This is a genomic window from Mesorhizobium sp. M2A.F.Ca.ET.043.02.1.1, from assembly GCF_003952405.1.
In the GTDB taxonomy this organism is placed as follows: Bacteria; Pseudomonadota; Alphaproteobacteria; order Rhizobiales; family Rhizobiaceae; genus Mesorhizobium.
The window spans coordinates 4,803,386-5,034,071 of the sequence record NZ_CP034445.1 but is presented as its reverse complement, the minus strand read 5'-3'; the positions used below and the strand labels follow the sequence as shown (position 1 = coordinate 5,034,071).

180 protein-coding genes, 2 tRNA genes and 7 pseudogenes (1 of these 189 only partly in view) are annotated in these 230,686 nt (G+C 63.2%); 96 read left to right on the top strand and 93 right to left on the bottom strand.

What is annotated here, in order from left to right:
- The 4 genes in view from EJ068_RS23845 to adhP are tightly spaced (at most 27 nt apart) and all read left to right on the top strand, a layout consistent with a single transcriptional unit that may run on beyond the window.
- A protein-coding gene (locus EJ068_RS23845) for an HlyD family efflux transporter periplasmic adaptor subunit (protein WP_127249299.1) crosses the window boundary here: on the top strand, positions 1-1,018 show its 3' portion. The gene continues 50 nt to the left of window position 1, outside the view; only the last 1,018 of its 1,068 coding nucleotides appear in the window; the start codon falls outside the window, past its left edge; its stop codon occupies positions 1,016-1,018.
- Positions 1,015-3,795: a ribosome-associated ATPase/putative transporter RbbA gene (gene rbbA, locus EJ068_RS23840; protein ID WP_245463209.1), complete on the top strand. Its 2,781-nt coding sequence runs from the start codon at positions 1,015-1,017 to the stop codon at positions 3,793-3,795. Before EJ068_RS23845 ends, rbbA begins: the two co-directional genes overlap by 4 nt.
- A complete protein-coding gene (locus EJ068_RS23835) occupies positions 3,795-4,907 on the top strand; it encodes an ABC transporter permease (RefSeq protein WP_127249301.1) in 1,113 nt (370 codons plus the stop codon). The genes rbbA and EJ068_RS23835 overlap by 1 nt, the downstream gene beginning before the upstream one ends.
- Before the next feature lie 27 nt (positions 4,908-4,934).
- Positions 4,935-5,969, top strand: coding sequence for an alcohol dehydrogenase AdhP (adhP, locus tag EJ068_RS23830; protein WP_127249302.1), 1,035 nt, complete (start codon positions 4,935-4,937; stop codon positions 5,967-5,969).
- A 149-nt stretch (positions 5,970-6,118) separates the two neighbouring features.
- Here the strand turns inward: adhP and ugpC are convergent, their stop codons facing one another.
- From ugpC to EJ068_RS23805, 5 genes and pseudogenes are all read right to left on the bottom strand, one after another.
- Complete coding sequence (gene ugpC / locus EJ068_RS23825) at positions 6,119-7,195, bottom strand: sn-glycerol-3-phosphate ABC transporter ATP-binding protein UgpC (RefSeq protein ID WP_127249303.1); 1,077 nt, start codon at positions 7,193-7,195, stop codon at positions 6,119-6,121.
- A 26-nt stretch (positions 7,196-7,221) separates the two neighbouring features.
- Positions 7,222-7,949: pseudogene (locus EJ068_RS23820) on the bottom strand (ribonuclease activity regulator RraA).
- A gap of 92 nt (positions 7,950-8,041) precedes the next feature.
- Entirely contained in the window at positions 8,042-8,920 is an 879-nt protein-coding gene (locus tag EJ068_RS23815; protein WP_127249304.1) for a carbohydrate ABC transporter permease, read from the bottom strand.
- A complete protein-coding gene (locus EJ068_RS23810; RefSeq protein ID WP_126078750.1) occupies positions 8,917-9,840 on the bottom strand; it encodes a sugar ABC transporter permease in 924 nt (307 codons plus the stop codon). The genes EJ068_RS23815 and EJ068_RS23810 overlap by 4 nt, the downstream gene beginning before the upstream one ends.
- A 2-nt stretch (positions 9,841-9,842) precedes the next feature.
- A complete protein-coding gene (locus EJ068_RS23805; RefSeq protein WP_128314677.1) occupies positions 9,843-11,123 on the bottom strand; it encodes a sugar ABC transporter substrate-binding protein in 1,281 nt (426 codons plus the stop codon).
- Positions 11,124-11,472: 349 nt separating this feature from the next.
- Here EJ068_RS23805 and EJ068_RS23800 point away from each other — a divergent pair, with 349 nt between their 5' ends.
- A complete protein-coding gene (locus EJ068_RS23800) occupies positions 11,473-12,168 on the top strand; it encodes an FCD domain-containing protein (RefSeq protein ID WP_042638970.1) in 696 nt (231 codons plus the stop codon).
- 88 nt (positions 12,169-12,256) lie between these two features.
- Here the strand turns inward: EJ068_RS23800 and EJ068_RS23795 are convergent, their stop codons facing one another.
- Positions 12,257-13,243 carry an aldo/keto reductase gene (locus tag EJ068_RS23795; RefSeq protein ID WP_127249306.1) on the bottom strand — a complete coding sequence of 329 codons (987 nt, stop codon included), beginning with the start codon at positions 13,241-13,243 and terminating at the stop codon, positions 12,257-12,259.
- Between the two features lie 294 nt (positions 13,244-13,537).
- Here EJ068_RS23795 and EJ068_RS23790 point away from each other — a divergent pair, with 294 nt between their 5' ends.
- Positions 13,538-14,695 carry a mandelate racemase/muconate lactonizing enzyme family protein gene (locus tag EJ068_RS23790; RefSeq protein WP_126078753.1) on the top strand — a complete coding sequence of 386 codons (1,158 nt, stop codon included), beginning with the start codon at positions 13,538-13,540 and terminating at the stop codon, positions 14,693-14,695.
- Positions 14,696-14,748: 53 nt separating this feature from the next.
- Complete coding sequence (locus tag EJ068_RS23785) at positions 14,749-15,633, top strand: NAD(P)-dependent oxidoreductase (RefSeq protein ID WP_126078754.1); 885 nt, start codon at positions 14,749-14,751, stop codon at positions 15,631-15,633.
- Positions 15,634-15,689: 56 nt separating this feature from the next.
- Here the strand turns inward: EJ068_RS23785 and EJ068_RS23780 are convergent, their stop codons facing one another.
- The 5 genes from EJ068_RS23780 to EJ068_RS23760 form a co-directional block, all read right to left on the bottom strand.
- Positions 15,690-16,889, bottom strand: coding sequence for a mandelate racemase/muconate lactonizing enzyme family protein (locus EJ068_RS23780; RefSeq protein WP_127249307.1), 1,200 nt, complete (start codon positions 16,887-16,889; stop codon positions 15,690-15,692).
- Between the two features lie 9 nt (positions 16,890-16,898).
- Complete coding sequence (locus tag EJ068_RS23775; protein ID WP_127249308.1) at positions 16,899-17,225, bottom strand: NIPSNAP family protein; 327 nt, start codon at positions 17,223-17,225, stop codon at positions 16,899-16,901.
- Between the two features lie 102 nt (positions 17,226-17,327).
- Positions 17,328-18,686, bottom strand: coding sequence for a mandelate racemase/muconate lactonizing enzyme family protein (locus EJ068_RS23770; protein WP_127249309.1), 1,359 nt, complete (start codon positions 18,684-18,686; stop codon positions 17,328-17,330).
- 57 nt (positions 18,687-18,743) lie between these two features.
- Positions 18,744-19,910 (bottom strand): mandelate racemase/muconate lactonizing enzyme family protein, encoded by a 1,167-nt coding sequence (locus EJ068_RS23765; protein ID WP_127249310.1) that lies wholly within the window; start codon positions 19,908-19,910, stop codon positions 18,744-18,746.
- Positions 19,911-19,957: 47 nt separating this feature from the next.
- A complete protein-coding gene (locus tag EJ068_RS23760; RefSeq protein ID WP_127249311.1) occupies positions 19,958-20,668 on the bottom strand; it encodes a GntR family transcriptional regulator in 711 nt (236 codons plus the stop codon).
- Positions 20,669-20,884: 216 nt separating this feature from the next.
- Between EJ068_RS23760 and EJ068_RS23755 the strand changes: the two are divergent.
- The 7 genes and pseudogenes from EJ068_RS23755 to EJ068_RS33455 form a co-directional block, all read left to right on the top strand.
- Positions 20,885-22,371 (top strand): annotated as a pseudogene (locus EJ068_RS23755) (sugar ABC transporter substrate-binding protein).
- 131 nt (positions 22,372-22,502) lie between these two features.
- On the top strand, positions 22,503-23,462 hold the full coding sequence (locus EJ068_RS23750; protein ID WP_127249313.1) for a sugar ABC transporter permease: 960 nt from the start codon (positions 22,503-22,505) through the stop codon (positions 23,460-23,462).
- Entirely contained in the window at positions 23,459-24,349 is an 891-nt protein-coding gene (locus EJ068_RS23745) for a carbohydrate ABC transporter permease (protein ID WP_126062425.1), read from the top strand. The genes EJ068_RS23750 and EJ068_RS23745 overlap by 4 nt, the downstream gene beginning before the upstream one ends.
- A gap of 126 nt (positions 24,350-24,475) precedes the next feature.
- On the top strand, positions 24,476-25,573 hold the full coding sequence (locus EJ068_RS23740; protein WP_127249314.1) for an ABC transporter ATP-binding protein: 1,098 nt from the start codon (positions 24,476-24,478) through the stop codon (positions 25,571-25,573).
- A gap of 29 nt (positions 25,574-25,602) precedes the next feature.
- Entirely contained in the window at positions 25,603-26,766 is a 1,164-nt protein-coding gene (locus tag EJ068_RS23735; protein WP_127249315.1) for a mandelate racemase/muconate lactonizing enzyme family protein, read from the top strand.
- Between the two features lie 24 nt (positions 26,767-26,790).
- Positions 26,791-27,525 carry a ribonuclease activity regulator RraA gene (locus tag EJ068_RS23730; protein ID WP_129554900.1) on the top strand — a complete coding sequence of 245 codons (735 nt, stop codon included), beginning with the start codon at positions 26,791-26,793 and terminating at the stop codon, positions 27,523-27,525.
- Positions 27,522-27,617, top strand: a pseudogene (locus EJ068_RS33455) (NADP oxidoreductase coenzyme); the annotation flags it as partial. The gene EJ068_RS23730 and the pseudogene EJ068_RS33455, both read left to right, overlap by 4 nt.
- 127 nt (positions 27,618-27,744) lie before the next feature.
- Here the strand turns inward: EJ068_RS33455 and guaD are convergent.
- From guaD to add, 8 genes are read right to left on the bottom strand one after another with little or no spacing between them, the layout of a single operon-like run.
- Complete coding sequence (gene guaD, locus EJ068_RS23720; RefSeq protein WP_127249316.1) at positions 27,745-29,127, bottom strand: guanine deaminase; 1,383 nt, start codon at positions 29,125-29,127, stop codon at positions 27,745-27,747.
- Positions 29,128-29,154: 27 nt separating this feature from the next.
- A complete protein-coding gene (locus tag EJ068_RS23715; protein ID WP_128315489.1) occupies positions 29,155-30,006 on the bottom strand; it encodes an aromatic ring-hydroxylating dioxygenase subunit alpha in 852 nt (283 codons plus the stop codon).
- An 18-nt stretch (positions 30,007-30,024) separates the two neighbouring features.
- Positions 30,025-31,425: an 8-oxoguanine deaminase gene (locus tag EJ068_RS23710; protein ID WP_127249317.1), complete on the bottom strand. Its 1,401-nt coding sequence runs from the start codon at positions 31,423-31,425 to the stop codon at positions 30,025-30,027.
- Between the two features lie 10 nt (positions 31,426-31,435).
- The gene (locus EJ068_RS23705; RefSeq protein ID WP_042638754.1) at positions 31,436-32,371 is read right to left on the bottom strand and encodes an ABC transporter permease; all 936 of its coding nucleotides are present in this window, start codon (positions 32,369-32,371) and stop codon (positions 31,436-31,438) included.
- Between the two features lie 13 nt (positions 32,372-32,384).
- Entirely contained in the window at positions 32,385-33,443 is a 1,059-nt protein-coding gene (locus EJ068_RS23700; RefSeq protein WP_127249318.1) for an ABC transporter permease, read from the bottom strand.
- Entirely contained in the window at positions 33,443-35,017 is a 1,575-nt protein-coding gene (locus tag EJ068_RS23695; RefSeq protein WP_127249319.1) for an ABC transporter ATP-binding protein, read from the bottom strand. The genes EJ068_RS23700 and EJ068_RS23695 overlap by 1 nt, the downstream gene beginning before the upstream one ends.
- Before the next feature lie 37 nt (positions 35,018-35,054).
- Positions 35,055-36,179: a BMP family ABC transporter substrate-binding protein gene (locus EJ068_RS23690; RefSeq protein ID WP_127249320.1), complete on the bottom strand. Its 1,125-nt coding sequence runs from the start codon at positions 36,177-36,179 to the stop codon at positions 35,055-35,057.
- 28 nt (positions 36,180-36,207) lie between these two features.
- Entirely contained in the window at positions 36,208-37,239 is a 1,032-nt protein-coding gene (add, locus tag EJ068_RS23685; protein ID WP_127249321.1) for an adenosine deaminase, read from the bottom strand.
- A gap of 295 nt (positions 37,240-37,534) precedes the next feature.
- Here add and EJ068_RS23680 point away from each other — a divergent pair, with 295 nt between their 5' ends.
- The 12 genes from EJ068_RS23680 to EJ068_RS23625 all read left to right on the top strand — a co-directional run bounded on the left by EJ068_RS23680 (position 37,535) and on the right by EJ068_RS23625 (position 52,158).
- The gene (locus EJ068_RS23680; protein ID WP_127386109.1) at positions 37,535-37,807 is read left to right on the top strand and encodes a hypothetical protein; all 273 of its coding nucleotides are present in this window, start codon (positions 37,535-37,537) and stop codon (positions 37,805-37,807) included.
- On the top strand, positions 37,804-38,514 hold the full coding sequence (locus tag EJ068_RS23675; RefSeq protein WP_127249323.1) for a Rieske (2Fe-2S) protein: 711 nt from the start codon (positions 37,804-37,806) through the stop codon (positions 38,512-38,514). Before EJ068_RS23680 ends, EJ068_RS23675 begins: the two co-directional genes overlap by 4 nt.
- Positions 38,514-39,146 (top strand): glutathione S-transferase family protein, encoded by a 633-nt coding sequence (locus EJ068_RS23670; RefSeq protein WP_127249324.1) that lies wholly within the window; start codon positions 38,514-38,516, stop codon positions 39,144-39,146. Before EJ068_RS23675 ends, EJ068_RS23670 begins: the two co-directional genes overlap by 1 nt.
- Before the next feature lie 33 nt (positions 39,147-39,179).
- A complete protein-coding gene (locus tag EJ068_RS23665; RefSeq protein WP_127249325.1) occupies positions 39,180-40,982 on the top strand; it encodes an adenine deaminase C-terminal domain-containing protein in 1,803 nt (600 codons plus the stop codon).
- Positions 40,983-41,909, top strand: a complete 927-nt coding sequence (locus EJ068_RS23660) for a LysR family transcriptional regulator (protein WP_127249326.1) — start codon at positions 40,983-40,985, stop codon at positions 41,907-41,909. It begins immediately after the preceding gene.
- A gap of 106 nt (positions 41,910-42,015) precedes the next feature.
- Positions 42,016-42,516 (top strand): thiamine pyrophosphate-binding protein, encoded by a 501-nt coding sequence (locus tag EJ068_RS23655; RefSeq protein ID WP_127249327.1) that lies wholly within the window; start codon positions 42,016-42,018, stop codon positions 42,514-42,516.
- Entirely contained in the window at positions 42,513-43,121 is a 609-nt protein-coding gene (locus EJ068_RS23650; protein ID WP_127249328.1) for a thiamine pyrophosphate-dependent enzyme, read from the top strand. Before EJ068_RS23655 ends, EJ068_RS23650 begins: the two co-directional genes overlap by 4 nt.
- A 9-nt stretch (positions 43,122-43,130) precedes the next feature.
- Positions 43,131-44,744 (top strand): GMC family oxidoreductase N-terminal domain-containing protein, encoded by a 1,614-nt coding sequence (locus tag EJ068_RS23645; RefSeq protein ID WP_127249329.1) that lies wholly within the window; start codon positions 43,131-43,133, stop codon positions 44,742-44,744.
- Positions 44,744-46,117, top strand: coding sequence for an amidohydrolase (locus EJ068_RS23640; RefSeq protein WP_128315417.1), 1,374 nt, complete (start codon positions 44,744-44,746; stop codon positions 46,115-46,117). Before EJ068_RS23645 ends, EJ068_RS23640 begins: the two co-directional genes overlap by 1 nt.
- A gap of 13 nt (positions 46,118-46,130) precedes the next feature.
- On the top strand, positions 46,131-46,994 hold the full coding sequence (locus tag EJ068_RS23635; protein ID WP_127249331.1) for an aromatic ring-hydroxylating dioxygenase subunit alpha: 864 nt from the start codon (positions 46,131-46,133) through the stop codon (positions 46,992-46,994).
- 2 nt (positions 46,995-46,996) lie between these two features.
- Positions 46,997-50,137, top strand: a complete 3,141-nt coding sequence (locus tag EJ068_RS23630; protein ID WP_129554899.1) for a molybdopterin cofactor-binding domain-containing protein — start codon at positions 46,997-46,999, stop codon at positions 50,135-50,137.
- Positions 50,134-52,158, top strand: coding sequence for an aldehyde dehydrogenase family protein (locus EJ068_RS23625; RefSeq protein ID WP_128314828.1), 2,025 nt, complete (start codon positions 50,134-50,136; stop codon positions 52,156-52,158). Before EJ068_RS23630 ends, EJ068_RS23625 begins: the two co-directional genes overlap by 4 nt.
- Positions 52,159-52,254: 96 nt before the next feature.
- On the opposite strand, the gene EJ068_RS23620 is transcribed toward EJ068_RS23625, so the two are convergent.
- Positions 52,255-53,115, bottom strand: coding sequence for a LysR family transcriptional regulator (locus EJ068_RS23620; protein ID WP_127249334.1), 861 nt, complete (start codon positions 53,113-53,115; stop codon positions 52,255-52,257).
- 285 nt (positions 53,116-53,400) lie between these two features.
- Here EJ068_RS23620 and EJ068_RS23615 point away from each other — a divergent pair, with 285 nt between their 5' ends.
- The 4 genes and pseudogenes from EJ068_RS23615 to EJ068_RS23600 all read left to right on the top strand — a co-directional run bounded on the left by EJ068_RS23615 (position 53,401) and on the right by EJ068_RS23600 (position 56,539).
- Complete coding sequence (locus tag EJ068_RS23615) at positions 53,401-54,006, top strand: alpha/beta hydrolase (RefSeq protein WP_245463208.1); 606 nt, start codon at positions 53,401-53,403, stop codon at positions 54,004-54,006.
- 246 nt (positions 54,007-54,252) lie between these two features.
- A complete protein-coding gene (locus tag EJ068_RS23610; RefSeq protein WP_127249336.1) occupies positions 54,253-55,077 on the top strand; it encodes an oxidoreductase in 825 nt (274 codons plus the stop codon).
- 50 nt (positions 55,078-55,127) lie between these two features.
- Positions 55,128-55,975, top strand: a pseudogene (locus EJ068_RS23605) (alpha/beta hydrolase).
- 60 nt (positions 55,976-56,035) lie between these two features.
- The gene (locus EJ068_RS23600; RefSeq protein WP_129554897.1) at positions 56,036-56,539 is read left to right on the top strand and encodes a VOC family protein; all 504 of its coding nucleotides are present in this window, start codon (positions 56,036-56,038) and stop codon (positions 56,537-56,539) included.
- A gap of 54 nt (positions 56,540-56,593) precedes the next feature.
- Here the strand turns inward: EJ068_RS23600 and guaA are convergent, their stop codons facing one another.
- The 4 genes from guaA to EJ068_RS23580 form a co-directional block, all read right to left on the bottom strand.
- Positions 56,594-58,171: a glutamine-hydrolyzing GMP synthase gene (guaA, locus tag EJ068_RS23595; protein ID WP_127250060.1), complete on the bottom strand. Its 1,578-nt coding sequence runs from the start codon at positions 58,169-58,171 to the stop codon at positions 56,594-56,596.
- Between the two features lie 70 nt (positions 58,172-58,241).
- Entirely contained in the window at positions 58,242-58,883 is a 642-nt protein-coding gene (locus EJ068_RS23590) for a 5'-methylthioadenosine/S-adenosylhomocysteine nucleosidase (protein WP_127250061.1), read from the bottom strand.
- Between the two features lie 136 nt (positions 58,884-59,019).
- Entirely contained in the window at positions 59,020-59,478 is a 459-nt protein-coding gene (locus EJ068_RS23585) for a PaaI family thioesterase (RefSeq protein WP_040997552.1), read from the bottom strand.
- Between the two features lie 94 nt (positions 59,479-59,572).
- Positions 59,573-60,862: an RsmB/NOP family class I SAM-dependent RNA methyltransferase gene (locus EJ068_RS23580; RefSeq protein WP_127250062.1), complete on the bottom strand. Its 1,290-nt coding sequence runs from the start codon at positions 60,860-60,862 to the stop codon at positions 59,573-59,575.
- A gap of 332 nt (positions 60,863-61,194) precedes the next feature.
- On the opposite strand from EJ068_RS23580, the gene EJ068_RS23575 reads away from it, so the two are divergent.
- A complete protein-coding gene (locus tag EJ068_RS23575) occupies positions 61,195-61,872 on the top strand; it encodes an MIP family channel protein (protein WP_127250063.1) in 678 nt (225 codons plus the stop codon).
- A gap of 68 nt (positions 61,873-61,940) precedes the next feature.
- On the opposite strand, the gene katG is transcribed toward EJ068_RS23575, so the two are convergent.
- Entirely contained in the window at positions 61,941-64,148 is a 2,208-nt protein-coding gene (katG, locus tag EJ068_RS23570; RefSeq protein WP_127250064.1) for a catalase/peroxidase HPI, read from the bottom strand.
- A gap of 174 nt (positions 64,149-64,322) precedes the next feature.
- Here katG and EJ068_RS23565 point away from each other — a divergent pair, with 174 nt between their 5' ends.
- Complete coding sequence (locus EJ068_RS23565; RefSeq protein WP_127250065.1) at positions 64,323-65,231, top strand: hydrogen peroxide-inducible genes activator; 909 nt, start codon at positions 64,323-64,325, stop codon at positions 65,229-65,231.
- A 54-nt stretch (positions 65,232-65,285) separates the two neighbouring features.
- On the opposite strand, the gene EJ068_RS23560 is transcribed toward EJ068_RS23565, so the two are convergent.
- From EJ068_RS23560 to hisS, 6 genes are all read right to left on the bottom strand, one after another.
- Positions 65,286-66,389: a calcium:proton antiporter gene (locus EJ068_RS23560; RefSeq protein ID WP_127250066.1), complete on the bottom strand. Its 1,104-nt coding sequence runs from the start codon at positions 66,387-66,389 to the stop codon at positions 65,286-65,288.
- 85 nt (positions 66,390-66,474) lie between these two features.
- Positions 66,475-67,098 (bottom strand): poly-gamma-glutamate hydrolase family protein, encoded by a 624-nt coding sequence (locus tag EJ068_RS23555; protein ID WP_127250067.1) that lies wholly within the window; start codon positions 67,096-67,098, stop codon positions 66,475-66,477.
- 10 nt (positions 67,099-67,108) lie between these two features.
- Positions 67,109-68,875, bottom strand: a complete 1,767-nt coding sequence (locus EJ068_RS23550) for an AMP-binding protein (RefSeq protein ID WP_126078870.1) — start codon at positions 68,873-68,875, stop codon at positions 67,109-67,111.
- A gap of 73 nt (positions 68,876-68,948) precedes the next feature.
- Positions 68,949-69,647 carry an ATP phosphoribosyltransferase gene (hisG, locus tag EJ068_RS23545; RefSeq protein WP_126078871.1) on the bottom strand — a complete coding sequence of 233 codons (699 nt, stop codon included), beginning with the start codon at positions 69,645-69,647 and terminating at the stop codon, positions 68,949-68,951.
- The gene (locus EJ068_RS23540) at positions 69,644-70,762 is read right to left on the bottom strand and encodes an ATP phosphoribosyltransferase regulatory subunit (protein WP_127250068.1); all 1,119 of its coding nucleotides are present in this window, start codon (positions 70,760-70,762) and stop codon (positions 69,644-69,646) included. Before EJ068_RS23540 ends, hisG begins: the two co-directional genes overlap by 4 nt.
- A gap of 178 nt (positions 70,763-70,940) precedes the next feature.
- Positions 70,941-72,446, bottom strand: a complete 1,506-nt coding sequence (gene hisS / locus EJ068_RS23530; RefSeq protein ID WP_127250070.1) for a histidine--tRNA ligase — start codon at positions 72,444-72,446, stop codon at positions 70,941-70,943.
- A gap of 462 nt (positions 72,447-72,908) precedes the next feature.
- Between hisS and EJ068_RS23520 the strand changes: the two genes are divergently transcribed.
- The gene (locus EJ068_RS23520) at positions 72,909-73,136 is read left to right on the top strand and encodes a hypothetical protein (protein ID WP_126078875.1); all 228 of its coding nucleotides are present in this window, start codon (positions 72,909-72,911) and stop codon (positions 73,134-73,136) included.
- A 97-nt stretch (positions 73,137-73,233) separates the two neighbouring features.
- Here EJ068_RS23520 and EJ068_RS23515 read toward each other — a convergent pair whose 3' ends face one another.
- A complete protein-coding gene (locus EJ068_RS23515) occupies positions 73,234-73,872 on the bottom strand; it encodes a DNA-3-methyladenine glycosylase I (protein WP_127250088.1) in 639 nt (212 codons plus the stop codon).
- Between the two features lie 213 nt (positions 73,873-74,085).
- On the opposite strand from EJ068_RS23515, the gene EJ068_RS23510 reads away from it, so the two are divergent.
- Together EJ068_RS23510 and EJ068_RS23505 are read left to right on the top strand one after the other, a co-directional pair.
- Positions 74,086-74,826, top strand: coding sequence for a L,D-transpeptidase (locus EJ068_RS23510; protein WP_128298378.1), 741 nt, complete (start codon positions 74,086-74,088; stop codon positions 74,824-74,826).
- 361 nt (positions 74,827-75,187) lie between these two features.
- Positions 75,188-76,108, top strand: coding sequence for a bifunctional 5,10-methylenetetrahydrofolate dehydrogenase/5,10-methenyltetrahydrofolate cyclohydrolase (locus EJ068_RS23505; RefSeq protein ID WP_127250071.1), 921 nt, complete (start codon positions 75,188-75,190; stop codon positions 76,106-76,108).
- Positions 76,109-76,114: 6 nt separating this feature from the next.
- Here the strand turns inward: EJ068_RS23505 and glcF are convergent, their stop codons facing one another.
- The 5 genes from glcF to EJ068_RS23475 form a co-directional block, all read right to left on the bottom strand.
- Positions 76,115-77,440 (bottom strand): glycolate oxidase subunit GlcF, encoded by a 1,326-nt coding sequence (gene glcF / locus EJ068_RS23500; RefSeq protein ID WP_127250072.1) that lies wholly within the window; start codon positions 77,438-77,440, stop codon positions 76,115-76,117.
- 10 nt (positions 77,441-77,450) lie between these two features.
- Positions 77,451-77,840, bottom strand: coding sequence for a DUF4870 domain-containing protein (locus EJ068_RS23495; protein WP_127250073.1), 390 nt, complete (start codon positions 77,838-77,840; stop codon positions 77,451-77,453).
- Positions 77,837-79,093, bottom strand: a complete 1,257-nt coding sequence (gene glcE, locus EJ068_RS23490) for a glycolate oxidase subunit GlcE (protein WP_127250074.1) — start codon at positions 79,091-79,093, stop codon at positions 77,837-77,839. The genes EJ068_RS23495 and glcE overlap by 4 nt, the downstream gene beginning before the upstream one ends.
- Before the next feature lie 391 nt (positions 79,094-79,484).
- The gene (locus tag EJ068_RS23480; RefSeq protein ID WP_127250075.1) at positions 79,485-80,981 is read right to left on the bottom strand and encodes an FAD-linked oxidase C-terminal domain-containing protein; all 1,497 of its coding nucleotides are present in this window, start codon (positions 80,979-80,981) and stop codon (positions 79,485-79,487) included.
- A 148-nt stretch (positions 80,982-81,129) separates the two neighbouring features.
- Complete coding sequence (locus EJ068_RS23475) at positions 81,130-82,452, bottom strand: DUF3422 family protein (RefSeq protein ID WP_129554896.1); 1,323 nt, start codon at positions 82,450-82,452, stop codon at positions 81,130-81,132.
- 207 nt (positions 82,453-82,659) lie between these two features.
- Between EJ068_RS23475 and EJ068_RS23470 the strand changes: the two genes are divergently transcribed.
- The 3 genes from EJ068_RS23470 (at position 82,660) to EJ068_RS23460 (ending at position 85,494) form a co-directional block, all read left to right on the top strand.
- Positions 82,660-83,463, top strand: coding sequence for an FCD domain-containing protein (locus EJ068_RS23470; protein ID WP_127250077.1), 804 nt, complete (start codon positions 82,660-82,662; stop codon positions 83,461-83,463).
- Positions 83,464-83,487: 24 nt separating this feature from the next.
- A complete protein-coding gene (locus tag EJ068_RS23465) occupies positions 83,488-84,624 on the top strand; it encodes an alpha-hydroxy acid oxidase (protein ID WP_127250078.1) in 1,137 nt (378 codons plus the stop codon).
- Between the two features lie 102 nt (positions 84,625-84,726).
- Positions 84,727-85,494, top strand: a complete 768-nt coding sequence (locus tag EJ068_RS23460) for a metallophosphoesterase (protein ID WP_127250079.1) — start codon at positions 84,727-84,729, stop codon at positions 85,492-85,494.
- A gap of 186 nt (positions 85,495-85,680) precedes the next feature.
- Here EJ068_RS23460 and EJ068_RS33710 read toward each other — a convergent pair whose 3' ends face one another.
- Together EJ068_RS33710 and EJ068_RS23450 are read right to left on the bottom strand one after the other, a co-directional pair.
- Positions 85,681-85,812 (bottom strand): hypothetical protein, encoded by a 132-nt coding sequence (locus EJ068_RS33710; protein ID WP_263498119.1) that lies wholly within the window; start codon positions 85,810-85,812, stop codon positions 85,681-85,683.
- A 332-nt stretch (positions 85,813-86,144) separates the two neighbouring features.
- Positions 86,145-86,843, bottom strand: a complete 699-nt coding sequence (locus tag EJ068_RS23450; RefSeq protein ID WP_127250089.1) for a type 1 glutamine amidotransferase — start codon at positions 86,841-86,843, stop codon at positions 86,145-86,147.
- Between the two features lie 87 nt (positions 86,844-86,930).
- On the opposite strand from EJ068_RS23450, the gene EJ068_RS23445 reads away from it, so the two are divergent.
- The 5 genes from EJ068_RS23445 to EJ068_RS23425 all read left to right on the top strand — a co-directional run bounded on the left by EJ068_RS23445 (position 86,931) and on the right by EJ068_RS23425 (position 91,631).
- The gene (locus EJ068_RS23445) at positions 86,931-87,575 is read left to right on the top strand and encodes a hypothetical protein (RefSeq protein WP_127250080.1); all 645 of its coding nucleotides are present in this window, start codon (positions 86,931-86,933) and stop codon (positions 87,573-87,575) included.
- A gap of 134 nt (positions 87,576-87,709) precedes the next feature.
- Entirely contained in the window at positions 87,710-88,444 is a 735-nt protein-coding gene (locus EJ068_RS23440) for a 16S rRNA (uracil(1498)-N(3))-methyltransferase (protein ID WP_127250081.1), read from the top strand.
- A 205-nt stretch (positions 88,445-88,649) separates the two neighbouring features.
- Entirely contained in the window at positions 88,650-90,023 is a 1,374-nt protein-coding gene (locus EJ068_RS23435) for a glutamate--cysteine ligase (RefSeq protein WP_127250082.1), read from the top strand.
- Positions 90,024-90,124: 101 nt separating this feature from the next.
- Entirely contained in the window at positions 90,125-91,141 is a 1,017-nt protein-coding gene (locus EJ068_RS23430) for a DUF937 domain-containing protein (RefSeq protein ID WP_127250083.1), read from the top strand.
- A gap of 139 nt (positions 91,142-91,280) precedes the next feature.
- Positions 91,281-91,631, top strand: coding sequence for a hypothetical protein (locus EJ068_RS23425; protein WP_127250084.1), 351 nt, complete (start codon positions 91,281-91,283; stop codon positions 91,629-91,631).
- A gap of 235 nt (positions 91,632-91,866) precedes the next feature.
- Here EJ068_RS23425 and EJ068_RS23420 read toward each other — a convergent pair whose 3' ends face one another.
- A complete protein-coding gene (locus EJ068_RS23420; RefSeq protein ID WP_042640975.1) occupies positions 91,867-92,157 on the bottom strand; it encodes a DUF1127 domain-containing protein in 291 nt (96 codons plus the stop codon).
- 238 nt (positions 92,158-92,395) lie between these two features.
- On the opposite strand from EJ068_RS23420, the gene EJ068_RS23415 reads away from it, so the two are divergent.
- A complete protein-coding gene (locus EJ068_RS23415; protein WP_127250085.1) occupies positions 92,396-93,352 on the top strand; it encodes a LysR substrate-binding domain-containing protein in 957 nt (318 codons plus the stop codon).
- Between the two features lie 104 nt (positions 93,353-93,456).
- Here EJ068_RS23415 and EJ068_RS23410 read toward each other — a convergent pair whose 3' ends face one another.
- Complete coding sequence (locus tag EJ068_RS23410) at positions 93,457-95,667, bottom strand: EAL domain-containing protein (protein ID WP_127250086.1); 2,211 nt, start codon at positions 95,665-95,667, stop codon at positions 93,457-93,459.
- A gap of 121 nt (positions 95,668-95,788) precedes the next feature.
- Here EJ068_RS23410 and xseA point away from each other — a divergent pair, with 121 nt between their 5' ends.
- Together xseA and EJ068_RS23400 are read left to right on the top strand one after the other, a co-directional pair.
- Positions 95,789-97,354, top strand: coding sequence for an exodeoxyribonuclease VII large subunit (gene xseA, locus EJ068_RS23405; RefSeq protein ID WP_128298042.1), 1,566 nt, complete (start codon positions 95,789-95,791; stop codon positions 97,352-97,354).
- A 7-nt stretch (positions 97,355-97,361) separates the two neighbouring features.
- Complete coding sequence (locus EJ068_RS23400) at positions 97,362-98,480, top strand: P1 family peptidase (protein ID WP_127252891.1); 1,119 nt, start codon at positions 97,362-97,364, stop codon at positions 98,478-98,480.
- Between the two features lie 30 nt (positions 98,481-98,510).
- Here the strand turns inward: EJ068_RS23400 and EJ068_RS23395 are convergent, their stop codons facing one another.
- The 4 genes from EJ068_RS23395 to EJ068_RS23375 form a co-directional block, all read right to left on the bottom strand.
- Complete coding sequence (locus tag EJ068_RS23395; protein WP_126062491.1) at positions 98,511-98,762, bottom strand: DUF768 domain-containing protein; 252 nt, start codon at positions 98,760-98,762, stop codon at positions 98,511-98,513.
- A gap of 525 nt (positions 98,763-99,287) precedes the next feature.
- Positions 99,288-100,688, bottom strand: a complete 1,401-nt coding sequence (locus EJ068_RS23385; protein WP_127252890.1) for an NAD(P)-dependent oxidoreductase — start codon at positions 100,686-100,688, stop codon at positions 99,288-99,290.
- A gap of 403 nt (positions 100,689-101,091) precedes the next feature.
- A complete protein-coding gene (locus EJ068_RS23380; protein WP_112130067.1) occupies positions 101,092-101,685 on the bottom strand; it encodes a DJ-1/PfpI family protein in 594 nt (197 codons plus the stop codon).
- 15 nt (positions 101,686-101,700) lie between these two features.
- Entirely contained in the window at positions 101,701-102,399 is a 699-nt protein-coding gene (locus tag EJ068_RS23375; protein WP_127252889.1) for a GntR family transcriptional regulator, read from the bottom strand.
- Between the two features lie 224 nt (positions 102,400-102,623).
- Between EJ068_RS23375 and EJ068_RS23370 the strand changes: the two genes are divergently transcribed.
- From EJ068_RS23370 to EJ068_RS23360, 3 genes are all read left to right on the top strand, one after another.
- Positions 102,624-103,850, top strand: a complete 1,227-nt coding sequence (locus EJ068_RS23370) for an iron-containing alcohol dehydrogenase (protein ID WP_127252888.1) — start codon at positions 102,624-102,626, stop codon at positions 103,848-103,850.
- 18 nt (positions 103,851-103,868) lie between these two features.
- On the top strand, positions 103,869-105,356 hold the full coding sequence (locus tag EJ068_RS23365) for an NAD-dependent succinate-semialdehyde dehydrogenase (RefSeq protein ID WP_129554895.1): 1,488 nt from the start codon (positions 103,869-103,871) through the stop codon (positions 105,354-105,356).
- A 110-nt stretch (positions 105,357-105,466) separates the two neighbouring features.
- Positions 105,467-106,180 (top strand): alpha/beta hydrolase, encoded by a 714-nt coding sequence (locus EJ068_RS23360; protein WP_348628736.1) that lies wholly within the window; start codon positions 105,467-105,469, stop codon positions 106,178-106,180.
- 309 nt (positions 106,181-106,489) lie between these two features.
- Here the strand turns inward: EJ068_RS23360 and EJ068_RS23355 are convergent.
- Positions 106,490-106,566: transfer RNA gene (locus EJ068_RS23355), tRNA-His, on the bottom strand.
- A gap of 335 nt (positions 106,567-106,901) precedes the next feature.
- Positions 106,902-107,369, bottom strand: coding sequence for a phasin (locus EJ068_RS23350; protein ID WP_127252885.1), 468 nt, complete (start codon positions 107,367-107,369; stop codon positions 106,902-106,904).
- A 271-nt stretch (positions 107,370-107,640) separates the two neighbouring features.
- Here EJ068_RS23350 and EJ068_RS23345 point away from each other — a divergent pair, with 271 nt between their 5' ends.
- The gene (locus EJ068_RS23345; RefSeq protein ID WP_128314576.1) at positions 107,641-111,654 is read left to right on the top strand and encodes a PAS domain S-box protein; all 4,014 of its coding nucleotides are present in this window, start codon (positions 107,641-107,643) and stop codon (positions 111,652-111,654) included.
- Between the two features lie 244 nt (positions 111,655-111,898).
- Here the strand turns inward: EJ068_RS23345 and EJ068_RS23340 are convergent, their stop codons facing one another.
- A complete protein-coding gene (locus EJ068_RS23340; protein WP_127252959.1) occupies positions 111,899-113,857 on the bottom strand; it encodes an acetoacetate--CoA ligase in 1,959 nt (652 codons plus the stop codon).
- 264 nt (positions 113,858-114,121) lie between these two features.
- On the opposite strand from EJ068_RS23340, the gene EJ068_RS23335 reads away from it, so the two are divergent.
- Positions 114,122-116,002 (top strand): AsmA family protein, encoded by a 1,881-nt coding sequence (locus tag EJ068_RS23335; RefSeq protein ID WP_127252958.1) that lies wholly within the window; start codon positions 114,122-114,124, stop codon positions 116,000-116,002.
- 37 nt (positions 116,003-116,039) lie between these two features.
- Here the strand turns inward: EJ068_RS23335 and EJ068_RS23330 are convergent, their stop codons facing one another.
- The 6 genes from EJ068_RS23330 to EJ068_RS23305 form a co-directional block, all read right to left on the bottom strand.
- Positions 116,040-116,858 carry an ABC transporter permease subunit gene (locus EJ068_RS23330; RefSeq protein WP_042640957.1) on the bottom strand — a complete coding sequence of 273 codons (819 nt, stop codon included), beginning with the start codon at positions 116,856-116,858 and terminating at the stop codon, positions 116,040-116,042.
- A complete protein-coding gene (locus EJ068_RS23325; protein WP_127252957.1) occupies positions 116,855-117,817 on the bottom strand; it encodes an ABC transporter permease subunit in 963 nt (320 codons plus the stop codon). Before EJ068_RS23325 ends, EJ068_RS23330 begins: the two co-directional genes overlap by 4 nt.
- Positions 117,818-117,825: 8 nt before the next feature.
- A complete protein-coding gene (locus EJ068_RS23320) occupies positions 117,826-118,965 on the bottom strand; it encodes an ABC transporter ATP-binding protein (protein WP_127252956.1) in 1,140 nt (379 codons plus the stop codon).
- A gap of 79 nt (positions 118,966-119,044) precedes the next feature.
- Positions 119,045-120,142, bottom strand: coding sequence for a polyamine ABC transporter substrate-binding protein (locus EJ068_RS23315; protein ID WP_126079084.1), 1,098 nt, complete (start codon positions 120,140-120,142; stop codon positions 119,045-119,047).
- 558 nt (positions 120,143-120,700) lie between these two features.
- Positions 120,701-121,651: a DMT family transporter gene (locus EJ068_RS23310; RefSeq protein ID WP_127252943.1), complete on the bottom strand. Its 951-nt coding sequence runs from the start codon at positions 121,649-121,651 to the stop codon at positions 120,701-120,703.
- A 211-nt stretch (positions 121,652-121,862) separates the two neighbouring features.
- Positions 121,863-123,305 carry an XRE family transcriptional regulator gene (locus tag EJ068_RS23305; RefSeq protein WP_127252942.1) on the bottom strand — a complete coding sequence of 481 codons (1,443 nt, stop codon included), beginning with the start codon at positions 123,303-123,305 and terminating at the stop codon, positions 121,863-121,865.
- A gap of 250 nt (positions 123,306-123,555) precedes the next feature.
- Between EJ068_RS23305 and aceA the strand changes: the two genes are divergently transcribed.
- The 3 genes from aceA (at position 123,556) to EJ068_RS23290 (ending at position 125,815) form a co-directional block, all read left to right on the top strand.
- A complete protein-coding gene (gene aceA / locus EJ068_RS23300; protein WP_127252941.1) occupies positions 123,556-124,845 on the top strand; it encodes an isocitrate lyase in 1,290 nt (429 codons plus the stop codon).
- A gap of 54 nt (positions 124,846-124,899) precedes the next feature.
- Complete coding sequence (locus EJ068_RS23295) at positions 124,900-125,142, top strand: hypothetical protein (RefSeq protein ID WP_042640947.1); 243 nt, start codon at positions 124,900-124,902, stop codon at positions 125,140-125,142.
- 289 nt (positions 125,143-125,431) lie between these two features.
- Entirely contained in the window at positions 125,432-125,815 is a 384-nt protein-coding gene (locus EJ068_RS23290; protein WP_189342341.1) for a response regulator, read from the top strand.
- 12 nt (positions 125,816-125,827) lie between these two features.
- Here EJ068_RS23290 and EJ068_RS23285 read toward each other — a convergent pair whose 3' ends face one another.
- Positions 125,828-126,550, bottom strand: coding sequence for an HAD family hydrolase (locus EJ068_RS23285; RefSeq protein ID WP_127252939.1), 723 nt, complete (start codon positions 126,548-126,550; stop codon positions 125,828-125,830).
- A 130-nt stretch (positions 126,551-126,680) separates the two neighbouring features.
- Here EJ068_RS23285 and EJ068_RS23280 point away from each other — a divergent pair, with 130 nt between their 5' ends.
- The 4 genes and pseudogenes from EJ068_RS23280 to EJ068_RS23265 all read left to right on the top strand — a co-directional run bounded on the left by EJ068_RS23280 (position 126,681) and on the right by EJ068_RS23265 (position 131,022).
- Positions 126,681-128,114, top strand: a complete 1,434-nt coding sequence (locus EJ068_RS23280) for a glutamine synthetase family protein (RefSeq protein WP_127252938.1) — start codon at positions 126,681-126,683, stop codon at positions 128,112-128,114.
- A gap of 37 nt (positions 128,115-128,151) precedes the next feature.
- Positions 128,152-128,506 (top strand): annotated as a pseudogene (locus EJ068_RS23275) (four helix bundle protein).
- A 75-nt stretch (positions 128,507-128,581) separates the two neighbouring features.
- Complete coding sequence (locus EJ068_RS23270; protein WP_127252937.1) at positions 128,582-129,868, top strand: FAD-binding oxidoreductase; 1,287 nt, start codon at positions 128,582-128,584, stop codon at positions 129,866-129,868.
- Positions 129,869-130,125: 257 nt separating this feature from the next.
- A complete protein-coding gene (locus tag EJ068_RS23265) occupies positions 130,126-131,022 on the top strand; it encodes an SH3 domain-containing protein (protein ID WP_189342297.1) in 897 nt (298 codons plus the stop codon).
- A 41-nt stretch (positions 131,023-131,063) separates the two neighbouring features.
- On the opposite strand, the gene EJ068_RS23260 is transcribed toward EJ068_RS23265, so the two are convergent.
- Positions 131,064-132,359, bottom strand: a complete 1,296-nt coding sequence (locus EJ068_RS23260) for a Mur ligase family protein (protein ID WP_127253875.1) — start codon at positions 132,357-132,359, stop codon at positions 131,064-131,066.
- Positions 132,360-132,536: 177 nt separating this feature from the next.
- Positions 132,537-133,283: an SDR family oxidoreductase gene (locus EJ068_RS23255; RefSeq protein WP_127253876.1), complete on the bottom strand. Its 747-nt coding sequence runs from the start codon at positions 133,281-133,283 to the stop codon at positions 132,537-132,539.
- Positions 133,284-133,542: 259 nt separating this feature from the next.
- Between EJ068_RS23255 and zwf the strand changes: the two genes are divergently transcribed.
- The 3 genes from zwf (at position 133,543) to edd (ending at position 137,595) form a co-directional block, all read left to right on the top strand.
- Complete coding sequence (zwf, locus tag EJ068_RS23250) at positions 133,543-135,012, top strand: glucose-6-phosphate dehydrogenase (RefSeq protein WP_126079091.1); 1,470 nt, start codon at positions 133,543-133,545, stop codon at positions 135,010-135,012.
- Entirely contained in the window at positions 134,994-135,710 is a 717-nt protein-coding gene (pgl, locus tag EJ068_RS23245; protein ID WP_127252604.1) for a 6-phosphogluconolactonase, read from the top strand. Before zwf ends, pgl begins: the two co-directional genes overlap by 19 nt.
- Before the next feature lie 61 nt (positions 135,711-135,771).
- Positions 135,772-137,595, top strand: a complete 1,824-nt coding sequence (gene edd, locus EJ068_RS23240) for a phosphogluconate dehydratase (RefSeq protein ID WP_127252603.1) — start codon at positions 135,772-135,774, stop codon at positions 137,593-137,595.
- 66 nt (positions 137,596-137,661) lie between these two features.
- On the opposite strand, the gene EJ068_RS23235 is transcribed toward edd, so the two are convergent.
- From EJ068_RS23235 to EJ068_RS23215, 5 genes are all read right to left on the bottom strand, one after another.
- Positions 137,662-139,320 carry a VWA domain-containing protein gene (locus EJ068_RS23235; protein WP_127252602.1) on the bottom strand — a complete coding sequence of 553 codons (1,659 nt, stop codon included), beginning with the start codon at positions 139,318-139,320 and terminating at the stop codon, positions 137,662-137,664.
- Between the two features lie 82 nt (positions 139,321-139,402).
- Positions 139,403-140,800 (bottom strand): hypothetical protein, encoded by a 1,398-nt coding sequence (locus EJ068_RS23230; RefSeq protein WP_127252601.1) that lies wholly within the window; start codon positions 140,798-140,800, stop codon positions 139,403-139,405.
- 313 nt (positions 140,801-141,113) lie between these two features.
- Positions 141,114-142,112 (bottom strand): GlxA family transcriptional regulator, encoded by a 999-nt coding sequence (locus EJ068_RS23225; protein WP_040988147.1) that lies wholly within the window; start codon positions 142,110-142,112, stop codon positions 141,114-141,116.
- 14 nt (positions 142,113-142,126) lie between these two features.
- Entirely contained in the window at positions 142,127-143,026 is a 900-nt protein-coding gene (gene folD / locus EJ068_RS23220) for a bifunctional methylenetetrahydrofolate dehydrogenase/methenyltetrahydrofolate cyclohydrolase FolD (protein ID WP_127252600.1), read from the bottom strand.
- Between the two features lie 228 nt (positions 143,027-143,254).
- Entirely contained in the window at positions 143,255-145,660 is a 2,406-nt protein-coding gene (locus EJ068_RS23215; RefSeq protein WP_127386174.1) for a GumC family protein, read from the bottom strand.
- 201 nt (positions 145,661-145,861) lie between these two features.
- On the opposite strand from EJ068_RS23215, the gene EJ068_RS23210 reads away from it, so the two are divergent.
- Positions 145,862-147,157: a lipopolysaccharide biosynthesis protein gene (locus tag EJ068_RS23210; RefSeq protein WP_127252598.1), complete on the top strand. Its 1,296-nt coding sequence runs from the start codon at positions 145,862-145,864 to the stop codon at positions 147,155-147,157.
- 128 nt (positions 147,158-147,285) lie between these two features.
- Here EJ068_RS23210 and EJ068_RS23205 read toward each other — a convergent pair whose 3' ends face one another.
- The 3 genes from EJ068_RS23205 to EJ068_RS23195 are packed head-to-tail and all read right to left on the bottom strand — an operon-like array spanning position 147,286 to position 150,166.
- Positions 147,286-148,206: a DUF6492 family protein gene (locus tag EJ068_RS23205; protein WP_127386173.1), complete on the bottom strand. Its 921-nt coding sequence runs from the start codon at positions 148,204-148,206 to the stop codon at positions 147,286-147,288.
- Positions 148,203-148,997, bottom strand: a complete 795-nt coding sequence (locus EJ068_RS23200; RefSeq protein WP_127386172.1) for a WecB/TagA/CpsF family glycosyltransferase — start codon at positions 148,995-148,997, stop codon at positions 148,203-148,205. The genes EJ068_RS23205 and EJ068_RS23200 overlap by 4 nt, the downstream gene beginning before the upstream one ends.
- On the bottom strand, positions 148,994-150,166 hold the full coding sequence (locus EJ068_RS23195; RefSeq protein ID WP_129554894.1) for a glycosyltransferase family 4 protein: 1,173 nt from the start codon (positions 150,164-150,166) through the stop codon (positions 148,994-148,996). Before EJ068_RS23195 ends, EJ068_RS23200 begins: the two co-directional genes overlap by 4 nt.
- A gap of 170 nt (positions 150,167-150,336) precedes the next feature.
- Between EJ068_RS23195 and EJ068_RS23190 the strand changes: the two genes are divergently transcribed.
- The 6 genes from EJ068_RS23190 (at position 150,337) to EJ068_RS23165 (ending at position 156,185) form a co-directional block, all read left to right on the top strand.
- The gene (locus EJ068_RS23190) at positions 150,337-151,335 is read left to right on the top strand and encodes a glycosyltransferase (protein ID WP_127252166.1); all 999 of its coding nucleotides are present in this window, start codon (positions 150,337-150,339) and stop codon (positions 151,333-151,335) included.
- The gene (locus EJ068_RS23185; protein ID WP_127252165.1) at positions 151,304-152,623 is read left to right on the top strand and encodes an O-antigen ligase; all 1,320 of its coding nucleotides are present in this window, start codon (positions 151,304-151,306) and stop codon (positions 152,621-152,623) included. The genes EJ068_RS23190 and EJ068_RS23185 overlap by 32 nt, the downstream gene beginning before the upstream one ends.
- 182 nt (positions 152,624-152,805) lie before the next feature.
- Positions 152,806-153,621 carry a pyrroline-5-carboxylate reductase gene (gene proC, locus EJ068_RS23180; protein ID WP_127252164.1) on the top strand — a complete coding sequence of 272 codons (816 nt, stop codon included), beginning with the start codon at positions 152,806-152,808 and terminating at the stop codon, positions 153,619-153,621.
- A 313-nt stretch (positions 153,622-153,934) separates the two neighbouring features.
- Positions 153,935-155,341: a PTS transporter subunit IIC gene (locus EJ068_RS23175; RefSeq protein WP_127252163.1), complete on the top strand. Its 1,407-nt coding sequence runs from the start codon at positions 153,935-153,937 to the stop codon at positions 155,339-155,341.
- 81 nt (positions 155,342-155,422) lie between these two features.
- Entirely contained in the window at positions 155,423-155,884 is a 462-nt protein-coding gene (locus EJ068_RS23170; RefSeq protein ID WP_126079106.1) for a PTS sugar transporter subunit IIA, read from the top strand.
- Between the two features lie 13 nt (positions 155,885-155,897).
- Positions 155,898-156,185 (top strand): PTS sugar transporter subunit IIB, encoded by a 288-nt coding sequence (locus EJ068_RS23165; protein ID WP_126062533.1) that lies wholly within the window; start codon positions 155,898-155,900, stop codon positions 156,183-156,185.
- 94 nt (positions 156,186-156,279) lie between these two features.
- On the opposite strand, the gene EJ068_RS23160 is transcribed toward EJ068_RS23165, so the two are convergent.
- Positions 156,280-157,620, bottom strand: a complete 1,341-nt coding sequence (locus tag EJ068_RS23160) for an NAD(P)H-dependent oxidoreductase (protein ID WP_127252162.1) — start codon at positions 157,618-157,620, stop codon at positions 156,280-156,282.
- Positions 157,621-158,092: 472 nt separating this feature from the next.
- On the opposite strand from EJ068_RS23160, the pseudogene EJ068_RS23155 reads away from it, so the two are divergent.
- The 4 genes and pseudogenes from EJ068_RS23155 to EJ068_RS23140 all read left to right on the top strand — a co-directional run bounded on the left by EJ068_RS23155 (position 158,093) and on the right by EJ068_RS23140 (position 163,562).
- Positions 158,093-159,458, top strand: a pseudogene (locus EJ068_RS23155) (TolC family protein).
- A gap of 40 nt (positions 159,459-159,498) precedes the next feature.
- Positions 159,499-161,631, top strand: coding sequence for a type I secretion system permease/ATPase (locus tag EJ068_RS23150; RefSeq protein WP_126079109.1), 2,133 nt, complete (start codon positions 159,499-159,501; stop codon positions 161,629-161,631).
- A gap of 13 nt (positions 161,632-161,644) precedes the next feature.
- Positions 161,645-162,934 carry an HlyD family type I secretion periplasmic adaptor subunit gene (locus tag EJ068_RS23145; protein ID WP_042640892.1) on the top strand — a complete coding sequence of 430 codons (1,290 nt, stop codon included), beginning with the start codon at positions 161,645-161,647 and terminating at the stop codon, positions 162,932-162,934.
- Positions 162,924-163,562: a ribbon-helix-helix domain-containing protein gene (locus EJ068_RS23140; RefSeq protein ID WP_189342137.1), complete on the top strand. Its 639-nt coding sequence runs from the start codon at positions 162,924-162,926 to the stop codon at positions 163,560-163,562. The genes EJ068_RS23145 and EJ068_RS23140 overlap by 11 nt, the downstream gene beginning before the upstream one ends.
- 70 nt (positions 163,563-163,632) lie before the next feature.
- Here EJ068_RS23140 and EJ068_RS23135 read toward each other — a convergent pair whose 3' ends face one another.
- Positions 163,633-164,556 (bottom strand): transglutaminase-like cysteine peptidase, encoded by a 924-nt coding sequence (locus EJ068_RS23135; protein WP_348526231.1) that lies wholly within the window; start codon positions 164,554-164,556, stop codon positions 163,633-163,635.
- A gap of 349 nt (positions 164,557-164,905) precedes the next feature.
- On the opposite strand from EJ068_RS23135, the gene EJ068_RS33705 reads away from it, so the two are divergent.
- From EJ068_RS33705 to EJ068_RS23095, 3 genes are all read left to right on the top strand, one after another.
- Positions 164,906-173,167 carry an Ig-like domain-containing protein gene (locus EJ068_RS33705; RefSeq protein ID WP_189512558.1) on the top strand — a complete coding sequence of 2,754 codons (8,262 nt, stop codon included), beginning with the start codon at positions 164,906-164,908 and terminating at the stop codon, positions 173,165-173,167.
- 114 nt (positions 173,168-173,281) lie between these two features.
- Positions 173,282-173,650 (top strand): hypothetical protein, encoded by a 369-nt coding sequence (locus EJ068_RS23100; RefSeq protein WP_040989379.1) that lies wholly within the window; start codon positions 173,282-173,284, stop codon positions 173,648-173,650.
- Between the two features lie 141 nt (positions 173,651-173,791).
- Positions 173,792-175,054 (top strand): penicillin-binding protein activator, encoded by a 1,263-nt coding sequence (locus EJ068_RS23095; RefSeq protein ID WP_128315014.1) that lies wholly within the window; start codon positions 173,792-173,794, stop codon positions 175,052-175,054.
- A 68-nt stretch (positions 175,055-175,122) separates the two neighbouring features.
- Here EJ068_RS23095 and EJ068_RS23090 read toward each other — a convergent pair whose 3' ends face one another.
- The 6 genes from EJ068_RS23090 to EJ068_RS23065 are packed head-to-tail and all read right to left on the bottom strand — an operon-like array spanning position 175,123 to position 180,712.
- Positions 175,123-176,193 carry a phosphatase PAP2 family protein gene (locus EJ068_RS23090; RefSeq protein ID WP_128315015.1) on the bottom strand — a complete coding sequence of 357 codons (1,071 nt, stop codon included), beginning with the start codon at positions 176,191-176,193 and terminating at the stop codon, positions 175,123-175,125.
- 59 nt (positions 176,194-176,252) lie between these two features.
- Complete coding sequence (locus EJ068_RS23085; RefSeq protein ID WP_128315017.1) at positions 176,253-176,792, bottom strand: prepilin peptidase; 540 nt, start codon at positions 176,790-176,792, stop codon at positions 176,253-176,255.
- Positions 176,792-177,340: a tetratricopeptide repeat protein gene (locus EJ068_RS23080; protein WP_128315016.1), complete on the bottom strand. Its 549-nt coding sequence runs from the start codon at positions 177,338-177,340 to the stop codon at positions 176,792-176,794. The genes EJ068_RS23085 and EJ068_RS23080 overlap by 1 nt, the downstream gene beginning before the upstream one ends.
- Positions 177,341-177,392: 52 nt before the next feature.
- Entirely contained in the window at positions 177,393-178,340 is a 948-nt protein-coding gene (locus EJ068_RS23075) for a type II secretion system F family protein (protein WP_129554893.1), read from the bottom strand.
- A 15-nt stretch (positions 178,341-178,355) separates the two neighbouring features.
- Positions 178,356-179,327 carry a type II secretion system F family protein gene (locus EJ068_RS23070; protein WP_128315362.1) on the bottom strand — a complete coding sequence of 324 codons (972 nt, stop codon included), beginning with the start codon at positions 179,325-179,327 and terminating at the stop codon, positions 178,356-178,358.
- Positions 179,327-180,712: a CpaF family protein gene (locus tag EJ068_RS23065; protein ID WP_129554892.1), complete on the bottom strand. Its 1,386-nt coding sequence runs from the start codon at positions 180,710-180,712 to the stop codon at positions 179,327-179,329. The genes EJ068_RS23070 and EJ068_RS23065 overlap by 1 nt, the downstream gene beginning before the upstream one ends.
- Before the next feature lie 496 nt (positions 180,713-181,208).
- Between EJ068_RS23065 and EJ068_RS23060 the strand changes: the two genes are divergently transcribed.
- The 11 genes from EJ068_RS23060 (at position 181,209) to EJ068_RS23010 (ending at position 189,752) form a co-directional block, all read left to right on the top strand.
- On the top strand, positions 181,209-181,445 hold the full coding sequence (locus EJ068_RS23060; protein ID WP_128315360.1) for a Flp family type IVb pilin: 237 nt from the start codon (positions 181,209-181,211) through the stop codon (positions 181,443-181,445).
- Positions 181,446-181,499: 54 nt separating this feature from the next.
- Positions 181,500-181,736: a Flp family type IVb pilin gene (locus EJ068_RS23055; protein WP_128315359.1), complete on the top strand. Its 237-nt coding sequence runs from the start codon at positions 181,500-181,502 to the stop codon at positions 181,734-181,736.
- Between the two features lie 96 nt (positions 181,737-181,832).
- Positions 181,833-182,870, top strand: coding sequence for a Flp pilus assembly protein CpaB (gene cpaB, locus EJ068_RS23050; RefSeq protein ID WP_128315358.1), 1,038 nt, complete (start codon positions 181,833-181,835; stop codon positions 182,868-182,870).
- A 56-nt stretch (positions 182,871-182,926) separates the two neighbouring features.
- Positions 182,927-184,372 (top strand): type II and III secretion system protein family protein, encoded by a 1,446-nt coding sequence (locus tag EJ068_RS23045; protein WP_128314873.1) that lies wholly within the window; start codon positions 182,927-182,929, stop codon positions 184,370-184,372.
- Positions 184,359-184,655 carry a hypothetical protein gene (locus EJ068_RS23040; RefSeq protein ID WP_128314872.1) on the top strand — a complete coding sequence of 99 codons (297 nt, stop codon included), beginning with the start codon at positions 184,359-184,361 and terminating at the stop codon, positions 184,653-184,655. The genes EJ068_RS23045 and EJ068_RS23040 overlap by 14 nt, the downstream gene beginning before the upstream one ends.
- A gap of 66 nt (positions 184,656-184,721) precedes the next feature.
- Positions 184,722-186,302, top strand: coding sequence for a pilus assembly protein TadG-related protein (locus tag EJ068_RS23035; RefSeq protein WP_128314871.1), 1,581 nt, complete (start codon positions 184,722-184,724; stop codon positions 186,300-186,302).
- A gap of 5 nt (positions 186,303-186,307) precedes the next feature.
- Positions 186,308-186,838 carry a TadE/TadG family type IV pilus assembly protein gene (locus EJ068_RS23030; protein ID WP_128314870.1) on the top strand — a complete coding sequence of 177 codons (531 nt, stop codon included), beginning with the start codon at positions 186,308-186,310 and terminating at the stop codon, positions 186,836-186,838.
- Between the two features lie 41 nt (positions 186,839-186,879).
- The gene (locus EJ068_RS23025; RefSeq protein WP_245463206.1) at positions 186,880-187,482 is read left to right on the top strand and encodes a TadE/TadG family type IV pilus assembly protein; all 603 of its coding nucleotides are present in this window, start codon (positions 186,880-186,882) and stop codon (positions 187,480-187,482) included.
- Positions 187,479-188,642, top strand: coding sequence for an AAA family ATPase (locus EJ068_RS23020; RefSeq protein WP_128314868.1), 1,164 nt, complete (start codon positions 187,479-187,481; stop codon positions 188,640-188,642). The genes EJ068_RS23025 and EJ068_RS23020 overlap by 4 nt, the downstream gene beginning before the upstream one ends.
- Positions 188,629-189,204 (top strand): L,D-transpeptidase, encoded by a 576-nt coding sequence (locus EJ068_RS23015; protein ID WP_127251221.1) that lies wholly within the window; start codon positions 188,629-188,631, stop codon positions 189,202-189,204. The genes EJ068_RS23020 and EJ068_RS23015 overlap by 14 nt, the downstream gene beginning before the upstream one ends.
- Entirely contained in the window at positions 189,201-189,752 is a 552-nt protein-coding gene (locus EJ068_RS23010; protein ID WP_128314867.1) for a hypothetical protein, read from the top strand. Before EJ068_RS23015 ends, EJ068_RS23010 begins: the two co-directional genes overlap by 4 nt.
- A 26-nt stretch (positions 189,753-189,778) precedes the next feature.
- Here EJ068_RS23010 and EJ068_RS23005 read toward each other — a convergent pair whose 3' ends face one another.
- A complete protein-coding gene (locus EJ068_RS23005) occupies positions 189,779-190,369 on the bottom strand; it encodes a hypothetical protein (RefSeq protein ID WP_245463205.1) in 591 nt (196 codons plus the stop codon).
- 221 nt (positions 190,370-190,590) lie between these two features.
- Between EJ068_RS23005 and EJ068_RS23000 the strand changes: the two genes are divergently transcribed.
- Both EJ068_RS23000 and EJ068_RS22995 read left to right on the top strand, forming a co-directional pair.
- On the top strand, positions 190,591-191,229 hold the full coding sequence (locus tag EJ068_RS23000; RefSeq protein WP_245463204.1) for a thermonuclease family protein: 639 nt from the start codon (positions 190,591-190,593) through the stop codon (positions 191,227-191,229).
- A gap of 264 nt (positions 191,230-191,493) precedes the next feature.
- Positions 191,494-192,240: a GGDEF domain-containing protein gene (locus EJ068_RS22995; protein WP_245463203.1), complete on the top strand. Its 747-nt coding sequence runs from the start codon at positions 191,494-191,496 to the stop codon at positions 192,238-192,240.
- 66 nt (positions 192,241-192,306) lie between these two features.
- Here EJ068_RS22995 and EJ068_RS22990 read toward each other — a convergent pair.
- The 3 genes from EJ068_RS22990 to EJ068_RS22980 form a co-directional block, all read right to left on the bottom strand.
- Positions 192,307-192,380: transfer RNA gene (locus tag EJ068_RS22990), tRNA-Cys, on the bottom strand.
- Between the two features lie 332 nt (positions 192,381-192,712).
- Complete coding sequence (locus EJ068_RS22985; RefSeq protein WP_129554891.1) at positions 192,713-193,309, bottom strand: hypothetical protein; 597 nt, start codon at positions 193,307-193,309, stop codon at positions 192,713-192,715.
- 8 nt (positions 193,310-193,317) lie between these two features.
- On the bottom strand, positions 193,318-194,652 hold the full coding sequence (locus tag EJ068_RS22980) for a hypothetical protein (protein ID WP_129554890.1): 1,335 nt from the start codon (positions 194,650-194,652) through the stop codon (positions 193,318-193,320).
- A gap of 235 nt (positions 194,653-194,887) precedes the next feature.
- On the opposite strand from EJ068_RS22980, the gene EJ068_RS22975 reads away from it, so the two are divergent.
- Positions 194,888-195,568 carry a hypothetical protein gene (locus EJ068_RS22975; RefSeq protein ID WP_129554889.1) on the top strand — a complete coding sequence of 227 codons (681 nt, stop codon included), beginning with the start codon at positions 194,888-194,890 and terminating at the stop codon, positions 195,566-195,568.
- Between the two features lie 170 nt (positions 195,569-195,738).
- On the opposite strand, the gene EJ068_RS22970 is transcribed toward EJ068_RS22975, so the two are convergent.
- Positions 195,739-195,915 (bottom strand): hypothetical protein, encoded by a 177-nt coding sequence (locus EJ068_RS22970; protein ID WP_245463202.1) that lies wholly within the window; start codon positions 195,913-195,915, stop codon positions 195,739-195,741.
- Positions 195,916-196,117: 202 nt separating this feature from the next.
- Here EJ068_RS22970 and EJ068_RS22965 point away from each other — a divergent pair, with 202 nt between their 5' ends.
- Both EJ068_RS22965 and EJ068_RS22960 read left to right on the top strand, forming a co-directional pair.
- The gene (locus EJ068_RS22965) at positions 196,118-197,698 is read left to right on the top strand and encodes a caspase family protein (protein ID WP_245463201.1); all 1,581 of its coding nucleotides are present in this window, start codon (positions 196,118-196,120) and stop codon (positions 197,696-197,698) included.
- Positions 197,699-198,045: 347 nt separating this feature from the next.
- On the top strand, positions 198,046-201,381 hold the full coding sequence (locus EJ068_RS22960; protein WP_129554887.1) for an adenylate/guanylate cyclase domain-containing protein: 3,336 nt from the start codon (positions 198,046-198,048) through the stop codon (positions 201,379-201,381).
- A gap of 215 nt (positions 201,382-201,596) precedes the next feature.
- Here the strand turns inward: EJ068_RS22960 and EJ068_RS22955 are convergent, their stop codons facing one another.
- Positions 201,597-203,339, bottom strand: a complete 1,743-nt coding sequence (locus EJ068_RS22955; RefSeq protein ID WP_129554886.1) for an adenylate/guanylate cyclase domain-containing protein — start codon at positions 203,337-203,339, stop codon at positions 201,597-201,599.
- Between the two features lie 124 nt (positions 203,340-203,463).
- Positions 203,464-204,288, bottom strand: coding sequence for a thermonuclease family protein (locus EJ068_RS22950; protein ID WP_245463200.1), 825 nt, complete (start codon positions 204,286-204,288; stop codon positions 203,464-203,466).
- Between the two features lie 397 nt (positions 204,289-204,685).
- Between EJ068_RS22950 and EJ068_RS22940 the strand changes: the two genes are divergently transcribed.
- Entirely contained in the window at positions 204,686-205,579 is an 894-nt protein-coding gene (locus EJ068_RS22940) for an ATP-dependent DNA ligase (protein ID WP_129554884.1), read from the top strand.
- A gap of 496 nt (positions 205,580-206,075) precedes the next feature.
- Here the strand turns inward: EJ068_RS22940 and EJ068_RS22935 are convergent, their stop codons facing one another.
- The 7 genes and pseudogenes from EJ068_RS22935 to EJ068_RS22910 form a co-directional block, all read right to left on the bottom strand.
- Positions 206,076-206,348, bottom strand: a complete 273-nt coding sequence (locus EJ068_RS22935; protein ID WP_129554883.1) for a hypothetical protein — start codon at positions 206,346-206,348, stop codon at positions 206,076-206,078.
- Between the two features lie 30 nt (positions 206,349-206,378).
- A complete protein-coding gene (locus EJ068_RS32770; RefSeq protein ID WP_189512555.1) occupies positions 206,379-206,555 on the bottom strand; it encodes a hypothetical protein in 177 nt (58 codons plus the stop codon).
- Positions 206,552-207,244, bottom strand: coding sequence for an SOS response-associated peptidase (locus EJ068_RS22930; protein ID WP_129554882.1), 693 nt, complete (start codon positions 207,242-207,244; stop codon positions 206,552-206,554). Before EJ068_RS22930 ends, EJ068_RS32770 begins: the two co-directional genes overlap by 4 nt.
- 19 nt (positions 207,245-207,263) lie before the next feature.
- Positions 207,264-207,479, bottom strand: a pseudogene (locus tag EJ068_RS33425) (hypothetical protein); the annotation flags it as partial.
- Positions 207,480-207,567: 88 nt separating this feature from the next.
- Positions 207,568-208,077, bottom strand: coding sequence for a hypothetical protein (locus tag EJ068_RS22920; protein ID WP_129554881.1), 510 nt, complete (start codon positions 208,075-208,077; stop codon positions 207,568-207,570).
- A gap of 576 nt (positions 208,078-208,653) precedes the next feature.
- A complete protein-coding gene (locus EJ068_RS22915; protein WP_129554880.1) occupies positions 208,654-209,100 on the bottom strand; it encodes a MucR family transcriptional regulator in 447 nt (148 codons plus the stop codon).
- Positions 209,101-209,682: 582 nt separating this feature from the next.
- The gene (locus EJ068_RS22910; RefSeq protein ID WP_129554879.1) at positions 209,683-209,862 is read right to left on the bottom strand and encodes a hypothetical protein; all 180 of its coding nucleotides are present in this window, start codon (positions 209,860-209,862) and stop codon (positions 209,683-209,685) included.
- Between the two features lie 241 nt (positions 209,863-210,103).
- Between EJ068_RS22910 and EJ068_RS22905 the strand changes: the two genes are divergently transcribed.
- From EJ068_RS22905 to EJ068_RS22895, 3 genes are all read left to right on the top strand, one after another.
- Positions 210,104-210,913, top strand: coding sequence for an NYN domain-containing protein (locus EJ068_RS22905; protein ID WP_189512552.1), 810 nt, complete (start codon positions 210,104-210,106; stop codon positions 210,911-210,913).
- Positions 210,914-211,058: 145 nt separating this feature from the next.
- Positions 211,059-211,805: an NYN domain-containing protein gene (locus tag EJ068_RS22900; RefSeq protein ID WP_129554877.1), complete on the top strand. Its 747-nt coding sequence runs from the start codon at positions 211,059-211,061 to the stop codon at positions 211,803-211,805.
- 923 nt (positions 211,806-212,728) lie between these two features.
- Positions 212,729-216,421 (top strand): ATP-dependent RecD-like DNA helicase, encoded by a 3,693-nt coding sequence (locus EJ068_RS22895; protein WP_129554876.1) that lies wholly within the window; start codon positions 212,729-212,731, stop codon positions 216,419-216,421.
- A 652-nt stretch (positions 216,422-217,073) separates the two neighbouring features.
- Here the strand turns inward: EJ068_RS22895 and EJ068_RS22890 are convergent.
- Together EJ068_RS22890 and EJ068_RS22885 are read right to left on the bottom strand one after the other, a co-directional pair.
- A complete protein-coding gene (locus EJ068_RS22890) occupies positions 217,074-220,130 on the bottom strand; it encodes a hypothetical protein (RefSeq protein WP_129554875.1) in 3,057 nt (1,018 codons plus the stop codon).
- 228 nt (positions 220,131-220,358) lie between these two features.
- Complete coding sequence (locus EJ068_RS22885) at positions 220,359-220,787, bottom strand: helix-turn-helix transcriptional regulator (protein ID WP_129554874.1); 429 nt, start codon at positions 220,785-220,787, stop codon at positions 220,359-220,361.
- Between the two features lie 205 nt (positions 220,788-220,992).
- Here EJ068_RS22885 and EJ068_RS22880 point away from each other — a divergent pair, with 205 nt between their 5' ends.
- Entirely contained in the window at positions 220,993-222,153 is a 1,161-nt protein-coding gene (locus tag EJ068_RS22880) for a hypothetical protein (protein WP_129554873.1), read from the top strand.
- A gap of 178 nt (positions 222,154-222,331) precedes the next feature.
- Here the strand turns inward: EJ068_RS22880 and EJ068_RS22875 are convergent, their stop codons facing one another.
- The 4 genes from EJ068_RS22875 to EJ068_RS22860 form a co-directional block, all read right to left on the bottom strand.
- Positions 222,332-225,010 carry a DEAD/DEAH box helicase family protein gene (locus EJ068_RS22875; protein WP_129554872.1) on the bottom strand — a complete coding sequence of 893 codons (2,679 nt, stop codon included), beginning with the start codon at positions 225,008-225,010 and terminating at the stop codon, positions 222,332-222,334.
- A 1-nt stretch (position 225,011) separates the two neighbouring features.
- Positions 225,012-226,676, bottom strand: a complete 1,665-nt coding sequence (locus tag EJ068_RS22870) for a site-specific DNA-methyltransferase (protein ID WP_129554871.1) — start codon at positions 226,674-226,676, stop codon at positions 225,012-225,014.
- A complete protein-coding gene (locus EJ068_RS22865) occupies positions 226,654-227,607 on the bottom strand; it encodes a hypothetical protein (RefSeq protein WP_129554870.1) in 954 nt (317 codons plus the stop codon). Before EJ068_RS22865 ends, EJ068_RS22870 begins: the two co-directional genes overlap by 23 nt.
- A gap of 131 nt (positions 227,608-227,738) precedes the next feature.
- Positions 227,739-230,576: an SNF2-related protein gene (locus tag EJ068_RS22860; RefSeq protein WP_245463199.1), complete on the bottom strand. Its 2,838-nt coding sequence runs from the start codon at positions 230,574-230,576 to the stop codon at positions 227,739-227,741.
- Between the last annotated feature and the right edge of the window lie 110 nt (positions 230,577-230,686).

The following is a 230,686-nucleotide window of genomic DNA, read 5'->3' as shown; positions in this document are numbered from 1 at the left end:
AGCAGCCGGCTACTATGTGTGGCAGCGTTCCAAGGACGGGCAACTGCCGGAAGGCATCGCCAGCGGCAACGGCCGCATCGAGGCGGTCGAAATCGACGTCTCGACGAAGGCGGCGGGGCGGATCAAGGAAATCCTTGTCGGCGAAGGCGATTTCGTCAAGGCCGGCCAGGTGCTTGCCCGCATGGACACAGCGCAGCTCGAGGCGCAGCGCCGTCAGGCCGAGGCGCAGTTTCAGCGCGCCATCATCGGGGTCGAGACCGCTGGCAGCCTGGTGACGCAGCGCGAGGCTGAAAAGACGGCGGCCGGCGCTGTCGTCGCGCAGCGCGAAGCCGAGCTCGACGCCGCCGATCGGACCCTGGCGCGCTCGCAGCAGCTTGCGGTCAACAACACCGTCTCCCAGCAGGTCCTGGACAACGACCGCGCGGCCGAGCAGAGCGCGAAAGCCGCCGTCGCCGCCGCGCAGGCCCAACTCGCCGCCAGTGAAGCGGCCATCAACGCCGCGCGGGCGCAGGTGGTCGATGCCAAGTCCACGGTCGACGCGGCGCAGGCCGCGATCGAAAGCATCGACGCCGATATCGGCGACGCCACGCTGGCGTCGCCGCGCGACGGGCGCATCCAGTTCCGCGTGGCGGAGCCCGGAGAGGTGCTGGCGGGCGGCGGGCGCGTGCTCAACCTCGTCGACCTCGGCGATGTCTACATGACCTTCTTCCTGTCGACCGCGCAGGCCGGGCGCGTCGCGATCGGCTCCGATGTGCGTCTCGTGCTCGACGCGGCGCCGCAATACATCATCCCCGCCAAGGTGACCTTCGTCGCGGACGTCGCGCAGTTCACGCCCAAGACGGTCGAAACGGAGGAGGAGCGCCTGAAGCTCATGTTCCGGATCAAGGCGCACATCGCACCGGAGCTGCTCCGCAAATATATCCAGCAGGTGAAAACCGGCCTGCCCGGCGTGGCCTATGTGCGGCTCGATCCGCAGGCCTCATGGCCGGCGAGCCTCAAGGGAAAGCTCGTGCAATGAATGCGCGGCCGGACGCCGGCGCGGGCCTTCCGTCAAGCTACGTGGCGCGGCTGGAGAATGTCGGCCACGCTTACGGAAAGGTCAGGGCTCTCGATGCCGTAACGCTCGATTTCCCGGCCGGCCGCATGGTCGGCCTGATCGGGCCGGACGGCGTCGGCAAATCCAGCCTGCTTTCCCTGATTGCCGGAGCACGGACGATCCAGCAGGGGCATGTCGAGGTGCTGGGCGGCGACATGGCCGATCTCGGCCACCGGCAGAGCGCCTACCCCAGGATCGCCTATATGCCACAAGGCCTGGGCAAGAACCTCTATCCGACGCTGTCGGTCTTCGACAACATCGATTTCTTCGGCCGCCTGTTCGGGCATGATCGGCGCGAGCGCGAGCGCCGCATCGGCGAGCTTCTGAAGCGAACGGGGCTGGCGCCTTTCGCCGAGCGGCAGGCCGGCAAGCTTTCGGGCGGCATGAAGCAGAAGCTTGGCCTGTGCTGCGCCCTCATCCACGATCCGGACCTCCTGATCCTGGACGAGCCGACCACCGGCGTCGATCCGTTGTCGCGCCGCCAGTTCTGGGAACTGATCGGCGAGATCCGCAAGGGTCGCGAGGGCATGAGCGTCATCATCGCCACGGCCTATATGGAAGAGGCCGCGCGCTTCGACTGGCTGGTGGCCATGGACGCGGGCCGCGTGCTCGCCTCCGGAACCCCGGCCGACCTGCTCGAAGGAACCGGCGCGCCCGACCTGGACGCCGCCTTCATAGCCCTTCTCCCGCCGGAGAAGCGGGACAGCCACGAGGCGGTGGTGATCCCTCCGCGGCCCGCCGGCGCCGACAGCGAACCTGCCATCGAGGCCGAACACCTTACCATGCGCTTCGGCGATTTCACCGCCGTCGACGACGTGAGCTTCCGCATTGGCCGCGGCGAGATCTTCGGCTTCCTCGGATCGAACGGCTGCGGCAAGACGACCACGATGAAGATGCTGACCGGGCTGCTCGAGCCGTCCGAGGGCAAGGCACGGCTGTTCGGGCGCGAGATCGACTCCCGCGACATCGATGTGCGGCGGCGCGTCGGCTACATGTCGCAAGGATTCTCGCTCTACTCTGAGCTGACGGTCCGGCAGAATCTCGAGCTCCATGCCCGCCTCTTCGGCATGGCCGATGCGTCGATCCCGCCCCGGGTCGAGGAGGTCGCGCAGCAATTCGGCCTCGCCGACAATGTCGACACGCTGCCCGAAGCGCTCCCGCTCGGCATCCGCCAGCGGCTGTCGCTGGCCGTGGCGATGATCCATTCTCCGGAGATACTGATCCTCGACGAGCCGACCTCCGGCGTCGACCCGGTTGCCCGCGACGGCTTCTGGCGGATTCTTGCCGACCTCTCGCGCAAGCGGAACGTGACGATCTTCGTGTCCACGCATTTCATGAACGAGGCGGAACGCTGCGACCGCATCTCGCTCATGCATGCCGGCAAGGTCCTGGTCAGCGACACGCCGGCCGCAATCGTCAAAAGCCGGTCGGCGGCAACGCTGGAGGAAGCCTTCGTCGGATATCTCGAGGAGGCGACAGGCGCGCAGGCCGAAACGCCGAGCGTGGCGGCCGGGACAATGCCGGTCCCGGAAGCGCCGGCCAGTCGCCCCGGCAGCAGCGGCACAGGCCGTTCCTTCGATATGCGCCGCATGTTCGCCTACACGCGGCGCGAGGCGCTTGAACTCTTGCGCGATCCGATCCGGGCCACGCTGGCGACCGTCGGCAGCCTCATTCTGATGTTCGTCGTCGGCTACGGCATCAACATGGACGTCGAAAACCTCTCCTTCGCCGTCCTCGATCACGAGGACACGACGATCAGCCGGGACTATGTGCTGCAGATCGCAGGCTCGCGCTATTTCACCGAGAAGGCGCCGATCATCGACTATGCCGATCTCGACCGGCGCATGGAGGACGGGGAGCTCAGCCTCGCGATCGAGATCCCGCCCGGCTTCGGGCGCGACCTCGCGCGCGGCCGCGACGTCACGATCGGCGCCTGGATCGACGGCGCCATGCCGACACGAGCCGAAACCGTGCAAGGCTATGTTTCGGGAATGCATGCCGGCTGGCTGACGCAGAAGGCGCGTGAACTCTATGGCGACGCCGCCACCGCCAGCGCCTTCCAGCTCGACATCCGCTACCGCTACAATCCCGACGTCCGCAGTCTCGATGCCATCGTTCCGGCGGTTATCCCGATGCTTCTGCTGCTGATCCCGGCGATGCTGGCCGTGCTCAGCGTGGTGCGCGAGAAGGAGCTCGGCTCCATCATCAATTTCTACGTCACGCCCGTCACCCGGCTGGAGTTCCTGATCGGCAAGCAGATTCCGTATGTCGCCCTCGCGATGCTCAACTTCGTGCCGCTGACGGGCTTCGCCGTCTTCCTCTTCGGCGTGCCGCTGACCGGCAGCCTTCCGGCTTTCGCCGCCGCCGCCCTTGTCTACGTCACGGCCACGACGGCCATGGGGCTTTTCCTGTCGACCTTCATGAGCAGCCAGATCGCGGCGATCTTCGGAACCGCGCTGATCACCATGATCCCCGCCACCCAATATTCGGGCATGATCGACCCGGTGTCGTCGCTCCAGGGCGTGGGCGCATTCGTGGGCCGGATCTATCCGACCACCTATTTCGTGACGATCTCGCGCGGCGTCTTTTCCAAGGCGCTCAGCTTTGCCGACCTGTCGGGCGCGTTCGTGCCGATGCTCGTCGCCATTCCGGTGCTGCTCGGCCTTGGAGCGGCGTTCTTGAAAAAACAGGCCCGCTGATGCGCATCGCCAACATATACAATCTCGGCATAAAGGAACTGCGCGGTCTCATGCGGGACCCGATGATGCTCGTGCTGATCGTCTATGCCTTCACCGCCGCCACCTACACCGCCTCGAAGGCGATGCCCGAGACGCTCAATCACGCTCCGATCGCCATCGTCGATGAGGATCAGTCGCCGGTCTCGTCGCGCATCGTCACGGCATTTTATCCGCCCTACTTCACCGCGCCTCTGCTCATCTCCCAGCCGGAGATGGACAGCCGCATGGATTCAGGCATGGATACTTTCGCGCTGGATATTCCGCCGAACTTCCAGCGCGATCTGCTGGCCGGCCGCTCGCCGGCGGTTCAGCTCAACATCGACGCCACCCGGATGTCGCAGGCCTTTACCGGCGGAGGCTACATCCAGTCGATCGTTTCGGGAGAAGTGAACGAATTTCTCGACCGCTATCGTTCCAAGGCCTCCCTGCCCGTCGACCTCGACCTGCGGGCGCGCTTCAACCCTGAACTCAACAAGGGTTGGTTCGGCGCCATCACCAATGCCATCTCCTCGATCACGATGCTGTCTATCGTGCTCACTGGCGCAGCGCTGATCCGCGAGCGCGAGCACGGGACGATCGAGCATCTTCTGGTGATGCCGGTCACCCCTTTCGAGATCATGACGAGCAAGATCTGGTCGATGGGCATTGTCGTGCTGGTGGCGTCCGGCCTTGCACTCGTTGTCGTCATCCAGGGACTGCTGTCGGTCCCCATCAACGGATCGATCGCGCTGTTCATGGTGGGCGCGGCGCTCGACATCGTCGCCATGACCTGCCTGGGGATATTCCTTGCCACCGTCGCCGGCTCCATGCCGCAATTCGGCCTGCTGCTGATGATGGTGCTCCTGCCCCTGCAGGTGCTGTCCGGCGGCGTCACGCCGCGCGAGAGCATGCCCATGGCCATCCAGGCCATCATGTTCACCGCGCCCAACACGCATTTCGTCATGCTGGCACAGGCGGTGCTGTTCCGCGGCGCGGGCCTCGATGTCGTGTGGCCGCAGCTCGCGGCGCTGCTGGTCATCAGCACGCTCCTGTTTGCGTTCTCGCTGCGGCGCTTCCGCCAGTTCCTGAAATAGGACCCACTCACAACCCAGGAGTATTCCATGCCCAAGACCATGAAAGCCGCCGTCGTTCGCCAGTTCGGCAAGCCGCTCGTGATCGAAGAGGTTCAGGTGCCGACGCCCGGAGCCGGCCAGATCCTCGTCAAGATCGCGGCCACCGGCGTGTGCCACACCGATCTGCACGCCGCCGAAGGCGATTGGCCGGTGAAGCCCAAGCCCCCCTTCATTCCCGGCCATGAGGGTGTCGGGCACGTCGTGGCGGTTGGATCGGGCGTCAAGCACGTCAAGGAAGGCGACCGCGTCGGGGTGCCCTGGCTCTATACCGCCTGCGGCCACTGCAGACATTGCCTCGGCGGATGGGAGACGCTTTGCGAGGAGCAGCAGAACACCGGTTATTCGGTGAACGGCAGCTTTGCCGAATACGTCCTTGCCGATCCCGATTATGTCGGCCGTCTGCCGGGCAACATATCATTCACGGAGATCGCGCCGATCCTGTGCGCGGGCGTCACCGTCTACAAGGGCCTCAAGGTCACGGACACCAAGCCTGGCGACTGGGTGGTGATCTCGGGTATCGGCGGGCTGGGCCACCTGGCGGTTCAATACGCGAAGGCGATGGGGCTGAACGTCGTTGCGGTCGACATCGACGATGCGAAGCTCGACCTCGCCAAACGCCTCGGTGCCGCGCTGGCCGTCAACGCCCGCCAGGCCGATCCCGCCGCCTTCGTCAAGAAGGAGGTCGGCGGCGCCCAGGGGGTTCTTGTTACCGCCGTGTCGCCGAAAGCCTTCGAGCAGGCGCTCGGAATGGTCGGCCGCGGGGGAACGGTGTCGCTCAATGGTCTGCCGCCTGGCGATTTCCCGCTGTCGATCTTCGATACCGTGCTCAACGGCGTGACCGTCCGCGGTTCGATCGTCGGGACACGGCTCGACCTGCAGGAAGCGCTGGACTTTGCGGGGGACGGCAAGGTCAAGGCGACAATCGAGACCGAACAGCTCGAGAACATCAACGACATCTTCTCCCGCATGCACAAGGGTGACATCCAGGGCCGCATCGTCATTGATTGTGAGAAGCAGGCCTGAGGCGCCGGCTGTAACCCTCGGAACGCGAGCTCAGCCGGCGCAGTCGGCTGAGCTGGTTCGGCCGCCATTGGTCGCGCGCGATCCGGCCGAGTGCACCCATTCGCGGCCTCGGCCGCTTAAACGCGAGCTCCACGGGCGAGCAGTTCCCCCTACCCTCTGACGAGTTCGTCCTGATTTATCCTCATGCCACTTCGCGCGTCGAATAGGTGGACCTTCGAAACCATCACCTCCAACCCAACCTCTTGATCGGGCTTGAACGGCTGCTGATCCCGAACTTCGGCCACGAGCTCGACCCCGCTTGTCCTCAACGTCAGTTCCTGAGCCTCTCCTGTCGGCTCCACCACCTGGACGCTGGCCCTCGCGTGATCGCCCCCGACGATGATGTGCTGAGGACGGATCCCGTAAATCACCTCTTGTGCGCCGTGGAACTCCAGACCTTTGGGCAATGGCAGGCGAAGGCCTGAACCGGCTTCGAACGCGCCGTTGTCGACGCGACCTTCGATGAGATTCATTTCCGGGGAGCCGATAAAGCCCGCGACGAACAGATTGGCCGGTTTCTCGTAGAGTTCGGAAGGGGTGCCGATCTGTTCGATGCGGCCCTTGTTCAGGACCACGATTCGGTCGGCGAGCGTCATCGCCTCGGTCTGGTCATGCGTGACGTAGATGCTGGTGCGGCCGAGCCGCTGGTGCAGCTTCTTGATCTCGGCACGCATCTTCACGCGCAGCTTGGCGTCGAGATTGCTGAGCGGCTCGTCGAACAGGAAGGCCGAGGGGGCGCGCACGATCGCGCGACCCATGGCGACACGCTGGCGCTGGCCGCCGGACAGCTGACGCGGCATGCGGTCGAGCAGGTCCTGCAGACCGAGGATTTCGGCAGCCGCCTTCACTCTGGAGACGATCTCCTCCCTGGGAATTTTGGCCAGCCGAAGCGCGAAGCTCATATTGTCGGCCACGCTCATATGCGGATAGAGCGCGTAGCTCTGGAAGACCATGGCTATGTCGCGCGACTTGGCCGGCATCTCGTCGACGACGCGCCCGCCAATGCGGATCTCACCAGTCGTATGCTCTTCGAGCCCCGCGATGATGCGCAGGAGCGTTGACTTGCCGCAGCCCGACGGACCGACCAGGACCACGAACTCGCCGCTGGCGATCTCGATGTTGACGTCGCGCAGGACTTCCACCGCGCCGAAGCTCTTGCCGAGCTGTTCTATCTCGATTGCGGACACCTATTCTTCTCCCGTACCGGCGCGGCTCATTTTCCTTGGGCCTGCCGCCATGCGCGGTATTCGGCCTCGCCCTCGGGGCTCAACGGGTAGTATTTCCGCAGGTCTCCTCCTTGCGCGAGCCGCGCGCGCGAAAACTCCTCCCACTCGATATGCGCGCCGGCGAGCTCGACCAATTTGGGGGCACGACGACAACGCCATCGTCGTCGGCGACGATGATGTCGCCCGGGATGACCAGCACGTTCGAGCAGGCGATCGGAACGTTGACGGCAAAGGGGACGATGTTGGTCTGGGCGTGGAAATTCGGCGTGACGCCCCTCACCCAGATGCCGATATCGAGCGCCGCCGCCTGGGCGGAATCGCGAATGCAGCCGTCGACAACGACGCCGGCGCCGCCCCGCCCAGCAAAATAGGTCAGCATCATCTCACCGAAAATGCCGCTGCCCAGATCGCCGCGGGCATCGACCACCACCATGTCGCCGGGCTGGGTGGGATAAAGCACGTGGCGGTGCAGTTGCCGCTCAGGCTCCTCATACTCCGTCTCGTTGTACAGATCCTCGCGCTTCGGCATGCACTGGAGCGTCAGCGCTGGCCCTGCCGCCGTGCTGCCGGAACGCAAGGGACGCGGCCCGCGGATCTGCGGGTCGCGAATGCCCATCTTGTGGTAGAGCTCGCTGGCCAGCGTCGCCGAACCGATCGCCGCCAGCGCGTCGACCAGTTCTCGTGGCGGCCGTGAAATGTCCGGTATCGCCGGTATCTGGTCAGCTTCCATTCCGTTCCTCCAATCTGCGCTGAGGCGCAAGCCTCAGCGATCGTCACTCAGTTGCGTTCAACCATCGTTCCAGCCGTTCAACCGCGAACCGCACCAGTCGTCAGGCCTTTGACCAGCAGCCCCTGGGCGAACCAGACGAACACCAAGGTCGGGATGACCATGAGCACGCCGGCGGCCGACATGGCGCCCCAGTCGATGCCATACTGCGAGACGAAATTGGTGAGCCCGACGGGCAGCGTCTGCGCCGCCTTGCTCGAAGTCAGGGTCAAGGCGAGCAAGAGGTCGTTCCAGGTGAAGAGGAAGGTGATCACGGCGCTGGCGCCGATGCCCGGCGCAATCAGCGGCGCGACGATCTGGACCAGCGTGCGCACGGTGCCGGCGCCGTCCGACTGGGCAGCCTCCTCGATCTCCTTCGGCACATCCTGGATGAAGCCCAGAAGCAGCCAGATGGCGACCGGCAGCTTGGCCGCGGTATGGCTGAGGATCAGCGCCCAGACGGTGTCGAGCAGGCCCATGGCTGCGAACACGGCGAAGAGCGGGATGGCAAGCGCGATGACCGGGATCATGCGCATGATCAAAAGCAGCCCGAAGATCAGCATGGCGCCCGGCATCCTGAAGCGCGACAGCGCATAGGCGCAGGGGATGGCCAGCAGATGGACGAGGACGACCGTCGCCACCGAGACGATGACGGTGTTCCAGACATAGCCCATCGTGTCGTACTGGGCGAAGACCGCGACATACTGCGTCAGCGTCGCGGTCTCGGGGATGATGTGCACCGGAACCGAGAAGATGTCGGCCGAGCTGCGGATCGAGGTCAGGAACAGCCACACCAGCGGAAAGACGGTGAGCGCGACGGTCAGGACCAGCGCCAAATACTGACCGGCGATCGCCGCCGTGAACCGGCGGCGCCGGCGCTTTGGCATGGAACGTGCACCGACGATGACGGCTTCGGTCATATCGCCCTCCGTTTCGCGATGAGCCACGGCACTCCGTAAAGCAGGCCGAGCACGAACAGCGACATGCCCAGCGCGATGTAGGAGACCGCCGCCGCGTGTCCGAAATCCACCGCCTGAAACGCCAGCAGGTAGGAATAGACCGTGAGCAGGTTAGTGGCGCCGCCCGGTCCTCCTTGCGTCATCAGCCAGACGACGTCGAAGGTGCGGAACGTGTCGATGATGCGCAGCATCAGCGCGATCATGATGACCGGACGCATCAGCGGCAGCACGATATGCCAGAAGCGCTGCCATGGCGTGGCGCCGTCCACTGTGGCCGCCTCGAGCGGCTCCTGCGGCAAGGATTGCAGGCCGGCAAGAAACAGGAGCACCATCAGCGGCGTGTTCTGCCACACATCGGCGACGATCACCGAGACGAGCGCCCAGGCCGGATGGGTGAGCCACGGAATGTCGGGCAGGTTGAAGATGCGCAGCAGCGCGTCGACCAGCCCATACTGGGTGTTGAACAGCCAGCGGAAATTCAGGCCGACGACGGCGGGCGCGATCATCGGCGGGACCAGGAGTAAGGTGCGCGCGAGGCGCATGCCGCGCAGTTTGCCGTTGACGAGCACAGCGATCGCCATGCCGGCCACCACTTCGATCGTGATGGAAACGACGCTGAAGATGGTCTGGTTTCGGAGCGCTTGGTTGAACTGGCGGCCGAACAGCTCGTCGGTGTAGTTTCCCGTTCCGACGAATGGCGCCGATCCGCTGAGGTCCCAGCGGAAGAAGCTCATGATGAAGGAGTATCCGAGCGGATAGATGAGGATGGCCAGCATGACGAAAAGCGCCGGGCTGGCCAGCAGGTATCCTCTCTGCCAGGTGTAGGGCAGCGGCGAACGTCGCCGGCGCCCTGACACCCGCGTCTGCGCAACGGGCGCCATGCTCAATCGTAGGCCCCGGCCCGGCGCATGATGTCCTCCGCCTCGGTCGCCGCCTGGTTAAGCGAGTCGGCGGGGGAAGCCTGGTCGGACAGGGCCTGCTCGATGGCCGAGAACATCAAGGTGCAGACCTTCGAGAAGCCGGCAAGCTTGGGCCACTCCTTGCCGTTGGCGATCGTCGTCTCGAGCTGTTGCAGCCATGTCGCCTGGGGGCCCTTGGCCGCGGCGATCACTTCCTTGGCCAGACTCTGGCTGCTCGGGAAGTTGGTGAACTGATCGAACTGCAGCCGCTGGGCGTCGGTGCTGACCGTGTATTTGATGAACGCGACGGCGGGTTCCTTGCGTCCGGACTGGCCATTCAGCGCCATCGCATGCGAGATGGCACATGAGATCGCCGCCTTGTCCCGCACATAGGGCGCCGTCGACCATTTGCCGACGACGCGCGAGGTTTCCGGATTGGAAAGGGTTGCGAAGGCGCCCGGCCAATCGAAAGTGGCATAGACCGTGCCGGACGAGAATTCGGTCGAGTTCTCGTTCCATTGATAGCCGACGGCGTCGGGCGGCACGATTTTGTGCTTCTGGATCAGATCGCGATAGAAGGTGAGCGCCTTGATGCCGGCTTCGGAGTTGAAGGCCGGCTTGTTGGCCTGGTCGACCCAGTCGCCGCCTGCCTGCCAGAGCAGGTCGCTGAAGGTGCGTTGCGCCGGATCGCCCTGTCCCGGCACGACAAGGCCATAGTGACCGTTGCCGGTGAGTTTCAGACCGACATCGACCAGTTCTTCCCAGGTTTCGGCCGGCTTCAGGCCTTTTTCCTGATAGATGTCGCTGCGGTAGTACTGAACGCGCGCATCCATGTTGCGCGGAATCGCCGCCAGATTTCCGGTCTTGGGATCGCGCAGGTATTTGACCGCGACGGGATAGAAGTCCGCCAGCTCGGAGTCGCTGAAATAGCTGTTCAGCGGCGCGAAATGGTTGAAGTAGGAATCGATCTGCGCCGTATGGGTGCTGTAGACGTCGTACTGGCTCGACCGCGCCGCGCTCAACGTGACCACCTTCGCCGTCAGGGGCGTGAATTCCAGAAGGTCGTAGCGAACCTTGATGCCGGTCTTGGCGGTGAAGTCCTGAACGATCTTCTCCCAGTATTTGGGATAGAGCGGGCCGCCCGTGATCAGCAATGCGGTGATCTCTTTGGCGTCTGCCTTGGCAACCCACGGCGCGGCAAGCGAGCCGGCCGTCACTGCCGCGCTCGCGGCAAGGAATTTACGTCTCGATAAGGTTCCGGACATCACAATCTCCTCCTGGTTTGACTGGTCGGTCCATCCAGGGACGGCCGACGACTTTCAGCCTCGGCAGCCTGCGGCGTGCTCCTCCCGCCGCTGGACTGCGTGGATTGGTTCCCGAACGACGCTTGCGAGCCTCCGGGCGATCGGCACTTGCGCTCCAACACGCCTCGCTCGGTTGAGCAGGCGTATCGATCGTGACCTCGGACGGCGGCAACGGGGCACGGCGGCTGGACACCGCTCGATCCTCCCTTCCCGCCAGCCGTGTTATAGGCTAGTGAGCGTTTTTATGAGATAAGTTGACTGCATATCTAGCTATCAGCCTATAAGCTTATCAGACAAGTGGATGTTAGTGATGGATACCGTTGAGGTCAAGCTTCAAACTTTGCCCAAGCAGGTGGCTGGCGTGCTGGCGCGGCGCATCGCCGGCAGCGGTGTCGCCGGCGCCCAGGGGCCGTCGGAACAGCAGATCCTGCAGGAATTCGGAGTCTCGCGCGCGGTCGCGCGGGAGGCGCTGAAGATCCTCGCGTCGCTCGATATGATCGAGATCGCTCAAGGGCGGCGCGTGGTGCTGCGTCCAGCCGAGGAGTGGGACTATCTCAGCCCACTGCTCATCGACTGGCTGCCGCATGAGCAGATGCGCGAGATCCTGGCCGAAGCGCATGCGACCCGGATCATCATCGAACCGGCCATCGCCGCCATCGCGGCCAAGCACATGACCAAGGAAAATCTCGAACGCCTTGGCACTTTGCTGGCGGCGATGTCGGCCAGCGAGGACAATCCCGACGCCTATCTGAAGCTCGATCTGGATTTCCACATGGAGATTTGCCGGGCGGCGCAGAACAGGATCCTCGACCGTTTCATGTATTCGTCCCGGTGGTGGCAGATGGCGAGCAGGCGCATCAGCAACCAGATGCCCCATGCGCTGCCCTCCGCAACCGAAATGCACAGGGCTATCTACGAGGCGCTCGTGGCGCGCGACGAAAAGCGGGCCGAGGAAGCGATGCGCCGGCACCTCAAGAAGACCACCGCGGTCGGCCTGCCTCGCTGAAGAAGCGGCGCAGCCAGCATTTGCGCTGGCCGCGCCGCAGCGTGCCGGGAGGACAGGGCTTGACGTGGAGCAATCCCACGGAAGTGCACTATGCTCTCTTCGCTTGTTGTTCCTGGCGCTGGCGTGCACGGAAACCGAACATGTCGCCCTTGTCCTTGATTTCCGCCCAGACCGGGGCAGTGATCCTGTCGATAGCGGCGATGTCCGCGTCGGAAATCGTCCAGCCGGCGCTCTCGACGTTCTCCTCCAGTTCCTTGACGGTGCGGGCGCCGACCAGCGGCGAGCTGACGCCTGGCCGGCTGGTGAGCCACTGTATCGCAAGTTGCGGAACCGTCTTGCCGTAGCGCGCCGCGATCGGCTTGAGCATGTCGACGGCGTTCACCGCCCGCTCATAGGTGCCCGGCTGGAACAGCACCGTCGTGCGCCGCTCATCGCCCTCGACGAACTTGGTGTCCGTTGACAGCGTTCCGGTGAGCAGTCCTTGGGCGAGACCGCTGTATGGCATGACGCCGACATTGTGCTTGCGGCAATAGGGCAGCGTCTCGGCTTCAACCTCGCGCCACAGCATGTTGTAGGGCGGCTGCAGCACGTCGATGACGCCGTGCTGACGGGCGCTGTCCATGTCGGCGATGCTGAAATTCGAGACGCCGACCGCCTTGATCCGCCCTGACGCGCGCAGCCGCTCCATCATCTCCATGGTCGGCCCGATCGGAAAATCCGAGTTCGGCCAGTGGACGAAATAGACGTCGACATATTCCGTCTGCATTCGCTTCAGCGAACCGTCGAGCGCCGCCTCGATCGCGGCGGGTTCGAGATGATTGGGCGCGACCTTGGTCACGATCACGGCCTTGTCGCGGCGGCCGGCCAGCGCCTGTCCGACGACCTCCTCGGCATGGCCGTGTCCATAGGCTTCGGCCGTGTCGATCAGCGTGATGCCGAGATCGAGCGCGCGTCTGATCACCCGGATCGACTCTTCGTCGTCAGCCGCGCCCCAAAACGCGCCGGACATCCCCCAGGTCCCGAGGCCGATTTCCGATACCTTCACCGGCGACGATCCGAGCTGTCGCTGTTGCATCCTGTTCCTCCCGATTGACGACACGCATGAGCCATAGCTCTGTGGTCGCCCAATTTATACGCTTATATACTCGTCTAACAAGTGTGAAGTTTGAGTTTCGGGATTCTTGGCACACGCCTCTGAATTTCCCAAGCAAAACAACGAGCAGCGGCACCTTCGAACGTCCGCAGATGCAAAATCCATCGAAGGGGGTTTACGGCACATTGGTCATTCTTGTATGCTTATTAGACAAGTTTGGCCCATGGGCAGAATTCTGCACTTGTGAGCGCGCGCCATCACGGGGAGAGGGATCCGATGAAGATCGTGGACATCAAAACGGCGGTCGTGGCCTATCACGGCAAGGCGACCCTCATCCGGATCGATACGGACGCCGGCATTTCCGGCTATGGCGAGGCCAATCCCGACGCAGGCGCGGCCGCAATCGTCGGTCTGATCTCGGAACTGAAGTCGGAACTGATCGGCCAGGATCCGCGCAATGTCGAATATTGCTGGGACAAGATCCGCCGCGATCATGTCTTCTCCGGCGCGCAGGCCGGCATCTTTCTCATCGCCCTCACCGGGCTCGAAATGGCGCTGTGGGACGTGGCGGCAAAAGCCGCCGGCCAGCCGCTTTACCGTATGTTCGGGGGCAAGTTCCGCGACCGCATCAGGCTCTATGCCGATTGCGGCGACGGCGACGACGAATCGGGATCGCCGCAGGGATGCGCGGCTCGCGCCCGCCGCATGGTTGCGGAAGGTTTCACGGCGCTGAAATTCGACATCGACAATCTGCGCCACCCGGGCAAGTTCGATGCGGTGAACCACACCATCAACGGCGCCGAGTTGCGTTCCATGATCGAGCGCGTCGCGGCGGTGCGCGAAGCAGCCGGCCCTGACGTCGATCTCTGCATCGACCTGCATGCGCGCTATGACGTGCTCAGCGCCAGCCGCATCGCCACCGAGATGGAGCGCTTCAATCTTCTGTGGCTCGAAGAACCGATCCCCGCGGAAAATGTCGAGGCCCTGAAGCAGATCCGCATGCGGACCAAGACGCCGATCTGCGTCGGCGAAAACCTCTATTTGCGCTGGGGTTTTCGGGAGCTGTTCCAGAACTACGGCGCCGATGTCGTCATGCCAGACGTGCCGAAATGCGGTGGCCTTGCCGAAAGCCGCAAGATCGCCAACCTCGCCGAGATGTACTACGTGCCTTTCGCGCCGCATCTGGTGTCGACGCCGCTGGGCACGATGGCGACCTGCCATGTCTGCGCCAGCGTTCCGAACTTCCTCGTGCTGGAATGGCACGCGCTGGAGGAGCGCGACGCCTGGGACAGTTACGTGCGCCTGCCGAATGGCGCCAAGTCCATCGTCGAAGACGGCCACATCGCGGTGCCTGATGTGCCAGGCATCGGCGTCGAGCTCAACATGGACGGTGTCCACAAACATGCCGTGCCCGGCTTCGGCATATTTGAATAGCGGACGACCGGCCGGTTCGCTGCTCGATCAAACAAATTCGCTCGGAGGAAGCCATGGGCAAGCGGATTGTCTTCACCGGCGGCAGCGGCAAGATCGGCCGGCACGTCATACCTTATCTGCTGAAACGCGGGCATCAGGTTCTGAACCTCGACCTGACGCCGCTGGATGTGCCTGGGGTCGATACCGTCATCACCAACCTTGCGGACGCGGGCGAAGCCTACAATGCGCTGACGCTGCATTTCGGGTTCAGCGAGTATTTCGGCGGCAAGGGCCGCGGCCCGGTCGACGCCGTCGTCCATTTCGCAGCGCTTCCGCGGATATTCCTGCGGCCGGACAACGCCATGTTTGCCGCCAATGTGCAGTCGACCTACAATGTGATCGAAGCCGCCACCAAGCTCGGCATCCGCAAGATCGTCACGGCCTCCAGCGAAACGGTCTACGGCATCTGCTTTGCCGAAGGCGAACGCGACTTCTCATCCTTCCCGGTGGATGAGGAGCACGACGCCGATCCGACCGACAGCTACGGCCTTTCCAAATTGCTGGGCGAGAAGATCGCGCGGTCTTTCGCCTCCCGCACGGGAACCGACATCTATGCGCTGCGGATCGGCGGCGTCGTAGAGCCGAAGGACTATGCCCGCTTTCCGGAATTCCTGGCCGATCCTTCGAAGCGGCGGCGCGACGCCTGGACCTATATGGACGCGCGCGATCTCGGCCAGATCGTCGACCTGTGCGTCGAGAAGGACGGTTTGGGCTTCCAGATATTCAACGCCGTCAACGACAACATCGTGTCCGAATTGCCGACGGCGGAGTTCCTCAGGAAGCATGCGCCCGACATACCGGTCACTCGGACCATGGACGCATTCGAGGGACCGATCTCAAACCGGAAGCTGCGCGATGTCCTCGGATTCCGGCAAGAGCATGACTGGCGGACACAGTGAGCTGATCCTTACGGGTCAGCTCAATGCCTGTCGCTCAAAGGCGAGCGGCGACAAGGTCAGTCGAAGAAGCCCGCATCCTCTTCCTCGAGATATTTTCTCGCCGCCTCGGCGTCGATGTCGAGGCCGAGCCCCGGCGCCTCCAGCAAGTCCACCATGCTGTCCCTCACGATCTGTTTCGGCAGGCCGATGACGAGGTCCTCCCACCAAGGGTCGGAAGCGCTCGGATATTCGAAGGCGATATAGTTCGCGGGCAAGGTGGCGCAGACGTTGATCAGCGCGCCGAGGCCGAGCAGGCCGTTGGCGGTGCCGTGCGGCGCCATCAGGATCGAGTGCATATAGGCGTGCTCGGCGACCCACTTCAGCTCGGCGATGCCGCCAATATCGGCGGGATCGGGGCCGATGACCCGCACCGCTTGCGTCTCGATCAACTCCTTGAAATTGTGCCGCAGATAGATCTGCTCGCCGGTGTGGATCGGCGTCGAGGTGGACGTGGTCAGCTCGCGATAGGCTTGCGGATTGACCCAGGGCACATAGTCGCCGGTCAGCATGTCCTCGAGCCACATCAGATTGTACTTCTCGACGGCGCGGGCGAATTTGATCGCATCGGGCAGCATCCAGCCCGGCCCGCAGTCGAGCGCCAGGCTGACCTTGTCGCCCAGCACCTCCTTCATCGCCGCCACGCAGTCGAGCATGTGATTGAAACCGCGCTCGCTGATCACACCCTGGTCCATGGCGCCGTGATAGCCGGCCTTCTTCTGCGTAACGCCGTAATGGAAGCCCTCAATGGAGTCCTTCATGTTGGAGTGGAACGAGATGCCCTGCTTGACCATGAAGAAATTCTGGGGCTGCTCCATCATCCATTTGACGTCGGCGGCATAATCCTCCGGTCGGTCGCCCGTGCGCTTGCGACGGATCGAGCCGTTGTAGACGCGCACCTTGTCACGCACCTTGCCGCCAAGCAGCTTGTAAACCGGCACGCCCGCGGCCTTGCCGGCGATGTCCCACAGCGCGTGCTCGATAGCGCTCACCGCCGCGCCATAGGGCTTGAACGAGCCGCGCTGGCGGATCTTCAGCATCACCCGCTCGACGTCGGTCGGATCCTCGCCGATCAGCGCCTCGCGGAAATGCAGCACGAAGGGTTTCAGGTAGGTCTTTGTGTATTCGACCTCGCCCAGACCATAGAGGCCTTCGTCGGTGACGACGCGGACGATGGGGTGCTTGCCGATGACGGCGCAGCGCAGGTCGGTGATCTTCATGACGCAGTCCTATTTCACAGACGAGAAAGCTGTCGGCGTGAGCAGCTGGCTGCTGATATTGGCAACGATCTGCCCGTCGCGCTCAGACTCGTCCCGGGCCCTGTGCCATACCGGATCGGTGACGAAAGCCGTCCATTTCGCCTCGCGCTCGGCCAGCGATTCCCAGGCGAGGAAATAGGTGAGCCGATTGTTGTTTTCACCGATCACCGTGGTGAAAAACCCGGCCTGGCGGATGCCGTGCCTCTCCCAGATGGCCAGCGTCTGGTCGGAAAAGCGCTTGAGCAAAGCCGGCAGCCTGCCCGGCAGGCAGTCATAGATGCGCATTTCGTAGATCATGGTTTCGTCCGTTTCTTTCTCCGCCTCTCCCGTGGGAGAGGTCGACACGAATGGTCGGTGGGTGGCTCTGTGACCTTGGGGATGAGGGCAAGGGCGTCCGGGCTAACTCCAGGTCCGGTCCCAGCTATGTTCATCGTCCCAATGCTCGGTGGATTGCCATATCCCTGTGACACCGGGCTGCAGATGCTGCGAGATCACCTCGTCGACGACGTCGTCGATCCCCAGCCCCGGCTTGCCGGGCACGGTGATGAAGCCGTCCTTGACGAGCGGCTTGGGGAGGCCCGTGACGATATCATCCCACCAGTCGACATCGGCGGAGTGGTATTCTAGCGCCATGAAGTTTTCGGTCGCGGTCGCGACATGCGCCGCGGCCATGGCCGCGATTGGGCTTTCGGCCATGTGGATCGCCATGGCGACGCCGTGATCCTGCGCCATGTCGCCGATCTTCTTGGTCTCAAGGATGCCGCCGCTGGTCAGCAGGTCCGGATGGATAACGGAGAGGCCGCCGCTCCTCAGCAGCGGCTCGAAGCCCTCCTTGAGATAGATATCCTCGCCGGTGCAGATCGGCACCGACGTCGCCTGCTGCAATTGCCGGTACTGTTCGGTGTACTGCCAGGGGATCACGTCTTCGAGCCATGCCGGCACGTATTTCTCGATACGGCGCGACAGGCGGATGCCGTCCTGCAGCGAGATGTGGCCGACATGGTCGATGGCCAAGGGAATCTCGTAGCCGATGACCTCGCGGACCTCGTGGATATATTGCTCCAGCAGGTCGATGCCCTTCTCGGTGAAATGCAGGCCCGTGAACGGGTGCTGCACGTTCTGCGCATCGTAGGCGAGATTGCGGGCCTTGCGCTCCTCGAACGTGCCGCCGCGGCCGCGCGGATTGGCGTGAAACCCTTCGAGCGCGCCGGCGGGCGCCGTCACGGCGCCCGGAATGTGGGCGATCTGCATCAGGCCCAGGTCCATCTTGAGGAAGGTGAAGCCGCGCTCCATGCGCGCCCTGAGGCGCTTGCCGGTCTCGGTGCCGCTCGGCTTCTCGGCGTCCGTATCGCAATAGACGCGCACCTGGTCGCGAAACTTGCCGCCGAGCATCTGGTAGATCGGCACGCCATAGGCCTTGCCGGCGAGATCCCAGAGCGCAATCTCGACCGCCGAGACGCCGCCGCCCTGCCGCCCATGGCCGCCGAACTGCTTGATACGGCGGAACAGGCGGTCGATATCGCAGGGGTTCTCGCCGAGCAGCCGGCTCTTCAGCATCAGCGCAAAGGTGGCGCTGGCGCCGTCGCGCACCTCGCCGAGCCCGACGATGCCCTGGTTGGTGTAGATCTTGAGCAGCGCCGAAGTGAAGGGCGCGCCGACGATCTCGGCCACCCGCATGTCGGTAATGCGCAGCTCGGAGGGCCTGGAATTCGTGTTGATGCGATCGAGAGCCTCGTCGGCTCCATCCGTTTTTGGCATGATTTGTCCTCGTTCCGCTGGGAGTGGCCCCGCCCGCCGGGCCTGCTTTAAACAGTGCTAGCCCAGCTCGATCTCGTGGGCCTGCAGATAGCCGCGGTTCATCTCGACACCGAGACCCGGCTTCGACGTCAGCTTGAGGTTGCCGTTCGACACGTCGAGCGGCTTGTCGATGAGGTGATCGTATTTGGAGAGGTCCCACTCCGACGTTTCGAGCTTGTAGAAGTTGGGAACGGTCATCATCACCTGCGCTCCCGCGACCACATTGATCGGACCCGCGGCGTCATGCGGCGAGACCGGGATGTAATAGGCCTCGCAAAGGGCGGAAATCTTCTTGAGCTCGGTGATGCCGCCGGTCCAGGTGACGTCGGGCATGATGTAGTCGGCGAGCTTGTTCTCGAGCACCGGCACGAAATCCCATTTCGTGTGGCCGCGCTCGCCCCAGGAGATGGGGGCACTGACCTTGTCGCGCACCTGCTTAAGCGCGTTGAGGCTTTCCGGCGGGCAAGGCTCCTCGAACCAGTCGATCTGGCCGGCCTCCTCGAGGCTGCGGCACAGGCGGATGGCGGTGGGAACGTCAAAGCGGCCATGCGCATCGATGAGGATGTCGACATTGGGCCCCGCCGTCTCGCGGATGAGAGCCGTGAGCTCGGCAGCTTCGCGCTCGTCCTTGCGGGTCATGCTGCCGTCGAGATAGCCGTCCCGTCTTTCGCGGGCCACGCCATCGACGCTGGGACCCTGGTGCGGGAACGGATCGAATTTGAGCCCGGTGTGGCCGGACTCCACGATGTCGCGAATTTCGCGGACCACCGCTTCCTTGCTGGTGAATTTGGCCTGGTTGGGATGGGTGTAAAGCGAGATTTCATCGCGCACCGGCCCGCCCAGCAGCTCATAGATCGGCTTGCCGAGAACTTTGCCGCGGATATCCCAAAGCGCTATGTCGATGGCGCTCACGCATTCCACAGCGGCGCCACGGCTGCCCATATAGGTGAAGCTGCGGAAGACCTTGTGCCACAGATGCTCGATGCGCGCCGGATCCTCGCCTGCCACGGCAAGCCCGATCTGGCGCAGGATCGTGCAGAGCGCGCGGTTGGCGAGCTTCGTCGTGGTAGTGATCTCGCCCCAGCCGCTGATCCCCTCGTCGGTCGTCACTTCGACGAACAAATACTCTCCCCAATAGGAAGCGTCGGACTTGACCAGCCATGGCCGAATGCTCGTGATTTTCATCTGGACTATCCTCCCTGAATGGCCAGGCTGACGATGTTGCGGGTCCGCTACCCTGCCCGGGCGGCGCTGCGCGCGCGCATGTGTTCGAGGACATGCCGGCCGGAGCCCTCGACATGGCGAGCGATGAGTTCGGCCGCCTTGTCGGCCTCGCCCGATTTTACGAGCGCGATGAGCTCGCGGTGCTCGCGGATGATCGCGGCGCGGCGGGCAAGCGTGAAATTGAAACGCCGGCTGACCGCCCGCAGCACCTCGCGGTGCTTCCACCAGAGCTCGGCGGCATGGCGGTTGTAGTGCCGCTGGTACATCACGGTGTGGAAGGCGGTATCCAGCTCGCTGTGCCTGAACGTGTCGGCGAAGTTGTTCTCTTCGATCAGGCCCTCGAGACGTTCGAGCTCGGCGATGTCCTCCTCGGTCGCCATTCCCACAAACCAGCGCGTCAGGGCGGGCTCGATGAGAACGCCGATCTCGTAGATATCGCGCACGAAATCCTGATCTATGGGCCGGACGCGCGCGCCCCGGTTGGGAACGAAGGTGACGAAGCCCTCGCCGCGCAACAATTGCAGCGCCTCGCGCACGGGATTGGTCGAGGTGCCGTGACGGCGGGCGAGATCGGTGACCACGAGCCGCTCGTTGGCAGCCAGCCGTCCCTCGATGATGTCCTCCCTTATCTGCTCGTAAAGCGAGGCGCCCTCGCTCGATGCCCCGAGAGCGTCAATCCCCTCGGGTGGCTCTGCTTTGAAATCACTCGTTTCCGCCATCGCCGTCCCCTAGTCCAATACACGATCTGACCGATATCACGCACATCTTCGACAAACAATGTACGATTTGTTGCGTTGACAGCTATTCTGCGATCTGAAAACGTATGAAGTGATCGAAGGGATACATTAGGGCGGAGAAATATCCCCGCGATCGAAACGAGCAAGGACCGCTTTGCCTAGGCGCAGAGCGGCATAGGAGAACCTGGGAGGAGACCTATGAGGAGGATCACAGTCGGCGGTGCCGTTCTGCGCGGCGCCGTTTCCACTGCTTTGACGATATCGCTGATGTCGGGTCCGGCGCTTGCCGCGCCCCCGGTCGACCTAAGCAAGTGGTCGCCGGAATATGTGCGCTCGATTGCCGGCACGCAGGATTTTGACACGGCAGGCGATTGCGCCAAGGTCACCCCGCTCGACTACAAGGGGCGACTGACTTTCTGGTATCAGGGCGTGTTCGAGGGCGACCCCGACCTCCTGCGCCAGTACTACAAGGATTTCTTCGCAACCTTCCGCAAGACCTACCCGAACATCCAGCTCGAGGAACAGGCCCTCACCTATAACGACCTGCTCGACAAGTTTCGCACCGCGCTCCTTGGCAACGCGGCGCCGATGGCGGTCCGCCTGCAAATCCTGGGCGGAACCGAGTTCGCCTCGAAGGGCTATCTGCAGCCGCTGAAACCCGAGGACGTCGGCTATTCGACCGAGGATTTCTGGCCCGGCGCCATGAAGGCCGTGACCTGGGACGGCGTGACCTACGGCATTCCGACCAACAACGAGACGATGGCGTTCATCTGGAACGCCGACATCTTCAAGCGCGCGGGCCTCGATCCGAACAAGCCCCCGGCAACCTGGGACGACGTGGTCAAATATTCCAAGCAGATCCACGACAAGCTCGGCATTGCCGGCTACGGTCTCGTGGCGCGCAAGAATGCCGGCAACACGCCCTACCGCTTCATGCCGCAGCTATGGGCGTATGGCGGCGGCGTTTTCGACGAAGCCGCGGCAAACCCGACCTACAAGGACATCGAGCTCAACAGCGCGCAGAGCAAAGCGGCGCTGCAGGCTTCCTACGACATGTATGTCCGCGACAAATCGGTTCCGGTTTCGGCGCTCACCAACCAGCAGGCCGACAACCAGCCGCTGTTCCTGGCCGGCCAGCTCGGCATGATGATCTCGCATCCGTCCGACTACAACGTCATGCTCGACCTGCAGAAGAAGGCGACGGGCACTGACAAGGACAAGGCGCAGACCGTCATCGACAATATGCGCTACGGCCTCATTCCGACCGGTCCCGACGGCAAGCGCGCCGTCGTCTTCGGCGGTTCGAACATCCACATCCTGAAGCCCGAATATGTAGAGGGCGGCAAGGTGGACGAGCCGGCGGCGAAGGCCATCATCTGCATGTGGACGAGCCCGGAATGGTCGCTGAAGATGGCTTACGCCGGCTCGAACCCCGGCAACCTCAACGGCTTCAAGACCAAATGGATGAAGGAGCGTCTGGACAGCATCAAGTTCCTCGATGTCACGACGTCGATGCTGCCATACGGCATTCCGTTCCCGGCCCTGCCGCAGTCGCCCGAGATCATGAACATCATCGTCCCGGACATGCTGCAGATGCCCTGACCGGAGCGATGACCGTCGACCAGGCGGCGGACGACGCGGCCAAGAAGGTGAAAGACCTGATGGCGGCGGACTCTAGAGCATGATGCCGAAAAGTGTGAAGCGGTTTTCGGACCACATCATGCTCTGCTTCTTTGACTCAGAAGCCTGACCTGCGATCTCACCGGCTGCGCCGACAACGCAGCCGGTTCGTTCCGATGAACAAGGGCACGCCAAAGTGACGATCGTGAGCGGCAAGGCCGAGGCTCGCCGAAGACTGCAATCCGCCAGGTCCGATGTGCTTCGCAAGATGTGGGAGCATCGCGCCGACTATGCCTATGTGCTTCCGGCGATTGCCGTGATGCTCATCGTCATCGCCTATCCGATCTACTACACGATCGAATTGTCGTTCTTCAACACGCCGCCCGGCCTGCAGCTCCGCGACAAGATCTTCGTCGGTTTCAACAACTACACGGCCATCCTGACCAGCGGGGTGTTCTGGCAGGTCACCTTCAACACCCTGATCTGGACAGTCGCATCCACTTTCTTTTCCTTCGTGCTCGGCTTTGCCGCCGCGCTGGCGCTGCATCGCGACTTTGCCGGCCGCGGCGTCCTGCGCGCCATTCTCATCATTCCTTGGGTCATCAGCGCGGTCGCCGCCTCCTATATCTGGAAGTGGATCTACCATTCGGATTTCGGCATCATCGGCGCGGTGCTGGTCGAGCTCGGATGGGCCGAGCGGCCGCCGAATTTCATCGACAGCGTCTCAACGGTGCTTCCCTCGCTGATCGTCGTCAACATCTGGCGCGAATTCCCTTTCGCCATGATCATGATGACGGCCGGTCTGCAGACCGTGCCCGAGCAGTTGCTGCGCGCCGCCAAAGTCGACGGCGCCAACGCATGGCAACGCTTCTGGCACGTCACCTTCCCGCATTTGCGCAATGTTTCGACGGTGACGATCCTGCTGCTCGCGGTCGCCAACTTCAACTCCTTCATCATTCCCTGGATCATGACCGGCGGCGGGCCATCGAACGCGTCGCATATCTGGATCACCCACATCTATGAGCTTGCCTTCGGCCGCCAGCGCTGGGGCGTGGCATCGGCCTATTCGGTGCTTCTGTTCATCATCCTGATGACGCTCGGCTACTTTTATGTCCGAGCGCTGAGCGGCAACGAGCGGAAGGACGGCGGCGCATGAGCACGGTTTCCGAGACAATCTCACGAGGCCGGTCCGTCCGCCGGGTGCGGATCGACGGATGGCGATGGGGCGGGCGCGCCTTTCTGCTGTTCATGCTCCTTTACACCGCGCTGCCGATGATCTGGATGCTGCTCACCTCGATCAAGTCCGGCTTCGCGGCGATGCAGTTTCCGCCGCAATGGTGGCCTGACCAACCTACACTCGACAGCTACCAGAAACTGCTCGATCCGCAGAACAGCGTCGGCCAGGATTTCCTGCGCTTCTTCTGGAACAGTCTCATCGTCTCGACCGCCACGACGATCCTTTCGGTGATCGTGGCGGTTCCCGCGGCCTACGCGTTCTCGCGCTTCACCTTCCCAGGTCGGAACTTCCTTTTCTTCGCCGTCCTGCTGCGCAACATGTTCCCGGCGGTGATCTTCCTGGTGCCGCTCTTCATCCTGATGCGCGCGATCGGACTGGTGAACACGCATGGCTCGCTTGTTCTCACCTACCTCACCTTCGGCCTGCCGCTGGCGATCTGGCTCTTGAAGGGCTTTTACGACAACATCCCGGTGCAGCTCGAGCAGGCGGCGCGCATCGACGGCGCAACGCGGTTCCAGGCCTTCATGCTGATCGTGATGCCGCTCTCGACGCCAGGCATCATCGCCACCGCGATCTATTCCTTCATCGGCGCCTGGAACGAGTACATCTACGCCTACACCTTCCTCTCCAAGAACGAACAGCTGACGCTGCCCGTCGGCATCCAGCGCTTCTTCTCGGAGAACACGACGGACTTTCCTGGCCTGATGGCGGCCAGCTTCATGATGAGCGTGCCCGTCGTGGTGCTGTTCCTCCTCCTGCAACGATACTTCGTGCGCGCCCTCACGGAAGGCGCGGTCAAGCACTAGAGCCGGATGATTTCAGGTCGAACCGACCTGAAATCTGAATCCGGCTCTAAATCAAAGAGATAGAGCATGATGTCGTCCGAAAACCGCTTCACACTTTTCGGCATCATGCTCTAGGGAGCTGCCTGCATGGCCCATGTGGTCCTCAAAGATCTCGTCAAGACCTATGGCAGCTTCAAAGCCGTCAACGACGTTTCGCTGACAATCAATGACGGCGAGTTCGTTGCGCTTGTCGGGCCCTCCGGCTGCGGCAAGACGACCACGCTCAATCTCGTCGCGGGCCTGATCTCGGTCACATCGGGCGACATCGTCATCGGCGACCGGGTGGTCAACGACCTCGACCCCAAGGACCGGGACATTGCCATGGTGTTCCAGAACTACGCGCTCTATCCGCAAAAGTCGGTCTATATGAACCTCGCCTTCCCACTGCAGATGCGCAAGCTGCCCAAGGACGAGATCGACAGAAAGGTCAGGGAAGCAGCGCGGGTCCTCGACATGACGCAGCTGCTCGAACGCAAGCCGCGCGAGCTTTCAGGCGGGCAACAGCAGCGCGTGGCGCTCGGACGCGCCCTCGTGCGCGATCCTGCGGTGTTCCTGATGGACGAGCCGCTCTCCAATCTCGACGCCAAGCTGCGCGTGCAGATGCGATCCGAGATCAAGCGGTTCCACCAGGACCTCAAGGCGACGATCATCTATGTGACGCACGACCAGCTCGAGGCCGTGACCATGGCGGACAGGATGGCGGTGATGAATGGCGGCTACCTGCAGCAATATGATTCGCCGGCGCAGGTTTTCGCCCATCCCGCCAATATGTTCGTCGCGAGCTTCGTCGGCAGTCCGGCGATGAGCCTTATTCCGCTGGAGGGGTCGACGGCAAATGGCGGCGCCGTCCTGACGAGCGCGGAAGGCTGGAGTCTTGAGCTGTCGCAACGCAATGCGCGCAAGGTCCAGAAAGCGACCACCAGGAAGGTCGTGCTCGGCGCGCGGCATTCGACGATCAAGCTGCACAAGAGCGCGGTCCCCGGTGCCATTCCAGCCAAGGCCTATACGGTGGAGCCGACCGGAGACGTGACCTTCGTGCAGGCGTTCCTCTCCGGTGCCATCGTCAACATCAGCGTGTCCCCCAACGTCGCCGTCGCACCCGACGAGCAGATCTGGCTCGAGTTCGACCAGGAGCGCATGCACCTGTTCGACAGCGAAACGGAAATGGCGCTCGAGGCCAGTTGAGACGGCGAACGCATGAGACATGAGGGGGAATGACGACGAAGATGAAGATCACCGCGATCAAGCCCTACCCGGTGTGGGTCGGGACCCGTAACCAGATGCTCGTCAAGGTCGAGACCGACCAGGGCATCTTCGGCTGGGGCGAGAGCGGCCTGAGCGGTCGCGAGAAGGCCGTGGCCGGTGCGGTCGAGCACTATCGCGAATTTCTCATCGGCCGCGACGCCATGCAGATCGGCCGGATCTGGCAAGAACTCTATCGCAGCCAGTATTTCGAAGGCGGGCGGGTTCTGCAGGCGGCGATCTCCGCGATCGACATCGCGCTTCACGACATCAAGGGCAAGGCGCTAGGCGTGCCGGTCTACGAGCTGCTCGGCGGCAAGCAGCGTGATCGCATCCCCACCTTCGCCTCGACCGGAGACGAGGCCGAGGGCGACGCCGCCATCGAACGAGCGCGCGAACTGCATGCCGAAGGATGGCAGGCGATCCGCTTCTTCCCCGCCGGACAAAGCAGCAGGGACATTTTCGAGCCGCGCGAGTCCATCGGTCCTACCGCCACCATGCTGAACAAGGCGCGAGAGGCGCTGGGCGACGAGGTCGTGCTCGGCATCGACTATCATCATCGGCTGTCGGTGGCCGAGGCGGCGAGCTTCTGCGGCAAGCTTGGCCGCGGCGTACTCGATTTTCTCGAGGAGCCGATCCGCGACGAAGCGCCGGAGGCCTATGAGAGCCTGCGCACGATGACCGACATCCCCTTCGCCATCGGCGAGGAGTTTGCAAGCAAGTGGCAGTTCCTGCCCTATATCGAGCGCGGCATCCACCAATTCAACCGACTCGATGTCTGCAATGTCGGCGGGCTCACCGAGGCGATGAAGGTCGCCGGCTGGAGCGAAGCGCATTATGTCGACCTGATGCCACACAATCCGCTTGGCCCGGTGTGCACGGCCGCGACCATCCATCTGGGCGCCGCGGTGCCCAACTTCGCCTGGCTCGAAACCAGGGTGCCCGAAAGGAAGCTGGGCTTCGACAATTCCGAGTTCTTTCCCGTGCAACCGCGGCTGGACGGCACCCATTACCCGGTCGGCGACCTGCCGGGGCTCGGGATCGAGGTCAACGAGGCGGCGATCCAGGCGCAGAGCTTTCGCTTCTGGGAAGCGCCGCATCTCAAGCGCCGCGACGGTTCCGTCACCAACTGGTAGTTCCATCTCACCCGGAGTCCGACAATGACGCATACAACCGACATCACGCGACCGTCCAAGGACCTGATCGAAGCGCTGAAGGAGATCGGCGCGGCGACGGTCGCCGGCACGCTCGGCCACATGGGCTTCCGCAGTCCGCACATGGTCGGCCCGGTGGCGCAGAACCATGGCAAAACGATCGTCGGACCGGCGCTGACGCTGCAATTCCTGCCGCAGCGGCCGGACCTCTTCAACGAAGGCGAATATGCCGATCCGGAAACGCAGCTGCACCGGCATGTGCTCTACCACGCGCAGGAGGGCGACGTGGTCGTGGTCGACGCGCGCGGCGACATGAGGTCCGGCGTCTTCGGTGATATGATGTCGACCTATTTCAAGGGCCGGGGCGGCGCAGGCATCGTCATCGACGGATGCATGCGCGACCGGCCCAATGTCGAGAAGCTCGACCTGCCGCTATGGCTGCGCGGCTGGACGCCCAACTATCATGTGCAGACCAGCATCTATCCCAATGCCGTCAACGTTCCGATCGCCTGCGGCGGTGTCACCGTGATCCCCGGCGACATCATCGTCGCCGACGATGACGGGGCGGTGGTGGTCCCCGTCTCGATGGCGCCCATGGTGATCGAGGAGGCGCAGAAGCACCACGATTGGGAAGAGTTTTCCCGAGAGAAGCTCATGCAGGGCGCGCCCTTGCAGCGCTACTATCCGCTGCACGACGATGCCCGCGGAGAGTATGAGGCGTGGCGCAAAACGAGGCGTTAGGAAAGCTCAACGAGGGCGGAGCGCTGGTGCAGGCACGTGGCCGCGCTTGGGGCCAGCTCATCTTCCAGAAGTTGTTCAAGAAGGTGCAGTAATCGGTCTGCGACCGTGTGATCGACGCCGTGAACTGGTCGGGCGCGATTACGTCTTGTAACCCATTGAAGCAGCGGGTCGATTGGGTATCCGTTCTATCCGATATTGGCTACAGAATTGAAATCGTATCTACGAAGGGAACCCGCCGGCCACAGCGCGGCCGCCTACCCAGACGGTTGCGATGTTCGTCCTGGACGCAGTGTAGACGATCTTCTGCAGGATGCCTTCGCCACGGTCGAGGTCTTCCTGCAGCAGCCTGATCGTGCCGCCCACGGCTTGGGTGTCGATGACGCAGGCATCGAAATGATAGCCCGCCGCGAACTGCCCGACCGGCAGGTCGAGCGCGGTCCCGCCCGCGGCGGTTGCGAGGTGGAAGGCGTCGCGGAAATCGATCCGCGCGGCCCTCCGGCTGCTCCGCTTTTCCGGCGGCACGTCGGGGTCGGTGCCGGTCTCCAGCATGCGTGATGCCATGACCGCGCCGCGCATGCCGTCGAAGAGCGAGGCGCTCGGCCCGCCCGAAATGTCGGTTCCGAGCCCGACATTGAGCCCCTTCTCCAGCGCTGCCTTCAGCGGAAAGACCGCATTGGCGAAGTAGGCGTTGGAGAGCGGGCAGTGGGCGACCGCCGAACGGCGCACCCGGATCGTGTCCATGTCGTCCGGCGTGATGAAGTTGGCATGCGCGAGCACGCTCAATCGGCCAAGCAGCCCGAACCGGTCGAGGGCCGCGGTGTCGGTCACGCCGTACCGCTCCAGCACGTAGCCATGCTCCCAGTCGCTCTCCGAGCAATGCGTCTGCACATGGCAGCCGCAGCTCTTCGCGAGCGCTCCCAGCTCGACGAGCGAGGCATCCGTGCATGCGGGGATGAAACGCGGTGTCACCACCGGACGGACCAGGCCGTGCCCGTTGTCCGGGTGCGCGCGGACATAGTCGATCAGCTCGGCCGCGCCGTCGACCGCCGCTTGCGCGGAGGCGTCGCGATAGTAGTCGGGGCACTGGTCGGCGTTGTCCATGACCACCTTGCCGACCAGGGCGCGCTGGCCGCGCTCTAGGCAGGCGTCGACGAGGATGCGGGTCGCGTCGCGGTGGATGGTGGCGAAATAGAGCGCGGTCGTCGTGCCGTTGGCGAGCAGGTCTTCGACCAGCAGGCCGTAATTGCGCCGGGCAAACGCGACGTCGGCGTAACGCGCCTCAAGCGGAAAGGTGTACTTGTGCAGCCAGACCTCCAGCGGCACGTCAAGCGCCTGGCCGAGCTGCGGGTATTGCGGCGCGTGCACGTGCAGGTCGACAAGCCCGGGCAGCAGATAGTGGCCCTTCGGCAGCCGGACGAGCGTCCCTGCCCTGGCCGCCGCGCCGACGGCGGCCTCATAGGCTTCGTCGCCCGGCCTCAGCACGGAGGCGATGACGCCGTCCTCGCGAACCGCGATCAGCGCGTCGCGAAGCTCGTCTATGCTGCCGCGCTCCGGCGCGTGGAAGCCGGAGGCGAGCAATGTCTTACCCTTGAGGTCGGTCATGTTGCCTTCGCGCGGCCAGGCAGCCGCTCAGGCGGCCATGGCCGTGGTGCCGTAGACGATGCCCTTTTCCTTCAGCCAGCGGCGGTAGGCCACCGAGGAGGCGTCCGCGCGGGTGGGGATTTCGGCGCGGGGCTCGAGTGGCAGAAGCCGCGGCCGCTGGTTCTCCAAAATGATCCGGTCCTGCAGGAAGATGAGCTGCTGGAACTGGACGAGTGCTGCCGTCGTCGAGAAGTCATCGATCAGGAACATCACCGGATGAGCCCGGCAGCGGTCCGGCTCGACCGGCTGGACGAACAGGCAGATGACGTCCCAGCGGTTCGCCGAGTTCGGGCATGTCTTGTAGAGCATGACCGCGAAGGGATTGGCGACGCGGTACATGTACTGCGTCATGATGCCTCCGGTCGCGGACAGCGCCGCCTGCGGCTGGAAGAACTCGCAATTGGTCGCCCAGACCTCGTCGACGTCGCGACGGATTTCGGTCGTGTAGTGCCGCACCTCCGTGTGCGGCTCGGCGCCGAGGATGTCGGTGTGGACGAAGGGGAAATGCGCCATGTCGAGGAAGTTCTCGACGATCCTGAGCCCCGAGGCCCTGACCGAGACCGCGCCGCAGATCACCCAGCGCCGGTCGTCCTCTTGCGTCTCGGGGATCGGCAGGACGTCGCGTTCGGGCGCGCCGAGCGTCGCCCACAAATAGCCGTAGCGTTCGCGTATCGGCAAAGCCTCGCTGTCGCCCGCGCGCGTGACGACAACCTTGCCGCCGGCATCGCGGCTGACGCTGAGATCGACGCCCAGCAGCCTGTTGCGCATCGCGCCGACCGGAATGTCGTCCAGCGCCTCTATGCAGTACCACTGGTCGAGAGCAGCCTTCTCGGCTTGCATGGCCATGCCCGTCTCCCTCTACTGGTTGTATATCCTGTTCATCACTGCGCGGTGGTCGGCAAGGGCCTTCTCGACGTCGAAGGACCGGAACGCGCCCTTGCCGATGATTTCCCTGCCGTTGATGTAGGAATAGTCGACGCGGAAGGGCCCGCAAAGCACGAGCGCCGCGAGCGGGTCGCGTTCGGTGCCGGACAGGCCGAGCTGGTCGCGCTTCACCGCGATGAAGTCGGCGCTCATGCCAGGCGCGAGATGGCCGATGTCGTCGCGGCCGAGCAGCGCCGCCCCGCCGCGCGTCGCCATCTCCAGCGCCTCGCGTGCCGAAAGCGCCGTCGGGGTGCCGCCGAAGCCGCCGCGCCCGCCCGGCTTCTCGGAAAGGTAGTGGTGCGGCGCGACGCGCTGCAGCATCAGCGCGAGCCGCGCCTCCATGAACATGTTGGACGTGTCGTTGGAGGCGGAGCCGTCCACGCCGAGGCCGACCTTGACGCCCTTGTCCAGCATTTCGCGGACTTTCGCGATGCCCTGTCCGCAGCGCATATTGGCCGACGGGCAATGCGCCACGCCCGTGCCTGTCTCGGCGAAGCGGTCTATCTCGCCGCTCGTCATGAAGATTGAGTGGGCGAACCAGACGTCATCGCCGAGCCAGCCCACGGATTCGGCGAATTCGACCGGCCGCATGCCATAGATCTCGTGGCAGTACTTCTCCTCGAACAGCTCTTCCGCCAGATGCGAGTGGAGGTTCACGCCGGGATGCTGCCGCGCCAGCGCGGCCGCGTCGCGCATCAGCTCCGGCGTCACCGAGAAGGGTGAGCAGGGCGCGAGCACGATGCGGCCCATCGAGTGGCGCGACGCGTCGTGATAGGTGTGGATCAGGCGCTCCGCATCCTTGAGGATGGCGTCTTCCTTCTCCACGCAGTAGTCCGGCGGCAGTCCGCCCTGGCTCTCGCCGCGCGACATGGCTCCGCGGGCCGCATGGAAGCGCAGGCCGATCTCGCGCGCCGCCTCGATTGTCGAATCCAGCGTGCAGTTGTTGGGCAGGATATAGAGGTGGTCCGAGCTGGTCGTGCAGCCGGAATGAATGAGCTCGGCCATGGCGACCCGCGCGGAGACATAAATAGCGTCGTCGTCCAGCTCGGCCCAGATCGGATAGAGCGTCTTCAGCCAGACCATCAGCTCGTCGTCCTGCACCATGACGCGCGTCAAGTTCTGGTACATGTGGTGGTGGGTGTTCACCATGCCCGGCATGACGACATGGCCGGAGAGGTCGAGCACCGCATCGGCCTCAAACCCTGCGAGTTCGGCCGTCGTGCCGACCTTGTCGATCACATTGTCGCGGACGAACAGCGCGCCGCCCGAAATCTCGCGGCGCGCGTCGTCGACCGTCGCGAGATGATCGATGTTCTTGACCAGAAGCGTCGTCATCGGCCGCCCATCAGCGTACATCGCGGTAGAACGGCTCGCCGAGAGCGGCCGGCGCGGCCATCAGGCGGCGCACTTTCTGCCAGGCAAGCACCGGCACGATCATCAGCGCGATGGTGCCGAGATAGGGCAGCATCGACAGGAACGGGGCGGCAACCGGCCAGTTGCGCGCCTGACCGACGAAGCCGATCGACGTGATGAGGCCGAACAGCAGCGCCGTGAGCACGGCGTTGACCGGCCGGTAACCGGCGAAGATGACGAGCGAGACCGCGATCCACCCGCGCCCTGCGACCATGCCGTCCGACCAGGCCGGCACGAAGGCGAGCGTCAGGTAGGCGCCGGCGCCGCCGCACAGCGCCGCGCCCGCGGTGACATAGGCGAAGCGGATCAGGCCGACCGGGATGCCGGCGGCATCGGCGGCGGCCGGGTTCTCGCCGACGGCGCGCATGTTGAGCCCGTGCCGTGTGTGGAACAGCAGGTAGTGCAGGCCGAGCGGCAGGACGATGTAGATGAGGTAGAGCAGCACGTTCTGCGAGAAGAGCGCCGGCCCGAGGATCGGGATGTCGCTCAGCAGCGGTACCTCGACACGCTCGAAGACCGCGGCCGATGGCGTGCCGGAGTAGCTGCGGCCGATGGTGTTGGCGAGCCCGGTGCCGATCAGCGTCAGCGCCAGTCCGCAGAGAACCTGGTTCGCCCGGATGGTCACCGTGGCGAACGCGAAGACCATGCCGAACAGCGCCCCGACCACGAGAGCCGCGGCAAAGCCGAGCGCCGGCGAAGGAACGGCCGCGACGGTCGCTACGCCGGTGATCGCGCCCATCGCCATCAGCCCTTCGGCGCCGAGATTGACGACGCCGACGCGCTCGGCGAGCACCTCGCCCATGGCCGCGAGCGCCAGCACGCCGCCGGCGAGAAAGGTTGTGGCGAGAATTCCGGTCAAGAGGTCCAATGTCGGTCTCGCTCTATGCTCTCGTCGATCCGGCGCGGAGGATGCGGTAATGCGCAAGCTCGTCGCCGATCGCCGTCAGGAACAGGATCGCCCCGGTCATCGCCAGCACTGCGGAGGTGGTGATGCCTTGAGTCTGCAGGATGATGCCGGAGTTGAGGATGAAGGCCATGAGTATGCCGGTGAAGATGACGCCGACGCAGGAGTTGCGGGCGAGCACCGCGACCATGATGCCGAGATAGCCGAAGTTGTTGGAAATCCCGCCCTGCAGGCGGTGAACGGTGCCGGCGAGCTCGAAGGCGCCGGCGACGCCGGCGATCAGGCCCGACAGCAGCATGACGGTGATGATGTGGCGCCGCACCGCGATGCCGGCATAGGCCGCGGCCGAAGGATTCGAGCCGGACAGCCGCACCTCGTATCCCCAGCGGGAGAAGGCGAGGATCGCGGCGGCGGCCAGCGCCATCAGGATGGCGATCGGCAGGCCCCAGTGAATCAGTCCCCAGAATTCGGGCATCTCGACCGTGATCCGCGGCGTCGAGGAGTTGGACATGCCGACGCGGTCGCGCCACGGGCCGGTGGAGACGTAGTAGACGAGCAGCGCAGCCACGAAGTTGAGCAGCAGCGTCGTGATCAGCTCGTTCACGCCGACGAAGGCGCGCGCCAGTGTGGGGACCAGGATCCAGACGACGCCGCCGAGCGCGCCGGCGGCAATGATCAGCGGCAGGATGAGCCAGGCAGGGCCGGGTACGAACAGCCCGACCGCGGTGGCCGCGAAGGCGCCGAGGAGGAACTGTCCTTCGGCGCCGATGTTCCAGGTACCAATCTGCTGGCCGATTGCCACCGAGAGGCCGGTGAGGATCAGCGGGATCACGAGCAGCCCGAAATCCTCCATCCCGAAGGTGGAGCTGAAGGTGGCGCTGACGAGCTGCGCTCCTAGCGCGAGCGGGTCCTCGCCTGCCACCAGCAGCGCGATGGATGCGGCCAGCACCACGATGGCAATGGCCAGCGCGCGCATGGCGAGCGCGATGCCAGGCTGGACGGATGGCAGCCGCTGGAGGCGCAGGCCCTGCAACATCACGCCGCCTCCTTCCGCACGGTGCGTCCGCCCATCAGCAGGCCGATCTGCTCGACGTCGATCTTGTCGTTGTCGAGCGCGCCCATGAGCCGGCCCTCGTAGAGCACGGCGATGCGATCGGAGAGGTTGAGGAGTTCCTCCAGGTCCTCCGAGATAAGCACGATGCCGGCACCTGCGTCGCGCAGCTCGACGATGTAGCGCAGCATCGTGTTGATGGCGCCGACGTCGAGGCCGCGGCTGGGATAGGCGGCGACCAGCACCTTGTGGGCGATGCGCATCTCGCGGCGCGCCACCAGACGCTGCTGGTTGCCGCCCGACAGGTTGCGGACCGGCATGGCGAAGTCCGGCACGGCGACGTCCGCGGCCTTGGCGATCTCGCGCGCAAGCAGGGTCGCGGCGCCCGAGCGATAGAGCCCGCCGGAGCCGATGGGCGGCTTCTTGTATTCGCGCATGACCGCGTTGATGGCAACGCTCATCGCCGGGGCCAGCCCGCTGCGCAGCCGGTCCTCCGGGATGTGGCCGATGCCGAGCTCGCTGAACGCAGCAGCATCCCCCGCCCCGAGCGGCGCGCCGTCCACGACGATGCGTCCCGACGCGATGCGCTGCAGCCCGGTGAGCACATGGCTAAGCTCGCGCTGCCCGTTGCCGGCGACGCCGGCGATGCCGACGATCTCGCCCGCATGGATGTCGAGGGTGATGTCGTGGAGGGCAGTTTTTCCGCCGTCGTCGAGCGCCGAGACGCTTTCCAGCCTCAGGATCGGCTCCGCCGACCGGGGCGCCGCGCCGGGCGGCCGCTGCCGCATGTCGGCGAGCACGATGTCGCGGCCGACCATGAGCCGCGCCAGCATCCGGGGATTGCACTCGGATGTGTCGTGCGTCGCGATCCTGCGGCCGCCGCGCAGGATGGTGATGCGGTCGGAGATTTCCAGCACCTCGTCCAGCTTGTGGCTGATGAAGATGACCGCGTTGCCGCGCGAGGTGAATTCGCGTAGCGCCTTGAAGAGCTCGCGCGCCTCGGCCGGGGTCAGCACCGCCGTCGGTTCGTCGAGGATGAGGATGCGGGCCTCGCGGGCGAGCACGCGCAGGATCTCGACGCGCTGTTGCTCGCCGGTCGAAAGCTCGTTGATGCGTGCGTCCGCCCGCACATTGAGGTTGAAGCGTTGCGCCAGCGCCTTCGTCCGCGCCTCCAGCTTACGAGCGGAGGCAAGCCGGGGCGTCTCGCTCCAGCCGAGGTGGATGTTCTCGGCCACGGTGAAGGCCTGCACCAGCTTGAAATGCTGGTGCACCATGCCGATGCCCGCCGCGATGGCGTCGAGCGGCGTGGCGAACTCCTTGGCGTAGCCGTCGATGGTGATCTCGCCTGCATCGGGCTGGTAGATGCCGGTGAGAATGTTCATCAGCGTCGACTTGCCGGCGCCGTTCTCGCCGAGCAGCGCGTGGATCTCTCCCGGAAGCACGTCGAGATCGACGTCCTGGTTGGCGACGACGCCCGGGAAATATTTGGCGATACCCTTCAGCTGCACCAGCGGCGCCGTTCCCGGCGCCGCGATGTAGCGATCCTGCGTGGCATTCATGCCGGCCTGCCGCAATGCGCTGCGTTATGGCAGGTCATCAGGCGCTGAGGCCCGAGACGCCCTCGATCGACCAATCCCAGTAGTAGAGCTCGAGGTCGGTCATGGTCTTGCCGGCCTCGACGCGGACCTTGCCGGTCGAGTCCTTGATCTCGCCGGCGAAGGGCGACCAGCCGCCGAGGATCTTCTCTCGCACGTCGTCCGCCGCCTTGGCGACATCGGCTGGGACCTTCTCGCCCCATGCGTCGCGGTCGATGCCCTTGCCCATCGCAAACAGGTTCTCGCTCGAGGTCCACTCGCCGGCCAGGCGCTTCTTCACCTGGTCGACGTAGAAGTCCTTGAAGTCGATGATAATGGAGGAGACGTAGGCGTTCGGACCGTAGCGGCGGATGTCGGTGTTCCACATCGCTGCCCAGACGCCGCGCTTCTCGGCGACCTGCAGATAGGCGGCCTCGTCCATGATGCCGAACAGGAAGTCGCAGCCATTGTCGATGAGCGCGGTGCCGGCCTGCGCGGCGGCCTGCGGGTCGAACCAGGAGTTGATGACGACCGCCTGCAGCGTGGCATTCGGATTGACCGAACGCGCGCCCAGGAGGAAGGCGTTGGTGCCGCTGAACACCGACGGAACCGGGAAGGAGGCGACATAGCCGAGTTTGCCGGACTTGCTGAGATGGCCGGCGGCAACACCCAGCACATAGGTCGGGTACCAATGGTTGAGATAGTACCAGCCGAGATTGTCCATCGTGGTGCGGCCGTCGCACTCCATGAAGCCGACGTCGGGCGCCCGCTTCACAACCTCGTGCAGGAAGTCGCCAGTGCTGGATGTGTCGAAGATGAGATTGGCGCCTTCGCTCACGAACTGGCGGTAGATACGGGTGGCATCCGCCGAATACGGCACGTTCTCCACCTCGAGCACCTTCTTCAGCTTGGGGAACGCCTTCTGTACGGCCAGCACGCCCTGGTGATGCGCCCACGTCCAGCCTTCGTCGGTGACCGGGCCGACATGGCCAAAGCCGATCACGGCATTCTCTTCGGCGACGGCTGGCAATGGCGCGGCCGCGCGCGCGGCGCCGACGAGGCCCGTCCTGGGCAGCAGGAGCGAGGCGCCGGCGGCGGCGCCCATGTTGAGGAATCCACGGCGGGAAAGCTTCTCGATACTGATCATGTTCTATCCTTTGCGCGATACACGGCGGTCAGTTTGGGAGGAGTTCGGTTTTCAGCAGGCCATCGATTTCCGCCGACCATTCGGACATCCATGCCTGCTTGGTTTCGTTGTCGAGCCATGCGGCCTCGAGGCCGGCGAGCGCGATCTTCTTCAGCGCCTCCGGCGAGAGCGCGAAATTGTCCATGACCAGCGCGTATTCGCGGTCGAGCGTGGTGGCGAACATCGGCGGATCGTCGGAATGGATGGTGACGTTGAGGCCAGCCTCGATCATGCGCCGAATCGCGTGGCCAGGAGCCGCAAGGTCGCGCCAGACCGTGGTTGCCAGCGTCGTGCTCGGGCAGCAGGTGAAGACGATGCCGGCTTCCTTGCAGCGCTCGACCAGCGCGGGATCGTCGACCACGTGGTAGCCGTGGTCGATGCGGCGCACGCCGAGCAGGTCGATGCTGTCGGCAACGTTCTCGGCCGGGCCGGATTCGCCCGCATGGGCGGTGACGTTCAGCCCCTCTGAGCGCGCGCGCTCGTACATCGTCGCGTAGGGAGCCGGCGGAAACGGCGCCTCGTTGTAGTCAAGGCCGATGCCGATCACGTCGGGCACGCGCTCGGCCAGCACCATATCCAGGAACTGCTCGCCGCGTTCCGGTCCGAGCTCGCGGCTGTGTGCGGGAATGAGCTTACAGACGACGCCATATTTTTCCTTGGCGCGCCGCATCCCGTCGAGAACGCCGGCGAGCATGTTGGAGTAGGAAACGCCGTGGGCGAGATGCGCATGCGGGCTGAAGAAGAGCTCGACGTAGCGCGCCCCGGCGATCGCGCAGCGCTCCAGCGCCTCGAAGGTAACCCTCGAGAAGTCCGCGGCGCTTTTGATCGAGGCGCAGACCAGGTCGTAGATTTTCAGGAAGTCGGGCAGGTTGTCGTAGCTGTACAGCTCAGCTGTCGGCTTGGGCAGCGCGACCGAATTCAAAGCGGCGAGATCGGCGAAGGTAGAGGCGGAAACGGCGCCCTCGAGGTGCAGATGCAACTCGACCTTGGGCAGCTGCTGAACGAAGCTCGCCAAAGACATCAGCCTTCCCCATTCCGAGGCACAATGTCGCTGACGGCGCCATCTGCCTCATTTCCCTTCCGGCTCTTTCAGGCCGTTGCGGGACACCTATTCAACACGAAGTTGTTCGACTTTTTCGTCGTTTTCCGTGCCTTCCATTCTCCCTTACGCAACAGATGTCAGGGAAATTTGGCTTGCACAAGCCCCAAAATGATGCCTAATTAGACAGAAGGCAATATTGCTTAAAAATTGTGCAAATGGCTGGGATTGTAGGCAGCGTGCGTGGTGCGATGAAGCAGCGAGGGCTGGAGTGAAGGTGGTCTCGACCGAAACCGCCCGGCTGTCCTTCATCGGACGGCTGGTGCCGCCCAGCTTCGCCGCGTTCTGCGACCGGCGGGCGGAGAAGCTCGACCTGAAGATGGCGATCAGGAGCGTCGCCGCCGACCGCTTCACCGTCGAAGTCTCGGGCCAGCCCGACCTCGTCGACGCGTTCGAGATGGCGTGCAGCCTCGGCCCGCTCGATTGCCTCGTGCTCGACTATGAGCGCACCAGAATCCACAGCATTTCCAATGGGGAACAAGAACGATGACCACCGCGGGTGTCTGGCATCCGGTCGCACTGTCGGCTTCGATTGAGCCGGGGAGCTCGGCCGGCACGCATATCGACGGTAAGGAGTTCGTCGTCTGGCGCGACAACAGCGGCGCACCGCATGTCTGGGAAGACCGCTGCCCGCATCGCGGCATGAAGCTCAGCTTCGGCTTCGTGCGCGGCGACCACATCGCTTGCCTCTATCACGGTTGGCAGTACGACACGGCCGGGCAGTGCCGCTACATCCCGGCTCATCCTGAGCTGGACGTGCCGGGGAGCATTAGGGTGCCGGTCCTCCAGACGGTCGAGACGGCTGGCATGATCTGGATGGCCACCGAGCCGACTGAGTCCGCGCCTCCTGCCCCGCAGGAGACCGGCGAGACCGTCCCGGTGCGCAGCGTCTTTTTCGGCGCAGCCATTGACGCGGTGCTGGCGGCGATCGAGACGACACCGTCGCGCCCTTTCAGCGACGAGGCTGCAGCCCCCGTCCTCCGCCAGATCGACGGTCGTCTCTACGCGCTGACGGTTGGCAACGACATGCTTCTCCTCGGCCTGCATAGCCTTTCCGGAGAGCGCACGGCATTGCATGTCGTCATCGCCGGACCTGCCGCACGCTATGCCGGCAAGGGACAGGCGCATTTCCTGGCCTGGACGGCCGAACTGCGCCACCGCATCGAGACGCAGCCGGCAGCAGCGGTGGCCGCGTGATGGCCGGGATCGTCCTCTACAACTACGAGCTTGACGAGAACTGCTACAAGGTGCGGCTCGCGCTTTCGATGCTCGGCCTCAAATGGGAGCCGATCGCGGTCAACGCCTTCCCCGGCAACGAGCAGACGACGCCGCCCTTCCTGGCCATGAACCCCCTCGGCACACTGCCGATTCTGAAGGACGGCGACCTGACCCTGTTCGGCGCCGAAGCGATCCTAGCGCATCTCGCCCGCGCCAATGACGCCACTGGCAAATGGCTGCCGGCGGAGGGCGCCGACTTCGCCGGCGTCATGCAGTGGCTCGTCTTCTCGGCCGGCGCGCTGGCGGTCGCGGCCGAGGCGCGCCGCAACTCCCTGTTCGACACGCCGGGCGACGGCGAGGCGCTGCAGGCATCGGCGGGCAAGCTGTTGCGCATCATGGACGACCACATGATCGCGCGCGGCTACGAGGGCCTCGACTGGTTCGCGGCCGGCCATCCCACGATCGCCGACATCGCGCTTTTTCCGGCCTTCGCGCTCAGCCGCGATTTCGGGATAGACCACGATGAATATGCCGGGCTGCGGCGCTGGGGACGGCGCGTCCGTTCGCTCCCCGGTTTCGTGACCATGCCGGGCATTCCGGACTATTATTGAGGCGCAGACGCCCAGGCAGAAGGCAGAAAAGTCATGAGCAATCTCAGCCGCTTCTCGGTACAGCCGCTCTCGACCATGACGCGGAGGCTGGCCGACGTCGCCTTCGGCAGGCAGGAGCCCGACCTGGTCATTGCCGGGGCGCGCGTGCTGTCGACCTATTCCGAGCGCATCCTGGTGGACCGGGAAGTCTGGATCTCGGGCGGGCGCATCGCCGCGGTGAAGCCCGCCGGTACCTACAAGGGAACCGCCGCCAGGGTCTACCAGGCCAAGGGCGGCATCGTCGCGCCGGGGCTGGTCGATCCGCACATCCATATCGAATCATCGATGGTGACAGCCTGCGCCTATGCGGAGGCCGCTCTGCTCAACGGCACCACGACAATCTTCTGCGACAGCCACGAGATCGGCAACGTGATGGACGTCGCCGGCGTCGAGGCGATGCTGGAAGACGCCCGCCAGGCGCCGCTTTCGATCTTCCTGACCGTGCCCAGCACGGTGCCGGCCACCTCGCCGCAGCTCGAAACGGCCGGCGGCGACCTGACGGCGGAAAAGATCGGCGCGCTGTTCGACAAATGGCAGGAAGCGGTGGCGCTCGGCGAAAAGATGGACTTCGTGCAGGTGGCGATGGGCGACGAGCGCAGCCATGCGATCCTCGCGGCGGCGCTCCAGCGCGGCCGCCCCGTCTCCGGCCACGTTTACGGCCGCGAATTCGTGGCGGCTTATGCCGCCTCCGGCGTGACCGACACGCACGAGGCGATCGACCGCGAGATCGCCGACGACATGCTGGAGGCCGGCATCTGGCTCTTCCTGCGCGGCGGCCCGCCGACGACGCCGTGGCACTCGCTCCCGCAGGCGATCAAGACGATCACCGAGCTCGGCGCCTCGCACAAGCGCGTCGCCGTGTGCACCGACGACCGCGACGCCGACGATTTGCTGCTCTTCGGCCTCGACTGGGTGACGCGCGAAGCGATGAAAGCCGGCATGAAACCGGAGCAGGCCTGGGCGATGGGCTCGCTGCACGGGGCCACGCGCTTCGGCATGGAAGGCGAGATCGGGGGGTTGGGCGGCGGGCGTCGCGCCGACCTCGTGCTGCTCGACGATTCCTACAAGCCGGTGAACACCTGGTACGGCGGCGAACTGGTCGTCGAAGACCACAGGATCACGCCGGTCCTCGACCGCGCGCTTTCGCAGCGCTACCGCTATCCCGAGGCGGCCTACCACACGGTGAAGCTGCCGAAGGCGATCAGGCTCACCCCGGACCTTCCGATCGAAAAGGTCGTGGCGCACACCATACGGACCGAGCTGCCGGGCATCACGCTCGGGCACGAGCGGATCACGCTCGAGCCGGCGAACGACTGGCAGACGCATTTCGACCGGCACGGGCTCTGCTTCGTGACCGTGGTGGAACGGCATGGCAAGTCCGTCGGCAATGTCGCGCACGGGCTGCTCAGCAACTTCGCGCTGAAGCGCGGCGCGGTCGCATCCTCGGTCGGGCATGACAGCCACAACATCATCGTCGCGGGCGTCAACGAGGTCGACATGCAGGTCGCGCTGCGCGCGCTCGAGGAGAAGCAGGGCGGCGTCTGCGTGGTCCATGACGGCAAGGTGACCGCGATGGTCGACCTGCCGATCGCCGGACTTCTCTCGGACAAGCGCGTCACCGAGGTTGCGGAGGAGATGAAGGTGCTGAAGCGCGAATGGGAAGCGGCCGGCTGCTCCATCCCCTATATGGGCTTCAACCTCATCCCGCTCTCCGTGATCCCGGAGATACGCATCACCGACAAGGGACTCGTGCTGGTGCCGGAGATGACGATCGTGCCGGCCTTCGAGGCGGCCTGAGTGGATCCCTATCGCCTCGGCCTCGTCTCGCCGCGTATCCACTATTTCCAGCTGGTGGCGCGGCTGGGCTCAGTGCGGCAGACCGCGCAGGTGCTTAACGTCGCGCCGTCCTCCATCAGCCGCCTCGTCAAGGCGCTGGAGGACGAGATCGGTACGCCGTTGTTCGAGCGGGTGCGGCAACGCCTGAAGCTGACCAGCGCGGGTGAGCTGCTGCTCTACCACGCCAAAGTGAGCACCTCCGAGCTTGGCCGCGCCTGGTCGGAGATCAACGACCTGCGCGGCCTCAACCGCGGCGGCGTCTCCGTGACCGTGGTCGAGAGCGTCGCGCGCGGCCTCATGCCGGCCGCGCTCAAGGAGTTCTGGGAGCGTCACCCGCTGATCACGGTCGACGTGCGGGTCGCGGGGTCGCAGCAGGCGTGCGATGCCGTGGCGGAAGGCGACTGCCAGCTTGCGCTCGCCTTCGACGTGCAGGTGCCGCGCAGCGTGCGCAAGATCGCGGCAGCCACGCTGCCGCTCGGCGTGGTCGCGCATCCGGACAGCCGTTTCGCCGGCCGCAAAGAGCTGAAGCTGTTCGACCTTTCCGGCGAGCGCGTTATCCTGTCGGACGGCAGCCTGGCGCTGGGGCTTTCGGTGGAGGAGGCTATCAGCCGCTCGATCATCGATCTGACACGGCGCTCCCGAACCAATTCGATCGGAATGATGATCGAACTTGCCAAGCTCAACCTCGGTACGGTGCTGCAGACGCGCATCGGCGTCGAGGCGGAGGTCGCCGACGGCACACTGATCTTCGTCCCGCTGCATGACGCCAAGATACCGCCACGCCGGCTGATGCTGCTCACTCGGCCGGAGCGCGAGATGTCGGACGCGGCCTCCGCCTTCGCCACGCAACTGGCGCGGACGGTAGAGCGGCTCGGAAACGGTCGATGACCACCGCCGCCTGTTGTTGCGTTCCACGCATCGTATCGCGGCTTCCTTTTGCACTATTCGGAACATCTCCTTTTCTGCGAACCTGCGTCGGCAGGAGAGAATTCGCATGAAGAAAAGCGCGGTGGACGCCGTCATTCGCGGACTGAAAAGAACAGGAGTGTCGATCGTCTGCTACCTGCCTGATTCGCTATTCAAGGAACTCTACCCGGCGCTCGACGCCGATCCCGACATCAGGACGATCCGCGTCACCAACGAGGGCGAAGGCGCGGCCATCTGCGGCGGCGTGTTCCTGTCGGGCAAGCGGGCCGCGCTGGTGATGGAGAACTCGGGTCTCAGGGCCTCGGTCGAGCCGCTGGCGCGCATGGGCCTGGGCGCCGGCATCCCGGTCGTCATGCTGATGAGCTACCGCGGCGAGCTCGGCGAGAACAACTGGTGGGCCATCCCCCACGGCATCACCATGGAGCCGGTGCTGGACGCGTTGCGCATCCCCTACCGCGTGGTGCGCGACGAGGAAAAGATCGAACGGGCGATCGCCGACGCCTACTCCTGGTCTTACGCCTCCTATTACCATTCGGCGATCGCGCTCGGCGGCGAGGTGGTGCGATGAAACGCTTCGACTGCATGAAGGCGCTCGCTGCCCGGCTGAAGGACGAGCTGGTGATCCTGTCGCTCGGCGGCAGCGTCGACGAATGGTACAACGCCGCGCCGCATATGCGCGAGGCGAGCCTCTTCCAGCAGCAGCTCGGCTGCGTGACCCCCCAGGCCTTTGGGCTGGCGGCCGGCCTGCCGCACCGGCGCATCGTCTCGCTCGACACCGATGGCGGACTGCTCTTCAATCTCGGCATCCTCGCCACGCTCGGCAATGAGCAGCCGAAGAACCTGCTGGTCGTCGTCTGGGACAACGAGCAATATTTGTCGATCGGCGGCCCGCCGACCCACACTGCCTTCGGCCGGGTGGACCTCGCCGCGATCGCCCGTGGCGCCGGGGTCGAGGACGCCTATCTGGTGCGCACGCTCGACGAGTTCGACGCCCACTGCAAGGCTGGATTGGCCGCCGGGAAGCCGTACATCGTCGTCGCCAAGGTGTCGGGCACGGTGCAGCCCGACATCAGGCGCAAGCACAGCGACGGCCGCGAGGACAAATACATCTTCGTGCGCCACGTCGAGGCGACCGAAGGCATAACCATCATGGGTCCGAGCGAGCACAACTGAAGTCGGCCCATGATCGCCTCCGCCCCCGCCATTCCCGCCAGGCCGCTCAAACCTTCCTACGACGTCATCGTGGTCGGCGCGGGCTCCGGCGGCGCAGCGGTGACGCGGCGGCTGGTGGACGCAGGCGCCGAGGTGCTGCTGATCGAGGCGGGGCCGGCCGGCATCGGCATCGCCGAGATCGACGATCCGGCGCAATGGGTGCCGCTCGGGCGCGGCGCCTATGACTGGGGCTACGACTACGCGCCCGCCCCGCCCGTCAACGGCCGCACCATCGGCATCCCGCGCGGCAAGGTGCTGGGCGGCTCCAGCGCCATCAATGCGATGATGTGGTATCGCGGCCACCCGCGCGACTACGATGCCTGGGAAGACGCCGGCGCGAAGGGCTGGAGCTTCGCCGACTGCCTGCCCTACTTCCGTCGCTGCGAGGACTGGCAGGACGGCACCAGCCAATGGCGCGGCGCGGGCGGACCGCTGCGCATCGAGCGCGCGGCCGAAATGCATCCCGTGGCGCAGGCGCTCATCGACGGCGCGGCGGAACTGGGCATCCCGGTCATCGACGATCCCAACGGTCCCGACAACGAGGGCGCCGCCCCCGCCAACTTCAACATCGCCGGCGGCCGGCGCTGGAGCGCCGTGCAGGGCTACCTGCTGCCGATCCTCGACCATCCGCGCCTCACCGTCCTGACCGAATCGCTGGCGGTCAGTCTGGCGGTGGAGGACGGCCGGTGCGCGGGCGTGCGCCATCTCGTCGGCGGCGCGGAGCGGGAGACCCGCGCGCAAGAACAGGTCGTGCTGGCGCTGGGTGCCATCGACACGCCGCGCCTGCTGATGCTCGCCGGCATCGGCGACCCGGCCGAGCTCGGCCGGCTCGGCATCCCGACCGTTCACGCGCTTCCCGGCGTCGGCCGCAACCTCCAGGATCATCCGCTGGCCCAGGCCTGCGTCTTCCGGGCGAAACGGCCGCTCGGTCCGGTGACCGGCAATGGCGGCGGCTCGATGGTGAACTGGAGATCGCGGCCGGACCTGCCGCAGGCCGACCTCCACGCCTTCCCGGTGCAGGGCAACAGCGCCGAGCCGGCGATCCGCGCCCGCTATGAGATTTCGGGCGACGTATTCTCCTTCGGCGCGGGCGTGATGCGCTCGAAGAGCGTCGGCCATCTGCGGCTGCTGGAAGCCCGGCCAGGCGGCGCGCTGGAGATCCAGCCCAACTTCCTCGCCGAGCCCGAGGATCTGGAGGCGATGGTCACGGCGGTCGAGGCCGTCATCGAGATGGCGGCCGCCCGCGCCAACGCGCATGTTTTCGCCGGCTTCGCCGCGCCCGACCGGCGGCTCTCGCGAAAGGAGACGGTTGCCTTCGTCCGCGACGCCTGCTCGACCTTCTTCCACACCTGCGGCACCTGCCGCATGGGCGAGGACGACGAGGCCGTGGTCGACAGCCGCCTCGCGGTGCGCGGCATCGGCGGACTGACCGTCGCCGATGCGTCGGTGATCCCGATCATACCGAGCTGCAACACCCATGCGCCGGCAACGATGATTGGGGAACGCGCGGCCGACTTCATCTTGCAGGCGGCCCGAAACTTGCCTGGCTGCGGGACGAGGGACGAACGGATGAGGGGAACGTAGTGACTGAAAGCATGATCCTGGCAGGCGACCATCTGCTCACCATGGACGCAACCAACAGCGTCATCGCCGACGGCGCCTTGCTGATCGAGGACGGCCGCATCGCCGCGGTCGGCAAGCTGCGGGAGATCGCGGCCGACAACCCGTCGGCGCCGGTGAAAAAAATCGCCGACAGCGTGCTGATGCCCGGCATCGTCAACGCGCACGCCCATTCCGGCTTCCTGCGCGGCACGGCGGAGCATCTGCCGGTCTGGGATTGGCTGACGCTGCACATCAACCCGATGCACAGGGTGCTGCAGCCGCACGAGGCGGAAGCCGCCTCATGGCTGTGCTACGCCGAATCCGTGCTCGGCGGCACGACCACGGTCGTCGATATGTGGCGCTTCATGGAGGGCAGCGCCAAGGCGGCGGAAGCGATCGGGAACCGGCTCGTCGCCGTGCCCTATGTCGGCGAGCATCCGGACTACAACTATTTCGACACGCTCGACATGAACGAGGCGATGATCGAGACGTGGCATCGCAAGGCCGGCGGCCGCGTCAACGTATGGGTCGGTCTCGAGCATCTCTTCTATGCCGATGAGGCTGGGCAGCGCCGCGCCGTGGAGCTGGCGAAGAAGCACGGCACAGGCTTCCACACCCATTGCAGCGAAGCCCAGATCGAGCTCGCCGAATTCGAGAGACGCTACGGCAAGCGGCCGATGTACGTGCTAGACGATCTCGGCTTCTTCGAAACACCGCTCGCCATGATCGCGCATGGCGTGTGGCTCGATTCCGCCGAGATCGAATTCATCGCGAAGCGCCGCGTGTCGGTCGCGCACAACCCGGTCTCCAACATGAAGCTCGCCAGCGGCATCGCGCTGGTCGGCGAGATGCTGGCCGCCGGCGTTGCGGTCGGCATCGGCACGGACGGCGAGAAGGAGAACAACAATTTCGACATGTTCGAGGAGATGAAGGTCGCCTCCCTGCTTGGCAAGCTCAAGGATCTCGACGCCGCCGCCATGGACAGCTGGCAGGTGCTGCGCATGGCGACGATCACCGGGGCCAAGGCGATCGGGCTCGACGCCGAGATCGGCTCGATCGAGCCCGGCAAACGCGCCGACATCATCGCGGTCCGCACCGACACGCCGCGCATGACGCCCCTCTACGGCGAAGGCCCCTACTTCAACCTGCAGCACAATCTGGTTCATGCCGTGCGCGGCAGCGACGTGGCAATGACGATGATCGACGGCCAGATCGTCGTCGAGGATGGCGAGCTCAAGACCGCCGATCTGGGTGAGATCATCGCGGAGGTCCGTAAGGTAGCGCCCGGCCTCTTTGCCCGGCGCGCGGCCTTCCTCGCCGAGAATGCCGACGGCATCCGGCAATGGACCGACTGAACGGAGCGGAGCCATGAAGACGACCGACAGGGCGGCGCTCGACGAATGGTACGCGGTGGCGACCGCCGCGGAACTCGGACAAGCTCCGGTCGTGACACGCCTGCTCGGCCAGGACATCGAGCTCTGCCGCGACGAGGCCGGAGCGCCGGTCATCCGTGAAATCTTGAACGACGGCGGAAGAAGCCACGCTCTGCCTGCGCAGGAGCGCTACGGCTGCATTTGGACGACGCTCGGCCGGCCCAACAAGGACATCTTCGACATCGCCGAAAGCCATGAGGCGGACCGCCGCTTCGTGCCCTGCGGCTGGGTCAGGATGCGCGCCTCCGGCCTGCGCGTCGTGGAGAATTTCCTCGACATGGCGCACTTCCCCTTCGTGCACACCGACATACTCGGGTCGGAGCCGCACACCGAGGTGCCGCGCTATCTGAGCGAGATCCGCCGCGACGTGGACGAGGTCTGGGCCACCAACTGCACCTTCTTCCAGCCGCGCATCGCGGCGACGGAAAGTTCAGGCGACTTCGTGCACCTCACCTACCGCGTGCCAAGCCCCTTCGTGGTGATGCTCTACCGCGTCTGCCCCAGCGCGCCGGACCGCCTCGATGCCATCGCCCTTTTCATCCAGCCGATCGAGGAGGACCTCTGCCGCGCGCAGCCGGTCATGTATCTCGTCGACGCGACCTCGACCGACACGGCGCTGCTCAATTTCGAGCAGGTGATCTTCCTGCAGGACCGGATCATAGTCGAGAACCAGCGTCCCCTCCTGCTGCCGCTCGAACCGCGCCTGGAGATCCCGACGCGGGCGGACGGCTCTTCCGTCGCCTATCGTCGCTGGCTCAAGGAGAAGGGCCTGCGGTTCGGAACGACGGGAGCGCACTGACCGTGCAGGTGCTTCACCCGGCATCGATCGCCGACGCGCTGGCCATGCTTGCCGGCGGCGATGCGAGACTGGTCGCCGGCGGAACCGCGCTCCTATTGGAGTGGGCGAAAGGCCTCCCGAAGCCGCGCAGCCTCGTCGACATCGGCCAGATCGGCGGATTGAAGGGGATTGTCCCTGCCGGCAACGAGTTCCGGATCGGCGCGCTCACGACGCTGGGCGCCCTGGAGCGTGACGCGACCGTGCGCGAAGAGCTGCCATTGCTCGCCGCGGCAATCCGCGCGACCGCGGGCCCGGCGGTCCGCAATCTGGCGACGGTCGGCGGCAACGTTGCCGGCCGGACCGGCTGCCTGCTCCCTGCCCTGCTAGCGCTCGACGCCCGTGTCGAAAGCTCCTCCGTGGTGGGACGCCGGACCTTGCCGCTTTCCGAATGGCTGCGTCAGGAGCCCGGCGGCGAGATCATCGAAGCGATCACGGTCCCGGTTCCCGGCGCCCATGTCCGGTGGACGCATCGCAAAATCGGTCTTCGCGCTGCTTTCACGCCGAGCGTGATCGGCGCCGCCGGGATCATCGAAATCGTCGATGGCCGTGTCGCAGCCGCACGCCTGGCCGTCGGCGGAGGCATGGTGACGCCGGCCCGGCTCGGCGGAGCCGAGGCCCTGCTCGTCGGCCAGCCGTTTCCCGGCGTCGACTGGAACGCTTTGCGGGCGGCGATCGAGGGCGAGATCGTCGCGCCGGACGATGCCTTCCGTTCCGCCCGCTATCGCCGCAAGGTTGCGGCCAACGCCCTCGTGCACGGGCTGAGCGGCGGTAAACCTGACGCGCAACCCTCCAGGCCCCGCACTCCGGCCGTCCGCCCCGCCACGCCGCCGGCCGGCGAGATCCGGCTGACGCGATCGAATGCCGGCGAGCGCTGGCACATGCGCCCTGACGGACCGGCGAAGATCGAGGGCAAGCTGAGATACCTGACCGACCATCGCCAGCCGGGCATGCTGGTGGGTCGGATCTTGCGCGCCGCCATTTCCCACGCGAGGATTCTCTCGATTGACACAAGCGCGGCTGAGGCCTTGCCCGGCGTCGCGGCAGTCGTCACGCATCGCGACATCGCCGGAAGCAACGCCTTCGGCATTGTCGTGCAAGACCAGCCGGCGCTCTGCTTCGACAAGGTCCGCTATGTCGGGGATGCCGTCGCGGCGGTGGCGGCAGTCGATGCCGAGACCGCCGAGCGCGCGCTCGGCCTCATCCAGGTGCGCTATGCGCCGCTGCCCGTCGTCTCCGATCCGGAGCAGGCGCTTTCAGCCGACGCCGAGCCCGTGCACGCGGCGGGCAATTTGCAAACCTCCCTCGGCTTCGAACGCGGTGACATCGCCGACGGTTTTGCCCGCGCCGCCCGCGTCGTCGAGGGCGTCTACGAAACGCCGCGCCAGATGCACGGTTTCATGGAGACCGAAGGCGGCTATGCCTTCGTAGATATGGATGGAACACTGAATGTCTGCGCCGGCGGCCAGTACGGCCTGCGCGACCGGCTGCAGCTTTCGCGCATCCTGGGCCTGCCGGAGGAGAATATCCGCGTCGTCACCAGTCCGACGGGAGGCGCGTTCGGCGGCAAGGACGAGCTGACCGTGCAGCCGGCGCTCGCCTTGCTCGCCCTCAAGACCGGTCGCCCGGTGCGCCTGCAGCTCGACCGCGCCGAATCCGTCCTTGCCGGCGCCAAGCGCAACGCGATGAAGATCCGCATGCGCACGGCCTGCGATGCGGACGGCTTGCTGCTTGCCCAACAGGTGGATGTGATCTCCGACGCCGGCGCCTACGCCTCGCTTGGGCCCGCAGTCCTGGAAACTGCGCTCGAACACGCCTGCGGGCCCTATGTGGTTCGGAATGTTCGCACGTCGGGCAGGCTCGCCTACACCAACAACGGCGTGTGCGGCGCCTTCCGCGGCTTCGGCGCCAACCAGATGGCTTTCGCGGTCGAATGCCAGATGGACCGGCTGGCAGCGGAATGCGGACTCGATGTCCTGGAAATCCGCCGCAGGAATATGCGCAAGCCTGGCACGCGCGGCTATCTCGGCCAGGTCGTCGCGCCGTCCGAGCGCCTGGAGGAAATGCTCCAGGCCGCCGCGGCCGACCCGATCTGGCAAAAGCCTCGCGGCCCATCCGATGATGGTTCCGAAATCGTCGGCACCGGCATGGCGATGAACTACCAGGGCAACGGGCTGGGCACGCTGCCGCCCGATCCGGCAGGCGGCGCGTTGCGGCTCGCTGCCGACGGCGCGATCGAGGCGCTCTACGGCCTGGACGAGATGGGCCAAGGCCTGCTGACCTCGATCAGGTCCGCCGTCGCCTCAGCGCTGGGTTGCGGCCGCGACGACATCAGGCCGGTGACCGGCGATACGGGCCGGACCCCGGAATCCGGCTCGACCACGGCGTCGCGCGGCACCTTCGTCGTGTGGAAGGTCGCGGCGAAGACGGCTCCGGCGCTGGCCGAGCGCATCCTCGCTCGTGCGGCCGAAGACCTCGGCCGGGAGCCCGCAACCCTGGCGATCGCACCGGGCGGCATCGTCGAGCGCCATTCGAACAGCGGCGAGTTGCTGCTGAGCTTCGCCGCGCTGGCGGAAGGGCTCGATCCCGAAGAACTGCCTTTCGCGGCAACGAGCTTCGAGTTTCCCAAGTCTGACTATTTCGAGGGCAATGCCCGCATGATCTTCGCCTTCGGCGTGACCCTGGCGCGGGTGGCCGTCAGCCGCATCACCGGGCAGGTGCGTGTGCTCGATCTCAGCCAGCATACCGCCGCCGGGCCGATCCTCGATCTCGCCGCCTATCTCGGCCAGATCGAAGGCGGCGGGCTGCAGGGCGTCGGCTTCACGCTGACCGAGCACGCCGCCATGCAGGACGGCCGCTACGTCACCGCCAACCTGGACACCTACATGATGCCCAGCATTGCCGACGCGCCCGAATCCGTCGCAACCTACGCGCTCGAGGACCTCGACCCCGGCGACCCGTTCGGGCCGCGCGGCGCCGGCGAGCTCGGCATCGGCGCGGTCACGCCGGCGATCGCCAATGCGGTTGCCGACGCGACCGGCGTCTGGCCGCACGCCGCGCCCTTCGATGCCGAAAGGCTGCTCGACGCGCTGGGAGCGGCGGCATGATCGAGACGATTGCGGTCGCCTTTCGCCTCAACGGCGCGGACACGGCGATGCAGGTTCCGCCTGACATGCGCCTCATCGACATACTGCGCGAGCGGCTGGGGCTGACGGCGGCCAAAAAGGCGTGCGGCATCGGCCGCTGCGGCGCCTGCGCCGTGCTGGTGGATGAGCGGCCGGTGAATGCCTGCCTGCTGATGGCATGGCAGATCGTCGGCGCGGACATCCTCACGCCCGAAGGTCTCGACGCCCTGCCCGAGGCGGCCATCATCCGCAGCGCGCTTGCCGAGGAGAACGCCTTCCAGTGCGGCTATTGCGCGCCAGGCTTCACGATCGCGCTGACGGCGCTGCTGCGTGAGCACCTCGACGCCGACGAGCCCGCCATCCGCGCGGCGCTCGAAGGCAACATCTGCCGCTGCACCGGCTATCACTCCATCATCCGTGGAGCGCTCGCGCCGTCAGGGCAATGGCGGACCGCAGCGCTCCGCCATCCACTCAGGGCTGAGAACGGAATCCAGGCCATGACCATCGCCATCCGCAACAGCGATCCCAGGCACGAGAGCGTGAAGGCCTTTCTCGCGCGACCACGCCTGCAGCACCTGATCGGCGGCCGATGGTACGACGCTTCCGATGGCGCGACCATGCCGGCCACCGATCCCGCCAGCGGACGCCTGCTCGCCAAGCTTGCGCAGGGCACCGCGGAGGATGCCGACCGGGCCGTAGCGGCGGCTCGCTGCGCGTTCGAGAGCGATGCCTGGTGCGGCATGACGTCTTCGGCGCGCGGCAAGCTTTTGTGGCGGATCGGCGAGGCGATCGACCGCCAAGCGGACGAGCTTGCCGAGCTTGAGACCCTCGACCAGGGCAAGTCGCTGAAGACCGCGCGCTTCGGCGAAATACCGGCAGCCGCCGAGCAGTTCCGCTACTTCGCCGGCTTCGCCACCAAGATCCTTGGCACGACCATTCCCACCTCCATCTCGCACCAGCCGGTGGGCAAGAAGATCTTCGCCTATACGACGCGCGAGCCGATCGGTGTAGTGGCGGCCATCACGCCGTGGAACTCGCCGCTGTTGATGGCGGCGATGAAGCTCGCGCCCGCGCTCGCCGCCGGCTGCACCGTCGTGTTGAAGCCGGCGGAGGAGACCTCGCTCACGGCGCTGAGGCTCGGCGAGCTCATGATCGAGGCCGGCCTGCCGGCCGGCGTCGTCAATATCGTCACCGGCCCGGGCGAGACGGTCGGCGCCGCGCTTGCCGCGCATCCGGGTATCGACAAGGTCGCCTTCACCGGCTCGACCGAGGTCGGCAAGCTGATTGTCGTTGCCGCAAGCGGCAATCTGAAGAAGCTCACGCTCGAGCTCGGCGGCAAGTCGCCGGCCATCGTCATGCCCGATGCCGATATGGAGCTCGCGATCCCCGGCATCGCGCGCAGCATCTTCGCCAATGCCGGCCAGGTCTGCGTCGCCGGCTCACGCGTCTATGCCCATCGCTCGATCTGCGAAAAGCTGATCGAGGGGCTGGCGGCGGAAGCGAAGAAGCTGAGGCTCGGTCACGGGCTCGATCCCGATACCGATCTCGGACCGCTGGTCAACGCGGTCCAGGCCGAACGCGTCGCGGCTTTTGTCGCGGAAGGCGAGCAAGCCGGCGCCGACATCGTTGTCGGCGGAAAGCGGACGGGCACCTTCTTCGAGCCTACCGTGGTCACAAGCGTCAGGCCGCAGATGCGCATGATGCGCGAGGAGATTTTCGGACCCGTCGTCGCCGTGACGCCGTTCGACGAGCTGGATGAGGCGGTCGCCTTTGCCAATGACTCGCCCTATGGCCTCGCGGCAAGCCTATGGACGCGCGATCTCTCCACCGCGCATCGTCTGTCGGCGCGCATCCGTTCCGGCACCGTATGGATCAACTGCCATTCCTACTTCTCGCCGGAACTGCCCAAGGGTGGTCACAAGCAGTCTGGTTGGGGCTACGAGAACGGCGCGCCCGGCCTGGAGAACTATCTCGAGACGAAGACGGTGTGCGCCCTGGTCTGACGCGGTGCTTTTGTGCTGGTACACCGGTTCAGACTCCCAGCCGGGAACGACGTGGTCCTCGGCACCGGGAACGTTGAGCCATTTCAGGGCCGCACATCATGCGGTCGCGTTCACGAGATGGTCCGATACCGTCGAGATGAACGCGCGAAGACGCTGAAGACGCCGTAGGTCGCGGTGGTATCCCATCCAAATGTCTCGCGCTGGCGGCGACGTCGGCAGGTCCAGCCTGCGGATACCCGGGATCTGATTGCCGACCACGCGGGGCAGGACGGCGATGCCGACGCCTTGCCTGCACATGCGCCCCTGGACGTTGCGGTTGTTCGACCGCAGGACCGGTCTCGCGTTGGGGAAACTCTCGATGAGCCACGCTATGTCAGGGAAATGGCCCGTGGATGTGTCATGGGTGATCAGCCGGAAACCGGTCCCATCCCCATATTTGGGATCAGGCGCCTCCTCGGCAATATAGACGCCGTATTCGAGCCTGAAGAGTCGCCGCTGAACGACATCGGCAGTGTCGAACGGAACGATACGAAAAGCGACGTCGGCCTCCCGCTGGGCGAGGTTGAACAGGCGTGTGCCGGTCAGGATTTCGACGTTCACATTGGGATAGGCTTTGGAGAAATCCGCCAGGATAGGAGGCAGGACATAGGCCCCGAACCAGTCCGCTGACGAAATGCGCAGACTGCCTTTGAGATTCTGCTCCTGCCCCGCAAGCCGGCGCTCCATGGCCAGCGCGCCTTCTTCCATCTGCTCCGCCAGCGCGATGATCCCGTGGCCCTCGTCGGTCAGAACAAGACCATTCGCAGTCCGCTGGAAAAGCGTGTGACCGATCGCCTGCTCAAGTGCACGAAGGCGCCTGCCGACGGTCGGATGGCTTGTCTGAAGAGAACGCGCGGCGCCGCCGAGCGTGCCGGATCGCGCAATAGCAAGAAAGATCCTGACGTCACTCCATTCCATCTCGACCGCCCACACAAAACTGAACGCCGAGAATACATTTATGTCAGTTAAAGAACAAATCTAAGCACCTAGATTCCCACCATCGGTCGGTCGGACCGTCTCTCGTGTATCACCCCATGTCATTCGGAAGGATCGGCAAATGTCTCTCAAGTCTCTCTATCTCGGTGCTGCGGCTCTTGCAGTGGTGTTCGGCGCGCCCTCCGCTTTCGCGCAGCGGCCCAAAATGTGATTTTGGTCCATGGCGCGTTGGTCGATGGCAGCGGCTGGAGGGGCGTTTATGAGCGCTTGGTCGCCAAGGGCTTGAAAGTCACGGTCGTTCAGGAACCGAACACTTCGCTGGCGGATGACGTTCAGGCGGTTCACCGCGCTATCGAGCAGCAAAATGGGCCGGTCGTCCTCGTCGGCCACAGCTATGGTGGTCAGATCATCACCGAAGCCGGCGTCGACCCGAAGATTTCGGCACTTGTCTATGTCGCGGCCATCGTCCCGGATGTTGGCGAGGGCGTAGGCGATCTGTTTGAGAAGTGGCCGAGTCCGACCGCGGACGCGTTCAAGGCGACTTCTGACGGCTTCCTGCTGTTCGACCCCGCGAAGTTCCGGGCGGGATTCGCCGCTGACCTGTCCAAAGCCGAGACGGATTTCATGACCGACTCGCAGGTGCCGGTTTCGGCGAAGATCCTCGGAACCAAGACGCAGCACGCGGCCTGGAAGACCAAGCCGAGCTACGGCATCGTGGCCGGGCTGGACATGGCTATCAGCGCCGAGGCGGAGCGGTCTATGTACAAGCGGGCAAGTGCGAAGGTCACCGAGGTGCCCGGTGCCAGCCATGCGGTTTATATCTCGCATCCGGGCGAAGTCGCCGATGTCATCGCCGAAGCGGCGAGCAAATGAAGCCGACGCCCTGATGTTCAGGCTCAGGGCTGCGGAAGTTTCGTGACCCATGCCCCGAAGCCACCCCTGTGGCTTCGGCATCGCGACCGTCCAACGCATCGGCGCGGGTCTCCCGATGCTTGAAGCTGTCCGCGGGGAGCTGAACAAAGCTGTCTCGGCGGGCCTCGGGGAGAAGGACTGGTCGTCATGGCCGACATGACGGCTCGCGGCGACGGCAGCGTGTGAAAACAACTCGGAGAAGAAGTAATGAAAACTTGGCTCATCACAGGCTGCTCAAGCGGCTTCGGCCAGCGGCTCGCGCTCGCCGCAGCACAGCGTGGCGACCGGGTCATTGCGACGGCCCGCAATGTCAAGACGATCGAGGAAATGGCCGAGCCTTTCGGCGGCCGCATGATCACCTTGCCGCTCGACGTGACGGATGCGGCGGCAGCCAAGGCAGCGGTCGCAAAGGCGGTCGAGACCTTTGGCGGGTTTGACGTGCTTGTGAACAATGCCGGCTACGCGCTGTTCGGCGCGATCGAGGAAGGCACGCCCGAGGAATATCGGCCGATGTTCGAGGTAAACGTCTTCGGTCTGATCGAAACCACCAGAGCCGCCTTGCCCGTCCTACGACGTTCGGGCGGAACGATCGTCAATATGTCGTCCGGCGCGGGCATCGAGGGTCGTGGCGGTGGAGGCTATTACCATGCCGCCAAGTTCGCCCTGGAAGGGATTTCCGAAGCGCTCGCCGGCGAGCTGATGCCGTTCGGCATTCGCGTGCTGATCGTCGAGCCTGGGCCGTTTCGCACCGATTTCCTTGGCCGTTCGATCACGATGGCGGCCAACGAGATGCCGGAATACGCCGCGAGCTCGCGCAGGCACTATCGCGAAACCAACAACGGCAATCAGGCCGGCGATCCCGAGAAGGCGATCGCGGTCATCTTGCAGGCAGTCGATGCCGATAATGCCCCGCTTCATCTGCCGCTCGGCCCGATCGCGCATTCGATCGCCGAGCGAAAGCTGGCTTCCTTTCGCAGCGATATCGACGCCTGGCGCGACATCACGATCGCCACCGATTTCGGCCAGCCCTAAGCGCTGGCCGCGAGCTCTGTTTGAACGTCAACATCGATTGGAAAGCGATCATGATCGCAACTTTGGAAGAGTTTACCCAGCAGATGGTGCCGGTGAATGGCATCAAGATCAACGCCGTCACGGGGGGCTCAGGCCCGCCGATCCTTCTGCTTCACGGTTGGCCGGAGACATGGTGGGAATGGCACCATGTGATGCCGCTGCTCGCCGAGCATTTCAGCGTGGTGGCCATGGATCTGCGCGGCGCGGGTTTTTCCGACTGCCCGCTTGACGGCTATGACAAGGCCACGATGGCGCGCGACGCGCACGAGGTCATGGTTGCCCTTGGGCATGAACGCTACGTCGTGTGCGGCCATGACATTGGCGGAATGGTGTCGTTGCCGCAGGCCGCCATCTATCGGGAGGCTGTTACCCACCTGGCCGTCCTGGATGTTCCGCTTCCCGGCTGGACCGGATGGGAGACGACAACCGCCAGGCTCTGGCACTTCAGCTTCCATATGAACCGGGATCTGCCCGAGCGCCTGATCCATGGCCGTGAATATGACTATGTTTCGACCTTCATGGCAGAGCGGTTCTACGATCACAGCACCTTCGATCCGGCGGACATCGCGATCTACGCGAAAGCAATGGCTCTTCCTGGCCGCACGCGCGGCGGCATGGAATGGTATCGCAGCCTCGCTGCCGACCACCGGCCGCGCTCGAGTACAAGAAGCAGCCGCTCGAGATACCGGTGCTTGGCTTGGGTGGGGACCAGCGCTTCGGTGCGCAGATGGTCCCCATGCTCAAGGAGTTCGCCACCAATGTGACGGGCGGCTCGATCGCCCGGTGCAGCCACTATGTCGCGGACGAGCGGCCGGACGAAGTCGCCGCCGCTCTGATCGATTTCCTCAAGACCAATTGAAACTAGGCGCCCGCGCCGTCGTGGGCCGGGCGGATCGCCTAAATAAGAATGGAGACTGTCATGACCGCACCCGTCATTCGCGGCGTCAATCATATCGGCATCACGGTGCCCGACATCGAAGCAGCTAAATCGTTCCTGGTGGAAGCTTTCGGCGGCCAGGTGATCTACCAGTCCTTCGGACCGCAGGACCCGCCGCGACAGGGACCCGAATTCGAGCGGGCCGTCGGCGCGTTCCCCGGAACGGTCGTGCGTGCGCAGGCGATGGTCAAGATCGGAACCGGACCCGATATCGAACTCTTCGAAATGCACGGTCCCGAGCAAGCCCAGCCGATCCGGGCGAGCGACTTCGGCATTACGCACTTCGGTGTCTACACCATCGAGAAGGCGGGAGGCACACCCCTCACCGCGCCGCGCGCTATTCCCTATGCAACCGAAAAAGGTCCTGGAAACAAGGTCTGCTACTGCCGCATGCCGTGGGGAACGACGATGGAATTCATCACCACGCCGGATCGCATGGCCTATCATGACCAGACGGATCTTCGCAGGTGGCAGGACGAGAACTGAGCAGGATGGTTCTCCAGCGACGCGGCGCCGGCCGATATGCCCGGATGGGCAAAATCACTCCCACTCGATGGTGCCTGGCGGCTTCGAGGTCACGTCGTAGACGACGCGGTTGATGCCCTTGACCTCATTGATGATGCGGGTGGCGGCGGCGCCGAGGAAGTTCATGTCGTAGTGGTAGAAGTCGGCCGTCATGCCGTCGACCGAGGTCACGGCGCGCAGCGCGCAGACGAATTCATAGGTGCGGCCGTCGCCCATGACGCCGACTGTCTGCACCGGCAGCAGCACGGCGAAGGCCTGCCAGATGGCGTCGTAGAGGCCGGCCTTGCGGATCTCGTCGAGATAGATGGCGTCGGCCTCGCGCAGGATCTCCAGCTTCTCGCGGGTGATGCCGCCCGGGCAGCGTATGGCAAGGCCGGGGCCTGGGAAGGGATGGCGGCCGATGAAGCTTTCGGGCAGGCCGAGCTCCTTGCCCAGCGCCCTCACCTCGTCCTTGAACAGTTCGCGCAGCGGCTCGACCAGCTTCATGTTCATGCGCTCGGGCAGGCCGCCGACATTGTGGTGCGACTTGATCGTCACCGACGGGCCGCCCGAGAAGGAAACGCTCTCGATGACATCGGGATAGAGCGTGCCCTGCGCCAGGAAATCGGCGCCGCCGAGCTTCTTCGCCTCTTCCTCGAATACCTCGATGAACAGGCGGCCGATGGTCTTGCGCTTCTTCTCCGGATCGGCCTCGCCTTCCAGCGCCGAGATGAAACGGTCTGACGCATCGACCAGGATCAGCGGCAGGTTGTAGTGCTGGCGGAACATCTCCACTACGCTTTGCGCCTCATCCTTGCGCATCAGGCCGTGGTCGACGAGGATGCAGGTCAGTTGATCGCCGACCGCCTCGTGGATCAGAAGTGCGGCAACCGAGGAGTCTACGCCGCCCGAAAGCGCGCAGATCACCTTGCCCTTGCCGACCTGCTTGCGGATCGTTTCGACCGCGTGCTCGCGATAGGCGCGCATCGTCCAGTCGCCCTCGATGCCGGCGATGTTGTGGACGAAGTTTCTCAAGAGCCTCGCGCCGTCCGGCGTGTGCACCACTTCCGGATGGAACATGATGCCGTACATCATGCGCTCGATATCGCCGAAGATGGCGAAGGGCGAGCTTTCCGACTTGCCGAGCACCTTGAAGCCCGGCGGCAATTCGATGACCCGGTCGCCATGGCTCATCCACACCTGGTGGCGCTGGCCGGGCGCCCAGAGGCCCTCGAACAGCGGGCTCTCCTTCTCGATCTCGACGAAGGCGCGGCCGAATTCGCGGTGGTTGGAGCTTTCGGCGACGCCGCCCATCTGCACGCAGAGCGCCATCTGGCCGTAACAGATGCCGAGCACCGGCACGCCGGCGTCGAAGACGATCTGCGGCGCGCGCGGGCTGCCGATGTCGGTGGTCGAGGCCGGACCGCCCGACAGGATCACCGCTTTGGGATTGATGCGCTTGAAGGCCGCTTCGGCCGATTGGAACGGCACGATCTCGGAAAAGACGCCGGCCTCGCGGATGCGGCGGGCGATGAGCTGCGTGAACTGGCTGCCGAAATCGATGATCAGGACAGTGTTGGGCAGAACGGTGTCGGGATGATTGGCTGTCGTCATGGCGAGCCTTTAGAGAAAGAAACGAGTCGGCGCAATGGGCTCAGCGCTGCGGCCTTCCGTCCTTTTGCGCCTATGCCAGCCGGATCGCGCCGGATTCGATCGCCTGCTCAAGTAGCCCAATGGCCGCGGCGAGCTTCTCGTCGATGACGTGCAGATACTCCGTCCAGTCGTTGACGTGCCTGAGATCGGCCGCGCCGTCGGAAATGCCGCGCAGCCCAATCAGCGGCACGCCGAAGAGCTGGCAGGCGCGCAGGCAGGCGAAGGTCTCCATGTCGACCATGTCGGCATCGATGGCGTCATAAGCGGCGCCGGAGATGATCGCGCCGCCGGTAGAGAGCGAGGCTGTCTTGATGCCCGGGACGACGAAAGGCAGCGGCACCGTCACCGGCAGGTCGAGGAAAGGCGTCGCCCCCTTCTCGAAGCCAAGCGGCGAAGCGTCCATGTCGCGATAGCTCACCGACACGGCCTGGTAGATTTCGGTCTGTTCCAGCTCGCGGCTGCCGGCCGAGCCCAGCGAGACGATCAGGTCCGGGAGCGCTCCTTCGGCCTTCAACGCCGCGAGTTCGGCGCTCAGCCGCACAGCAGCCTCGACCGGACCGACACCAGTCATCAGCGGCGTGAACAGGTTTTTCAGGTGCGGGCCGTATTCGGCCTCCACCGCCATCACGAAGAGAACGGATTTTTCCGACAGGCGCGACATTTCGACGGTCATGGCGGCTCCACCCCTGTTTGTTACCACTACGAAAAGGAAAGCGGCAACGCCGTCTGCCGGCCCTTTGCTATGGCTCCGGGCGTTCGTCGCTCGAAAGCCCATTTGGGGGCTTTTCGTCCGCTGCGCGGACCGCTCCTCACCCCTCGATCCCGTCGCGGCCCACCACTGTCATCATCGTGCCGGTCATCGTGGCAATCAGCTTGGCCTCGCCGTCGGCGGCAAAAGCGTAGGCCTGCCCGTCGGCGACGATGATGGTGCGGCCGGGCTTCGTCACGGAGCCGCGGAACAGGAAGCGCTCGCCCCTGCCCGGCGCCAAAAGGTTCACCTTGAACTCGATGGTCAGCACGCCGGAATTTTCGGGCATCAGCGAAAAGGCCGCGTAGCCGCAGGCCGAGTCCAGCGCGGTGGAAATGACGCCGGCATGCAGGAAACCGTGCTGCTGGGTGAGCGAGGCGGAATACGGCATCTCGATTTCGATGATGCCGGGCGTCACCAGCGTCAGCTCGGCGCCGATGGTGGCCATGGCTTTCTGCCGGGCAAAGGACGTCCTGACGCGTTCCTCGAAGTCGGGAGCGGGTACGATCTTGGCTGCCATGGTCTCCGCCTCACGTTTTGCTGGCGAAGCTTATTGCAGAGGCAGGCAACACAGGCAATCTTTTATGTTGCAGCGCAGCAAAATCGCGCGGCTCTCAGGCCCCCCTGCGCAAGGCGTGGAAATAAAACCCGTCGGTGCCACTCAGCGCCGGCGACAGCGAGATACCACCGTTGCCGGCAATGCGCGCGGCGCCTTCATGGCCGGGGAAGCGGCCGTCCCAGAGCTGGCGATGATCGACCGGCGCAAAGCCTGCATGGCGTTCGCGGAACGCCGCGACCTGCTCGCCGTTTTCGGCGTCGAACACCGAGCAGGTGATGTAGACCAGCAGACCGCCCGGCCTGACGAAGGCCTGGGCCGTGTCGAGGATCGCCTGCTGCTCTGCCTTGCGGGCATCAAGCTGCCGCTCGGTCAGTCGCCATTTGGCGTCCGGGCGGCGACGCCAGGTGCCGCTGCCGGTGCAGGGCGCGTCGATCAGCACGAGGTCCATATGACCTGAAAGAGGCGCAAGCTCCGCCGGCTTGCTGACGACCTGGATGTTGCGGTTGTGCGAACGGCGGATGCGCTCGAAGATCGGCGCCAGCCGCACCTTCTCAGCGTCATGGGCGAAGAGCTGGCCTTTGTTGTCCATCTCGGCCGACAGTGCCAGCGTCTTGCCGCCGGCGCCGGCGCAATAATCTAGCACCTGCATGCCGGGCTCGGCGCCCGCGAGCGCCGCGGCGAGCTGCGAGCCCTCGTCCTGCACTTCGAACCAGCCTTTCTGGAAAGCGGGCTCGGCCTGCACGTTCGGATGTCTGCCGTCGCCATCGATGGGCGGGATACGGATGCCGTGCGGCGCGATCGCCGCGGGTGCCGCGCCGGTGCCCTGCAGCTCGGCCAGCACCTTGGCCCGATCGGCCTGGAGCGTGTTGGTCCTGAGGTCCAGCGGCGGACGCCGGGCGAGCGCAGCGCCTTCCTCGACCCAGGCGTCGCCATAGGCTTGCTCGAGCAAAGGCGCGCACCAGTCCGGGACATCCGCTCGCACGGCATCGGGCGCATCGGCAAGCCTGCGCTCGGCGGCTGCCTTCAATTCGGCGGCGCTGAGCAGCGGCGGCGCGAACTTGTCACCGTTCAGCGCTTCGTTGAGCGACTGCGCCGTTTGCCCCCACTCCAAGAGAAGCGCGCCGAAGCCGATGGCGCGCGGCGTGTCCTCGTCGAACAGCCAGCCGGCCGAGCGTTTGCGGCGCAGCGCGTCATAGACGATGTTGCCGATCGCGGCGCGATCGCCGCCGCCGGCGAAGCGATGCGACAGGCCCCAGTCGCGCAAAGCGTCGGCCACCGGCCGGTGGCGCCGGCCGATGTCTTCGAGAACCTCTATGGCCGCCGCCAGCCTTCCGCCCAATCGCATCCCGTTTTCCGTAGCTCCTGCAAATCGGTTCCAGCCGCTCTTAAAGCCTTTCAGGCCAGGATTGAAACAATTCTATTCGGCTTGCCGGTGAAACAGGGTTTCAGCGCGACGCAATTTCCCCAAACGGTTTTTCGATCGCAAGCGGCGCTACGGAAAAAACAAGAACAATCAACCAGAATATGAAAGATCTCTAATGTACTTACCTGACATACACAAGCAAGCCTGCCGGCTTAATCTCTCAGCTTCCCAAGTGTTTCCGGCAGGAATACTCTTCCGCCAGTGATTCGCGACGCGGGAAACGTGGTTTCGACGGATCCAATGAGGAGAGGGCAATGAAGACTTATCTGGCAGAAGTTCTCGGCACGTTTTTGTTGGTGTTCATCGGCACGGCTTCCGTGGTCACGGGCGGTTTCGGCGGCGCGCTGCCGCTCGGACAGGAAGGCATCGGCCTGGCGTTCGGCATCGGCCTGATCGCCGCGGCCTATGCGATTGGCCCGATCTCGGGCGCGCATCTCAATCCGGCGGTGACGCTCGGCGTGTTCCTGGCAGGGCGGATGCCGGCCAAGGACGTCGTTCCCTACTGGATCGCGCAGATCATCGGCGCCATCATCGCCTCGCTGGCGCTGGGGATCATCGTTTCCGGCCAGGCCGGCGGCCACACCGGCGGCTTCGGCGCCAATGGCTGGGACGAGGCGAAATGGGGCATGAGCTCGGCCTTGCTGTGGGAGCTGATCGGCACCTTCACCTTCGTCACGGTGATCCTCGGCGTCACCAACGCCAAGCACACCACCGCCTTTGCCGGCTTGGTGATCGGCCTGACGCTGGCCGGGCTGCATTTCGCCATCATCCCGGTTACCGGCACGTCGCTCAACCCGGCGCGCTCGATCGGCCCGGCGCTGTTTTCGGGGGGTGCCGCGCTCAGCCAGCTCTGGCTGTTCATCGTCGCGCCGCTGATCGGCGGAGCGATTGCCGGTATCGTCGCCAAGGCCGGCATCTTCGAAAAAGACTGACAGCTCCGGAGAAACGCAAAAAAAGGCGCGGGCATGACCCGCGCCTTTTTTGATTGAGAGGTACGACCTTACTTCGCGATGTCGAAGCGGTCGGCGTTCATCACCTTCGTCCAGGCCTTGACGAAGTCCTTGACGAATCTCGCCTTGGCGTCACTTGAACCATAGACCTCGGAGAGCGCGCGCAGCTGCGCGTGCGAGCCGAAGATGAGGTCGGCGCGGGTGCCGGTCCACTTCACTTCTCTGGTCTTGCGGTCACGCGCTTCATAGACTTCATCGGAACCCGGCTCGGAGCCGGCCGCCGGATCCCAGACGGTCGCCATCGAGAGCAGGTTGACGAAGAAGTCGTTGGTGAGCTGGCCCGGCCTGTCGGTGAAGACACCATGCTTCGAACCGCCGGCATTGGCGCCGAGCACGCGCAGGCCGCCGACCAGCACGGTCAGTTCCGGCGCCGTCAGCGTCAGCAACTGGGCGCGGTCGACCAGCATCGCCTCGACCGACATCGGCAGCCTGCCGCGGGCATAGTTGCGGAAGCCGTCGACCTTCGGCTCGAGCGGCGCGAAGGAGTGGACGTCTGTCTGCTCCTGCGACGCGTCCATGCGGCCCGGCGTGAACGGCACCTTCACCTCGGTGCCGCCGTCCTTCGCCGCCTTTTCAACCGCGGCGGCGCCGCCAAGCACGATGAGATCGGCAATCGAGACCTTCTTCTCGCCGGTTTGGGCCGCGTTGAACTCCTTCTGGATGGCTTCCAGCTTGCCCAGCACCTTGGCCAACTGCGCCGGCTCGTTGACTTCCCAGTCCTTCTGCGGGCTCAAGCGGATGCGGCCGCCATTGGCGCCGCCGCGCTTGTCCGAGCCGCGGAAGGTCGAGGCCGAGGCCCAGGCGGTCGAGACCAGCTCGGAGACCGACAGGCCGGAAGCCAGGATCTTGGCCTTGAGCGAAGCGATGTCGGCCTCGCTCACCAGCTCGTGGTCGATGGCGGGGATCGGATCCTGCCAGATCAGCTCTTCCTTCGGCACGAGCGGGCCGAGATAACGCACGACCGGACCCATGTCGCGGTGGGTGAGCTTGAACCAGGCGCGGGCGAAGGCGTCGGCGAACTGGTCCGGGTTCTGGTGGAACCGGCGCGAGATATTCTCATAGGCCGGGTCGAAACGCAGCGCGAGGTCGGTGGTGAGCATGGCCGGCGCGTGGCGCTTGGAGGGATTGTGCGCGTCCGGAACCGTGCCGGCGCCGGCGCCGCCCTTCGGCGTCCACTGATGGGCGCCGGCCGGGCTCTTCGTCAGCTCCCATTCATAGTTGAAGAGGTTGTCGAAGAAGTTGTTGCTCCACTTGGTCGGCGTCGTCGTCCAGGTGACCTCGAGACCCGAGGTGATGGCGTCGCCGGCGATGCCGGAGGCATATTTGCTCGACCAGCCGAGGCCCTGTGCCTCGATGCCGGCGCCTTCCGGCTCGGCGCCCACCAGCGAGGCATCGCCCGCGCCATGGGTCTTGCCGAAGGTGTGGCCTCCGGCGATCAGCGCCACGGTTTCTTCGTCGTTCATCGCCATGCGGCCGAAGGTCTCGCGGATGTCGCGAGCCGCCGCGACCGGATCCGGCTTTCCGTTCGGGCCCTCCGGGTTGACGTAGATCAGGCCCATCTGCACGGCGCCGAGATGGCCGCGAAGCTCACGATCGCCCGAATAGCGCTCGTCGCCGAGCCACTTCGCTTCGGAGCCCCAGTCCACATCCTGCTCCGGGTCCCAGACATCGGCGCGGCCGCCGGCGAAGCCGAAGGTCTTGAAGCCCATCGATTCCAGCGCGACGTTGCCGGTGAGGATCAGAAGGTCGGCCCAGGAGATCTTACTGCCGTATTTCTGCTTGACCGGCCACAGCAGCCGGCGCGCCTTGTCGAGGTTGGCGTTGTCCGGCCAGCTGTTCAGCGGCGCGAAACGCTGCTGACCAGCACCGGCGCCGCCGCGGCCGTCACCGATGCGATAGGTGCCGGCGCTGTGCCAGGCCATGCGGATGAAGAGCGGCCCGTAATGGCCGAAGTCGGCCGGCCACCAATCCTGCGAATCCGTCATGACCTTGTGCAGGTCTGCGATCACCGCGTCGAGGTCGAGGCTCGCGAACTCCTTGGCGTAGTCGAAGTCTTCGTCCATCGGATCCGACAGGTTCGACTGCTGATGGAGAACGGAAAGGTCGAGCTGGTTCGGCCACCAGTCGCGGTTGGTCCGTGCGGATCCATGCGCCACCGGGCATTTGCCAGCGCTGTTGTCGTCGGTTTTCGCGTCCATCTTGGTCTCCCGATTCTGCCGAGGTTTTGCCGTGGTTGAATTTTGCCGAGGTTGATTTTCCCGGAATTTCCCGGGGGCAGCCATTGGCCGCGTCACCCTGGAATGATTCCAGACTAGGCCGGCCGGCCGATAAAGACAAATTGCCTTTCCTGTTTCATTTGATAGGATTTTCTTATGATTGGCCTCACCGTCCGGCAGATGCAATATTTCGACGCGCTGGCGCAGACGCTGCATTTCGGCCGCGCCGCGAAGCTTGCCGGCGTCAGCCAGCCGGCGCTTTCCGCGCAGATCGCCGAGATGGAAGAGCGGCTGAACTGCCTGTTGTTCGAGCGCGGCGGCAAGACCGTGCGCATGACCGACGAGGCGCTTGCCCTGCAGCCGCGAATCGAGCGCATTCTGGCCGACATACGTGACGTCGAGACGACTGCCCGGCGCGGCCGCCCGACCATGGAAGGACGCTTCCGTCTGGGCATCATCCCGACCGTCGCGCCTTATCTGTTGCCGCATGTGCTGCCGGAGCTGAAAAGGCACTACCCTTCCCTCCAGCTCGAGCTGCGCGAGGCGGTGACCGCATCGCTGGTCGAGGAAGCGACGTCAGGCCGGCTCGACGCCTTCATCGCGGCCTTGCCGCTCGATCAGCCGGCGATCGTGACCGAAAAGCTTTTTCCCGACCGCTTCTTCCTCGCCGTGCCCGCCGGCGATCCGGCCTTTGCCTCACCGCCGGTGCCGCCCGAAAGCCCGGCGCTGGAGCGGCTGATGCTCTTGGAGGAAGGCCACTGCCTGCGCGAGCAGGCTTTGGCCGTCTGCGGCAATGTGCGGCCGGTGGCGATGGCAAGCTACGGCGCGACCAGTCTCACCACGCTGTTGCAGATGGTGGCGCATGGGCTCGGCGTCACGCTGGTGCCGGAAATGGCGGCAAGTGCCGCCGGCGTCATGCCCGACTTGCGGATCGTGCCGTTCCAGGAGCCGATGCCGCAGCGCATGATCTGCATGGCCTGGCGGAAGAACAAGGTGCGGCAGGACGAGTGCGTGGAACTGGCGCGGATCATACGCGGGCTGGATCGGGCGGTGCTGGCGGCGTGAGCGCCTTTCAAGACGGCGCTAACCCTGCGCCCGATGCTCGGCTCGCGACACCCTTCACGGCACGAAGATCAGAAACACATAGGTGAAAAACACCACGACATGGACCATCCCGGTCAGGAACGTCGTTCTTTCGGTGCTGAAGCTTACGCTGCATATGAAAAGCGCCAGTACCAGAAGCACGGCATCGGAGGCCGGGAGCCCCAGGGTCAGTCCCCTGCCCGTCAGCAGGCTGGCGGCCGCGACCGCCGGTATCGTCAAACCGATCGTGGCGCAGGCCGAGCCCATCGCGACGTTGAGGCTGCGCTGCAGCTCGTTCCTGAACGAGGCGCGGATCGCTGAGATGGCCTCCGGCATCAAAACCAGCGCCGCGATCAATGCCCCCACGATGCTGTCGGCCTGGGTCACCCGGTAGGCGGCGAGCGCATCCTCCACGCTTGCGGCGACCTGCTCGGCGAGCAGGACAATGCCGATGAGCCCGCACATCAGCAGCAGGGCGCTGACGGAAACGCTGTCGTGGGAGGCGGTTCGCGTCGGCGCGTCGTGGGCCTGCCCCTGGACGAAGTCCTCGCGGTGCCGGACAGTCTGGGCGAACACGAAGCTTGCATAGAGCAGCACCGAAAGGACGCTCACGAAACCAAGCTGGGCCGCCGAAAATGTGCCGGGGTCCGTGGTTCGGGTGTAGGTCGGAAGAATAAGCGTCATCACGGTCAGCGCGATCAGAACCGACAGGTAGGCGCTGGTCCCTTGCCGGACGATCGCCTGCTTGCGATAGCGCCAGCCGCCAAGCGTGAGGCAAATGCCGACAACGCCGGTGGAGGTGATCATCACCGTCGAGAAAACGGACTCGCGCGCCAGCGTCGGGTTGTTTTCTCCATGCAGCATCATGGAGACGATGATCGACACTTCGATCGCCGTCACCGCAAAGGTCAGCACCAATGTTCCGTACGGCTCCCCTACGCGCCGGGCGAGCGCCTCGGCATGGTCGAGCACGACGAAAATGGTGACGAACATGATGGCGCTCGACAGCGCTCCGACGAGGATCCTGACGTTTAGCGACCCTTCGTCAACCGAAACGCCGCTGGCCCTGACCGCGAGAGCCATCGCCAGCGCGGCCAGCGGCATCGTGTAGGACGTTACCGACCGGGCGTAACTCGTCATCCACCCCCCCTTGGTCTACGCCATGCGTTTTTGCGACCTTAGCGGAAAAGCGCGTGGGGAGCACGTCCCGGGCACTTTGCAGCATTCAAAATAGGATTGGGGACCAGGCACCATTTTGGGCGTCGCGTGTCTCGATGGCCCTGCGGACCGCCCCACAGAATTTTTCCAGAAGGTCCGGCTCGTTGCCCAGCCGGCGGCGCAGCGAGAAGGGGACTTCCAGCTGTGCGCCTTTTCCCGTCAATCCGCGATTGACGATGTTCGAATCCTGGATGCCCGGAAACGGGTGGTTGTCCGTTTGCGTCTGGAAGCCGGCCTCCTGCAGGCGCCAGGCTATCTCCGAAACCAATGCGGCGTCCTTGCCGCCCAGATAGACCGTCGCGAGATCGTCCCGGTCCTGGCGGCCGTGGATGGCGACGACGGTAGACTTGGTCCGCAACAGCTCCAGCGCGGTTGCCTCGTCGAAGTTCCTGGACGTTATGTGCAGTTCCCGGTTGCTTTCCGGCATCAGCCCTTCAAAGCAATACATGTCGAGATCGCCGCCAGCTATCATCTCGGTGATCAGGGAGGTGCGGGGTTCGATCTTGCCGCCATGCGGGGCCATGACGAGCGCACCGCCGGTTCGCGCGCCACGCCGGACGACGATGCGATAATCCACGTTTTCGATTTTGGCGGCCCTCAGCGCCGCGAAATTGGGAAACTCGTTGTCCATGAATGCCGTTTCACGCCGTCTTCTGCGCCACCAGCCCGAGTTCCTCCACCATCGCCTCGCGCATCAGGAATTTCTGCGGCTTGCCGGTCACCGTCATCGGCAATTCGGTGCGGAAACGGATGTGGCGCGGCACCTTGTAATGCGCGATCTGGCCGGCGCAGAAGGCCTTGATTTCCTCGGCAGTGGCGATCTGGCCGGGCTTCAGCACGATCCAGGCGCAGAGTTCCTCGCCATATTTGTCGTCCGGAATGCCGAAGACCTGCACTTCCTTGACCTTTGGATGGCGGTAGAGGAACTCCTCGACCTCGCGCGGATAGACGTTCTCGCCGCCGCGGATGACCATGTCCTTTACCCGGCCGACGATGTTGCAATAGCCCTCGGCATCTATCGTGGCGAGGTCGCCGGTGTGCATCCAACCCTCGGCGTCGATCGCCTCGCGGGTCTTGTCAGCGTCGTCCCAATAGCCCTTCATCACCGAATAGCCGCGCGTGCAAAGCTCGCCAGGCTCCCCGACCGCGACGGTCGCGCCATCCGCGCCGATCGCTTTCACCTCGACATGCGGGTGGATGCGGCCGACGGTGGAGACGCGCTTTTCAAGCGGGTCGTCGACGCTGCTCTGGAAGGAGACCGGGCTGGTCTCGGTCATGCCATAGGCGATGGTCACCTGGCTCATATGCATGAGCGACACCACCTTCTTCATCACCTCGATCGGGCATGGCGAGCCGGCCATGATGCCGGTGCGCAGGCTGGAGAGGTCGAAGCCGGCGAAATCGGCATGGTCGAGCATGGCGACGAACATGGTCGGCACGCCGTAGAGCCCGGTGCAATGCTCCTGCGCGACCGCTTTCAGCGTCGCGCCGGCGTCAAACCCTTCGCCAGGGAAGACCATGGTCGCGCCCTTCGACACGCAGCCCATCGTGCCCATCGACATGCCGAAGCAATGGTAGAGCGGCACGGGGATGCAGAGCCGGTCATCGACGGTGAGTTTTATGGCCGAGGTGACGAAATTGCCGTTGTTGACGATGTTCGCGTGGGTCAGCGTCGCCCCCTTCGGCGCGCCGGTCGTGCCGCTGGTGAACTGGATGTTGATGGCATCTGCGGGCTTCAGGCTCTCCGAGATGCGGTCGAGACTGTCGTGCTCGTCGCGGCCGGCCATGGCCAGCACATCGCCGAAATTGAACATGCCGGGCGAATTGTCGTCACCCATGCGGATGACGATCTTCAACGCCGGCAGCTTTTTCGCCTTGAGCTTGCCGGGCTCCGCCTTGGCGATCTCCGGCGCGAGCGTCTCGATCATGCCGAGGTAATCGGATGTCTTGAACTGGGCCGCCGTGACCAGCGCCTTGCAGCCGACCTTGTTGAGCGCATATTCCAGCTCGGTCAGCCGATAGGCCGGGTTGATGTTGACCAGGATCAGGCCGATGCGAGCGGTGGCGAACTGCGTCACCAGCCATTCCCAGCGGTTCGGCGACCAGATGCCGACGCGGTCGCCCTTTTCCAGGCCGAGCGCCAGGAAACCGGCGGCCAGGGCGTCGACCGCATCCGACAGCTCGCTCCAGGTGAAGCGCTTGTCCTGACCGACGAAGACGGCGGCGTCGAGCGTGGCGTATTTGCTCACCGTATCGGAGAACAGCTCCGGAATGGTCTTGTCGAGCAAAGGCACCAAGCGATCGCCCGAGACATGCGCCTTGCCGCCGGCCGGGGCAATAAAGGTGCCGCTCGCGCGATGCCCGCGCAAATTGGTGGCGTTCATAAGCTCGTCGAGTTTGATCGCCATCGCCGTCTCCTCCCGAGATGATTGAGCCTATCAGCCTGCAAAGGCGGTGGAAACCCGCCGAAGGTAGGGAGGGCTAAGCGACCAAGGCGCCCATTTTGGCTGCGATTGCCCGCAACCGTGCCTCATCCGCCGCGTCGCGCTGCTTCCTCGACGCGACCAGACAGGCCTGCGACTTGAGGATGGTGCCGTCGCCCAGCACCTTGAGGTGGTTGGCGCGCAGCGTCGAGCCGGTGGTGGTGATGTCGACGATGACGTCCGCCAGGCCGGCGGCCGGCGCGCCTTCGGTGGCGCCGAGGCTTTCGACGATGCGGTAGACCTGGATGCCGTGCTTGAGCGAAAAGAACTGCTGCGTCAGCCGCCAATATTTGGTGGCGATCCTGAGCCGCCGGCCGTGGCGCTGGCGGAAATCGGCGGCGACATCGTCAAGATCGGCCATGGTGTCGACATCGAGCCAGATGTCGGGCACGGCCACCACGACGTCGGCATTGCCGAAGCCGAGGCGCGCGACGATCTCGGCGCGCGCTTCCCAGTCGGCGAGATTCTCGCGCAAAAGATCCTCGCCGGTGATGCCGAGATCGACCGACCCTTGCCCGATCTCGCCGGCGATCTCGGACGCGGACAGGAAGGCCACCTCGACATTGTCGAGGCCGTCGATACGCGCGCGGTATTTGCGGTCGTCCTCGGGCAAGGTAACGGCCAGCCCTGCCTTGGCCAGCACTTCGAGCGACTGTTCCTTGAGTCGGCCTTTCGACGGGATCGCCAGCGTGATCATTTGGCATTCTCCCGCAAGGCTTCGATCCGGTCGAGCCAGACCGAAAAACCGACGCCGGGAATCGGCTTCTTGGCGCCAAGCAGCGTCAGCAGCCGGTCGTAGCGGCCGCCGCCGACAAGCGGGCGATCGCCTCCCTGGACAGCGATCTCGAAGACGAGGCCGGTGTAATAGTCGAGCGGGCGGCCGAAAGCGGCATCGTAGCGGATCTGCGCCGAGGACAGCCCATGCGCCTCGATCGCCTTGGCGCGGGCGGAGAAATTCTCCAGCGCCGGCCCCAGCGACAGGCCGGCATCAGCGGCGAATTTTTCCAGCGCCGCGGTCGCGCCGCTGAGCGCGACGTCGATCTCGAGAAAACCCTTCAACGCCGAGAAGGCGTCATCGGAGAGCCGCACGCTGCGCAACTGTGCTTTCTCGATCAGCCGGCGCGCAATGTCGGCCGGCGAGCGGCCGCCGGAAGCCGACAGCCCGGCCTGCTCCATGCCTTCGGCAATGTGCGCGGCGAGGCCTTCCTGATCGCCGTCGAGCACCAGCAAGGCGACGGGACCGGAGAGCTGGCTGTTGCGCGGCGGGTTGGCGAGATCGGCAAGGGCCGCTTCCAACATCGGCGCCGAACCGAAGGCGCGGGCCAGCCGCATGCGCCAGCCGCGCGGCAGGCCGAGCGCGGCCAGCACCGCCTCGAACAGGGTCTGGTCGCCAAGCGTGATGGCGAGGGGCCGTCCCGGCAGCACCAGCGACAGCAGCGCATGCGCCTCGGCCAGCGAACGGGCATCGGCGGCGGCGATGTCAGTGTCGCCGAGATCCTCGATGCCGGCCTGGAAGAACTCGTTGCCACCCTCACGGCGCTGGCGGAACACCTCGCCCAGGTAAGAATAGCGGCGCGGCGTGCCGGCCTGGCTGGCGATGTGGTCGAGGCAGACCGGAATGGTGAATTCGGGCCGCAGGCACAGCGTCTTGCCGGTCTCGCTCTCGGTCAGGAAGATGCGCCGGCGCAGGTCTTCGCCCGCCATATCGAGGAACGGATCGGCCGGCTGCAGCACGGCGACTTCGACCGCGTGCGTATCGCGGGCGGCGAAGAGTTTCGCGATGTCGGCAGCGATGGCGGGGCGGGAGGTCATGGATAAGTTGGGCGCGAGGCCCCCCTCTCTGTCCTGCCGGACATCTCCCCCTCAAGGGGGGAGATTGGCAGCTCGGACGCCGCGCCTCCTCCTGCAGCGTTGAAAATTGGCGAAAGCATGCGCGACATCTGATCTCCCCCCTTGAGGGGGAGATGGCCGGCAGGCCAGAGAGGGGGGCTCAAGCGCCACCCTTCGCGCGGTCGGCGGCCTGCGCCGCGAGTATCTTCTTCACCTCAGCCACCAGGTCACCCTCCGCGACCGTCACCTGCGCCGGGCGTGCCGCGCGCCATTCGGCGTTGTCGGTGATCTCGGCCGACAGGCGCGCGCCTTCGATGAGGTCCTTGATCTGCACCTCGCCCTTGGCGCGCTCGTCGCCGCCCTGGATGATGGCGACAGGGCTGCCGCGGCGGTCTGCATATTTCAGCTGCGCCTTCATGCCCGCGCCGCCGAGATACATTTCCGAGCGGATGCCGGCGGCGCGCAGATCGGCGACCATCTTCTGGTAACGGCCGAGGCTTTCCGTATCCTTGTCCATGACCAGCACGACGACCGGGGCGATGATATCGGAGGTATCCAGCTTGCCGAGGTTCTTCAGCGCCGTCATCAGCCGCGAGACGCCGATCGAAAAACCGGTCGCCGGCACCGGCTCGCCGCGAAAGCGCGAGACCAGCCCGTCATAGCGCCCGCCGCCGCCGACCGAGCCGAAACGCACGATCTGGCCTTCGTCGTTGGGGATCTCGGCCAGCAGCTCGGCCTCGAAGACAGGGCCGGTGTAGTATTCGAGGCCGCGCACGACGGAGCGGTCCATCACGATGCGGTCTTCGCCGTAGCTCGCGGCTCTAACCAGGGCCTCGATCGTTGCGAGTTCGCCAACGCCTTCCTGATAGACAGCATTGGCATTGACGCTGGCGTCCTGGGCGGCCTGCCCGTTCCTGGCCGTTGCCAGAAGAACCGCCTCGGCTTGCGCATCCTTCAATCCGGCGCCCTTGGCGAAATCGCCCTCGCCTTCCTTGCCACCGTCCCAGCGTCCGGGGCCAAGCAGAAGCCTGACGCCTTCCGGCCCGAGCTTGTCGAGCTTGTCGATGGCGCGCAGTACGGTCAACCGGCGGCCGGCGTTGTCCTCACCGCCGAGCCCGATGGCCTCCAGCACGCCGTCGAGCACCTTGCGGTTGTTGACGCGAATGACGTAGTCGCCGCGCTTGATGCCGAGCGCCTCCATGACGTCGGCCATCATCATCGCCATCTCCGCGTCGGCGGCGACGCCCGGCGTGCCGATCGTGTCGGCGTCGAACTGCATGAACTGGCGGAAGCGGTCGGGACCCGGTTTCTCGTTGCGGAACACCCAGCCGGAGCGGTAGCTGCGATAAGGCTTCGGCAGCTTGTCAAAATTTTCCGCGACGAAGCGCGCCGTCGGCGCGGTCAGGTCGTAGCGCAGCGACAGCCACTGCTCGTCATCATCCTGGAAGGAGAACACCCCTTCGTTCGGCCGGTCCTGATCGGGCAGGAATTTGCCCAGAGCATCGGTGTATTCGATCATCGGCTGGTCGACCGGCTCGAAGCCGTAAAGCTCATAGACCGAGCGGATGGTGGCCATCATCTTCTCGACGGCGCGGATGTCTTCGGCGCTGCGGTCGGCAAAACCGCGCGGCAGCCGCGCTTTCGTCTTTTCGGATTTGTCGGCCATGGGGTAGGTCTTTTCGTTAAGTAAACACTGGCTTATCGGGAGCGGGCGTGTCCTAACCCATGCCAAGTGGTGCGGCAAGCGTTTGCAGACCTGCAGGAAACAGTTCGATAGTTTGCAGGCGCCGCGCCGCCCCTCGTCCCCCTGCCGGCACCTTCTCCCCGTGTAGTGACCGGGGAGAAGGAGGAAGCGCCGGCGCGACAGCTCCAGCGTTGCCGACTGGCCAAACCCGCGGCGCCAGCGTCCTTCTCCCCGTCTCTATAAGGGGAGAAGTGCCCGGCAGGGCGATGAGGGGCGGCGCCGACTAACAAAGAAGTAGACTTCAATATCCCACCCTAGAGGGTTGAGGGCCTCCAAGAACTTCGAAACAATCAGCGCAAATACGAAACAATTCCGCCACCAGCGCGGCATGCTGCCGACACAATCCGCGACCATAAAACGCGCCGAAACAAGGGGTTCAGGGCCATGACCACGGCTGAAGATATCATCGAGGGCGAGACTGCAAGGCTGAGGCCTGCCGGGGTTCCGGCGCTGAAGCCGGCGCAGCAGCCGGCTGGGCCGTTCGAGGCTGCGGCGACCAAGCCGAGCGCCCGCGACGCGCTGGTCACCGGGCTTTTGGTAATCTACCCGGCTTTCGCGGCTGTGGCGGCGATCCTGGCGGGGTTGTTTTTGGCAGGCGCCGGCAGCGTTTGACTTGAGGTCTACCGAGAAATCTCGAAGGCCGGCGCTGCCCCTCATCCGCCCTTCGGGCACCTTCTCCCCGTTCACGGGGAGAAGGAAAGAGCGCGCTCTACTTCGGCCTTTTGAGCTTCTTGCGCTCTTTCTCCACCTCCGCCCTGCAATAGCAGCCCTCGAGGTGGTCGTTGACGAGGCCCATGGCCTGCATGAAGGCATAGACCGTCGTCGGGCCGACAAAGCTCCAGCCTCGCTTCTTCAACTCCTTCGATATCCTGACAGACACGGCCGTCGTCGGATTGGCGCGCAGATGCGCGAGGTCGACGATTTCCGGACGCTCGTCCGGACCCGGTTCGAACTTCCAGAACCAGGCGGCTAAAGAGCCGAACTCGTCGACCATCTCGCGGGCGCGTTTGGCGTTGTTGATGGTCGAGACGATCTTGCCGCGATGGCGGATGATGCCGGCATTGCCGAGCAGGCGCTCGACATCCTTCTCGGTGAATTGAGCCACCTTGTCGAAGTCGAAACCGGCGAAGGCCTCACGGAAATTCTCGCGCTTGCGCAGGATGGTGAGCCACGACAGGCCCGACTGGAATCCTTCCAGGCAGATCTTTTCGAACAGCCGGCGATCATCCGTTACCGGCCGGCCCCATTCATGATCGTGATAGTGAAGATAGTCCGGCAAATTGCCATGCCAGAAGCAGCGCGCCCTGCCGTCGGGACCATCGAGAATGCCGGTATTTTCCGTTGCCATCGTCAGCAAATCCATTCGTTAATGCGCCTCGGCGCCGCTTTTACCGTGGCTTTACCAGATTCCTGAACCGGCCGGTAACCACACCAAAAGGTTTACTGACAAAGCGGCATTTTACGCATTCCGATTCATGTTTTGCTTGCCGCTGCGCGCCAAGGATCGCGAAACCGAGGGCGTCCTCTCCGCCCCGGATGAGTTCGATCAAGGTGCGTTCCAATGAAGACAGCGTTTTGTTACCTGCTCGGCGCGGCGGCGATCCTTGCCGCCGGCGCCACCACCTCCCTTGCCAATGACCGCTACGCCGATATGCCGCCGGTGACGGTGAGCCCCGACCTTTCGGCGCCCTGGGTGCTGCAACTTGGCCGTGCGCCGGGCATCGTGCGCCCGGTCCGGCAAGCGACGCAGCAGCCGCTGCAGCGCCTGTTCCAGGCGCAGCCCGACCGGCAGAGGACGGCAGCCGTGCAGCAGCCGGCCAAGCGCATGGTAATGCGACCGCAAATCAACCCGATCTATCTGCCGCAGGAAGTCGCCTATGACGGGCCGGCGAAGCCGGGCACGATCGTCATCGATACGCACCAGAATTTCCTCTACCTGGTGGAGAAGAACGGCAAGGCGCGGCGTTACGGCGTCGGCACCGGCAAGCCGGGCTTCGAATGGTCGGGCACGCACAAGATCACCGACAAGAAGGTGTGGCCGGACTGGCGCCCGCCGGCGGCGATGATCAAGCGCGAGGCGGCCAAGGGCCGCTATTTGCCGACCTATCTCGCCGGCGGCATGGAGAACCCGCTGGGCGCCCGCGCGCTCTATCTCGGCACCACCGAATACCGCATCCACGGCACCAACCAGCCCTGGACGATCGGCGGCGCGGTGTCTTCCGGCTGCATCCGCATGCGCAACGAGGACGTCGTCGACCTTTACGAGCGCGTCAATGTCGGAACCACGGTCGAGGTGATCTAGTTTCTGCGAACCAGCCGGTTAGACGGCGCAGCACTTTTAGTCCAGCTGTTGCCGTCAAGTCATAGTGCGATCCCGTGGGATGTGCTTAACCCGATTTCGAGTTTACGGGGGACGGGCCGTGTGGGGATACGGCCGGTCACGAAAGGGCAGCGTGGGCAACCGCGCTGCCCTTTTCGTTTTTGAGGCTTCTTTGACGCGTGGCGCGGCAAGTCGCCCCGCAAACAGACGGATTCGCTTTCGGGGCTGATTTCCCGGCGCTCCTCTGCTATTGCAGTGCACAAATCCTGATCGTCACGCAATTCTGGACGCTACGCTGCTTACGCGATTTCCTCGAATTGCCCAGAAGGCAGAGGTGCCAGCCATGACCCGGACCGACGACAGCCGCTATCTGAAAGGCGGCCCGGTTGCCCAGCGCATCATTGCGTCGGTGCGCGAAGATGCCTTGATCGCGACGGCCGAAGGTTTTCCGCCAAAGCTGGTCTCGATCACCGTCGGCGATACCGAAGCGGTCGATGTCTATGTGCGCAACCAGCGCGCCAAGGCAGCCCTTGCCGGCATCGGCTTCGAGGAGCGGCGCTTTGCCGCCGACATCACGGCCGGCGAACTGGAAGCCGCGATCCACGGCCTCAACGCCGACCCGCGCGTCACCGGCATCATCATCCAGCGGCCGGTGCCGGCGCATATCCCGATCAAGACGCTGCAGGCCGCCGTGCATCCGCTGAAGGATGTCGAAGGCATGCACCCGGCCTCGATCGGCAACATCGTCTACAACCAGCTCGATCTGGCGCCCTGCACGGCGGCAGCCTCGGTCGAACTGCTGAAGAAGACCGGCCTCGATCTCAAGGGGCTCGAAGTGGTCGTCGTCGGCCATTCGGAGATCGTCGGCAAGCCGATCGCCTTCCTGCTGATGAGCGAAGGCGCCACGGTGACGGTGTGCCACCACATGACGCGCTCGGTGGCGGCGCATGCACGGCGCGCCGACGCGCTGTTCGTCGCGGTCGGCAAGCCGCGGCTGATCAAGGCCGACATGGTGAAGCCGGGCGCCGCCGTCATCGACATCGGCATCAATTCCGAGGTCGGGCCCGACGGCGAAACCCGCATCGTTGGAGACGTCGACACCGACAGCGTCAAGGAAGTGGCGTCCTGGATCACGCCGGTGCCAGGCGGCGTCGGGCCGCTCACCGTGGCGATCCTCTTGCGCAACACCATGGTGGCGCTTAACCGCCAGCGCGCGCTCTATCGCGCGACCTACGGCGTGGCGGATCAGCTCGCGGCGGAGTAACTTCCACTACTCGGCGGCGACCATCGTTACATCGGAAACTCCTTCCGGCTTCGGACCACCATAGGCCCAGTCGAGCAGCTTGATCGTGTGCACCACGGGCAGCTTGGCGGCGGACGCGATTTGCGTGATGCAGCCGATATTGCCGGTGGCGACGATTTCGGCGCCGGTCGCCTCGATATTCCGCACCTTGCGGTCGCGCAATTTGGCGGAGATGTCGGGCTGCAGGATGTTGTAGGTGCCGGCCGAGCCGCAGCAAAGATGCCCCTCGCGCGGCTCGCGCACGACGAAGCCCGCCTTGGCCAGAAGCTCCTTCGGCTGGCGCGTGATCTTCTGGCCGTGCTGCATCGAGCAGGCGGAGTGATAGGCGACGATCGTGCCCGGCTTGCGCACCGGCTCGGGCAGGTCGAGGGCGGCGAGATATTCGGCGACGTCCTTGGCCAGCGCCGAGACGCGCGCGGCCTTTTCGGCATAGGCCCGATCGAGGCGCAGCATGAAGCCGTAATCCTTGATCGTTGTGCCGCAGCCTGACGCGGTGATGATGATGGCGTCGAGCCCGCCTTGGTCGATCGCGCGCGTCCAGGCGTCGACATTCCGCCTGGCCGAGGCAAGAGCCTGATCCTCGCGGCCCATGTGATGGACGAGCGCGCCGCAGCAGCCCTCGCCTTCGGGCACCACGACCTCGACGCCAAGCCTGGTCAGCAGAGAAATCGTCGTTTCATTGATGGCGGGATCGAGCACCGATTGCGCGCAGCCGGTAAGGATCGCGACGCGGCCTCGCTTTGTGCCTTGCCCGGTATGCGTGCCTGGTTTCGCCATCGGCGATGCCGGCGGGACCGCGGACGGCGCCAGCTTCAGCATGGCTGCGACCGGCTTCAGATCCGGCAGTTTCTCGAACAGGCGGATGAAAGGCCGGCCGAGACCGGCCAGTTTCAGCGCGGCGCGGAAGCGGCTGGGATAAGGCAGCACGAAGGCCAGCACGGCGCGCGTCAGCCGGTCGAGCAGCGGCCGCTTATAGGTCTGCTGGATGTGGGCGCGGGCGTGGTCAACCAGATGCATGTAGTTCACGCCCGACGGACATGTCGTCATGCAGGCAAGGCAGGAGAGACACCGGTCGATATGGGTGACGATCTCCTTATCCGCCGGGCGGCCGTTCTCCAGCATGTCCTTGATGAGGTAGATGCGGCCGCGCGGCGAATCGAGCTCGTTGCCGAGCGTCACATAGGTCGGGCAGGTGGCGGTGCAGAAGCCGCAATGCACGCATTTGCGCAGGATCTTCTCCGATTCCGCGACATGCGGGTCGGCAAGCTGGGCAAGGGAGAAATTGGTCTGCACGCAAAAATCCTTACTGTCCCAGAAGCCAGCTTTGCGGGTTCCTGACGGGCTCGCCGCGCTGCAGCGCCTGGATGCCCAGAATGCAGCGGGCGATAAACCAGACGGCGGCGGCCAACATCAGCACGAAGCCGATCACAAGCATCATCAGGACCACCGAGATCAGCGCGTAGAGAAGGCCGATCCAGAACGTCCTGATCAGGAACGTATAGTGGCTTTCGACGAAGCCGCCGGCCTTGCCGCGATTGATGTAGGCAAGCACGATGCCGACAATGCCGGTGATGCCGATGACGAGGCCGGCGAGGTAGAGAATGTAGATGACCAGCGCGTTGGTCTGGCCCGGCTCCAGCCAGCGATCGGTCTGGCGTGGCGCGCTGCTCGGTCCTGGATCGGTATTGCTCATGATGCTGCTCCCTGTGTTGATCGGGCGAGAGTAGCAGAGCCGGAGCCCGGCGCCATGCGGCCAGGGTTGAGGATATTCTTCGGATCGAACTCGGCCTTGAGCCGCGCCGAGAGCGCCGCCAGATGCGGCGGCTGCGGCTCGAACACCGGCAGCGCCGCGCGATGCGGAGCGGAGGCGCGCACCAGCGTCGCATGGCCGCCGCCATGCTTGCGGATCAAGCCGCGCAAGAGGTCGGCCTCGGGATCGTCCTCGCGCATCGACAGCCACACCAGACCGCCCTGCCAGTCGTAGAACGCATCGACCGCCGCCTGCATGCGCAGCGCCATCACCATGTGATGCGCCACGGACGGCGCCATCGAGACACGCCAGACCGGCCGCGTGCCGCCGTCGGCGAAAGGCCGGCAGTCTCGGATGTCGCGCCAGATGGCTTTCGACGCCTCGCCGGCGATCTCTTCCAGCGGCCCGGCCTTGCCGAGCAGCTGCTTGAGCGCCTCGATGCGATAGACGACCGAGGGGCCAAACCCCTCGACGCGCAGCAGCGTGGCGGCGTCGCTGCCGTGCTTGCCGCCGGCGACGCGGGCCGCGATGCGCTCCGGCAGATGCGCCGCGCTCGACACTTCGGCGCTGGAGCCCAGCGCCAGCGCCATGGCGGCGACCGCCGCATCGTCGAGCAGGCCGCGGATGGCCAAAGTCACTTCCGTTTCGGCGGCCGGCAGCACCTTGAACGTGACATCCGTGAGCACGGCCAGCGTGCCCCAACTGTTCGCCATCAGCTTGGAGAGATCGTAGCCGGTGACGTTCTTGACGACGCGCCCGCCCGACTTGAAGGCCTCGCCACGGCCCGAGACGGCGGCGACGCCAAGGATATGGTCGCGCGCGGCTCCCGCCTTGAGACGGCGCGGGCCGGACAGGTTCGAGGCCAGCACGCCGCCGATGGTGCCTCTGCCTGGCTCGCCACCGAGCAACGGACCGTAGTCCATCGGCTCGAAGGCGAATTGCTGGCCGTTTTCCGCAAGCAGTTGTTCGATCTCGGCGAGCGGCGTGCCTGCCTTGGCCGACAGCACCAGCTCAGCGGGCTCGTAGAGGGTGACGCCGGTGAGCTTGGAGAGGTCGAGCGTGTGTTCGGTCTGCAGTGGGCGGCCGATGCCGCGCTTGGAGCCATGGCCGAAGATTTCGAGGGGTGTCTCTTCGGCTGCCGCCCATTGGACGGTGGAGAGGACTTCGGCGGATGATGATGGGGTGAAGGTGGTCATGGCTTGGCCTTGTTCCTCGCCCGCGCAGGGCCAGGACAATCGCATACGGCAGCGCTGCCCCCTCTCCGCCCGCTACGCGGACACCTCTCCCCCATTTCATGGGGGCGAGGAAACGCCAACCGCCGACGTCGCGACCTTGAAAAGCCTGGGTTCCTCGCCCCCGCAAAGCGGGGGAGAGGAGATAGGTCGCGTTCCTTCGCGCCCCCCTCTGTCCTGCCGGACATCTCCCCCACTTGGGGGGAGATTGGCAGCTTCGGCCACCGCGCCTCACTTGCAAGGTCGGAGATTAGCGAAGGCCGCAATGACAGCTGATCTCCCCCCTTGTGGGGGAGATGTCCGGCAGGACAGAGGGGGGCGCGACAGAACGCCGACATGCGTGTTTGAGCCCCCATCAAAACCTCGGAATATCCGGAAACGCCACCTGCCCGCGATGCACATGCATCCTTCCCAGCTCCGCGCAGCGGCGCAGTTGCGGAAACACTTTTCCCGGATTGAGCAGGTGGTTGGGATCGAAGGCGCATTTGACGCGCATTTGCTGGTCGAGGTCGATTTGGTTGAACATTTCCGGCATCAGGTCGCGCTTCTCGACGCCGACGCCGTGCTCGCCGGTCAAGACGCCGCCAACCTCGACGCAAAGCCGCAATATGTCGGCGCCGAAGCTTTCGGCCTTGTCGAGCTCGCCCGGCACATTGGCGTCGTAGAGGATCAACGGATGCAGATTGCCGTCGCCGGCGTGGAAAACATTGGCAACGCCGAGGCCGTATTTCTCGGAGAGATCGCGCATGCCGGCCAGCACGCGCGGCAGTTCCTTGCGCGGGATGGTGCCGTCCATGCAGTAATAGTCGGGCGAGATGCGGCCGACGGCCGGGAAGGCCGCCTTGCGGCCGGCCCAGAAGCTCAGCCGCTCCTGCTCGGACTGCGAGATGCGACAGGTGGTCGAGCCGTTGCGATAGGCGATCGCCTCGACGAGGCCGATCAAATGGTCGACCTCCACACTCGGCCCGTCGAGCTCGACGATGAGCAGCGCCTCGACGTCGAGCGGATAGCCGGCATGGACGAAATCTTCCGCAGCGTGGATTGCCGGGCGGTCCATCATCTCCATGCCGCCCGGGATGATGCCGGCGCCGATGATGTCGGCGACGCATTGGCCGCCCTCTTCGCTGGTCGGAAAGCCGATCAGCAGCGCGCGCGCCGTCTCCGGCTTCTTCAGGATCCGCACCGTGACCTCGGTGACGACGCCGAGCAGGCCTTCGGAGCCGGTCATGACGCCGAGTAGGTCGTAGCCTTCCTGATCGAGATGACTGCCGCCGAGCCTAACCACCTCGCCGTTCATCAGCACCATCTCGATGCCCAGCACATTGTTGGCGGTGAGCCCGTATTTCAGGCAGTGCACGCCGCCGGAATTTTCCGCGACATTGCCGCCGATCGAGCAGGCGATCTGGGAGGATGGATCGGGGGCATAGTAGAAGCCCTCCTGCTCGACGGCGGTGGTGATGCCGAGATTGGTGACGCCCGGCTGAGCGACCACAATGCGGTTGGGGTAGTCGATTTGAAGGATGCGGTTGAAGCGGCTCATCACCAGCAGCACCGCATCTTCCAGCGGCAGCGCGCCGCCGGACAGCGAAGTGCCGGAACCGCGCGGCACGACGCGGATGTTGCGCTCGTTGCAGTATTTGAGAACCCGCGAGACCTGAGCCACCGTTTCCGGCAGCACGACGACCAGCGGCAACTGCCGGTAGGCGGTCAGGCCGTCGCTTTCGAAGGCGCGCATTTTATTGGCCGCGTCGACGACGCCCTCGCCCGGCACGATGATGCGCATGTCGGCGACGATCTCGGCGCGCCGACGCAGCGTTTCGGCATCTGGCTTGGGCATGGCTAGGCCGGACATCGGTTATCTATCCCGCTTGACTGGTCAAAATCTTTTACCAGCTTGACCGTTTTGTTGCAAACGCTGCTTTGGTCAAATATGGCGGCGACCGTAATGCCCAGCTTCCGCAGCGGCAATCTGCCGCTGCTTCCTCGCATCGAGGGGAAGATTACTCGCCCGGATGCTTCGCCGGCTCGGAATGCATCTTGCGCACCCGACGCACGCCCCACCAGACCAGCAGGATGGCGACGGGGACGGAGGCGGCGGTGACGACTTCTGGCGCGAAGGCATGGCCGAAGATCGAGGCGCCCTTGGCTACATAGCCGATAAGGCCGACGACGTAGTATGACACGGCGGCCACGGACAGGCCTTCGACAGTTTGCTGCAGGCGCAGCTGCAGCCGGGCCCGGTTGTTCATCGATGCCAGCAGGTCGCGGTTCTGCTTCTCGACTTCGACGTCGACCCAGGTGCGCAGCAGCGTGGTGGCGCGGGTGAGTTTTCGCGACAGGTTGGCCTGGCGTTCTTCGACCGAGCGGCAGGTGCGCATTGCCGGCGCCATGCGCCGCAGGAGGAAGCCAGCCCAGGTGTCAAAACCCTGCACCGGTTCTTCATCCAGCGCCTCCAGCCTTTCGGTGACGATGCCGTCATAGGCGCGGCTGGCGCCGAAGCGGTAGAGGCTGGACGCGGCGTCGGCCTCGAGCTCGGCGGCGAGCTCGGTGAGGTCGGCGAGCAATGTCTGGCTGTCACGGATTTCGACGGCCTTCATTTCCAGCGTGGTCTGCGCCAGGCGGTCCTCAATGCGGCGGGCGCGGCCGGACAGCGTCAACGCCAGCGGCAGGCCGAGCATGGCCAGCGTCCGATAGGTCTCGATGTCGATCAGCCGCTGCGACAGAGCGCCGGTGCTGGCCGGCGTCAGGCCGCGATCGAGCACCAGCATGCGGGTCAGCCCGTCGCCGTCCTGGCGGAAATCGGTGATGATGGCGGCGGCGCCCCTTTCGACCAGCGAGTAGCAAAGGCTGGTGGGGTCGAAGCCGGCGATCAGCCTTTCGCTCGCCTGCGTCCATTTGCGGATTTCGAGCCGGATGCCGGAAATCACCGTGCCTGGGGGCGAGAAGCCGTTACCGAAGGGCGAATCTTCCTGCCCCCGGCCATTCTCGGCCAGCGGCCCTTCCCACAGATAGGTCGAGAATTCCGTATGCCGCTCCCAACGCAGCGAGCCCTTGCCCCATTTCATGGCATGGTGGCGCGCGTTCCGCTCAGGCGCGGCGATTCCCAGCCGCCTCGAAAGCTCCGATAGCACGGCATGGTCGACCGCGGCGCCGGCCTCGGTCATGAAGGAAAGCTGGATCAGCACGCGCGGCTTTTCGATCAGCGGATGCGGACGGGCATGAACCTCGCCGATCGCGCCGGGACGCCCCTCATGCGCCGGAAAACCCATGACGCTGCCTTGGGCGCGCGGCTGGAATTCGAGACTGGACATCTCGTCGGACACGGCTGGTCCCCCTGTTTTCGACCCTTCGTGCAACCCGGTGGTCTTGCGGCAATCGGCGAGACGCGTAAACAGCAAATATTAGCATCCGGCGATGACGGCGCGCGGCAGGCGATCCGACCACATTGGGCGAATTGGATAAATAATTTGACCAGTTGGCGACAGACGCTTTAATCTGGGCAACATCCGTTCCAGCTCCAGGCGTCTCCGTTGAGCGACATTTTCTCCAGGATCGAGCATTCGCGCACCGCCGACGAGGTGGTGCAGCAGATCGAGAGCCTGATCCTCGAAGGCGTTCTGCGCACCGGCGACCGGCTGCCGGGCGAGCGCGAGCTGGCGCGCCAGTTCGACGTGTCGCGGCCGATCCTGCGCGATGCGCTGAAGGCGCTGGAGGGACGCGGACTGCTGACGACGCGCCCCGGCGGCGGCACGCATGTCGCCGACGTCATCGGCCAGCTCTTCACCAAGCCGGTGACGGACCTCATCTCCACGCACCGCAAGGCGGTGACCGACTATCTGGAGTACCGGCGCGAGATCGAGGCGGTGGCGGCCGAATATGCGGCGCGGCGGGCGACGCCGGAGGACCTTGCGCTGCTCGACCGCATCATGGCGCGCATGGAGGAGGCGCACCGGACGGGCGACTTCGACGACGAGGCGGAAATCGACGTCGAGTTCCATCATGCGGTGTGCGAATGCGCGCACAACATCATCCTGCTGCACACGCTGCGCTCCTGCTACCGGCTGTTGTCGGAAGGCGTTTTCCAGAACCGGCTTCTGGTGTTCGGCGTGCCGGGCGCGCGCGAGGCGCTGCTCGAGCAGCACCGGGCGATCCATACCGCGATCAAGGCCGGCGACCCGATCGCGGCGCGCAAGGCCGCGATGGACCACATCACCTATGTCGAGCGCTCGATGGCGGAAGCCGAGCGCAGCGGCGACTGGCAGCGCGTCTCCCGGCTGAGGCTGAGACAGCGCTCCGATGCCGGCGATATCGAACCCACACGCAAACGCTCCTAAGCACAGATTTAGCGGGGACCCATCATGAGCGAAATCCTCACCATCGCCGACCTCAAGGACTTGGCACGCCGCAGGGTGCCGAAGATGTTCTTCGACTATGCCGATTCCGGCGCATGGACGGAGAGCACCTATCGCGCCAACGAAGAGGACTTCGGCAAGATCAAGTTCCGCCAGCGCGTGCTGGTCGACATGAGCAACCGCTCGCTGGAATCGACCATGATCGGCGAGAAGGTGGCGATGCCGGTGGCGCTCGCGCCGACCGGATTGACCGGCATGCAGCATGCCGACGGCGAGATGCTGGCGGCACAGGCGGCGGAAGCGTTCGGCGTGCCGTTCACGCTGTCCACCATGAGCATCTGCTCGATCGAGGATGTCGCCTCGGTGACCAAGAAGCCGTTCTGGTTCCAGCTCTACGTCCTGCGCGACAAGGATTTCGTGCTCAACCTCATCGACCGCGCCAAGGCGGCGAAATGCTCGGCGCTGGTGCTGACACTCGACCTGCAGATCCTGGGACAGCGCCACAAGGACGTGCGCAACGGGCTTTCGGCGCCGCCGAAGATGACGCTTGCCAACATCATCGACCTTGCGCTGAAGCCGCGCTGGTGCCTGGGCATCGCAGGAACCAAGCGCCGCACTTTCCGCAACATCGTCGGCCACGCCAAGGGCGTGGGCGACGTCTCCTCACTATCGTCCTGGACGAATGAGCAATTCGATCCGCACCTGTCGTGGAAGGACGTCGCCTGGATCAAGGAACGCTGGGGCGGCAAGCTGATCCTGAAGGGCATCCTCGACAAGGAAGACGCGCTGATGGCGGCCGAGACCGGGGCGGACGCGATCGTGGTCTCAAACCATGGCGGGCGGCAGCTCGACGGCGCCCCCTCCTCGATCTCCGTGCTGGAAGAGATCGCCGATGCGGTCGGCGACAGGATCGAAGTCCACATGGACGGCGGCATCCGCTCCGGCCAGGACGTGCTCAAGGCGCTATGCCTCGGCGCCAAGGGCACCTATATCGGCAGGCCCTTCCTTTACGGCCTCGGCGCGATGGGCAAGGACGGCGTTACCAAGGCGCTCGAAATCATCCGCAAGGAAATGGATGTCACGATGGCGCTGTGCGGCAAGCGCCTCGTCGCCGACATGGGCAAGGACCAGCTCCGCCGCTAGGACGCAGTAGCCAAGATCGCACGGATCGGTTGCGTCGCTAGGGCGTTGTTCATCGATCGGCACTAGGCTTGGCTCCAACTGTGCCTTGGGAACATGTTCACCTTGACCGAAACCGGCATCCACTACCTCGACGCGCGCGGGCCGGACGGCATGCGGCTTTACGCCATCGGCGACGTACATGGACGCCATGACCTGCTCGCCGCCATGCACCGGCGCATCGAAAGCCAACTGGAACATGCGCCCGCGTCAGACTGGCGTATCATCCATCTCGGCGACTATGTCGACCGCGGTCCGGATTCAAAGAGGGTCATCGACTTCCTGATCGAGGCGCGCAAGCGCGATCCGCGCAACATCATGCTCGCCGGCAACCACGATATCGGCATGCTCGAATTCATGGCCCATGCCGAGCCGGACGGCCTGTTCATGAACTATGGCGGCGTGCAGACCGCGCAGTCCTATGGCGTGGAACTTGTCCGTGACGCCCATTGGTACGGCAAGGCGGAGACAGTCGCGCGTGGACACGCTGCGCTGGTGAAAGCGGTGCCGCGCAGTCATGTCGATTTCCTGCAATCGCTGACGTTTTCGGTCAGTTTCGGTGACTTCTTCTTCTGCCATGCCGGGATAAGGCCGGGCGTGCCGCTCGACCATCAGAACCAGCAGGACCTGATCTGGATCCGCGATGCCTTCCACGATCACCCGGGACTTTTTTCAAAGGTGATCGTGCATGGGCACACGCCCGTCCCGGAGGCCGAAGTGAAGGCCAACCGCGTCAATGTCGACACGCTCGCCTGGAAATCGGGGACGCTGAGCGCGCTCGCCGTCAATGGCGGCGACAAGCAGATCATCGACGTGCAAGGCAAAGCGCTTTAAGGCGTGCTGATATTCAGGTGAGGCCGGCCTGCAAATGGTGTTTTCCTGCGCTTCCGGTGTTCACGTACGTTAAGTACGCTCCGCTCCGGTTCTCGGAAACCACCATTTTCGACTCGGCCTGACCTGAATCTCAACACGCCTTCGGCGCAATCTCGGCGCGGGCGCGCTTCCGATTTTTGATTGGGCTCAGTCGAGCGAGGCCGTCACGCCGTAGCCGTCGACGGCCCGGTGGTTGGTTGCTGCGTCGGCGGCATAGATGCCCAGGCCGCAGAGCACGATGGCAGACAGCATGACAAAAGACAGGAGAGCTGCTTTCACGGACGTCATCTCTGGTTAAGCTTTCTGCATCTGGGCACGAGGCGGTTACCAATGCGTTGAAACGATAAAATGCGTCTCAATGTTTCGACGATTTCGCGCTTCTAAGCAGATTCTGTTTCGCCGGTGTGTCGGCTGGATCACACAAAAGGTTCATGGCGGTTGCACCAGCGATACAAAGCGCGCCCTCTTAAGGGAGTGGCCGGACACAAACCAAGAAAGAAGAGCGTTATCCCCAGGCGCAGGCGCTGAGGCGTGCCAATTATGCCACGCTGCGTCCGCGCGGATGGGTTGAGATGCAGGTCAGGCCGGCCTTACCTGAATATCAACGTACCTTAGATGGTAGCCACCCAGGCGCGGGCGATCGCCAGGCCGGCGGCATCGGCTTCGGGGCCGTTACCGGCCAACTCGTCGTCGAGCCGGTCGTTCCAGTCGGGATGGCGCTCGGCGATCGTTGCCGCGAAGGAGGTGCTCCAGTGGCGCACCATCGGCGTGTCGGCCTCGAAGTGGAACTGAAAGCCATAGACGGCGCGGCCGAGGCGGAAGGCCTGGTTTTCGGCGACCGCGCTGCCGGCGAGCCGCACGGCATTCTGAGGCAGCGCAAAAGTGTCGTCGTGCCATTCGAAGATCGGAAATTGTTCGGGCAGCGCCGCCAGGACCGGATCCGACTTCGCGGCGGGCGTCAGCGAGACCTTGTGCCAGCCGAACTCGGTGGCGCCGCCGATATGGTTGTCGCCACCAAATGCGCGGGCAAGGAGCTGACCGCCGAGGCAGATGCCGAGCACCGAGCGGTCCTTATCGGCGAAATCGCGGGTCAACTCAAGGAGCGCCGGGAAATAGGGATAGTCCTCGTCGGCCAGCGCATTCTGCCCGCCGCCCAGCAAGACCATCGCATCGTGCCCGCCTGCGTCCTGCGGCAACGGATCGCCCTGGTATGGGCGCCGCAGGTCGACATCCGCGCCCGCTTCGGCCAGAGCGGCACCGACCTGACCGAGGCCGGTATTGTCGTAGTTCTGGACCACCAGCACGCGCATCGAGAATCCTGCTGACATGAAAAGGCTGGGGCGAGCGATATCATGCGGCCCGTGTTTCAGCCAAGATGCGCGGCGGGAGAGAAAGCTATGCCACTGCAGAACCGGGTCGATCCCTTCGGCGCCATCCATGCCGTGCCGGAACGCGGCCTGTTCACCGGCAATCGCGGCATCATCCATGATCCGGAGACCAAGACTCTGCTGAGGAAGCGCTGGGCCTTGCCGGCCTGGATCATCTGTGTGTGCGAGTTCCGAAACGTGCGGCGCGAGCCGATGGGCCGCAACAGGGGAGGAAAGGCTGGTTGGACCGAATTGTTCTTCCTTGACGAGGTGACGGCGTTGGCCGCCGGCCACCGGCCCTGCTTCTTCTGCCGGCGCGAACGGGCGACCGATTTCGTCGGCCGCTTCGGCAAGGCCTTCGGCATCGCAGAGCCCCGCGCGCCGATGGTCGACAAACGGCTGCACAGGGAACGGCTGGCTTCGGGTGGACGGCCGCCTCGCGTAACCGTACCGGAGCTTGGCGGCTTGCCTGATGGAGCGATGATCGCGCAGGGCGACACCGCCTACGCGCTGCGTTCCGGAAAGGCACTTGAATGGTCCTTCGCGGGTTTCGCCGGTCAAACCGGCTTCGATCGCTTCACCGGCCGATCGCTGCGCCTGCTGACGCCGGCGACCACCATCGCGGTGCTGCGGCAAGGCTTTGCGCCTGTCTGGCATCCGACCGCCGACACTTGACGATATCCATCGCCTCGCCCATTGCTCGGCAGATATTCGCGGGATGGCCCGCAAATATCTGCCTAGATTCCCTTGTTTTTCGCAGGTTCTGATCGCAAAACCGCGGGGACACTTTTGCGGGACCTGCCTGGGCCATGCGTGCCAACTACAAAATGCAGCGGCTGTTCGTGCCGGACGATCTAGGCTCAGGCGTCGAATTCGATGCCGGACAGCAGCAGAGCCATTATCTCGCCCATGTGCTGCGGCTCGGCGAAGGCGCCGAGGTGCTGCTTTTCAACGGCCGCGACGGCGAATGGTCGGCTGCGATCGCCGCTAAATCCAAGAAGGCTGTCCGGTTGAAAGTGCTGGAGCTGCAGCGGCCGCAGCCGCCGCTGCCCGACCTCGTCTATTGCTTCGCGCCGCTCAAGCAGGGGCGGCTCGACTACCTGGTGCAGAAGGCGGTCGAGATGGGCGCCGGCGTGCTGCAGCCAGTCATCACCCAGCACACGCAGGTGGCGAAGCCCGGCATCGAGCGGCTGCGCGCCAATGTCGTCGAGGCGGCCGAGCAATGCGGCATCCTCGCGGTGCCGGACGTGCGTGAAGCAGAGAAGCTGGAGCGGCTGCTCGCCAGTTGGGACAGGGAGCGGCGGCTGATCTTCTGCGACGAGGACGCTTCGACCAACAATCCGCTGCCGGCCCTGCAGGCGGTAAGGGAGAAGAAACTTGCGCTTCTGGTCGGTCCCGAAGGCGGATTTTCCGAGGACGAGCGCAGGATGCTGAGGCCCTTGCCTTTCGTCACCGCCATCCCGCTCGGACCGCGGATCCTGCGCGCCGACACGGCGGCAGTGGCGGCGCTTGCCGCCATCCAGGTGACGATCGGCGACTGGTAAATCAAATCCCATTGAGGCCTGGCTCAGGATTTTTTGCTTGATCGGCTGCCGGCATTTCGTCCATCTAGCGCCGGCGGCCGTCCGGCCTCTGCAGCACCGCGCATGCTTTTCGACGCACGAAGGGCGCTGTAACACTTAGGAACTGTGCAGGACGCCTGGCGGAAGTCGATGCCGATTTCCGGGGCAAAGCGCTCGGAGGGGCCTCATGGCGCGCGACACGACCGATACCCAGCCCATCGAAGGGATCGACGAACTGGTCGGCTATCTGGCCGCCGGCAACAAGCCGCGCGACAAATGGCGCATCGGCACCGAGCACGAAAAATTCCCCTTCTATGTCGACGGCAACGCGCCGGTGCCCTATGGCGGCGAGCGCGGCATCCGCGCCATCCTCGAAGGCATGCAGGAAAAGCTCGGCTGGGATCCGATCATGGATGCCGGCCGCATCATCGGCCTTGTCGAGCCGACCGGACAGGGCGCGATCTCGCTGGAGCCCGGCGGCCAGTTCGAGCTTTCCGGCGCGCCGCTGGAATCGATCCATCAGACCTGCCGCGAGGGCAACGCGCATCTGGCGCAGGTGCGTGAGATCGCCGAGCCGCTCGGTATCCGCTTCCTCGGCCTTGGCGGCAGCCCGAAGTGGTCGCTGGCCGACACGCCGAAAATGCCGAAGTCGCGCTACGAGATCATGACGCGCTACATGCCGAAGGTCGGCACCAAGGGCCTCGACATGATGTACCGCACCTGCACGATCCAGGTGAATCTCGACTTCGAGAGCGAGATCGACATGCGCCGCAAGATGCAGGTGTCGCTGAAGCTGCAGCCGCTGTCGACGGCGCTGTTCGCCAACTCGCCCTTCACCGAGAGCCGGCCGAACGGGCTGCAGAGCTGGCGCGGCGACATCTGGCGCGACACCGACAACCAACGCTCCGGCATGCTTGAATTCTGCTTATCGCCCGATTTCGGCTTTGCCGACTATGTCGAATGGGCGCTCGACGTGCCGATGTATTTCGTCATCCGCGACGGCCAGTATCACGACATGACGCGCTACACCTTCCGCCAGTTCATGGCGGGTGCGGCGCGCAATGAAATCCCCGACGGCCTGCCGACCATGGGCGACTGGGCGAACCATCTCTCTACCTTGTTCCCCGACGTGCGGCTGAAGCGTTTCCTCGAAATGCGCGGCGCCGATGGCGGCCCGTGGCGTCGCATCTGCGCCCTGCCCGCCTTCTGGGTCGGGCTACTCTATGACGAGCAGGCGCTGGACGCCGTCGAGGCGCTGACCGCAAGCTGGACCTATCAGGAAGCGCTGGCGATGCGCAATGCCGTGCCGGAGCTTGGCATCGCGGCGCCGTTCCGCAACGCCACCTTGCGCGACGTCGCCCGCGACGTGCTCGCCATCTCGCGCATGGGCCTGAAGAACCGCGGCAAGAAGAACCGCGACGGTTATGACGAGACGTCGTTCCTCAACACGCTGGACGAGGTCGTCTCGCGCGGCACCACCAGCGCCGAGGAGATGCTGTCGGCCTACCACACGCGCTGGGGCGGCTCGATCGAGCCGGTGTTCATGGAATATGCCTATTAACTGTCCGGTGTACGCCGAGCGGTTGGGCAGCAAAAGCCGCTTCAATCGGTGATGGAAACGAACTAGGCTCTCCGACGAGGATATTGTCGGAGGAGAACCCAATGCCTTCCCTGTTCGACATTTTTGCCCAAGCCCAGAATGGCGCCGGCATGCAGGCGCTGGCCCAGCAATATGGGCTTTCGATGCAGCAGACGCAGGCCGCGGTCCAGGCGCTGCTGCCCGCCTTCTCGCAGGGGCTCCAGCGCAACACCGCCGATCCCTACGGGATGGGCGCCTTCATGACGGCGATGGCGAGCGGCCAGCACGCCAAATATTTCGAGGATGCGACAAGAGCCTTTTCGCCGCAAGGCATCGATGAGGGTAATGGCATTCTCGGCCATCTGTTCGGCTCGAAGGAGCTGTCGCGCGCCGTGGCGAACCAGGCCGCGCAGGCGACGGGGCTCAGCCAGCAGGTGTTGCAGCAGATGCTGCCGGCCATGGCCTCGATGATGATGGGCGGGCTGTTCAAGCAGACCAACAATCAGTTGACCGGGGGGCAGATGCAGGCCTTCGGCGGCAGCGGCAATCCGCTCGGCGAGATCATCGAGCAGATGATGCGGCAGGGCGGCCTCGCGCCGGCGCCGCAAACGCGGCAGGCGCCGGCGCCCAATCCCTATGGCGAGAATCCGCTCGGCAAGGTGCTGCAGGACATGTTCGGCGGCGGCGCGGCGCAGCCGCAAAGCCAGACACAGCAAGCGCCCAATCCCTACGGCGAGAACCCGCTTGGCAAGGTGCTGCAGGATATGTTCGGCGGCAGCGCGCAGCCGCAAAGCCAGCCCCAGCAGACGCAAAGCCCCTATGGCGACAATCCGCTCGGCAAGATCTTCGAGGAGATGCTGCGCCAGGGCGGTGGCGGCTTCGGCGCGCCCGGCGGGCAGCCGGCGCCGCAGCCGCAACAGCGCCAACCGCAGCAGAGCGCGCCGCAACAGCCGCAGGCCAACCCGAGCGGCCGTCCGCGAAACCCGTTCGATGACATCTTCGGCAAGATGTTCGAGACCGGCGCGCAGCAGCGCGACGAATATCAGAAGGGCGTGGAGACGATCTTCGACCAGTTCAAGCGCGACATGGACCGGCGTTGAGTCCCCGAACGCCCCCGGAGCGACGTTCCGCGAGCAAGAGACCCGAGCAGATGCGCCGCGATCGTCGCCGCGACTGCTTGCAGGGTGTTTTCGACCACAAACTTCACTACCGAGTATGATGGATCATAAGGAAAAGCGGATGCGCCCTTCGTCCTCTATGTTGCTACTGATGCTTGCCGTATCGTTGATGGGCTGCACAACAAGCAACGGAAACGCCGGCCAAAGCTCGAAGAACGAGGCGCAATGCGTTGGCTTCGGTTTTGAACAAGGTACGGATGCTTTCGCCAATTGCATGATGCAGCTTTCACTGCGGCAGGGGGGCTCGCAGCAGCCCGACCACGATACCCTCGTCAATCAATACAGAAGCCGCAGCAAGGCCCGACAGGGTGACGATCGATATCCCGTGTGCAGCGCCGCAAACATGGATGCCGAGTTGGATATTACAACGGGTAAGTGGGTCGGCCCCGATTGCCAGATGGCGCCAGACTAGAGCCTGCGTTCCTAGACGGCTTTGCTGGTTTCACCAAATTGCGTCTGGCTGCAACCAACGCTTCCGGTCATGAGTCGAAGCCCATAAAAAATGCCCGGTCCTGGAGGAGAACCGGGCAATTTGCAGGCTGGCCGGCGGGGAACCGGCAGGGAGTGTGGGAGCCTGCATGAAGCTTGGTCGCGCCGAGCCGTGAAAAGGGTCAGCGCGACGGGAAATCCGAGGGAAACGCCGCCCTTCAGCCTACCTGACGAGCAAGGTCCTCGATCGTGTCGGCGCGCTCGCTGGCGATCACGCGCAGCTTCGCCGTCGGATCGCGGCCGAAGGGCACGTCGATCGCGACATGGAGATCGCCGCGCGTCAGGCCGATATCGGCAAGCTCGGCGTCCGACATCTCGCCGAGGCGATAGAAGGCGCGACGGTTTTTCCAGGCGCGGTAGCTGTTGGCGATGGCATTGACCACAAGCGTCGCAACGGCCGGACGCGTGGTGATGCGCGGAGTCTCGGAGGCGAATTCAATCGTGGTCATTTCGGTCTCTCCTTCCAGGAGTCGAGCGGACGAAACCAGCCAATCGGCGCCTTGGGAGAAGCGCCGTTCCGGTTTCCATTCATTGATGTGATGCATGTCGTTGTCCCCAGAACCGGGAACCACTTCTGAGCGACTTGCACTGTTCTCATGTGGACAATGACAATTTGCCATCGCGCGATTGATTAATCCAACGAATGTTTTTAATCTCTAGCATCAACATCAATGATAGGTTGGACCGATGAAAGCGCCGCTTGACCTCGATCAGTTGCAAACCTTCATCTCGATCGCCGATACAGGAAGCTTCACCCGCGCGGCCGAGGAGGTGCACCGGACGCAGTCGGCCGTGTCGATGCAGATGCGGCGGCTGGAGGAGCGGATCGGCAAGCCGCTGTTCGAAAAGGACGGCCGCACCAACAAGCTGACCGAGGAGGGCGACAGGTTGCTTTCCTATGCGCGGCGGCTGATCTACCTCAACCGCGAGACGCTCGCCGCCTTCGACGACCAGCGCCTCGAAGGCACGATCCGCATCGGCACGCCGGACGACTATGCCGACCGCTTCCTGCCCGAGATCATGGCGCGCTTCTCGCGCTCCAATCCGCGTGTCGAACTGACGGTCGTTTGCGAGCCGACGCCGGGGCTTGTCGAACACATCAAGCGCGGCAATCTTGACCTAGCGCTGGTCACGCATAACGACACGCGCGGCCAGTCGGAAGTGGTGCGGCGCGAGCCGCTTTTGTGGGTCACCTCGGCCAACCACGCCACGCATGAACAGGAAACCCTGCCGATGGCGTTCGGCCGGCCGAACTGCATCTGGCGGCGTGCGGCTGTCGACGTGCTCGACCGGCAGAACCGCGACTACCGCGTGCTGTTCTCCAGCTTCTCGGCCACCGTTATCACCGCGGCCGTGCTTTCCGGCCTGGCGGTCTCGGTGCTGCCGGAATGCGCGCTCAGGCCCGGCATGCGCGTGCTCGGCGAGGCCGACGGCTTCGGCCAATTGCCGGACTGCCGCATCGGCATCATGCGCGGCCAGACCTCACAGCCGGAGATCGTCGACGCCTTGGCTCGTCACATCGCCGAAAGCCTCGACAACATTTCCGTGCCGGCGAGCGAAGAGGCGGGAGGCTTCGACTTCGCGGCGCTCGCCTTTGCCAAGATGAAGCGGGTCAAGGCCAACCAGATCATGCCTGGCTGGTAAGGCGGGAGCAATTCCAGGAAAAGTGTGAAGCGGTTTTTCGTCAGGAATTGCGTCCAGACAAAGAGATAGAGCGGTTCGCCGTTTCCGTGAAACGACGAACTGCTCTAGGCCCGAGCGACGGAACGCTCCGGGCCGGCTGACGAAACACCCGGCAGCGCAAGCAACTGGCCGGGCTCCAACGGCGGCGACAGCAGATAGCCCTGCATCTGGAGACAACCCATGCCGACCAGCAAGGCCTTCTGCGCGTCGGTCTCGACGCCTTCAGCAGTCACCTCGACCTTCAGGGCCAGCGCCAGCTCGATCAGCGTCTTGGCGATTGCGCGGGCGCTTTCGTCCTCGTCGAGCAGACGCACGAAGGAACGGTCGATCTTCAACTTGTCGATCGCCTGGCGGCGCAGATAGCTGAGGGAAGAGTAGCCTGCGCCGAAATCGTCGAGCACGATGCGCACGCCGGACTGGCGGAGCGCGGCAATCACGGCGCCGATCGCGTCGTTGTGCTCGAGCAGCACCCCCTCGGTGGTCTCGAGCTGCAGGCGGGACGGGTCGAGTCCGGTTTCCTTCAGGATGCCGGCGATCTGTTCGGCAAAGCCGGCATCGCGCAGTTGCATCGGCGAGATGTTGACGGCGATCCAGGGAAGTTCGGTCCCGGCGGCAAAGCGGCACGCTTCGCTCAGCGCCCATTTGCCGAGCTCGCCGATGAGGCCGCGCTCTTCGGCAATCGCGATGAACTGCGCCGCGGGCAACGCGCCGTGCACCTCATGCCCCCAGCGGATCAGCGCTTCGGCCCCGAGAATCCGGCGGCCGTCGGCCGCGAAAACCGGCTGATAGGCGAGCTTTATGCCGCCGTCGCCGTCCAGCGCCTTGCGGAGTTCCGACTCGACCTTGCGCTTGCGCAACAAGAGATCGTCCATGTCGCCGGCGAACACCTCGTAGCGGCCGCGACCGTTCTTCTTGGCCTCGTAAAGCGCGATGTCGGCCTTGCGCAGCAGGTCGTCGGCATCCGTATCCGGTCCGGACGAGAGCGCGATGCCGATGCTCGCGCCGACGAAGACCTGGTCGCCAATGAGCCTGAACGGCTCACGCAGCTTCATAAGCAGCCTTTCGGCGATATCTTCGACGCTTCCGGCGTCGGGAATGTCGAGCAGGATCACAGCGAACTCGTCGCCGCCGAGCCGCGCGACAGTATCGGCTTCGCGGATCGTATGCTTGAGCCGCGCCGCCGTCTGGCGCACGAGCTCGTCGCCGGCCGGATGGCCGAGCGTGTCGTTGATGTGCTTGAAGCGATCGAGGTCGAGGTAAAGCAGCGCAACGTGCGTTCCGTCCTGGCCGGCGAAGAGCAGCATGCGCCGCAACCGGTCCTCGAACAGCGCCCGGTTAGGCAGGCCGGTGAGCGTGTCGTGGAAGGCGAGATATTGCGCCTGGTCCTGGCTGGTCTGCAGCGCGGCTGAGGCGCGACGCAATCGGCGCAGCAGGAACACCAGAACGCCGCCCGCCACGAGCAGCGCGATCGCCAAGGCCGGAGCGATCTTGCGCACCAAGGTAAGGCCGGGCCGCAACTGGTCCCAGCCGATATAGCCGAGGATAACACCACGCGAATCGACCAGCGGCACGGCGGCCGGGCCAACCGGCTCGGACAACGGCACCAGGCGCGCGCCATCGAGCAGGTATTTTGCCGCGATCTTGCCGATGACGGCATCGTTGATGAACTCGGCGGAGATATGCAGATATTCCGTGCCAGGCGCCTGGCTGACGCGATCCGAGCTCGGCACCAGCGGCATGACGCTCAAAATAGCGGGCTTTCCCTGGAGCGAGACGAGATCCTGCGCGACCATCTTGGCCGGCTGGCCGGAGGCGTCGGCCTTCAGCGGCTCACCCAACATGTGGCGCAGCTTGTCGATGGTCGGCCGCAATTCCGGCTCGTCCTCGCCGAAAGCCGACGCCGCAACGACTTTGCCTTCCCGCATGGCGTGGATCGCATGGTTGGCGGCGTCAAGGATGTAGACCCGGTTGTGGCCGTAGTAGCTGTACATCCAGGTGCTGAGGTTTTCCTCGATCCAGGCCTGATTGCCCGCCCTCACATTGGTTACCGAGTCATCCCAGACCGTCACGCTTTCCTGCTCGCGCTGGACCGCGGCAATCTGGTCGTTCAGCCCATCGGCGATGAAAATCTTCTGCCGTTCGAGTGAAGCCTCGTCGGCCTGATTGGCGGCGTAGAAGCCGAAGTCGACGACAATCGCCAACGCGAAAGCGGCAAGCGTCAGCACGGTCAACGTGACCTGGTGCGTCAACGGGCTGCTGTCGTGGCGTGCGCTCATCGCGTTTCCTGGCCGGCTCTTGTGCCGTCAGTGAAAGCAAATCGGGCTTAAAATCACGTTATAATATTAGCAGGGGTTCTCCCGGCTTGACGCGAGCCGATAAGCGTTCCCCAATCCGGCGATGAATGAAACAGCAACCGAATCACGCAGCAACGCCACCGAATACACGGTGAGCGAGATTTCCGGCGCGCTGAAGCGCACTGTCGAGGACGCCTTCGGTAATGTGCGGGTGCGCGGCGAGATTTCCGGCTATCGCGGCCCGCATTCGTCCGGCCACGCCTATTTCGCGCTGAAGGACGACCGGGCGCGGATCGATGCCGTGGTCTGGAAGACCACCATGGCGCGGCTGAAATTCCGCCCCGAGGAAGGCATGGAGGTGATCGCCAGCGGCCGGCTGACGACCTATCCCGGCAAATCCAACTACCAGATCGTCATCGACAATCTTGAGCCGGCCGGCGCCGGCGCGCTGATGGCGCTGCTCGAAGAGCGCAAGCGCCGGCTGCAGGCCGAAGGCCTGTTCGACGCCGGCCGCAAGCGACGGCTGCCCTTCATGCCCAAGGTCATCGGCGTCGTCACCTCGCCGACGGGCTCGGTGATCCGCGACATCATTCATCGCATCAAGGACCGGTTTCCGCTCCATGTGCTGGTCTGGCCGGTGCGGGTCCAAGGCGAGACGACGGCCAAGGAAGTCACCGCGGCCGTCAACGGCTTCAACGCGCTGACTTGGGACGGACCTATCCGCCAGCCCGACGTTTTGATCGTGGCGCGCGGCGGCGGCAGCCTCGAAGACCTCTGGGGCTTCAACGACGAAGGGCTGGCACGTGCCGTCGCGGCGTCGTCCATCCCCGTGATCTCGGCCGTCGGGCACGAGACCGATACGACTCTGATCGACTTCGTCGCCGATAGGCGCGCGCCAACGCCGACGGGCGCGGCCGAGATCGCCGTGCCGGTCAGGGCGGACCTGGAGGCTACCTTGGCCAGCCTTGGCGCGCGGCTCAATGCCTGCGCTTCGCGGCATCTGGAGCGCAAACGCCAGGCGGTGCGCGCGGCGGCGCGCGCGCTCCCCTCGCCCGACCAGTTGCTGGCGCTGCCGCGCCGCCGTTTCGACGATGCGACCAGCCGCCTCGGCCGCGGGCTGACGGTGAATATCGAGCGCAAGCGGGCGACGCTGGAGCGGCAAAGGTTGACGCCGGCGACCCTGTCGCGGCGCGTCAACGAGGCCCGCACACTGACCGGCCGCGACATCGCGCGGGCGCGGGCGGCGTTCTTCGCCATCGTGCGCGAGCGGCGCCAGCGCTTCCAGCGCAATTCGACGCGCCTGTCGCCGGCTCCGATCGCCCGGCGCCAGAAGCTGCAGGCCGACGCGCTGGCCGGACTGTCGCGCAGGCAGGACCAGGCGCTGGCACGGCGGCTCGACCGGATTCGCGCGGCGCTGACCCAGGCCGACCGGCTGCTATCCACTCTTTCGCACAAAGCCGTGCTGGCGCGCGGCTTCGCGCTGGTCAAGGACGCCGACGGCGCCGTCATCAAGCGGGTCGCGGAATTGGCGCCGGGCGCGGCGCTGCAGCTTGAATTCGCCGACGGCACTGCCGAGGCCATCGCCACCAGCGGCGGCGCGCGGCCGAAGCTGGCCGCGAAGCCGTCCGCCAAGGCCAGGGAGCCGGGCAATCAGGGCTCGTTGTTCTGAGGACCGCATGAGCAGTCACGACCCGCATCTTCGCACGCCTTCCGGCAAGCCGCGCCTGCGCTCCTTCGGCATCGCGCTCGACGGCACGCCAGGCCGTTTCAACGCCATCACCGACGTTCCAGGCGTGTCGGTGGGCTACACGACGCTGATTTCCGGCGATGGTCCGCTGCGTGTCGGCAACGGACCGGTGCGCACCGGCGTCACCGCGATCCTGCCAGGGCCGGTTCAGGAACTCGCGACGCCGGTTTTCGCCGGCGTGTTCAGCCAGAACGGCAATGGCGAGCTGACAGGAACGCATATCATCGAGGAGACCGGCGCCTTCAACTTCCCGGTCACCATCACCAACACGCATTCCTGCGGCGTCACCCGCGACGCCACGCTGCGCTGGATGCACAAGGTGCTGCCAGCCGCGCTCGACACAGGCTGGGGCCTGCCGGTGGCGGCCGAGACCTATGACGGCTTCCTCAACGACATCAATGGCCATCATGTGAGCGTGGAGCATGTCGTCGCCGCGCTCGACAGGGCCCGCGGCGGCGCGATCGAGGAAGGCAGCGTCGGCGGCGGCACCGGGATGATCACCTTCGGCTTCAAGGCCGGATCAGGCACCGCCTCGCGCATCGTCGAATGGCAAGACAAGCGCTACACGCTGGGTGTCTTCGTGCAGTCGAATTTCGGCAAGAGGCACAATTTCACCATTCGCGGCCGGCGCATCGGGCAGGAGCTTGTCGACCCGGCGATCCGCGAGGCGACGGCGCGCGCCGAAAAGGGTTCGATCATCGCCGTGGTCGCCACCGACGCCCCGTTCCTGCCGCATCAGATGAAGCGGCTCGCCCGGCGCGTGCCGCTCGGCATCGCCATGACCGGCGGCTATGGCTACCACAGTTCGGGCGATATCTTTCTGGCGTTCTCAACCGCCAATCCGGAGGCGGCGCTTGGCGCTTCCGGGCGCATCGGACGCGCGGAGTTCATCCCCGATGTCGACATCGATCCGTTCTTCGACGCGGTCGTGCAAGGCGTCGAGGAGGCGATCCTCAACGCGCTCACCGCCAATGAGGACATGACGGGACGCGACGGCAATTTCGTGCCGGCGCTGCCGAAGGGTTGGCTAAAGGAGAAATTCGGCTAAGAAATACCGTCTGCCCGCGCCGGCACGTTTTCACTCCGCCGGCGTGTCGGGCTTGGCTTCGCTATTGCCCTCTTCGGCGGCTTCCTCGAGGCGCGACGCGATCAGTTCCTGGATGTCGCCGACCTCTTCCTGGATGTCCTCGAGGAGAATGCCTGCCTCGGCGGCTTTGGCGCAGCACTCCTTGGCGAGAGTCTCGGCCTGCTCGATCTGGATCGGCGAATGCTGGCATTGGACTTTCTCGCCAATCCATCCGCGCAAGAACTCGATCGCATGTTCACTCATACTGCTTCTTCCCTGGCGGCAAAGCCGGTTGGTAGCCATGAACGTCCGCACCCTGCAAAGGATGCATGCCCCATTCGAACCGAGTCGCCCCCGACCGGCAAGACATCTTGGCCATGAGACAAGACATCTTGGCCATGAGACGCAGAGCCGCAGGAATGGAAGGGTTCGAGGTGCACGTTCAGATCATTGAGAATGATGGAATGGTGGGCCGGGATCGACAGAAGGCCGTCGTCGTTGTTTTTGCTTGCCTTTTTCTAACTTCGACAGCGCATTTGCATCACAAACCGTATCGCGGCTTCCCGGTCAACGCTGCCCCGGCCCGAGCCGGAGCAGGCGCTATATAGTGGCATCCTCTTGCAATGTCGACTCGGGGCTCCGCCGTCCGGGCGGCTACCTCCCCAAAAGGTTGGTTCGACGGTCCTCAGATGCGTCAGCATGCCAGCGCTGGCGCGTTCGGAGTCGCGCGCCAGCAACACATCCAGGACGAGTTGGTGCTCGCTGGAGACTGAGAGCGAAACCTAAGGATTATTTTGACGTGAACGGCCCGGAAAGATGATGGTTGCGCAGCAAGGTAGAGAGCCGGTTCGCCGCCTCGGCGAAGAATTCGCCTTCCGAAGAGAGCAGCGCCTCCCGCTCTTCCACGGATGCAGCCAGGAGACGCTCCCAGAATCCGGCCACGACAGCGCCCGCACCGGCCAAGTCGGCGGCAACCGCCTGGTCCGCGGCGAGTGCCGCGAGGTGCCGAGGCGTAATGCCGCCGATACCGGGAGGGACTTTCGCCCCCATATCGACGAAACCCGGAGGCAGCGAGCCTTTCAGATTGGTAACCTGACGCTCGGTGATGACCGCATGGATCTGATCGACCGCCTGCCTGGCGCCCGCGACGCGAGACGGGTGATCGGTGTCGGCCGCGGCATGGGGGAGAAGTTCCAGACGCGGGCTATAGGCTTCGACCAGTTTGAGATAGGGCAGCATTGGTCCCGAAAGCGTGCCGCCGTCCCTGAACAGGTCCGCATCGATCGCCGCATGGGAAACGCGCCCTGACGCCAGCGCGCGCTCCAGCGCTGCAACATCGACCAGCTCGCCGCGATCATAGTTGATAAGCACGGCGCCGCGGTTGAGGAGGGAGAGGACTTCATCTCCAATCAATCCGGCATTGGCGTATCGTTGCGCGCCGGGATCGAAAGCACCGAGGCCAAGGTGGACTGAAAGCGCGTCGGCGCCGCGCGCCGCGTCTTCCATGGTTGCGGCGTAGTCGAAGCCTTCCAGCTCGATCCATTTTTGGTGACGGGGCCGCGCATGAATGGCGACCCGCATGCCGAAGGCCTGGCCGAGCCTGGCGAATTCCCGGCCGATATTGCCATAGCCGATCACCGCCAGTCTTTTGCCTTCGAGCTTCTCGGTCGGGTAATGGCGCAGGTCCTTTCCCGTATCGAACTGCCCGCCGGCAACGAGGGCGTTGAGCTTGTCAACTGGAAGGTCAGGCCTGACTTTCAGCAGCGCCTTCATGGCCATCTGCGCGGTGGCGCGGCTGTTGATGCCGGGCGTGTTCATCAGCGGCGCTTCGCCGCCTTCTCCGCTGCCGCCGCCCCAGGATGCCGAGCCCATATTGCCGGTGCCGGCGCCGATGCGCACCCCGCCGAGCCGGAACCTGGTCTCGGCCGGAATGAACGTCGCGGCGGCGATGACGGCGTCGTAGCGGCCGTCGCCGGCCTCGGCCAGCAATTCGTCGCGCGTGCTCAATTGCGGCTGGTAGAAGAAATGCAGCTTGCCGGGGTCAAGCGCGCCGGCCTTGGCGATGCCTGTCTGGTGGAACACGCCCCCCTTGGCTTCGATGTAGGCCTTGACCTCGCTATGGTCGGGATTGCCATCGGCCCCAAACCGGAGGCCGACAAAATCGCAGATCAGAATATTGGCCGATGTCATGATGCGTCGTTTCCCTGCAACTATCTCCAGCTACTCCAATCCGTTATGCGATGGAGCAACGTGAAACGGCATATCCGGGTCGCAAGCGAGAGATTTGCCGCAGGAGTCTAGAGTCTGTCGGCTCTGAACGGCGACAGACCGACCATCGGTTGGTCGGCCGGAAAGCCGGCCGGATTGGATAATCTCGGGTTCCGCTGCCGTCGAAGAACAGCCACTCTTCGACAGATGAACGATTGGAATCGTTGTGTACTTGGAGCGGTGCGCCTTCCGTCTGGAATCGGCCACCTGCTCCAAGTCTTTCTGCGTCCCGAAGATCCTAAAGCGCGTCGCGATTTTTCAGATAGCCCCATGCGCTTTAGGTTTTTGATTCCCGAAACCGGTTGCCACTTTCGGGAGACATGCTTTACCCGTGCCGGATTTCCGTGCCGAGCACTTTCAGGCATTCCCGGATGAAGGCGGCGAGAGCCGTCCAGCCCTTGGCCGAAACCATCGTGCCGTCGACATAAGCCTCCGTCGGAGACAGGTCGATATAGGTGCCGCCGGCGAGCGTCACTTCCGGCTCGCAGGCCGCCAGCGCACCGACCTTCTTGCCGCGTACGACGCCATCGACCGCGATCAGGATCTGCACGCCGTGGCAGATGGTGAAGATCGGTTTCTTCGTTTCGTGGAAATGACGCACCATCGCCTGAATGCGCTTGTCGGTGCGGATGTATTCTGGTCCGCGGCCGCCGGCGCAATAGACGGCGTCGTACTGATCGAGCTGCTTCTCCGCGTCGGCGAACGTCTTGTTGATCAGGGCATAGTGGCCGAGCTTCTCGGTATAGGTCTGGTCGCCCTCGAAATCGTGCAGCGAGGTCTTGATCACGTCCCCGGCATTCTTGTCGGGGCAAACGACGTGCACGGTGTGACCGACGGCTTCCATCGCCTGCTGATAAACAAAGATTTCGTATTCCTCGGTGAACTCACCGGTCAGCATCAGTATCTTCTTGGCTGGCATGACTTGTCCTTTCGGTTACTCGAAGGCGGGCAGGAGGCGGTCCCGCGAATTCTCAATGTGCACGTGCATCGCCTTCTCGGCGGCATGCGCGTCGCCGGCCGCGAAAGCAGCGAGAATCGCCTCATGCTCATCCAGCGCTTCTTCGGTGACGCGCGAGTGGTACATCAGGCGGAAAATGTGGAAGTGCGTATGCTGGTGGTTCAGCGTCTCGCGGATGAGCTCGTTCTGCGCGAACTCCATGATCTTGTCGTGGAAGATCGCGTCCTGCCGCGCGAAATTGGAATAGCGCAGGCGCTCGTCCTTCCCCACCCGCCGCGCCATCACGCCCGCCGCTTCCTGCAACACCGCGAGGCGCTCTTCGTCCAGCGCTGCCGTAGCCTTGGCGGCGGCAGCGGGCTCCAACAGAAGGCGCAGCTCGTAAAGCTCGTCAAACCGGCGCCGGGTGATTTGCGGGGCCGCGCGATAGCCGATCAGGTGGGTCTTGACCACCAGGCCCTCGCCCTCCAAGCGTCCGAGCGCTTCGCGGATAGGCGTGTGTGAAACGTCGAATTCCCTGACGAGGTTGTCGACGGTAATGCGCGATCCGGGTGGAATCTTCAGCGACATCAACTGCGCGAAGATTGCTTCGTAAACATCGCCCGCCAAGCTGTTGGCGCGCAGGATGCGGCCGCTTGAGCGAGCTTCGGTTTCAACCGTCAGGTCGGGATTTTCCATCGGTTTCCTCTTGACAGGAGCAAGCCCTAACACGATGCTCCGGTCAATTCAATAGGATATCCTATACGATTTTATAGAGGATACGAACGGATGGGCTAGGAACCTCACTCCGCACTCAACGACGCGAGCAAGAAGCCGACGAAGCACCGGCGTCCGAACTGAAGGCCGCCCCTACCGATGATCACGACGTTTGTTCATCAGTCTCTTTCGAAAGATCTCAGTCCATGACCCTCTTTGCAGCCGCGCGCCTGCCGCGCGAAATCCTCTTCGGCAAGGGCCAGCGCCATGCGCTGCCGGCCATTGCCGGGCGATATGGCCGGCGCGCATTCATCTGCACCGACGAACGGCTCGCCGGCACGCCTGAGTTCATCGAGATGCTCGATGGGCTGAAGGCTGCCGTGATCGACACGCTCGTCCACGACCGCACCTTGCCGGATGTGCCGCGTGACAGCGTCGGCGCCTGTATCGCGGAGGCGAAGGGATTCAGGCCGGACATGGTGATCGGCGTCGGGGGCGGCAGTTGCCTCGACATGGCCAAATGCGCCGGGCTGCTCATCAGCCATGGCGGCAAGCTCCAGGACTATTATGGCGAGTTCAAAGTGCCGGGCCCCACCCTTCCCCTTATCGCTGTGCCGACCACGGCCGGCACGGGTTCCGAAGTCACTCCCGTCGCGGTGATCTCCGACCCGGAGCGGACGCTGAAGGTCGGTATCTCCAGCCCGCATCTCATTGCCGCGGTCGCTCTGTGCGACCCGGACCTGACGGCGACCTGCCCGCCATCACTGACCGCCATCGCCGGCGCCGACGCGCTGACGCATGCGATCGAGGCCTTCACCGCGGCAAGACGCGGCGCCGATGCCGATCTGGCGCAACGCCATGTCTTCGTCGGCAAGAGCGCGCTGACCGATCATTTCGCCCTTCTGGCGATCAGGCTCCTGGGCCGCAGTCTCGAAGCAGCCTATCGCGACGGGTCGAACGAGAATGCACGGGCCGATGTCATGATGGGAGCGTTGGCCGCCGGCTGCGCCTTCGGCACGGCGGGAACCGCCGCCGCCCATGCGGTGCAGTACCCGGTCGGCGCGCTCACCCACACGCCGCATGGCCTGGGCGTCGCCACGATGCTTCCTTATGTGATGCGCTACAACCTGTCGGCGGCAAGCTCGGATATCGCGGAAATCGGCATTGCGCTTGGCCTGCCGCGCCAGGACCGCGATGCCGGTCAGCTGGCCGATGCCACAATCACGGAAGTCGCGCGACTGTTCAACGCCATCGGCATCACCCGGACGCTGGCTGACCTCGGTCTTGCCGAGGACAAGATCGACTGGACGGCGGAACAGGCGCTCGGCATCGACCGGCTGATCAAGAACAATCCCCGCCCCTTCGACCTGCCCGCGATGCAGCGCCTGGTCAGGGCTGCTTACAGCGGCGATATGTCCGCCGTGACGATGTGAGGGACGGAGCCCAAACCCATGAACATTTCGATAGACCTATTCGACCAGGATCCCGACATGACTGAATATGCCGCGTTTTCGCATGGACTCTATATCGGTGGCGAATGGCGCCCCTCCTCGAACGGCCGTGTCATCGAAGTGGTCGATCCATCGACCGAAGCTGTGATCGCCGCGGTCCCGGACGCGACGCTCGCCGACGCCGCGGCAGCGGTCGAGGCGGCGGCACAGGCAGCGACCAGCTGGCGCGAGACCCCGCCGCGCAAGCGGTCGGAGATCCTGAGGCGCTGCTTCGAGCTGATGACCGAACGTGCCGAGACCTTGGCCGCGTTGATTTCGCTGGAGAACGGCAAGGCCCTGCGTGACGCGCGCGGCGAAGTCGCCTATGCGGCCGAGTTCTTCCGCTGGAACGCGGAGGAAGCGGTTCGCATCAGCGGCGAGTTCGGCCTTGCGCCGTCGGGCGCGAACCGGATCGTGGTCGACTTCCAGCCCATCGGCATTTGCGTTCTGATAACACCGTGGAACTTCCCGGCGGCGATGGCCACGCGCAAGATCGCGCCGGCGCTTGCCGCCGGCTGCACCGTCATCCTGAAGCCGGCCAGCGAGACGCCGCTGACGGCCTACGCGCTTGCCGCCCTCTACGAGGAAGCCGGCGTGCCGCCGGGCGTCGTCAACGTCATCACCACCTCGAATCCGGGGCCGGTGATCGCGGCAATGCTGGCCGACGCCCGCGTGCGGAAGCTCTCCTTCACCGGCTCGACCGGCGTCGGCCGCGTGCTTCTCGGCGAGGCGGCGAAGCACGTCATTTCCTGTTCGATGGAACTTGGCGGCAATGCGCCCTTCATCGTGCTCGACGACGCCGATCTGGAAGCGGCGCTCGACGGCGCGATGATCGCCAAGATGCGCAATGCCGGCGAGGCCTGCACGGCGGCCAACAGGCTCTACGTCCAGGCGGGCATTCACGATGCGTTCGCCGAAGGCCTGCGCAAACGCATGGCGGCGCTCGCCATCGGCCCCGGCACGGATTCGGAAACCGAATGCGGGCCGATGATCACCAGGAAAGCCGTGGACAAGATCGATCGGCTCGTCCAGGACGCGGTCGCGCGCGGCGCCAAGATTCTGTGCGGCGGCGCGGTCGCCGAGGGCCGAGGATTTTTCTATCCGCCCACGGTGCTGAGCGACGTGCCGGCCAACGCCGCCATGGCTCATGAGGAGATATTCGGTCCCGTGGCGCCAATCAGCCGCTTCGAGGACGAGGCGGAGGTCATCGCAAAGGCGAACGATACCGAATACGGCCTTGCCGCCTATATCTACACGCGCGATCTTGCGAAAGGCATGCGCATGGCGTCGAAGATCGAGTCCGGCATGATCGCGCTCAATCGCGGCCTGATGTCGGACCCTGCCGCGCCCTTCGGCGGCGTCAAGCAGAGTGGGCTTGGGCGCGAGGGCGGCCAGAAGCACGGCATCGCCGAGTTCATGGAGGCGAAATACATCGCCGTGACGATCTGATGAGACAGATGGCGAAAGATCCATTCCGTATTCGCGACCATGTCCCCGAGTTCGACGACATCGTCGCCGATATCGTCCGGCGCAGCGCCCAGACCAGGGCCAAGGTTCCGATGGCCGCCGACGTGCCTTACGGACCGGACGGCACGGAGACCGTCGACCTGTTCTTCCCGCAGGGCAAACGCGATCACCTGCCGGTGCACATGTTCATTCATGGCGGCTACTGGCGCATGTTCTCCAAGCGCGACTATTCCTACGTAGCGGACACCGTCGCCAACGCCGGAGCGATTGCCGTCATCGTGGATTACGCACTGATGCCGAGCGTGAGAATGGCGACGATCGTCGATCAAATACGCCGCGCGAGGCAATGGATAGACGACCATATCGCGAGCTATGGCGGCGATCCCGACCACCTGACGGTAAGCGGCCATTCCGCGGGGGCGCATCTCGCGACAATGCTCTTTGACGACAACACCCGGCCTTCAGGCATCAAAGGCGCGCTCCTGCTCGGCGGTGTCTACGATCTAAGACCGTTGCAGGAGTCGTTTCTCGCGGCCGAGATCGCGATCACCGACGACGAGGTTGAGCGGTTCTCGCCGATAAATCATCGCTTCGATCCGGACGTGGCGGTTGAGATATCCGTCGGCGCCGAGGAAACGCCGCCCTTCCACAGCCAGGCCGCCACGCTTGCGGAGCGTTTCGAAGGGGAAGGGCTTGCCGTCTCGCCCACAAGCCTTGCAGGGGCCAACCACATGAGCAGCGTCCGCGACCTTGGCTTGGCCGGAACCGGGGCCGCATCATCCCTGGCTCGCCTGCTGGGCGTATGAAGGCCATATCGCCGCCAGCGATAAGAGAGCTTCACGAACGTGATCCGTCAACGTTATGACGCGTCCTGCTCGAGAACTTCCATGGGCGGCGACGTGTAAATCCGGATCGAAAGGTGCGCGATCGCAGTAGACCACTATGATGGAGGAGGATGCAGCGGCCAGAGCGCGCTCTTCGCGCGTTCGTCCCTACCATCCGTTTGCACCAAAATAGGGAGCACAATTTGTGGGGAAAATCGCAAGCAGATGCGAAGCTTACGATCGAACTTCCCAATTTAAATCGAAAAATCAGTTACTTACGCGGGAAGGCGATGGTACCGTTGGCTGGGCTCGAACCAGCGACCCCCAGATCCACAATCTGGTGCTCTAACCAACTGAGCTACAACGGCACATTCCAGGCGAGCGCTATCCAGGAATCCTGAGGATGCGCTCCATCGTTGGCGATGCGTCCAATACGGGCTATCGGATTCTAATTCAAGGCCCTTAATAAGGCAAAGGACGGGTTGTCCTCGTCGCACCTTGCATAAGGCAAAAAGAAAAGGCCGGCGGGAGGAGGTGCCGGCCTTTTCGTGTTACGAGCCAGCGGGAGGAGGTGCTGGCTGGTCACCCCGGAAACAGAGGGAGGAGGTTCCGCTTCCGGGTATCTGGTTATTCAACTCTATCGCATAACTATTTGTCTGACGAAATGCGACGTTTTGATGCATCGCGCAGTTGTGCGCGAAAATTAGGCAGCCTTGACGTCCTTGATCGCCTTCTCGAAGGCACTCTTGACCGGCTTGGCTACATCCTCGACCGCCTTGGTGGCAACGGCCTGGAACTCCTTGGCCTGCTCCACGGCCATTTCGGCGCGCTTGCGCAGGAAAGCGGTCTGCAGCTCGACGACTTCCGAAAGGGTCTTGGCGCCGACCAAGGCCTCAAGGTGCGAGAAGCCGGCTTCGGCATTGGCGCGCAGCGCGGCGATCGCCTTGAGCGAAACGTCGCTGGAGACGGCCTTGGCGGTCTCGTAGGTCGACTCCAGAACCTTCTGGGTCTCCTCGGCACCGGTCTTCAGCTTGGCATAGGCCTCTTTCGACTGCTCGACGCCCTTCTCGGCGAAGGCGCGGATCTGGTCGGTGGCCTTGGACGCGTCGAAGCTCGGGAACTCAACGTTTTCGATGGTCTCGGCAGCGGTCTTAGCGGTGGTCTTGGACATTTTCCAACCTTTTCGGGATAGCGGCTTTGACAGAAAGCCGTCTCGTTCATTCATAGTGGCAATATAGAGGATTTTTTGTGCATTGCAACATCTTTGTTGCACCGCACCATAAGATCTTCCCGTACGTCAACCGTAGCGTCAGCCGCTGGGCCGTTAACCAAGAGCCTAGAGATTTCGGCCTATGCAAGCCAGGGCTTGTGGACCTTCGGACCGCGGGCTTTTATTAACAAAGCGTTAACTGAAATGCCCGCTCCGGAGGGTTGCCCAGCGCATGCCGCCTGAAAACTACTCCTTCCTCGACGTCGCCGTGCTCGACGCGGTGCGCCAGCGCTTTGCCGCTGGCGACGCCCTGGCCATTTTGTCGGCCGACCTCGAGCAGGTGATCTGGGCGAACGGACCGGGGGCGTCGGTGTTCGGCTATCCGGATATCGAGGCGATCATCGGCGCATCGGCGCGGCTGCCGCTGATCGCCAGGCGGCAGATCATGGCGACCAGCGGCTTTCCCGAGATTGGCAGCGACCGTGCCATCACGGTGAGGCTGGCCACCGGCATGGTGAGCCGTGCCGTCGGCTTCCTGGCCAGCGCCGTGACAATGCCGGACGGCGAGAAGGCAATCATGCTGGCGGTGCCGGCGGCGCAGACTAGCTCACGCAGCGCCGGCGAAATCGCCGGCCGCGCCATCGGCGGTTTTACCGAGGCCGGACATTTCATCGCCTTCGTCGACGCGCAAGGCAGCGTCGAAGCGGCCTCGGACGGCTTCGCGGCGCTCGGCATCGAGCCGCGGACCCTGGCTGCGCTGGTTGCGGATGTGGCAAGCAGCGGCGACCGTGTCGTCAAGCGCCTTGTGCCTGGCAGTGGTACTTCCTACCCGGCCGGTTTCGCGCGGCTCACCGACACACGGCATCTGCTGGTGGTGATCGATGAAGACCAGCTCGACGGCGACCAAGAGGAACAGCCGACCGCCGGCCAGGGCGATCGGCCCGAAAGTGAGCAAGTCGCGACGCCAGGCACCGTTGCGGCCACGCTGTCGGGTGAAAGCCTGGCCGCCGAGCCCGAACCCCGGCCGGTCCAGGACAATAGCCCCGCGCCGGCCATGACGGCCGGCGAACAGGCCAAGCTGGTCCCGGAGCCTGCTGAAGGCGATGCACCGACTGACGCTGGAAGCCGGACCGATCATCAGGCGGATGCCGCCGAGCCCAGCCAACAGGCTTCGGACGCCGGCGGCGGCCAGCATGACCATTGGTATTTCAACGCCGGCGACGATGACGCCGGGCAGGTTCAACCGGCAGCGCCGGCGAAGGATGAGCCGAAGGAGGTTGTCGCGGCCGAAGGCCTGCGGCCGGGTGGTGGCGAGACGGCCGCGCGCGAAACCATCATGCCGTCGCGGCCAGCCCTGCCCCGCGGCATCGACCGTTCGGCGCCACCCCTGCGCTTCGTCTGGCGCACCGACGCCGACGGCAAATTCAGCGCGTTGTCGCCCGAATTCGCAGACATCGTCGGCCAGCCCGCCGCCGATGTGATCGGCCGCCGCTTCAAGGACGTCGCCACCATCTTCGGGCTCGACACCTCGGGCGAGATCGCCGGTCTGCTCGAGCGGCGCGACACCTGGTCAGGCCGATCGGTGCTGTGGCCGGTGGCCGGAACCGATCTGAAGATACCGGTCGATCTGGCGGCGCTGCCCGTCTATGGCCGCAGCCGCGCCTTCGAGGGTTTTCGCGGCTTCGGCGTCGCGCGCGCGGCCGACGCCGTGGTCGATCCCGAAGCGCTCGGCATGGCGCTGGTGCCTAATGCCGCGCCTGCCGGGAGCGAGCCGTCGGTCGAGCAGCCAGCCGCGGAGCAGGCGCAACCGGAACAGCCAAAGCCCGCAGATCCGTTCCAGGGCGAAGTGCCGGCGCTGAGCATCGTGCCGAAGCCGGAGCGGCGCTTCGCCGACAAGGTGATAAGGCTGGCCGAGCACCGCCAGCCGGCCAACGACAAGCAGCCGGGCAGCGACACGCCCGCAAGTCAGAAGAGCCTGTCGATCCTTGAGCGCAGCGCCTTCCGCGAGATTGGCGAGCGGCTGCGCAAGGACAATTCCCTGCCCGCCGAGCCGGGCGCCGCCGAAGCCGGCAAGCAGACCGATGCGGTTGTTGCCGGCAAGGACGAGGCAACAGCGAAAGAGCCCGCCGTCGCAACGAAGGCCGAGGCAAACCAGCCAACGACGCTTGAAGAGGCGGCGCACGAGAACCCGGCGCTGGAGGCGACGCCGGCACCCGCGCCGGAAGCCTCGGAAACCTCTGACGCGAAGGCTGATGCGGAGACCGCTGAAGCACAGACCGAGGCGGAAGACCAGGAAGACCTGGCGAGGCTCGACGGTATCGATGACGCCGCCGCGACGGGCGACGCAGGCAAGACGGTGACGCCGGCCGCTTCCGGCTCGCTGCTCAGCTACGCCGATGGTGAGAAATCCGAGGAAGAAGCCGGCGTCGAACCTGCTTCCGAGGACAGCCAGGCAGCGCTCGCCCGGCAGGCGGCCGAGCGTGCCGCTTCCGAGCCGCGGCAGCCGGAGGAACGGCCAGTGACCGAGCCGGTCGCCGAAGAGCCGGCTCGCGATGCGACGGCGGACGATGACAGCATGACCGCCGACGATTTCCGCGATGCGCAAGACAGCGAGGATTGGGCCGGCTCCGACGCCGACGCGGCGACGGCCGCGGAAGAACCCGTAACGCCGGCGCGGCCACGCCTGGACGTGCCGCCACTCAAGCTCGCAGGCTTTGTGCCCTCCGCTTTTTCGACCGGAGAGGAAGCCAAGGCGCCCGATACGTCCATCCTCGCCAGGCTGCCGGTGCCGCTGCTGATCCATTCGGGTGACGAGCTCCATTACGCCAATGACGCCTTCCTCGAACTCACCGGCTACGATGCGCTGGACGACCTCGCGGATGCGGGGGGCCTGGGCGCGTTGTTTGCCGATCCCTATGCCGAGGATGCCGGCGCGGACGAAAGCGACCACTCGCTTAAGCTCAAGAGCCGCCAGGGCCTGGAATTTCCAATCGAAGCCCTGCTTCGCTCGGTGCCATGGCGGGGCGGCAAGGCGCTCATGCTGGTGGTGCGGCGCTCCGGCGAGGACGATGCCGCGCATTTCACCGCCGCCAATGACGAGCCGGCGCTGCAGCCGGACGTGCCGGAATTGAAATCGCGCATCGCCGAGATGCGCACCATCATCGACACCGCCACGGACGGCGTCGTACTGATCGGCCGCGACGGCAACATCCGCTCGATCAGCCGGCCGGCGGAAGCCCTTTTCGGCTTCGACAGCGACGAGGTCGCCGGCAAGCCCTTTGCCTCGCTGTTCGCCATCGAAAGCCAGCGCGCGGCGCGCGACTATCTCGCGGGCCTTTCGGAGCCGGGCGTGGCGAGCGTCTTGAATGACGGCCGCGAGGTCATCGGCCGCGAGGCGCAGGGACGTTTCATCCCGCTGTTCATGACCATCGGCAGGCTGCCGAACGACAGCGGCTTCTGCGCCGTGGTGCGCGACATCACGCAATGGAAGCGGGCCGAGGAAGACCTGACCCAGGCACGCGCGGTTGCCGAGCGCGCGTCCTCGCAGAAGACGGATTTCCTGGCCCGCATCAGCCATGAGATCCGCACGCCGCTCAACGCCATCATCGGCTTTTCCGAGCTGATGGTGGACGAGAAATTCGGTCCGATCGCCAACGACCGCTATCGCGACTACCTGCGCGACATCAACCGGTCAGGCAATCATGTGCTCGACCTCGTCAACGACCTGCTCGATATCTCGAAGATCGAGGCCGGCCAGCAGGAGATGGATTACGAGGCGGTGTCGCTCAACGACACGCTGGCCGAGACGGTGGCGATGATGCAGCCGCAGGCCAATCGTGAGCGCGTCATCATCCGGTCCAGCTTCGCCTCGCGGCTGCCGGAAGTGGTGGCGGATTTGCGAAGCGTGCGCCAGATCGCCCTCAACATCCTGTCCAACGCCATCCGCTATACCCAGGCCGGTGGCCAGGTGATCGTCTCGACCGCTTACGAAGCCTCAGGCGATGTCGTCATGCGCGTGCGCGATACCGGCATCGGCATGACCCCGGCCGAGATCGAGCAGGCGCTGAAGCCGTTCAAGCAGATCAATGCGCTGAAGCGCGGACGCGGCGACGGCACTGGCCTCGGCCTGCCCCTCACCAAGGCCATGGTGGAGGCGAACCGAGCCCGCTTCGCCATCACCTCGACGCCGGGCGAAGGAACCCTGGTCGAGGTCGTCTTCCCGTCGACCCGCGTGCTTGCCGAATAAGATCGTCTCGGTTCCAAAGAAAAAGGCGTCCGGGAGGACGCCTTGAGAAATGGGATGCTGTCACAACGGGGGCTTGAACTGAACCTCAGGGGACGAGGAACGGGATTTCTCCCTCAAGTTACACGCGACTATCGAGGTCGTCCCTTAACAAGTCCTTACCGGACCTCGGAAAAGTTTACGAATGTGTACCACCCGTGAAATCTAGGTAAATTCGCCGTACCGATTTCGTTAACCATGCCATCCGTCAGCCCGCCAGCTGCGGCAGGTCGCGGAACAGCTCCAGCGCTTCCGGGTTTGCAAGCGCTTCCTTGTTCTTCACGGCACGGCCGTGGACCACGTCGCGCACCGCGAGTTCGGTGATCTTGCCGGACTTGGTGCGCGGGATGTCGGTGACGGCGACGATCCTGGCCGGCACGTGACGCGGGCTGGCGCCGGTGCGGATCCTGGCGCGGATGCGCTTTTCCAGATCCTCGTCCAGGGTCACGCCGGCGGCCAGCCGCACGAACAGCACGACACGGACGTCATTGTCGAAATCCTGGCCGATGCAGAGCGCCTCGAGGATTTCCGGCATCTGTTCGACCTGGTTGTAGATCTCGGCCGTGCCGATCCGGACCCCGCCCGGATTGAGCGTCGCATCCGAACGGCCATGGATGATCATGCCGCCATGCGCCGTCCATTCGGCGAAGTCGCCATGGCACCAGACATTGTCGAAACGCTCGAAATAGGCGGCGTGATACTTCTTGCCCTCGGGGTCGTTCCAGAAGCCGATCGGCATCGACGGGAAGGCCTTGGTGCAGACAAGCTCGCCCTTCTCCTGCCGGATCGGCTTGCCGTCGTCGTCCCAGACGTCGACAGCGAGTCCGAGACCAGGTCCCTGGATTTCCCCGCTCCAGACCGGCTCGGTCGGCACGCCGAGCACGAAACAGGACACGATGTCGGTGCCTCCCGAGATCGAGGCCAGATGCACGTCCTTCTTAATGCCGTCATAGACGAAGCGGAAATCCTCCGGCGACAGCGGCGAGCCGGTGGAGGAGACGGTGCGCACGCTGGACAGATCGTGGCTCGCGATCGGCTTGAGCCCTGCCTTGCGAACGGAATCGATGAACTTCGCCGAGGTGCCGAAATAGGTCATCTGCTCGGCGTCGGCGAAATCGAACAGCACATTGCCGTCGGGGTAGAATGGGGAGCCGTCATAGAGCAAAAGCGAAGCGCCCGAGGCGAGGCCCGAGACCAGCCAATTCCACATCATCCAGCCGCAGGTGGTGAAATAGAACAGACGGTCGCCGTCGAGCAGGCCGGCATGCAGGCGATGCTCCTTGACATGCTGGATCAGCGTGCCGCCGGCCGAGTGCACAATGCATTTCGGTATGCCGGTCGTGCCCGAGGAAAACAAGATGTAGAGCGGATGCGCGAAAGGCAGCCGCTCGAAGCTGACCGTCCTGGCGGCGAATGGCGAGAGCGCTTCCTCGAGCGCGGTCGCCTTGTCGATGGTGGCGGCCACGTCGGCCGAGGTGCCGAGATAATCGACGATCAGCACCTTGCGCAGTATGGTGAGCTTGGCCGCCACGGCGCGGACCTTGTCGGCCACCTCGATCGCCTTGCCGTTGTACCAATAGCCGTCCGGCGCGATGAAGACGACCGGTTCGATCTGGCCGAAGCGGTCGAGCACGCCCTGCTCGCCGAAATCGGGAGAGCAGGACGACCATACCGCGCCGATCGAGCTCGCCGCCAGCATCGCGGCGATGGTGTCTGGCATGTTCGGCATCATGGCGGCGATGCGGTCGCCGGCCTTGACGCCGAGCGACAGGAAAAGCTGCTGCAGCCGCGAGGTCAGCGCGTGAAGCTCGTTCCAGGATAGCCGGCGCTCGACCTTGTCCTCGCCGCGAAAGACGATGGCAGGACCGCCGCCGGTCTTCTGCAAAAGGTTCTCGGCAAAGTTCAACTTGGCGTCAGGAAAGAAAGCCGCGCCGGGCATCCGCTCGCCGTCGATGAGGCCCCGCTCGCCTCTGTCGCCGACAAGCCCGCAGAAATCCCAGACCAGGCTCCAGAAAGCTTCTCGATCCTCGATCGACCAGCGGTGAAGTTCCGCGTAGCTGGAGAAAGCCTCCCCGGCCTTCGCTGCCGCGGCCTTCATGAACGCGGTTAACGGCGCTGCGTCGATCCGCTCCTGCGTCGGGGTCCACAAAGGTGTGTCGGCGGTCATGATCGCTCCTCCCAAAGCGCGTCGCGAACGAGCCAGTTAAGCTCAACATCGCCTATGCCATCGTTCCAAAAACGGCGCGCAACCGTGGACCGGGGTCGTACGGTCGCTTATGCATATTGCAGCGCAGCAGAGCAAGATTTTGTTCGCGCGACCCATGGCTGTCCCTGCGCAAATGCCATCGCAAGGCCATAAAGACTTGAAAAGCGTCGGCGCTCGGTTACACCGTCGGGCGATTTTGTCGGCAATAGAAGCATACGGGGCGAAATGCCATCATCTTTGATCCGGCGCGGGGTGTGGGCGATCGGCGTTGCCGTGCTCGTCATCGCGCTCGCGGTCGCGGCGCTGCCGCTGATTGCCTCGACCCGCATCGTGCGGGACCGCATCGCCTGGGAATTGAGCGCCTGGAGCGGCTTCAGGGTCACGATCGACGGCTCGCCGCGCATCGAGGTTTGGCCGAAGTTCCGGGCCATCCTCAGCGACGTGACCCTGTCGCAATGGACAGAGACCGACGCGCCGCCGGTGGTCGAGGCCGATCGCGTGGAGGTCGATCTCTCAGCCATGGCCGCCTTGCAGGGCGACGTCGCCTTCTCGACCGCAAGGCTGGTGCGCCCGACGATCAGGGTGCAGCGCATGTCGAACGGCTTCTATCTGCCACCGCTTCCGACCGGGGGCCGCATCACGCGCTCGATCGATACCGCGCGCGGTGTGGTCGCCGCCAACCCGCAGAAGCCCGACCTCGGCAGATTGCCTTCCGATCCGTTCGGCACCGTCGAGTTCCGCGATGGCCGCGTCGTGACGACGGCCGACGGCAAGGACACCGAAATCCTGAGCAGCCTGAGCGGCCAGGTGAACTGGGAGGCGATGAACAGTGATGCATCGCTGACCGCGACCGGAATCTGGCGCGGCGAGACCGTGCAGCTCGATTTCTCCTCGGCGAAGCCGCTGGTGCTGTTTGCCGGAGGCGCGGCGCCTGTCACCCTCTCCTTCAAGGCGGCACCAGCGACATTCTCCTTCGACGGAACGGCCTCGATGTCGGACAATGCCTATCTGGATGGCCAGGCGAAGTTCGCCGCCCCGTCGCTGCGGCGCGTGCTGGAGTGGTCGCAGGCCGGCCTCGCGCCGGGCGCCGCGATCGGGGCGGTCTCGGTCGCCAGCAAGGTGAACGCCTCGGCGGGGCGCGCGAAATTCGAGAACACGACCGTCACGCTGAACAACAATCCGGGCATGGGAGCGCTGGATTTCTCCTTCGCCGAAGGGCGCCCGGTGATCGCCGGCACGCTCGCCTTCGATACGCTGGATCTAAGATCTTTCCTGTCGGCCTTCACGCCCGTCGCGCCCACCAGCGAGGCCGGCCCAGGCGACATCGACACCAGCTTCGCCGACCGCATCAACCTCGACCTCAGGCTGTCAGCGGCGCATGCCATGGCGGGACCGGTGCAGCTCGCCGACGTCGCGGCGACCGCGCAGGTCAAGAACGGTCTTGCCGTCTTCGACATATCCGACGCGTCGGCCTTCAACGGCACCATCCAGAGCAGCCTGCGCTTCGACCGCAAGCCTGAGGGCACGCAGGTGGAGCTGCGGCTCCTGGCGTCGGATGTGGATACGGGAGCCTTTGCCACCGCGGCGGGAATGACGCGGCTGGTGCCGGCCGGCACCGGCACGGTGTCGGTCATCCTCAAGGGACCGGGCAAGGCGTGGAATTCGATCTTTGAGAATGCCGACGGATCGTTCTCGGCGACGTTCGGGCCGGGCACGCTCAACGGGCTCGACCTGCCGGCCTTCCTCAAGCGCAACCAGCAAGGCGGCTTCTTCGCGCTTGACGACGTCGCCAATGGTTCCCTGCCGATCGACGGCGCCGAGATCAAGGCAAGCATATCGAAGGGCGTAGCGCGCCTCGACAAGGCCGAGATCAATGCGCAGAAATACAAGATCTGGCTGTCGGGCATCGCCTCCTATGTCGGACGTGGGCTGGCGCTCTCGGGCGGCGTGATGCCCAGCGGACAGCCCGCACAGCAGCCCCAGCAGGCCAACGGCCAGGCGGCCAATCCGCCTCCCGCAGTGCCGAACCAGTCGCTGTTCTTCGTCGGCGGCAACTGGAGCGCGCCGTTCATCTCGCCGATCGCTCCCGGCGTTTCAGGCCAGTAAAATTCGGGGGCGCGAAGAGCGCCCCCGCCAGTTAAATTTAGCCGCGTTGCGCGGCCTGCTCGTCGAGCTGGCGCTGGATCTCGCGACGCTTGTTGGCGATCGAGGCGATGATGACGCCGACAGCCACGACCGCGATCAGGATGGTGCAGGCGGCGTTGATTTCCGGCGTCACGCCGAGACGCACCTGGCTGTAGATCTTCATCGGCAGCGTGGTGGCGCCCGGGCCCGAGGAGAAGCTCGCGATGACCAGATCGTCGAGCGAGAGCGTGAAAGCCAGCATCCAGCCGGAGATGATCGCCGGCAGGATGACCGGCAAGGTGATCTGGAAGAAGGTCTTCACCGGGGGCGCGCCGAGATCCATCGCCGCCTCCTCCAGCGAGCGATCGAACGAGACCAGCCGCGACTGCACGACGACGGCGACGAAGCACATGGTGAAGGTGATGTGCGCGAGCGTGACCGTGAAGAAGCCGCGGTCGAGCCCGACGGCGACGAAGAGCAAGAGCAGCGACAGGCCCGTGATGACCTCCGGCATGACCAGCGGCGCGAAGACCATGCCCGAGAACAGCACCCGGCCCCGGAAGCGCGTGTAGCGCGTCAGCGTGATGGCGGCGAGCGTGCCGAGCACGGTCGCCACCGTCGCCGAGATGACGCCCACGCGCGCCGTCACCCAGGTGGCGTCCATCAGGCCCTGATTGTGGAATAGCGACACGTACCACTTGGTCGAGAAGCCGCCCCAGACGGTGACGAGCTTCGATTCGTTGAAGGAAAAGACGATCAGAAGCACGATCGGCAGATAGAGGAAGGCAAAGCCCAGCACGATCGAGGTGATGTTGAAGCGGCTCCAGGTCGAGTTCATCTGCCCTGCTCCTGTGCCTTTGCTTGCGCCTGCTGGAAGAACATGATCGGGATGATCAGGACCAAGAGCAGGATGACGGCCACCGCCGAGGAGACCGGCCAGTCGCGGTTGGAGAAGAATTCGTTCCAGAGCGTCTTGCCGATCATCAGCGTCTGCGAGCCGCCGAGAAGGTCGGGGATGACGAACTCGCCGACGGCCGGGATGAACACCAGCAGGCAGCCGGCGACTACGCCGGGCAGCGACAGCGGGAAGGTGATCTTCCAGAAGGCGCCGATCGGCGGGCAGCCGAGATCCTCCGCGGCCTCGACCAGCGAATAGTCCATCTTTTCAAGCGACGAATAGAGCGGCAGCACCATGAAGGGCAGGTAGGAATAGACGATGCCGATGAAGATCGCCGTGTAGGTGTTCAGGATCACCAGCGGCTGGCTGATGATGTGCAGCGACGTCAGCAACTGATTGAGCAACCCTTCGGGCTTGAGGATGCCGATCCAGGCATAGACGCGGATCAGGAACGATGTCCAGAAGGGCAGGATCACCAGCATCAGCAGGGTCGGACGGATCGTCGCCGGCGCACGCGCCATGCCATAGGCGATCGGATAGCCGACGATCAGGGTGAGTATCGTCGAGATCCCCGCGATGACCAGGCTCGTCACATAGGCGTTGAAATAGAGCGCATCCTGGGTGAGCCAGGTGTAGTTATCGAAGTTGAGCTCGCGGAAGCCGGCGAGGAATCCTGAGATGCCGTCGCTGAAGTCGAGCACCGGCGTATAGGGCGGCATAGAGATCGCCGTCTGCGACAGCGAGATCTTGAAGACGATGATGAAGGGAACGAGGAAGAAGAACAGCAGCCAGAGATAGGGGATGATGATGACGAGGCGGTTGACGAAGCCTTTCGCCAGCCTCGCCGGCAGTGTCGTGGTTTGCGTCAATGGGGCGGCAGTCGCTGCGATATCGGTCATCTCAGCCTCTATCGGGTCAACACGACGCCGGCATCGGGCCGGAAGGAGACCCAGGCGCGGTCATTCCAGGTCAGCGGATCCTCGGTGACGCGCGAGGCGTTCAGCGCGCTTGCCCGCACGATCTGCCCGTCGTCGAGCCTGATGTGAAAGACGGTCATGTCGCCGAGATAGGCGACGTCATAGACCTCGCCTTCCAGCGCATTGACGGCATCAGCGGGCTTCTTCGAGGAGACCTTGATCTTTTCCGGCCGGATCGCGAAGACGATGTCGGAGCCGGCAGCGGCTTTGCCGCCATTGTCGACGACGATCTCAGCCCCGGTCGCGCCGGTGATGCGCGTCGCGTTTGCCGTATGCTCGGCAACCTTGCCCTCGAACATGTTCACGTTGCCGACAAAATGCGCCACGAAACGCGAGGTCGGCGCCTCGTAGATCTCGGCAGGCGTGGCGACCTGCATAACCTCGCCCTTGTCCATGATGGCGATGCGATCGGCCATGGTCATGGCTTCTTCCTGGTCGTGGGTGACGACGACAAAGGTGAGGCCGAGCTCCTGTTGCAGGTCCATCAGCTCGAACTGGGTCTCCTCGCGCAGCTTCTTGTCGAGCGCGCCGAGCGGTTCGTCGAGCAGCAGAACCTTGGGTCGCTTGGCGACCGAGCGGGCTAGCGCCACGCGCTGGCGCTGGCCGCCCGAGAGCTGATGCGGCTTGCGCTTGGCGAACTGCTCGAGCTTGACCAGCTTCAGCATCTCCGCGACGCGTTTTTCAATATCAGGCCCCGGCATGCCTTCCTGCTTGAGGCCGAAGGCGATGTTCTTCTCCACCGTCATATGCGGGAACAGCGCGTAGGACTGGAACATCATGTTGACGGGCCGCTTGTAGGGCGGGATGCCGCGCAGGTCCTGCCCGTCCAGCAGGATGCGGCCCGCCGTCGGCTCCTCGAAGCCGGCGAGCATCCTGAGCAGGGTCGACTTGCCGCAACCGGAGGCGCCGAGCAGCGCGAAGAATTCGCGCTCGAAGATGGTCAGCGACAGATTGTTGACGGCGGTGAAGTCACCGAACTTCTTGGTGACCTTGTCGAACTGGATATATGGCTTGGCGTTCGGGTCGTTCCATGGCGTGAAATCCCTGCGGATGCTGCCAAGCGATTTCATGATCCCCACTCCGTTACTTTTTTGATTCCCCAAAAGAAAGCGACCCCGGCAGTTGGCTGCCGGGGTCGTGTCTCAATGCTTACTGACCGGTGACGATCTTGGTCCAGGTGCGCGTGATGACGCGCTGTGTCTTTGGATCATATGGCTTGACGGTATAAAGCTTCTTGGTCGTCTCTTCGTCGGGATAGACCGCTGGATCTTCCAGGATCGCCTTGTCGACGAATTGCTGCGAAGCCTTGTTGCCGTTGGCGTAGAGCACGTAGTTCGACGACTTGGCGATGACTTCGGGGGTCATCATGTAGTTGATGAACTCGAGCGCTTCGGCGACATGCGGCGCGTCCGCCGGGATCGCCATCTGATCGAACCACATCTGGGCGCCTTCCTTCGGCACCGAATAGCCGATCTCGACGCCCTGCTTGGCTTCCTCGGCGCGGTTGCGCGCCTGGAAGACGTCGCCCGACCAGCCGATCGCCAGGCAGATGTCGCCATTGGCCAAGGCGTTGATGTATTCGGACGAATGGAACTTGCGGATATAGGGCCGGACCTTGAGCAACGCGTCCTCGGCCTTGGCAATGTCATCGGGCGAGGTGCTGTTGGGATCAAGGCCGAGATATTTCAGCGCCGCCGGAATGATGTCGGCGGGAGAATCCAGCACATAGACGCCGCAATCCTTCAGCTTGGCCAGCTTGTCCGGATTGAAGAAAACATCCCAGCTGTCGATCTTGTCGGTGCCGAGCGCAGCCGTCACCTTCTTGACATTATAGCCGAGGCCGACGGTGCCCCACATGTAGTTGACCGAATATTCGTTGCCCGGATCGTATTTGGCGGTGCGCTCGGAGATGACGTCCCACATGTTGGAGATGTTCGGCAGCTTCGACTTGTCGAGCTTCTGGAACACGCCCGCCTGGATTTGCCGCGCCAGGAAGTTCGCGCTCGGCACGACGACGTCGTAGCCGCTGCCGCCGGCCAGCAGCTTCGTTTCGAGGATCTCGTTGGAATCGAAGGTGTCGTAGACGACCTTGATGCCGGTCTTCTTGGTGAAGTCGTCAATGATCGAGCTGTCGATATAGTCCGACCAGTTGTAGACGTTGACAACGCGGTCCTCGGCATGGCCGCCTGCCGTGAAAAGCGTCAGAAATACCGACGTCGCCGAAAGCCAGAGCGCTTTGCGGATCATAGTGTTCTCCTTTGGTGAGTGTTCCCTTGCCGGCTCGTCGCGATATGGCGGCGCGGCATTGATTTCAGGCTATTGGGCTTTCCGAAGGGCAACAAGCGCGACCTGTCGGCGCTGCGCCGGGTTGCCGGTCGGTGGTCAAAGACCTCCCGCAGGGCGCCCTTGTAAGGTACCCGGGCGGCGTCAGCGGCGTTCGCCGTGGCGTGGGCAGAGATACGACGATGTGATCCGGCCCTGGTCGGGCCGGCAGAGACACTTGGCAAGATACGCCTGTCTTGTTGTTGCCGTGATCGCAGCCTGCCCGCCCGGCAGCGGGGTTGTCAATGGGGAAGGCTGCCTAAAGCGCGTCGCGCCGAGAGGGATTCAGGCGACGCGCTTTGGGTCTTTGTTTTGATGCATGTCGTTCGCCCAAAGACCGCTGCGCACTTTTGGGCGACATGCTGTTGTCTTGATCGCATGTCGTTGTCCCAGGACCGCTGCACACTTCTGGGCGACATGCTGTTGTCTTGATGCATGTCGTTCTCCCAAAACCGCTGCGCACTTTTGGGCGACATGCATTGGTCAATTGGGTGACGGCAGGCCGGTGATGCCGGGGCGCGCCGGCCGCGCCTGACGTTTGAACTCCAGGCCGATATGGACGAGCAGCGCGGTGACCACGATCGCGCCGCCGATGATGGTGCGCACCGACGGCACCTCGGAATGGACGAGCCAGACCCAGATCGGCCCGAGGATCGGCTCGAAAGTGCCGAGCAGCGCCGCGATTGCCGCCGGCACGAGCCGGGCGCCCATGGCAAAAAAGGCGAGGCCGACGCCGAGGTTGACGACGCCGAAGGCGAAGAGGAAGCCCATGTCGCGTGCGGACACCGCAAACTGCGAGGCCTGGGCGGCGGCAAAGATACCGGCAAGCAGCGCGCCGAGACAGGTGGCCGGCACCATGCGCACATGAGCAAAGCGCCGGGTGATCACCGTCGCGAACGAAAACATCACCGCAATCAGCAGCGCCAGGCCGTCGCCGATCGGGGACACGGCCCCGTCGAGGGATTCAGAGACCATGATGGCAACCCCAGCGATGACGGCGGCGATGGCAATCCAGGTGGCTTGGCTCACGCGCTCGCGAAACAGCAGCCAGGCGAGCAAGGCGGCCAGAAGCGGCACGCCGGCTTGCATCAGGAGAATGTTTGCAACCGTCGTATAGGCAAGCGCAACGATAAAGCTGGTCGAGGCCGTGGCAAAGCACAAGGTCACGCCGAGACCAGGCAGGCCCATATCGCGGAACAATCTCAACGTGCCCCGCCAGCCGTCGCGCCAGACCATGAACGCGACGAGGAAGGCCACCGCCCAGAGCGAGCGCCAGAACACCACGGCCCAGCTGTCGTCGACATGGATGAAACGGGCGATGGTGCCGCCAAAACTCCACATCAGCGCCGAGAGGAAGACCAGCAGCATGCCGATCCGCTCCTCGCGCGGCGAGACGTCTGGTAGGGCGACGCGAGGCGATGCGGTATCGGTCATGGACATGATTGTCAGCGAGTTATGCGCGCTATGGTGCACCAAGGACAACAGGAACTCTGCGTCTCAAACGACAGAACTGTGTCTCAATCGCGTAGCGCAAAGTAGAAAGCCGTGCGTGATCCAGCATTCACTGAAATGTGGGACAACGTCGCAGCGGTTTACTTCGACACAGGTCGAACCTGCACCCACGCGCAGGTCCGGACGGCGTGTATCATCCCTGAAAATCGAAGGCGCTGAGGCCCGTCACCATCTCGTCAAGGCCGAGCGGGCGCGTCACCGGCGGCTCGGCGCGCGCCAGGCAGCCGGCGCGCTCGCAAAGCCTGCAGGCGGGGCCGACCGGAGTGCCGAAACCTTGCCCGGGCTTGCCGGGGGATCCGGCCGGCAGCGCCGCGCCATAGACGATCTCGTCGCGAAAGCCGATATCGCAACCAAGCAGGAGCGCGGTGCGGCGCGGCCGTTCGGAGAAGGCGCTTTGCGGGCCTTCTAGGGTGCGGGCGATGCAAAGGAACTCGGCGCCATCGGGCATTTCCACCGCCTCGACCAGGATCTGGCCCGGCTGCGAGAAGGCCGCGTGAATGGGAAGCTTGGGGCAGCCGCCGCCGAAGCGACTTTGCGGATAACCCTGGCTGCCGGCCTTGCGGAAGCGGTTGCCGGCATTGTCGACTTCCAGCATGAAGAACGGCACGCCCGCCGCGCCCTGCCGCTGCAGCATGGTCAGGCGGTTGGCCGCCTGTTCGAAAGAGACGCCGAAGCGGGAACGCAAGACATCGATATCATAGCGGGCGCGAACGGCGGCGGCGTGGAAAGCCTGGTAGGGCATCATCAACGCATGCGCGGCATAGCGGCCGAGCTCGAAGCGGGCGAGCCGGCGGGCCTCGTCCGTGCCGAGCTTCAGCCCCTTGATCTCGCCCGCGACGGCCACCGACATGCGCATCAGGCTCGCCTCCATGGCGACTTCGCGCAGTTGATCGAAGGGCGACAGACGCTCCGACAGGAACAGGCGCTGCGAATGACGGTCATAGCGGCGGCGCCAGTTGGGCATGGTGGCGACCGGCAGCACCTTGACGACGATGCCGTGCTCGCGCCTCAACCAGGCCTTCAGCGCGCCGAACAGATCGTCGCCGGGCTCGAGGAGCGATGTGAAAGCCTCCGCCTCCTCCTCCAGCGCAGCAAAGTGGTTCGGCCGACGTTCGAACACTTCGTGGACTTCGTCGGCGGGCAGGCGCGCGCCGGACAGGGCGGTCGCCCTGCCCTCCTTGGCCAGCAGTTGGTTGAGATCGGACAGGCGCTCGGCCTGCTCGCGATAGGCGCGAAAGAGCTTCACCATCGCCGCCGAGGCATTGGGCGCCGTCTCGGCAAGGTCGATCAGTTCCTGATCACCGGGCAGTTCGCCGGCAAGAAGCGGATCGCTGAACGCTTCGCGCAAGGCCGCGATCGAGCCTTTGGTCTCTCCCTGCAATTCATGCGGATCGACCTTGTAGACGGAGGCCAGCTTGAGGATGAGTTGCACCGTCAGCGGCCGCTGGTTGCGTTCGATAAGATTGAGGTAGGAGGGCGAGATGCCCAATCCCTCGGCCATTGCCGTCTGGGTCAGCCCCCTGGCGTTGCGCAGCCGGCGCAGCCGAGGCCCGGCAAAGATCTTCTGGTCGGCCATCGCTTCCACCCTTGACAAGAATTTACAGGCGCATCGAACCCAACGCCCGCCTTGCCGCTTTTGCAATCATGACAAATTTACAGAGCAGACTTGTCAATGGCAACACAGCTTTTCCTTTATTTTCGGCACCAAGCGGCGGTTTCTCTGGCCTATTTCGCGCTGCAATGTAAACGATGTCATACACAGACGTCGCGGGATATGGCCTTGCGATGTGGCGCTGAAGCAGTTTTCAAACGATCCGGAGTGACCAATGACCGATTTTTACAACCTCGTCCCCTCCGCGCCGGAAGGCCGTTTCGATGGCATCGAGCGCCCCTACTCGCCAGAGGATGTGAAGCGGCTGCGCGGCTCCGTGCAAATCCGCCAGACGCTAGCCGAGATGGGTGCGAACCGGCTGTGGAAGCTCATCCACGAGGAGGATTTCGTCAACGCGCTCGGCGCGATGTCCGGCAACCAGGCCATGCAGCAGGTTCGGGCCGGGCTGAAGGCGATCTATCTCTCGGGCTGGCAGGTGGCCGCGGACGCCAACACGGCTTCGGCCATGTATCCGGACCAGTCGCTTTATCCGGCCAATGCGGCGCCGGAACTCGTCAAGCGCATCAACCGCACCCTGCAGCGCGCCGACCAGATCGAGACATCCGAAGGCAACGGGCTTTCGGTCGAGACGTGGTTCGCGCCGATCGTCGCCGATGCCGAAGCCGGTTTCGGCGGCCCGCTCAACGCCTTCGAGATCATGAAGGCCTTCATCGAGGCGGGTGCTGCCGGCGTCCACTATGAGGACCAGCTGGCGTCGGAAAAGAAGTGCGGCCATCTCGGCGGCAAGGTGCTGATCCCGACCGCGGCGCATATCCGCAACCTCAACGCGGCGCGCCTGGCGGCCGACGTGATGGGCACGCCGACGCTGGTCGTGGCGCGCACGGACGCGGAAGCAGCAAAGCTCTTGACCTCCGATATCGACGAGCGCGACCGGGCTTTTGTCGATTACGATGCAGGCCGCACGGTCGAGGGCTTCTACAATGTGAGGAACGGCATCGAGCCTTGCATCGCGCGCGCCGTGGCCTATGCGCCGCATGCCGACCTGATCTGGTGCGAGACCTCGAAGCCGGATCTGGCACAGGCCAGGAAGTTCGCCGAAGGCGTGCACAAGCATCATCCGGGCAAGCTGCTCGCCTACAACTGCTCGCCGTCGTTCAACTGGAAGAAGAACCTCGACGACGCAACGATCTCGAAGTTCCAGAGGGAGCTTGGCGCGATGGGCTACAAGTTCCAGTTCATCACGCTGGCCGGCTTCCACCAGCTGAACTTCGGCATGTTCGAGCTGGCGCGCGGCTACAAGGACCGCCAGATGGCGGCCTATTCGGAACTGCAGCAGGCCGAGTTCGCGGCGGAAGCCAACGGCTACACCGCGACCAAGCACCAGCGCGAGGTCGGCACCGGCTATTTCGACGCCGTGTCGATGGCGATCACCGGCGGCCAGTCGTCGACCACCGCCATGCATGAATCGACCGAGCACGCCCAGTTCAGGCCGGCGGCCGAGTAACGGATAACAACCAGAGGAAACGCCCGCAGGGCATCTACATCGAGGAGAAGACCAATGGCATCGATAAGCCGCGTCAAGGAAAGGGCGGAAGAGCAATCGAGCGCGATGAGCGTCGACCAGCAGGCGACGATCCGCATGCTCGCCAACGATCTGCACAGGCTCAACCAGTCGGTCATGAAGGCAGTCGAGGCCGGCGTCTCGGTGGAGCTGGTGCGCTCGGCCAGGCACCATGGCGGCGACGGCAACTGGGGTGACCTGCTGATCCCCGTCATCGTCACCCATCAGAGCCATACTTGACGTAACGTCAACAGTCTCGGCGACAGTCTCCGCGCGTTATACGTTCGGGAGACTGTCGCATTTTTCGATTTGCCTTCGTCGACGGGAGGCACGACTTGCGCTGAATTCCCGATTTTCTTGCTATATTTTGGATCTCGGCCGTTTCAGCTTGACACCGGCCGCGATCTCACTCAATTCTGCCTCAGGTTTCAACCCTGCATTGAACCAGAGTGCCTCTCCGCCGATGTGTCCCGCCGACCGTGCCGACCAGTCCGAAAAACATCCAAGACCGGCAGCCCGCGCCGGCGCCATGGCGGCGGACTTTTCGAAGGTGCTGGTCGTCGGAAAATCATCGATCAACAGGGTCGTGGTGTCGAAAATCGTCGAGAAATCGGGCCTGAAGCCGATCTCGGAATCGCCCGAGGCCGCCGAGAAGACGCTGGCAGCATATGTGCCCGGCGCGGTCATCCTCGACGGTGGCCCCGACAACAAGGATTGCGACCGGCTGATGTCGGCCATCGACGCGCTGCGGCGCGTCTCCGGCAAACCGCTGCCCGCGGTTATCCTGCTCTCAACCAGGAATGGCACATCGGAGAGCCTTGGCCTGTCGAGCATAGTCGATGCGGTCGTTGCCAAGCCGATCACGCCAGAGAGGCTGCAACCGGTGGTCGATCGCCTGACAGGGCGCGGTTAGACTGCAGGACCTTCAACCAACCTTTGCGATAGCCTCGACAAGGCTCGGCAACTCGCCGAGATCGGCAATCTGGCGGAAACGCGGCGCCTCGACAGGCGGCTCGGCATGTTCGACCGCCCAGGTCAATTCGTGCGGCACATGGATGCCCCAACCGCCGGCCTCGATGGCGGGAACCACGTCGGACTTGAGGGAATTGCCAACCATCATGCTGCTCTGCGGACCACGGCCATGGCGGCTGAAGATGCGGGCATAGGTGGCGGCATTCTTGTCGCTGACAATCTCCACCGCGTCGAAGAGGTCACCCATTCCCGACTGCGCAAGCTTGCGCTCCTGATCGAAGAGGTCGCCCTTGGTGATCAGCACCAGATGATAGGAGTCCGCCAGCGCCTCGACGGTCTCGCGCGCATGCGGCAGCGGCTCGATCGGGTGGTTGAGCATCTCGCGGCCGGCAGCCAGGATCTCGCCGATAATCGAACCAGGCACCTCACCACCGGTGATCTCGACCGCCGTCTCGATCATCGACAGGGTAAAACCCTTGATGCCGAAGCCGTAAAGGGCGAGGTTGCGCCTTTCCGCCTCGAGCAGCCTTGCCGCGATATGCTCATGGTCGCCGTGCTCCGCCAGCATTGCGGCAAAGCGCTTCTCGGTCATGCGGAAGAACTGCTCATTCTGCCACAGCGTGTCGTCGGCATCGAAGCCGATCGTGGTCAAATGAGAGGCGGGCCCGTTCTTCATGACGGCCGGTGTACCTGCTGTTGCGGCGCGCCGCCAGCCTGAAGACGGATGCCTGCTTGTCCCGCCTCCCCTTCCCTTCCGCCATGACGCCCGGCTATAGTCCGAAATCCGCAACACAATCTGGTGAATGATGCCGCCTGAGAAAAAGGAAGTCCGTCCGTCAAGCCGGGGGGGACGCGCCCGCACGCCTGCCTTCCTGAAAAACGAACGCGGTGTGAAGAACTGGAAGGAAGCCAGCGCCTGGCTGGAGTGGCGCGGCATCGAGGACATCGAATGCATCACGCCGGACCAGGCCGGCGTTGCCCGCGGCAAGATGATGCCGTCGAAGAAATTCACCTCCAACACCTCGCTGGCGCTGCCGTCAGCCGTGTTCATGACGACGATCTCCGGCGGCTACCCGGAAGACGGCAACGGCTTCCACTATCCCGAGGACGACGGCGACCTGAAGCTCTTGCCCGATCTCTCGACGCTGACCGTGGTGCCCTGGGAAGAAGACCCGACGGCGGCGGTCATCTGCGACCTCGTGCACCAGGACGGCCGCTCGGTCGAGTTCACGCCGCGCAACGTATTGAAGCGCGTGCTTGCGGCCTATGACGAGCGCGGGCTCAAACCGGTCGTGGCACCCGAGATCGAATTCTATCTGGTGCGCAAGAACCCCGACCCGGACTATCCGCTGACGCCGCCAGTCGGGCGCTCGGGGCGGCCGATCGGCGGCGGCGCCGGCTATTCGATCGCCGGCGTCAACGAGTTCGACGAGCTGATCGACGACATCTACCATTTCTCGGAACGGCAGGGCCTGGAGATCGACACGCTGATCCATGAGGAAGGCGCCGGCCAGCTCGAGATCAATCTGCGGCACGGCAACCCGATCGAGCTCGCCGACCAAGTGTTCATGTTCAAGCGCACCATCCGCGAGGCGGCGCTGAAGCACGAGATCTACGCCACCTTCATGGCCAAGCCGATCCAGGGACAGCCGGGCTCGGCCATGCATATCCACCAGTCCGTGGTCGACAAGAAGACCGGCAAGAACATCTTCTCGGCCGAAGACGGCTCCGAGACAGACGCTTTCTTCCACTTCATCGGCGGCATGCAAAAGCATGTGCCGAACGCGCTGGTGATGTTCGCGCCTTACGTCAATTCCTACCGCCGGCTGACGCAACAGGCCTCGGCTCCGGTCAACAACAAATGGGGCTACGACAACCGCACCACCGCCTTCCGCGTGCCGCGCTCGGACCCGGCGGCGCGGCGCGTCGAAAACCGCATCCCGTCGTCGGACGCCAACCCCTATCTGGCGTTGGCCGCGTCGCTGGCCTGCGGGCTGGTGGGCATGAACAACAAGATCAAGTCGGAACCGCCGGTGCTGACGACCGCCAACGCGGATGAAATCGACCTGCCGCGCGGCCTTCTGGAGGCGGTCGGCCTCTTCGAGGACGATACGGAGCTCGGCGCCATCCTCGGCAAATCCTTCGCCGCTACCTACACCGCGATCAAACGCGCCGAGTTCGAGACCTTCATGGAAGTGATCAGCCCGTGGGAGCGGGAATATCTGCTGCTCAATGTGTGAGGAAAGGCAGTAGGGGAGTAAGGCAGTAGGGGGAACGATGGCGAAGATCGAATCGTACAGGGATTTGGTCGTCTGGCAGCAGGCTATGGACCTCGCACGAAACGACAAGAGCCTGGCCGAAGGAAGAACTCTATGGATTGACAACTCAGCTACGCAGGGCAGCCGCTTCCGTGCCTGCCAACATCGCTGAGGGCTTTGGACGAGAAAGCCGAGCGACCTATCAACAGTTTCTTAGAATTGCACAGGGATCACTCAAAGAGTTGGAAACTCACTTGCTGATCGCGCAGCGCGTCGGAATCACCTCCAACGAAGCAGCTCAACAATTGATGGTGCGAAGTGAGAGCGTAGGAACACTCTTGCGGCTCCTCATCCGTAAATTAGCGCCCGAGTAGCTCCTACTCCCTACTGCCCTACTGCCCTACTGCTGCCCTACTGCCCTACTCCCCTACTCCCCTACTGCGAGCATCATGCCCTACCAATCCCCCATCTCTCCCGGCCGGTCATGGTATGAGGATACGGTCGGCCCTCGCCCCGAATATCCTTCGCTCGACGGTGACCGGATCTGCGACGTCGTCATCGTCGGCGGCGGCTTTACTGGCCTCTCGGCTGCAGCGCATCTGGCCAAGGCGGGCGCAAATGTCGCGCTGATCGAAGCCTATCGCTTCGGCGACGGCGCGTCCGGACGCAATGGCGGCCAGCTCGGCACCGGGCAGCGTGCCTGGGCGGAAGAGTTGGAGGCCGAATATGGCCTTTCCCGCGCCAGGGCGCTGTTCGACATGGCGGAAGAGGCCAAGGCGCATCTGCTTGACTTCGCTGCCACCAACACGATCGACATCGACTATATGCCGGGCCAGCTTTCCGTGGCGCACAAGAAACGTTACGTCGACGACTACAAGCGCCACGCCGAGATCATGGCGACCCGCTTCGGCTATCCGCATTTGAGCTTCATGGACCAGGCGGAGACGGCGCGGCGGTTGGGCTCGTCGCGCTATTTCGGCGGCACCCGCGACATCGGCACCGGTCACATCCATCCGCTGAAGCTGGTGATCGGCACGGCGAAAGTGGCGGCGGCCGCCGGCGCACATCTCTTCGAGCAGACGCCGTCCACCGGCATAATTTCCAGCGGCGGCAAGGTGAAGGTCACGACGCCCAGGGGCACGATCACGGCCGACAAATGCCTGATCGGGGTCAATGCCTATGGCGGCAATCTCGAGCCGGTGAGCGCGGCGCATATCATGCCGATCGGCTCTTTCATCGGCGCGACCGTGCCGCTCGGTGCTGCTTCCAAAGTGCTGCCGGGCGGCGAGTCCGTCGACGATTCCCGTTTCGTGGTGCGCTATTTCCGCAAGTCGAAAGACGGCCGGCTGTTGTTCGGCGGCCGCGAGGTCTATGCCGTCGCCGATCCGAAGGACATCCATATCCACATCCGCAGGCAGATCGCCGAGCTCTACCCGGATCTCAAGGATGTCGAAATCACGCATGGCTGGGGCGGCTATGTCGGCATCACCATGCCGAGAAAGCCGTTCGTGCGCGAAGTGATGCCGAATGTGATTTCGATCGGAGGCTATTCCGGCCACGGCGTCATGCTGTCGAACTTCTTCGGCAAGCTCTATGCCGAGACCGTTGCCGGCAATCGCGACTGCCTGAAACTGATCGAGGACCTGAATATCCCCGCCTTCCCGGGCGGCCGCCGCTTTCGCGCGCCGCTCTTGTTTCTGGCGCTCAGCTGGTTCGCGCTACGCGACAGGATTTGAAGCTGGCGCCCGGTCGAGGCGCCGATTCGACGATGGCGGCTTCCACGAGGCAGGTTGTGGAAGCCTTAACGGGCGCGCAGAATTTCGCAATTTGGCTCACTCATGCCATAATCAGCAGTAAAAGATGCGATCATGGGCGAAAATTCCGGGGATTGCGCGGGCTTTGTCCGCTGTGATTTCGGGACCGATGCCGATCGATGCCAACCCTCGCGGCAATGATCGAAAGAACGTCGGCCCGCTTGTTGGAGGTGGTTTGAGTGAACGAGCCCTTCAGTTTCGGCACGCCGGAACGGCAGCGCTTCACAATGCAGTTCGGCTATAACGTACGGCCATCCTTCTGGCAGAAGGTGCAGTCGAACGCGCATCTGGTCATTGCAGCGGTGGGCACGGTCGCGCTGCTCGGCGTGGCCGCGGTGGCGCTCTGGTTGTGCATTCCGGGCAGCGGCCGGCAGGTTGCCGCGGCCAGCGCCGAGCAGGCCGTGCCGACAATCCCGGTGAAGACCACGAAGATCGCTCCCGCGGCGGCGGCGGCGGCGGTGACCGTGGCCCCGGCACCACAGGCCGCGCGCAAGGCGGATGCGGTTTCGCCGGCAACAGCGGCCCGCGAAGCCAACATTCCGGCGCTGGCGTCGAACAGCCCCCGCTGGACGGCCCCCGACTCCAAATCCCCCTCGGAGCCGGCAGGGGATCAACCAGCTCCATCGAAGCAGGCCGCCGAGCCTGGCGCTGCGCAATCAACCGACACGGCCTTCGCCGAGCCGGCCGCGGATAACGACGCCTCGGACGCACTGTCGCAGGTTGCCGCACCCGCACCGGCGGGCGAGACGGCCGCGAAGACGCCGGGCGACAAGATGGATGGCGCCCAGACCGCCGCCATTCCAGAGGCCAAGCCACAGGCTCCCGATGCCGATCCGCCGGCAACCGACGACGCGGCGCAGTCCAAACCGAAACCTCAAAAGGTCGGCGCGGCTGCCAACGGACGCATCTTGAGGGCCGTCACCATGCGCTCCGGACCGAAGAAGGGCGCAGCCGCGATCGTCACCGTGCCCGCCAAGGCATCGGTGCAGGTGATGAACTGCAAGCAGTGGTGCGAGATCGTCTATAACGGCAAGCACGGCTGGGTCTACAAGAGCTACGTCAAGACCGGCGCGTGAGGCCGTTGTGCCGGCGGCGCCGCGGCCGAACCGCGATGCCGTCAGCCGCCGAAGAGGTGACGAAGTCGCTGCCGCCAGCGATCATGCCTGCGCTTTTTGACGAACTCCCGATGCTCCTCGAACGGCACTTCGAAAAGGCCGCAAGTCTGGCAGCCTTCCTTCTTCCCGCAAGCAGGGATCCAGCATTTCACATCATATGTCCAGGCGAGCGCCAAACGTTCCAGGTGAAGACTGGAAGAACTCTTGAGAAGGATGAGTTCGCCTGGCGCGGCAGTGCGCCTGAGATGATCGGAAACCTCTTTCGGCGTCCGCAGTTCGACGAACCGGCCGCTGTCGCGATCGGCCTGGCTGGCTTTCGAGCGATGGGCATGCTCCCCGACATAGATCACCTGGTCGGCAATCTCGCGCGCACTTTCATAGGCGCGCGCATATTTTGCATTCGAGCCGGCAAAGTCCGACAGCTGGCCAAGCACGATCCGCTTTCGCCCAGCCGTTGATCTTGCCATCATGTCGAAGGCGAGCGGTAGCGAATGCCAAGGAGCCTTGGCGGTGTCGACGACGAAATGCGGTCCTCCATCGACGACCAGGACGCGACAGCGGTTCGCCAACGGCTCGAATGCCGCGATCCTGTCCTCCACCATTCGCGCTGGTACGCCAAGCTCGAGCGCGGTCGCGGCCGCGGCAGCCGTCGGCAGCCAGAAATGCTCTCCCGGAAACGGCGTCTTGAGCTTCAACACCCCGGCCCGCCAATGAAGCGTGAAGCTGAGCGTGCGCGGATAGGCGGCGCTGATATCGGCGACGCGATAGTCGGCCGTTTCCGACTCGCCGAACGTGACGAGGCGATGCACACCGCCGGATGCCATGGCCAATACATTGGGATCGTCGGCGTTCAGTACCGCCAGCCCGCCAGGCCCCAGCGCCTCGACCAAAGCGCGTTTTTCCCGAGCGACGTTCTCCAAGGCCCTGAAACTGGAAAAATGCTCAAGCTGCACCATCGTGACAACAGCCACATGCGGCTTGAGCAACTGTGCCATGGGCCTGATCGTATCGACGCCGGAGGCGCCCGCCTCGAAGACGACATAGTCGAGCTCACCATGCTTGTTCATGTGCCTGTAGAGTGTGCTGACGAGTGAATTTATCGTGTTGGCCAGAACCCGCGTGTAGGTCCGCCCGTGGCCGGCCAGAATGTGCCCGAGCAGGCTCACCGCGGTCGACTTTCCCGAGCTGCCGGTTACGCCGATGAAGGTGGCCTTGCTCCGCGCCCTTGCACGCCTCGCCCGGTAGATCTTGAGGCGTTGCCCCAGGTCCTTGCGAATTCTCCGCAGTCCGGCATTCATGGCACCCGCCCCATCCAGGCGCCGTTATGCCTTTCGCCGGATCGTCAAGTCAAACTCAAGCCGCACGTCATCGACTAAAGCGCGTCGCGATCTTTCAGGCTCGCTCCCCGCGCTTTAGGTTTTGGTTTTACGCATGTCTTTATCCCGAAACCGGTTCCCATTTTCGGGAGACATGCTTTAGACACAGCGGCCGCCATCGACCTCCAGCGCCACGCCGGTGATGAAGGCGGCCTCGTCCGAAGCCAGCCACAGTGCCGCATTGGCGACGTCGAGCGGTGTCGAGAGCCGGCCGAGCGGAATCGAGGCGCGGAACTTCTCGCGTATCTCCGGCGTGTCGTCGCCCATGAATTTCTCCAGCATGCCGGTCTCTCCGGCAACCGGGCAAAGGCAGTTGACGCGAATGTTCTTCGGCGCCAGTTCGACGGCCATCGATTTGGTGGCCGTGATCGCCCAGCCCTTGGAAGCATTGTACCAGGTCAACCCCGGCCGCGGCCGAAGCCCTGCGGTCGAGGCCGTGGTCAGGATGACGCCGCCCCCCTGCCGGTCCATGATCGGCACGACGGCAAGCGCCGCATGGTAGATCGCCTTCATGTTGACGGCGGTGATCAGGTCGAAGGTTTCCTCGTCGACGCCCAGCATATCGCCGTGGCGGTGGGTGAAGCCGGCATTGTTGACCATGATGTCGATGCGGCCGAACGCGCTCTTGGCAGCGTAGATCATCTCGTCGAATTCGGAGCGCAGGGACACGTCGGTCTGGGTCCAGATCGCGTCTTTGCCGATCTCGTCGGCCACCCGCTCCGCGCCCTTGGCGTTGAGATCGGCGACGACCACGCGCGCACCCTCTTCGGCAAAGCGTTTCGCCATGCCCTCGCCGAAGCCCGACGCGGCACCCGTGATGATGGCGACCTTGTTTTCCAGACGCATGGCTTTCCCGCTCATTGGATTTCCGCAGCCATCTCCCTTAGCTTTCGTCACATTCACGTTCTATGGTGCAGGCGCGAACGCTGCCGGAAGCCATGGCTTGCCGATAAGCCTGCCGGCAGCGCGCGAGTGTCGGGAAACATGTGGACCGATGCAAGTGCAAGCGATTGGTCCTGCCTGTGACACCATGGCACTGGAAAATTTAAATCGATTAGAATATACCAACCACGCTGCCGCCATCAGGCATCAAATCGGACTGACCATGACCAGCCAGATCATTCCTGTCGATCCCTTCGACTTCATCATCTTCGGCGGCACCGGCGACTTGTCGGAACGCAAGCTCCTGCCGTCGCTCTACCATCGCCAGCGCGACCATCAATTCTCCGAACCGACGCGCATCATCGGAACGTCGCGCGCGAAGATGAGCGATGCCGAATTCCGGACCTTCGCCAAGAAGGCGATATCCGAGCACGTGAAACCGGAGGATGTCGATGCCAAGGAGCTTGAGACTTTCTTGGCGCGGCTTTCCTACGTGTCGGCTGACGCGACCACAGGCGCCGGCTTCGGCGAGCTCAAGAAGGCGATCGGCGACAGCGACCGGATCCGCGCCTTCTACCTTGCGGTGGCACCGGCGCTGTTCGGCGACATCTCGCACAAGCTCAAGGAGCACAAGCTGATCACGCCGAATTCGCGCATCGTGCTGGAAAAGCCGATCGGCCGCGACCTCAGCTCGGCGCGCGCCCTCAACGACGCGGTCGGCGGCGATTTCGACGAAGGCCAGATCTTCCGCATCGACCACTATCTCGGCAAGGAAACGGTGCAGAACCTGATGGCGCTGCGCTTTGCCAATGCGCTCTATGAGCCGCTGTGGAATTCGGCGCATATCGACCATGTTCAGATCACGGTCGCCGAGACCGTCGGGCTCGAAGACCGCGTCACCTATTACGACAAGGCCGGCGCGCTGCGCGACATGGTGCAGAACCATATTCTGCAGCTGCTTTGCCTCGTCGCCATGGAAACGCCGTCGTCCATGGACGCCGATGCGGTGCGCGACGAGAAGCTGAAGGTGCTGCGGGCGTTGAAGCGCATCAACGGCAACGGGGCGCCCAAGCATACGGTGCGCGGCCAGTATCGCGCCGGCGCCTCGGCGGGCGGTCCCGTCAAGGGCTATGTCGAGGAACTCGGCAAGGATAGCAACACCGAGACTTTCGTCGCCATCAAGGCCGAGATCGGCAACTGGCGCTGGGCCGGCGTTCCCTTCTATCTGAGGACCGGCAAACGGCTCGCCACCCGCGTCTCGGAAATCGTCATCGAGTTCAAGCCGATCCCCTATTCGATCTTCGGCGACAGCGCCGGACCGATCTTCGCCAACCAGCTGGTGATCCGGCTGCAGCCGAACGAGGGCGTCAAACAATACATCATGATCAAGGATCCCGGCCCGGGCGGCATGCGCCTGCGCCAGATTTCGCTCGATATGAGCTTCGCTCAGTCCTTCGACACACGCGCGCCGGACGCCTATGAGCGGCTGATCATGGATGTGGTGCGCGGCAACCAGACGCTGTTCATGCGCCGCGACGAGGTCGAGGCGGCCTGGAAATGGATCGATCCGATCCAGAACGCCTGGGAAAGCGCCAGGCAGGAAGCCCAGGGCTATACGGCCGGAACCTGGGGGCCGTCGGCCTCGATCGCGCTTATCGAACGTGACGGACGGACATGGCACGAGAGCAATTGAGCGAGGTCAGCTACGGCTGGAACGGCTTTGCCGATCGCCAGTATCTCGCGACGGCGCTTGCCGGTGAGATCGCGGACCGGTTGACCAGGGCAATCACGGAACGCGGCGCCGCGCTGCTCGCCGTGTCCGGCGGGACCACGCCGGCAAAGCTGTTCGCCGCGCTGTCGACGACCCCGATCGCCTGGGACAAGGTTATTGTGACGCTGGTCGACGAGCGCTTCGTGCCGCCGTCCTCGCCGCGATCGAATGCCGGGCTGGTGGCGGCGAACCTGCTGCAGAACAAGGCCGCGGCGGCGCGCTTCGTGCCGCTCTATCATGAGGCGGCAAGCATCGAGGACGCCGCGGCGGCGGATAGCGAAGCGCTGCGGTCGCTGCCCTGGCCGCTCGACGTGGTGATCCTCGGCATGGGCGGCGACGGCCACACGGCTTCGTTCTTTCCGGATGCCGGCAACCTCGAGGAGTTGCTCGACCCCGCGTCCCAGCGCATCGTGCTGCCGGTGCACGCGGCGAGCGGCGGCGAGCCGCGGCTGACGCTGTCGATGGCGCGCATCGTCGCGGCCGGCTTCGTCGCGCTGCATATCGAAGGCGAGGACAAGCGCACAGCGTTCAACGGCGCGATGGGTCCAGGCGCGAAAAAGCCCATCCGCAGCGTGCTCGAAGCGGCGCCGGGACGGATAGAGGTGTTCTGGGCACCCTGATTTCATATGAGGACAGCCCGGTGGCAGGGGAGGACGCTTACCGGGCTTGAAAGGACGGACCATGACAGCCAGACGCGATATCGAAGCCATCACGGAACGCATCCGCCAACGTTCAAAAGCCGGGCGAGAAGCCTATCTCAGCCGCATCGCCGGAGCGTCAAGCAATACCGCCAATCGGGCGGTGCTGGGCTGCGGCAATCTCGCCCACGGTTTTGCCGTATGCAGCCCATCGGAAAAGATCGCACTCGGCGGCGACCGCGTGCCGAACCTCGGCATCATCACCTCCTACAATGACATGCTGTCGGCGCATCAGCCCTTCGAGACCTTCCCGGCGCTGATCAAGGAAGCCGCGCGGGAAGCGGGCGGCATCGCCCAGGTGGCCGGCGGCGTGCCGGCGATGTGCGACGGCGTCACCCAAGGCCAGCCCGGGATGGAATTGTCCCTATTCTCGCGCGACGTCATCGCCATGGCGGCGGCGATCGGCCTGTCGCACAATATGTTCGACGCCGCCGTCTTCCTCGGCGTCTGCGACAAGATCGTGCCCGGGCTGGTGATCGCGGCGCTCACCTTCGGCCATCTGCCTGCTGTCTTCATCCCCGCCGGACCGATGACGACCGGCCTGGCGAATGACGAGAAGGCCAAGGTCCGCCAGCTCTATGCCGAAGGCAAGGTCGGCCGCGCCGAGCTGCTGGAAGCCGAGTCCAAGTCCTATCACGGGCCGGGCACCTGCACCTTCTACGGCACGGCCAATTCCAACCAGATGCTGATGGAGATCATGGGCCTGCACACGCCCGGCGCCTCCTTCGTCAATCCGGGCACGCCGCTGCGCGACGCGCTGACCAGGGAAGCGGCCAAGCGGGCGCTGGCGATCACGGCGCTCGGCAATGCCTACACGCCGGTCGGGCGCATGATCGACGAGCGTTCGATCGTCAACGGCGTGGTCGGTCTGCACGCCACCGGCGGCTCGACCAACCATACGATCCACCTGATCGCCATGGCCGCGGCTGCCGGCATCGCGCTGACCTGGCAGGACATTTCCGACCTGTCGGAAGCCGTGCCGCTCTTGGCGCGCGTCTATCCGAACGGGCTTGCCGACGTGAACCATTTCCATGCCGCCGGCGGCCTGGGCTTCCTGATCCGCGAGCTGCTCGACGAAGGCCTGCTGCATGAGGACGTGCAGACGGTGTGGGGCGAAGGCCTGCGGCCCTACGCGGTCGAGGCGAGGCTTGGCGAGGACGGCAGCGTGGTGCGCGAAGCGGCGCCGCTCGTGAGCGGCGACGAGAAGGTGCTGGCGCCGGTCAACAAAGCCTTCCAGCCGACGGGCGGGCTGAAAGTGCTTGGCGGCAATCTCGGCCATGCCGTCATCAAGACTTCCGCCGTAAAACCGGAGCGCCGTGTCATCGAGGCGCCGGCAAAAGTGTTCGACAGCCAGCAAGGCCTGAACGACGCCTTCAAGGCCGGCCAGCTCACCGGCGACTTCGTCGCCGTGATCCGCTTCCAGGGACCGAAGGCCAACGGCATGCCGGAGCTGCACAAGCTCACCACCGTGCTCGGCATCCTGCAGGATCGCGGCCAGCGCGTGGCGCTGGTGACCGACGGGCGCATGTCGGGCGCCTCCGGCAAGGTGCCGGCGGCGATCCACGTGACGCCGGAAGCGGTCGAGGACGGGCCGATCGCCAGGATCCACGACGGCGATGTCATCCGGCTCGACGCCGATGCCGGCACGCTGGAGGTGCTGGTGCCGGGAACGGAATTCGCGCTGCGCCGCACCGCGGACGCCGATCTCATCGGCAACGAGTTCGGCTTCGGCCGCGAGCTGTTCGCGGGGTTCCGGCAACTGGTCGGGCGTGCCGATCATGGAGCGGCGGCATTCGGAAGCGCCTGACGTTGCGGGTTCAAAAGACAAAGGGCGGCTTTGAGCCGCCCTTTGTCTTTGTTCCGGCCGAAACAACTACTGCACCGTGATCTCGCTCCGTTCGCCGGCCTTGATCGTCACCGGCGTTTCCTTGTCCTGGCCCTGGTCGGAGGCGTGCCGCACGACCACGTAGTCACCGGCGGGAATCGTCTGCTGCCAGCTGTCGCCATAGCTCAAGCCTAGCGACTTGCGCTTGCCCTCTATGTCCTTCTTCGACGAGAACACCTCGATCGAGTAAGCGCCGGGCGCCGACATCGCCAGCACGCCGGCGTCGAGCGCGACCTTGATGTCCTGGTTGTCGCCGGCCTTGATGCTGAAGGGCTGCTCGGCAACCGCAAGATCGAGGGTGGTGAGCGCGACATAGTCGTCCGGCGGCAGCCAGAACTTGCTGTCGGGACCATAGGAGTGCTCGACGCTCTCGCGGGAACCGTCGATCTTCTTCTTAGCCTTGACGATTTCGAAGCTAATGCCGGAATTGTCGGCCTTGTCGCCGCCTGCCGTATAGAAGGCATTGAGCACGGCGTGCCCGACGCCGACGACGACGTCCTTCTCGACCGTCTGTCCGGCAGCAAGCTGGATGGTCTCGGTCACCGTGCCGGCGCCGATCTGCACCGTCACTTTCTGCTCGCCGGCGGGGACAGTCGCCTTGGCGTCGCCATAGTGAGTGGTGCTGCCGCCCTGATAGGCGAAGTCGACACGCGCCTCGCCGCTGATCTCCGATCCCTGGCTCGCATGCGGATGGATAACCAGCGTACCGCCGTTGAGCGTGAACAGCGGCTTGTAAACCTGACCGGCCTCTATTCTGATCTTTTGCTCGCTTCTTGCCTCGTCGTCGCGGCCGACGACGATATAGTCGCCCGGTTCGAGATTGGTTTTCAGCTCGCCATACTCGGTCATGACCTGATCGCCGCGCCAGCCGTCCGCATTGGCCTTGTAGATTTCCCAGGCATTGCTGTTGTCGGAGATCTCGGGACCTCCCTTGGCCATGACCACGCTTGGCATGAAATTGAATTCAGGCTTGGCGGGCTCGGGCGCTGGCGCGGGTGCCGGAGCGGGCTCTTGCGCCGGAGCCGGAGCCGCCACGGTCTCGACCAGGGCGTCCTGCAGCGCCTTCTCGTCGGAGGCCTGGATGTATTTGCCGCCGGTGTTTTCGGCGAGGCAGGCGATCTGCTTGCCTTCGTCGGCGGTCAAGCCGAAGCCGACGACATCGGCGGTGAAGTCGACGCCGCTTTCCTTGAGCTCCTTGCCGAGCGCGCAGGGATCGCCGCCGCAGGTCTCCAGCCCGTCGGTGATCAGCACCACCGTTGCCTTGTCCTCGGTGTATCTGAGCGCCTCGGCGGCCTGCTTGACGGCAGCCGTGAGCGGCGTCTTGCCCAGGAATTTCATGCTGTCGGCGGCCGCCGAAATGGCGCTGGCGGAGCCGGCCTGTGGCGGCACGATCAGCTCGATGTCCTCGCAGCTGCCCTTGGTGCGATGGCCATAGGCCATGAAGCCTATCTCATCGTCGGCCGGAACCGATTGCAGCACCGTGCGCAGCGATTCACGCGCGATCTCCAGCTTCGGCTTGCCGTCGATCTGGGCCCACATCGAACCCGATGCATCAAGGATGATGATGACCTTGTTGGCGGCAAAGCCGAAACTTGTCATCGACAAAAGGAGGGCCGCCGCAGCGACGCTCCGTATCAGTCCCGCCATGGATGTCTCCTGATTGTTCCCTCGTCCGCGCCCGGAAAGCTATTTTAGGTGGCCTGCGGAGACAAGCTGCAAAAGCTCGTGGTCAGGCGCCCGGCACCTGTGCCGGGACAAAGCCCTCGGCCTCGACGATCTCCCGGTAACGCGGATCGGCGCGCAGCCCCTTGAAGGCCGGATCGATGCGCACGCCGAGCAGATCGTCTTCCTTGCGCCTTGCCGATTCCTCGAGATAGCGGATCGCATCGTCGCCTCGACCCAGCATGGCGGCGGTGGTGGCGAGCTTGTAGGCAGGTTCGCGGTCGCGCTGGTATTGCCGCAGCTGCTCGGCGAACATCGCCTTCAACAGGCCATCGCCGCCCTCGTCATCCAGGCCCTTTTCGGCGGCATCGGCAATGGCCTGGCGGGCATCGTTGCCGGAGATGACAGCGGCACGCCGGTATTCGCGCAGGAAATCGCTCCAGCGATGCTGGTCGAGATAGATGGTGGCGAGATATTCGGGCGGCGAACGCAGGTTCGGCTCCGCCTCGGCAAGCGGCTGCAGGATCGCCAGGGCCTCGTCGACGCGGCCGGCATGGAACAGGATGAGCGCCTTGTTGGCAAGAATGCTGCGCGACTCCGGGCTGAGTTCCTGCGCCTTGGCGATCTCGCTGAGAGGCTGTTCGGTCTCTCCGGCGACCATGAGCGTCAGCGCATACCAGTGGTGGGTCTGGGCGGAATCCGGATCAAGTCGGATCGCCCGTTCGAACAGCGCGCGTGAGCCGGCAAAATCCTTGTCCCAATAGAAAGCCGCGAAGGCGAGCGCCGCGTAGCCGCCGGCATTGCCGGGGTCGAGCGCTATGGCGCGATTGGCGGCGGCCTCAGCCTTCGGATAGGCGTCCCTTGCCGGCTTCAGCGTGAATTGGCTGACCATGTTGTAGGTCTCGGCCAGCTTGGCGTAGGCGTCGGCATATTCGGGATCGAGTGTGGTCGCCTCGGTGAGCAGTTGCATGGCGCGGTTCAGCCCTTTCGCCTGCCTTGTCTCCAGGTAGTAGACGGCGTCGAGATAGAGATCCTGGACCTTGGGATCCGGTTTGTAGGCAGCACGGCCCGGCAAGATGGGAGCGTCGAGCATCGAAAGGATTCCGGCGATGGCGATCACGGCAAAGAGCGTGATCGCGCCGGCGATGACGAGAGCCGGCCGGTAGCGGGAAAAGCCGGCCTGCCCTGGGATCCGATCGGCGTCGGCCGATGAGGCCTGCGGCATTTCACCCGCCTCAGCCGCAGTCTCGGTCGCAGGCGCTTCGGCCGGCGCCGCGCTGTCGCCCCGCAACCATCGCTCCAGCTCATCGGTATAGGCAAAGACGAGATTCCTCGCTCCGCCGGAAATCCGGTGAACCGGCAGGCCGCGCTGGCGCTCCCAGCGCCGCACGGTGCGCTCGTCGCGGCCGAAGAAGGCAGCGATTTCCTTCCAATCGTTCAGCCGACGGTCGCGCCTGCTCGCCAAAGCCTGCCCCCTAGAGCGTTTCACCGTTTCCCGGAAACGGCGAACCGCTCTATCCCTTTGTTTGACGCAATTCCGGACGGAAAACCGCTCACACTTTTCCTGGAATTGCTCCAGTGCCCGTATCTGCCCGCATTTGCCGGACGCGCCCAGGTCGGGCATCGGCTAGCATCCGGACATCGCTGGCTCGACGCCAACCGACGGCACATCCCCGGCGGACAAGCTCGCTTGGCTTGTGACGGATTTCAACCCGGCGAAAATGTGAGGTGCCGGCGGCCGGCCGCGTCACCCAACCGGCGACATCTTCCCGCAACAATCAGTAGGTGGTGCGGCGCTCTTCCGATGGCGGGCGGCCGAACTGGAGCCGGTAGCTCTGCGCGAAATAGGAGTGCGAGGTGAAGCCGGTAGCGATCGCCACGTCGAGGATCGGCATGTTGGTCTGGCGCAGCAATTCGCGCGCCCGCTCCAGCCTCAGCCGCATATAGTAGCGGCCGGGCGTTACGCTGAGGTGGCGCAGGAAAAGGCGCTCGACCTGGCGCACCGACAGGCCCGCCGACTTGGCGAGCTGCACGGCGGACAGCGGCTCGTCGAGATGGTCGGCCATCAATTCGACGATGCGCCTGAGCTTCTCCGACTTGCCGGTAAGGTCGCGCTCCGGTCCAACGCGCTGGCGGTCGCCGGCCGAGCGGATGCGCTCGTGCTGGAACTGGTTGGCGACGCCGTTGGCGAGGTTGGAGCCGAAATCGCCGCGGACGATCTCCAGCATCAGGTCGATCGAGGTGGTTCCGCCGGCGCAGGTGTAGCGCTTGCGGTCGATCTCGAAGACATTGCCGGTGCAGTTGATGTCGGGGAAGCGCTCCATGAAGCCGGCGCGGTTCTCCCAATGGATGGTGCAGCGGTAGCCGTCGAGCTGACCGGCTTCGGCCAGCAAATAGGAACCGACCGACAGCGCGCCGAGCGCATTGCCGCGCCGGCCCCAGCTGCGCAAAGCCGCCAGCACCTTGCTCTTGCCGGGGAATTCCGTGGTGAGCCCGACCGAGACGAACAGGATGTCGACCGGCGGCATGTCGGCGACCGAATAGTCGATCTTCAGCGGCAGGCCGTTGGAGGCCATGACCGCATCGCCGTCGGCCGAAATCGTCGTCCAGCCATAGAAGTCGCGGCCGAGCAGACGGTTGGCCGAGCGGAAGCAGTCGATGGCGGCGGCCAGCGAGAACATCGAGAACTTGTCGACGAGCAGGAAGCCGAACTGACGGCCGCCCTGAACGGGATCGTTCGTGATCGGCCGTTCGATAGGAGCAGTAAGGTTCGGCAAGGATCTGCTTTCGATCAGAAGGACGGCCGCTTCAGCCCGGCCGCGAGGTAGGCGGAAGCTACAGTGTTCGCCATCAACATGGCAATGGTCATCGGCCCGACGCCGCCGGGCACCGGCGTGATGGCGCCGGCGACCTTGGCCGCCTCGGCATAGGCGACGTCGCCGACCAGGCGGCTCTTGCCTTCACCCTTTTCGGGCGCCGGGATGCGGTTGATCCCGACATCGATCACGGTGGCACCGGGCTTCACCCAATCGCCCTTGACCATCTCGGGGCGGCCGACGGCGGCGACCAGGATGTCGGCGGTGCGTGCCAGCGCCGGCAGATCCCTGGTGCGGCTGTGGGCGATGGTCACCGTGCAGTTGGCGGCGAGCAGCAGATTGGCCATCGGCTTGCCGACGATGTTGGAACGGCCGACGACAACGGCGTTGAGGCCGGAAAGATCCTTGCCGCGCACGCGTTCGATCAAAAGCATGGAGCCCGCCGGCGTGCAGGGCACGAAGGCCGTGTCAAGCTCGCCGGTGCCGAGCTTGCCGACATTGATGAAGTGGAAGCCGTCGACATCCTTCTCCGGCGCGATCGTCTGGATCACCTTGCCGGCATCGATATGGCCTGGAAGCGGCAGTTGCACGAGGATGCCGTGGATCGACTTGTCGGCGTTGAGATCGCCGATGATCTTCAGCAACTGTTCCTCGCTGGTGTCGGTCGGCAGCGTATGCTGGAGCGAATGGAAGCCGCATTCCTTGGCGGTGCGCGATTTCGAAGCGACATAGACCTGGCTTGCCGGGTCTTCGCCGACGATCACCACGGCAAGGCCAGGGTTGGTGGCTCCCTTGGCCGAGAGCTCCGCGGTCAAAGCCTTGACCTTCGAAACCACATCCTCGGCGACACTCTTTCCATCAATCACTTCGGCCATCACCAATCCTCAGCTTCGCTACGAGGCCGATAGTTGGCCTCATTCCTCGATCGGCATTGTCGATCCACCAAAGCGAGACGCTTGCGGCCGAAATGCAGCGCGGCATTTTCACGAAAATTCGACAGGGCAATCCCGTCAAAGCGTCGTCTGATGCCGTAAACCCGAAACCGGCAGCTTTTATCGAACCGCAAGCGGTCAAGAAATATGGGGTGTCAATAATATGACGCTTCAGAAATAGCGGCGGCGCGAGCGGCTTTCGGTCAGCTCGCGAACCGCCTCGCGGAATTCGCGCAGGCTGGCGCGGATCTCGTCGATCTCACCCTGGTCGGCCGACGACTGGCGGGCGTCGCCCGGGACTGGCGGTTGCGGATCGTAAGAGGCGGGCGGTGCCGAATAATGATCTTCGTACGGATCGGTCCGGCCATGGGCCGGCCGATAGGAATAGCCCTGCTCATATGGCGGCTGAATATTCTGCCGCGCCGAGGTTTCAGCCCCAGGGTAGCGCTCCTCCCGGCTGGGCGCGCGCCAGGCGCTTTCGGGTGGAACAGAGTCCAAGTCGACCGTTTCAGCGGGCTCGCGACGCACGAAATAGCGGAGCACCGAGGCAAGCGACCCGAAAAGCCCCGGACGGACGGCGTCATTCGCTGGCACCGGCGGCGGTGCTTTGGGTTCGGCAGCAGGGTGCGCCGTAGCCGTCATCGGAGGCGGCGCGACAGATGCGGCCGGAGGCGGCGGGGTGAATGACCGAGCCGGAGGCGGAGCGGCAGGTGGGGCCGGCGGCGTCACATTCGGTGGCGAAGGCGGAGCAGCCCTGTCGGAACTGTTTTCCACCATTGGAACACGCTCATTGACCCGGCGACGAGAACGGCTATTGGCCGTCTCGCGCAGGCTCGCATAGACCCCGCGCAAACCGCCAAGGCCGATGCCGGCGAACAGGCCGGCAAACAGACCGGCCAAGGCCATCACGGCGCGCGACGGACCCTTGGCTTGCAGCGGCGCATAGGCCTCCGAAATGACGCTGATATTGGCGGTGTTGATGTCCTTCTGCTCGCCGGTTTCCTTGGCGCGCAGCAGGAACTGCTCGTAGACGGAACGCTTGGCGGCCGCCTCGCGCTCCAGCTCGCGCAGCGAGACGAGGTTGTTGTTGACGTCGCCGCTCTGCACCTTGGCCTGCGCCAAGCGCGAGGAAAGGTCCTGCTCGAGCTGGACGGAGCGCTTGAGGTCGACCTGCAGCGAGGATGCGATGCGCTGCAGCTCGGCGCTGATGCGCTCGCGCGCGCCGGCAAGCTGGGCATTCAGCGCCTCGATCTCCGGATGGCGCGGCCCGAGCTTGACCTCGGCGCGGTCGGCTTCCTGCTTCAGGGCAGCATATTGCGAGCGCAGCTCGCTCATCATGTTGGAGTTGATTTCCTCGGGCAACGTGCCGCTGAGGACCGAATTGACGTTCAGCGAGCGTGCCGAGGCGGCGCGTGCATTGAGCTCCAGCGTGCGGGCGCGGGCGACGGAAAGCTGCTCGTTGAGCTTCAGCATCTGGTCGTCGCTGATCAGGTGACCCTGCGCGTCGACGAGGTCGTGGGTCGCCCGGAAATCCTCGACGGCGCGCTCGGCCGTCTCGACGCCCTTGCGCAATTCGTCGAGCCTGGCGGTGAGCTCGTCATTGGCGCGGCCCGCGGTGCTCGACTGGATCTCACTGGATATCTGCTTGAAGGCCTTGACCATGGTGTTGGCGATCAGGGCGGATTTCTCGGCGTTCTGCGTCGTGGCGCTGACCGAGACCACGAAGGTCTTGCCGCCACGTTCGACGTCGAGGCTGTCATACAGTTTGCCGACCGCCAGCGAGCGCTTGCGCGCTTCGTCCGCAGCACCCGCATCCTGCCGCGACAGGATCGAGCGGAGTGTTGACATCAGGCCGAAGCCGCCACTGCCCTGGCCGTTGAACTCAGGATCGTTGGTAAGGTTGAGATCGGTGACGACCTTGTTGAGAACGGTGCCCGATGTCAGGATTCGGACCTGGTTCTCGACGATCGCAAGCGTCGCATCCGAGGCGATCACATTCTGCGTCAGATCGCGGTCGGTGAGCTTGAGGTCGCGCGGGTCGACGATGACGTCGGTGGTGGCCTCATATTTCTTCGGCGTCGACAAGGCGATGGCGACGCCGAGCGCGGCGCCCAGTACGCTCGTCGACAGGATCAGCGCCTTGGATCGCGTGATGCCGTGCACGACCTGCATCGGGTCGATCAGCGGCTTCCATTCCTCGGAAACGTCGCCGGCGGATGGCCGGCTCGACTGAGGTTCGGGAGCGGCTTGCGACTGCTGGCTCTCCGCCGGGGCTTCATAGAACGGCCCGGACGACGCAGGCCGACTTCTTGCGCGCCAGTCATGTTCGGTCTCGACCGGCTGGGATTCCGCTTGTCCCTGATCGCGGCCAAATTCGCCAGTTTCATTGGACTGCGGATTCAACTTCCCTTCGCGTTCGGAACGTGCGGCGCGATGGCGCGCCGCGGCGTCCTCGCGCCAGGAGGAGTTGGCCCGGTCGCCGATCGAAACCGTGTTGTCGTCGCCACGCATGGCTTGGCCGAGCGCGAGCAGGGAACGCTCGCGCCTCCAGTCATCACGGTTATCCCTGTCGACCATTATCCTGGAACTTGCTCTCTGGCGGCTTGGGCGCGGCGGATGGGCCAATCGTTAAGCCACGCTAAACGGGCATAGGAAACAAAGGGTTAATTTTGCGTCCGCACTCCCACGGTTTCTCGCCTTGCTCGCGGCATTCCGGCGCCGCCAGCACAGGCGCCAGAACGCCGCGTTAAACTTTCCAGCCTATCTATCGCCCCGGATATGACCCAGGCCAGCGACATGCCGCAAAGGCGGAGCTTCGCGCGGATCGGCCACTTCGTGGCCACCCGCCGGAAACTGGTATTCGACTATCTCTCGGCCATCAGCGGCGCCGGCGGCCGGCTGGTGTTCTCGCTTGCCTATTTCGTCGCCTTGGCCAACACGCTTTCGATCGCCGAATTCGGCATGTTCTCGACAGCCTCGGCCGCCGGCATCATGCTGTCACGCATCCTCGCCTTCGGCTTCATCTCGGCGCTCTACCGCACCGCCACGATCCGCCCCAACCTGATCGGCACATTCACCGCCGGTTTCCTGCTTCTCGGCGTCCTCTCGCTGCCGTTCCTCGCCGCCGCCTCCTACATCGTCTACCTGATCTTCTTTGCCGACACCGTGCCGCTGACGGCCTTTGCGGCGATCGTCTTCGCCGAGGCGCTGTTGTGGCGGCCGGTCGAGGTGGCCCTGATCGTCAACAACGGGCTCGGCAAGTTCGGGCGGGCGGCGGTGCTCGCCATTCTGGCGACAGCGCTTCGGGCAGTCGGCGCCATCCTGTTCATGCTAGCCGCGCAGCATACGATCGGCGTCTGGTCGCTGTTCTACATCGGCGCCAATGCCGCTTCGCTGATCGTCGCCTTCGCCTTCTTCTATCCGCGCCAGCGGCTGAGGCTGCGCGCCGAGCTGTATTTCCGGCGGCTCGCCGATTCCATCTATGTCGCCGGATCCGAAGTGCTGTTCTACCTGCAGATGGAGTTCGACAAGCTGCTGGTGCTGTCGATCGGCGGGCCGCATCTGGCCGGCATCTACGCCATCATCATGCGGCTGGTCGATCTCACCGCGATCCCGATCCGCACTTTCTCGATGATGCTAGTGCAGCGCATGATGCGGGCGCCGGAGCTGCTGTCGCGGCTGGCGGTGAAGAGCGGCATCGAGGGCGGCGTGTTCCTGGTCTCGACGCTGGCGCTGGCGTCGCTCGGCATCGTGCTGCACTTCTTCCCCAACGCGCTCGGCAGGAATGTCGCCGAGGCAGCGCCGCTGGTGGCGCTCGCCGTCTGCGTGCCGGGACTGCGCAACCTCGTCGAATACCAGGCCGAGCTTCTGTTCGCGCGTGGCCAGACGGCGGTCAGGGCAATCAATCTTGGCCTGCTCGCCGGATTGAAGGCGGTTCTGCTCACCTATGTGCTGACGACCATCCCCGACACGGCCAATCTGGTCCTGTCGCTCAACATAGTCTTCCTGCTGCTTTATCTTGCCTCGACATTGTTGACCTATTCGGCGATGCGCCGGCCGGCCAAGGCGATCTGATTCAGGTGAGGCCGGCCTGCAAATGGCGGCTTCCTGCGCTTCCGGTGCTCACGTACGAAAAGTACGCTCCGCTCCGGGTCTCGGAAACCACCATTTTCGACTCGGCCTGACCTGAATCTCAGCGCGGTTTAAGCCCCGATCAGGCGGCGGATGCGGGCGATATCGGTGCCGATGAAGGACTGCATGCCGATCGCCACCTGTTCCGGCGCCATGGTGTCGACGAAACGGCGGAACTGGTCATCCGAGAGCGGCGCGCCGTTCCAGTGGACGCGGCAGAACTCCTCCGAGCCGTGGAAATGGCCGGCGCCGTCGAGCACGTCGTCGACATAGCGGCCATAGATCATGCATTCGGAGTATTTTCGCGCCGAGCCGACGACGCCGACCCAGTCGCGGCCGTGCACTTTCTCGATGCGCTCGCACATGGCGTTGACCGTCTCGCGGCGCCAGGCGATCAGCGTCGAGATGTAGTCGTGGCACGACGCAACAACAGGATCGATGCCGAGTGCTGTACCGGCATTGCGCGACCAGATGCGATGCTCGCCATGGCCTTCATTGGCAAGCACGCCGTCGCGGCGGAACAGCCGCACCTTGCCGTCCCGCCAGAAGGCGTTCGCGTCGAACGGTTTCAGGAAGGCGACGTCGGAATCGCAGAAGACCAGCACGTCTTCCTTGGCATGGCCGGCAATGGCAATGCGGCGCAGCTGCTGCACATGCCAGCCGCGCAGCGGCTGCGTCCTGAAGCTCAGCCAGATGCGCCGGCGGAAACCGCTCAGCGGATCATCGAACGCGCGCAGCCAGCGCGGCAATAGGTCCCGCTCGTCGACAACGCTGCGGCGGCCGGATTCCAGCTGGCGAAACAGCGCGACGTCGCGATGTTCGGTCAGGATGTAATGATGCGCCATGCCGGCGACGTGGCGGTCGATGGTTTCACACAAAAGCCGGCAGCGTTCGAAATCGGGTGCGTAGCTCGCGGTGACGATCGCTGCCGAGGGCGCGCGCGGCAGCGGTTCGATTGCGGTGGACGTATCCGGCACGAAGCGGCTGTTCACCGGCCTGCCCCCAGCGGTCGCGGCCCGAGCGACAGCTTCTGCTTGACGACGCGCCACAGGAAGACCGGATTGCCGACGATATAACGGCGCCACAGGCGGCCGGGTTCGATCCACAGGCGGAACAGCCATTCGAGCCGCAGCCGGCGCAGCCACAGCGGCGCGCGCGGCACCGAACCGCTCATGAAATCGAGCAGCGCGCCGACGGCCACCGGCAGCGTGCAATGGCGGCTGTCGATGTGGCGTTCGATCCACAATTCCTGGCGCGGCACGCCCATGGCGACGAGCAGCACATCCGGCCGCAGGCGGGCCATGCGCTCGAGAATCGCCGGCTCCTCGGCGGCTGAGAAGAAGCCGTCATGGATGACGACGAATTTGTGCTGCATGGCGAGCGTCGACAGCTTCGCGGACGCGGCCTCGGCATTGGCGCGCGTCGTGCCGAGCAGCGCCACCGTCAGCGGATGCGATGCGGCCTGCAGGAAGGCCGGAATGAAATCGGTGCCGTTGAGGTTGCTGGGGAAAGGCGCGCCGTAAAGCAGCTTTGCCGCCATGTCGACGCCGACGCCGTCGGGGAGGATGAGGAAGTTTTCCAGCGCCTCGGCAAAGACCGGATCGGTGCAGGCAAGATTGGCATTATGGGCGTTGAGGAAGCTTACCTTGGTGAAGCGGCGCTCGTCGATCAGCCTGGTGAGCAAGGCGATGGCCTCGTCCCAGCGTATGGCAAGCACCGGAATGCCCAGGATGGTCTTGAGCGTATCGAAGCCGAAGGCGGCGCGCGCGGTGTGCATGTTCATGCGGCGACCTCCTGCCTGACGGCGCCGAGCTTCTCCAGGCCAAGCCCGATCGCGGCGTCGAGCGCCTTGAGCTGGCGGCGGTGGAAGGCGCTGCCATCGACGTCGCGGATATTGGCCGCGGCCGCCTGGAGAGCGGCGGCGAAAGCGATCGGATCGTCGGTCACCACACAGTTGTCCGGACGATAGCCGATGCCGCGCAGCGAGCGGCTGGTGGCGACCGACGGCAGGCCGAGCTCGAAGGTCTCGATGGTCTTCAGCTGCACGCCGCTGCCGGCGGTGCTGATCAGGGGAATAACGGCGGCGCCGCGCACGAAGGCCTGAGCGTCCGGAACCCTGCCGACGAAGGAAACGCCGGGATGCGGCGAGCTGACGCCTGCAGGCATGCTGCCGGCGATCCTGACGCGGAAATCCGGCTTCAGATGCGGCACGACCTTGGTCAGGAACCAGTCGAGCCCGATGCGGTTCGGCTGCCAGGTCCAGGTGCCGATCAGGGCGGCGTCGCATTCGATATGGCGCTTGGCCTTGCCTGCCGGCGCCTGCGCGCGGGTCACCAGCGGCAGCACCGCCGAGCGTGTGTCGGAGGCGACGCCAAGTGCCGCGCGGTCTCCCTCGGCCAGCGTGAAGACGAAACGCGCGGCGCGGCAAAGGCGCTCCTCCATGACCTTGAGGAGCCTGGCCTCGCGGCGGAACATCCAGCGCCGCGGCGCGCTGCCGGCCGCGGCGGCGTTCTCCTCGGCCGAGCGATGCTCGACATTGTGCGCCACGAAGACGAATGGACGGTCGGCGAGAACCTTCTCGAACGCGCCGGCGAACTGCACCGAATTCAGGACATAGCCGTCGAAGGGCCCGGCGCGATCGATGGCGGCGCGGGTTTGCGCCTCAGAGACGACACGCAGCTTGACCGACGAAAAGGTCAGGCCGGAGGAAACCGCCTTGCCGAGCCAGGCAAGTTTTTGCAGCGGCGAAGCGCTTTCGGTGCGGACCTCGACGGCGTCGAGCACGATGGTGTTTTGCGGATCGGACGGGGTTTTCCCTGGCCAGATGAAGCCGATCACGGTCACGCGCACGCCGGCGCGCCGCAGCGCGTCGATGGTCGCGGCATTGGCAATCTCGTAGCCTGAGGCGAGAGCGCCATCGGGCACGATCGATGTGGCGAACAGCAGATGCATCTCACCTATCCTTAGGTGCAGCCGGTAGCAAAACGCGGTGAAGCCTTGATTAAATGGCACCGTCAAAGGCCAAAGACCCGGCTTTTCCGACAGCCGGGCGAGAAGGTGATTAACGAAACGTTATCACCGCGATGCTATCGAGGGCGCAAACCCACGCTGCTCAAAAACGGATGATCCCTTTGCCGTCCGACGCTTCTGTATCGATCCCGGGACGGTCGCCGGGGCTCGCCGCCGAGAGCGTCGAGGCGGTGGTGACGCTGCCGACCTTCAAGCGGCCGCAGCAGGTGCTGGAAACCCTGGCTTCGCTCAAGGCGCAGCGGACCGAAAGGCGCTTCGCCGTCATCGTCATGGAAAACGAGGCCGAGGCGCGCGAGGGTGCCGCCGCCGTGCTGCCGCTGTTCGAGAGCGGCGAGATGCCGGGACTTGTGATCGTCGCGCATGAGCGCGGCAATTGCAGCGCCTACAATGCCGGCTGGCAGACGGCGATCCTGCAGTTTCCCAACTTCAAGCACCTTCTTGTCATCGACGATGACGAGATCGCCGAGCCGGACTGGTTGGAGCGCATGTGCAAGGCCGCCGAGACGCTTCGCGCCGACATCGTCGGTGGCCCGCAAGTGCCGGTCTTCGCCGATCCGAGCCACGCCCGATGGGCCGAGCACCCGGTGTTCGCGCCGCCCTACCGGGAAACCGGTCGCGTTCCGGCGCTCTATTCGTCCGGCAATTTGCTGGTGGGACGCAACGTGCTGAAGGCCATGGGACCGCCCTTCCTCGATCTCAGGTTCAATTTCATGGGCGGCGGCGATTCCGACTTCCTCAGCCGTTCCGCGCAGAAAGGCTTCGTGCTCGGCTGGTGCGCCGAGGCAAAGGTCAACGAGACCGTGCCGGCCCGGCGCGTCGAGGCCGATTGGATCCGCGCCCGCAGCCTGCGCAATGGCGTGATCTCGACGCTGGTCGAAAAGAAGAAGCGCGCCGGCACGCCGCTTGCCGGCCTCAAAGTGTTTCTCAAAAGCCTGGCGCTGCTCGCGGCCTCACCGCTCCGTGGCGCCATCCGGCTGGCGCGAACCGGCTCGCTGACGACCGGCCTCTACCCGGTCTATGTCGCGCTCGGCCGGGTGCTTGCCGAATTCGGATATGCCAATGAGCAGTACCGACAGCCTGAGAAGAATTGAGCGCGCGCCGCTCGGCGCCGCCTTCACCAAGGAAGGTGTGGCGACGGCGATCGCCGCGCTCCTGTTCACCGTCATCATGGTCTCGTTCCGGCCTTTCCAGCCGGCGGGAGCGGAACTCACCGGCGACGGCGGCGACATCGTCAACCAGCTCGGCTTCGGCTCGCTCGGCGCGATCTCGATCTTCTCGCTGCTCGCCTTCGCCGATCCGCGCGTGGTGCGTTCGCTGGTCAGCCCCTCCTGGGCGCTGATGCTGGGCTTCTTCTCCCTGTCGGTGGTGCTCGCCACCGATCCGCCGGTGGCGATGCGCGCCGCCTCCTTCACCATGATCGGCATCATCACCATGGCGACGATCCTGGTGCTGCCGCGCGACGCCGATTCCTTCGCCCGCGTGATCATCTTCACCGCCGTCGTGGTGATCGGCCTTTCCTATATCGGTCTGGTCGTCTTGCCGCATGAGGCCCTGCACACCGCTGACTCGCAGGAGCCGGAGCATGCCGGCCTGTGGCGCGGCGTCTTCACGCACAAGAACATCGCCGGGCCGGTGATGGCCTGTTTCAGTTTCGCCGGGCTCTATCTGTTCCGACGCGGCCAGCGCTGGTGGGGCGCCGGCATCTTCTGCGCCGCGATGATCTTCATGCTCCACACCGGCTCCAAGACGACCGCCGGACTTGTGCCGTTCTCGATCATGATCGTCGTGCTGCCCAGCCTCATCGGCATGCGGCTCGGCACGCCGATCCTGTTCGCGGTGGCGATCGTCGCGACCGTGGTCGGCACGCTCGGCATCGTCTTCATCCCGCCGGTGAAGCATCTGGCGGCGATCTATTTCCCCGATCTCACCTATACGGGACGTACGACCCTTTGGGAGTTCGCCGGCGAGATGCTGGCGAAGAAGCCGTGGACCGGCTACGGCTACGAAAGCTTCTGGGGGACGCCACTGCTGCTCAACCAGGACCAGCCCTTCGACAGGCCCTGGGATATCCGCACCATCGTGCATGGCCATGACGGCTATCTCGATATTGCCGTGCTGATGGGCATCCCGGCGCTCTGCGTTGCCGTCTACACCTTCCTGATCGCTCCTTTGCGCGATTACATGCGCATCCCGCCGCGCAAGGAGAACATCTTCCTCGGCGACCTCTTCATGATGGTGGTGCTGTTCACGGCGCTGAACGGCTTCCTGGAAAGCTTCTTCTTCCATCGCGGCGATCCGGTCTGGCTGTTCTTCGTTCTCGGCGTGCTTGGCCTCAGGCAAGTTTCGCTGCGGCCGATCCCGGTTCGCCTGTCGCGATAGAGCGTTTCACCATTTCGCCGGAACGGCGAACCCCTCTATCTCCGTCCTGACGCAATTGCGGGCGGAAAGCCGCTCGCCCTTTCCCAGGAATTGCACTCAGTCCTGGATGATCGATCTTCCTCACGCTGGGCTTTTCGCTGGCCGCGCAAGCGTTTAAGGAGAGCCATGCTAAGGAGATTTTGATGACGATCAGGCTCGTTCTCGCCGGCTGCGGCAATATGGGTTACGCCATGCTCTCGGGCTGGCTGAAGTCCGCAAGGCTCGAGCCGTCGGCGGTGTTCGTGGTCGAGCCCAACGCGGAACTGCGCCAGCGGGCCGAACATCTCGGCTGCCGCGTTTCCGCCGACGCCGGGGCCATTCCGGCCGATGCCGTGCCGGATCTCGTCGTCATCGCGGTAAAGCCGCAGGTGATCCGCGACGTGACGGCGCAGTACAAGCGCTTCGGCGATGGCAGGACGACTTTCGTCAGCATTGCCGCCGGCACGCCGGTCGCCACCTTCGAGGAAATCCTGGGCGAGCTCGCGCCGGTCATCCGCTGCATGCCGAACACGCCGGCCGCGATCGGCAAGGGCATGATGGTGGTGTTTTCCAATCCGCTGGTCTCCGACGACGTCCGGCGCTTCGTCCTTGAGCTGCTTTCGGCAAGCGGCGTCGTGACGACGATCGACGACGAGGGCCTCATGGACGCGGTGACGGCCGTCTCCGGCTCCGGCCCGGCCTATGTCTTCCACTTCATCGAAGCGCTGACAGTTGCGGCCGAGAAGGCCGGCCTGCCGGCCGAGACCGCGAAGCTGCTCGCCATGCAGACCGTCTTCGGCGCCGCCTCGCTCGCCGTTGAAAGCGACGAGGAGCCGGGCGTGCTGCGTCAGCAGGTGACCAGCCCCAACGGCACGACCGCCGCCGCGCTCGGCGTGCTGATGGGCGGCGACCGCCTGACAAAGCTCGTCACCGAAGCCGTGGAAGCGGCGCGGCTGCGGTCGATAGAGCTCGGCAAGTAGCGATCCGACAAACAATCCAGCCTGGGATGCGCCAAATCCACCAGGCCTGATCGACGATTGCCATATCGGCTAACCGATTTCCCGAACAATCGGTGGGTTTCCCTTTGGCCCAAAGGATTGCCGATTGACTTTGGCATAGACCGCCCAGATAAAACTTTCGTTCGCTGACAAAGGCAAATGTTCACTCATCTCGACTGAGCATTCCGTCCTCGTCGGCGAGTGGGGAGTGCCTTGGCCGGGAGGGTCGAGGCGTCATTGAGTTGCGGGCATCATTCACGCTTCGAGCCGAAGCCGATGCCCCTGGGGAGGTAGAATGGACACCATACTTGCAGGCTTAAAGGGAGCCATCGACACGCTCGGCGCGACTGTGCTCTTGCCGATCGTCATTTTCATCATCGCCGTGATCCTTGGAGCCAAGGTCAGCAAGGCATTCCGCGCCGCCATCACGATCGGCGTCGCCTTCATCGGCATCAACCTCGTGCTCGGCCTGATGTTCGCCTCTATCGGCGACGTGGCCAAGGCGATCGTCACCAACACCGGCATCCATCGCGACATCATCGATGTCGGCTGGCCGTCTGCCGCCGCGATCGCCTTCGGCTCGTCGGTCGGCCTTTGGGTCATCCCGGTCGGCATCCTGGTCAACATCGCGCTCCTGCTCACGCGCATGACACGCACGCTCAATGTCGACGTCTGGAACTTCTGGCATTTCGCCTTCGTCGGCTCGCTGGTCGTCGCCGCCACCAACAATCTGGCCTACGGCATCATCATCGCGGCGCTTGTCGCGGCACTTGCGCTGCTCTTCGCCGACTGGTCGGCGCGCGCGGTGCAGCAGTTCTACGGCGTGCCGGGCATTTCCGTGCCGCATCTCGCCTCGGCGCAGATCCTCCCGATCGCCATCATCCTCAACTGGATCATGGATCGCATCCCGGGCATCAACCGCATCAACATCAGCACCGAAACCATCGAACGCCGCTTCGGCGTGTTCGGCGAGCCGGTGATACTCGGGCTGATCATTGGCCTGGTGCTCGGCCTGATCGCCTTCTACAACGCTGGCGATCTCGGCACGGTGCTGGCCAAGGTGCTCGGCACCGGCATGACGCTGGCGGCGGTGATGCTGCTCCTGCCGCGCATGGTGAAGATCCTGATGGAGGGCCTGCTGCCGGTCTCGGACGCCGCACAGGAATTCGTGCGCAAGCGCACAGGCGACCGCGAGCTGCTGGTCGGGCTCGACTCGGCCATCCTGATCGGTCACCCCGCCGCGATCTCGTCGTCGCTGATCCTGGTGCCGATCGCGATCATCCTGTCGATCATCCTGCCCGGCAACCGCGTCATCCTGTTCGCCGACCTTGCCGTCATCCCGTTCATCGTCGCGATGACCGCGCCGCTGGTCAGGGGCAATGTCTTCCGCATGGTTGTCATCGGCACGGTGACGCTCGCCGTCGGCTTCTACGTCGCCAACGCGCTGGCGCCGCTGTTCACGAGTGCAGCCGTCGCCTCCGGCTTCAAGCTGCCGGCGGATGCGCTGCAGATCACCTCGGTGGTCGACGGCTTCCTCTGGGTTCCCTATGTGATCATCGAAGCGATCCAGGGGCTCGGCGTGATCGGCATCGTCGTCATCGCGGTGGTGATCGCTGCGCTGTTCCTGTTCTACCGCCGCAATCCGCTCGGCTGGGAGCGCGCGGCAGGCGCCGAGGACGAGCCGGCCGAAGGCACCGCCTGAGCCGGCCCCATCCTGAACTGACAATGACCTGTGCGCCCGAGCCACACGGCGGGCGCACGGTCCGCATCAATGGAGTGACCCTTGTCGAACGGCCTGATCCAACTCCTGGACCCCGAGGCAGTCGTCCTTGGCTCCGACGCCTCGACCAATGAGGAGATCATCCGCATCCTGGCCGCCAGGCTGGAGGCGTTGGGCTACGTCAAGAGCAGCTACGCCGACGCTGTCGTGCGGCGTGAGATGACGATCCCGACAGGCCTGCCGCTGGAGCGCGCCGACAATGTCGCGGTTCCGCATACCGACCCCGAACATGTGCTGAAGCCGGGTGTCGCGATGGGCACGCTCAAGCGGCCCGTCACCTTCGCCAATATGGAAGATCCCGACGAGAAGCTTCCGGTGGGCCTCGTCTTCCTGCTTGCCATCAATGACAAGGACAAGCAGATTGACACGCTGCAGACCGTCATGGTCACCATCCAGAATCCCGCGGCGCTGGATGGCTTGAGGACGGCCAGGACCTTCGACGACGTCCGCGCCATTCTCGGCTGACAAAGGAAAGAACATGTCCAGACAGAAAACCATTCTTTTTGCCTGCGGCACGGGCGTCGCGACCTCGACCGCGGTCAATGCGGCGGTGACCGAAGCGATGAAGAAGCGCGGCCTCACCTTTCATGCGCAGCAGGCCAAGGCAACGGAAGTGCCCGGACTGGCCGACAACGTCGATTTCATCGTTGCCACCACACCGATCTCGGCATCCGTGAAGAAGCCGGTGATCAAGGGGCTCCCCTTCCTCACCGGCATCGGCAAGGACAAGGCGCTGGACGAGATCGAGGCGGAACTGCGCAAATAGAGCAATTCCAGGAAAAAGTGTGAGCGGTTAAGTTCGGCGCCTTCGCCGTAACCTTCCGTCCGGAATTGCGTCAAAACAAAGGGATAGAGCCGGTTCAGCCTGACAGGGCCGGCGAAGCGATCTTCGCTCCGTGGAGCATGTCGTCCTGCAGCCGGCGCAGGGCGTAGAGCCTCGTCGTCCGGTCCGGCGCGGCATTGTCCTCGGTCAACAACTCGCCCTTCTTCACCGGCTTCAGCACCTTGCCGCCTTCGAGCAAGCCGACCGGCACGGCGCGGCTTGCCCGGGCATCGCCAACGGTCATGGTCCAGGAGCGGTAGCAGGTCTCGCCGATGGCATCGAAGGTCTCCCCGGCGGCAAGGTCGCGCTTGGCCACCGCGCAGACCTCCGCCACCGGCCTCGGCAGCGGCACCATGTCGGGCTTGCCATAGAGCATGATGCGGGCGGCGGTCAGCGGAACCTCCAGAGAAGTCAGGTGATAGGGCCGGAACAGGCCATAATAAGGGCCCTTGCCGACATGGAGATCGTCCATGCGCTCGACGACGCGGGGATGGATCGCCTCGACGATGACGAAGACGCCGGGCGCCACGCCCTTGCCGATCGTGTAGTCGACGACGCCTTTCCGGGAGAGGAGGCCGCCATCGGCTTTCGGGATCAGCACCTTGGCCAGTTGATCGCGATTGGCCCTGGGGCCATGCATGCCCGGGATATCCGGGACCAGTCCGGTGGCATTGGCGATGGCGCACATCTCGACCATGGTCTTCGAGCCGTCGACGAATTCGACCAGCATGCGCGGGTTCATGTTCCGGCGCGCGGCCTCTTCCCGGTAGTCGTCCGGAACGGCGTCATGGTTGAGCGGATTGTTCTTGCCCTTGCCCGCCGCGACGATGCTTAACCCAAGCGCCGAGGCGAATTCGATCAGTTCCATGCAGCTTGACGGCTCGTCGCCGGCGCCGACGGAGTAGACCACTCCCAGCCGGTCGGCCTGCTGCTTCAGGTAACAGCCGATGGTCACGTCGGCCTCGACATTCATCATCACCAGATGCTTGCCATGTTCCATGGCCATCAGATCGAAATCGGCGGCGACGCCCGGCTTGCCGGTGGCGTCGATGATCACGTCGATCAGCGGGTTGGTGACCAGCATCTCGTTCGAGGTGATGGCGATCCGGCCGTCTTCGATCGCCCGGGTGACCTTGGAAGCGGTGGCGGCCTCTACCGCCATCGCCTCGTCGCCATAGGCGATGCGGACCGCCTCGCGGGCGGTATGCGGGCGCCGCGTGGAGATGGCGGCGATCGATATGCCCGGCATCAGCATACCTTGGGTAACCAGATCGGTCCCCATCTCGCCGGAGCCGATGACACCGACGCGCACCGGCCTGCCCTCGGCGGCGCGGCGGGCGAGATCGCGGGCAAGCCCGGTCAAGGCGATATTGGTCATGCAAGAAAACTCACGGCTTTTTGCTCCGGCCCGCAATACAGGGAACGATCCGCGTTTGCCAAATCAAACCAGCCCGAGATGGCGATTTCTTGCGAATGCTTTGCAAGGCCGCGGCAGATTTCGCGGGAGCTTGTGCATGGCGGCCGCACGATTCGCCGTTTCTTTCAGACCGTTAACCATTGCAGCGCGCTTTGAGCTGGAAAAGCTCGGACGGGCGCACTCGGTTTCTGTGCCATTTTTGCTACAGGCTCCGGCCCTAATGACTGGAATTGCAATTTTGAGGGGTGTCTAATCCATTATATGCTCACAACCGCGAAAAATCTGTTAGATACTGGTCGAAAGCTCCGGTGGCAGGCTTGGGCAAATAAGCGCCAATAAAAAACAATGGCGCGGGGATAGTCACGGGGTAGATATGACCAGGACGGGTAAAGTGACCGTCGGCTGGCGCCTTGCGCTTGCCGTCACGGTGTCGATGCTGGCTTGCGGTAGCGCCAGCGCACTCACACTCAAAGAAGCCGTTGCGGTGGCAGTGGAATCCAATCCGGAGATTGGCCAGGCGATCGAAAACCGCGAAGCGATCGAATTCGAGCTGCGCCAGGCGAAAGGCCTTTATCTTCCCAGCGTCGATCTGGAAGCCTCGACCGGCGTTCGCCGCCTGGACAATGACACACGGCGCGCGCTCGACGAGGATCACAGAGCCCTCTATCCGAACGAGGCCGACCTCACCGTCTCGCAGACGCTTTACGACAGCGGCGCAAGGCGGGCTGAGCTGAACCGCCAGGCCTCGCGGGTCGACGGAGCTTCCTTCAGGGTTCTGGAGCGGTCCGAGTTCATCGGGCTCGCGGTCGTCCAGGACTATCTGGAATACATGCTGCAGGCGTCGATCGTGGCCGAGGCCAAGAAGAACCTTGGCTTCCATCAGTCCATTCTCAGCGACATCAAGCAAGGCATCGCGGGCGGCGCGCTCAACGACGCCGACCGGCAGCAGGCCGAGGAACGCCTTTTTGCCGCCAAGGCGCGGATGCAGGAGGCAACCGAAGAACTCGAGGCGGCCAAGATCCGCTTCTTCAAGAATGTCGGCAAGCCGCTGACCAGCCCATCGCGGCCGGCCGATGTCTCGGCCGCCCTGCCGCGGTCGCTGGACGACGCGATCGGGCTTGCCAGGCAGAACAATCCGCGTGTCCATATGGCCAACAGCGATATCGACGCCGCGGCCTCGCTGGTCGATGCGGCGCGGGCGAAATACGGTCCGACGATCACCGCCGAGGGTGTTGCCCGCGGCGGGTCTGATATCGATGGCGATAATGGCGACACCAGCGACCTGCAGGCTCGGGTGGTGCTGCGCTGGAATCTGTACCGCGGCGGCATCGACAAGGCCAACGAGCAGGAACAGATCCGCCGCACCAGCGAGCAGCGTCTTGCGCTGCACCAGGTGCTGCGCGAAATCGAGGAAGCCGTCCGCACCTCGTGGGACCGACGCTTCCGCCAGGCGGATCTCGCAAAGACGCTGCGGCAGCAGGCAGCCACCAACGAAAAGCTCGTCGCGTCCTATCGCGAACAGTTCAAGGTCGGACAGCGCTCGCTGCTCGATGTGCTCGATGCCCAGAACACGCGCTTCAACACCGCGACACTGGCCGACACGTGCGCTTCGCGAACCGCTGCCCACCGGCGAATTGCTGAAGACGCTCAACATCCAGCCGGCCAAGCAGTCCGCGGCCTACGCTCGTGAGGAATTCGGTGTGCCGGCCACGGCCGATACCGAGACCTATGCGCGCACGCCGTCGGAGCAGAAGAACGATCTGCCGTTCGACATCCTCGCGCCGGTCAGGAAAAAGTAGACGATGTAAGCATCGATCTTGCAGTCCTTCGGGGCGGATCGTGAACCAACAACCTCATATCTTATCGCCCAAGGAGGCTTTCAAAGCCTGCTTCTGCGCTGTTGCGGCCTATCTCGGCAGGCCGAGCGCGGAAACGGTGCTGTTTGCCGGCGTGCCGATTTCGGAGACGCGCATCGAGCCGGATGAAATCCGCCATCTGGCCGAGCGCATCGGACTGGAGGTCCAGGATTTCAGCCATCGCGATTTCCTGCGCGGCCGCTTCGATCTCCCGGCGATTGTCTTCCGCGTCAGCCAATTGCCGATCGCGCTGCTGGCGGAAGTGGAGGGCGGGCAATATCTGACGGCGCCCCAGGAAAACGGCCGCACCACGATCGACAGGGCGGAACTCGCCGAGAACTACATCAGCGGCGGCACGTCCTTTTCGATCACCTATGGCAACACGGCCGAAGAGATGACCGTCGGCACGGCCGCGCGGATCGAAAGGCGCCACTGGCTGACCGGCACCATGGGGGCGTTCTGGCGCACCTATTCCAAGGTGGTGCTGTCGGCGGTCTTCATCAATCTTTTGGCGATCGCCTCGCCGATCTTCACCATGAATGTCTACGACCGCATCCTGCCGAACAAGGCGATCTCCACGCTTTGGGTGCTGGCGCTCGGCATCGGCGCGGCCATCCTGTTCGACCTGCTGCTCAAGACGGCCAGGGCGTCGCTGATCGACTATGCCGGACGCAAGGCGGATTTGCGGATATCCTATCTGCTGTTCGAAAAGGTGCTGAATTCCTCGCTTTCGGCCCGGCCCGGATCGACCGGCGAATACGCAAACCGTGTCACGCAATACGAGTTCGTGCGCGAGTTCTTCACCTCGAACACCATCAGCGTCTTCATCGACACGATGTTCGTGTTCGTCTTCCTGGCTGTGATCTATGCCATCGGCGGCTGGCTGGTGATCATACCGGCGCTGGCTTTCATCATCTCCGTCATCGTCGGGCTGATGACGCAGCGGCGGATCGGCAAGCGGGTCGCGGCCTCGATGAACGAGGCATCGCAGCGCCAGGCCCTGCTGGTCGAATCCATTTCCACGCTGGAGACGATCAAGTCGCTGCGCGCCGAGGCCTATCTGCTGCGCAAATGGGGCGAGCACTCGAAGAACGCGGCCAACACCTCGGAGAAGATCAAGGAGCTCTCGGCGGCGGCAGGCAACATCACCGGCGCCATCCAGCAATTCGTGACAGTCGCCCTGGTTGTGGCCGGCGCCTATGCCTTCTCCGAGGGACAGGTCTCGACGGGCGCCATCATCGGCACCGTGATGCTCGCCGGCCGCGCCGTGGCGCCGCTCGGCCAGATCGCGATCACGCTTGCGCGTTTTCGGCAGGCCATGCTGTCGCTCAGGATCATCAACACGATCATGTCGCAGCCGGAGGACCGCCCCGACACGGTCGGTTTCGTCAACCGGCCGATCCGCAGCGGCGCGCTCGTCTTCAGGAATGTCGGTTTCGCCTATCCCGGCACGGAAAACGAGGTTCTGAGCGGGCTCAACATCACGGTCAGGCCCGGCGAGCGGGTGGGCATCATCGGCCGCATCGGTTCCGGCAAGACCACGATGGGCCGCCTGATCGGCCGGCTTTTCCTGCCCACGTCGGGGGAACTGCTCATCGACGGCATCGACATCCGCCAATACCATCCGTCGGAGGTTCGCGCCGCGGTCGGCATCGTCGCGCAGGCCGGCGACCTGTTTTCGGGAACCATCAAGGAGAACCTCCTGATGGCGGCGCCGGAAGCGACCGACGGGGAGATCATCGACGCGGCGAAGGCCGCGGGCGTCGACGACTTCGTCTCGCGGCACCCGCGCGGCTACGACATGAATGTCGGCGAGCGCGGCACCAATCTCTCGGGCGGGCAAAGACAGTCGGTGGCAATCGCCCGGCTGCTTTTGACGAAGCCGACGATCGTCTTCCTCGACGAGCCGTCGGGTTCGATGGACCTCGCCTCGGAACGGCAGTTGATCAAGCAGCTCAAGGTGGCGTTCGACCGCAACACGACGCTGATCGTATCGACCCATCGCTACAGCATGCTGGAGCTTGCCGACCGCCTCATCGTCATCGAGCAAGGCCGCGTCGTCGCCGACGGGCCAAAGGAACAAGTCATCCAGGCGCTGCAGAAAGGCAGTGCCTGACCGGAACGCAGACATGCTTGCAAGGGAAGACCGGCCACCTCTTTTCGCCTCCGCGTCCGTCTACATCGTCGGCGCCCTGTTCGTGTGCTTCACGGGCTGGGCATCATTTGCCGAGGTGGACGAGATCGCGCGCGGCGAAGGCAAGGTGATACCCGCCTCGAAGACGCAGGTCATCCAAGCCAGCGAACCCGGCGTCGTGCAGGAGATCGCCGTCCAGATCGGCCAGACCGTCAAGAAGAACGACCTCATCATCCGTCTCGACAATTCGGGCAACACGTCGAGCCTGGGCGAGGAGAAGGCCAAGGCGCGAGCGCTGCAGGCACGCATCGCGCGGCTGCAGTTCGAGCAGAGCGGCAATGTCGAAGGGGCCTTCCCCTGCCCCACGGAAATCCAGACGGTTGCGCCGGAAATTTGCGACAACGAGCAAAAGCTGCTCGTCGCGCGCCGCGACAATTTCGAGGTCAAGTTGTCGGTTCTCAAATCGCGCCTCGACCAGCGCGAGAAGGAGCTGGACGAGGCCACCGCCAATTCAGACCGCCTGGCCAAGAGCCTGGCCGTGACCGACCAGGAAGCGGCGCTGGTGGAACCCATGGTCAAGAAGGGCCTGATGGCCAGGACCGAGCAGATCCGCGTCGAGCGCGAGCAGACCGACCTGCACGGACAACTGGCACTCGCCGGAGAGACCATCAAGAAGACCCAGGCGGCAATCACCGAAGCGCAGCTTCAGGTGAACGAGCTCGGCCTGCAATTGCAGCAAGAGGCGCTGAGCGACCTGACGCAGGCGCTTGCCGACCTTTCCGTCGTCGACGAAACCATCCGCGGCGCCACCGACAAGGTCGCGCGCACCGATATACGCTCGCCGGTCGACGGCATCGTCAACACGCTCGACGTCAACACGCTCGGCGCCTTCGTGCAGCCGGGCGCGGTCGTGGCCGGCATCGTGCCGACATCCGAGACGCTGCTGGTCGAGGCTCGGGTTTCGCCGCGCGACGTTGCCTTCATCCAGCCGAACCAGGAGGCGCTGATCAAGGTCACGGCCTATGATTTCTCGATCTTCGGCGGCATCGAGGGCAAGGTCTCCAACATCACCGCCGACAGTCTCGTCGACCAGAAGACCGGCGAGCCCTATTATCAGGTGCGCGTCGCCACCGAGAAGTCGACGCTGACGAGGAACGGCAAGACCTATTCGATCATCCCCGGCATGATCTGCTCGGTCGACATCAAGACCGGACGCAAGACGATCCTCAACTATCTCTTGAAGCCGATCAACAAGGCGCGTCAGGAGGCGATGAGTGAACGATAGCGCAATGCGCCCGGACACTCCGCGCGAACGGCTGCTGCCGGCGCTCGCGGCCGAGGATTTCGGCCCGGAATTCCGCGTCGTGGCGCGCGGCGGCGTACGTCGCGGCATCCGGCTGGAGCGCGCCTTCTGGGTGTCGCTGAAGCACATGGCGGAAAGCCGCAAATGCACGATCGGTATGCTGGTCGAGGAGATCGCCGAGCATCATCCCGAGGGCAACCTCACCTCGGCGATCCGGGTCGCCTGCATGCGCGGTCTTGCCGAGGAAAGCATGAAATTGCGCAAGCTCGCCTCGATCCGCACGATCAACGCGATCCTGGTCGCCTGCCCATCACCGGCTTTCGCGCTGTCGTCGTCGAAGAAGATCCTGGCCTTCAACACGCCGTTCCAGCAACTGGTCAGGCGACAGTTGCCGAGCGCGCCCGGAGAGGATGGGCGGCAGGATTTGAAGCTGGCGCTCGATCTCAACGTCACCGATATCTTCGCCAGGCTCGACGCCAATGGCGAAACGCCGGTCACCAGCGGCTTCGTCATCGGCGCCGGCGAGCGGCGCTATCGTGGCCAGCTCAGCGCCGTGCGCGCGCCTGTCGCCGAGCCGGAACTTCTGATGGCCTTTGTCTTCAACGGGTAGCGTACCTCAGGAAGAACGCGCAGCGATTTCCTGTGCTTCTGCGTGTCGCGAAAAGGCGACCCGCCCCAGTCTATTGCCTCATATCCGAAGCCAATGACGATTCCGGCGATCCTTCGCCGGGCGCCACCGTCGCGAAGCCGCCGGCGATGTCGGCGATCTGCGCGCCGGACTTCGATCCGTGGATCCAGGCGCGATCGGTGCTGAAGGAATAGAGCGGAACATAGTCGGGCAGGTCGCTGTCGCGCAGGACCGCATTGCCCAGGCTGTCGAGGATGAAGGCGCCGCTTCCCGTGCTGACCGACAGCACGGCATGGAAGAACTTGCGGCGGCGATCCTGGAGCACCACCAGCGACATGCTCTGCGCCGGAATGCCGGCCCTGAGCAGCGCCGCCATCTTGAGTATGGCGAAGTCCTCGCAATCGCCTGCGCGATGCTCGAGGATTTCCGAAGGCTTTGCCCAATAGTCGAGCTTGCCGTAGACGGCGCTGTCCTTGCGATAGGCGATCAGGCGGTTGATGCTTGAGTTGACGAAGGACAGCTTGTCGCGAAAGCCCTTGCCGGCGGCAATGTCGATGATCTCGGAGAAAGCCGGACTCTCATGGTCGCAAGGGCTGCCCGCCGTGCAGTCGACGATGGCCTTGTAGACCGGAGCCCAGCGCGCCGCTACCGGGAAGTTGCGCATCGACAAGGCGACGGAGCCGAAGACACCGGGGATGATCGCGGCGGTATGGATCGGGTCTATGCCGGGTTCGGCCTTGGCGGCGGAAAGCGCTTCAACCTCGGCCGCCGGCGCGTAGCCAGTCGAAATGTCCGCGGTGCGGTATGCGACAGCTGGCTGCCAGGGCTGCGGCCGGGCCAGCGAAACGCCACCGAGGCTCGCCGGCGCAACCACCTTCTGCAGGGCCGGTTCCGGGCTCGAATTCGCGCTGGCGGATGATGGATTTGCGAAGCCGGCAAGGCCGGCAGCCAGCAAGAGTACCTTGATCCCCGTCATTCCCGGGGCTGCTTTTTGTATTTTCATAACGCCCACCTTTGACTGTGGACACTACCAATCTTGTCTCAAATTATCGGAAAGGAAGGTGGGTAAGTTTCGGCGAATCACGCTATTCTATTTTTTGTCAAATTTTATTCAAATTTATACTTTCATTTACCAAACCAGCACCGCGCGCCGCGGCCTATCCCGCGCCGCTTAGGATCGTGCATAACTGGATATATCATCGCAATTTACCAAGTGTAAAAAATGCGATTCTCTACATATTTGGATATATGAAATAGATGGAAGGTCTGTTGCAAAGTCGGGCCTCACATGTTTCTTGCCGGGAAATGCCGGAGGGGCTTGAGCTATGACGACCAATATCGAATTCGACGCCGTTTCAAATTCCTGGGACGAGCACAGCAGCGCCGCTGAAAACCATAACTCGACGGGTGTCCAGGTGGCGCAGGCGACCACCGGCCAGGCGGCGAGCGAGCCCGTGCCGGTCGATGTCGGCAGCGGCGCGCCGACGCAGGGCGCGGCCAATGCGCCGGCAGCGAACCAGCCGGCAGCCGATGCGAATGCGCCTGCCTCGAACGCTCCGGCTTCCAATGCCGTCCAAGGAAACGCACCGGCCGCAAACGCGCCGGCGACGAATGCCGCGGCCGCGAACGTGCCGCATGAATATCACGCCGAAGCCGGCAATGTCGTGAAGCTCCCGGCCAATGTCTCGATCGACAACATCAAGGTCGACGGACACAATCTGGTGCTGGTGCAGCCCGACGGATCCGAGATCGTCATCAAGGACGGCGCACTCAACGTGCCGACCTTCATCCTCGGCGATGTCGAGGTGCCGCGCGTCGCGCTCATCGCCGCGCTGGAGACAAGCCATGTCGATGTCGCCTTCGGCGCCGACGGCTCGATCTCGGCCGGCGGAAATGGCGCGCCAGGTAGCGCGGGCGGAAACTTTTCGGTACCTCCCGGCGGTATCGGCGACGGCTTCGGCCTGACGGCGTTGTTGCCGCCCACCGCATTGCAGTTCGGCCAGCCCGAGCATCGCGAGCTGTTCCCGGGGCTCGTCGACAGGGGCATTTCCGTCGTAGCGGTGTCGCTGCTCAGCCCGACCGAGGCGGCCAGCGAAACCGGCTTGAACGGTGGGCCGCAACAGTCGCCGGGCAGCGACGCGCCGAGCGACGCGGAAACGTCAAGCAATGGAACGATCACCATCGACGCGCCGGACGGCATCGGATCGATCGTCATCAACGGCGTTGCCGTCACCACCGTCGGACAGCAGATCCAGGGCCAGTTTGGCTACATCACCATCGTCTCGCTGAACACGAGCACCGGGGTCGTCGAATACAATTATACCGTCACCGAATCGGTCACGCATCCTGTACATACGGACGGATACGACCAGAACGACACGATTCCTGACAATTTCAGCATCACCGTCACCGATTCCGACGGCGATACGGCCAGCACCACGTTTGCCGTTGCCATCATCGACGACGTGCCGACGGCGGTCGCCGACACCGACAGCGTGGCGGCAGGCCAGCTCGGCCCGGCGACCGGCAATGTGCTACTCGGCGGCACCGATGCGGGCGACAGCAACACTACGGACGGCGTCAAGGACGTCCAGGGTGCGGACGGGGCCAAGGTCGTCGGCGTTGCCAAGGGCACGACAAACGCCGATCTGGACGACGCGAGCACGCTCGACGTGCAGGTCCAGGGCGCCTACGGCAAGCTGACGCTCCACGCCGACGGCACCTACACCTATGTGCGTGACGCCAACACGCCGGGAGGCGTCAACGACGTCTTCACCTATACGATCAAGGACGGCGACGGCGACACCTCGCACACTACGCTGACGATCTCGATCGGCAATTCGACCCCGGAGATCAGCGACCTGACGCCGGAAGCCAACGGCGGCGACGTCGTCGTCAACGAGGACGACCTCTTGGCCGGCCGCGGCCCCGGCGAGTCAGCCGGCTCCGACCCTTCAAAGGAAAGCACCACCCAGGGCGGCACCTTCACCATTCACTCGCCCGACGGCATTGCCTCGCTGAACATCGGCGGACACGACTTCATCACCAATGGCCAGTTTACCGGCGGTTCCTTCACGACGGCGCTAGGCAACACGCTGGAGGTGACGGCCTACAATGCCGCCACCGGTGAGGTCACCTACACCTACACGCTCGTCGATAATGAAGAGCATTCCGCCATTCAGGGCACCAACAGCCTGTTCGAGAATTTCGACGTCACTCTGACCGACCTTGACGGCCAGAGCGCCAACAGCACGCTCTCCGTCAATATTGTCGACGACGTGCCGACGGCGCATGCCGACTCCAACAGCGTCTCGGAAGGCTCGCAAGTCTCGGGCAACGTGCTGACCGACGGAACGGCGGACGTGCTTGGCGCCGACGGCGCGGCACCCGGCGGCGCGGTGACCGGCGTGGCCACCGGCTCGAACGTCTCGAACCCGGTGAGCGGCAATCTCGGCGGCGCCGGCATCGTGGGCCAGTACGGCACGCTGATCCTCAACGCCAACGGCTCCTACACCTATACAGCCAACCCCAACGCGGTCACCGCCAATGCGGTCGACCACTTCGTCTACACCATCACCGACGGCGACGGCGACACCTCGACCGTGACGCTCGACATCACTGTCAACAACGTCACCGTCACCGCCTCCGACACCGACGCGCTGGTCTATGAGAAGGGCTTGCCGGCGGGCAGCGACGCGGCCGGCAACAGCGAGATCTTCAACGGCGCCATCACGCCGGCCGGCGGCACTGGACCATATACCTACACGCTCAACTCATCGGCCACCGGCAGCTACGGCAACCTGGTGCTCAACGCCGACGGCACCTACACCTACACGCTGACCAAGACCTATGACGGCGCGACCGCCAACAACGGCATCACCACCGAGCAGGACAAGGACAGCTTCACCTATACGGTGACCGACGCTCACGGCAACACCACCACCGGCACCATCCTGGTCGACATCGTCGACGACGTGCCGACGGCGCATGCCGACACCAACAGCGTCTCGGAAGGCTCGCAAGTCTCGGGCAACGTGCTGACCGACGGAACGGCGGACGTGCTTGGCGCCGACGGCGCGGCACCCGGCGGCGCGGTGACCGGCGTGGCCACCGGCTCGAACGTCTCCAACCCGGTGAGCGGCAATCTCGGCGGCGCCGGCATCTTGGGCCAGTACGGCACGCTGGTGCTCAACGCCAACGGCTCCTACACCTATACAGCCAACCCCAACGCGGTCACCGCCAATGCGGTCGATCACTTCGTCTACACCATCACCGACGGCGACGGCGACACCTCGACCGTGACGCTCGACATCACTGTCAACAACGTCACCGTCACCGCCTCCGACACCGACGCGCTGGTCTATGAGAAGGGCTTGCCGGCGGGCAGCGACGCGGCCGGCAACAGCGAGATCTTCAACGGCGCCATCACGCCGGCCGGCGGCACTGGACCATATACCTACACGCTCAACTCATCGGCCACCGGCAGCTACGGCAACCTGGTGCTCAACGCCGACGGCACCTACACCTACACGCTGACCAAGACCTATGACGGCGCGACCGCCAACAACGGCATCACCACCGAACAGGACAAGGACAGCTTCACCTATACGGTGACCGACGCTCACGGCAACACCACCACCGGCACCATCCTGGTCGACATCGTCGACGACGTGCCGACGGCGCATGCCGACACCAACAGCGTCTCGGAAGGCTCGCAAGTCTCGGGCAACGTGCTGACCGACGGAACGGCGGACGTGCTTGGCGCCGACGGCGCGGCACCCGGCGGCGCGGTGACCGGCGTGGCCACCGGCTCGAACGTCTCGAACCCGGTGAGCGGCAATCTCGGCGGCGCCGGCATCGTGGGCCAGTACGGCACGCTGATCCTCAACGCCAACGGCTCCTACACCTATACAGCCAACCCCAACGCGGTCACCGCCAATGCGGTCGACCACTTCGTCTACACCATCACCGACGGCGACGGCGACACCTCGACCGTGACGCTCGACATCACTGTCAACAACGTCACCGTCACCGCCTCCGACACCGACGCGCTGGTCTATGAGAAGGGCTTGCCGGCGGGCAGCGACGCGGCCGGCAACAGCGAGATCTTCAACGGCGCCATCACGCCGGCCGGCGGCACTGGACCATATACCTACACGCTCAACTCATCGGCCACCGGCAGCTACGGCAACCTGGTGCTCAACGCCGACGGCACCTACACCTACACGCTGACCAAGACCTATGACGGCGCGACCGCCAACAACGGCATCACCACCGAGCAGGACAAGGACAGCTTCACCTATACGGTGACCGACGCTCACGGCAACACCACCACCGGCACCATCCTGGTCGACATCGTCGACGACGTGCCGACGGCGCATGCCGACACCAACAGCGTCTCGGAAGGCTCGCAAGTCTCGGGCAACGTGCTGACCGACGGAACGGCGGACGTGCTTGGCGCCGACGGCGCGGCACCCGGCGGCGCGGTGACCGGCGTGGCCACCGGCTCGAACGTCTCCAACCCGGTGAGCGGCAATCTCGGCGGCGCCGGCATCGTGGGCCAGTACGGCACGCTGGTGCTCAACGCCAACGGCTCCTACACCTATACAGCCAACCCCAACGCGGTCACCGCCAATGCGGTCGATCACTTCGTCTACACCATCACCGACGGCGACGGCGACACCTCGACCGTGACGCTCGACATCACTGTCAACAACGTCACCGTCACCGCCTCCGACACCGACGCGCTGGTCTATGAGAAGGGCTTGCCGGCGGGCAGCGACGCGGCCGGCAACAGCGAGATCTTCAACGGCGCCATCACGCCGGCCGGCGGCACTGGACCATATACCTACACGCTCAACTCATCGGCCACCGGCAGCTACGGCAACCTGGTGCTCAACGCCGACGGCACCTACACCTACACGCTGACCAAGACCTATGACGGGGCGACCGCCAACAACGGCATCACCACCGAACAGGACAAGGACAGCTTCACCTATACGGTGACCGACGCTCACGGCAACACCACCACCGGCACCATCCTGGTCGACATCGTCGACGACGTGCCGACGGCGCATGCCGACACCAACAGCGTCTCGGAAGGCTCGCAAGTCTCGGGCAACGTGCTGACCGACGGAACGGCGGACGTGCTTGGCGCCGACGGCGCGGCACCCGGCGGCGCGGTGACCGGCGTGGCCACCGGCTCGAACGTCTCCAACCCGGTGAGCGGCAATCTCGGCGGCGCCGGCATCGTGGGCCAGTACGGCACGCTGGTGCTCAACGCCAACGGCTCCTACACCTATACAGCCAACCCCAACGCGGTCACCGCCAATGCGGTCGACCACTTCGTCTACACCATCACCGACGGCGACGGCGACACCTCGACCGTGACGCTCGACATCACTGTCAACAACGTCACCGTCACCGCCTCCGACACCGACGCGCTGGTCTATGAGAAGGGCTTGCCGGCGGGCAGCGACGCGGCCGGCAACAGCGAGATCTTCAACGGCGCCATCACGCCGGCCGGCGGCACTGGACCATATACCTACACGCTCAACTCATCGGCCACCGGCAGCTACGGCAACCTGGTGCTCAACGCCGACGGCACCTACACCTACACGCTGACCAAGACCTATGACGGGGCGACCGCCAACAACGGCATCACCACCGAACAGGACAAGGACAGCTTCACCTATACGGTGACCGACGCTCACGGCAACACCACCACCGGCACCATCCTGGTCGACATCGTCGACGACGTGCCGACGGCGCATGCCGACACCAACAGCGTCTCGGAAGGCTCGCAAGTCTCGGGCAACGTGCTGACCGACGGAACGGCGGACGTGCTTGGCGCCGACGGCGCGGCACCCGGCGGCGCGGTGACCGGCGTGGCCACCGGCTCGAACGTCTCCAACCCGGTGAGCGGCAATCTCGGCGGCGCCGGCATCTTGGGCCAGTACGGCACGCTGGTGCTCAACGCCAACGGCTCCTACACCTATACAGCCAACCCCAACGCGGTCACCGCCAATGCGGTCGATCACTTCGTCTACACCATCACCGACGGCGACGGCGACACCTCGACCGTGACGCTCGACATCACTGTCAACAACGTCACCGTCACCGCCTCCGACACCGACGCGCTGGTCTATGAGAAGGGCTTGCCGGCGGGCAGCGACGCGGCCGGCAACAGCGAGATCTTCAACGGCGCCATCACGCCGGCCGGCGGCACTGGACCATATACCTACACGCTCAACTCATCGGCCACCGGCAGCTACGGCAACCTGGTGCTCAACGCCGACGGCACCTACACCTACACGCTGACCAAGACCTATGACGGCGCGACCGCCAACAACGGCATCACCACCGAACAGGACAAGGACAGCTTCACCTATACGGTGACCGACGCTCACGGCAACACCACCACCGGCACCATCCTGGTCGACATCGTCGACGACGTGCCGACGGCGCATGCCGACACCAACAGCGTCTCGGAAGGCTCGCAAGTCTCGGGCAACGTGCTGACCGACGGAACGGCGGACGTGCTTGGCGCCGACGGCGCGGCACCCGGCGGCGCGGTGACCGGCGTGGCCACCGGCTCGAACGTCTCGAACCCGGTGAGCGGCAATCTCGGCGGCGCCGGCATCGTGGGCCAGTACGGCACGCTGATCCTCAACGCCAACGGCTCCTACACCTATACAGCCAACCCCAACGCGGTCACCGCCAATGCGGTCGACCACTTCGTCTACACCATCACCGACGGCGACGGCGACACCTCGACCGTGACGCTCGACATCACTGTCAACAACGTCACCGTCACCGCCTCCGACACCGACGCGCTGGTCTATGAGAAGGGCTTGCCGGCGGGCAGCGACGCGGCCGGCAACAGCGAGATCTTCAACGGCGCCATCACGCCGGCCGGCGGCACTGGACCATATACCTACACGCTCAACTCATCGGCCACCGGCAGCTACGGCAACCTGGTGCTCAACGCCGACGGCACCTACACCTACACGCTGACCAAGACCTATGACGGCGCGACCGCCAACAACGGCATCACCACCGAGCAGGACAAGGACAGCTTCACCTATACGGTGACCGACGCTCACGGCAACACCACCACCGGCACCATCCTGGTCGACATCGTCGACGACGTGCCAGCTTACACCCTCGTCAATGACGGTAATCACGACGGCATCGTCAGTTTGTCGGTACTCAATCCGGCAGCGACTACAACCTATACCGGTCAGTTCGCCGAATGGCAGTATGGAGCGGACGGGTTTGGCAGCATTTCTGCCACGGGGCAGAACGTGCAAGTTGCTTCGAGTTCATCGTCCCAGATCGTGCTGAACCTGATGGACGGCTCCGATGTCGCTGCCGTCCTGACGCTGAATGCCGACGGCACCGACTCGCTGCAGGTTCTGCACCGGGCAGGTGATGTCGTCTTTACTCCAATCGCGGCGACTTCAGCGACAGCCGGGGGACCGACAGGTTCACTGATCGTGGACTTGGGCGCTGCCACCGACTTCAATATTCTTGTGACCGGCGATGACGGCGTTGCCCCCACCGGCCAATCTGGCGATTTGGTGAACACCAGTAACCAAGGCTGGGCGGTCAAGGGGAGTTCTGGCCAGACAAATGACCCCGGTGAATCCATAAAATTCGCATTCGTCAACGATAGTAACAATACGACCCCCCATAGCGTCGACGATTTCAAGTTCACGACCGAGGGCTACACGGGCGGCATGTCGACGGCCAAGATCACCGTCCTGGTTTACACCGATGCCACGCATTATGACCAGGTGACGCTCAACGTGACGTCCGGCCAGGTAATTCAGATCAGCCAGCTTAACTGGTCGGCTGTCGCGGGTACCGCCAATTATGTAGTCGGCGACGACATTTACGCGGTCAAAGTCCTCAGCGATGCCTCAAATAGCGGCGGATTCCGTCTAAACGGCGTCGAGGTCGGCTCGCAGTCAGAAGCGCCGCCGTCAGATCTGGACTTCAACGGCATCAACGTATCGATCACGGATGGCGACGGCGATGTCTCGACGCAGACCTTCAATGTCCACATCGATGGCACGGCGGGCAGTCAGCTGACGGTCGAGTCCATCGCGGGCACTTCCGGAGACGACAATCTCCTTGGCACCGGCGGCAATGACACGCTGGTCGGCGGCGCAGGCAACGACTTCCTGGACGGTGCCGCTGGCAACGACATCCTAATCGGCGGGTTGGGTTTCAATCACCTCACCGGCGGCTCGGGCAACGATACGTTTGTGATCGATCCATCCAAGCTTTCGGTCCACGTGGCCGATGTAATCGCGGACTACACACCCGGCCAGGATGTTATTGACCTGTCTGATCTCCTCAAATCACTAGGTGCCGGCGCGCCGACTACCGATGCGCAGGCAGGCTCCTCGATCGATGTTACCTTCTCGGGCGGCGCGGCTCACGTGATGGTTGACAACAATGGCACGGCGGCTGGCGGAAGCATGGTCGAGGTGGCCTCGTTGACGGGAGTTGCAAGCGGCTCTGTAATCAGCATCCTCTATGATCACAATCAGCCGACCCATACGGAGACTGTGACCTGACGATGCGATCGTCTGGATGACGCAAACTTTGGTGGCTCGGGGGCGTGGCGCAAAGCCACGCTTCCATGCTATGCATTAGAGAACCATGAATTCGCAGTTCGAAGAGGGGCTTACATGAGACATTCCGCAAGATTGCTGGCTTCGGCCGCGGCGCTGCTTTTGGCCGGGTCGACGGGCTTCGCCGCCGACATCATCGGCGAGCCGGCGGTGAATTATTGCCGCACCGTCGGCACATCGGACCTGGTGCTGACCGACAACATGGTCGAGCTCAAGGACCATGTGGTGAAGCTGATGGACGAATCGGTCGCCGTCGCCAACAGCCCGGAATGGATCAACTCGTCGCGCCCCGCCTTCGTCTGGGCGTCGGAAGCCAAGGTCGCCTGCGGCATGGCCTATGGCTACCTCAAGACGAACTACAAGGACGAGGACACGCTCAACAAATGCGAGTGCTTCCACGACCGCATGGTCGAGTACATGCACTGAGCTGACGGGCGTGCGTCGCGCCGACCGTTTGCAATGATGACGATGCAAGCCCGGGCGGACGCCTCAGCGACCGCGCGGCCGGCTGCCGCGCATGCCGGCAGGACGCCGCCAACTGCCCTCCGACGCGAGCGTTGGCGAGCCATGGCGCTGGCCCTTGTGGTTGCCGCGACCGCCTCCGGCTGCCAGTCCAAGAGCGGCGCCTCGGACGTGCTCGATCCGTCGGCGATCGCAGCACCCGCCGGCCAGGCGGGCGCCGCCGCGGCGCAGCAGGCAAGCAGCGCGGCCCCTGGCAACCCGGCCGCCGCGGCACAGGGCGCCGGAACCGCGACCAGCGCGACGTCGAGCGGCCCGACCTCGGCCACCGCCGCCAAGGCCAACCTGACGCTCGGCACGGGGCCGACCAAGGTGACCATGCTGCTGCCGCTTTCGGCGCCCGGAAGCACCGGCGAGAACGGCCGGAAGATGTATGACGGCGCGCGGCTCGCAATGGCCGATCTCGGCGACAAGCTTTTGACGCTGACGATCCAGGATACGCGCGGCGACAGCGGCTACGCCAAGGACCTCGCGGTGAAGGCGATCACCTCGGGCACGGCGAAGGTCGTCGTCGGGCCGGCCGAACTTGCGGCCGCGCAGCACCTTGCCAAGCTCTCCGGCTCCAGGCGGCCGCCGGTGCTGGCGCTGGCCGACAATTTCGCCGGCGGCCCCGGCGTCTATTCCGTGCGGCTCAGCGAAGCCGACAGTGCCGCGGCGGGCGCGGCGGCGATCGCCGGCAAGGGCGCCAGGAAATTCGTGCTGATGGTGCCGGCGGGCGCGGATTCAAGCGCCGTCGAATCCCGGGTGGCCAACGCGCTCAGCATCTACGGCGCCACGCTTGCGGTTACCCTGCCCTATTCGCCGACGGATGGCGGCGCCAAGGTGGTGTCCGACATGGGCTCGCTGGTCGAGGCGCCGGATGCCGTGGTCGTCGCCTGCGGCGATGGCAGCCCGGCCGCGGTGCTTGCGGCGCTGAAGGCGAAGGGCATTCCGGGCAAGACGGTGACGCTGATCGGCACCGACCGCTGGCTCGAGTGGCCAGTGGATCCGCTCTATGAGGGCGCCTATATCGCGACGCTCGACCAGAGCGAGACCGGGCCGATCGCCGACCGCTTCAAGGCGACCTACAACTACCAGCCGGACGTCAACGTGGCCTATGCCTACGACATGGTGGCGCTGAGCGCGGGCATAGCGAGCGCGGCCGGCCCCGACGGCTTCAACAAACAGGTGCTGGAAAACGCGACCGGCTTCCGCGGCTCGACCGGCCTGTTCCGCTTCCGCAGCGACGGCTCGAGCCAAAGGTCGATGCCGTTCTTCAAGGTGGAGAAGGGGCAGCTGAAGCTGGTGGAGAAGTCGACGGCGGGGTTTTAGGGGGCAAGCCGGCTGCTTCAGCGCGCCGGCAAGAGCAGACGTCGAAGGACGAGCGCCGATGATGTCGGTCAGGCTGGCTCACCATCGAGTTGCCACCGAACGGACCACGTGGGAAATCTCGAGTGGACAAATTTTGAAAAACGCCAAAGGATCGGGACTGCGCAAAAAGAGGCTATCCCATCTATCGCGTAGTGCCACCCAAGCACGATCGATCCAATAAATATGATTGCGCAAAACCCGAAAGCGGCGATACCGATTATCCGATTCATGTCATAGAAAAAGATTGCGATGAGGGTGGCCATCCCAACGTGAAGGGACGGAAATGCGGAAATTCCATCTCCCACTATTCCGCCGCCACTTTTGTACTGTCCAATCAAATAGTTCTGAATGTTTAAGGCCATCAATGGCTGCGCGCTGGCCGCAACACCTTGTAAATACACAAACAATGGCGAAAACGGATTCTCCGGGTAGAAAATTCCATAGAAGCAGGGCCCAGCGGAATCGAACAAAATGGCCGCGACATTACCCAGAATTATCCATGATAGAAAGTAAGTCGTAAAGAAACGAAAGCGTCGTTCTGGATCGCTGCGCATAAAGGCAGCAGTGAAAACCGCGCTATACATGACCAAGAACCAAGACATGTAAGCGTAGTCCAGAAGCACTACGACAGCCGGGGAACCAAATATCTGAGTCAACACCATCCACGCTTGATCACCAAAGATTGCCTGGTCAAACCGGGCAAGGTACGGGTCCGCGTAGATGGGTATCCAGCGGTGCATGGAATTCTTGATCTGTCCAAATGCGCTAAAGAATGTTGGGATAACCGCCAGAATAGGGACGCCGAGCACGAGAAAGGGAAGATCGTCTTTGACGATACGTCGAAACTCGGAGAACGGTCGTTTTGGAATTTTTCGACCTAACAGATAAATCAAGCGTAGCAGATAGGTCAGGGAAACGAAGGCAATCGAGGCGGCGAAGAAATCATGGCTGAAGAGATGGATCTCAAAGGTTCCCCCATGAAAAAGCTGCCAACCGCCCCAACCAGCAATGTAGATTAGAACGAGAGCTACAAATGGCCCATTCTGGACAAGAGAATAGCGCACGGCCGTTCTCAATTGCCCCTCTTTGTTGCCCCGCACCCATCCCACCTAGCTAGCACCAGTTCATCGACCAATCAAAATTACGCGTTTTTCAAGAACTAATTAAGGTGCTCCAAAATTCCGGAGCTGGTCGCCACAACCAATGCGACATAGATCTGGAACACCATTGCGCACACAGCAGCGGCCGAGATCGGCACACCAAATGGCACCACGCCCTTTCGATCCATGTGCTGGACATATAGGCGGAAGGCGCCAGCGGGCAAAATGAAGGGGTTTTTCACGAGCAACGTTGTGATGATCGCAAAGACAAGGAGGAAGAGGGTAAATACCACAAGGCCGTTTTGACCAATCAGGAACGGCATTATCGCCATCAGCTTGACGTCACCGGCACCAATCTTGCGCAGCACCCAGAAGGGAAAGAGCACAATGAATAGAAAGAGGCCGCTGAGCGCACTTAGCGCCATCTCGAACCATGATCCCGATTGTACGGACACAAGCTGCAAGGAGCCAAGCCCCAGACAGAGGAGCAGGAGAACGGCGCGGTTCGATATCTTCTGCGTCGTGAAATCGAGCCAAGCTATCCTCGCAAAAAGCGGGATGGTCAGGGCTTTTAGAACCAGCGACGCGTAGAGCAACATCAAGTCGGCCGCTCTATGTTCTGCACGCTGGAAGATAAAAGCTTCAAATTGTTGGCCACGGTGGGGTCGTTCGGCGCGAGCTCATAAGCCTTAAGGAAGTTGCTGCGAGCATCCTGCAGCTTGCCGCGCAACAAATAGGAATAGCCGAGATTGTTGTAGTATTCCGGTGTGGCGCCGAGCAGACGGTAAGCCCTGCCATAGGCCATATCAGCAAGATCGAAGCGCCGGATGCGGTCGCAGGAGGCGGCAAGACCTAGCCAAGCGACACCGTCATTGGGGGCCAGCCGGGTGGCTTTGTAGAACAAGGCACCGGCATTACCGTAGTTCTCGGAGCGGAACTGCGTCTTGGCTTCGGTGACTGCCTGATCCGAGGCATAGTAGTCTACGTCACTAACTGTCTTCAATCCGTCGAATGCGTCGCCGAAGGCGGTGTAATCGCCTTTCGCCGGCTCGTTGGTGCGGACCACGCCGCCTGTGGAGTCGTTCGTCTGGCAACCGGCCAGGAAGATCACCAGCAGGCTGGTCACGACTGCGAGGCGCTTTGTCATTGTGTGTCCCACGAGTCCCCGACTCTGCATTAGAACCTAATCATATGACGGATCAGAAGAAAATGCCCCTCATGCGAATGACCACCGGCAAAAGGACGATCATAAGCACCACTGGAAAGATGCAAATGCCCAGCGGAATCATCATTTTGACCGGTAGCACGTTGGCACGTTCCTCCGCCTGAAGGATTCTCTGTGTCCGCATTTCATCGCTGTAGACGCGTAACGCTTCGGTGAGGCTGGTGCCAAGTTCCTCTGATTGCCGGAACAGCACCGCCAGAGCCCTTGCTTCTTCCAGGCCGATACGGTCTGCGAGTTCCCGCAAAGAATCGCGAAGAGACTTGCCGGCGCGCAGTTGCAGATTCATGATCGAAAGTTGGATACCCAGCCATTTGTGCGTGCCGGCCATTTCTTGGCTCACTCGCTCGACCGCGGCCTCCAGGCTCATGCCGGCGTCCGCACAGGTAATCATCATATCCATGAAATCGGGAAAGCCGCGACGGTAAATCTGTTTTTGAGCATTCTCGAAGCGATCCAGCGCAATACTTGGAATGACCAGGCAAGCCAATCCAAACAGCGAGGCTCCGGCCAATGAAATGAAGCCGGGTATTTTCGGCGGCAGCACCATTGCCAACAGGGTGTAGCAAATAAGAAAGGCAAGGGCGACGGCGCCAATTCGTGACAGGGTGTAAAGAGCCGGCGCGCTCGCGTGGTAGAAGCCGGCCCGAAACAGTCTGGCTTCAAGGGCATTTGGCTCACCGCGCTCCTTCTCCAGCGCACGGAAATAGGCTTCAACAGGCCGCTGAGCCGAAATCTTGACCAGTTGCTCCTGGGCACCTAGCGACCGCCGGTTGACGATCCCATCCGATATCAAGCTTTCGGTGACCAGCCTTCGCGTTTGAAAGGCGGGCAATAAAACGAATGCGCCGAACAGAAACAGCGCCGCCGCAGCCGCAAATACCGACAGGGAGACGAGAAGCTCGGAACCGAGGAAGTTCAACAAGAGGTTCGGCTCCAATCAGAAATCGAAATTTACCATGCGATACATGATGAAGTCGCCGAGTAGCGCCCAGATGCCGAAGAGTGTGAAGACCGGAAAGATGAGCGGGTTGCCCCAAACAGCTCCGTAGTAGCTCGGAGCAACGAGCGCTAAGATAGCGAACATCACTATCGGAAAGAGCGAGATGACCCAGGCCGAAAAGCGCCCTTCCGCCGATAGCGCCCTGATCTTCAGCCGAAGCTTTTGCCGTTCACGCAGCACCTTGGACAGATTGGCAAGGATCTCCGTGAGATTGCCGCCTGTCTTGGACTGAATGGACAGAGACACCGACAAGAGGTGCAGCCCCTCGAAGCCAACTCGTTCCGACAGTTTCCGAACTGCCTGCTCTATGCTCAGCCCGAAAGTGACCTCGTCAGCGACAATACCGAATTCGGTGCCGAGCGGATCAGGCATTTCGCGGCCAACCAGCCCAATCGCCACCGATGCCGGATGGCCGGCGCGCAGAGAGCGCACGATCATATCCAAAGCGTCTGGCAATTGTCGGGCAAACTTCAAGATTCGCTTGTTGCGGGCCCGGCGGAGAAATAGCAGAGGCAAGACAAATGCGACAAATGCAAAGCAAATTAGGGCTGGAAGCGCGGAAACTCCAGCAAACAACTTTAAAAGCAACGCTACGATCAGCCCAGCCAGTACGAAGATCGCGACGAATGTCAGCGGATTCCCGGTTATACCTGATTGGGTATAGAGCCTGTTGAGCGCAATCGCCCCGAATACATAATCGCCAGACTCGGTCAGTCCACGTTCTCGCAGCAGGCTCTGCAGGGTCTGCTCCGCGGGGGCCTCATCCGCCAAGCGCTTGAGTCGTCGGTTTATCGTGCCGGTGCGATCGCGACCTCTTACATAAGTGACATAGAGTGCCTCGGCTGCCAGGATGACTGACGCTGCCGCCAGCACGTAGACGAAGTAGATAAGCGTCTCGCTACTTATCATCAGAGCGGGACCTGCGGGTTGAAAGCGTCCTTGGCGAAGTGCAGGCCGAGCGTTGCCGCCTCCTGGGCAAAGCGGGGGCGGATTCCGGTGGCGCGAAATTCGCCGATAATTTGCCCGTCTGCTGCCACCTCGCGGCGAACAAAATGGTAGAGTTCCTGGAGTTGGACGACGTTCCCTTCCATGCCGGTCAATTCCGAGATGGAAATAACTCGCCTGCCACCATCGGCCAGACGCTGCGTCTGCACGATGATGTCGATAGCGGACGCAATCTGGGCGCGGATCGATTCCTGAGTCATCGGCAGGCCAGCCATGCCGACCATCTGCTCTAGACGCGACAGCGCATCGCGCGGCGTGTTGGCGTGGATGGTGGTCATCGAGCCTTCATGGCCGGTGTTCATGGCCTGCAACATGTCGAAGGCTTCCTCACCACGCACCTCGCCGACGATGATGCGGTCGGGGCGCATGCGCAGTGCGTTCTTTACCAGCTCGCGTTGGCGGACTTCACCCTTGCCCTCGACATTGGGCGGGCGCGTTTCGAGGCGACCGACATGCGGCTGCTGCAATTGCAATTCCGCCGCGTCCTCGATGGTAATCAGTCGTTCCTTGGCCGGGATATAACTCGACAGAGCATTTAGCAGCGTGGTTTTGCCGCTGCCGGTACCACCTGAAACCAGGATCGACTTACGCGCCTGGACGGCGATCCGCAGCAGATCAATCATGGGCTGGCGGATCGAGTTGAAGGCCATCAAGCGTTCAAGCGAATAGGGATTTCTGGAGAATTTTCGGATTGAGACGAGCGGACCGTCAACCGAGACCGGTCGCACGGCGACATTGACGCGCGACCCGTCTTCGAGGCGCGCATCGACCATCGGCGCGGATTCATCGACCCGCCGGCCGATGGCTGAGACGATTTTATTGACGATGCGCAGCAGATGCGCCTCGTCCCGAAATCGGATCGAGGTTTCCTCAAGCACGCCGCGACGTTCAATAAAGACGTGGTTGTGAGTATTGATCAGGATGTCGGCGATTGAATCATCCTTGAGCAGCGGTTCAATCGGGCCGAGACCTAGCATCTCGTCGGCTGTGTCGCTGGTCAGTTGATCCAGCTCGCGCGCGTTCAAGGGCACGTTTCGACCGCGCACGAACTCGCGCACGATCGGGCGGATCTCGTTGAGGATCTCGTCCTTGGAAGCGTTCTCGAGCGCGGTCAGATTAAAGCGGTCGATAAGGTGGCGGTGGAGATCGACCTTGAGCGAGAGGAAATCGTCGCTTTGTGCTTCTGCTTCAATTGCCGGAGCAGACACGGCGCCATTTGGTATCGGAGGCCCGGGCACCGTTTGCGGCACCCGCTGCTCACCCGGCCCTTTGATGAAGCGACCCAACATTGCCGCTCTAGCCCCCTGCCAATCCCTTGATCAAAACTAAGCGTTAACCACGAGGGGCACAAGCGCTGTGAGGCAAAGCAACGGCAATTACTTGCGACATAGTTAAAAAAGTGGCGGTGAAGCCACATAACTATTTGGCGCCCATCTTTAGCCTCCAGACCAAAGTCCTAGGACCTTTGCGCAACTCAAGCGACGACGCCCGTAAGCCCTTAGATATAAAGAATTATGTAGGAACCCTAATCCAACCGCAGAAAGGCGTAACCGTGGCCGAATTGTGAATGAATGGTTAAGGAGACTTGAAAAATGAGGCGAATCAAGCCCTTGTTTCAAATGAAATTGCCAAAAGTCGAGTATTGAAAGGTTAAGGCTCCGTTAATCCGTTTGACACTGCTTTTTCGCGCGACCTAGGATTGAGTTCGACGGGGGATGCTTGGGTGTGGGGTTCATTCCTTGGCTCTGTCTCGTCGGGTTCAAACCTCCAAAGGGAGAAATTGGCATGAAGAAGCTCATGACGATGACCCGGCAGTTCCGCGACGATGAAAACGGCGCTGCCATGGTCGAATATTCCATTCTGATCGGCATCATCGCCGGCGCGGCGATCCTGGCGATCGTTGCAATCGGCGGCTGGGTGAGCGGGCGCTTTACGGGCCTCTGCGGCATCCTTGATGGCAAGGGCGTGCTTTCAACGACCGCGAAGGGCACCTGCAAGGCATCAGCGGGCACTGGTACCTGAGGCTATTCGATCAGGCCCGGGTCGACCGATCCGGGCCTGATCGGGAGAACGGATATGAGCAAGCTTGTCGATATGGTCCGGCAGTTCCGCGATGACGAGAACGGCGCTGCCATGGTGGAATATTCAATCCTGATCGGCATCATCGCGGGCGCGGCAATCTTGGCGATCGTTGCGATAGGCGGTTGGGTGAGCGGTCGCTTTACGGGACTGTGCAATATTCTCGATGGAAAGGGCGTACTTTCAACTACTGCCACGGGCACCTGTAAGGCGTCATCAGGCACAGGTACCTAGGGTTTTCGGTTAGGTCCGGACACACACGTCCGGGCCTGATCGGTCGCGGAGGGGCTGACGCGGCCGATGTTTTGGGCCTTCTTTGGGGTTTGGGATATGCGCGCCAATACAATCGTGATGATCGTTCTCGCCTGCGTTTTCGGCATGCTTGCGGTCGTCCTCGCGAATTTCTGGCTGGCCAGCCAGCGTAACGCTCTCGCACGAGGCAACGATGTCCCGAGCGACACCGTCGTCGTCGCGGCCATTCCTCTCAAGTTCGGTGACACGCTGGCCGAAAACAAGCTGCGCGAGATCGCGTGGCCGGCAGGCGCCGTTCCGACCGGCTCGTTCAAGACCATCAAGGAAGCCTTGGCCGGCAATGGCACGCGCCAGGCATTGCAAGCCATCAGTACCAATGAGCCGGTACTTGCCAGCAAGATCACCGGTGCCGGTCAACGCGCAACGCTTTCAGCGGTGCTTACGGAAGGCATGAAAGCAGTTTCCATCAGGGTCAACGACGTTCTGGGTGTCGCTGGCTTCGTGTTTCCCGGCGACCGGGTGGATATCCTCCTCACGCGCACGGCGAACGATAGCGGCGTCGCGAAGAGTTTCGTCGATGTCTTATTGCAGAGTGTCAAGGTTCTTGCAGTTGACCAAGTTGCGGACGAGAGCAAGGACAGCCCGACCGTCGTCAAGGCGGTCACCGTGGAGGTCAGCACCAAGGACGCGCAGAAGCTGACGCTCGCGGCTGGCGCCGGACAATTGTCCTTGGCGCTGCGGCAAGCGGCAGGCAACAAGGGCGAAACGACGGAGCGTGTGACGGTCGCCGACCTGACCGGCGAAACCCCGGAAGATGTCGCCAAGAGGCAGGCGGAACTCGACAGGCAAAAGGCCGCCGACGCAGCAGCCGCGGAAGAGCGCAAGCGAGCCGAAGACAAGCTTAATGGACTGGCCCAGGCAGTCGAACGGGTCGGTGACCGGATAGATCAATTGAGCAAGGTAAAGCCTGTCCCAGCTGTGGCGCCCACACCACAAACGCAGGAAGTTGTAAAGGAAGTAGTAAAATATGTGCAGCCGGAGGCACCAGCTCGCGCTACAATCGGTGTCTTTCGCGGCGTGAAGCTCGAAACATACGACGTACCGCGACAGAGATAGCTAACGGCGCATTCGGATTAGGGGATCCGGGTGGGTCCGCCAGGGGGACGATCTAGATGCGAATTTTTCAGAGATCACTGGCCGCCGCCGCTCTGGCATGGTCCTGTATTCTGTTGCCGTTGAGTCCTTCGGTTAATGCCGCCGACCGCTTCATCGACGTGTCGAGCCCATCGCTACACCGCGTCTTCGTGCCGGTTTCCCAATCCGCCACCATCCAGGTCAACGCGACGCTGGGCGACATCGTCGTCGGTGACGAAAAGATCGCCGACGCGCAGCCGATGACCGACAAGACGCTCTACATTATCGGCAAGAGCGTCGGCACGACCACGGTTAATTTGTTTTCCGAAGACAAGCGCTCGCTGGGCGCCATCCAGATCGAGGTCGGCCAGGATGTCAGCGACATGGCGGTCGCCATCCGCCAGGTGGCGCCAAAAGCGCGCATCGAGATCGGCTCGATCAACGGCAAAATCCGGCTTTCCGGCCACGTCAAGGATGCTGCAACACTGGCGTCCATCGTCGAGGTCACCCAGCAATATGGTCCCGACGCGATCATCAATTCGGTTACGATCGATGACAGCGAGCAGGTCAATCTTTCGGTGCGCATCCTTGAGGCGAAGCGAAATGCCGGCCGCGATCTTGGGGTGTCGATCAGAAGCACGAATAGTCGCGGCACGACTCGAACCGGTACAGGCGATGCGGCAGTCGATGAGGACAATAAGGTGCTCGGCCCGGGAGATATCCTCTCCGGCCTTTTGTCGAACACCAGCCCATTCGCAGCGTTGATAACTAGGGTAATCGACAACAACCTCAAGGTTGATCTGATCATCGAGGCGTTGGAGGCAAAGGGCGTCGTGCGTACATTGGCCGAACCGAACCTCACCACGGTTTCCGGTGAGACGGCCAGCTTCAATGCCGGCGGCGAGGTGCCGGTGCGCAGTGTCAACGCGCAAGGCGAAGTCGAGATTGTGTTCAAGCAGTTCGGCGTCAATCTGAACTTCACGCCGGTGGTATTGGACGACGGCAAGATCCACATGAAGCTGGCGCCGGAAGTCAGCGACCTGACCGGCTTCACCGCCGCCGGCGATCCGATCTTCACCAACCGGAAACTTTCGACTGTAGTCGACCTGCGCGACGGCCAGAGCTTCGCCGTGGGCGGTCTGCTCTCGAGCAAGAACACAATACAGCAAGACCAGGTGCCATGGCTTGGCCAGGTGCCGATCGTCGGCGTTCTGTTCCGCAATTCGAGCACGGCAAAGGAAGAGACAGAGCTCGTCGTCATCGTGACACCGCACCTGGTGCGGCCGGTGAAGCCTGGCGAGCAGCTGGCCACGCCATTTGACAAGACGAGGCCGGCCAACGATCCGGAACTCATGCTGCTCGGCCAACTGGAAGTCAGCAAGGACATGATCCGCAAGTATGAGCATGGCGACGGCGTCACCGGCCCCTACGGCCACATGCTGGATGTCAAATCGAAGGACAAGCTGCTCTATGTCAAGAAGTAAGCTCCTGCTCATCCTTCTCGGCACTAGCCTGCTCGCGGGCTGCGCCGCCGACTATCTGCACAACTACGACACGATCACGCTGGCCGCGGGTGACTCGCAGAAGGCAAACCAGCTGCTGCAGACGGTCGATCCATATAACCCGGCTTCCAACAACACGAAGATCGAAGGCAATGGCGCACGGTCCGTCGGCGTCGTGCAGAAATACAAGCTGCCGCCAAGCACGGCCGCGCCGACGACGAACATGACGGTCAACGTCGGTCCGTCGGGTACGAGCACACAATGACCTGAACGAAAGGAAGCGGTTACGTCAGGCATGCGGCGCCTGACACCAAGGGGTAAGGGGTAGGCCATGCTGCGAACCATTCGCGCGTTCTGGCACGATCAGAGGGGAGTAGCGCTGATCCTGGTCAGCGTCATGTTGCCAGCCATTATCGGCTTGTCACTGCTGGCAATCGACATGAGCCGGATGAACAATCTGGACAACGACCTGCAGAAGGGCACGGATGCGTTGGCGCTCGCCGCGGCCGCCGAATTGAGCGGCAGATCCGACTCATGGACGCGCGCCGAGAATGCTATAACCAACCTGGTATCCAACACCACGATGTTCTCCGACGGGGGGGCCGTTTCGCTGACCGCCGGCAACGGAGCCGCCAGCGTAGACACGACCTACCCCGCTTGCCGATCGAAGGGCCAAATTTCGTGGTGTTACCTCGCAAGCATTCCAACGAACGATTCCGACCCGATTACGTCGGCGAACTATGCCGCGTCGCCTATTACCACTCGTTTCATCCAGGTGTGGGCCCAGCCGGAGGGTTTCACGCCCATGTTCCCGGTCTCGGTCTCATCTTCGGGGAGCGCGACCGACAAAAGCTATAACCTCACCGCAGTCTCCGTGGCGGGTTTCACCTCGGGTGTTTGCAATTACACGCCTGTGTTCATGTGTAACCCCTACGAGATGGTGAATGGCACCAATACGGCGGGCGGCGTCACGCTGGAGCAGGCCGTAACGGATCCGGCAATCCATCGCCGGCTAATCGAACTTCGAATGGTCGGGAACGGTGCAGCTTACGGCCCTGGCAATTTCGGTTTCCTACAACCGCCGGACGGCGTCGGCAACGGCGCACAGGCTCTAGCCCAAACGATCGCCACATCGAACCCGCTGGGTTGCTATTCGGCGCAGGGAGTAAACACCAAAACCGGCCAAAACACGGGACCGGTTCAGGACGCCTTCAATGTCCGATTTGGAATCAACGCCAGCGGCAATGCCTTCAACAGCCCGGAATACGGTCCAGCAGAAAATGTCCGTAAGGGAGGAGTACGATCCAACGGAAATTCGAGCCAGTGTCCGCAATACAATCAGCTGACATTTAACGGCCCCGGTAACAAAGGCCTACCCAGAGATCAAACGACGCCGTACATGGGCGGTCGTATGGGAGCCGGAGACTACCTGCTTCTTGGGCAGGGGAACTACTGGCAGACCAATTTTGGGAGCGCCTCTTATCCGAGCGCCTGGGATACAACCACGCCGACGCGATACGAGGTCTATAAGTACGAACGTGCCGCTTTGGCGAATGGGACGCTACCCCCATCGCCCCCCACTGCCGCTCAGTCGCTGGTCGGTGTGCAGTCAACTGGCGGAGAGGTTGGAACGCCACCCAGTGGCTGTCAGCCACCGGTGACGACTGTCGATCGCCGCCTAATCTACGGAGCGTTGTTGAATTGCACTGCGCTTGAGGCAGCCGGCTACGATCTCAACGGCAACAGTTCCAACCTCCCCGTCGAAGCCTTCGCCAGCTTCTTTCTGACCGAGCCGGTAGCGTCGGCCTCCTCCGACGCCTCGGTCATGGTGGAACTGGTGGACATCAGCGGACGCGAGGGTCAGGGTACACTCGACAACTTCCTGCGCAACGAAGCGCAGCTATATCGGTGACGGCGATGTCGAAGCTGCTGTCCCGCATATTTCAGCGTTTTTGGTTCGATCAGCGCGGTACCGTCATCCTCGAAATGAGCCTGGTGGCGCCGCTCATGTTGCTCCTGTCGGCCGGCGTGTTTGAATTCGGCAATCTCATTCACGACAAGCTTTTAATGGAAGCAGGCCTAACCGACGGAGCCCGGTTCGCCGCCCGCTGCAACAGCAAGCTCTATACTGACGCCGGGCTCGCGGCGATCGATTGCGCGGACCGGGCAAAGAACATCACCGTGTTCGGCAATATAGCGGGGACGGCGCCCGCACGTATCCCCGGGTGGCAAAAATCGGATGTCACTATCGACTCCGCCACCTGCGTGAACGCTATCGATTCAAGCGGCACTGTCCTCTATCTGTCGACGACATCGCAGGTCTGTATCGTCACGGCGTCCGGCACTTACAAATACAGCGAACTGGACAGCGTCGGCCTGCTGTCATTATTTAACATCACCACCGTCACACTGGGGACCAGCCATCAGGAGCGGTTGATCCGATTTTGATGATGCTGAAACGATTCCTACGAGCGGAAGACGGAGCAACGATGGTCGAGATGGCCATCGCGATGACGCTTCTGCTCACTCTTACCTTGGGTTTCGTCGATTTCGGTTACGCATTCTATCAGTGGAACGCAGCAACCAAGGCGGTGCAGATCGGTGCGAGGCTCGCTTCCGTCTCGGATCCGGCCGTCAACACAGCCACGCTTGCGGCGGCCGACCCAGGTACAAATCCAGGAGCCCCGATTACGGCCGGAACATACTCATTCGAGTGCAAATATTCCGGCAGCACCGGCGCTTGCAATGGCAATTCCGCGATCTTCAACGCTGCCGCTTTCAGCCGCATTTTCCGCGGTGATACGGCAGTGACCAACGATGATGATTGCCCGGGGCTGGCCGCCAACCAACGACCGGGGATGTGCCAATTTTTCCCCGGCTTGCAACGCGCCAATGTCGTGGTGACCTATACCGCCACCGGCCTCGGTTACCAGACGCGCTTGGGTGGCCCGGTGCCGACCATCACCGTCAGCCTACAGAACGTTCCGTTCCAATTCTTCTTCTTGGGCGGGCTGCTCGGGTTTGCAGATAAAACGATGCCATCCATGTTGAGTACAGTAACGGGCGAAGATTTAAAGAGCACATCTCCATGAACGCCATCGACACCAGAGTTCTCCCGACCAAGCGCAAACAGGTGGCGCTGTTTTCCGCCGACGCGAATTTCAAGCGCGATGTCACCACGCGGCTCGACGCGCTGGCGATCTATGACGTCAAGGTCTTGGATGCGGCGGAGTTCCTGAAGGGGCCGCCGGTCGACAGCCGTCCAGGCATCATCATCCTCGATCTCGGCAATGGCGAATTGCTCGGCAATCCTGCGATCGTCGAGGCGCGCGCGGCCTGGGCTTCGGTGCCGCTGATCGCGATTTCCGACGAGCTCACCTCCGAGCAAACGCGCGTTCTGGTGCGCATGAACGCCTCCGACTGGCTGCACAAGCCGCTCGATCCCAAGGAGTTGCTCAACGCCGTCACCTTCCACGACACCGGCAACCAGGGCACCAAGAGCCGCATCATCACCTTCATTGCCGCGAGCGGCGGCGCCGGCGCGACCACACTGGCGATCTCCGCGGCGGAGCATCTGGCCTCGAAGTCTTCGGAACGCGCGGCTTCGACCTGCCTCGTCGACCTCGACTTCCAGAGCGCCAATTGCGGCGCCTATCTCAACCAGTTCAACCAGTTCGACCTCGCCGGCATCATCGGCCAGCCGGACCGGCTCGACGTCGAGCTCATGGACGTCATCAAATTGGAGCGGCCGTCCGGCCTCACGCTCTATTCCTTCGAGCGGCCGCAGCTGCCGTTCGAGCCGCACGGTTCCGACTTCGTGTTCCGGCTGCTCGACCTAGTCGCCTACCGCTTCGACGACATCGTCATCGACCTGCCCAACATCGAGACGCCGTGGCACGATTCCGTGCTGCGCACGAGCGACGAGATCTTCATCGTCTTCGAGCTCAACGTCGCTTCGCTGAGGCAAGGCAAGCGGCTCTACAAAAAGATTCGCGAATTGCGCGGCAACAATGTCAGCATCACTCTGGTCGCCAACAAGCACAAGCGCAAATGGTTCGGCAACCACTTCTCGCGTAGCGAGCTGGAGAAGATCTTCAAGGCGCCGCATATCAAGTCGCTGGCGCTGGACAATGCGCTCCTGGCCGACGCGCTGAACCGCGCCATCCTGCCCTCCGAGGTGGATGGACGCGCGCGCTTCAACAAGGACTTGAAACGCATGTTCAAGGAGCGGCTGGACAATGCTCAGCGCTAGGCGCTTCGCTGCGATACACTTGGCCGGCGCGTGCCTCGCCGGGCTGACGCTGTTGTCGGCCTGCGGTCTGGCGCAAGCCGGATCGGGGCTGCCGCCGCTGCCCGCCATGGGCCCCAGCCTGCGCAAGGCGGTCGCCTTCCAGACGAGCGAACAGCCCGGAACGATCGTCATCCGCAAAAACGAGAAGGCGCTCTATCTGGTGACCGGCCCGGGTCAGGCGCTGCGCTATCAGATCAGCGTCGGCCGCGACGGCTTCGGCTGGACCGGGACGGTCAAAATCGCCTCCAAGACCGAATGGCCGGAATGGCGCCCGCCCAAGGAAATGCGCGCGCGCCAGCCGGAACTGCCGGCGATGGTGCCGGCCGGTCCCTACAATCCGCTCGGCGCCAGGGCGCTTTATCTTTCGCGCGACGGGCGCGACACGCTCTATCGCATCCATGGCACCAACGATCCCAAGGGCGTCGGTTTCGACGGCACGTCCGGATGCTTCCGGCTGACGAACACCGATGTGATCGATCTCTTCAAACGCGTCGCGGTGGGCGCAAAGGTGGTGGTTGAATGACGATGATCAGCGAGCCGGACGTTAAGGCAATCGAACTCGGTCACCGGGAAGCGGTTCCGGAAAAGCCCAGCCGGGCCAGGATGATCGGCGTCATCGCCGTCGGCGCTTTGCTTGTCACCGCCATCAACGTGACGGCCGCGGTCTATCTCTATCGCGGCGTCAACGACCTCAAGGCGATCGAGGCGCGGCTGGATCAGCTCGGCCAGTTCGAGCAGCGCATCGGCGCCCGCATCGACACCGTCAACAACGGTTTCCAGAGCCGGTTCGAGACGCTGGACCGCCAGCTGCAGGCGAATTTCGGCCAGATCAACAGCAATGTCGCCAAGCTCGAGCAAGGCCAGCCCGTCGGGGCCGGCGAACCGGCGCCCGGCGCTCCGGAGCCGAGCATGCTCGGCAACACAACGGTGGCGGATGCGTCCGCGGTCGATGAAAGCTCCGGCGACGGGCAGCCCTCGTTCAAGCGCAAGGTCGCGCCCCCGGGTCCCAACCCGTCCTACCAGCGCATCCAGCAGCCCGACGGCAAGGTCTATTACAAGAAGATCAACTGATCGCGCGGGCCGCCTGAGCCGGCCGCTTACAGATCACGCTGCAGCGCAAGCATGCGGACCGCGCGGGCTTCGGCACGCAATTTCGCCTCGCGCAGGAAAGCAACGTGGCAATAGGCGCACGCCGCGAGACCGAGGCACAGCACCAGGCAGTTCTGCAAGCTTAGGTCGACCATAACCGAGAACTGGAGGCCATGGGGTGTAACGAACGCGGCAACGGTGCTCGCCGTTTCCGCGTGACTGCTCTGCGCCATCATGAGCCCGGCGAAGATCAGCGCGGCATGATTGGCAAGGAAGAAGCCGGCCGACCTCTTTGCCTGGCAAATCATCCAGCAAGCGCCTGCCGCAAAGACAATGATGGCGGCGTCGACGGCCACCGACCCGCCGAGATAGATATGCGCCTGCTGCCAGAACATGGTCGAGTAAGGCCGCAGCTCGAGCCAGGCGTGCCACACGGCGGGGCTCGCCGGATAAAAGCCGAGAAGCAGCGCCGCCATCCGCTCCGCCGCCAAGAGAAGCAGCATCAGGGCCGGAAAGGCAAAAAGCAGTATCGGCTTGCGCATCATGTCATCCCCTCGACATCCGATGGCCGATTCTAAGCCGCATTGGTTGCGCGACACTTAACGCAACGCCTTGCTTTTCAAGGAATGTCGCTCATGTCTAATGTGCGAAGGGGTCAACGGTCGGGATGGCGCCGTGTCGACAGGAACTAACGGGCTGGGCTCGAGCAGCATCACCGGCTGTCGGCACGATCCCATGGAGGTCCGCGCGTGAGCCAGGCGAAACCGCCCAGCCGCCCGCTGCTGGCGCCGATGCTCGGTGGTCTCGGGCTGCTCGCGGCATGCTGCTGATCGCCGAGAGCAGGCCCTGGCTGCCGCCCGACCGGCCTCCGGTCGCGCCGGCCCAGGATGCCAGCGACCTTAAGCCTGCCTCTCAGGTCCCGGTTCAACAGACGCGGCCGGGCGAGCCGGCACGCAAGATCGCCGAGGATCTCATTGCGCCGCCGCCGCTCGACCCGTCGGGGATCGAGCGCATCGAGCCGCGCCCTCCGCTCGGCGAACTCGGGCTCGCGCCGCGACCGAAAACGCCGATGCCGCGGGTTTGGCGCGAGACGCTGCTTTTCGGTCCGGTCGCGACCTCCTCGGTGGTCTTCGAGTCTATGGGACGCACGGTCGCCATCAGCGGCACGATCGGCATGGACCCCGGCAGGACCTGCTCGTTCGACAACACTGCCTGGCCTTGCGGCCAGCGGGCACGGGCCGCCTTCAACGCCTGGCTGCGCGGCCGGGCGCTGAAATGCCTGCTGCCGCCGGATGCCGACCGCTTCGCCATCGCCGCGCCCTGCGCGCTCGGCAAGCAGGATGTCGGCGCCTGGCTGGTCTCCAACGGCTGGGCGATGGCCGCTCCCACCGGCATCTACGGCGAGGCGGAAGCGGTGGCGAGAGAAGCCAGGATGGGCATTTTCGGACCACCGCAATAGCGCAATCGCGGGAAAGCCGGTTTCCGTCGCGGAATTGCGTGAAAGCAGAATGGTCAGAGCGGTTCGGCGATTCTAGAAACCCAGAACTGGTCCAACGGCCAGGCAGGTCATCACTCGAGCCGCGGGCTGCGGTCGCATGCGCAGGCCGGATCTAGCGCTTCCCATGGAGAAGAAAGCCGACTTTGCATCAAATTGTACGCTTCCCTGAAACCGAAATTGCAACGGACCTCCTGTAAGCCAATGCGTCGAACAGGAGATTGGCCCTTGACCACGAAAACACCGACCGCGCCGGCTCAAACGTGGAAGCACCTCATCTTGCTGGCCGTGCTTGGCACCGCCGGCTGCGTCGCCCTTTCGCTGGCGCTGAACTACCTGATGCTTTTCAGCGACAGCCTGACGCCGTTCGCCCGGGGGGCCGTCACGGCCATCATCGTGCCGATCGTCATCGGCCTGCCGCTGTTTGCCCTCACCGGCTGGCAACAGATCGAGATCCGCCGTTACCGGCAGGAACTCACCAAATCCGGCACCTACGACCAGCTGACCGGCTGCCTGAACGGCAAGGTGTTCACATCGATGGTCGACAGGAGAGCGGCGAGACCGGCCGGTCCGCGCTCCGGCGCGTTTCTCGTCATCCATCCGGAACATCTGGCGTCAATCAACCTGCGCTTCGGTCTGGAATGGGGCGACGAGGCCTTGCGGCTGATCGCATCGGCCATCCGATCCGCGGTGCGCAAGGACGATCTGATCGGCCGGCTCGGAACCTCGATGTTCGGCGTCTTCCTGCCGGGTGCGAGCGACCAGGACGCCAAGGAGATCGGCGAGCGTATTCGCGGCGCGGTCGGCGAAATCTATTTCGCGCCGAAAGGCGACAAGGACGTGCTTGCGATCAGCGTCGGCGGCGTCGTCTTCGAACATGAGCTCGATTTCGAGGACATGTACCGCTTCGCGGAGGAAGGCATGGCCGAGTCCCCCGACGAAGCCGGCCTGCGGCTGTCGCACGTCACCAACTGAACTGGCGCGATCGGTCTGCTTCTTGGCCGCACCGGTAACGCGTCTGGGCTGCGGGTGCGCGGGAACTGGAGGCCTCGCCCGAATCGAACCGGGATTGAAGGATTTGCGGTCCTCTGCGTGAACCATTCATCCACGAGGCCTCGCAGGCGGGGCAATTGCCATGGGTTGGCGCCAGACCCATCGTCAGGCGCTGCCCGGTGCGGCAATTACAGGGAAGGCTGGTGCTGCGAGAGAGGATTGAACTCTGGATCGATCTAATTGTTTCAATAGCTTACGGATCATTTTGTAACATTGTGACGACCAGGGAAAAGAGCAAAACTCCACACAAAGCCCGTGACACGTAGCACCGCATCCGCCAAGGGTATCTCATATCGCAACGAATCTGACAGCACTGCTTGCGTGCTCACCGCCGGATTGCGATACAGCGGTCGGCCTTCATCATCCCACTCAGACTGCCAGCCTGCTCCATCTCCTACAACGCACCCGACACGAGAAGTGCCCGCGAGGTCTCCGACAGCGTCGGCTTGATGGTTCGCCCAAAGAGAGGTTGCGCCGGGAGGTCCGATGCAAATGAGAAGGTCATAGCATTCACCGTATAGCTGTAATCCTTTAGGAATTCGGGAATGAGCGGCGCGAGGTTGAGCGTGATCCCGTTGATCAATCCAGCAGCGACGGGACAGGCCAAATGGAAGTTGATGTTCTGCAGAACAAGCGCGAGGGGACTGGGCTGGAAGTGCAGCTTGATCGAGAGCTCATCGAGTTTGCCTTCGTAGGAATTGGCTTGTCTCACCAATGAAAGACTCGTGCCGATCGACTGCGACGGAATCGTCGTATCTAAGCGTTTGTCAGCTGTCCACTCGAACGGACAGAGGACGTGCCCCGCGACGTCCAGCGGCACAAATTTGAAGTGGGCGTCAATCGCCGCGGAGCCGGAGGCTTGCAGAGTCAGTGTGAGCTTGTCCAACGCGTCTGTGAAATGGACGTCACGGAAACAGAGTTTGAGGGCACCCGTCCCTGAAACGCTGCCGTCGATGTTCGCGATGTTACCTGTGCGGTGCAGCGCGCCCACAGCTTCCTTTACAGTCTCGCAGCCGAGCCTCTGCCCGGCCTTTTGGCCCTCGCATGAGATGCGGTCGGCTTCCTTGGCAGCTTCACACTGCGCCCTATCGGCAATGTAAAGTCCGTTCTGAGTTGCCTTTGCCGCCTCGCAGACGGCGTCATCAATCGGGCCGAGAGCGTTGCATGTGTTGAAATCCGTGTCGTAGATAGCATTCTGAGTCGCCTTCGCGGCCTCGCAGATTGGGTCGTTACCACGCGCTTGGCAACGCCCGAAGGCTGAGACGAGGCATCGGTTACAGTCACGCGTGTCATGATTGTGCGTGCAATTGCGGGGTCGGCGGCAGTCACGCCTGTCGACGTGGAGGTCGCAGTTCCTTGTTGGCGTGCAATCCCGGTGCGGCGCGCAGTCAATCGAAGAGGCCTGGGGGTCGGAACCTTCTGTGAAAAGTCCGCCTTTGGGATCGAACCCGAACCGGTCAGACAAGGCTGCGCTTGCAAGAAAGCGCTGTCCAGGCTCTGGGCTAGCAGCGCCTTACCGACAGCAACCCATACGCCCTTCGGCGGATCGGAGATGTCCATTCCGTCGGCGAGCCTCTTCTCGAAAGCGGTCTTAACGCCTTCGAACGTTCCCGGCACTGGATCTGGTTGCGCTGGCAGCTTGTCGAGCGGCATCAGCTGAATAATCGCAGAGACCTTGTCGCCGTCAATCAGCCAAGCCGCTGCTCCGAGGCCAATCGGACTCTTGATAGGATGTCCTGCGAGCGCGAGCTTTAGGTCGGGCGCTTTCTTGAGGTCCAGATTGATGGGTCCCGAGGGGTCGATTTCGTCCTGGAGGGTCGCAGGGAGTGTGACGTCCATTAGTGGGTTGGCCGCGATCGCGGCGCCCAGATTGTCGGCGTATCGATCCAGTAGGAGCGCGGTGACGTCTCCGGCCGCGCTGAGGTCGTAGCTCCCGGCGACGATGACCTTGTCGATCCGAACGCTGTGAACCGCCGGCAGAAGTTTGACTTGGAGGGCGCGCCGCGGGGATGTCGCCAGCGCCGCGGCAGCCCCAAGGAGCAGCTCGACTTGGCCCACGACACGAGGGGTGAGCTTGGCGACAAGCGCGCGTTTATCGGAACCCGGCGGCAAATCTTCTGGTTTCAACGCAATTTCGAAATCGGCCGTCAGCCGAAGCAGTTGTCGGTCCGTTGCAAGAACAAGCTTCGTAACGCCCTTGCCCTTGATCGCGTCGAACGCGATCGCTTGGATCGTCGGCAGATCGACGCCGGTCGCGAGGTTAGCTAAGGGCAGGATTCGCAGCGCTGCCTCAGCAGAGTCGATCGCTGCCTGGCGCTGCTGGTCCGCAGTCACAGGAGGCCATCGGCGGTTCAGTTCCGCCTGAAGAGGGTCCCCACGGAGGTAATAATAAAGTCCCCCGCCCAGAATCAATAGGATCAAGACGCCTGCTAGCCAATCGCGAACCGCTCAATGAGCCATATTCTTAGCGCTTTTGTGCTTTCCCTGTCACGTTGAGAAATGCGATGATGTCAAAACACCGATCGGAGTCGAGACGGGAAAAGAGGTGCTCTAGTTTTAGGAGCGAAATATGAACAAAGAACATCTCACCACACTATGGAGATGGCTGTCCGTTGCCTGCGTCCTTTTCCTGGCAACGACTATCATCTCGCTTCAGGGTGGCTCCGAGTTCTTGGGACGCCTTTTTGGCGACAGAGGTAGCAGCGCCCAGGACAACAATCCCGCCGTCGGCTATTTCGGAGCGATTGTTAGCAGCGGACTCTTCCTGCTGGCGTCTATCGCTTTCCTACTGCACGCTCGACGCCATGGTGATCATTGGCACTCGCGTATCCCGGTGGTCTGGTTGCAAGGACTCGATACAAGTGCTTTGGAAGCGAAAATCTTTCAAATCTGCGTTCTGTTGGTCTTCGTCGCCATGCCGCTTGCCGGCATCGTCCGCTGTATGGACGAAGCAGAATCCGGCGACATCTGTGAGCAAAATACCGAGAACTTCTACACGGGGTCAGAAACAACCCTCCTGTGGGCGCCCGGCGCCAAAGAGCACAATCAGATGCGACTTCGGAAGGCCGATGCCGGCGACATGCCGTGTTCGGCTGGTTCTGCTGGTATCGAATTGTTTCCGAGGTCCTGGACACCGCTTGGTTTTTACGGGCTGCCGCTCGCCGCAGGTAGCGTAGCGACGTTGGCGATCTTGTCCGTCATCTTACGACGTCGGCCGGAGATCCCGGTCACGCCGAACGAAACGACCTAGCCCAGTGGCAGATGGCCACGGCCTCGAATGTCGGAGAATTAGACCACAGCTTTGCGCTTTATGAACTCACGGACGTCTTTCCGTCGAGAGTCGCGGGGGCAAGTCAAGAACTCTGACTAAAAGGCGTATGCTGCCGCCCATATGATGCATAATCTTGGCGGCTTGGCCATTCAACATCGAAAGGAGTCCCGCGACATCAAGGCTCTCGCCTGCTGCGAAGCATAGGCGCCATTGCTGTAGCGGAGCCAATCGAGCGCCTGGCCATGCTCGACCATCCACGCCGCCACGCTGGCGCTGTCGGCACGCCGGCAGTCGCCGACGAAGCGGTGATAGCGATCCCATGTCACGAACGTGCATTGCACCGGGCTCGAGGCCGCCAGGAAGCTATCCAGAGCTGCCGCCTCACGATGGCGGGCAGCCTGGGACCAGCCGGGCGGCGATGGTCGCCAGTGTCTTCTCAATTGCGTGAAAGGAGCGCAAGATTAGTTCGAGTTCACTATGGGGTCCTATTGAGTGCGAGCGATAAGATTCTGGGCCGCCGCCGTTGGATTGCTGTTCCTGGCTGCAGTCGATTTGCAGCCGGCAAGCGCCCTTGCCACGGACAAGCGGGTCGCGCTCGTCATTGGCAACAGCAAATATGTCTATGCGCCCACGCTCGCCAATCCTGCCAGCGATGCGCGGCTGATGGCCGAAACACTACGCAAGGCCGGGTTCAAGGTCGTTGAAGGAGTCGACCTGGACTATGCCGGCATGCATGACCGGTTGAACCGGTTTACCGAAGCCGCATACGACGCCGAACTGGCGGTGATCTACTATGCCGGCCATGGCCTGCAGGTGAACGGCAAGAACTATCTGGTTCCGGTCGATGCAGAATTGACGGCTCCGGCGCATCTCAGAACCCGCACCGTTCAGATTGACGAACTGCTTGCCGCCCTTCCGCCCGACCCGGGGGTCGGAGTCGTCATCCTGGACGCCTGCCGTGACAATCCTCTCGCTAGGACTCTCGCGACTTCACTGCCGAAAAGCCGTTCAATCACCGCCCCTGGGCTGGCGCCTATCGATATCGCCTCGACGGATGTCGGCACTGGCGGCGTGCTGATCGCCTACGCAACCGACCCCGGCGCGGTGTCGTATGACGGCATCGGCGCCAACAGTCCCTACACGACCTCCCTTGCGAAACACCTGGCTGAGCCCGGCGTCGATATCCAGAATGCGCTGACTCGTGTGCGAGGTGAGGTGACGGCGGAGACCAATGGGCGCCAAAGGCCCTGGTATAATGCGTCGCTCGGCCGCGAGGTCTTCATCGGACCGGCAACGGCTGAGACTACGGCTGGGCCCGCGCAGTCTCCGGGTAGTAACTCTGCGCACCAGTCAATTGAGCCGGACTCGCGTGGATGGGTCGAACAGCGGGTATGGGACGAAGCCTCGAAGCGCAACACGGTCGCTCACTACGAAGCTTATCTGAAGCAGTTTCCAAATGGTGCGTTCGCAGATCTGGCGCGGCTCAATCTGGATCAGCTCAAGAAGGCACCGGTTGTGGCTGAGGTGGAAAATTATGGGTCGAGATCCGGCACCGCCGTCGGAGCCGCGGCAGCTGACGATCAGGAAAATGAAGCCGGCTCTGAGTTGACAGAAAGTGCGATCGGGCTTGATCGTCAGAAAAAAATTGATCTGCAGGAGAGGCTAGTGTCGATCGGCTATGACTTGGACGATGCCGACGGCACCTTTGGCGCGTCGACGCGCCGGGCGATTGGCCTCTGGCAGAAGGAAAACGCTCTTCCCCCGACCACGTTCCTTACCCGCAAGCAATATGTTCGCCTGAAACTCGATTCCGACGACGCTGTGAAGAGCTATCGCGCCCAGCGAGCATCGGAAGCGACGAAGCAGGAAAGCACCACGTCGCGGAAGACACACAAGCCTGCGCCGGTCGCGCGCGCGAAGCAGAAACGTGAACAACAACGCGTGGCGGTGAAGCCGCCGCAGTCGGCAGCAATGCCGAAGGCCGCCTCTCAAGCCCCGGCGGCGCCTCAGTCCAAGTTCCGGATCTGCTACAACGGGTATGGCTTGTTCAATGTTCTCGCATCCCAGAAATGTCCGGTGTTCGGGCTGCGCCACGAGGGCGGCTTATAACCACGGAATAAAAGGGTCTTCAATCGGTGGCGCGTCGAGTGCCTGAAACAGTTCATCCCGGCCGCGAGCCTCCGAGTCTTCGCTGGAAACAGCACTGTTCATAGGGAAAGAGATCAGAAGCGGCATCGCTGCTGGGATAGGGTCTTGTCAACGCACTTGAGGCAGGTTTCAGGCGTCCAGTTCAAGCGGCTTGTGTCCTGGCTGCTCACGCCATAGACCCCTCGTGGCAAGCTCCAACGTGTGTCAGGGACCTCAACCTTCGACAGAAATCCAAGTCTACAGCATTTCCCTGGCTTCTGAGCTAATATTGCGGCTGAGGGACCCGAATTCAGCCTCGGGAGAGCTGTGTGGACGTTGCCGCTTGGTTGCGAGGCCTGGGCCTCCAGCAATACGAACAGGCATTTCGCGACAACGCGATCGACGCGGAAGTCCTGCCGGAACTGACCGATGCCGACCTCGAGAAGCTCGGTATGCTCCTCGGTCATCGCAAGCGATTCCGCAAGGCGGTTGTGGGGTTGGGACCATCGTCACGCCACCCCGACGCGAGCACCGATGACATCGCGGCTCAGAGCCGCACTCGGGAGCTAAGCGCGGAGCGTCGGCAGCTGACCGTCATGTTCGTGGATCTCGTCGGCTCGACGGCGCTGGCGACGCGTCTGGATCCCGAGGACCTGCGTGAGATCATCGCAGCGTATCACCGCTGTGTCGCCGATACGGTCGCCCGCTTCGGCGGCTTTGTCGCCAAGTATATGGGCGACGGAGTTTTGGTGTATTTCGGCTACCCGCAGGCGCACGAGAACGCCGCCGAGCAGGCGGTGCGCGCTGGCCTTGCTCTCGTCAATGCCGTCAGGCGGCTCCCAGAGCCCGAGCCATTGCGGGTTCGTATCGGCATAGGCACCGGACAGGTCGTCGTTGGCGATCTGATCACCGCCGGCGAAGGGCAAGAGCGTGGCGTCGTGGGGGAGACGCCGAACCTCGCCGCCCGCCTGCAAGCTCTTGCCGAACCCGACGCGGTCGTGATCGGGCTGCAAACGCGGCAGCTGGTCGGCGATCTTTTCGAATATCGCAATCTTGGTGCCGTCGAGGTGAAAGGCTTTCCGGAGCCGATCCATCACTATCAAGTGTTTCGTGAGAGCGCCGTCGAAAGCCGGTTCGAGGCGCTGCATGGGACGACCCCGACGCCGCTGGTCGGACGTGAGGAGGAGGTCGACCTGCTGCAGCGCCACTGGCATCGCGCCAAAAATGGCGAAGGTCGCGTGGTGCTGGTCTCAGGTGAGCCGGGCATCGGAAAGTCACGCCTCACCGTCAGCTTGCAGGAGCGGATCCAGAACGAGCCACACACCCCCTTGCGTTATTTCTGTTCGCCGCACGGCCAAGACAGCGCGCTCCACCCGATCATTGCGCAGCTAGAACGTGCCGCCGGGTTGGAACGCGAGGACCCACCTGAGAGAAAGCTGGATAAGCTTGCAGCCTTGCTTGCCCCGGCCTCGCCGGAGGATGTGCGGCAGCTGGCCGAGCTGTTGTCGTTGCCGACCGAAGGTCGCTTCCCGCCTCTCCAGCTGACTCCCCAGCGTAAGAAAGAGAAGACCTTCGATGCGCTTCTCCGGCAGCTCGAAGACTTGGTGAGACGGGGCCCGGTACTGATGCTTTTCGAGGATGTGCACTGGATCGACCCCAGCTCGCGCGAGCTGCTCGACTTGGTGATCGAGCGGGTGCCGCACCTGCCAGTGCTGCTTCTCCTCACGTTCCGTCCCGAGTTTCAACCGCCGTGGACCGGCCAGGCGCACGTCACGGTTCTTGTCCTCAATCGGCTCGACCGTCGTGAAGGTGCCGCGCTGGTCCAGCGGATCGTAGGCACCGGAGAGCTGCCGAGCGACGTTGTTGCGGAGATTATCGAGCGCACGGATGGGGTGCCACTATTCGTTGAGGAGCTGACCAAGGCGGTTCTTGAGAGCGGCGACGCCAGGACACTGCTATCACGAGCTGCCGCGACGGCGTTGAACGTTCCCCCCACGCTGCAGGCCTCATTGATGGCGCGGCTCGATCGCCTCGGCTCGGCCGCTAAGGAGGTCGCACAGGTCGGTGCGGTTCTCGGTCGGGAGTTCTCCTACGAATTGCTGGCAGCAGTCGCACAGCAAAATGCAGTTGAGCTAAATGACGCACTCAATCAACTTGTCGGCGCCGGTCTGGTGTTCTGCCGGGGGACGCGGCCATTGGCCACTTACCTCTTCAAGCATGCGCTCGTTCAGGACGCAGCGTATGGGACGCTGCTGCGCGCCAAGCGCCAAGGGCTACACAAGCGGGTCGCAGGTGTGTTGGAGGAAAAGTGGAACGAAATCACCGAAGCGCAGCCCGAACTCCTGGCGCACCACTTTCAGGAAGCGGGTGACTGCGCAGGAGCGGTAGATCACTGGCAAAAGGCGGGAGTGGCCGCCCTGGCCAGAGCAGCCACCCGGGAAGCCGTGTCGCACTTTGCCAGTGCTATTGAGTGCAGCCGGAAACTTGGCGACGTGCCCGCCGGTGGCGCCGAACGGATGACACATCTCCACCTTGCGATGGCCAATGCCTTGATGCAGGCTGAAGGGTATCGTTCCGAGCGCCTTGGGAAGACGCTTGAGGATGCACGTCTTGCTGCCGCGAAGACTGCATCGGCCGAATTGCAATCTGACGTCGCGCTTTCACTCGCTCCATTTTTTTATGCCACTGGGCGCAATCATGATTACCTAACCCTGGCCGAAGAGCAGCTCGCAAACTGCCATCTTCTTCCGACGGCGCATCTGAGTGGTCTTTGGGCAACAAAGGGGATCGCCCATTCCAACCGGGGAGAACAACCGCAGGCAGCGGAGGCTTTGAGCAAGGCCTTAAATCTGATTGATCGCGTCCACTCTAGCCGTCATATTTTGTTGGGTGGTGCAGATCAGCGTGTTGTAGCCCACGACTATCTCGGCAGTTCGCGGATCATTTTAGGGTTCTTCGATGCGGCAGTCGAAGAGCAAGGCTACCCGGTTCGCACAATTGACGATTTCGACAAGCCCTTCGACTTGGCTTGGTATCTTCTCACTCGTTGCGAGTTGTGTGCGCTAGTCGGTCAGCACGAGAAGCTACTAGAGCACGCCACTAAGATCGTCGAGATTTGCGATCGGTATGGCTACACTGCGCGTCGTAGCGGTGGCCTTATGTGGCGAGGCTATGCCCGCTCGCATCTAGGAGAACTGGATGCCGGCATCGATGATGTCCTGGAGAGCACGGTTCTTTGGCGTGGGCAGAACGTCATATTTCATACCCCTGAGAGAATATGTGCACTTTGCAATCTACTCCTGCGGGCCGGTCGCCTCGATGAGGCATCGCAGATGCTTGATGACGTCGATACTCTCGTTTTCGATACGGACGAAGCGAGCTTCTTGGCAGAATGTATCCGCCTTCGCGGCCAAATTGCCGCGGGCAGAGGTGATCTGAAGAGCGCGGCCCACCTATTCGAGAAAGCAATCGCCACTTCGAAGAGGCAGAACGCGCGACTTTTCGAACTCCGCGCCATAACGCAACTCGCACCAGTTCTCGCGCGACAAGGTCGTGTCCATGACGCCGAAGTGCGGCTTCGATCTATAGTTGACTCGCTTGAAACCAAGTATCCGGTCGTCGATCTCATTGCTGCGAAGAGGGCGCTGGACACGCTGCGTCAATGAAGTCTCGCTCAGCCTTGGGATGACGTTCGCGCTTGTCTCCGGTCTGCTACTCTGGAGCGTTACCGAGACGCCTCAGACGCACTCAATCAAAGCACCTACTGCCGGCCCCGCGGAAGTATCCGTCCCTGAAGTCACCGCGAATGTTCCCTGTCGTTTTCAGCAATAACTGTCGGAACGCTCACGAGGGAGGGGTAAGTAGGCCTCTTCAGCTGCCACTATTCAGGAATTCCCGCCAAACGCCAGCCATCGACGAAGGGTTTGACATCAGTCATACTCTTGAAGGGCAAGTTCCCAACGAAATCACTGATTCTGCGGTCCGGGTTCCCAGCTAGAAACAAGCGCGCTTCCTCCTGAGCTTCAGGGAGGCGGCCGGCCAGAGCAAGTGCAGCTATTAGGATCTCCCTAGAACCTGTCCCGTAGGTTTCGTCCCGGCTCAAGGTCGCAACAGCCTCTTCGTATTGGCCGGCGGCAATTTGCGCCGCTCCCGTGGTCCAGAAATACCAACCGGGTGGACGCGGATTTAAACGCAGCGCTTCTCCACAGGTTATCAGCGCGGCTTGCGGTTTGCCTAGGTAGACCTGAAGTTCACCCATCCAAGCCACCGCATCTGCATTGTTGGGATTCAGCTCAACGGCAGTATTGAATTGGAGTTCTGCTTCGTCCCAGTTGCGTTCATAGAGCTGCACGCAGCCTAGCATCGTGCGAGCGTGGGAATCTCGGGGGTCGATCTCTACGGCTCGCTGCGCATGCAGCAGAGCCTGTGTGCGGTTGGGTATCTGGGGCTCTCCCCAGAACATCCAGCCAAATAGTAGTGAGATGGCAAGATTGCTGTGCGCTTCGCAGTAATTTGGATCGATGTGAACAGCCCGTTCCAAATCCTCGCACGCCTGGCGATTTTCCAATTTCGAAATGTCGCATTTGCCTCGCGATCTAACACAAAGATCATAGGCTTCGAGATTTGACGGTCGAGCACGGGCAACGATATTCCTGACACTGAGCTTACCCGAAATCGCTTCAACAATGCGCCGCGTGACTTCGTCTTGAACTGCGAAAATATCGGCCAGATCTCTGTCAAAGCGTTCAGCCCAGATATGATTTCCGCCCCCCGCGGCATCAATGAGCTGGACATTGATTCGGAGACGCTCTGCCGAGCGACGCGCACTACCTTCAAGAATGTATCGCACCCCCAAATCAACGGCGATTTGGCGGACGTCGGTAGACTTGCCCTTGTAGGCAAAAGTTGAATTCCGGGCGATGACGAAGAAACCTGGCACGTTGGACAGATCGGTAATGATATCTTCTGTCAGTCCGTCGGTGAAGAACGCCTGTTCTGCATCGTCGCTCAGGCTCACAAGCGGTAAGACCGCTATCGACAGCTTCGGCGGCGTCGACCTGCTTCGACGGCTTGTCGCGAGTTGCGAAGTCTTTTCGGCCGTCCCAACCTGAAGCGAATAGACCCGCATCGGCTCGGCAATGTTCTTTAGCTGCGTGTTTCCGAGATCGGTAACCGAGAGATCGAGCCTCGCCTTGACCTGACGATAGGCATCTTCCGAGAGGCAGATCGACCCGGGCGCCGCGACCCCCTCCAGACGCGAAGCGATATTGACCCCATCACCCATCAGGTCGCCGTCGATTTCTTCGACCACGTCGCCGAGGTGGACGCCGATACGGAATTCGATACGACGGTCCTGCGGCAGGCCGGCATTGCGCTCGACCATGCCGTCTTGCACCTCGATCGCGCAACGCACTGCATCCACGACACTGCGAAACTCGACTAGCGCCCCATCCCCCGTGCGCTTGATCACGCGACCGTTATGCACGGCTACGGTCGGATCGATCAGATCGCTGCGCAATGCACGCAGCCTCGCCAAAATCCGGTCTTCGTCCTCGCTGGCGAGCCGGCTGTATCCGACCACGTCTGCAGCAAGGATCGCGGCCAGCTTGCGTTTCTCGCTCATTCGCTGCCCCTTTCGCAGCCAGAATAGCAGGAAGATCAGGCGTTGAGCGAGTGGCCGGCACCTCTCTTTGTCGGGGAGAATAGCTTGATTGGCGTCGCCTTGTGCAGGGAGCGTTCGCTGGCTGTTAGCAAAGCGTCTCGCAAGCTACGCCGTCACCGTCGCGATCCAGCTTCCGGCCCCACGACCAGTTGTGCAGATACCATTGGGCGTCGTCGCGCGAGCTGATTTGCGCGCAGTATCGCCGCGGCTCGCATGAAAGGCCGCCGCTCTGCGCGACTAGCTTGCGGCTCATGATGCCGCGCGGCTGGCGCGCCGGCTCCGAGCCATCAGGATGTGACGCGCGCCAGTCCCAAGGCGTTTCGAACTTGCCAACCCACAATCCGACCTTTGCCGCCTTTGCCTTCGCCTGCTGCTGCGCGTAGGCGCCTTGGCTACAGCGCTGCCAATCGGGTGCCTGGCCGTGCTCGACCAACCACGCCGCCACGCTGGCGCCTTCAGCGTGCCGGCAGTCGGCGACGAATCGGGAATAGCGATCCCATGTCACGAGCGTGCATTGCACGGGCCGCGAAGCTGCTAGGAAGCTATCCAGCGCTTCCGCCGAAAGTCGCCCGCACGGGTATTCGAAGCCTTTGGCGTCGTCGCAATATTGCTTGCTCTCCGGCGCGTCGATGCCGTTGAAGCGAATGCGCTGGCCGTGGATTTCGATCGTGTCGCCGTCGATGACAGATGCGACGCCGATGAGCGGCTGCGGCTTGGGGCCGAGCAACTTCGAAACGCTGATGTCGGGGAGGCGGTCGCTTTGCTGCCATGAGCGTTTGCGCAGCCAGAGCGCCGGCCGCGGCATTGACGAAGACAAGCCGTCGCGGCACGCACGCCGAGCGCGCGAGCGTCGCGCACTGGTGCGCTTGCGCCATTGGTCAGGTCGATTGTCGTGCCGTGATTTATCCAACGCCCCTAATCCCCAACAGGAGAATGCTCTCGTTGGAGGGGTGAAGTCCATTGCTTCCTTGGGCGACTAGCTTCGCCGTCGCCGCGATGCTCGCCGGCGCGCTTGGCCGTGTCCGGGTGTCTCGTGGAGCATAACTTGGCGAAGGTCGCGCATATCGACCGGCCTCCCGCACGTAGGGCACGAGTAAAAATGCCTTCGCTCATCGGCGATATTGCCGCGATCGCGCTCGCCCTTGAGGGGCGGTCCGACGTTGGGAACGTTCGCCACGGTCGTTCCTCCTTGGGTGGCGAACGGTGGACCGCGCCGTATGTTCCGCCTTGCTTTTTAGTGAACGCTAACGGAACACTTACGGCACTGCGCTATTGAATCGAATTCGAGCGTTCTGCGTGGAGTTCTGATGCGTAAGCCTGCCGGCGGCGCCCGGTTGTCCTTCATTCGACCGATGGAGCCCGAGCTCGTCGAGCAGCCGCCCGATGGCGATGGCTGGTCGCATGAAATCAAATTCGATGGCTATCGGACCCAGGCGATCAAGGACGCCGACGGCATCCGGTTCTTCACTAAGAACGGATTCGACTGGACCGCCAAATATCGGCCGCTCGCGGTGGAGGCCGCGGGGATCGAGGCGGAAAGCTTTATCTTCGAAGGCGAGACGATTGTTACCAACGAAGCAGGGCTGTCCGACTTTCACGCCCTTCGATCGGCGATCACTAGGCGCCCGCTGGAGCTCTATCTGGTCGCATTCGATCTCCTACATCTCAACGGCCATGATTTGCGCGACATGCCACTGCAGGACCGGCGCGAGATCCTGCAGGCGCTCATACCGGCCGGCGGCCATATCCAGTTCAGCGAGGCGCTGCCGGGCGCAGGTGGCGCCGTCTACCATCTCGCGTGCGAGGCGGGTTTGGAAGGCATCGTCTCGAAGCGACTGGATAGCGTCTATCGCTCCGGATCGACTATGAACTGGCGGAAGATCAAGTGCTATGTCGAGAAGGAAATGGACATCATCGGCGTGCAGCGCGAGCCAGGGAAGCCGGCGATGGTGCTGATGGCCGACAAGGGCCGTTACATGGGCGGCGCGTTCATCCCCTTCAGAGCAGATAAGCGGCAGGCTCTATGGGACCGCGTGCAGGGCAAGACCGGTGCCCCGCCGCCGAAGGGCTTAGCTAAGCAGAAGGCCGAGTGGCTCAAACCGGGCCTGGTCGGCCGCGTGAGGTTCCTTAAGGGCGAGAAGCTGCGGCACGCCTCGCTGAAGGACTTCCGGGAAACAGACGAGCCTGTGAGCGACGTTTAAGGTGCCGCTGAAAGGGTAAGGGGCCAGACGATTTTGATAGCTGCGGTTATCGCCAAGAAGCACATTGCCCATAAAACAATCGGCCCTGACGCCCCTTCGAATTCAAATCCGGGTCCTTTGAACTTAATTATGCCTTCCGTCACCCGGAATAAGGCTATGACGATAAATGAGCCGGCTGCTGCGCAGGGAAGTCCGACCGTGGCCGGGAAATGCAGGAACACCCCATGCCATCCGGGGTTGCTCCATTCGGTCCATATAAAGAGAACAAAGAGAACGATACTGCCCACAACTCCAACTGCAGCGGTTATATAAGTCAGATTGTCAAGATCAGCCCTTCTGCTTGTTGAGCTATCCCTGTCGTCTTGATCTGACATTGCACCACCCCTCTGTTGCGAATGCTTAGCGTTAGCAGGAGTGTAACAGTAATACCAACCGACCCCAAGGGTCAAAAGCGGCCGGCCGCCGAGCGGCAGGCTTCAGCACCTGCTCTTATTAGTCATCCGTTGCCGTCCACTGTTCTCTCTTCGTCAACCGCATGAGGCACTGGCAGATACGAATTGGCGACGAGCCATTCGCCCGACAAATCCACCAGATCGGGCTTAGCAGTGCGCATCCCGGCCGCCAGGCTGGTCAGCGCGTCGTCGGTCCGCGGATCGAGGTTTATACCGCCCACGTTTCGAAGCACCAAGGCGGCCCGCCGCAACAATACCTGCAAATCCGCCCGTGAAGCGTCGGCGATGTGATCGGCTGCGCTTTCCAGTTCATGCACGAATTGATGACGGGACGTCCGGTCATGCTCCTATAGGAATTGCTCACCTTCGCCGCGGTGCTCGAAACAGAACCAGTGCGGCGCCTTCTTCGGCTTGGCGAAGCCCCACCCGGCATCCTTGCTGCAGCCGTCGTGCTCGCAAACGTGGTGCTGCACGCCGGCAGGCGTCGCGTATTCGGCACGTGGAAGTCTGATCTGGTCGCTCATAGCGGATTGATCGGTCCTACAAGGCCGGAATGGTCATTGGGCTGCTTGTTGATCGCCGCGGAATTCACCTCCCGGCCGACGCGATTGAATTGAAGTTGCCCGTCGATATCATGGGAGAGCAGGCCCATCAGGTCGCTCGCCGGCGTCTCCGCGTTCAGCCAGGCGTCATAGTAGGCCGAGTCAAGGATCACTGGCTGACGATCATGAAGCTGGCGCATTGGTTCGCCTGCCGGTTCGGTGATGATGGTGCAGCTCGTCACGTCCAACACCTTGTTGTAGGCCCATAAGCCGGCGAAGGAGAAAGGCGCGTGACCTGGCAGGAAGATGTGCCAGGGATCCTTGCCACGATCGGCCGGGCTGATGGTCCATTCGTAGAAGCCGTCGGCCGGGATCAGGCAGCGCTTCGATTTGAAGGCGTCTCGAAATGCCGGCGTCGTATCGACGGTTTCGATCCGTGCGTTGAACATTGGCGCCTTGGGCATTTCCTTCGCCCAGAAGGGCACCAGCCACCAGCGGCCGGCTCGCACCTTATGGTTACCGTCCTCCGCTGCGGTGATGAACGGCACCTCGTCGGTCGGGGCGATGTTGTAGCGCGGCGCATCGTTGCGGCCGACGTCGGCCGGCGCGGTAAGCCGATAAAGCCGGTGGATTTCCGACCACGGTAGATATCTGGTGTAGCGTCCGCACATTGGCGCTGATCACTCCATGGCCGTAGTCGCCGAGCGCCGGATCGGCATCCCGGCTCCAGGCTATAACGCCAACGTGCTTGCCTGCTAGAGCTTTGGCAGTTCGGATCGCCCGCTCCTCGCTTTGCTGGTCGGTCGGCCCATACATCGGAAACAGTTCGCCATCCTCGCCGCGGTCAAAGGCGACTACGACAATGAGCTTTGGCTTTTTCTGCTCCGGAAGGACGTGGGTAGACATTCACCAGCCTTTCTAGTTGAGCGGCGCTGATCCAGCTTCAAGCGCATCGATTGCGTCGAGCACCGCCTGGCGCTTTGGCTCGACAGGCTCATCCGGGTGGAAGCCCGCGAGTGACAGCGACGAATAGGCAACCGTTACGGCGCTGACGCTGTGCCCGTGAGCTATCCTGCATCTCAGCGGTGGCGGCGAGCGCCAGAAAAAACACACGATTGTCGGTGAACTCCCCTTGGCCACCTTCCGCCCGGATGATTTCGCGCATTCGCGCCAGCGCGCTTGCGCGGTCCGCTAGCTCCGACTCGGGATCCTCCACTAGTTGCAAGCCGCAAACCTGCCTGCGCTTCTCGCCCCGCCATCCCTCGCAACACGCCTCGATCGCGGCCTTGCTGGCCGCCCACCAGACCTCAGCGGCAGCATACTCATCTTCCGATGGCTCTTGATCCGGCGGAAAGCCCATGTCGTCCCAGCGTTCGACAGCGAACGAGCCGCTGGCGGCATCTTCTGCTGTCATGCCGGCGTGGTCGAGCACTGCTGTTGCAGCGGCGATACCGCGCTGCTTTTCGTCAGGGGTGGCGCCCCTGGCGTCCATGATGATGTCCATGATCGGCCTCCCTGTGGCTATCAGGCTTATTGTGAACAAAATGAGAACATTAGAGTCAAGAGCCTCTTGACCGGAGAGGAAAATCTTCCTCATTTCAGGGAATGCCGGAGCAACCCGAGAAGTGGCCGAGAGGCGCCGCCTGGACCCTGAAGCATGCCCACGACGCGGGGCAGGTGGTGGGGATTCGGTGCGCCCTCTGCAACGTCACACGCTACTATAAACCGCTCGAGCTGCGGGAAGTGATCGGCAACGCCACGATCGATGACGTGCGGGACAAGGTGCGCTGCCAGCAATGCAAAAGCCGAGAGTGGATGAGCGCTCAGTTATTCCACCCAACCGGCGAGCAGGCCCACACGATCCGGTTTAGGCGCCTGGTGCAGATCCGATGGGAGAAGCGGGTAATCTGGCGGGACGAGTGACGCTGCCTAACAAAGGAAGCGGCTCCGTCCGGGGGCTGGGGGTATCGGTTTCCGGGCCGGAGCCGCCCGCGCGGTCGGTGCGGCAGGGACCGCGCCGTCCCAATGTGAGACAGCGCTGTGTATAATTAGTTAACCCTAATATGATCGTTTGCTGGGGCTAGGAGCGCCGGGCTCGTGCCTTTCGAGCAGACGCCGCCGGGGCTTTCCTGCCGAGCCCGCTCTCCTTGGCAAGCGCCGACCGAGTGGCCGCATAGTTCGGTGCCACCATCGGATAATCTCGCGCCAAGCCCCATTTCTCGCGATACGCTTCCGGCGTAAGTGCATAGTGGACGCCGAGATGCCGCTTCAGCGATTTGAATTTCTTCCCGTCCTCGAGACAGACGATGTAGTCGGGGAACACGGATCGCTTCGGATTGACCGCCGGAACCAGAGGCGGCTTCTCGGGCTCGGTCGGGTGGCCTACCTTAGCAAGCGAGGAATTCACGCTTTCGATCAGCTCGGGCAAAGACGCCACCGGCACTGCGTTGTTGCCGACATAGGCCGAAACGACGTCGGCGGTGAGCGCGATCAAAAGGCTCTGGTTATGATAAGTCTCTTCCGGCATGCAAAAACTCCTGTTCGCGGCGGCAACTCTTAGTGGGTTTTAGGAAAAGGTCCACCGTGAAGGCACCGCGGTGCTGCGCGCTAATGACCGGAAGCGACCCGTTCGCCGGTGATGTTGCGGCTCCCGACACAAAAAGACCCGTTGCCACCTATTGAACCATAACCCGACTAACGGCCACTTACAGGGCTAAAAGAACGTCCCGTCGGTTTCCTCGGTGTGCGCGCCAATGCCTTGCCGATGCCGAACATAAGACCGCAGCTATTCGCGTTTCGGATGAATTCGACGGACCGCGGGTCAATGAACGTGTCCGCCAGCGCGCGAAGGTTCCTGCGAGCGCAGCGCGCCGGGCCATATCGCCGGCGTGGACGATGGACGTGCCAAAAGGCTTCGCGAGGCCAACAGCTAGGCCCGCAGGCGACGAGGCGCCGCCCCAATGGAACGTCGGCTTGGTTGACCGGCCGAATCCTCGGGGCAAACTCTCGACGGCGGATGCCTTTCAAAGTTTCGGAAAACGGATAAGTCACAGATTACTTAATAATCAAACTAGTGACACCAGCCCAATTCGCTGGTGTCCCGTCGATTCTAGCTTACCAATGGGTGATTTTCTTTGTATTCTGCGTAAGACCTCTTAAGCAGATCCGTCATAGAAATACCGTCTATAAGCGCACGCAGCTTAAATTCACGGTGCCACTCCTTTCTCACCTTGAAGCTCATATCAGCCATCTCCCGCTCGCTTACCCGATCAGGTTCACCGTCCATCATGTATTCTCCTATTTCGAACATTCTTTATAATATAGCGAGTCGTTTGATTTAACAATTGATACCTATATCTGAAAAATGTTAGCGTGTGTTGCGCTAGTCACTTTAATCAGTTGCCTAAGGACTGCGCTCTAAAAGCCGCTTGTGACCGGGCCTTCCCTGCTCGTGACGTCCGATGAACGAGAGGCGTTCCCTTGGCAGAGCTGGCGTTGGGAAGCGTCGACACATTGCATTGGAGATCACGATGCCCACAGAACTGCGCTCTCTTCGCCTGGCTCTGCTGATCGACGCAGACAATGTCCCCGCAAGAATGATCGGCCGCGCCTTCACAGAAATGGAAAAATACGGCCAACTGGCGGTGCGGCGAGCCTATGGCGATTTTTCCGGCGCGCAAGGCGCGGCGTGGCAGGAGACGTTGGTCCGGCATGCAATCGTTCCGCATCATCTGGCGATTTGCAGCAGGGGCAAGAACGCAGCCGACATAGCGCTAGTGATTGACGCGATGGATCTTCTGCACGGTGGCGCCTTCGGCGGATTTTGTATCGTGTCGGGCGACAGCGATTTTGCCCACCTAGCGACCCGCATAAGGGAGCAGAATCTTGAATGCTATGTGTTCGGCGGCGCAAGCACACCAGAACGGCTGAAGCGTGCGTGCAACCGCTTCATTTATCTCGAGAACCTGAGGTTCGATCCTCTGAATGCAGCCGACCCCAAAATGAAGCCCCTGCGGCCACTCCGCGATGCCCTCCCCATCGTGCGGACCGCGATTTCGACCCTTGTCGATGATCCTGCGGATTGGGTCCGCATCGACCTTCTCGAACGTGAACTTGAGCGCCGGACGACCGATTTCGACACGCGAACCTACGGACACGTCCGGCTGAGGGACCTCCTCATTGCACTCAAACGTCCGTTTGTCGTTGACGGGCCGCGTGATTCCATCGGGCGCGTCAGAATGCGAGTGGCGCGGGCAGGCCGAAAGGTGCGGGCCGAACTATCGATACCAAACTCGATGCCCTGCACCGGGACCTCATCTCCACCAGCAGTTAGGGACTAAGGTTCTGGAGTTGAGCGAGCGTTCTCCGGGAAAAAGAGCACGGTGCTTTCCGCGTCCTTTAGATATTGCGAGTTCGCGTGGTTTTCCCGATCATGCCGATGCAGTGCCCAAATTCCGGGGCACTCATCCAATGGAGGCGAGCACCATGCCAGCAGAACAGCGCCCGCCCCGGTTAGCTGTCTTGATCGACGCCGACAACGCGTCTGCGAAAATTGCTGATGGATTGTTCGAGGAGATCGCCAAGATAGGCGAAGCGAGCGTGCGGCGCATCTACGGAGACTTCTCCAGCACCCGCTCTAAAGCCTGGGCTGACATTTTGTCCAAGCACGCCATCATTCCGCAGCAGCAGTTTGCATACACGACCGGCAAAAATGCCTCCGACATCACGCTCGTGATCGACGCGATGGATCTCTTACACAGCGGCCGGTTCGACGGTTTCTGCTTGGTATCATCCGACAGTGACTTCACTCGTCTCGCTGCGCGGATTCGTGAGCATGGTATGGACGTCTTCGGATTTGGCGAACAGAAGACTCCCGAGAGTTTCCGGCAGGCTTGCCGACGATTCATCTACACGGAGAACCTACTCTCAGATACGGCTACTCATGACGCCAGTGCTAAAACTAAGAAGCCTTTGGAGGGCCTGACTCATGCGTCGCGCATCCTCAAGAGGATCATGGCAGAGAACGAAAGCGACGACGGCTGGGTAAGTCTCGGGCAGCTGGGCAACTTGCTAGCCAACCTGGCGCCTGACTTTGATCCGCGGACCTACGGGTTCAAGAAACTCAGCGATCTGGTGCGTAAGATAGAGGCGCTGGATGTTGGCCACTCAGATACGGGCCACATTCGGGTGCGACTGAAGCCCTCCTCCGCCACAAGACAATCGAGCAGATAGCCTTGGGCTTTATCTCCGCGGGCAAGACGCAGCTTGTGTCTTATACGGGAAGGGTCCCTCGTTCTAACGTTGGCTTGACACAACACGCCTGCGCATTTGGACTCTCTGCGAGCTCCCGTTACGGCGCTAAGAATATGAGAGCTGCGACCCAGTGCATTCTTGCGCCCTTCCCGAACTCGAGACATCGGTTAGTTGGAGTTCAACTCTCGCCTTTCAAAGGCGATTTGGCCGCAAGGGAACAAGCGATTGAAGGCAAAAAGTGACTTGAAAAACAGATATCCCAACGCGCCATCCTGAGCCTCCAAAAAGGATAAGAAAGCTGAAAACGTGCCAAGCTGGCGCTCAATCCAGAGGTTGCATCCGGCACACTCAACTCAACATCGTGCAGTCTATTTAGTCGTGTCTTTTCAGAGATTTAATCCACCTCTGGGATAAGTTTTAGACGCCAAAGGGAAATAGTTTTTCCGGTCTTTTTACAGCATCGGGGCCTGCGCTTTGTCACTAGATGCCCAAGGCAGCGATCACGTTCAAGGCAACCCGACCGCCCACGATAGCGGAAGTTGACAGCGTCCAAAAAGCAGAAGATCGACCTAGTTCTGTCAACTTAATGTAAACTTAACGTAAAGCACGCTCTTACCGCCCTAAGAGAACGCACGTTTCTGGTTGACAGAAACCGGGTCGATCGCCTGCCTCTCTGGTAGCCAGGTTGACATTTGTCAACTTGGAACCTGTTTGGGTCGGCTGCATATCCTTGCCCCTATTTCGGGCAGCCGGTCCGCTTGTCGTCGAATTGACCAAGCCATGCTTGGGCCGGTCATGGAACCTGCTTGTTCTTACAGTTCCAGATCGAGCCAATGTTCGCCCGTGGGCATTGCGCCTCCCCGCGAAACCGGTAACAAATGGGGCGGGATTGAGGGGGCACAATGACCTGGCACATCACCGCGCGGATGGCGTGGCACGACCGGGGCTGGGATGGTCGCGTGTGCGACGATCCGGCAGCAAACAGCTATTGCACCGGGAGCCACTCGCTGCTGTCGGAGCGGCTCGCGCGCGAAAAGCGAACCGAGTGCGAACGGCCCTGCTTCGCACTCGACGCTGATCTTCCTGATTATCAGCCGCCCTGTTTCTGGACATCGTCTGCCTTCGCACCTTCACCGACGAAAGTGCTGCACCGGCACCCCTTCCTAAAATATGCCGGTGACAAGCAGATTGAGGAAGTGCTCCCCGCCGCGGCGCTCTACACGTGGCCGTTCCGCCTCTCGATCACCCATGCCGCTAAGAAACGCCATGGTCAGTATTTCCCTGATCTCGAGGATCGAGTCGATCGCTACGTCCGTCGGCTCAAGGCGGAGCGGTCGTTGGTCTTCTTCTACCTTAACTACGACAACCCGATCTCGGCAGACGACTATAAATACGCTCTGGTGGGCTGCGCGCGCCTGACTGAGGTGGGAACCAGTGGCGAGTTCCTGTTCGACGCGGAGGAACTCCACGAAATTCGTGCGTCAGACCATATGAAAAATTTCCCGACGATGAACTGGGCGTTACGGCTCAAGCATGAGGGCGCCAGGACCGGCGTCCAGCTGCCCTACCACGCCTATCTCGCTCATATCGCGGCCCATCCGGAGGACGAAGCCAAGCTAGAGGAACTCCGCGTGTTGGTCGATGAGCCGGCTCTGCTTCCCAGCTTCAAATATGTTTCCGAACAGGTCCATGACGACCACGCGTTGGCGCTGCTCTACAAGCTCAAGCGCGCGCTCGCCCGTGCCCAAACGCATGGCATAGCAAACGTCGATGCGATGCTCGACCGGGTCGAGGATTATATCGCCGACGCGTGGCAAGACCGTGGCCTCTATCCCGGCCTCGGATCCATACTCAATGTGCTCGCCGATTTGGCAGAAGGGGAATATCGAGTCGAAGGCGACCGCGGGGCGACGCTAGCAGCCGCACTCCGCGAGTCGCTTGAAGACGGCGAGGACCTACTCGACGCGGCGTTTTCACTGCTCGAATCGAGAGATGAAATCCCCGTTGCACTGGCCAGCCTCAAGGGCATCGTGCGCGATGCCCGGGCAGGCTATCGCGACAACAAGAGCCTGAAGCCGCTGCTCAGGAAACTGGCGCTATTCACGCTGACCCCACGGCAAGTCGGGCGTATTCTATTCCCCGACGACGACGGCCCGCATGCTTTCGCCGGCCTTGCGCTCTCGCCCGGCGACATTGCCGCCAATCCGTATGTGCTCGCCGAAAGCTATGTCCCAGCGACCACCAAGGCCCGCGAGGAACAGGAAGATCTCGATCGCGAGCAACGCACCGACGCTGCGATCGATTATGCGGTGATCGACATCGGGATGCTACCTGACCATCGTTATCTCGAACGGCGCTACGACCTCCACGATCTCACTGTGACCGGACCAGAACGCCTTCGCGCCTTCGCGCATGAAGCATTGCGCGCCGCCGAAGCGCAGGGGCACAGCTTCGTCTCGACTGCGACGCTGGTCGAACATGCCGCCCGACATCCGCTCTTTTATCGCGACAAGCTCAATGTCAACGAGGGTCAGTTCCTGTCTGAAGAGCATCTCGCTCATTTCCGCGAGCGGATGCACATCGAAAACGTCGATGGCACGCATTTCTTCTACCTCCAGCGCGCCTGGAGTGCCGAACAGATCATCACTCGCTTTGTCACCGAAAGGTTGAAGCAGCAAGCGCTAAAGCCGGACCTCGCTTGGATCAACGGTTATGTCGCGACTGAGTCAGCGGCACTGAGTGTAGAGATCAACGCGTTCGACTCCGAAAGCTTTAGCGCCGAGCGCACGCGGATGATGATCGGCGCGATGACCCAGCCCGTCTATTGCGCGACCGGCCGGCCGGGCTCGGGCAAAAGCCAAGCCGTCGCCAAACTGCTAGAGCGCTTCGACGAGGCGAACGAGCGCACCGTCGTCCTCGCCCCCACCGGCAAGGCGGCGCTACGCCTCAATGCAGACGCACCAGAAGGTGCGACGTGGCAAGCGGAGACGATCGACCGCTGGATCTGGCGCTCGGGCCTAGGCGATTATCTAAGCGAGGGCGCCGATCTGAAGGGGATGACGCGCTCGCAACGGTTTAAGCCATTCGACAACCTCGTCATCGACGAGATGTCGATGGTCAACCTCTACCACCTTGCCTTGCTGTTTCGGGCGATCGAAGTTCATCAGCCTCATGCAACTAAGCGTGTGATCTTGGTCGGCGACGAGAACCAGTTGCCGCCGATCGGCTGTGGCAAGCCGTTCCACGATGTGATCGCGTATCTGCGCGCAAATCGCGAGCTCCAAACTGACAACACCATCCGCCTGACCGCAAATTGCCGGCAACGCCACGACCCAACCGTGCTCGAAGCGGCGCACCTCTTCGCAGGCAAGAACCGCTATCATGAGGAGCTTTATTCGCAGCTACGGGCTGGCGGCGCAATCAGTGATTATCTCGAGGTCCGCTACTTCGCCGGCGCTGCCGAATTGCAAGCGCATATCGCCGATTTCGTCACCGGAACCATGGACGTGGTGGTCCCGGATCATCGCGACCGGTCAGCGCAGGAAGCGTTCAACCTGCTCCTCAAACTTTACGACAACGGGCATGTGCCGAATCACGATGCTGCGGAACTGGCGCTCGATCGGGTCCAGTTGCTGTCGCCCTACCGCGGCGGGCCGTCCGGCTCGCTGGGCTTGAGCAGCTTCATGCGCGACGCCTATCGCACCGACGTCAAGGCAAGCGAGTGGTTGCAAAAGGACGGTTTCGTCCATTCAGACAAGATCGTCCGCATCCGCAATCACTATGTCCGCAACCCCGACACCAAAGAGCGCGAGCTACGACTGTCGAACGGCTCTGTCGGGGTGTTGTCAGGCAGCCGCAAGGGTTGGAAGGCGTTTTTTGCCGAAAGCGAACGAGGGTTCGATTGGAGGTGGATGGACGCCGAGGACTTCGAGCTCGCTTACGCGCTTACGGTGCACAAGGCCCAGGGGAGCGAGTTCGAGGAAGTGCTGGTGGTCGTGCCCGAGCGGCGCGCGCTGTTATCTCGCGAGTTGATCTATACGGCTATGACGCGGTCGAAGACGCGCCTCACCTTGCTGGTCGAGAAATCGGATCGCGCCAATCCGCTTGCGGTGGCACGCGAGCGCTCGGTATTGGCGCAGCGCAACTCCTCGGTGTTTGCCCGCCCTTTCGACGCCGCAAGGCTGTTCGAACCGGAGTCCGGCGTCAAAGTCCGCTCTAAGATCGAATTTATGATCTATCAAGCGCTGATCGCCGCGCGAGATGCGGGGCAGCTGACCTTCAGTTACGAAACGCCGCTCGACCTGCCGTTCGGCGAGCGCATCGTCACAGTGCATCCCGACTTCGTCATCCAGTCGGGCGGCAAGAGCTATTTTTGGGAGCATCTGGGCATGCTTGATCGGCAGGACTATGCCCGCGACTGGCGCGACCGCCGGCGCGCTTATGCGGCCGCAGGGCATGAAGCGGCGCTGCTCACCACCGACGATCTCGCCGGTGTCCGCGCAAATCAGCTCGCAGAGATCGTCCGCGACATTGCTGCGGGCACGCTGGGCGGACGCGCGGACATGGGATGGTCGCTGCACCATTACACACTATGAATGGCGACGGCGCAGCAGGCGTAAGCGACTATCTCGACATATCAGTGTGACAAATAGCAAACTCCAAGCCATTCGCACTCACTCGAGGATTGGCGGCCTTGCGGGGGAACTCTCATCGCCGGGTTGAAAAATCTGAGTGCCAGGCTGTCATTCGCACCGTGGAAGGTGCCGGCTTGGCAAAATGGCCCATACTGCCGGTCGGTCCATCTACCCTCCCGCACAAAGCGGAGCTTTGGCAAAAATTCTGCTGCCGCAACAAGAGGCATCCCCACCGCTCACCACGGAAAACCTAGGACTTCCAATCATGGGGCATCCCCTCTCGCAAATATAGTCCATTGGTTCCTAGGAACGCTGGTGAGCGTGCTTAGAGCAATTCCAGGACAGGTGTGTAACGGGTTTCCGTCCGAATTGCGTAAAACAATAAATAGAGCGGTTTGCCGTTTTCCGTGAAACAGTAAAACGCTCTAGCTTCCTCCCGTGGCATGCGGTAGCCGGCAACCGATTGTCGTAGTGGTGCACTCGCTGGCGCGTGGCTACTTCGCGGCACCGCCGAGACTGACCGACTATGCACTGCTAGCTCGCGGTCCGTGCCCGAGCGCAGTCGGTCAAAAATCGGCGGGCCGTCGCCGGTGGCTCGGCGGTTGGGATACTTCTACCTTGGCGGCAAAGACCCCTTGGGAAACCTTTTGCGCAATCGTTCGGCCACTTTGGCTATCCCGCCGGGCCGACTAGCCGCAACGGCAATAAGAGCCGCTGCCGCACGACGCGGCTTTCCACCGCCTTGAAGACAGATCGCCCAAGCGCCTTCTGCCTTCTCAGCGTTGAGCGCATCGAGCCCCTCCGAGAGCACTTCGGGCGCATAGTCCTTGAGTGCCTGCAGGTAGATATCGACGTTCTCGTAGGTGTTCGACTGATTGCGTTCGAAAGCTTTGATCATGTCCGGCAGGTTCGAGTGAGCGACAGCTTTTGCGACCTCCGCTCTACGCTCCGCCAACATATGTAGCGCCACTGCCGCCATGATCCAGTGGAAGGTCATGGATCGGTTAAGAGCGACCTTAGCGCCGACGTCATAGGCTGCCAGCGCCGCGTCGGGACAAAGGAGGACGATGCGGGTGTCAACGACCTCCATCTGAGTGGCCCGGCGCAATAGCATCGCGTTGACTTGGCCGCGCGTGGATTCTTCAGCTGAAGCCACACAGATGGCGTTGAGGTCATCATGGTCCAGATTTTTCCAGCCTTCTCCAATGGTAGATTCGATGGCCGCCCAGCCCAATTTGGCTGTGATTTTTTTGAAACTTGTCGGGTCAATCCTACGCACAACGGTCAGGACGTCAGCCAAGACGCCTAACTCGCGGCGCCTCGTCATCGAAAGTTTTTCCGCCAGAGCCGCCTGGCTTGCCGTCCGCATGATGGCGCGTGCAATTCCGGCCTCTCGGCTGTTCCGCTTTACCAATCGGGATGCGGGGCCTAGCGGCATCCAGACATTTAGAACATGCCAGAGGACATCGCTAATCTCCGAGAAGGTATTTATCGGTGCATCCTGAAAGCGTTCAGCGAGACGGGATGCGCCGGCAACTAGCAAGTCTAGTGCGTAATTGTGGTCAGTGAAATTAAGGGCATCAACGAGCTCAACAAACGCCCAGACACGATCCTGCGGCCAGGATTGCGCCAAGGTGAGGAGGCGGCGAATATCGAGCTCTTTCCGAAATGCGGCGCGCCACTCGTCGGAAGTTCCCAAATTCAGCCGGTCGAGGAGATAGGCCACGGTAAACGTGTCTTCGGGCGTTATCGCCGAAACGGCGGCCGCGAACGCCAAGGGATTGCAAGTTGCGATCAATGCCTTGGCGAAAACCTTATCTTTGTTCCAGACATTGTTGATCAGTCCCGCAAGACCGTGTCCAGACGGGTCTCGAGGAGTCGAGAGCCAGCGGCCAAGCTGGTCCAGGTGCGGTTCGAGAGTCGACCGCGGCCAATCCAATTCAACGCTCTCTAATGCCGTAAGGACGCCTGCAGCGAACGAAATATCCTCCGGCGACTCAACTGCCCACACCCGCGCCTTCAACGCTATTAGGCCCGTATCGTCCAGCAGCCGTGTCTTCCGCCATCGGAAGTTGTCCATGCGACCTAGCTCGGTGAGTAGCAATGCGGTCCCGCCGAGCGAGAGCGCCGTATCCAGGAGGACAGCTTGGCAAATGCCAGCAATCTGACGCCGTCCAGCCTCATTCTGACCTTCGATGATCTGCTCTAGCACCTTGAGAGCGAACTGCTGGTGAGGGCAGCGAAGATCCTGGTCTGAGATGACCAGACGGCTGGCGACCAACCACTGAACAGCCGCCTTTAGCTCGGGTTCCGATATACCGCCTTTGGCGCCTAGCCGCTGCAGGTCTTCGTAGGCGGCACGCGCGTCCCGACTGCCGAGCTGCCGCGCCGCAATCAAGGCAAGCACTACGTCGGCTTTCACACCTCGGGCATTTGTCGCAGATTCCTTTGCGCGCCGCCAGCCGCCGCCAAGGATGAAACAAAACTGCCAGGGTCTGTCCGACACTCTTTCCGCATCTCGAATCCGCTGATCGAGAGGCACTTCCATAGAACGGTCCCCGACGTGGTCATCCGCTCGTCGAACCGCGGCCAAGGTCTCTGCTCGCCGTTTTAAAAGGGCACTGGCGATCGTCTCCACCGCGCGCTTGGAGTCTAGGGTAATCGAGCCTATTGGCTGAGCGGACCGATCGACGACATTGTGGGTTGAGAGGACTCGTAAACTATTGGTCGCCGCCTCCTCGAAGCGACGGAGGACCGCCGGCGGCATCAGGTGGGCGTCATCAATCAGTATGAGCGTCATTTGAGTCTGAGCCGCCGATGGCAGGGGTATGATCGAGGCCTGCGGGTCCTCAAGCCGCCACACCCGCCATCCGCGTCGAGCCAGATCGTGCGCCGCTTGATAGGCAGTTACAGATTTGCCGGCTCCCGGTGATCCTACCAGACGTGCCGAATATCCGATCTCCAAACGCCGCAAGATTTGATCAGTCTCAATGAGGCGGGGGCAGGCAGCTGCATCAGCTGGTCCCAGCCCTTGCCCGAGCAAGGCTGGGCCGAGATCGCGCGTGGCATGGAAGGTGACCTCGCTCCAGCAGCCAAGCAACGATGGCGCGTGTTCTTCCGCTGCGATCCGCGCTTTGAGAACAGACGCTTCGATGGCCGCCGGAAAGGTTCGGATCGCCTCAACCAAACCCTTCAGATCAAACGCATGCTCTGGATAGAACGTTTCGATGATCTTAGGATCGTCGGCCATCAGGTCCTGCAGATCTTCCCAGACCAGCACTTGAACCGTGAACCGTCCTGACTTTTCGCGCTCATCTGATATCCGGCGCACCCCGGCTTGCAATACAGCATCGCGTAGCGCCGTGGTTGCCAAGACCCAATGCGTTAGAGGAGGGGTAAACTTCTCAGCCTTCGCAATCTCAGTCTCGATTTCAGCCAAGGTGACAGCGTGCCCGTAACTGTGCTCCTTCCCCTTGCACTGAACGCCATAGCGCCCTCGCCTCTCGCTTAGCGGCGATGAATAAATATCGACACCATGCTGCGCTTGGCCGCGACGACCGTGCATCTCCGCCAGGGGGTCCGACCAGACAGCCCGGAAGATGTGCAGGCAAAGCCGTTCAAACGTCTCCCAGTTCTTTGGCGCCGAAATCTGCTTTGCATGAAACTCCATATGATAGCCCGACTCAGCGACCGTTCCAGCCGCCTCATAAAGTCGCCGATGCAGCGCAATAACGCCAGAGGCGCGAAATGGTGTTGCAATCTACCTGCTGGGCTCGCCGTGCAGCTCTCTGCTCGTCAAGCCGATTGAATGCCGTCTAGAATGGAACATTCAGGGCCATACCCCCTATGATTAAACCGGTCATTGACACAGATCGGGCATCGACCGGGCGTCTCACCTTCACTCCGCCGCCTTCGTGCCGCCCGCACCACCAAAAAGGGCTCGGAGGATCTTTTTAGAGGTCACCGACAACTTCGGGTCCGTTCCGTTCGAGAACTTGCGGATCGCGGCAATGATCTCCAGCTCGTTTTCTGTGAACTCACCGACCATTTCTTGAAAGGCCGCGCGGTCATTTTCGTTACCATCCTGAGTAAGCGCCAAGACGAACAGGGGGCGAGGTTCGACCTCCAATGCCTTCGCGATGCTCACGACGCGATCAAGGGGCACCTTTGTTCGCCCGCTTTTCATCATCGACACGACGTTGTCGTTAGTGAATCCGATCTCCCTTGCTATGTCCCGTTGGCTCTTTCGGTGACTGAGTTCATGGATCCGCTTGTCTAGAAATTTCGCAATCTCGGATTTGCCGGATTTCCCGCTGGTATTGGTCACGCTATTCTCATCGCTAAATAGTTGATCTTGTTTAAGATATATCGATAGCAGGTAGGGGAATTTGATTTCCCGTCGGCGAGTGGCATGGGGTCCGCGGGATCCAAAGTCGCCTATCTGATCGCCAGAGCCGGAAGAGGCGTCGCGTCGCCTTCACGACTCGGATAATGGCCACGCGGTGTGGTCATCGGCCACCCGAGGTGGCCTGATGAACTACTCGACCACGATTATCCTTAAGGGGATCAAAGACCCTGCTCGACAGGTGGCCCTGGAATATGCTTCGGCTATCACCACGTCCGTGCAACGACGGGTGGCCGGGAGGACAGTTGTTCGGCCGGTGATCAATCTCGGCGATTACACATGCCGAGCCGTCATAGATTGGGTCGTCATCAGCTTCTGGTTCGAACGCTCTACCCAGCTCCAATTCGTGCAAGAGGTTGTCGAACCCATCATCGGCCGGACACCTTACGTAGAGCCGATCGATCCAGCACCGGGAAACGTCAGCACTGAATTTCAAATTCGATTTCAGGAACCTCGGCTGAAGTTGTTGGCCGAGTGCGAAGACGCGCTTGACAAGAAATTCAAGCTCCAGATGCACGGCATCGTTCGGTCGATAGAGATCAGCGTCGATTTCAAGCCCCGGTCACCCTCGCCTGACTCGGTCGGTCGAATGGTCGGGGTTTTGTCCCGGCACCTGTTCCCGGACCGGGACTTCATTACAGTGGCGCTGGACAGGCCACGCTTCTCGTGGCGCCGAGGGAAATCCACCTTCGTGATGGGAGCGAACAACCTGCTGTCGTCCGACGCTGACAGACCTGCTCCCATTGATGCGACGTTCTACATTGGCCGAAAGGATGGGCAAGTCGGCTGGCGGGTGATGGAGAAGCTCATCGACAACCAAAATATCGAGGCCGGAACCTTCGACATACTCCCCCCCAGTCAGCACCGAGCCAGAATCGAGGTTACCCTGGATCGGCAAGAGCTGATCGACCTTGAGGTAGACTTCATCCACGACCTGCGACGGTTCAACTTCAGCAAGCTCCAAGGCCGATACTTCCAGTTTATGCTCCCGACCTTCGAGAACCGGTTCGCAGGCAAGCACCCTGCTTATAGGGCACTTGAGATCGATCGCTGGAGACGGTTCCTCAACGCGGGCATTGTCGGGCTTGTCGCTATGGAAGGGGCGAGACGGTCATTCAGACAGGCCGCCAGGCCGGCGCTCAAGAGAAGCCTGCGAGTTAAAGGACGGACGATCCGGCCGCTCAGCAGGCTAGGTAGTGGGGCGTCAGGTAGCTTCCTCGCCTACGAGACTCTCAATGGCCGGGCGGCGATGGCGCTGGAAAAGCTGGGCCAGAGGGAGGCTGAGTGATGGGTGCTGAATGTAGGTCTATGCTGACCAAGTTATTAGGTCGCCAGGCCCGCTGATCACGTCGAGCCGTTGCGCGGAAAGGAGCTCCGCACATCCAGATACGCCAACTGCTGGAGATTCTGGTGGGAAAAACCTGCCAAACCGGAGTCGACAACACTGGCTGATGCACGGGCAGGTATCAAACCAACCTGTGCTTTGCCATCAGGCCAGCTAGCGTCGCGCTCTCTATGACCGCGCTTTCAGGGACGATCGCGTAACCCCAAGCCTTCGACGCAGTGTCCGTCGATATCTGATTGGCATGCTTGACCCATTCGCAGGCCGCGCGCGACTTCTCTTGGACCATCTGATCATTCATTTCGCCGTCGGCCTTGATCTCGACGATCAATTTGCCCGCCGACATCTCCACGACGAAATCCGGCTCGTAGGCTTTGCCTGATCGATATTCGATCTGGAACTGCCCGGGGCCTGGCTTCACCCAGCGCAGCACGTCTTTCTCGAATTCGCTATCGATCAGCGCTGCGAAGCGGCGCTCTGTGTCCGATTGGAACTTGTGGAAGTTGTAAGGGCTCTTCGTCGTGCCCTTGAAGACGTAGCTCCTCGTCTCCGAGAGCGGCTTTGCTGATGTTCTGATGTCGAGCATCCTGGCTATGCCCGTGATGCTGATCGAGAGAGGCTTGAGAGTGCGGAAGGCGCGAACGAGTTTCGCCTGATAGTCGGCCGGTGTCTCGTGATAATGCCTCTGCATTTGCTCAAAGATAAAGGTGGCGATCGCCTTGCCGCGCGCCAGCGCGACGTTCTCCACGTCGTCCTCGGTCGCGAGATAACTGCGCAGATGCGCGACGGCCTGTCCTGCTAACTTGTAAAGCAGGTCCGATTGCGAATCGTAGTCCACCTGGTCGAAGTCGATGAGGTGCTTGACGATGTAGTTCTCGACCTGGCTCTCTCTCGGTCCGGCCACGGAGCGCGCCAGCTCGCGCTGCGTCTGCTCGCGCAGTGTGCGGATGAGGATGCGGTCGGAGAGCGGCTGGAAGCGGATTGAGGCGATGCCCTCCAGGTCGAAATCGTCGAACCAGAAATTCACTTCCCGGCTCGGGATGACGACGATCTCGGGAATCTCGATGATGTTGTCGGCGACGCTCGCGGTCACGATGCCGACGATCTCCTCGATTCGTGGCTGCAGCACGACGCCATCGAGGGTTCCTTGCGTCGGCTGCAGGGCACGTCTGACGTCGGCGGCGAGTTCCTGCTGGATTTCTGGCCGCGTCAGTTCCTGCACACCGCCCTTGAGCTGCCGCTCGTATTTCCGCGCGATGAAGTCGAGAGTGGTTTCAACCACCCTCCGGTCGTCCTCGTGCACGAACAGTGCAGGCGCTTCGTGCGCTTCTAGGACAACCGACCCATTGGAAATCAATTTCGACTGGAAGGCTGCCGGTATCTCGATCACCTCCTCGGTCTCGGCCGGCACGTCGCCGCCTTTGCCGATGGTGAGCGTCTTCACCTGAACGAGGGAGTCATTCTCCCTTGCCCGGCGGATTACTTCATCGAAACGGTCATGCGCGATGACGGTAAGCGTGTCGACGGTCTCCACGCCAGTGCGCTCCCCATAGGGAAGCCGCAGTCCACGACCGAGCGTCTGCTCGGTAAGAATGTCGGAAGCGGAGGCCCGGAGCGGCACGATCGTATAGAGATTGGTGACGTCCCAGCCTTCCTTCAGCTTGTTCACATGGATGACGATTTCGGTAACGTTGTCGGTCTCCAGTCTGACCAGGCGCTGGACGGCTTCGTCGCTTTCCTCGCCCTTCAGGTTAGAGTGGACCTCGGCGACGCGCCCCTTATAGGCGCCGCTGAAGAACTCATCGCTCTCAATGCCGGCCCGGATTGCGCTCGCATGGACGGTATCCTGAGCAACCACCAGCACGAAGGGATGCACGCGCGGACGGCCGGTCTGGCGGGCATATAGATCGAGTTCCACCTTGACGTGCTCATGGTAGTGGATGCCGTCCTCCAGCATGATCGTCTCAAGCTGCTCGTCGGAAAAATCACTACGTCTGAAGTCCGCACGGGTGGCGACCGCCGGCTCTTTGACAAAGCCGTCGGCCATGGCGTTGCCGAGCCCGTAATCGAAGACGACGTTGCGGAACGGCACGGACTTGGCGCCGACCGTCTTCGGCGTGGCGGTCAGCTCCAGGCCGAGCGCGGGCCTCAGTTCGTTGACCGCGCGCATGCCAGCGCTGGCGCGGTAGCGGTGTGCCTCGTCCATCAGAAGCACGAGGTCGGGGAGCGCGGCGAGATAGTCGAAATACGACTCGCCGATCGTCTCGCGCATAGTGCGGATGCGGCCCTTGTCTTTGTTGATCTTGTCGACGTTGAAGATGTTGATGATCGCCTCCCCGCCGAAGAGGTCAGAGCCGCGCACGCCTCGTCCTTCCTCCCAGGTGTCGCCGGTGACGATGATCGGCGGCGTCTGCGCGAATTGAGAGATTCCGCGGAAGACGTATTTCGGCGAGGCTTGCTTGGAGAAATCGGCGACCAGCTTATCGTAGATCGTGGTGTTTGGCGCCAGAACGAAGAAATTCTTTGACCGGCCAGTGAGGTAGAGATAGGCGATGAAAGCACCCATCAGGCGCGTCTTGCCAACGCCGGTGGCGATCGAGAAGCAGACCGAGGGGAAATCGCGCTCGAAGCTCTCGACCGAGCCATATGCAGTCTGCACGGCAGCGAGCGCTGTAGCCGGATCGGCATCGTTGGCGACGCCGATGCGCTCGACGATGTCGGCAAGGATGTCGAGGGAGCGCTCCTGCGGCGCTCGTAGAGACAGGCGCTGGGCAATCTGGCGGCGGATGCGTTCGTCGCTCATCTCAGTCCTCCCCAGCCTGGTCGAAGAGTGGCAATGAACCTTTCCCGTTGCGGGAGGCGCTAGGCGCCGGCGGTTCCCCGGGCTCAGCTATTGGCAGGTTCTTCACGTTGAGCGAATAGTCGTCGCGACCCCATTCGCACTTGGCGAGAATCGCAGTCGGAATCTTCACCAGCGTGAGATTCTCAAAGGCCTCGGGATTGGCGTTGAAGGCCTTGCAACAGACGAGCAACGATCTGTCCGGCCCGACATCCTCGGAAATCCTCCGGCAGGCGTCGTGTGTTAAGCTCTGTGTGGTGACATAGATGAAGTCGTTCTCTGTCGAATAGCCGTGCCGCCAATATTCATCAGCGCTTTGCGAAGGCGCGTAGGTGAAGCCCATATGCCGGCACAGTGCCTCCGCGAGCATTGTCGCGTTATAATCTTTCGCTATAACCCAGTTGCCGTATTTGTCGTGGGCCAGAAGTGACGGAGCAAGCTTGTAGTAGCGGAACCCGCCGCCACCTTTCCACCCGACCGTTTCCGTGACCCCACCAGCATCGTCGCCGTCGATCACTTTCTTCAGGCGCGGAACGATGTGCGTTTGAGCATGGTCGCCAAGCTCGGCCATAATCCAGCGTCGACCCATCTTTTGAGCTACCGCTCCGGTAGTGCCAGAACCAGCGAACGAGTCGAGCACCAAGTCACCAGGTGTAGTTGCGAGTCCGATAATGCGGGCTAAAAGCCGCTCAGGCTTTGGCGTGCTGAATGGATCTTCGCCAAAAATCTTGATAGATTCTTGCTTAGCTTCTTGCGTATGGCCGACTTCTTCGTGCGACCAAAACGTCTGTGGAGTTATTCCTTCCTTCAACTCAGAAAGAAATCTCTTTATCTGTGGAATTGCTGTCCCATCTTTTCCCCACCATATCCTATTGTCTCGGTGTAAAGCCCAAAATTTACTTTCTTCAACCCGCCAGTAATTCTTGTTCGGCGGACCGGGGATAACTCTTCCCGACGGCGACGTGATCGAATAAATACCCTTGCTGTAGAAGTTTCTCGCCGACAAGTCTCCCGGCTTCCAGCGTCCTCGAGGGTCGTTGTCCGGGTTTTTATACGCTGCGTTTTGCTTATCTGACCTTGCCATTTGGTTTGGTGACCAGCGATCGCCATTTTTTGCATAAACAATTACGTAGTCATGATCTTCCGAAAAATGGCGCGCTGTGGATTTTGGCGAATAGTTCTTGCGCCATATTATGGTAGCTACGAAATTCGCACGTCCAAACACCTCGTCACACAGCACCTTAAGATAGTGCGCCTCGTTGTCGTCAATGGTGATCCAGAGCGAGCCGTCGTCTGACAACAGAGTCCTTATCATCTCCAATCGATCGCGCATTAGGCTAAGCCACAGAGAATGCTCTAGACCGTCGTCATAGTGCGTGAAGGCACTTCCGGTGTTGTATGGCGGGTCGATGAAGACGCATTTGATTTTGCCGGCAAAATCCGATTCCAGCGCCTTCAGTGCCAGCAGGTTGTCCCCGCGAATTAGCATGTTGTCGAAAATGTCGACCTCTGATCGACGAGCCGCCGCGTGATACGACAAAGCCGGGTCTTCGATCAGGATACGAGGCTCAAGTTTCGGCCGCTCGTCCTTGCCGATCCAGGTCAGTTCAAGCTTCTGTTTTTTGGCCATTGAACTTCTTTTTTCGCTCTTCCCATATGCGCCGCTTCTCCCGAAATTCGGCGCTTAGTTGATTCTTTGTAGGCCGCTTCGCCTGCTTCGGCGCGCGAGTTGGTTTAACCTTGGCTGTGTCGCCGTTCATACCGCGAACCTTGGCGTCCTCTCGCGCACCGCTAAGCGGGGGCGAAGGCACGACCGATATCGAGGTCAGCGGACCCTCAACTGTTGCCTCAACTGAAATGCCAGGGCCGGCCGGGGCTCCGTGTCGCAAGCGAATGCGCCTGAAGGGTTCCACAGTTCGGCTGATATAAACGGGACCAATGTGCGGATCGGGAGTCAAGAAGGCCGGCAGCGTTTTCGGTGTTGCCTCTTTGCGGTCGCGCACATGGCGAGCGGTCCAGCGCACGGTATAGAGATGTTCGACTTCACCGTAGCCGGTTAACGCATCCATTATCTCAGCCTCCGCGTCCGCAATGACGGCCCGAATGGACCTTGTCTTCTCGCGCAGCCAGCGCACCGCGTCACCCTGCTTGGCTTCTAATAAGGCGATCTGTTCTTCTGCGGCTTTCCGCTGGGCTAGATCAGGATCCCCGGTTCGTAGCCAGCGCCGAAGGTCCGCGATATAGGCGTCGGTTCGGGCCAGACTCTCACTGCCGCGTCTTACAAGTCGTGCGATCACTTGCTCCGAATCTGTTTCCTTTTCTTCCAACATCGCCAAGTGCTTGAGGTCGCATGTGCCGAGAAAATCCCAGTAGAGGGCGTCTGACGCGATTTCGAGTTCGTCAGGCGGCAGGTCAAATACCTCGCTTGGAGTAGAGCACCGCATTTCGAAGAATTTCGACGCAAGCCAAGGGGAAATCGGATCGCCTTCCTCATTGACACAGGCGACCAGGGGCGACGACCATGCACTAAACGGGGTTTCCAGGGTGGCGCGCGAGACCATGAGCCAGCCCGCGCGGTAACGAAGCGAGCTCACCTCCCAGGCGGGACCCGGGTAGGAATCGAGATAAAACTCTGTCTCGACCGGAACTGCTCCAAACCCCTCTAAAGCAACTCCACACCGATCAAACACGGCTACCGGACCGACCAACGTATGGTGAAAAGCAGGTCCTTCTTGGGCTGCCGGTTCAGACTTTCAGCGATCTCGTCGAGCATGTCGGACGCCTGCTTGCGCACGTCCCGCCGCCGCTCATGTTTCGAGAGCTTCAGGTCGTCCATCTCACCCTCTAGCTTCTTGATTTTGCGCCCTAGGTCGAGCTTCTGCTCCATTGAGGCATCAGGTGAGCGGCGCTCCTTGCGGAGACCCTTTATCTCAGCGTCGAGCACAGCAATCTGCGCGTCGAGCTCGATCTCGATGTCCTTGGCGTAGTTGTCCAGCCGGGTTTCCTCTTCCTCGAGCCAACGGAAATTCTGTTTCTTGACGCGATCCGAGAAGGCTGAAAACTGTTCGTCCTCGATGCTCTGAAGGCCAGGAGAATGAAGGGTGTCCCGAATTTCCTGGGCTCTTGACGGAACCATGAGCAACCGGTCGGCTGTCTCTGGGGGGATCGCAATGCCGTCATCCGTTACACACGAAAGCAAGAGCTCCTCGCGTGCTGAGTTGTGCGTCCGAATTTGTGCCTTCGAGACGCGCAGCAGGCCTGACTTGCCAGCTAAATTCTTGACGTCGGCGAGCTGTCCAGGAAAGGGATAGTCTGCCAGGTTGAACAGCAAAGATGTCGGGCTCGACGGTTCGCCTCGAACCTTTGCCTTTTCGACAATCTCCGTCGCGAGATTCCCGTCTGAGAGTCGAAAGAACTGCCAATCGTGATCATCGGCGTCGGGCCATTTGGTCGTCCAGGTTTTGCCTTCGTAATCGAACCTGAAGATCGCGTCATGGTGAAACCTGGCACCCATCAACTCGGCTTGCGCCACAATGATGAGGCGCCGTGTGAAATCATCCACTGCGTTATCGAGCTCTCCTTTTCGGCCCTTCAGCCGAGCGACGACATCTTGATCAAGATGCTCAAGCACTTTAGCCCGCGCGGACTGCATGTCGGAATCGATGCGATCCTGCAGCGTAGAGGTCAGGGCGTCGAACTGCTGAACAATTTCAGCCTCGGTTCGGCTGGACTGGACGATGCCCAGAACGCGCTGCTCAAAGTCGACACCGCGTTCGATCGTGCCGAGAACCTCGTCGCTTGAACCGAACACGCCACTAAAGAGCTTGAATTTCTGAGCAAGCAATTCGTAGATCCGCTGCTCGGCCTGGTTCTTTCGGTTCAACATATTCACGACGGTAACATCGATCTTCTGACCGTAGCGATGACAGCGACCGATGCGCTGCTCGACGCGCTGCGGATTCCATGGGAGGTCGAAATTGATCAACAAGGAGCAAAATTGCAGGTTGATACCCTCAGCGCCACTTTCAGTAGCTATGAGGATCGTCTTGTCCTTGCTGCGGAAGGCCTCGACAATCGCCGCTTTCATGTCCGCGGTGCGCGAGCCGGAAACCCTGTCCGTGCCGGCGTGATCTTCTCGCCAGGCCTGATAAAGAGATTTGCTGACAGGGTCGTTGTTCGACCCATTGAGAAGCACAATCTGACTGTCGTAACCGTTGGCCGATAGTAGCTCGCTCAGGTATTTCTGCGTGCGGACACTCTCCGTGAAAATCACGGCTTTGCGCTGGCCGCCCTTGCTCGAGATGGCATCGAGGATGCCGGGAAGCTGCGTGAGGAGCTTTTCACCCTTGGCGTTCTGTCCTATCGACTCGGCCAGGGCCAGAAACGACTTAAGCTCGTCCAACTCGACTGCCAACAAAGCCGCATCAATGACTTGTTCTTCGCCGTCCTCTTTCTCCTCTAGCTCCTCGGCGATCTCCGCGATCGTATCAATGTCGTCCGTAATGGTCTCGTCGACGCGTTGGCGTTTCTCCAAACGTTCGATCAGGGACCGGAGGTAGCCAGTCACGGCAAAAGTGGATGATCCGAGGATTTTGCGGACCTGAAGCACCACGAGTTGATTGGCACGGTCGCCATAAGAGATAGTGTCCTTGCGCTGCAGGAAGGTCGACACCTTCTCGTAGAGCTGCACCTCGAGGCTGGGCGGCTCGAAATCGAACACGACGGCGTTTCGCTTTGTGAAGTTGATATGTCCGGCCTCTTGGACCTGGCGGCGCAGCGAGCGGAAGCAGACGGGTATTAGGCGCTCGCGGAGCGCCTCGAGAGATGCTGGCGTGGCGCGAGCTCCAGTGTAGAGGGTCTTGAAAGCTTCTTCGCCGCCGAAATGATTATCGTCAATCATCGACACGATGCCAAAGAGCTCCATAAGGGAGTTCTGTAGCGGCGTGGCCGTAAGCAGAACCTTGAACGGATCCTTCAAGGCGTCTTTCAAAAGCTTCGATCGGAGAGCACCCGGCTTGTAGACGTTGCGCAAACGATGTGCTTCGTCGAACACTACCAAGTCCCACTTGGTCAAGGCGAGTTCATCGGCGCATCGCGCCGCAAATTCGTAGCTGGAGATGATGATTCCAGGAGCATCGCGGAACGGCTTGGCGCGGCCCTCCTTCTTCAAGACCTTGTAGGTAGCTGACTCCAAGATGGTCGCCGGCAGCGAAAACTTCTCGCGCAACTCCTGCTCCCACTGCTTGCGCAAGGAGGCCGGGACAATCAAAAGGATGCGGCGTTTCTGCTCAGCCCATTTCTGGCCCATAATGAGACCAGCTTCGATGGTCTTGCCGAGCCCCACCTCATCGGCAAGAAGAACGCCTTTCGATAGCGGGGACTTCAGGGCGAACAGCGAGGCTTCGACCTGGTGCGGGTTCATCTCCACCCGCGCCGCGGTCAAAGAACGCGTGAACGCATCCTGGTCGAAGCCGTCAAGGGTGATGCGATGGCTGTGGTAGTGGCCTTGAACACTCGTATATGACGACAAAATTTCCCAAGCCTCATTTCACTCGAATCAGACCGCGAAAGTCGGATTGAAGACACCCCGGCGATTTCTACTAAGTCGGTCAGACTATCGCAACCTGACGAAGACGAAGT

Coding starts and splice junctions, on each gene's coding strand:
- proC (WP_127252164.1), top strand. CDS start 152,806: ATGACGATCAGGCTCGTTCTCGCCGGCTGCGGCAATATGGGTTACGCC.
- EJ068_RS23370 (WP_127252888.1), top strand. CDS start 102,624: ATGACCCTCTTTGCAGCCGCGCGCCTGCCGCGCGAAATCCTCTTCGGC.
- EJ068_RS23185 (WP_127252165.1), top strand. CDS start 151,304: ATGAGCAGTACCGACAGCCTGAGAAGAATTGAGCGCGCGCCGCTCGGC.
- EJ068_RS22930 (WP_129554882.1), bottom strand. CDS start 207,244: ATGTGCGGACGCTACACCAGATATCTACCGTGGTCGGAAATCCACCGG.
- EJ068_RS23645 (WP_127249329.1), top strand. CDS start 43,131: ATGATCGCCTCCGCCCCCGCCATTCCCGCCAGGCCGCTCAAACCTTCC.
- hisS (WP_127250070.1), bottom strand. CDS start 72,446: ATGGCCGACAAATCCGAAAAGACGAAAGCGCGGCTGCCGCGCGGTTTT.
- EJ068_RS23260 (WP_127253875.1), bottom strand. CDS start 132,359: ATGAATGCCGGACTGCGGAGAATTCGCAAGGACCTGGGGCAACGCCTC.
- EJ068_RS23015 (WP_127251221.1), top strand. CDS start 188,629: ATGCTCAGCGCTAGGCGCTTCGCTGCGATACACTTGGCCGGCGCGTGC.
- EJ068_RS23365 (WP_129554895.1), top strand. CDS start 103,869: ATGAACATTTCGATAGACCTATTCGACCAGGATCCCGACATGACTGAA.
- EJ068_RS23670 (WP_127249324.1), top strand. CDS start 38,514: ATGGCCGGGATCGTCCTCTACAACTACGAGCTTGACGAGAACTGCTAC.
- EJ068_RS23540 (WP_127250068.1), bottom strand. CDS start 70,762: ATGACCTCCCGCCCCGCCATCGCTGCCGACATCGCGAAACTCTTCGCC.
- EJ068_RS23035 (WP_128314871.1), top strand. CDS start 184,722: ATGCTGCGAACCATTCGCGCGTTCTGGCACGATCAGAGGGGAGTAGCG.
- EJ068_RS23610 (WP_127249336.1), top strand. CDS start 54,253: ATGAAAACTTGGCTCATCACAGGCTGCTCAAGCGGCTTCGGCCAGCGG.
- EJ068_RS23165 (WP_126062533.1), top strand. CDS start 155,898: ATGTCCAGACAGAAAACCATTCTTTTTGCCTGCGGCACGGGCGTCGCG.
- glcE (WP_127250074.1), bottom strand. CDS start 79,093: ATGACCACCTTCACCCCATCATCATCCGCCGAAGTCCTCTCCACCGTC.
- EJ068_RS23450 (WP_127250089.1), bottom strand. CDS start 86,843: ATGCGCGTGCTGGTGGTCCAGAACTACGACAATACCGGCCTCGGTCAG.
- aceA (WP_127252941.1), top strand. CDS start 123,556: ATGACCGATTTTTACAACCTCGTCCCCTCCGCGCCGGAAGGCCGTTTC.
- EJ068_RS23435 (WP_127250082.1), top strand. CDS start 88,650: ATGGCGCGCGACACGACCGATACCCAGCCCATCGAAGGGATCGACGAA.
- EJ068_RS23040 (WP_128314872.1), top strand. CDS start 184,359: ATGTCAAGAAGTAAGCTCCTGCTCATCCTTCTCGGCACTAGCCTGCTC.
- EJ068_RS23495 (WP_127250073.1), bottom strand. CDS start 77,840: ATGAGCAATACCGATCCAGGACCGAGCAGCGCGCCACGCCAGACCGAT.
- EJ068_RS22940 (WP_129554884.1), top strand. CDS start 204,686: ATGCGTAAGCCTGCCGGCGGCGCCCGGTTGTCCTTCATTCGACCGATG.
- EJ068_RS23325 (WP_127252957.1), bottom strand. CDS start 117,817: ATGACCGATATCGCAGCGACTGCCGCCCCATTGACGCAAACCACGACA.
- EJ068_RS23690 (WP_127249320.1), bottom strand. CDS start 36,179: ATGATCAGTATCGAGAAGCTTTCCCGCCGTGGATTCCTCAACATGGGC.
- EJ068_RS23305 (WP_127252942.1), bottom strand. CDS start 123,305: ATGGCCGACCAGAAGATCTTTGCCGGGCCTCGGCTGCGCCGGCTGCGC.
- EJ068_RS23295 (WP_042640947.1), top strand. CDS start 124,900: ATGGCATCGATAAGCCGCGTCAAGGAAAGGGCGGAAGAGCAATCGAGC.
- EJ068_RS23480 (WP_127250075.1), bottom strand. CDS start 80,981: ATGTCCGGCCTAGCCATGCCCAAGCCAGATGCCGAAACGCTGCGTCGG.
- EJ068_RS23350 (WP_127252885.1), bottom strand. CDS start 107,369: ATGTCCAAGACCACCGCTAAGACCGCTGCCGAGACCATCGAAAACGTT.
- EJ068_RS23070 (WP_128315362.1), bottom strand. CDS start 179,327: ATGATAAGTAGCGAGACGCTTATCTACTTCGTCTACGTGCTGGCGGCA.
- EJ068_RS22875 (WP_129554872.1), bottom strand. CDS start 225,010: ATGAGCGACGAACGCATCCGCCGCCAGATTGCCCAGCGCCTGTCTCTA.
- EJ068_RS23065 (WP_129554892.1), bottom strand. CDS start 180,712: ATGTTGGGTCGCTTCATCAAAGGGCCGGGTGAGCAGCGGGTGCCGCAA.
- EJ068_RS23730 (WP_129554900.1), top strand. CDS start 26,791: ATGACGCATACAACCGACATCACGCGACCGTCCAAGGACCTGATCGAA.
- EJ068_RS23795 (WP_127249306.1), bottom strand. CDS start 13,243: ATGCAACAGCGACAGCTCGGATCGTCGCCGGTGAAGGTATCGGAAATC.
- EJ068_RS22865 (WP_129554870.1), bottom strand. CDS start 227,607: ATGGTCTCGCGCGCCACCCTGGAAACCCCGTTTAGTGCATGGTCGTCG.
- EJ068_RS23710 (WP_127249317.1), bottom strand. CDS start 31,425: ATGACGACGCTTCTGGTCAAGAACATCGATCATCTCGCGACGGTCGAC.
- EJ068_RS23560 (WP_127250066.1), bottom strand. CDS start 66,389: ATGACGAGTTACGCCCGGTCGGTAACGTCCTACACGATGCCGCTGGCC.
- EJ068_RS23020 (WP_128314868.1), top strand. CDS start 187,479: ATGAACGCCATCGACACCAGAGTTCTCCCGACCAAGCGCAAACAGGTG.
- EJ068_RS23700 (WP_127249318.1), bottom strand. CDS start 33,443: ATGTTGCAGGGCCTGCGCCTCCAGCGGCTGCCATCCGTCCAGCCTGGC.
- EJ068_RS23835 (WP_127249301.1), top strand. CDS start 3,795: ATGCGCATCGCCAACATATACAATCTCGGCATAAAGGAACTGCGCGGT.
- EJ068_RS22905 (WP_189512552.1), top strand. CDS start 210,104: ATGCCCACAGAACTGCGCTCTCTTCGCCTGGCTCTGCTGATCGACGCA.
- EJ068_RS23600 (WP_129554897.1), top strand. CDS start 56,036: ATGACCGCACCCGTCATTCGCGGCGTCAATCATATCGGCATCACGGTG.
- EJ068_RS23580 (WP_127250062.1), bottom strand. CDS start 60,862: ATGCGATTGGGCGGAAGGCTGGCGGCGGCCATAGAGGTTCTCGAAGAC.
- EJ068_RS22870 (WP_129554871.1), bottom strand. CDS start 226,676: ATGGCCAAAAAACAGAAGCTTGAACTGACCTGGATCGGCAAGGACGAG.
- EJ068_RS23160 (WP_127252162.1), bottom strand. CDS start 157,620: ATGACCAATATCGCCTTGACCGGGCTTGCCCGCGATCTCGCCCGCCGC.
- EJ068_RS22890 (WP_129554875.1), bottom strand. CDS start 220,130: ATGGAGTTTCATGCAAAGCAGATTTCGGCGCCAAAGAACTGGGAGACG.
- EJ068_RS23145 (WP_042640892.1), top strand. CDS start 161,645: ATGCTTGCAAGGGAAGACCGGCCACCTCTTTTCGCCTCCGCGTCCGTC.
- EJ068_RS23095 (WP_128315014.1), top strand. CDS start 173,792: ATGGCGCTGGCCCTTGTGGTTGCCGCGACCGCCTCCGGCTGCCAGTCC.
- EJ068_RS23210 (WP_127252598.1), top strand. CDS start 145,862: ATGACCCAGGCCAGCGACATGCCGCAAAGGCGGAGCTTCGCGCGGATC.
- edd (WP_127252603.1), top strand. CDS start 135,772: ATGACAGCCAGACGCGATATCGAAGCCATCACGGAACGCATCCGCCAA.
- EJ068_RS22920 (WP_129554881.1), bottom strand. CDS start 208,077: ATGGACATCATCATGGACGCCAGGGGCGCCACCCCTGACGAAAAGCAG.
- EJ068_RS23515 (WP_127250088.1), bottom strand. CDS start 73,872: ATGGCAACGGAAAATACCGGCATTCTCGATGGTCCCGACGGCAGGGCG.
- EJ068_RS23810 (WP_126078750.1), bottom strand. CDS start 9,840: ATGGCGCCCGTTGCGCAGACGCGGGTGTCAGGGCGCCGGCGACGTTCG.
- EJ068_RS23085 (WP_128315017.1), bottom strand. CDS start 176,792: ATGTTGCTCTACGCGTCGCTGGTTCTAAAAGCCCTGACCATCCCGCTT.
- EJ068_RS23030 (WP_128314870.1), top strand. CDS start 186,308: ATGTCGAAGCTGCTGTCCCGCATATTTCAGCGTTTTTGGTTCGATCAG.
- EJ068_RS23790 (WP_126078753.1), top strand. CDS start 13,538: ATGAAGATCGTGGACATCAAAACGGCGGTCGTGGCCTATCACGGCAAG.
- EJ068_RS23000 (WP_245463204.1), top strand. CDS start 190,591: ATGCTGCTGATCGCCGAGAGCAGGCCCTGGCTGCCGCCCGACCGGCCT.
- EJ068_RS23650 (WP_127249328.1), top strand. CDS start 42,513: ATGAAACGCTTCGACTGCATGAAGGCGCTCGCTGCCCGGCTGAAGGAC.
- EJ068_RS23655 (WP_127249327.1), top strand. CDS start 42,016: ATGAAGAAAAGCGCGGTGGACGCCGTCATTCGCGGACTGAAAAGAACA.
- EJ068_RS23285 (WP_127252939.1), bottom strand. CDS start 126,550: ATGAAGAACGGGCCCGCCTCTCATTTGACCACGATCGGCTTCGATGCC.
- EJ068_RS23425 (WP_127250084.1), top strand. CDS start 91,281: ATGCGCCCTTCGTCCTCTATGTTGCTACTGATGCTTGCCGTATCGTTG.
- EJ068_RS23780 (WP_127249307.1), bottom strand. CDS start 16,889: ATGAAGATCACCGACCTGCGCTGCGCCGTCATCGGCAAGCACCCCATC.
- EJ068_RS23440 (WP_127250081.1), top strand. CDS start 87,710: ATGCGTGCCAACTACAAAATGCAGCGGCTGTTCGTGCCGGACGATCTA.
- adhP (WP_127249302.1), top strand. CDS start 4,935: ATGCCCAAGACCATGAAAGCCGCCGTCGTTCGCCAGTTCGGCAAGCCG.
- EJ068_RS23135 (WP_348526231.1), bottom strand. CDS start 164,556: ATGACGGGGATCAAGGTACTCTTGCTGGCTGCCGGCCTTGCCGGCTTC.
- EJ068_RS23665 (WP_127249325.1), top strand. CDS start 39,180: ATGAGCAATCTCAGCCGCTTCTCGGTACAGCCGCTCTCGACCATGACG.
- EJ068_RS23410 (WP_127250086.1), bottom strand. CDS start 95,667: ATGAGCGCACGCCACGACAGCAGCCCGTTGACGCACCAGGTCACGTTG.
- EJ068_RS23310 (WP_127252943.1), bottom strand. CDS start 121,651: ATGACCGATACCGCATCGCCTCGCGTCGCCCTACCAGACGTCTCGCCG.
- EJ068_RS23360 (WP_348628736.1), top strand. CDS start 105,467: ATGGCCGCCGACGTGCCTTACGGACCGGACGGCACGGAGACCGTCGAC.
- EJ068_RS22955 (WP_129554886.1), bottom strand. CDS start 203,339: ATGAGCGAGAAACGCAAGCTGGCCGCGATCCTTGCTGCAGACGTGGTC.
- EJ068_RS23635 (WP_127249331.1), top strand. CDS start 46,131: ATGAAGACGACCGACAGGGCGGCGCTCGACGAATGGTACGCGGTGGCG.
- EJ068_RS23775 (WP_127249308.1), bottom strand. CDS start 17,225: ATGATCTACGAAATGCGCATCTATGACTGCCTGCCGGGCAGGCTGCCG.
- EJ068_RS23200 (WP_127386172.1), bottom strand. CDS start 148,997: ATGAACATGCACACCGCGCGCGCCGCCTTCGGCTTCGATACGCTCAAG.
- EJ068_RS23675 (WP_127249323.1), top strand. CDS start 37,804: ATGACCACCGCGGGTGTCTGGCATCCGGTCGCACTGTCGGCTTCGATT.
- EJ068_RS23430 (WP_127250083.1), top strand. CDS start 90,125: ATGCCTTCCCTGTTCGACATTTTTGCCCAAGCCCAGAATGGCGCCGGC.
- EJ068_RS23800 (WP_042638970.1), top strand. CDS start 11,473: ATGGATACCGTTGAGGTCAAGCTTCAAACTTTGCCCAAGCAGGTGGCT.
- EJ068_RS23445 (WP_127250080.1), top strand. CDS start 86,931: ATGCCACTGCAGAACCGGGTCGATCCCTTCGGCGCCATCCATGCCGTG.
- EJ068_RS23290 (WP_189342341.1), top strand. CDS start 125,432: ATGGCGGCGGACTTTTCGAAGGTGCTGGTCGTCGGAAAATCATCGATC.
- EJ068_RS23255 (WP_127253876.1), bottom strand. CDS start 133,283: ATGCGTCTGGAAAACAAGGTCGCCATCATCACGGGTGCCGCGTCGGGC.
- EJ068_RS23340 (WP_127252959.1), bottom strand. CDS start 113,857: ATGACCGCCGACACACCTTTGTGGACCCCGACGCAGGAGCGGATCGAC.
- EJ068_RS23550 (WP_126078870.1), bottom strand. CDS start 68,875: ATGGCGATCAAACTCGACGAGCTTATGAACGCCACCAATTTGCGCGGG.
- EJ068_RS22895 (WP_129554876.1), top strand. CDS start 212,729: ATGACCTGGCACATCACCGCGCGGATGGCGTGGCACGACCGGGGCTGG.
- EJ068_RS23620 (WP_127249334.1), bottom strand. CDS start 53,115: ATGGAATGGAGTGACGTCAGGATCTTTCTTGCTATTGCGCGATCCGGC.
- EJ068_RS23415 (WP_127250085.1), top strand. CDS start 92,396: ATGAAAGCGCCGCTTGACCTCGATCAGTTGCAAACCTTCATCTCGATC.
- EJ068_RS23715 (WP_128315489.1), bottom strand. CDS start 30,006: ATGCAAGCCGAGAAGGCTGCTCTCGACCAGTGGTACTGCATAGAGGCG.
- EJ068_RS22900 (WP_129554877.1), top strand. CDS start 211,059: ATGCCAGCAGAACAGCGCCCGCCCCGGTTAGCTGTCTTGATCGACGCC.
- guaA (WP_127250060.1), bottom strand. CDS start 58,171: ATGACGACAGCCAATCATCCCGACACCGTTCTGCCCAACACTGTCCTG.
- EJ068_RS23805 (WP_128314677.1), bottom strand. CDS start 11,123: ATGTCCGGAACCTTATCGAGACGTAAATTCCTTGCCGCGAGCGCGGCA.
- EJ068_RS23280 (WP_127252938.1), top strand. CDS start 126,681: ATGCCGCCTGAGAAAAAGGAAGTCCGTCCGTCAAGCCGGGGGGGACGC.
- EJ068_RS23100 (WP_040989379.1), top strand. CDS start 173,282: ATGAGACATTCCGCAAGATTGCTGGCTTCGGCCGCGGCGCTGCTTTTG.
- EJ068_RS23335 (WP_127252958.1), top strand. CDS start 114,122: ATGCCATCATCTTTGATCCGGCGCGGGGTGTGGGCGATCGGCGTTGCC.
- EJ068_RS23215 (WP_127386174.1), bottom strand. CDS start 145,660: ATGGTCGACAGGGATAACCGTGATGACTGGAGGCGCGAGCGTTCCCTG.
- EJ068_RS33705 (WP_189512558.1), top strand. CDS start 164,906: ATGACGACCAATATCGAATTCGACGCCGTTTCAAATTCCTGGGACGAG.
- EJ068_RS23190 (WP_127252166.1), top strand. CDS start 150,337: ATGATCCCTTTGCCGTCCGACGCTTCTGTATCGATCCCGGGACGGTCG.
- EJ068_RS23315 (WP_126079084.1), bottom strand. CDS start 120,142: ATGATCCGCAAAGCGCTCTGGCTTTCGGCGACGTCGGTATTTCTGACG.
- guaD (WP_127249316.1), bottom strand. CDS start 29,127: ATGACCGACCTCAAGGGTAAGACATTGCTCGCCTCCGGCTTCCACGCG.
- EJ068_RS23060 (WP_128315360.1), top strand. CDS start 181,209: ATGAAGAAGCTCATGACGATGACCCGGCAGTTCCGCGACGATGAAAAC.
- EJ068_RS23395 (WP_126062491.1), bottom strand. CDS start 98,762: ATGAGTGAACATGCGATCGAGTTCTTGCGCGGATGGATTGGCGAGAAA.
- katG (WP_127250064.1), bottom strand. CDS start 64,148: ATGGACGCGAAAACCGACGACAACAGCGCTGGCAAATGCCCGGTGGCG.
- EJ068_RS23565 (WP_127250065.1), top strand. CDS start 64,323: ATGATTGGCCTCACCGTCCGGCAGATGCAATATTTCGACGCGCTGGCG.
- EJ068_RS23590 (WP_127250061.1), bottom strand. CDS start 58,883: ATGACCGTCGAAATGTCGCGCCTGTCGGAAAAATCCGTTCTCTTCGTG.
- add (WP_127249321.1), bottom strand. CDS start 37,239: ATGTCTTTGGCGAGCTTCGTTCAGCAGCTGCCCAAGGTCGAGTTGCAT.
- EJ068_RS23330 (WP_042640957.1), bottom strand. CDS start 116,858: ATGAACTCGACCTGGAGCCGCTTCAACATCACCTCGATCGTGCTGGGC.
- EJ068_RS23555 (WP_127250067.1), bottom strand. CDS start 67,098: ATGGACAACGAGTTTCCCAATTTCGCGGCGCTGAGGGCCGCCAAAATC.
- EJ068_RS22915 (WP_129554880.1), bottom strand. CDS start 209,100: ATGCCGGAAGAGACTTATCATAACCAGAGCCTTTTGATCGCGCTCACC.
- EJ068_RS23010 (WP_128314867.1), top strand. CDS start 189,201: ATGACGATGATCAGCGAGCCGGACGTTAAGGCAATCGAACTCGGTCAC.
- folD (WP_127252600.1), bottom strand. CDS start 143,026: ATGGCCGAAGTGATTGATGGAAAGAGTGTCGCCGAGGATGTGGTTTCG.
- EJ068_RS23235 (WP_127252602.1), bottom strand. CDS start 139,320: ATGGCGGGACTGATACGGAGCGTCGCTGCGGCGGCCCTCCTTTTGTCG.
- hisG (WP_126078871.1), bottom strand. CDS start 69,647: ATGATCACGCTGGCGATCCCGTCGAAAGGCCGACTCAAGGAACAGTCG.
- EJ068_RS23465 (WP_127250078.1), top strand. CDS start 83,488: ATGAGCGAAATCCTCACCATCGCCGACCTCAAGGACTTGGCACGCCGC.
- EJ068_RS23380 (WP_112130067.1), bottom strand. CDS start 101,685: ATGCCAGCCAAGAAGATACTGATGCTGACCGGTGAGTTCACCGAGGAA.
- EJ068_RS22910 (WP_129554879.1), bottom strand. CDS start 209,862: ATGATGGACGGTGAACCTGATCGGGTAAGCGAGCGGGAGATGGCTGAT.
- EJ068_RS23815 (WP_127249304.1), bottom strand. CDS start 8,920: ATGACCGAAGCCGTCATCGTCGGTGCACGTTCCATGCCAAAGCGCCGG.
- EJ068_RS23740 (WP_127249314.1), top strand. CDS start 24,476: ATGGCCCATGTGGTCCTCAAAGATCTCGTCAAGACCTATGGCAGCTTC.
- EJ068_RS23770 (WP_127249309.1), bottom strand. CDS start 18,686: ATGCCAAAAACGGATGGAGCCGACGAGGCTCTCGATCGCATCAACACG.
- EJ068_RS23695 (WP_127249319.1), bottom strand. CDS start 35,017: ATGAATGCCACGCAGGATCGCTACATCGCGGCGCCGGGAACGGCGCCG.
- EJ068_RS23055 (WP_128315359.1), top strand. CDS start 181,500: ATGAGCAAGCTTGTCGATATGGTCCGGCAGTTCCGCGATGACGAGAAC.
- EJ068_RS23375 (WP_127252889.1), bottom strand. CDS start 102,399: ATGGAAAATCCCGACCTGACGGTTGAAACCGAAGCTCGCTCAAGCGGC.
- EJ068_RS23745 (WP_126062425.1), top strand. CDS start 23,459: ATGAGCACGGTTTCCGAGACAATCTCACGAGGCCGGTCCGTCCGCCGG.
- EJ068_RS23760 (WP_127249311.1), bottom strand. CDS start 20,668: ATGGCGGAAACGAGTGATTTCAAAGCAGAGCCACCCGAGGGGATTGAC.
- EJ068_RS23175 (WP_127252163.1), top strand. CDS start 153,935: ATGGACACCATACTTGCAGGCTTAAAGGGAGCCATCGACACGCTCGGC.
- EJ068_RS23735 (WP_127249315.1), top strand. CDS start 25,603: ATGACGACGAAGATGAAGATCACCGCGATCAAGCCCTACCCGGTGTGG.
- pgl (WP_127252604.1), top strand. CDS start 134,994: ATGGCACGAGAGCAATTGAGCGAGGTCAGCTACGGCTGGAACGGCTTT.
- EJ068_RS23505 (WP_127250071.1), top strand. CDS start 75,188: ATGACCCGGACCGACGACAGCCGCTATCTGAAAGGCGGCCCGGTTGCC.
- EJ068_RS23270 (WP_127252937.1), top strand. CDS start 128,582: ATGCCCTACCAATCCCCCATCTCTCCCGGCCGGTCATGGTATGAGGAT.
- xseA (WP_128298042.1), top strand. CDS start 95,789: ATGAATGAAACAGCAACCGAATCACGCAGCAACGCCACCGAATACACG.
- EJ068_RS23320 (WP_127252956.1), bottom strand. CDS start 118,965: ATGAAATCGCTTGGCAGCATCCGCAGGGATTTCACGCCATGGAACGAC.
- EJ068_RS32770 (WP_189512555.1), bottom strand. CDS start 206,555: ATGAGCGACCAGATCAGACTTCCACGTGCCGAATACGCGACGCCTGCC.
- EJ068_RS23025 (WP_245463206.1), top strand. CDS start 186,880: ATGGTCGAGATGGCCATCGCGATGACGCTTCTGCTCACTCTTACCTTG.
- EJ068_RS23080 (WP_128315016.1), bottom strand. CDS start 177,340: ATGACAAAGCGCCTCGCAGTCGTGACCAGCCTGCTGGTGATCTTCCTG.
- EJ068_RS23575 (WP_127250063.1), top strand. CDS start 61,195: ATGAAGACTTATCTGGCAGAAGTTCTCGGCACGTTTTTGTTGGTGTTC.
- cpaB (WP_128315358.1), top strand. CDS start 181,833: ATGCGCGCCAATACAATCGTGATGATCGTTCTCGCCTGCGTTTTCGGC.
- EJ068_RS23385 (WP_127252890.1), bottom strand. CDS start 100,688: ATGACATCGGCCAATATTCTGATCTGCGATTTTGTCGGCCTCCGGTTT.
- zwf (WP_126079091.1), top strand. CDS start 133,543: ATGACCAGCCAGATCATTCCTGTCGATCCCTTCGACTTCATCATCTTC.
- EJ068_RS23520 (WP_126078875.1), top strand. CDS start 72,909: ATGACCACGGCTGAAGATATCATCGAGGGCGAGACTGCAAGGCTGAGG.
- EJ068_RS23195 (WP_129554894.1), bottom strand. CDS start 150,166: ATGCATCTGCTGTTCGCCACATCGATCGTGCCCGATGGCGCTCTCGCC.
- EJ068_RS23765 (WP_127249310.1), bottom strand. CDS start 19,910: ATGAAAATCACGAGCATTCGGCCATGGCTGGTCAAGTCCGACGCTTCC.
- EJ068_RS23625 (WP_128314828.1), top strand. CDS start 50,134: ATGATCGAGACGATTGCGGTCGCCTTTCGCCTCAACGGCGCGGACACG.
- EJ068_RS22975 (WP_129554889.1), top strand. CDS start 194,888: ATGAACAAAGAACATCTCACCACACTATGGAGATGGCTGTCCGTTGCC.
- EJ068_RS23045 (WP_128314873.1), top strand. CDS start 182,927: ATGCGAATTTTTCAGAGATCACTGGCCGCCGCCGCTCTGGCATGGTCC.
- EJ068_RS22880 (WP_129554873.1), top strand. CDS start 220,993: ATGAACTACTCGACCACGATTATCCTTAAGGGGATCAAAGACCCTGCT.
- rbbA (WP_245463209.1), top strand. CDS start 1,015: ATGAATGCGCGGCCGGACGCCGGCGCGGGCCTTCCGTCAAGCTACGTG.
- EJ068_RS23585 (WP_040997552.1), bottom strand. CDS start 59,478: ATGGCAGCCAAGATCGTACCCGCTCCCGACTTCGAGGAACGCGTCAGG.
- EJ068_RS23510 (WP_128298378.1), top strand. CDS start 74,086: ATGAAGACAGCGTTTTGTTACCTGCTCGGCGCGGCGGCGATCCTTGCC.
- EJ068_RS23785 (WP_126078754.1), top strand. CDS start 14,749: ATGGGCAAGCGGATTGTCTTCACCGGCGGCAGCGGCAAGATCGGCCGG.
- EJ068_RS23400 (WP_127252891.1), top strand. CDS start 97,362: ATGAGCAGTCACGACCCGCATCTTCGCACGCCTTCCGGCAAGCCGCGC.
- EJ068_RS23420 (WP_042640975.1), bottom strand. CDS start 92,157: ATGACCACGATTGAATTCGCCTCCGAGACTCCGCGCATCACCACGCGT.
- EJ068_RS23345 (WP_128314576.1), top strand. CDS start 107,641: ATGCCGCCTGAAAACTACTCCTTCCTCGACGTCGCCGTGCTCGACGCG.